This is a genomic window from Burkholderia sp. LMU1-1-1.1 (assembly GCF_040675865.1).
Classification (GTDB): domain Bacteria; phylum Pseudomonadota; class Gammaproteobacteria; order Burkholderiales; family Burkholderiaceae_D; genus Rugamonas.
In genome coordinates, this window is the sequence record NZ_JBEGHG010000001.1 from 57,672 (window position 1) to 288,357 (window position 230,686).

Below are 230,686 nucleotides of genomic sequence, written 5' to 3' on the forward strand. Positions count from 1 at the left end.
TCTTCGCCTGCGACGTGTTGCCCAGATAGGCGTGCGTCAACGCCGCGGATTTGGCGAAGGTGCCGACCTCGCGCGCGCTGTGCCAGGCGGTGAGCGCGCTCTCCAGCGCCGTTTCGCTCAATTCGGATCGTCCCAGCAATTCAGCGCGGAAGTAGGCGTGGGCGGCTTCCGCCGACTCCGGATTCAGTTCGCGCGCGTTGAGCAATTGGTGCTGCGCGGCCTGAAGGTAAGTCTGCATCGCCGTTCCCTGGTTCTGTTCGGCCAGCCGCAGGTTGGCGAGGCCGGACAGATACATGGCGTCGAAATTGACGGCATTTTTAGCGATGGCCTGCGTCAGCCATGGCAACGCTTCCTGCGGATTGCCGAAAGCGATGCGCGCCCGGCTCAAGGCCATCTGCGCGAAATCGTTCTTTGGAAACTTGCCGGCCTCGTTGGCGATCTTGTTGAGCAGCGCTTCGCCCGCCGGCCTGGCGGGACAGGATTTGACGGCCGCATCGAGCATGACGAAATCGCTGGCCGCTTCCGGCAGGGCGGTGAAGTTTACCGTGGCGGCCGGCAGATAGGGCACGTCCACCTGTAACACCTTGACGGATGTGCGGCGGTAGCGCCACATCTCAGTCCCCAACTGCGACGCTTTCAGATCGAAGGCGCCCTCGAACGCCGGCACAGCCTCCTTGCCCTGGTAGACCGAGTTCAGGTATTTGCTCAGGCGGCTGCGATTGTCTTCGGAAGCCAGCATGTAGTGCATCAATAGCCAGGACTTGGCCGCGAATTCCAGGCGCACGCCGGCCTCGCCGGCGTAATTCCTGGCGTTGGCGGTCTTTTGCGCGAGCACGTCGGTGTAGTCGAGGCTATAGCGATGGCCCTCGTCGAGGAAGTCGAGGTATTGCGCGATATTCAACGGCGTTTTGCCGACGATCATTTGCGCGTCGGTGAAGCGTACGCTGGCGAAGTATTGCGCGAATCCATCGATGAACGCGGCCGGCGAGCGGATGTCGGTGTGGCGATAGATAAAGTGGCGTGTATAGGCTTCGAAGATATAGGAAAGTCCCTCGTTCTGCGACGTTTCGCCCAGATGGAAGCCGAAGCCCTGCACGCCGGCGGCGCAGCTGCTGTACAGGCCGATGGCGTCGGCCGGCAACGAGGCGTCGATGCCGCTCAAGCCTTCGACACGGTCCTGATAGTACAAGGTGAGCTTTTGCTCGGCGCTGTTGGCCTTGCGGTACGGCTTGGTGTAACTACGCAGCAGGAAGTCGAGGCGCTCCAGATTGTTGAGCAGTTCGGTCGCCGCTTCCCGCTTGGTATCGGCGTAGACGACGAAGTGCTGGCTCTCGGCGCGGAACCATGGCGATGCTTTCTTGTAGTTGGCGATGGTGACACTCTGCGTCACTTGCGGCGCCTCGCTTTGTTGGGCGGCGGCGTGGGACATCGAGACGATGCCGAGCGCGGCAAGCGCTCCGGCACAAATGGCGTTGTACATGGTTGTCTGCGTAAATTTTTTCAGTACGATAACACAATCCATGTATCTATTTGCAACCATTTTTGCCAAGACATTGCAGGATCGCGCAATCTTTTGCCGTCAGCACTTCCGTGCACAGTCCCCGCAACCCGAGCAGTTGCTGTTCCAGGTCGCGCAGTTGCGCGATCCGGTCCGCCACCTCCACGATATGCCGGTCGAGCAGAGCGTTGACGGCGCCGCAACTTTGGTCCGGGTGATCCCGGAAGGTCAGCAGGCTGCGGATCTCGTCCAGCGCCATGTCCAGCGAGCGGCAGTGACGGATGAACCGCAGCCGCTCCAGATGCGTGCCGCGATACAGGCGGTAGTTGCCGTCCGAGCGCGCCGGCGCCGGCAGCAGCCCCTGGCGCTCGTAATAGCGGATCGCCTCGACCGTGTAGCCGGTATGGGCGGCCAGTTCGCCGATTTTCAGTTCGTCCTGTCGCATGGGTTTGACCTTGTAGTGACTTCAGGGTTTCTAATGGCGACTATACAGGGAAAGGAAAACTCATGTCCGACTGCTGCTCTGGAGGTTGCGCGCCGACGAAACCGGTGGCCGATCCGCGCTACCGCCGCATCTTGTGGATCGCGCTGGTGGTCAACACGCTGATGTTCGGCGTGGAGCTGGCCGGCGGCCTGGCCGGCAATTCCGTCGCGCTGCTGGCCGACGCCGTCGATTTTCTCGGCGACGCCGGCAACTACGCCTTGTCCCTGCTGGTGCTGGGCTCCACGCTGGCGTGGCGTTCGCGCGCGGCGCTGTTCAAGGGCGCGACGATGGGTGCGTACGGCATTTTTGTGCTCGGCAAGGCCGCGTGGCATATGGTGTCGGGTCCGGTGCCCGAGGCGGTGATGATGGGCAGCATAGGATTTGCCGCGCTGATCGCCAACGGCACGGTCGCGTTGCTGCTGTACGCGTACCGCGATGGCGACGCCAACATGCGCTCGGTGTGGCTGTGCACGCGCAACGACGCCATCGGCAACGTCGCCGTCATGCTGGCGGCGCTGGGCGTGTTCGGCACGCAAAGCGGCTGGCCCGACATCGGCGTCGCGTTGGTGATGGGCTGCCTGGCGCTGAGCGCGGCGCGCCAGGTGATCGGGCAGGCAAGGGCGGAAATGCAAAAGGGGCCGGAACCGAAAGCGCCATCGGAAATGGCGCAACGCCCGGAGACGATGACGATATCTGAAATACGTAGGGCGGATTAGGCGGAACGCCGTAATCGGCCATCCGTGAGCCGCTGGCGGCACATGCATGGCCGATTACGCTTCGCTAATCCGCCCTACGTGGTTTAGAACGGAGCTTAGTTCAGCTTGCCTGCGCCTGCCTTGGCCGGCACCGTCGTCTGCGCGGTCGCCGCCGTCTGCAAGCTGTAGGCATACGGAGGCGTCCACGTGTTCGCCGCGCTTGGCGCCGCGAACCCGCATTGTCCATCGATGGCGCTGGTGCCCGACCGGTCGCTGTTGAAAATATGTCCTGACGAGCGGAAACCAATGAAGCTCTTACCCTTGATGACCTTGCCGCAGAAGTCCTCGACCTTCAATCCTTCGATGGTGTAGTAGTTATTCTGCAGCAGCATGTTCGACTGGTAGCGCGCATCGCTGCCACCTTCGAACTTGATGTCCGGATTCTTGGTCGTGGTGCTGCCGGTGACGACGTTGTTAAACATGTGCACCTGGCCGAACCGGTTCAGCGGCAGGCGCGTGGTCGCGCCATTCCACCAATTGCCCGAGAACGTCACGTGCAGTCGGCCGGCGTCGCTCCAGGCGCGGCCGGAATCGCCGTTGCCCACCAGCGTGGTCTTGTGGTGGTTGGCGAACAGGCTGTTGGCGATGGTGACATAGTCGCTGCCGCGCACCACGTCAAGCGCGCCGTCGTGCCGGGTTTTGTAGGTGCCGGTCGCCATCGAATCGGGCGTGTCGCCGTCGCTGACGGTCAGGTGGTCGATGTAGACATTCTGCGCGCGTCCCAGCGTGATGCCGTCGGCGTAGGCGTTGGCCGAATCCTCGGGGTTGACGTCCCACGGCGTGTCGAGCACCAAGTTGCGGACGATGACGTTGCGGGTCCAGGTCGGATAGTCGTCTCCATCCTTGCCGTCGGCGATCCATTTCTTGAAGTCCGATTCCGGATCGCCGCCGGGCGCCAGCGCCAGCTCGCCGCCGATCAGCAGCGAGGTGCCGGTGATGCGCGCCGGCCGGCCTTGCGCGTCGTTGATACCCACCAGCGTCGTGTTCGACGGCAGGCTGATCGAGCCGCCGAACTTCTGGTCCGAGTAGCTGGTGTACTCGCGGAAGACGGTGTTGTTCTGGCTCCAGCGCAGATCGATATGGCCGATCACGCGGATGATCTTCGGCTCGTTGCCGGCCTGCTGGATGGCGGCAATCAACTGCTGGCCGTTGTAGACGGTATAGACGCGGTTGGCGCTGGCCGAACCGCCGCCCGTCACCACCACATTGCCCTTGCGAGACCAGGCATGCCAGCCGGCGGCCGGCGCGCTCTGGCGCTCGAAGGTGAGCACGCCGCCGGTCGGATCGGCCGACGCGAACTGCCAGGTCGGCAGCTTGGGCGCGGCCATGTAGCTGGCCGGATCGTGCTGGCCGTTCACCAGCACCGGGGCGGAATAATTGCGCACGCCGTACTGGGCGGTTTGCAGCGGCGTGCTGGCGCCGACCAGGGTGGCGGCGTCGATGGCGGCTTGCGCGGAGGTGGCCAACAGGATGCTGGCGGCGAGGACTGTGAGTTTCATGAGTGTCTCCAATGTGGAAGTAACGTGCGGCGTGCGTTCTTTTGCGAACGCTTCGTTTTCTGCTCGCGCTACGATCCGTACCCGCGTGTCGGTGCCTTGCCTGATGCAATGCGAGATCGATTTTCGATCGCGATTTTCGATCGAAAAACCGACACCAATATCGGCCGAAGGCGGTGGCGGTAGGCCACTGCGGGTCGCGACGGATATTTTCCAACTGGGTGGGTACGGACAAACATTCAGCATCCGGACAGCGATGGCTGAAACAGGCACCTTGCGTACCTGTCGCCGTTGCGAGGAGGGCGGTGGGCCGAGTTCGCGCAGGTCAGAGAACCGGCGCCGGCGAACCCTGAAGGGCGCGTATCGGCGTCGATGGATGAATACTAATCCCGAAGAAAGAAATTTGCAATGTTGGGTTTACGTTACACTCAACCGCGCCTCACTTCGGCTTGCGGGAAGACCAGTGCACGTGCGTGATCAGCCATTGCTCTCCCTGCTTTTCCAGCAGCGCCGTCTCGGTGCCGAACAGGTGCACGCTTTTGTTCTGGTATTTACCCGTGGTCTCGGTCTCCCGCATCACGACCGCCAGCTTGCCGTCGACCCGCTCGGTCTGCTTGAGCACCTTGCTGGACGTGGCCTTCGCGAACGCCATGTCCGCCGGCAGGTGGTGGCCGGCATACTCGTCGCGCGAGCGCTCGACGTGGCCGGACTCGTAGATCTGTATCGTTGAACTCAGCAAGGCGCCGGCCTGGTCGGCCTTGCCCGAGGCGAGCGCCTCGTGGAAGGCCGCCACCGTTTCGGCGGGCGTGGCCGCGAGCAGCGACAGGCTGATCGAGGAAAGGGCGATGAAGGAAGTGAATCGACGCATGCGGGCTCCGAAAGATAGTCGAGTGGGATTGCGGTGCGCAATTAAAACAGCCGCCGCCGCCGCTGGCAAGCCACCCGAAAAAATACCTGCACCGATGCAAATTGCGCTTGACCTTCCGTCCGTGGGAAGGTGCATAACCCTTAAGGGGCTTGACCTTTCCATCGCAGGGTTTACATTGGCGGCCAAGTTGGCCGCGACCGGCTCGCCACGTGGAGCGAGCGCCCGAACCCACAGGAGCATCCCATGACCGAGAGCGAACATCAGCACCATCATGAAGGACATCACGGGCATCCGGGGCATCGCGCCGGGCCCGGAGAGGCTGCCGGCGCGGCGTCGGCGACCCAGGCGCCGGATGGCGCGGTTTATACCTGTCCCATGCATCCACAAATCCGGCAGCCGGCCCCGGGCAGCTGCCCGATATGCGGCATGGCGCTCGAACCGGTCATGCCGGCGGTGGATGACGGGGAAAATCCCGAGCTGGTGGATTTCCGGCGGCGGTTTTGGTGGACGCTGCCGCTGACCGTCGTCGTGTTCGCGCTGGCCATGTTCGGCCACATGGTATGGGGTTCGTCCTTGCCCGGCCAGAACTGGATCGAGTTCGCGGTCGGCACGCCGGTGGTGGTGTGGGCCGGGTGGCCGTTCTATGTGCGTTGGGCGCGATCGATCGCCAACGCCAGTCCGAACATGTGGTCCCTGATCGGGACCGGCGTGCTGGCCGCGTATGGCTACAGCGTGGTGGCGACGCTCGCGCCCGGGGTCTTTCCGCCATCGTTCGCGGCGCACGGCCCGATCAGCGTGTATTTCGAAGCGGCGGCCGTCATCGTCACGCTGACCTTGCTCGGGCAGATACTGGAACTGCGCGCGCGATCGCAAACTTCGGCGGCGATCAAATCGCTGCTGGGCCTGGCGCCCCGGACAGCGCGGCGCATTGCCGCCGATGGGGGCGAAGAGGACATCCCGTTGACGCATGTCCATGTGGGCGACGCGCTGCGCGTGCGTCCCGGTGAGAAAGTGCCGGTGGACGGCGTCGTGGCCGAAGGGGAGAGCGCGGTCGACGAATCGATGCTGACCGGCGAGCCGGTGCCGGTGACCAAGCGCGAAGGCGACAAGCTGATCGGCGCGACGATCAACACCAGCGGCAGCCTGGTCATGCGCGCGGAAAAGGTCGGCGCGGACACCATGCTGTCGCAGATCGTGCAAATGGTTGCGCAAGCGCAGCGCTCGCGCGCGCCGATGCAGCGGCTGGCCGACAGCGTGGCCGGCTATTTTGTGCTCGTCGTGGCCGCCATCGCGTTGCTGACGTGGGCCGTCTGGGGCTTCTACGGGCCCGAGCCGAGCTGGGTATTTGGCTTCGTCAACGCGGTCGCCGTGCTGATCATCGCCTGTCCCTGCGCACTCGGCCTGGCCACACCGATGTCGATCATGGCGGCCACCGGGCGGGCGGCCACGCAGGGCGTGCTGTTTCGCGACGCCGCCGCCATCGAGGGCCTGAAGAAGGTCGACACGATTATCGTCGACAAGACCGGCACGCTGACCGAAGGCAAGCCCGCCTTCGACCGCGTTGTCGCCGCGGTCGGCTTCGACGCGGATGGTGTGCTGCGGCTGGCGGCGAGCATCGACCAGGGCAGCGAACACCCTCTGGCGCACGCCATCGTCAGCGAAGCGAAACGGCGCGCGCTGCCGTTGACCAAGCCGGAGTCGTTCGAATCGTCGAGCGGCATCGGCGTGCGCGGCGTCGTTGACGGGCAACGCATCGCGCTCGGAAATACCGCGTTGATGGAGGCGGACGGTGTCGACTGGAAGCCGCTGGGCCAGGCGGCCGAGGCGTTGCGGGTGGAGGGAGCCAGCGTGATGTATCTGGCGGTGGACCGGCGCATCGCCGGACTGCTGGCGGTATCGGACCCGATCAAGGCCAGCGCCGGCGAGGCGTTAAAGGGACTGCATGCGGACGGCGTGAACGTCATCATGGCAACCGGCGATGGCGTGAGCACGGCGAAATCCGTGGCGGCCAGGCTGGGCATCGGCGAGTACTACGGGGAGGTCAAGCCACAGGACAAGCTGGCACTGGTGGAAAAGCTGCAACGGCAAGGCAAGGTGGTCGCGATGGCCGGCGACGGTATCAATGACGCGCCCGCGCTGGCCAAGTCGGACGTCGGCATCGCCATGGGCACCGGGACCGACGTCGCCATCAACAGCGCGCATGTGACGCTGGTCAAGGGCGACCTGCGCGGCATCGCGCTGGCGCGGGGCATCTCCGTGGAGACGGTGCGCAATATGTGGCAGAACCTCGGCTTCGCCTTCATCTACAACGCGCTGGGCATCCCGCTGGCGGCCGGCGTGCTGTACCCCTTCACCGGGCAATTGCTGTCGCCCATGATCGCGGCGCTGGCGATGAGTTTAAGCTCGGTGTCGGTCATCGCCAACGCGCTGCGCCTGCGTCGCAAAACATCGGCCCCGGCCTCGCCGGGCGGGCCGCTCAGGGCTCGGTCGGCATAGATGCCGGGCCGCCGCGCGCGCCGCCCTTGACCGCGTGCAGATAAAAGCCCAGCGAGACGATCGACATCGCCAGCAAAATGACCAGCAAGGCCGCCGGGCTGGCGTAGCCGCTCAAAATCGCCGCCGCGACGATCGGCCCCGCCGCCTTGGCCGCCAGCGACGGCCCCGCCATCGCGCCGGAAATGGCGCCATAGTTGGCGAGGCCGAACATCGCCTGCGGGATGGTGCCGCGCACGATCGTCAGTACGCCGTTGCTCATGCCGTACAGCACGCAGAACAAGGCCGCGGCCCAGGCCTGGGTGCCGAACAGCAGCAACGCCAGCACCGCCGCCGGCAGTGCGGAAAAGGTGAACTTGCCGACCGTCTGCGGCAGCGCGTCGCGCAGCAAGGTGCGCTCGCAGATGCGGCCCGCGACTTGCGCCGGTCCCATCAAACTTGCCATCAGCACCGCGATGGCCGCGCTGTGGCCCAGGTCCGTCAGCAGCGGAATCAGGTGCACCGACAACGCCGAGAAAATGAAGATGTTGGCCGAAAACGCGAACGCCAGCATCCAGAACGCCGGATGGCGCAACGCTTCGGCCAGGGTATGGCTGGGCTCCGCCGGCGCGTTGTGAACCGGCGCGGCGGGCGTGTCGCGTCCAAGCATCATATGCAGCGGCAGGCACAACAGTAGTTGCGCCATGCCGAACCAGAAATACGTGTCGCGCCAGCTGATCAGCGTGCTCAGCTTCAAGGTCAGCGGCCAGAACACGGTGCTGGAGAAGCCGCCGAACAAGGTCAGCGTCGAGATCGCCTGGCGGCTGTTGAAGTGGAATTTGCGGTTGATGGTGGCGAACGCCGCCTCGTACATCGTCAGCGACATGGCGACGCCCAGCGCGGTCCAGGCGCCGAAATAGGACAGCGTGTCGCCGGCCCGGCTGAGCCAGACAAGGCCGGCGCCGCACAGCATGGAGCCGGCCGCCATGATCCACTGGCCGCCGAAGCGGTCGAGCAGGATGCCGGCGGGCGTGGCGACCAGGCCCGAGACCAACAGGCTCCACGAGAAAGCGCCGTAGACCATCTCGGAACGTAGTCCCAGCTCGCGCCCGATGGCCGGGGCGACGATCGAAAAGGCGTAGTACACCGAGCCCCATGTGGCAATTTGCGTGAAGGCAAGTATGCCGAGGGTGCGCCAGGAATGTGGCATCAATCTCTTTCTTAGTCCTGCGATGTATAAAGACTTGGCGGGCGCCTTCAGTCGGTCGTCAAAGCCATGGCCATCAAGGTCGCCGAAGCGGGACATGCGCCCTGAAATTCGCGCGAGGCGTGCAGCGCGGGGGGGACCTCGACGCGGGTGCTCTCCGTGAATCCGCGCCGGGCGAAGAACGCCGCGGCAGTGGTCGTCAGCAGGTACAGCTTGGCGATGCCGCGCGACCTGGCTATCGCCTTGAGTGCGTCGAACAGCAGGCCGCCCGTACCACCGCCACGCCGATTGGCCGACACCACCACCGAGCGCAGCAATGCCGTCGCGCCGTAATGTTCCAGCGCGCCGGCGCAGACGATCGCGCCATCGAGCTCGCCGACGATAAAACTGTCCAGATGCTCTCGCGCGCCGTCGAGCGGCAAGCGCGCGCCATTCAACATGGCTTCGATGGCGCCCCAGTCGGCGGCGGTGGCCGGCCGGAATGCCGGGATGCGCGCGGGTAGGCTGCTCATATCTCTCCTGTTTGTTGTTCGGTACACGAGCTTGCCTAAAGAATAATTCCATGCCATCAAACTGTCAATATACTTCGATATTATTTGAAATGTCGTAGTCTTCGGGTTATGATACTTCAATCGTTATCGAATTATGGAAGCAGGATCATGGAAACCAAGGACGTGTTGGCGGCGCTGGCGGCCATCGCCCAGGAGAGCAGGCTGGCGATTTTCAGGCTGCTGGTGCAGATCGGTCCTGGCGGCATGGCGGCCACCAAGATCGCCGAGCACCTGGACATCGCCCCTTCGTCGCTGTCGTTTCACCTGAAGGAGCTGACCCACGCCAAGCTGATCACCTCGCGCAGCGAGGGGCGATTCATCATCTACTCGGCCGACGTCGCCGTCATGAATGGGCTGATCGGCTACTTGACGGAGAACTGCTGCGGTGGCGTTCCTTGCGGCCCGGCCGGCTGCTGAACAGATTCACTATCCACATCAACCCGGAGAATTCACATGCAAGAAAAAGCCTATAACGTCCTGTTCCTATGCACCGGCAACTCCTGCCGTTCCGTCATCTCGGAAGCCACTTTCAACCACCTGGCGCCGGCCGGGTTGAAGGCGATCAGCGCCGGCAGCCAGCCGGCGGGCAAACTGCATCCGCGGGCGGTGTCACTACTTGGCAGCAAGGGCATCTCGACCGAAGGCTATTTCAGCAAATCCTGGAACGATCTTCCGGTGACACCGGACATCGTCGTCACCGTTTGCGGCAGCGCCGCCGGCGAAACCTGCCCGGCCTACCTGGGATCGGTGACGCGCACGCATTGGGGCGTCGACGACCCCGGCCACGTGGTCGGCACGGAGGAAGAGATCGACGCCGCGTTCGAGCACACCTACGGCATCATCCGCGCCCGCATCGAAGCCTTCCTCGCGTTGCCGCTGGCGGAGCTCTCGAAAGACAAGGCCGTACTGAAGGCCGAGCTCGATAAAATCGGTCACATCACCACCTAAACCAAATCCGGGTCAGGTCCACCATTGCTACACGTCCTCATCTGTATCGGCGATTAATCGACGCTACGGTCGTGCTCGTGTAGCAATGGTGGACCTGACCCCGGAGTATGAAGGACTCGCCGTGCTTGCTGCATTTTTGATTTTCCTCGCCACATTGATCCTCGTTGTCTGGCAGCCGCGCGGGCTGGGCATCGGTTGGAGCGCGGCCGCCGGCGCCGTCGTGGCGCTGCTGGCCGGCGTGATCCATGTCGCCGATATTCCGGTGGTGTGGCACATCGTTTGGAACGCCACCGGCACCTTCGTGGCGGTGATTATCATTAGCCTGTTGCTGGACAAGGCCGGATTCTTCGAGTGGGCCGCGTTGCATGTGGCGCGCTGGGGACGGGGCAGCGGCACGCGCTTGTTCGTGCTGCTGGTCCTGCTGGGGGCGGCCGTGGCTGCGCCGTTCGCCAACGACGGCGCGGCGTTGATCCTGACGCCCATCGTCATCGCCATGCTGCGCGCGCTGCGCTTTTCCGCCAAAGCCACGCTGGCCTTCGTGATGGCGGCCGGCTTTATCGCCGACACGGCCAGCCTGCCGCTGGTGGTGTCCAACCTGGTCAACATCGTTTCGGCCGATTATTTCGATATCGGCTTTGCCCGCTACGCCGCCGTCATGGCGCCGGTCAACCTGGTTTCCGTGGCCGCCACCCTGGCCGCGCTGATGTGGTTCTTCCGCAAGGACATTCCGGCCAACTACGAGCTGGCCCAGCTCAAAGCGCCGGACGAGGCGATCCGCGACCGCGCCACCTTCATCACCGGCTGGTGGGTGCTGGGCCTGCTGTTGGCCGGCTTCTTCTGGCTCGATCAGCTGGGCGTGCCGATCAGCGCGGTCGCGGCGGGCGGCGCGGCCTTGCTGTTGGCGGTCGCCGCGCGCGGCCATAAGATCTCGACGCGCGACGTCGTCCGCGACGCGCCCTGGCAAATCGTGGTCTTCTCGCTGGGCATGTACCTGGTGGTGTACGGCTTGCGCAACGCGGGTCTGACCGGTTACCTGACCGGCGTCCTCAACCAATGCGCCGGCTATGGCGTGTGGGGTGCGGCGCTGGGCACCGGCCTGATCACGGCGTTGCTGTCGTCGATCATGAACAATATGCCGACCGTGCTGATCGGCGCGCTGTCGATCGACGCGACCACGGCCCAGGGCGCGGTGCGCGAGGCGATGATCTATGCCAACGTCATCGGTAGCGACCTCGGCCCGAAAATCACGCCGATCGGCAGCCTCGCCACGCTGCTGTGGCTGCACGTCCTGTCGAGCAAGGGCATCGAGATATCGTGGGGCTATTACTTCCGCGTCGGCATCGTGCTGACCTTGCCGGTGCTGTTGATCACGCTGGCCGCGCTGGCCTTGCGTTTGGCTTAAACACATGAACAATCTGGACTAAACATGGAAAAGATCACCAACCTGCCCAACATCAATCCCGACCAGCTCGACCTGCCGAGGCTGGACAAGCTGGCCCAAGTCGGCGACCTGAGCCACCCGCCGCGCATCCTGATGCTGTACGGCTCGCTGCGGGAACGCTCGTTCAGCCGCTTCCTGACCGAGGAGGCGGCCCGCATCCTGGAGCACTTCGGGGCCGAGGTGAAGATCTTCGATCCGATGACGTTGCCGATGGCCGGCAGCGTGGCGGACGATCATCCGAAAGTGGTCGAGCTGCGCGAACTGTGCATGTGGTCCGAGGGCCAAGTGTGGTGCAGCCCGGAGCGCCACGGCGCCGTCACCGCCGTGATGAAGAACCAGATCGACTGGATTCCGCTGGAGATGGGCGCGATCCGTCCCAGCCAGGGCCGCACCCTGGCGGTGATGCAGGTCTGTGGCGGTTCGCAATCGTTCAACGTGGTCAATACGCTGCGCCTGCTCGGGCGCTGGATGCGCATGTTCACCATCCCGAACCAGTCGTCGGTGCCGATGGCGTACAAGGAGTTCGACGACGCGGGGCGCATGCGGCCCTCGGCCTACTACGACCGCGTGGTCGATGTGATGGAGGAGCTGTTCAAGATGACGCTGTTGCTGCGCGGCCGGTCGGACTATCTGACGGATCGTTACAGCGAGCGCAATGAACGGCAAATGAAGGCGATCGACGCCGCCATCAAACGGGTCTGAACGGCTTGCCCTGTCAGCAAGCGGAATCCCGGCCTTTGCGCAACTGGTTCCACAACTTGTCCAGCATGGGCTTGCGGTGGGCGATGGCGCGGAACAGGCGGATCTCGAGCCGCATGGTCCATAGATCGCCGCCGGCGCGCACCAGCTTGCCTTCGGCCAGTTCGCGCGCGATGCTGCTCTCCGGCAGCCAGGCCAGCCCGTGTCCGGACAGCGCCATGGTCTTGAGCAGTTCGGCCATGTCGCTCTCGTAACAGCTGCGCAGGCAGACCGGCTGGCCGGTGCGCGCCTGCAAGCGTTGCACCACACGGCCGAAGTAGGATGTCGCCGTGTAGGCCAGATAGGGCAGGGGAGCGGCCGTGCCGCCTGGCAGCGCGAACATCGGCGATCCGGCGCGGTTGGGCACCGATACCGGCATCACCGTTTCGTCGCCCAGGTGCAGGAATTCAAAGCGCTGCGCATCCAGTTCGATCGGCAAGTCGGCGTGGTGGTAACACAGCAGCAGATCGCAGTTGCCCTCGACCAGCGACAGCACCGAGTCGTGCACATTGGTGGGCAGGATGCGCGCGGGCAGCGGACCGTGCCGCGCTTGCACCGAGTTGAGCCAGCCTGGAAAGAAATTCAGCGACAGGGCGTGACCGGCCGATACGCGCAGCACCTGATCATTGGTTTCCTCGACGCGCAGCATGGCGCGGGTATCGTTCAACAGGCGCACCACCTCGGAGGCGGTGGCGGCAAACAGCTTGCCGGCCGGCGTCAGCACCAGCGGATAACTGCTGCGGTCGACCAGATCGGCGCCCACCCATGCTTCCAGCGATTGGATGCGCCGGCTGAGCGCCGATTGGGTCACGCCACGATCGTCGGCCGAGCGCGAAAAATTGCGCGTCCGAGCGAGACTGATGAAATCCTCCAGCCATTTGATGTCCATCAGTCCGCTCTCCCTGTGCCTGTCGCCATTGTCGGCTCTGCGATGCCTCTTGTTATTCCGATTTCGCATAGTATCAGAGGGTGCCGTCATCGTGGCCGGGTCTGCGGAGACCGGAGGGAAGGGCGGTCAGCGGTCTATGCCACGCGGCCAAAACAACGGATAATGGCGGCCAACTCATTTTGTGCACCAGATTGGAAATCCCCATGGAAATTAAGGTCAACTTTCTCGATAAGCTGCGTCTTGAAGCTAAATTCGACGATTTCACGGTCATCGCCGACCAGCCCATCCGCTACAAAGGCGATGGCTCCGCGCCGGGTCCGTTCGACTATTTCCTGGCCTCGTCGGCCTTGTGTGCCGCTTACTTCGTCAAGTTGTATTGCGTAACTCGCAATATTCCTACCGAAAATATCCGCCTGTCGCAGAACAATATCGTTGATCCGGAAAACCGCTACCAGCAGATTTTCAAGATCCAGGTTGAACTGCCGGCGGACATTTCGGAAAAGGACCGCCAGGGTATCCTGCGCTCCATCGACCGTTGCACCGTGAAAAAGGTGGTGCAAGCCGGTCCCGAGTTCGTGATTGAAGAGGTCGAAAATCTGGATGCGGACGCCCAGGCGTTGCTGACCATGAAGCCGGCGGGCGAAGCGAACACCTATATCGTCGGCAAGGATTTGCCGTTGGAGCAAACCATCGCCAATATGTCCGGCGTTCTGGCGGGCTTGGGCATCAAGATTGAAATCGCCTCGTGGCGGAATATCGTTCCCAACGTCTGGTCGCTGCATATCCGCGATGCGCACTCGCCGATGTGCTTCACCAACGGCAAGGGATCGACCAAGGAAAGCGCGTTGGCGTCGGCTTTGGGCGAGTATATCGAGCGACTGAACTGCAATCACTTCTACGCCGGCACGTATTGGGGCGAAGACATCGCCAACGCCGCCTTCGTCCATTACCCGAACGAACGCTGGTTCAAGCCTGGCCGTAAAGACGCGCTGCCGGCCGAAATCCTGGATGAGTATTGCCTGGAAATCTACAATGCAGATCGCGAGCTGCGCGGCTCGCATTTGTACGACACCAACTCCGGCAACAAGGAACGCGGTATCTGTTCGCTGCCGTTTGTACGGCAGTCGGATGGCGAGGTCGTATATTTCCCTTCCAACCTCGTCGAAAACCTCTACGTCAGCAATGGCATGAGCGCCGGTAACACGCTGGCCGAGGCGCAGGTGCAATGCCTGTCGGAGATCTTCGAGAGGGCGGTTAAACGCGAAATTCTGGAGGGGGAAATCGCCTTGCCGGACGTGCCGCAGGAAGTGCTGGCAAAATATCCTGGCATCGTGGCCGGTATTAAAGGTCTGGAAGAACAAGGCTTCCCGGTTCTGGTCAAGGATGCGTCGCTGGGTGGGACGTATCCGGTGATGTGCGTGACCTTGATGAATCCACGGACCGGCGGCGTATTTGCGTCCTTCGGCGCGCATCCAAGCCTGGAAGTGGCGCTGGAACGCAGCCTGACCGAATTGCTGCAGGGCCGAAGCTTTGAAGGCCTGAACGATTTGCCTCGACCGACGTTTGTCAGCAACGCCGTGACCGAGCCGAATAACTTCGTTGAACATTTCATCGATTCCAGCGGCATCGTATCGTGGCGCTTCTTCAGCGCCAAAGCCGACTACGATTTCGTTGAATGGGATTTCTCCGGCCATGGCGAGAACTCCAACGCCGAGGAAGCCGCGACCTTGTTCGGTATTCTCGAAGAAATGGGCAAAGAGGTCTACATGGCGGTGTATGACCAGTTAGGTTCGACCGCGTGCCGGATTCTGGTGCCGGGTTATTCGGAAGTTTATCCGGTTGAAGATCTGATCTGGGATAACACCAACAAATCGTTGTTGTTCCGGTCCGATATTTTGAACCTGCATAGCCTGGACGATGACGCGCTGGAGGCGTTGCTCGAACGTCTGGACGACAACGAACTGGACGAATACGGCGACATCGCCACGTTGATCGGCGTCGAGTTCGACGAGAACACGCCTTGGGGCCAACTGACGACGCTGGAGTTGAAGCTGTTGATTAACGTGGCGTTGCAGCAGTTTGAAGAAGCAAAAGAGCTGGTGGAAGCCTTCCTGCAGTACAACGACAACTCGCTCGAGCGCGGACTGTTCTATCAAGCCTTGAATGTTGTGCTGGAGGTGGAGCTCGACGACGACCTGGAGCTGGAAGATTACGTGGTCAATTTCCGCCGGATGTTCGGCGACGAGCGGGTGGACGCGGTGCAGGGGTCGATGGACGGCAGCGTGCGGTTCTACGGCTTGACGCCGACGAGCATGAAGCTGGAAGGTCTCGACAGGCACGAGCGTCTGATCGACAGCTACAAGAAATTGCACGCGGCGCGAAGTGCAACTTGACTAAGTGCGGATGTCGCCATGTTGGTGGACCAAAAATTAGGAAAGCGCTAACGCTCTGATCGCGAGAAATTGACCCGGAACCTGCACTACCTATTTCCTAGTTAGCGATGGGAACGGCGCCTGGAACGGTTTTGTACTGACGTTATAGTAGAAGCCGTTCGAATTACGCAGAGGCACCAGCGCATTAAGATCGCTCTGCTGGATGGGTGCGCAGGCGCTTCCTTGAGCTGCGGCGGTCCTCGTTAAATCAATGTTGCAACTCTGTAGTGTGGGATAGCAGCGGACCGCATAAGCAGTAACACTGTTGTCGGAAGTGGTCTCTTGTCGACAGAAGGCGCTCTTCGCAAGCCATTGATCGAACCCTATTGCGGTTGCAGTGGGCGGCAACCATACTTCGATGGTATTCGGTCTTGCCTTCAACCCAGAAGATAGTGGCTGTACCGTCCAATTCCCCTTGGGCTGATGCGCAAGAGTCGGCAATTGTTTCGCGCACGCGCTCACTGATGTGTCGGCTGTGTGATAGATGATAGTCGGCTTCTCGTACTGGAATGGTGGAACCCGTCCTTGACGTGCTGCTGTTGCTTTGACGTCTTCGATAGGCGGCACGTCGGCGCCGGCTTCTCGCCAGAACGTGCGTAGGACCCGAACATTGTCGCGGCCAGCGCCGCCGTAAATTTGCACATATACTGACATGCGTTCGCAAATGCGCTCGGGGACCTTGACTGTATTAGAGCCATCTCCGGCCACAACTACGGATGCGGGGCTCCGCAGCGGCTCTTTGTCGCGACCGCCGGGGATGGATATCGATGCAGGCGGAGATGCAGGCATAGCAATAGCATCGTCACCTTGCTGCCGTGCCGATTCGCAATAGCTGGGAGGGTGGCGTTCCTCTTTCCTTGCCGAAGAGTCGTAGCGCATCCAGTAACTATTTCGTCGCTCTACTACGCCGATTTTGCCTGGTGGGCGAGGGCAGTTTTCACCCTTAGCGAGCGTGTCGCATGCGGCCAGTCGATTGCTGAGCGCATAGCAGCGTTGCGCAACAGTATTAAAAATCGTCACCGCGACCGAATTGCTCATCAACGAGGCTTCCTGATGATTGGCCTTGGCCTGTCCCCATACATACATTATCTCCGAGGCGAGCTTAGCCACGGTTTGTTCGCTGGTCGCAGACGCAGTTAATGGTAGCTCGGCGTACATGTTGTAGAGCGGGCGCAGAAGATCCGGCGGCAAAGAGGTGGGCTTGTTGTCGAGATCGACGCCGCTCTGGAATGCGCTCCACACGCCGGTGGAGGCAGCGAGCAGCGTACCGAATCCAAGCGTCGAGGTGGCAATTGCTTTGGCGCCGACCCGCACTGAGATGCGGGAAGTCGCGCTGGCCGTGGCGGCGTCAGACTCGCTGGCGGAGCGCGCGCTAGGTGTTGCGGACCTGACGAGTGACGGTACGCTGATGAAGAAATCCTTCGTCAGATGGGAGCCAAGGTGGCGACCAAGCGAGAAATAACTCTCCCATTGATCCTCCGAGAAGAATTGGTCAGCGGTGCTCTGCTGAGGAAAACTGCGATGGTCGCGGTAATAATTGTGCAGATCTTCCGGCAAATCCTCCATAACGTTGGGCTTGACCAGCACGAGGACCCCCTCTTTGCCTCCTCGATATTTGATGGAGGCCAGTGCGACGCATGCGTTGCTTGCTGGCGATGCGAGGTCGCTTAATGTGCCGATGTATGCACTACTACTTTCGTTGACTTTGAGGAAATGAATATCGACACCCAAGTCAATGCGGGCCCGGCGAAGGAGATTTTCCAAATCGTCAAAACGATATTCAGGATCCGCGCCACAGTCGGCTAGCACGATGAGTTCGCATTGTTGGTAAAGCAGGGGATAGACCCCAGTATTCTCGCAGTGGCCGCCATCGCTTAGATACTGAACGTGGCGGCTGCTTCCCGGTAACAATCCGAATAACTCGCTTAGTAGGTAAGTGTATTTTGGCGCGATGTGGGCATAAGTTGGCGATTTTTTTGGGACATAGGCTGATGAACGTTCCTGAGGGGCGTCGCAGGTCCACCAATATCCGAGCCGTACCCCTAGGATGGTTAGCAATGCAGCCCAGCCCGGTCGACTGCCGCTGCCAAGACCGGGGGCGGCTGCAGCGCCGGAAATGGCCATCCAAGTCCCGACCGAGACATCGCTATTCTCGGCCATCTGATGCCAGCGCGAGTCGCCTTCCAGGCGATAATACCGGGGGCCGATCACCGTCATCAGCTTCCCTTGGCGGTCGACATTGAACAAGCCGTATTTTTGAAAAGTTTCGTTCACGCATACATTGACCATGTGTACCGGTCCGCCATGAGCATATGGCTGATATGCCGACAAAGGAATGTCGTCGTCCTTGTGGTAATCCCTGATTTTGTGCTGGGTTGCGCGGCCATCGTTAGCTGCGCCAAGATAGGTATTGGTCAGGCGAGCGCGGTAGAAGTTGTGCAGCGACGAGAGATTGAGGAAGTTGAGGTGAAATGAAGTCACCACCGCCCAAACGCCAACGAGTGCCACCACACAGCCTAGTCGGAGAGCGGCCTCAGCGTAATTAGCCTGGCCGAGACCGGTTTGTAGAACTGCTTGCGTACAGGTCGCATGAACAACCGCCGTCCAGAGCACCGCGAGCGCGAGCACGGCAACGCGGCCGGCGATATCGATCAATATCGACATCTTGACCAAACGCGCGACGTGGTTGCCTGGTTGCGCATCCCGTACTAGCGGCATTAACGCCCGTAGCAAAGGCAACACTAGTGCGAATCCGGCGCCGAAGCCGGCAACAGCGACCGGCTTGTTGGCGATGCGCCAAGCTATCCAATCGATCACGCCTAGCGTGAAGAGCGCGCCAGCTATTCGGAAAGTTAAGACGAGCCCTTTAGTGATGCTGCCGTCGGTTAGCATCGCAGGGATTTTGCTGCCGGACATATGAACTACGCCAAGCCACATCACGCGAGCGGTTGTCAATAAAACGGCGATGACGATTGGGACAATTAAGGTCACCCATAGAGTGGGGAAATGGGAGACGAATTCCCAGACACGCAGCCAAGGAACACTGCGGTTGGACTGGGACGTGATCCGGTTGTCTAAAGCCCACCAGGCCGCGATATCCACCAGTCCAAGAACGCAGCCCAATAATAGGCCAAGAACCGCCAGCTCCCGGTGTACACCGATGAGATTGCGTAGAATGGTGACTATGGCGAATAGGGAATCGCGGCCGCCGCGTGGCATCAGGTAGCGGCTGTTCATACGTAGCCAGCTCAGTTCACGTGAATTCTCATTTACCGCGAGTTTTTTCTCCAGTTCCTCGGCGGTTTTGCTCTTGTGGGCGAGACTGCCAATCATCGTACCGATATAGCCGCCACCGGACACAGTGGACATGTAGTCGAAACGACTGAACACACCGTTCTTGGCCAAAGCCGTTATGAGGCCATAACAAAAAGTGGCGCTGCGGACACCTCCGCCTGACAGGGCGAGGCCCCAACGTTCCTGCTCATTAAGGATGGGGGAACCCAAGTGTTGGCGGCGTTGGCTGACAAAACGTTCCGGATCATTCAATGAAACTTGGGGTTCGTTCGCAACAACCTCTGTGTTTAGGTCGGCGGTCATGACTCCCTCGATAGGCTGATGATTGCGAGACCTCAAATCTTTTGCCACTCTACGTGATACTACAATGATAATTCTATTCAATTGTCACCTGTGGTAAATGCACAACTGAGTTCTGCGTAAGTGAAATGCAGGTGCATCAGGCAGCGGGGAGCGTCATCGACAAGCGGAGCGTTAACAACATTGGCCGACCAGCGAAATTAAGGACCTTTCTAATTTGCCGAAATCGGGCATTACTGCTTGGCTTGCCGCGTTTGCGCGAGACCAAGCCGCTGGCGCCGGCATCGATGTAGCGTGGGATGAGTCGGTTAATCTGGCGCCTCGTGAGATCCAGTCGAGCGGCCGCCGCCGCTTTGATCTGACCAGCGACGACGGCTTAGATCGTTTTGAGTCGATCCAGTTTTTGCATGGACATGGTGATGGTCTCGGGTTTGGTCATGCCGAGCTGCAGACTACAATCGGAGGCTTCAGTATGATTGGCATGGTCGCTCAACCATTTGACCCGAGTGAGACATTTTTAGTTTAGCTGGACTCAGACATTTCTACTTAGCTCCCATAAGATAATTTCGCATAATTTATATTATGTAAAACGTGGTCTGGCACTTGTACGCCGGTTATGGGCAAAATTTACCGTCCGGTGAAGTAAAAGTGCCCGATTAGCTGAAGTAAAAGTGACAATCCCCGAAGGATATGAAGTAAATCTGCCAATGCCGGTCTCAGCGCTAGGGCTTCCAAGAAGCCTGACCGACGGCTGCCCATCGTCTCGGTGGAATCACTTCAGACGGTTCCAAATCATATCCAGAAATTGCCAAAATACATTACTATCGATGGTGTTTAATTTCAGCGTTGATTACGAACTCCGAAACAACGGCGACAGTTACGTTTCCACATCAAAAACTGCAGTCATCCCGTTCAGTCGCTTGGCTGCGGAGTGAAGTTGAGGCCTGGATCGCAAGCAGACCCAGAAAGTAGGACCGCGACAGTAGCTTAGACGGCCCGCATCAAATCGACTTGGGATGCAAAGCGGAGGACCTGTACGGCTTTGCAGGCCGTATACCATATATAAAAATCAATGACTTAGGTGCTTACCACACTTTTGCACCACACTAAGTAGGTTCAGCGTTGTAATCCCATTCACGTGCGCTTATTTGCCTAAGCATCAAATTAAAGGACACTTTAATAACCAGAGCATGGGCCGATCACAGCAGGCGGCCAGCTCGCTGGAAGAGACCGCCTCGTCGATGGAAGAATTGACTTCCACCGTCAAGCAAAATGCCGACAACGCCCGCCAGGCTTAACGATTCGTCCAAGAAGATCGTCGACATCATCGGCGTGATCGACGGCATTGCCTTCCAGACCAACATCCTGGCGCTGAACGCGGCGGTGGAAGCGGCGCGCGCCGGCGAGCAAGGCCGGGGCTTCGCGGTGGTGGCGTCGGAAGTGCGCAATCTGGCGCAACGCTTGGCCGCCGCCGCCAAAGAGATCAAGGCGCTGATCAACGATTCCGTCGAAAAAGTCGATGTCGGCGCCAGACTGGTCAACCAGGCCGGCGTCACGATGGATGAGATCGTCGCCAGCATCCGCAGCGTGACCGACATCATGGGCGAAATCACCGCCGCCAGCCACGAGCAGGAAGTGGGCATCGAACAGATCAACCAGGCGGTCGCGCAGATGGATACCGTGACGCAGCAGAACGCGGCGCTGGTGGAACAGGCTGCCGCAGCGGCGGCCTCGCTGCAGGAACAGGCGGCCGGCTTGTCCGACGTGGTCAGCGTCTTCAAGCTGGACCAGGGGAGCGGGCCGCCGGCCAAGCTGGCCCGCCCCGCCCCGCCGCGCAACGGTTGGCCCTGCCGGCGCATGGCTGACGGAATTCATCACCAACGACAGCGTGCACAATCTTGGCCTGGCCGCAGGCACGACCGCAACCGTAGCCTTCAGGCATCGAGCGTCATCGTCGGCGGCAAGGCGTAACGTAGTAGTTCGGGCCGGCCCTCCAGTCGCCGGCCCCGGCATCCCTTCCGTGTTATAGATCAAGTCATAGCCGCGCGGCTATGGGCCTTCCGATCCAGATCCACCCATCCATTTCCCCACCCAGCGATCCGCATCCTCTTTGCACCCGGCGGGAGCATGTGCAGGCAATGTTGCCCATGTCACCATGCCTGCTCCTCCCCTCGCCTCGATTGCATGCATATGTCGCGAATTAACGTGCTGGTGGCAGCAAAGCCCGAGGATGTGCTAGCAAATGGCATCGCCCGCGTGGTCGCGGACTCCGCAAACATGATACTGGTGGGCGGCCGTCCGCTGGCCTTGGAGCAGGTTGAGCCCTGCCTCAAACAGATTCCCGCCCACGAATCCTGTGCGCTGGTCCTGGTTGGCAACGCCCCGGAGAACCAGCTGCTGGCCGATCGCCTGCTCGTGGCCCGTGAGGACCTGGCGGTGCTGCGGGTGGAGATTGGCGGGCACCAGGTAAAGATCGCCCGCTACGCCACGCGCAACGAGTCGCTGAAACTGGCCTCCCTGCTGGCGGCACTGTGCGACCTGGTCGCCAACGCCCGCGACACGGACGGCGAGCGCACCGCCTGCTTCGTCGTGCACACCGACTTGCCCGGCCAACGGCCGCTGCTCGACAGCGCGATCGACTGGGTGCATGCGGTGCTGCGCCACGGCGCATTGAACCAGGGCGGCGGCAATGGCGAGATCCCCGGCCTGACGCTGACGGCAACCACCGTCAACAGCCTGCTGGACGAGCGCCCCAAGCACGCGGCGCCGGAACAGACGGACGACGTCCGGCAGGCCGACGAGGCGCTGAACCGCGCGCTGCAGAACGCCGACATCCACAACGAACCACTGGCCGCCGCCGCAAAAGCCTTCGGCCTGACCGCGCTGGAATTCCGCCTGCTGCTGCTCGCCATGGCGCCGGAGCTGGACCTGCGCTACCAGCGCTGCATAGGCCTGCTGCTCGACGACATGGGCCGCCGCGTGGGCAGCCTGGCGCTGTTCATGGCCTTGTTGGGCGAATCCGCCACCGTGCGCTGCCAGCTGGCGCAGTCCGGCAACCTGGCGCGCTGGCGCGTGCTGGAAAACCGCCAGGCCGCCCTGCCCGCCGCCGACGAGCCGCTGCGGGTGGATGCTCCTCTGCTGGCCTGGCTGCTGGGCGAAACCGGCGCGCTCGATCACGATCCCGCCGTGCGCCGCGCGCTGCGCCTGGCCGACTGGCCGGGAGCCAGCCTGTATCAGCAAACCCCGGACCGCGACTTCGCGCTGGCGCGCATCAAGCACTTGCTGACCCCTCCCGACGACGCCGACGACGCCCGCTTCGTGCTGTACAGCGGCGACGCCAGCGCATGGTGCGCGCTGCTGGAAGTGGGCGCGCACGCGGCATGCGCCGCACCGCTGCGCATCGACGCCGCACGCCTGATCGGCCTCGATCCGGCTGCAATCGAAGAATCGGGGGCGCGGCTGGGCCGCCTTGCGCGCCTGGCGCGGCGTCCGCTGCTGCTGGACGCCAGCACGGCCGAACTCACGCCGCAGGCCGACGACGGCCTGCGCCTGGTGCTGGCCGCCATCGGCGCAGCGGGCCGCCGCACCGGCGTGCTGTGCGCCGAGCCGACACGCATCGTGCGCCTGATCGGCTCCGCGCCGTTCACGCTGGCGGACGAACATGCGGTCAACGCCTCGACCCGGCTGGCCAACGTGCGCGCCGCCGTCGGCTTGCTGGGACTGAGCGCCGACGATGCGGTGCTGCAGATGCTGGCACGCCAGTACCCGCTCGATGTGGACGGCTTCGAACACGCGGTGCGCCTGGCCCGCGCCCGGGCCGTGCCGGGCGAGGCCGCCGACGCCGGCATGACGCGCTTCGTCAGCGCCTGCCAGCACGTGGCGGCCGAAGGCGTGTCGCGCATGGCCGAATGCATCGAACCGTCGCAACGGCTGGGCGAGGTGATACTGCCGCCGGACCGCGCCCGTCAGCTCGACGAGATCGTCGACAGCGTGCGGCTAGCAGCGCAGGTGCTGGACGGCTGGCGCTTCGGCGAGCAACTGCCTTTCGGGCGCGGCGTGACGGCGCTGTTCCACGGCGCCAGCGGCACCGGCAAGACCATGGCCGCCGTCGGCATCGCCCAGCGCCTGAACATCCGCATCCTGCGCATCGACCTGTCGCGCGTGGTCAGCAAATACATCGGCGAGACGGAAAAGAATATCGACCGCATCTTCCTCGACGCCAGCCGCTCCGGCGCGGCCATCCTCATCGACGAGGCCGAGGCGCTGCTGGGCAAACGCAGCGAAGTGAAGGACGCGCACGACCGCTACGCGAACATCGAAGTGGCCTATCTGCTGCAACGCATGGAAACCTACGAGGGACTGGCCATCCTCACCACCAACCTGCGCCAGAATCTCGATCCGGCCTTCCTGCGCCGGCTGCGCTTCGTCATCGATTTCCCGCGTCCGGACGCGGACGCGCGCGAGAAAATCTGGCGCCGCTGCCTGCCATCCGGTGCGCATGAGCTGAGCGAGCCCGCGTTCCGCCACCTGGCGCGCAAGGTCGATCTCACCGGCGGCAATATCCGCCAGATCACGCTGCGCGCCGCCTTCCTGGCGGCGGCTGCGGGCACGAAGATCGAACTGTCGCATATCGCCCAGGCCACCAGCGCGGAGCTGACCAAGCTGGGAATGGCGGCCATCGATCTGACGCTGCCGGGCGACCGGCTTGCCGCCTGAGGACGCGCCATGGACTACGAAGCCATCTACAAGGTCAGCACCGCGCTCAAGGAACGGGTGCAGCAAGGCTACAAGGCGGCCGGCGGCGCGGGCAACGGCGTCTACGTCGGTCCGCTCGACGATCCCGACGCCGCCGGCGCGAAGCTGATCCTGTTCCTGTACCGGATCGCGCCCAATCCCAGCATGCGCAACGCCGCTCACACCGTGCCCTCGCCCGTCGTGCCGCCAGCCACCATCACCTACCGCGATTCGCTGCCGCTCGACCTGTACTACCTGCTGACGCTGGGCGACGCCGCCGGCGAAAGCGCCGACCTGGAACAGCTCAAGTTCCTCGGCTCGGCCATGCAGGTGCTGCACCGGGAGCCGTTGCTGTCCGGTATAGGCGTCGCCCACGAACCGGTCAATCTGACGCTGGACCCGTTGGGCAATGAGGACATGAGCAGGCTGTGGGCCTTGTTCCCGACCGTGAACTATCGCACCTCGGTGGCCTACCTGGCGTCGCCGGTGTGGATCGATCCGCTCAAGCCGGACGCGCCGGGGGCGTCGGTTATCCGCGACGGCCTGGACTCCGGCCAGCGCGAACGGGTGCTGCAACCATGAGCCGCCTGATTGCCCCCGCCGAACGCGCCTACCAGCGCAAAGTGCTGTTCGCCGCCGAAGTGATCGACGGCGTGACGCTGGCGCGCATTTCGCGCGGCGTCACCGTCAGCGCCAGCGCAATCGCCACGCCGCCTGTGGTCAACGCCAGCGGCATGTTCGTCTGGCTCGACGACGGCGTTCCACTGGCGCCGCAGCAGGTCAGCGTCGATCCCGGCCTGCTGCCGTATCTGGGCGCCAGCGTGGCCACGCCGCTTCCACCGCAACGGCTGGTGCAGATCCAGCTGGCCCCAGGCCGTGGCTACTCCTTCCAGGCCGGCGTGACGGCGCTGCGCTTCTCGCTGATCGTCAGCGACGTCGGCCCGCCGGTGCCCGCCGCCGACGTCGAAGTATTCCTGCGCTGGTACGACGCGGGCGCGGCGCCGCCGTGGACGGACGCGCCGGTCCGCTCCCGCACCGACGTGCACGGCGACGCCAGCGTGGCGCTGCGCTTCCGGCGCACCGACGAACCGGCCAAGGACGCCGCCGGCGCCCTGCGCGTGCGGCTGTGCGCACAGCGCGGCGGCAACGTCACGATGTCCGATGAATTCGTGCTGGCCGAAGGCCGCGTCACCGACCAGCCAACCGCTTTTGCCCTGAACAAGTTCTTACCGTGAGTTGCGACCGAGAGGATAAGCGCCATGAACAACGACACCAACCAACAGGCCGTCAACCCGGCCAGACAGCCCAAGCAAGGCGGCCATTGCTGCCCAGGGGAAGACGGGCCGGCCGACCAGCCCAAGCCACCGCACGAAACCTGTCCTCCTCCCGACACCCAGGGCGAGCCGGAACTGCCGCCGGTGGAAGGCCCCGCGCCCTGCAAGGTCGCATGCAACTGTCCGCCCGCGGACTCGGGAAAGCCGGATTGCTTCGACGATCTGATTAACGTCCAGGCGCGTGTGATCAGCGAGGCTGAGCGGGCCAAGACCTTCAAGGCGGACCTGGAGGCCCTGCTGCAGAAAGCCAAGGCCGCGCAAGGCGAGTACACCAGCGAGAAATACAAGCAGCTGCTGGAGCGCTGGAAGCAGCAGGACAACGACATCGTCGACCTGATCCACCGCGTGGTGTGCGCCAACCCTTGCTGGTACTGCCAGCTGGAGTGCCAGGTCTGCGCCCTGTTCAACAAGGTGCGCGACCTGGAGCTGCAGCTCAATGGCGACGGCAAGAAGGAACACCGCTACTCCAAAACCTATTCGCTGTATGACCAGCGCTACTGGCTGGAGCGCGACCTGGCGCTGAAGCAGGCCACCTTCGACCGCGTTAAGGCGGTGCTGACGGCGTGGGAAAAGCCGGCCGGCGACATCGAGGCGGTCCTCAACGACAACCAGAAGCTGATCGTCGCCATCAAGTCCGCCGACAGCGCGCAGGCCCTGTACGACTTGTTCATCAAGCTGATCCCCAGCCACCTGGCCATCGCGCCGCCGGCAACCTCGCCGGCGACCACCACCGGCATCGACAAGAAGTACACGCAGCTGTGCTGCTGCGACCAGGACGATCCCGACGATTGCTGCGGTCCCGATGTCGGCGAACAGACGGTGCGCCTGCGCCTGCAGGGGCGGCACGCCTATCTGGTGGATCCCGCGCAGTACTTCACCATCATCTGCTGCCTGGTCAAGAGCCGCTACCTGCCGGCCAAGGACGAACTGGCCAAGGCCGAGGGTCTGTTGAGCAGCAAGGTTGCCGAGATCAAGCGCGTGAGCGACGAGATCAAGTCGCGTATCGAAAGCCTGGAAAAAACCGCCAGGGCGGAACTGGCCAAACCCTTCGACTGCACCAACGTCAAGCCGGTCGAAGATTCCCCCGGCCAGCAACAGCAACAGCAGGCCAACTGATACTGGAGAACGATCATGCCTGAATACCTGACTCCCGGCGTCTACATCGAAGAAATCGAACGCGGCCCGCGTCCCATCGAGGGCGTGCCGACCAGCACCGCCGCCTTCCTCGGCGAGACCGAACGAGGCTCCATCAAACCGCGCCTCGTCACCAGCTACAAGGAATACCAGCGCTGGTATGGCGGCACCTTCGGCGACAGCAAGTTCATGCCCTATACGGTCAGCGGCTTTTTCGAGAACGGCGGCAAGCGCCTGTATGTGTGCCGCATCGTGGGTGAAAACGCCACGCCGGCCGAGGCGACCTTCGGCCAGTTCCTGGTGCGGGCGTCCGGCGCCGGCTCCTGGGGCAAACGGGTCTGGGCACGCATCGACGACAGCACCACCAAGCGCCCCGATGCCGGCGGCACGCCGGTTGCCGTGGGCTTCCGCCTGCGTTTCGCCTTCTGGGCCAATCCACCGGCCAATTTCCAGCCCTTCGATCCGATCGCCGAGCCGCTGCGGCTGCCCCGGCCCTCGCTGAGCGAGGACTTCGACGATCTTGTGACCGACGCCTCGTCGCCCGACTACTGGCAGAAACGCATGCGCGATAGTTCGGCGCTGGCCATGCTGGTGCCGGTGCCGCCGGCGGGGCCGGACGCCAGGCCTGCCAACGGTTCGTCCGCGCTGTCGCAGGCGGGCGCCGACGACCCGGCTCCGCTCGACGTGGCCGACTACAAGGGCGACCTTGTGCCGGGCGCTCCGCGCGCCGAGCTGCAAGGCCTGGCGGCGCTGGAGCTCGATCCCTTCCGCGAGGTATCGCTGGTGTATGCGCCGGCGGCCGACACCGACACCACGGTGGCCATCATCGACCACTGCGAAAGAATGCGCTTCCGCTTTGCCGCGGTCGATGTCAGCAAGGGCGCCAGCAACGCCGGCGGCCTGGACCCGCGCACCAACGTCAAGGACAGCTCGTATGCGGCGTTCTACTACCCGTGGATCTCCATGTCCGACCCGCAGACCGGGGCGCGCAAGACCGTGCCGCCCGGCGGCCATGTGCTCGGCGTGTACGCCCGCACCGACGTCGAACGGGGCGTCTTCAAGGCGCCGGCCAACGAGACCGTGCGCGGCGCGCTGGAACTGGAGTTCGACATCAACGACAGGACGCAGGAAGTGCTCAATCCGCGCGGCGTCAACGCGGTGCGCCAGTTCCCCGGCCGTGGGATACGCATCTGGGGTGCGCGCACGCTGAGCTCCAACCCTCTGTGGAAGTATGTGAGCGTGCGGCGACTGTTCATTTTCCTGGAACGCTCGATCTACGAAGGCACGCAGTGGGTGGTGTTCGAACCGAACGACATCCAGCTGTGGGACCGCGTGACCGACACGCTGCGCCTGTTCCTGCGCAGCCAGTGGCGCCAGGGCGCGCTGTTCGGCAGGACCGAGGAGCAGGCCTTCTTCGTCACCTGCAACGAGAGCACGATGACGCAGGACGACATCCTGAACGGCCGCCTGATCTGCGAGATCGGCATCGCGCCGGTCCGGCCGGCGGAGTTCGTGGTGTTCCGCATTTTCCAGAACACCGCAGAAGCACAGCGCTAACAGGAGCCCATCATGGATCGCAATGACCCGCTACGCAACTTCCGCTTCCGCCTGGAGATCGACAACATTACCCAGGCGGGCTTCAACGAAGTGGCGATCGCCGAGACCACGGTCGAAGCAGTCGACTACCGCGAAGGCACGGACCCGCCCCACATGCGCAAGCTGTCGGGCCTTACCAAGTTCGGCAACATCACGCTCAAATCGGGCGTCACCTTCGGCACCAATGCGCTCGACCTGTTCAAGTGGCACAACGACGTCTCCAACGGCCTGGTGTCGGAGCGCCGCAAGAAAGTGGTCATCGTCGTCAAGGACGAATCGGGCGCCGACCGCGCGCGCTTCGTCATCAGCGAGGCGTGGCCGGTCAAGTACGACCCGAGCGACCTCAGTGCCAAGGGCAACGAGGTCTTCATCGAAGTGCTTGAGCTGTGCAACGAGGGCATCGAGCGCGTCAAATAGCCACCATGGAGAACGTCATGAACGACCATGTCCGTCCCGGTTTTGCGACCGAAGTGGAATTCCACCTGCCGAAAGGCTATGTGGACGCCGGCGGCACCCTGCACCGCCACGGCGTGATGCGCCTGGCGACAGCGGCCGACGAGATCCTGCCGCTGCGCGATCCGCGCGTACAGCAGAACGAGGCCTACCTGATCGTCATCGTGCTGGCACGGGTGCTGACGCGGCTCGGCACCCTGACCGATATCGACACCAGCACCATCGAAGGGCTGTACGCCTCGGACCTGGCCTACCTGCAGCAGCTGTACGAACGGCTCAACGCGCCGGGAGAACTCGACGGCGACGAGGCCGCGCCGGCCGGGCGGTCCATGCACGGGATGAGCGCATCGGGGGGAGCATGAAGGCCTATCCCGTCAAATCGCTGTACGAGGAGATGGCCTTCATCGCGATGCACTTTCATTGGTCACACAGCGATTTGATGCAGCTTGAACACCGGGAGCGGCGCCGCTGGTGCCGCGAGATTTCGGCCATCAACCGCGCCCAGTCGGGCCGGCCGGCCAACCCTTTTGACGTTTGACCACCATGGCTACCCGAACCGATCCTCTGCGCGGCTTCCGCTTCCTCGTCGAAATCGACGGCATAGCGGTGGGCGGCTTCCTGCGGGCCAAGGGTTTGGTGCGCGAGGTGAAGTACGAGTCGCAGCGCGAGGGCGGCGTGAATCACTATGAGCACAAGCTGTTCAGCCAGGTCACGCATCCGGCGGTCGTGCTGGAGCGTGGCCTGGCGTTCGACCAGCTGTGGAACTGGGCCCACGACGTGTCCGAAGGCCGCATCGTGCGCAAGACGATCTCGGTGCGGCTGCTCGACGAGCGCGGCGGCAAGGGCTGGACCTGGCATGTGGACAACGCGTTCCCGGTCAAGTGGTCGAGCGCCGACCTGGATGCCAACTCGTCGCAGGTGCTGATGGAGAGCGTGGAGTTCGTCCATCACGGGCTAAGGAAGGGAAGCTGATGAAACTGGGCATCCGCGACTCGGCGCGCAAACTGGCGCAGGCGCTGAAACGCAGCGGCTGGAGGAAGGCGCGTGCGCCCCTCCGTGCCCGCAGGTTCCTCAGCCGGAGCGGCGTTCTGGCGGGCGGCCGCTGGGGCGCGCTGCGGCTGCAATGGCGGCGTGTCGCGCAGCTGCCGATGGCGTCGATGCCGCCCGCTGCTGCTGCCCTGCCCTACAGCGCCGGCCCCACGCCGCACTGGTTGGCACATATTCATCTGCACGTCGCCACGCCGGCGATGGCGGCGCGATTGAAAACCTCTTCCAGCCGGGAGCCCGGCTACGCATCCCGTGCGGCGCGTAAGGTCGTAGCCGGCGAGGCAACACACAACCTCGCGGCCCGGCAGGCCTTCGCCCCGCAGCCGCTCGCAAGGTTCGCTGCGCCCCGGATCGGCGGGCTATCCACGGCGCCCTCTCAGCGCGGCCGGAACTTGGCGCCGACAATGTCGCCGTCCGTTCGTCCCGCCAGCCCGACGGCTATCGTATCGGCATCGGCAGTGGCAACGCCTCTGCGCGCTGCCGCCATGCATACGGCCTTTGCGACGCGACGTCCAGAGTCGCAGGCCGTACGGCCCGCCGGCATCGCACCACTGGCACACAACGCTCCGCTGAACTGGCGGCGTGGCGCAGTGCCGCTCAAGACGGCAACGCAGCAAAGCCATGCCGCCGACGTGGGCGGACAGGCCGGGCCGGCGTCGGCAGCGGCGCTGTGGCAGCCGCAATCGCCCGCGCTGGTCTGGCGCAGACAGCCGGCCACGCAGCCGGATGGCGGCGGCAATGCCCTGGCGGATGGAGCGGAGGGCGGCGGCCGGGCAGCGACGGCACGCAAGACCGCGCCGCCGCAAGCCGCCCCTGTCGCGCCCACCGCCAGCGCCATCGCGGCACAACTGCGCGCCGCCCAGCTGGACCCCGTACTGACCGACCGCCTGGCAACCGAAGTGATACGCCGGGTGGAGCGCAGCTTGCGCATCGCGCGCGAACGGCGCGGCTACTGAAGGACGACACCATGGCACATGCACAACTCAAAAAGGCGACCATCACGGTGCTCGATGGCGACGACAAGGACAAGGTGATCAGCGTCCTGTTCAACCCATCCGAATACAGCTTCGAACGGTCGAACAGCTACAAGGCCACGCCGGTGCCGGGTTTGAGCTCGCCCATCCTCCAATTCGTCAACGGCGAAGCGGACCAGCTGTCGATGGAGCTGTTCCTGGACGACTACACCGACCCGGAAGGCCCGACCTCGCGCGAACGCAAGGAGCAGAATCCGGTCATGACGCGTCTGCGCGACCTGAGCAAACTGCTGCTGGTCGACAGCAAAATCCATGCGCCGTCGCCAGTGCGCTTCAACTGGGGGCCGATGGAGTTCACCGCCATCATCGAAAAGCTGAGCCGCAAAGTCACCATGTTCCAGCCGGACGGCACGCCCGCCCGCGCCACGCTGTCCGTCACCTTCAAGGAATACCGCACCCTCAAGCAGCAGGTGGAATCGCCGCGCCGCGAATCGGCCGACAAGAGCAAGCGCCGCGTCGTCGTCGGGCGCGATCGCCTGTGGCTGCTGGCGGCGCGCGAGTACAACGACCCGAATGAATGGCTGCGGATCGCCAAGGCGAACGATCTCGACGACCCGCGCGAAATCGCCCCCGGCGACTGGCTCGAGCTGCCACCGATGGAGAATCCAAATGGATCTCGCAACACTGTCTAGCCGCTACGGCGACTTCTATGTGCCGGCATTCGCGGTCCGCGTGGCGCGCGACGACCTGGTGCGCGATACGCTGGTCGCCGTCAGCCAGGTCGAGGTGGACATGATGCTGGGCGGTGCGGCGCATTTCAGCTTCACCGTGGTCAACGCCTACAGCATCGAGATGCGCGCCTTCGTCACGGGCCGCAACCGCAAGCTGCTCGACATCCTGACCTTTGGCGCCGAAGTCGATGTCTGCATGGGCTACGGCGACGCCCGGGCGACGCCGCTGGTGCTGAGCGGCGTGATCACCGAGATCTCCACCAACTTCCCGGACGCGGGCACGCCGGAGCTGGTGGTATCGGGCTACGACCATGCCTTCCCGCTCACCACCGGCAAGAACTCCCGCACCTGGTCGAAGGCGCGCGACAGCGACGCCGTGCAGGATATCGCCAGCTACCACAACCTGAAGACGGACCTTGCGCCAACCAAGGAGCGGCGGCCGCAGATCGAGCAGAACCAGGAGAGCGATTTCGAGTTCCTGAAAAAACTGGCCGACGCCAATCACTACGAGCTGTTCGTCGATGCGCAGAAGGTGTTGCACTTCCACCCGCCGCACGACAAGGGCGACGCCGTGGTGCGGCTGGCGTGGGGCGAAGGGCTGATCAGCTTCAAGCCGGAGGCCAACCTGGCCCGCCAGGTCGCCAAGGTCGAGATCTTCGGCTGGGATCCCAAGCGCAAGGAGAAGATCGTCGGCGTGGCGAAGGCGGGGCAGGAATCGGGCCTGGAGGCCAAAGGCCGCAGCGGCGGCCAGCAGCTGAAGTCCTTCGTGCGCGACAGTTCCAAGCAGCCGGCCCTGCGCCTGCGCCAGCCGGTGTTCAGCCAGGCCGAGGCCAACCAGCTGGCCAAGGCCACGCTCGACGAACGTGCCAAGGAGTTCCTCACCGGCGAGGCGGAGGCGATAGGCCTGCCCGAGCTGCGCCCCGACCGCAACGTCTTCCTCGACCGGCTGGGCGATCCGTTCTCGAAGACCTACTACATACAGCAGGCCAACCACAAAATCGATTCCGGCGGCTACCGCACGCGCTTCAAGGTCAAGGAGACCGGCTTATGAACCTCATGGAAGTGCCGCGCGAAGCGGAGAGCGAATCCGGCGGCAACGTCAAAGGCGTTGCGATCGGCGTCGTCACGCAAAACGACGACCCGGAAGGACTGTGCCGCGTGAAGGTCAGCTATCCGTGGCATGAGCAGCCACGCGAGAGCTATTGGGCGCGACTGGCCTCGCCGATGGCGGGCAAGCAGCGCGGCCTGGTGCTGATCCCCGAGATCGGCGACGAGGTGCTGCTGGCTTTCGAGCGCGACGACCTGCGCTTCCCTTTCGTGCTCGGCGCGCTGTGGAACGGCAAGGACCAGCCGCCTGGCGCCAACAGCGACGGCAAGAACGATCAACGCCTGTTCAAGTCGCGCAAGGGACATCAGCTGATGTTCGACGACGGTTCCAAGGGTGTGGTCGAGCTGTCGCTCAACGACGGCAAGAAGCTGCGGCTGGACGACGACGGCATGCGCTTCGACGATGGCAAGGGCAACCGCTTCACGGTGGACAGCAACGGCGGCGCATTGACCATCGAATCGACGGGCAAGCTGACGATCAAGGCCGCGTCGGTGGCGATACAGGCCAGCGGCGGCCTCGATATCAAGGCCGGCGCGGTCATGAGCCTGAACGGCTCGGTCATCAAGCTTAACTAGGGAGACGGCAATGGGACAGGCAGCGGCACGCGTAGGGGACAACACCAGCCATGGCACGCCCCTGGGCCCGGGCCCGGGATGCCCGACGGTGCTGATCGGCGGGCGGCCGGCATGGCGTGCCGGCTCCGATACCCATGTCTGCCCGCTGTCGGACGGCCCCAAGCCGCACGTGGGCGGCGTGGTCGCGGTGGGTAGCGTGACGGTGCTGATCGGCGGCCTGCCGGCGGCGCGCATGGGCGACGCCATCGTCGAAGCGGGCGCCCCTAATCCGATCGCCGCCGGTGCGCCGACGGTATTGATCGGCTAGACGAGGACGGGAGACAGCCATGGACGAACACAAGGACTTCCTGGGGCGCGGATGGGCGATGCCGGTGGCGCTGGACCCGCATACCGGCCGTCTCGCGGTGGCGGAGTTCGAAGACGACATCCGCCAGTCCATCCTGATCATCCTGGAAACCGCGCCGGGCGAACGGCTGATGCACCCCGATTTCGGCTGCGGCATCCACGAGCTGGTGTTCAGCGCCGTCGACTCCACATCGCTGCAGAGGGTGCGCTCAGTGGTGGAGGAAGCGCTGCGCCAGTTCGAGGCGCGCATCGACGTGCTGTCGGTCGTTGCCGATATGGACGACGGCGTCGACGGCCTGCTGACAGTGGAAATCGAATACCGCGTGCGCAAGACCAACCAGACCGGCAACCTGGTATTCCCCTTCTACTTCCGCGAAGGAGGCCGGGCATGAGCGCGCGGCGTCCGCCGGGACTGGACCCGCGCCGCGAAAGCGAGTTCCGGCGGCAGCTGCTCGAACGCGCACGCCAGTGGATACCCGCCTGGGCGATGGACGAGAACCATCCCGACTTCGCACAGGCGCTGCTGGCGGTTGCCGCGCGCTTCCAGGGCGAAGTCGCCGAGCGGCTCGACAAGGGCGGCGACAAGATGGCGCTGGGCTTCCTGGACTGGCTTGCCGTACGCGGCCAGGCAGCAGTACCAGCGCGCATGCCGGTGGTATTCAAGCTGGCCGACAAGGCCTCAGCCATCGACGCGCCCGCACCCGTCCAGCTGACCGTCGACGCAGGCGGCACGCAAGTGGTGTTCGAGACCGAGACCAGCGTCAGGCTGCTGCCGGCCAGCCTGCAGATGGTGGTCGCCGCCGATAGCGCGAAGGACGAATACTATTTGCCGCCACCCGGCCTATCCGGCCTCGATCCGCTGGAGCCGCTGCCGACCGAATGGACATTGCGCAGCTTTGCGGCGCCCGGCAGCGCCACCTTGCAGCTCGATCCGCCGCTGGGACTGAAGGCGGAGATGGTGCTGGACCTGGATGGCCAGGAGTTCCGCATCGTCAGTGTCAACGAGGATCTGGTCGGCATCGATCCGCCGGTCCCGGCATCCGTGCAGTTCGAGCCGGCCACCACGCGGGTGCGCAAGGTCAGCGCGTTCGATCCGTTCAACCAACGCACCCGCAACCGGCAAAGCCATGCGCTGTACCTGGGCCATTCCGACTTGCTCAATATCGGCTCCGAGGCCGTCATCAAGATCGCGGCCCTGTCGGCGCTGGGCAACGACGTTCAGTGGCACTACTGGGGCGTGACCCCGAATGCCGCGGAGCCCGCGTGGTTGCCGTTCGAGCCGGGTTCGAACGCGGACGCGCTGCGCAAACCGAGGGGCTCGATGGAGGAACTCCAGATCGGATCTCTGACGTCACGCTGGATACGCGCCAGCATCGCCAAGGTGCAGCCGCCGGCCCACGCGCTGAGCTACGAAGCCATCGAACTGCTCGTCAACCCGGCCGACTTGACGGGAGCTTGCACGGCGCCCGGCGGCGGCATTATCGATGTCGAAGGCGTGGTCGCCATGGCCAACACCACGCCGCTGGAACTGAGAACCACCAGCTTCCCGCTGGGCCGCGAGCCGCGCCAGTTCGACGCTTTCTATCTTGGCTCGGACGAGGCATTTTCCAAGCACGGTGCGAAGGTCCGCGTCTGCGTCGATATGGCGGATGCCTCGTTCACGTGCTTCGCCGCACTGCGGGCGGGCGACAAAGCCAATCAACTGCTGGCGGGCGTGGCCCAGGACGGCCATCTGCATTTGCTCAGCTTTACTCCTTCGAATGGACGACTACTGCCCTACCGCGAACCTTTGCAACCGCCCTCGCCCATGTCATTCGGGCAGCCGGCGGAAGGCCTGCCGGTCGCGCTGGATGCGCCGGCCACATTCCGGCCGGCCTTGTGGTCCCAAGCCAACCCGCCGTTCGGGCGCGACGTCACCATCGCCGTCAGCGCCGGCGCCTCGGTGTGGGCCTGGCGCGAAATCGGGTTCATCCCTTCGTTCAGCGGCTGGACCTCGCTGGGTACGGTAAACCCCACGCCCGGAATCGGCGCCATCCAGGGACTCGTTTATCTCTCCGCCCCCGGCGATAGCAACCTGTTTGCGCTGCTGGATGGCGCGCTGTACGCACGAAATCCCAACGGGAGCGGCACCTCATGGGCGCCGGTACCGGTGGATGTCGCGGGCACGCCTCTGAAACTGAAGCAGATCGCACCTGTCATCACCCATGACGGCGACCTTGGAGTGGGCACCATGGACGAAGGGCTGCTGGCAGTGGGCATCGACGGCAATGTCTACTCGATAGCCCTGGTGGCCGTGGCGGCCGGCCTGGCCGGTCACGCCACACTCCTGTTCGGCCAGGCCTTGACCAACGTGGCGCCTGCGGGCTTGCGTCGGGACGATGCCAAGCTGCTGGTGGTGGCTGCGTGCGAAACGGGACCGGGCCACCAACTGCTGCGGGCGTCCCTGCAGGGCACCATCATCGAGGCCAATCTTGAGAACAGAGCTACGGTGCTTCCCTGCGCCATCGACGTCAACCGAAGTTCCGGCCAGCTGGGGTTTGCCGCCACGCTGCAGCTGCCCGACGGCAGTTCCGCCATCGGGTGGTGGTCGTCGGATGATGGGCCGCAGCCGGACGGCTTGCTGATCACCAAAGTTCCCGACGGTCTGGGTACTGCGGCGGGATCGCCTACGCTGCTGGCGCAGCACATCGTGGTGCCGGCCAAGTCCGGCCAGGTGCTGGTTGCGCAGTTCAACCTGGCTCTCCAGCACACTTTTTTCAGCTACCTGGAATGCGCCATTGTGACGCCGCTGTCCAACCAAAGGCTGGCGAAGGACGATCGCATCGCGATATCCCTTGGCGCAGGCGCGCTTGCGTTGCGCAGAATCGTCGCGGACGGCATCAACAACGACCGCCAGATGATGTACCAAATGAGCAGCAAATTCGGCGCTCCGCAAGTCGGCGAGGATCTGCTGGTCTACCGCACATCGGCAGCCGGACTGCCTGCTACGGTGTCGGCGACGGTAGATACGATCGTGCTTGCGGCGACCGATACGCAAACCGTAGCGGGCAAGATCCTGGCGATCGACGACAATGTGAAGATCGACCTGTACACCGTCACCGACGTCACCGCCGGCGTGGCGACGCTGGACGACAACCTGGGCGCGTCAGTCGGCGACAACATCGCCTACTGGCGTTCCGAACCTGCCATCGGCGGCGTGCGGCCGCTACTGAAACTCGATCCCACCACCAACGGCAACTGGGACGCAGCCCTGCTCGATCGGACCTTGCTGACCTTCCCCGACGCGACCCCGTTGCTACAGCATGGCACTGCCTTTGCCACGGATGCCGGCCGGCCGACGTTGGTCGTACTGGAGAAGGAATTCACTGTCGTACCGACGCCGGCCAAGTTCATCGTCGACGGCTCCATCGACAAGTGGAGCAGCCAGCCGGAAGATATCGGCACCAATCCTGAGCTGTCCTGGGAATACTGGAACGGCAGCGCATGGTGGAAACTCAGTGGCCTGACCGACGGCACCGGGAACCTGAAACGCAGCGGCGCGATCCGCTTCGACATACCGGCCGACATGCAGTCGACCGACTGGGCCGGCACGACCAGCCATTGGATACGCGCCCGCCTGATCGGCGGCGACTATGGCCAGCCGCGCACGGTGGTCAAGACTGTCCCTGGCCCCAATGGCACGGTCGAGCAGACCGTCCAGCGCTTCCCCGACGAAGTCAATGCACCGCAGGTTTTGCGGCTGCGCGTGCAATACGCCGTCAACACGCCGGTCCCGCCGACTTATGTCCTCACCGCCGACGGCGGCGCCCTGCGCGACCAGAGCGACGCCAATAGCACGGACGGCGCGCTGGTGACGATCTTCACCCCGCTGGCCGACGCGCTGCCGACCGCCACAGGCGCCAGCGCCGGCGCGGAACCGGTACGCGCGCTGTATCTGGGCTTCAGCAGCGCGCTGGCCGGCCAGCCGGTCAACCTGCTGGCACTGGTCGAACGCGAACAGCAGTTGGGCGCATTCGCTCCAATGCGCATCGAAGCCCTCAGCGGCGAACACTTCATCCCCGTTCCTGCGGAAGACAGCACGCGCGCCTTGGGCGAAAGCGGTTTGCTGTCGCTCAGCCTCTCGCTGCCTACCGTCACCGCCGCGCTGTTCGGCCAAACCCTGTGCTGGCTGCGGCTGTCGCCGTCGCAGCACGCGCCGGCGGACGGATGGACGCCGGCATTGCGCGGGCTGTATCTCAACGCCGTCTGGGCGCGCGCCAGCGAGACCATGACACGCGAGCGGCTCGGCAGCTCGACCGGCGCACCCGGCCAGGCTTTCCTGCTGGCCCGTCCACCTGTGCTGCACGCCTCGCTGGAACTGCGCGTGCGCGAGCCGCTCAGCGTCGAAGAACGTGAGGCGCTGCTGCGCGCCGACCAGACCAGCGTGGTCAGCGACGTCGCCTCCGACCTGCCCGGCCATTGGGTGCGCTGGCGCCAGGTCGCCGATGTGGACGATGCCGGCCCGCTCGACCGCGTCTACGCGCTGGACGAAACCAGCGGCGAGGTGCGCTTCGGCGACGCCGTGCACGGTGCGATTCCGCCCATCGGCCGCGACGCCATCGTCGCATTCTCCTATCGCCGCACCGAAGCCGGCGCGCAGCCGGATACCGTGCCTGCAAACGGCATCGCTCCCCGTACCAGCCTGAATCTGGTCACGCCGCTGGAAGGCGTGGAGGCGGCGTTCGCGGCCGACCAGTCGGCGGGCGGCTCGCCGCCAGAGTCCACCGAGCGGGTGCGCCGGTTCGCATCGGCGCGGCTGCGCCACCGTGGACGCGTATTGACGCTGCGGGACTTTGAAGCCTACGCACTGCAATCGTCACCGGACATTGCCCAGGCGCGGGCCTGGTCCGAAGGCGGCGTGCGGCTGCTGATCGCCATGCGCGGCAAGGACGTGCTGCCCAGCCAGGCGGTGAAACGCGAGCTGCGCCGCGCACTGCTCGCGGTGGCGGCGCCGCACATCGCTATCGGTCAGGCGTTGCACGTCGACGGCCCGGCGCTGCGGCGGCTGAGAATTTCCGTCGCGCTGACGGTGGAAACACTGGCCGGCAGCGGCCAACTGGCCGACTACGTCAAGGCCGCACTGTCGGCGTTCTTCGACCCGGCGCTCGGAGGCCTGGGCCGGCAAGGCTGGCCGCTGGGTGCGGATCCGGCCGAAGACGACGTCGCACTGGCGCTGCTCGACGCGCCGGGACTGGAAGGTCTGGACAGTATCGTGTTCGAGGAAATCAAGGACGACGGCAACGCCGTCATCTGGCCGCACACGGTGCGCAGAAACGAACTGGTGGTGCTGGACGAAGACGGCGTGCGGATCGACTTCATCGTCATGGAGGCCGAACTATGATCGCGCTGGCACCCGACTATTTCGACCGCCGCTTCGACGACCTGATGGAGATCGGCCGGTCTCGCCTGCCGGGCACGGCCCCCGGCTGGACCGACTACAACCTGCACGATCCAGGCATCACGCTGCTGGAGCTGATGGCCTGGGTCACGGAGGCGCAGCTGTACGCCCTGTCGCGCATGCGGCGCGACGAACGCACGGCCTACGCCGCACTGTTGGGTCTTGGGCCGCGTGGGCCGTTGCCCGCCCGTGGGTTCATCTGGCCGGAAGCCGGGCCCGCGCGCTACACGCGCAGCCTGGTGATAGACGCCGGCGCCGTGGCTGTGCCGGAGCAGTCGGCCCATCCGGCGTACCGCTCCGTCTACAAACAACTGTGGCTGGCGGCGGCGATCCGCGCGGTGCGCACCATCGGCGTCGACGGCAAGGTGCGCGACCATACCGCCACAAACGAACGCGCCAACGTGGTGTTCCTCCCGTTCGGCGAAAGCGCGGGGCCGAACGATGTGCTGGCGATCGACATCGCCTGCCCTGCCGGCGGCGGGCTGTTCCCGGAGCGGCGCGGCGATGCCGACCGCGCTTTCCTGATCGTCGGCGTGCGCGCCGACGCCACCTCGGGCGAAGATGGCGCGGCCGCAACCCCGGTTCCGCTGGAGATCACACTCAATGACGGCGCCGCGCGCCATACCCTCCGCCTGGTCGACGATACCAGCGCCGGTTTCACGACCACGGGCGTGCTGGTGCTGGACGTTTCCAGTGTCGCCGGCTCTCCCTCCGCGTTCGCGTTGGAGTGCCATGCACCCGGTGGTTTCCCGAGGCCGCCGCGCGTCAGCCGCATTGCACTGAACGTCATGCCGGTGCGCCAGGGCAGCCTGATCGGACAGGAGCTGCACATCGCCACGGGGCTGCCGGATCAGGTGCTCAAGCTTCGGCAGGATGGCCTTGAGTTCGCAGCCGGCGCCGAAGCGGTCAAGGTGCAGATCGAACAGGACGGCTTGCTGCACACCTGGTCGCAGCGCAAGCGGCTTGACGACGCCGGTCCGCGCGACAAGGTGTATGCCCTCGATCCGCTGCAGGCCACCATCACGTTCGGCAACGGCATCAATGGCAGCCTGCCACCGCCCGCCGCCCAGATATCGTTGACCTATGCCGTCTGCGACGGCGTCGAAGGCAACGCCATGCGCAATCAGCGCTGGCAGGTAAATGGCTTTAACGGCGCTTACGGCCTCAATCCGGACCCAATGCTGGGTGGCCTCAATCGTTTCGACCGTGCCGACCAACGGCGCGAAGCGCGCCGCCGCGTACGCGACGAACATGCACTGGTGACGGCATCGGATCTGGAGGCCGCCGCCCTGGCGCTGCCGGCGCTGGAGGTCGCACGCGCGCTGATTCCCGCTGCGCCATCGGCCCCGCGTGCGGATAGAGGCGTCGTCAATCTGGTGGCGATGCGCCTGCGCATAGGCGGCGTGGAGCCGGACGAAACGCCGGAAACCGCCCGATGGCTGCGCGCCGTGCAGAGCGCCCTGGCGCCACGCCTGCCGCTGGGCCGACGCCTTCAGGTGCAAGCGCCCCGCTACGTGCTCTTCCATATAGCGTTGGAAGTCGAGGCACTGGTCGGATACAGGGAAGACATGGTCGTAACGGCGATCAAGTCCACGCTGCAGGAGCGCCTGGCTTTGACCGCCAGGCAGCCGGCCGGCATGCAGCGCGAACTGGGCTTGGGCGTCACCCAGCGCGACCTGACGGCTTGGATCCGCAAGGTTGATGGTGTCGCCCGCATTCTGTCGCTCAAGTTGTTCGATGCGGACAACCGCGCCATTCCCGCAGTCGCAGTGCCTCGCCTCGGTCTGCCGAAATTCGTCCTCAACGACAGTGTCGTGACGGTGCGCCGGCCAGCGCCTGGGAGTGCGGGATGAGCGCGAATCTGCAACGCCGCTACCGCTTCGAGACCGCCGGGCAGTGGGCCGCAGGCCTGGGTGCGCGTGTCGATGGCGAGGCCATGAACGCAACGGACGCTGTAGCGCCCTTCGCGCCGTACGGCGAAGTGCCTGCACTGTTCGCCTCCAAGGGCGCGTTTGCGCCGGCATCCACGCGCTACGGACGCGTGTTCTGGCGAGCCGCCGACTGCAAGCTGCTGCGCCTGGATCCCGACGATGAAGGCGTCCATGTACTGCCGGCGCCTTCCGCACCGAATGCGGTGCGCCGCATGGCGGCCACCCACGACAATCTCTGGCTGGCCGGCGGTACGCCACCCCGGCTGCGCTGCCACGATAGCGAAGACCTGGCCCGGCGCTTCGTGACCGACGTCGCCGAAATGAATCTCATCGATTTCGCCTCCGACGGATGCGATGGCGTCTGGGCGCTGGCACTACCCGCCTGCGGCGACGGGCCGCCCTGCTGCATCCACATCGACTGCGCCGGCTACGAGGTAGGCCGCTTCACGATCGACGACGCATCAGCGCCCATCCAGCTTGCATGGCTCGCACGCGCCGAACGCCTGTTCGTGCTGGCAGCCGGTGGCAAGCGCCTGAACGCCTATGCCCCTGGACTATCAAAACCGATGTTCGTCGTCGACATCGACCGCGTGCGCCCATGTTTCGCCGTGACCTTCCTGGGCAGCGACGTGCGCTCGCGTCTGGTGCTTGCGGGACTGGAGCACAGCGCCTGGGGCGGCGGCGCTACCGTGTTGACGCTGGACGCCGACGGCCAGGCCTTGCATACGCTGCCTTTGCCGGCACCGGCCACCGGCATCCATGCCACGGCCGATGCGCTGCTTGTCACCACGATGGACGGACTGCTGCGCTACCCGCTGGACGCCAGCGCCGGCGGTGCGTCGGAGAGCCGCTGCGATTTCATCACGCCGGTGCTGCAATCCCCGGTCAACGAGAATCCGCGTCGCTGGTTGCGGGTGGAGGCGCTTGCCAAGCTGCCGCCGGGCAGCAGCATGGAGATCAGCTATGCCGCCACAAGCGACCCGCAGGTGCAGGAGCAGGCCGCACGCATCGCCGCAGACCGCAGCCTGACAGCCGGACAGCGCCTGGCGCGCTTGCGTGAATATCTGCCGGCGTGGCATGCGCCGATTGTATTCCAGGGCGCAGATACCGACACCGACGGCCCGCTGGCCGTGCCTTTGTTCGACGTGCATGAGCCGTGGCTGTGGGTCAGCGTCACGCTGGTCGCGGCGCCGGCTTCCGCGTTGCCGCGCCTCACCCGGCTCGACGTGCTCTATCCGGGCCTGACGTTGATGGAATACCTGCCGCAGGTCTACCAGCGCGCGGAGGCGGAGCCGGACAACTTCCTGCGCGCGCTGGTAGGCGTGCTCGAAACCGGCACCCAGGAACAGGACCAGCGCATCGCCGCCATGGGCAGCATGATTGCCCCCGACACCGCGCCGGCGGAATGGCTGGACTACCTCGCCCGCTGGCTGGACCTGCCATGGGACGACGCGCTGGAGGTCGACCAGAAACGCCGCCTGCTCGCCAGCGCCGACAGCCTGGCCGGCAGCCGCGGCACCCGCGCGGGACTGGAAGCGCTGCTGGCGGCCCTTCTACCCGGCACGCCACCGCCCTATCGCATTGTCGATCGCAGCGCGCAATACGGCTTTATGGCGCTGGGCGGCACGACATTGCCTGCACTTCTGGCGGGCTTGCCGGCATCGGCGATGGCGCTGAACCGCAAGGCCATCCTGGGCCGCGGGCGCCTGACCTGCCCGGCCGCCCCGCCCGACGACACCGCGTGGCTGACCGGCCAGGTAAGGATCGCCGTTACCGCGACGGCGGCTCAGCGGGCCGCATGGGAACCGTGGCTGGCCGCGCTGGTCGGCGCCATGCTGCCGGCCACGGTGCGGCTGGTGCTGGAATGGCGCAGCGTCGCCGCGCGCCGGCTGGACGACCGTCTCGTCGACGGTTATGTGTTGAATGAAGCGCCGGCGCCGCACCTGGGCACCGACGCAGTCACCGGGCTGGCCCGCCTGGGCGGAACCGGCGGACCGGAATTGCGATGAGCAGTCCTAAAGAACAAGCCACACAGACAAGCCACACAGGAAGAGGTGAAAATATGAGTACCAATAGGACTACCACCTGGAGCACAGCCAAGCAAGGCTGCAAGCCGCAACCGGAACCCTGCTGCGAGCATGACTGCGCCTCGGGCACCAGGAACCGCTACTTCCTCAACAAGCACATAACGCCGGATGTCTGGCAGGTCGAGCAGGACTACCAGATCGGGCGGCGGCGGCTGGTCAACCGCGCGGTGCACGGCTGGGGCGTGGTGTACGGCTATCCGGTGACGATGGCGGCCAGCGCGGCATGCAGCGGCACCGGCGACCAGGCCCCGACAGGCATCAAGGTGGGCGCCGGCCTGGCGTTCGACCGCATGGGACGGGAACTGGTGCAAACGGACCAGATAGTCGTGTCGCTCGACGACATGCTGGAGCTGCCGGGCGGCGAAAGCGAAGACGACAGCTACCTGCTGCGCGTGCACTATGCCGAACAGCTATTGGCGCCGGTGTCGGTCAAGGATTCCTGCAGCTGCGAGCGGCAACAGTGGGACCACGTCTGCGAGACGGTGCGCTATTCGCTGCAAAGGGTGCCGCGTTCCACATGCTGCGATCCGCACCCGTGCGAACTCGATTGCAGTTGCGCCGCCTGCTGCGCCGAGCAAGGCACGCGCGCCGGCAGCGAGGGGGATGACGACAACGGCGTTCGGGCCGGCGCCGCGCGCTGCCTGTGCGACCACCTCACGGAACTGTCCCCAGGTGCGGAGTGCAGCGGACTGACCGAGGTATCCAAGCGCGTTCGGGTCGACCTGCACAACGGCGTGGCGCTGGCCTGCCTCTCGCTGCAGCAGGACGAATGCGGAAAATGGTACATCGCGGAAGTCATCGACGCCTGCGGCCCGCGCAGGCTGGTCAAGCGCAACGACCTGCTGTTCGACCTGATACGCGGCTGCGACCTGACCCGCATCAGCGAAATCAGCTGGGCCGAATGGCATCGTTCGCGGGAGCGTATCGCGTGGGAGGAGTTCGACAGCTTCTTCGATATCCAGCGCAGCGAGCAAGGCGGCTGCGAGACCAACTTCGTGGTCCGCTTCACGCGGCCGGTACGCATCGATACGTTGACGGCGGACTGCTTCAGCATGACATTCCTGATACGGCAGCGCGAAGGCGGCTGGCTGATACCGATGCGCGCGCCCATCGTGCGCGTCATCTACGGCGAGATATCGGGCGAGAAGGAAGAACTGGCACAACACGCATCGCTGGTGGTGGGTTGGGGCTGGGTCTGCGACGCGCTGCGCGGCCTGGAGACCGAGTTCGAACGCCCCGGCGTCACCGTCGAAATGGAGATCTACGGCGACTTCATCCTCGACTGCAACGGCCAGGCGCTGGACGCGGACGCGCGCGGCCGCTCGCCCGGCCCCAGCGGCAACGGCACGCCGGGCGGCACGTTCCGCTCCAGCTTCCAACTGGAGGCCAAGCCCCTCCGGCCCGATCCCGACGCGGCACAACCACAGAACACCGTTCAAGGAGGTAATCTGTCATGAACCAGAAATCCATCATCGGCACGCAAAAGGCGCAGTCCACGCTGGTCCGTCCGCAGTACAGCCCAGGCTTGCTGCTGAACGACGATGACCTCAGCCAGGCGGTCGACTACACGCGCGACTTGAACCGCATGCTGTTCCGGGCCTTGCTGGGCTGCGGCGTGGTCTGCGGCCTGGTGGTCAAGACGGTCAAATCCACCGGCACCTGTGGCGCGCTGCAGGTCAGCGTCGATGCCGGCCTGGCCCTCGATTGCCATGGCGACCCGTTGCACCTGCCCAGCACCTGCACGGTCAACATCGATCCCTGCGCCGTTCTATCGCCCCCGCTGTGGGTAATAGCCCGCCGCTACGACAAGCATTGCGCGCCGCGCGGCACCGAGTGCTCGCCCTGCGACGATGCAACCACGGTATGCACCCGCATCCGCGACGGTGTCGAAATTGCCGTCGTCAGCGCGCTGCCCGCATGCTTCTGCGGTTGCTCCGAAGCGGCTGCGCCGACGTCCACCGACACTGACGCCACAAAAACCGGTACCGGCGGCGACGCCAAAGCCAAGACTGCAGCGGCCGAAGGCGGCGGAAAGTCCAAGACATCGACGGCAGCGGCGACGACGGCGCCGCTTTCCACTCCAGCCCGGAATCCAGGTAGCGACAGCCAGCCCAAGGCCAGCTCGCCCGACGATCCCTGCTACAAGGATCACTACGCGGGCACTTGCGCCGTCTGCTGCGGCGATTGCGTCTGCGAATGGGTAGTGTTGGCCCAACTTACCCCATCGACCGACGGCAGCTGGAAGAGCGACCATTCCGTACGACGTTTTATTCGTCCGCTGCTGCTGGCCGATCCGCAGCCGGCCCTGGACAAAGCTGCCAACCCCTGATGTGAGGCGAGATGAGGCCAGAGCGCATTGCGGCCCGCGCGCCGGTAACGGAACGCCGCCCTGTGGCGGCGGCCTTGTCGCGCCAGGCCGGCGCGGTACGCTCGCCCGCAATGGCCCTGCGCCAGCGGCTCGGCAACCAGGGCACGCAGACGCTGATTGCCCGTTCGACCATCCCCGCTGTCACCAACAGCGGCAGCGGCCCGGCCATCCAATGCCTGACCGCCGTTACCGCGCCCAACGATCCGTCTGAAGTCGAAGCCCATGCCGTCGCCGCCAAGGTGATGCGGATGCCCGCGCCCGAGCCGTCGGCGGCAATAGGCGGCGCGGCGCATGGCGTGGTGCAGCGGTCGCCGGCCGGCCCCGGTGCTGCGGCGCCGGTCAGCGTGCAGACCGGCGGCGGTGCGCCGCTGTCCGCAGGCGTGCGCAATTTCATGGAACCCCGCTTCGGCGCAGATTTCAGCAAGGTGCGCGTCCACACCGGCGCAGCTGCGGCCACGCAGAGCGCCCGCCTCAACGCCAATGCCTTTGCGCTGGGCCAGAACATCTACTTCGGCGCCGGCCAGTACCAGCCCGATACGCCGACCGGCAAGGCGCTGATCGCCCACGAGCTGACCCACACCATCCAGCAGGGTGCATCGCCGCAAACGACGGCGGTGCGGCGCAGCGAGGCGCCGACGGTGTCCTCGCAGGTCGGCCCGCGCGTGCAGCGCGACTTCCTCGGCATACCCAGTCCGCGCGACTACTTTGCCGGCAAGGCGGGCGCCATCCCCGGCTTTACCATGCTGACCGTGGTGATCGGCTTCAACCCGATCAACAACGCACGGGTTGAACGCAGCGCCGGCAACATCCTGCGCGGCGCCATCGAACTGATACCCGGCGGCTTCGTGATCACCGAGGCGCTCAACAATCACGGCATATTCGACAAGGTCAGCGCCTGGGCTTCCGAACAGTTCCAGACCATCAAGGACATCGGCGCCAGCATCTGGCAGGACATCGAGAACTTCATCGACGGCTTCTCGCTGCTGGACCTGCGCCACCCGGGCAAGCTGTGGGACCGCGCCAAGGCCATCGTCACCCGCCCCATCGACCGCATCATCGCGTTTGCGCGCATGCTCAAGGACGGCATCGTCAACCTGATCAAAGAGGCCATCCTCAAGCCCATCGGCGCGTTTGCGCGCACCACCAGCGGCTATCCCCTGCTCTGCACCATCATGGGCAAGGATCCGATCACCGGCGAGAGCGTGCCGCAAGACCCGATCGCGCTGCTGGGCGGCTTCATGAAGTTCATCGGCGAGGAGGAAATCTGGAACAATATGCAAAAGGCGAATGCGATTCCGCGCGCCTTTGCCTGGTTCAACGGCGCGCTGGCGGCGCTGCGCGGCTTCCTGAACGAGATCCCCGGCCTGTTCGTGGCGGCCTTCAAGGCGCTGGAGGTGATCGACATCCTGCTGATCCCGCGTGCCTTCCTCAAGCTGGCCCGCGTGTTCGGCGACTTCGCCGGGCGCTTCATCAGCTGGGGCGCGGAGGCGGCCTGGAACCTGCTGGAGATTATCTTCGATGTCGTCAGTCCCGGTGCGCTGGCCTACATCAAGAAGACCGGTTCCGCGCTGAAGAGCATCCTGAAAAATCCACTGCCCTTCGTCGGCAACCTGGTCAAGGCGGCCAAGCTGGGCTTCATCAACTTCGGCACCAATTTCCTGGTCCACCTGAAGGCCGGCCTGATCGACTGGCTCACCGGCTCGCTGCCAGGCATCTATATCCCCAAGGCTTTCTCGCTGGGCGAGATCGCCAAGTTCGCCTTCTCGGTGCTGGGCCTGAGCTGGGCCAACATCCGGCAAAAGCTGGTGAAGGCCACCAGCGAGCCGGTGGTCAAGACGCTGGAGACCACCTTCGACATCGTGGTGACGCTGGTGCGCGAAGGACCGGGCGCGGCGTGGGAGAAAATCAAGGAGCAGCTGTCCAACCTGAAGGACATGGTCATCGGCGGCATTACCGATTTCGTGGTCGACATGGTGGTGCAGAAAGCGATACCGAAGATGATCGCCATGTTCATTCCGGGCGCCGGCTTCATCTCGGCCATCCTGTCCATCTACGACACGGTGATGGTGTTCGTGAACAAGATCTCCAAGATCATCCAGGTGGTCACGGGCTTCATCGACTCCATCGTCAACATCGCCGCCGGCAATATCGACTCGGCGGCGACCAAGGTGGAGACCACGCTGGCCGGATTGCTGTCGCTGGCCATCAACTTCCTGGCCGGCTTTGCGGGCATGGGCAAGGTGGCCGACAAGATCATGGCCGTGTTCAACAAGATCCGCGCGCCGATCGACAAGGCGCTCGACGCACTGATCAACTGGATCGTGACGACCGCCAAGAAGCTGTTCGCCAAACTGTTCGGGAAGAAAGACACGGACACGCCGGAAAGCAAGAAGGTCAAGAAAGAAGTCGGCGAATCGCTGCAAGGCAAGACCATCGATACAGTGAAGGAAGAAGAATCGCTGCTGAACGCGACCTACGCAAAATTCAAACCCAAAGGTTTGAAGAGCATCCGTTTTCAACGCAAAGGCAAGGAGTTGCTGGTACTGGTATCGGCCAGCGCCGAGGACGAGGTCGGCAGGCTAAACCTGTCCAAGGCCGAGGATCAAGCCAAGCTGCTGACCTTGATGAAGCGGTTCCGCTACATCACGCCTAGCACCTATATTTATACGCACTACAAGGGCGCGCGCATTCATACCGTAAGCAACTATCCGGCCCATGCCGAGAATGACTTTGCGCAGCAGAGCATCCCGGTAGCGCGCGACCGCATCCTGGCCGATCTGGCAGCAGGGAAACTGACGCCGACTTCCGCGGTCGAAGTCACCATGTTCATGACGCGCACGCCGTGTGACGGCTGCGCGACGACACACATACCGACCGCGCTGGGAAGACTGAAGGCCAGCCCGCTCGACAAGATGGATATCCGGCTGGTCATCGAAGCGACTGCGATGACGCAAGGGGCCACCGGCGAAGCAGGGCTGCGGAAGTTGATCGATACGCCCAACGTGGAAGTGAAAGCGTCGGATTTCTGGTCGATCGTGCTAAAAATGTTGGGCGAGCATCCGCAGTTTTATGATCAACTCACGACCCGACACTGGATGAAGACCAAGCTCAACGAATTCCAGCAGAAGAGCGTTGACCTGAAAGTGGAAATTGACGCCGAGGTGGAGCGTAAGAAGCGGGCGCCAAAAGATATCAAGAAGGGTTGATGCGTCACGGCCGGTGCGACTTGGCCAGCGTTGCTGGCGCGGGCGCCGCCACCAGCCATGGCGCATCGCGCACCCGGCGCATGGCTTGGGCGCGGCATTGCAGGCGCAGCTTTTCCAGCAGGTTGTGCACATGATGCTTGACGGTTGCCACGCTGATGCACAACTCGCGGGCGATCTCCTTGTTCGAACGGGCCTCGCCGATCAGGCGCAGCACTTCGGCTTCGCGCCTGGTCAGCGCAGGATCCTGTTCCGCAGGCAGGCGAGCAGACGCCACAGGCGTGTCCTCCATCCGAAACAAGGCGCGCAACAGGCCGCTGGAAATCTCCGCCGAGCACGACAGGCGGCCAGCCACCACATCGGTCAGCGCGTCGTACAGCGCATCGACCGGGGTGGCGCGCGCGACGTAGCCGGTAAAGCCGGCGCGGCCGCAACGTATGACTTCCTGCCGTTGCTCGGTGAGACCCAGCGCGACCAAGGCCACGGCGGGATATTGTGCGGCCAGCGCACGCACGTCGTACAAGTCGATGCCCTGGGTGACGTCGATCAGCACCAGGTCGGTGGCGGTGGAGTCGAGCATGCTGCGCAGCAAGGGAAATTCGTCGACCACGGCAATGACGTGCATCTGTGGAAACCGGCTCAGGCAGGCATGCAATCCATCGCCCAAAATGCGGATAGGCGTCAACACGATGATGTTCATGGATGTCCAGTGATCGGGAAATACCGCTTGGAAAGTCAAGAACCGGACTTTAATCTTATCACGGCGATAAGGCATGAACCCGTAGTAAATCAACAATCTAGGCGATACTGCATCGCACCCGTCATTTCGTAGCGCACCTGCTACAGTCCGCTGAAACGCGTCCGCACAGAGCAGGCACGAATCAAAAAATCTAGCAACCGTCGCACCCAACAGTGCGCAAACGCACGCTTGACATGTCCGAGGGCTCAAGATATCTTGACAACTATTCCCATCGAAAGTTTTGCTAAAACTCAATCCGGGCAAGATTTCACCACTCCAGCACCCCAAGTACATTGAATTAAACGCAACACCTCGATCGGAAAGCCACGGCTGATGGTGGAAACGCTTCCACGCTCAGCATCCCGCCATCACGAACAAGGACGTACTATGAACAAACGTAGCAGGAACCCTGATGCTCGCGCTGGCCGCATGCGGCGGCGGGGGCGATCAGGCCGCCGCGCCGCAAAGCGCGCGCATGCTCAGCGCGATGAAGGTCTAGGGCGGCGCCGCGCAATCGGCGGCGCAGTCCGCTGAATTGGCGCTGACGCCGCTCAGCGCCACCGCCGGTTCTTCCGAACGGGGCGACTTGTCGGCCGCCGCCGCCATCGACCACAACGACACGACCCGCTGGGGCAGCGGCTTCGCCGACGACCAGTACCTGACACTGGACTTCGGCACATCGCAGCCGATCACCCGCGTCCACATCGAATGGGAAAACGCCCACGCCACCCAGTACCTGCTGCCAGTCTCGGACGACAACGCGACCTGGACCACGATCAAGACCGTGGACAACAGCCAGGGCGGCAGCGAAGACTGGACCGGCCTGAGCGGCCAGGGCCGCTACCTGCGCATGAAGGGCATCAAGCGCTCGACCAACTAGAGGGTCGGCCGGGATTCGTGTAAAAATACCCAAATCCTGCCATAACCAATTGATTTATTGAAGAATTCTTGTCTTATAGTTCATCGGCGGCACCTTCCTTTCCAGATCGAGCGTGTAGTCGCCGTACCGATTGATGTGCTCGGTTCGATATGGTGCGAGGCCCGCCAGAATTTCTTCATCGATGGGCAACCCCTCCCCCTGCATATCCTTCAATGCACCGGTCATCGCCTCCACGTTATGAAGGATGGCCAAGTTGGCTACAAGCTGATTGTATTTCACTACCTTGCGCTGTTCATGGCGCACGTTTTCGGCGATGATGCCCTGGTTGCCAAAGAACAGCCACTTGATGAACTGGTTGAACTCCTCGCTCTTATTGGTGGCGGCTTGAATCGTTTTACGCAGCTCCACGTCGCCATACTTGAGCAGGAATTCAGTCCGCATGACCCGACCCAGCTCGCGGAACGCAAAATACAGCTTGTTCTTACGGCTTGCCGTCCCTAGGCGGCGCAGGATCGTCGATGGCGTGATCTTGCCTGCTTTGATGGACAGTGCGATGCGCAACATATCCGGCAGATGGGTTTCGATCAGCTCCCAATTGATCGACTCGCTGAACAAGCCATTGATGTTCTCGTAGCGGGTACCCCGGTCTGGCTTGTAAAACACCAAGCTTTTCAGGTTGGGGATCCGTGGCATCAGATTGATCCCCAGCAGGTAGGCCAAGCCGAACACGGGTGCGCTTTGAGCGTGGGTGTCGCCATGCAATGTATCGGGCTGGATATCCGACTCGTTCTTGATCAGGCCATCCAGAATATAGATCGCCTCGTACACGCCGCATGGAATGAAGTGACTGAACAGCGCGATATACATGTCGGACACGTGGTAATAACCTATGCCGCCATAGCCTCCGTAGCGGATGTGATACTCAGAGAGCAGATTTTGCTCATACATGTTCCACTTGGTCCCGTCCGCCGACGGGCTCTTGCCCGAGCCCCCGTATTTCGGCAGCAAAAATTTGTTGTGAGCATTGATGACTTGGACGATGGCCTTTTCCAGTCGGTCTTGCGTGATGTGGTGAAGGTTGAGCCACGCCACCTGCTTGCGGCTCAGGTCTTTGACCGAACGCGCGGTTTGTGTGACGCCGAGATTGCAGCCATAGCAGAACAGCGTGGTGATGAACCGCTTGCGCGGATCGTCGATCTTGGAGTCGAATCCGGATAGCGGGCCGAACTGTTTATGCAAATCCAGCCAACCCTCCGACTCCACCAGGATATCGAGGATGTTTTTTTCGGGCAGTCGCGCAGTGAGAATCTTGTCGATCTTTTCAAGCGCTTCCGGTTTCGCGTCCTTCGCATGCTTACGTAGGATCAGCTCGGTTCCGACCAGGTCCACGTGCTCGTTTTCCGGCAGGCCGGCATCCACGCGAGCGGCGATGGTCGCAAGCGATTTCTGGAGCGCTGCAGAGAACGCTTTGGGCTCCGTCTGCAGACCGAGCATGGCGCCGTATTCCTCCACTTGGGCCTGGTATTGACCCCAGTCGACGAGCTGCGTCCGGTAGTCACTGAAGTGATCGCTATTGGCGACGAAAATATCGCCCGATTGCAGCTCTTGCATTGTTTCGGTGAGCACGCACAGCTCAAAATATTTCCGGTTCACCTCCGTGACCGTTCCCGAACGCTGGCCCGTGACCGGTTTGCGCCATTTTTCCGGAATCCATTTCAGGCTCACGTTCGTTCCGACGATCGACAAGAACTCGCGGTGGCTTTGACGGTGCGCCAGCACAAAGTGAATCGCATCGATGAGGGAACGATCGGCCGACGTCGATTCGAGATTGAGCAGGCTCAGGCAGTTGAGCAACAACGGGCGCTGCGTCTGATAAGGCGACAGCATGAAAGGCAGGTAGTTGTTCCCGGCGTAGGCGATATGCTCATCGCATTCGACTAACAGGTTGCCGGGTTCGTCATGAAAGGCCGCAGAGATACGCGCTCCTCTGTCCTCGTCCGTTTCACCTTCCACAAAGGCCTCCAGGACGTCGCGCAGTTGGATAATCAACTTCTCCGCGCGTTTCTGGTGCTCCAGATAGTGCTGGCGCAATTGATCTTCCGCGCCGGTGTGAATCTTGCGCAGCTTGCGGATGAACATCTCGACAGCGTCATCGAGCGACTTGCTCAACTGCGCATGAAATAGCAATACCATTAGCGCATAGCGCTTATCTTGTTTGAGCGCCTTCATGTCTGCGACGTCCAGAGCGCGGGCTTCGTGCACATATTGGCTTCGCTTCACCACGGGGATATGTGCAACCGCAGGCAGTTCAGTCGCCCAACTCTTGAGCCATTGCAGATGCTCAAGATATTGTCGTACTTCTGTGTTGGTCGGCTTTTTCGGATACTGCTTGAGCTGCTGCCAGCCGCTCATTGCCTGCAGCGGTGCTGGTATCAACATCGCGTCGAACCGATTGACGACGGCGGCATCCAAAGGATCCGCAAGCATCTTAAAATAGCGGTCATTGACTTCACTACGAACCTTCAAGGCCTTGCGATTGAGCGTACTGAACGCCGGCAACTCGAAGCGCTGGCGTATCAGTTCCTCGATGATGACGTTGATGATGTCTGCCAGTTCCTGTTTAGTCTGGGCGGCCTCCGTCGCGGCGCTCAGGATGGCATTGTAGGTTTGTTCCGTGATGGGCAAGATTTTGACGTAAGTCCGAATCGCCTCCATGCACCGCTCGCGAGAATGGTGGCGCTTCTGTTCCTCCAAGAGTTCGCGTGCTGGAATGGAACGCAGACCGATCGCCTTGCCGACAAAAGATACGGTAGGAGCCGGAATTTCATGGAGCATCGGAAAGTAGCCTAACCTCTGGACGGTTTTCAGCAGCAGCGCAAGGTAAAGTTTGGCGGGGCCGGTCCGCGCGTTGCGACGGATGAATTTGCTATCTTCATTGGTTGGCGCATAGACGTCTTCAAGCTCGCGCTGCGTCAGCTCAGGCTTAAAGCGTGGATACGCAGTTTCATGAATACTGCTCAAGACCAGACCTCCTCATGGTGATGCTGCACCGAGCCGCTCACTTGGCGGATTATCGATGGCGTGGCAGCTCGATCGTCGTCCCCCTTGCGATGTTGATAATTTTATATTTGCATGACTGCTTTTTTGATAGTCGATGGAAGTTTTTCCAATATGCCCCTTCGCGGCGAGCATGTGTCCCCGTCTCGGCTGGCATTGGCAGGAATCCGGCATGCGCCTCCCCTGACGCACATCGTAACGTTACGGACGCGATGCCCAACTTGTCCACTTTGAAAATTCCACCCACAGTTCAGGGGCGCGGTCCTTTATTGGATATTTCCCCAAGTGCCTGATCAATCGCATATTGAGCAATTCCCGCCAGTGCGGGATTAGTGTGTAGATAGTAGAGGAGCGCGGTAAGTCCGAACGACAGTGCCCAGCCGCGCCCTCGAGCCCACGTTGCGTCGTCGATTGAGAGTCCTTGGCGGAAAACTTCACGCGATTGTGGAGTCAGAAACGTCCATCCCACCATCAGATCGCACGCCAGGCTGCAGGAGGAAGCGGACGAACGTATCGCGGCGATCGAATCCGCAAGTGTCGAGCGGGCGCGACAGCACGCCGAGTCGGCCCGCAACTTTGAGCAGCAATTGGCCACTATCAAGGCCCAGTTGCTGGAAGCCAAAGCCGACGCGGACCACGAGGCCCAAAGCCATGCACAGACAAGCGCAAACCTGCAAAACGAGGCCATTTTGCGCCACACGGGCGAACAGCAGGTGGCTGACCTGAAGGAGCGACTGACCGAGAATGAGGCGCACCGCCGGTCCCTGGAGGAAAAGCACGCCCACGCACGCGAGGGGCTGGAGCACTATCGGCAATCGGTCAAGGAGCAGCGCGACCAGGACCAGCGACGCCACGAACAGCAGATCCAACAGCTGCTGTCCGAGGTGCGCCAGTTGCAGCAAAGCCTGGTCGCCAGACAGGACGACGTTACCCGGCTCAACCAGGAAGGCGCCCGGCTGGTGGCGGACATTTACCACTCGCAAAAATCACTGTACGATGAGCAAGCACGGGGACGCCAGCTCCTCCAGCAGCTTACCGAGGTTCAGGATGAGGCGCGGCAGGTTCAGGTGATGACCGCGCAGATAGCGGGTAAGGAACGTCTGATACAGAAGCTGGAAGAGCAACTGACGAAGGCCTTAGCTCAGGCGGAAACAGCGGTCGTTCAGTCGCGTACGTTTGAAACCGCATTGGCTGTGGCACAAGCCTCGCTCATCTCACATCAGGAAACTATCGCTGAGTTCCGGGCAGGTTCAGCGTTGAGTTAAGCGAAGGCCGGCTAAAAGTTGCCGGCGCCTTGTTGAGGGGCGATGTTTATACGGCACCTCATGCATAACGGGGTGATTCTTTATTGCTTTTCCGATTATGTGTCATTTCTGGCCTTATCCCGGCTGAACCTCTGGCAGATCTGGCTGGGGCATACGTGCATTTAAATCTTAATAAATCAAATGGTTACAGAGGAATTTGGGGATTTTTACACGAATCCCGGCCGACCCTCATGTTGGGCCGCATGACGTTAGAACCGTCCATTGATATACTGCAAGACAGCTACGCGTTCAGCGACCTGAAGCTACGAGCCGTAGTAGACGGCTTTTACCAGGCGATCCGGAAAATCGAAGATGCAATCGCCCTACGACAAGCCAAGGATGTGGCGCGCTACCTGGAGCTTTATCCCGGCAGCGAGTCCGTCCCGGAAACCGTGGTGTTTAGCTTGATCGTACCTACGAATGTCATGGCCACCATCGAGACCTGACAAAGTTCCGGACTACGTCTAGCCATCAGGGCTGTCCAACACCGGTCAGCGGCCGGCCCGAACAAAAAAAACCGCTAGCGATAGCGGTTTTTTTTGTGAGGTTCAACGTTTATTGCGCGGCCTTTGTTTCGTCCGCCAGTTGGTGTTTGTCGTGCTGGCGGGCAGCTTCCTTTTGTTGTTCGGCGGCCTCGATCTGAGCGATCTGCTGCTCCATCAACTGGATCGTGCGCTGCATGTCGAAAATTTGCTTGAACAGCAGCTTCTGCAGCTCCGGATCGCTGGTTTCACGTAGCTGCTTTTGCAGCGAGGCGAGTTGTTTGCGCACGTTCTTGATCTGCGCCATGATCCGCGTGATCTGGCCCTGCGCGTCAACACTGTTGCTTACGCCGCGGGCGCCGCTGCCGATGCTCAATGCCATGACCCCTCCTTATCTGATGTGTCGCGATATTAATCCAGATTAATGATTTATGGCAACTAAATTCTTTTTTGGTAATCCACACCCGGTGGAGGGGCTAGCATTATGAAATCGCTCAAGGCGCGGAAAATTTTTGACAGTCTGGGGGGGAATGGGAATTCGCCATGTTAATGTTATTTGCTTAAAGCTGGTAATACCAGCTGCTTCCAGCAAACTCTTAATACGGAATGAATGCCCATGATTGATCGTACCCGCCGCACGCTCCTCGCGGCCGCCGCGTTAGCCGGTGGCGCCTCCCTCGCCCCATCGCATGCGGTCGCCGCGGCCAGGGACAAGGCACGCAAGAGCGCCGCTGCCGGCCTGGCGCATGGATCGGTGCTGCTGCACCTAGCTTGACGGGAGCCGACGATGAAGTGTATCGCAGCGCTCGTCGGCGCGGTGGTCTTGTTGGCCGGCCCGCGCGACGCCGGCGCCCAGATGGCGCCGCCCCACCCGATGGAACGGGTGCAGGGCGAAGATCCCGCCGCGCGCATCGGGTGGTGGCGCGGCGCGCGTTTCGGCATGTTCATCCACTGGGGCCTATACGCGATCCCCGGCCGCGGCGAATGGGTGCAGTGGGACGAGCAGATCCCGGTCGGCGAGTACGCCAGGCTCGCCGACCAGTTCAAGCCCACGGACTTGAATTTCGACATCTGGACGCAAGTGGCCAAGGCGGCCGGCATGAAGTACATGGTGATGACGGCGCGTCATCACGACGGCTTCGCCCTGTTCGATGACGGCGCCAACCCGTTCACCAGCGTCAACACCGGCGCGCATCGCGACCTCGTCGCAGATTATGTGAAGGCGGTGCGCAAGGCGGGCCTGGGCGTTGGCCTGTACTACTCGCCGCTGGACTGGCGCTTTCCCGGCTACTTCATGCCCGACCTGCAGCGCGAGAGCGCGGAAGCGATGCGCGCGCAGTACCATCGCCAGGTCGAGAAGCTGCTGACCAATTACGGCAAGATCGACGTGCTGTGGTTCGACGGCGGCGAGACCGATTGGCTGAACTTCGGCGCCGACTGGAAGGTCGCCAAGTGGGTGGCGCGCGCGCCCGGCGAGCACTATCGCGGCGGCTTCGACTGGCAGCACGCGCGGATGTATTCGACCTTGCGGCGCTTGCAGCCGCAAGTGCTCGTCAACGGCCGCGCCGACATGCCGGAGGATTTCCGATCGCGCGAAACCGACGCGGCGCTGGGCGACTTTGACAACCAGCATCCGTGGGAACTGTGCACCACCATCTCCGGCGCGTGGGGATACCAGAAGGATGCGCAGGTAAAGCCGCTCAAGCATTACATTCAATTGCTGGCCAAAGTGGCGGGGCGCGACGGCAATCTGCTGCTCAACGTCGGTCCCGCTCCCGATGGCCGTATCGACCCGCCGCAGGTGGCGCGCCTGCGCGAGATCGGCGCCTGGCTCGGCAAGTATGGACAAAGCATTTATGAGACCCGCGGCGGCCCGTTCCTGCCGGGACAGTACGGGGCGTCGACCCACCACGGCAACACGGTGTACGTGCACGTGCTGAACTGGCAGAAGGACACGCTGGCCTTGCCACCGATCCCGGCCAGGATCGTCCGCGCGTCGGTTTTGTCGGGCGGCAAGGCGAGCTTCACCCAACGCGCGCAAGGCATCGCATTGACGGTGCCGGCGGCGGCGCGCGACGACATCGATACGGTCATCGCCCTGGAGCTCGATTCGCCGGCCGCAGCGATCCCTTTGGCGCGCGTGGCCGATTAACTCCCGCCGTCGCGACACTGCGGGCCTGCGGGATCGAGAATGTCAATAGCGCGCGCCGACGCCGATCTCCTCGCTGGCGGCAGTGAAGGCCGCCCAGACCGAAGTCGCCGCGCCTTGAGGAACCGATTTCGGTTCGAACGGCGATAGGCCCTGCTGGGCACGGGCTGCATCGATGCCCGCCATCCAGGCCTTCAGCATCTCGATGTCAACGTCGCGGGTGAGACCTGTATCGATCACGCCCGGATGCACCGCGACAGCGCGCCCGCCCCGCTCCCTGTTGCGTCGGTCGAACCCGACGGCAAAAAGCGCATTAGCCCTCTTCGACTGTCCATAGGCGACCGCCGGCTTATACGCCCGTCGTTCAAAGTTCAGGCCTTCCAGATCAATGTCGCTCATTCGGTGAGCGTTGGATGACAACACAACGACGCGTGAAACTGCGAACAACAACGGCGCGAGTCGGTTCACCAAGACAAAATGGCCCAAATGCTTAGTTCCAATGTGAGTCTCGACTGTTGAATCGCTTCGCGCTCCTTCGGCTTGGACGCAATGGCGTTCATGGTGATGTCCGCCAGCGCGAACAGAATCGTGTCTATGTAGAAAGAGATCCGCTCAAGCGCAGCATGTCCCGCGAGACACTGTTCGACCATCGAACGCGAATCCAGGAACATGGCGTGGCAGCGCTGGCGACTCTGCACCGTCACGCGGTCCGACACCTTCAACTGGCGCAACGCCTTGCGCGCCATGGAATGATTCAGGCCCCACTCAATCAGCCGACTCCAAACGATGAACAGTCGGTCACGTGCTGACGCCTCGAACGGGTATGGCTCCAACATCGTCTCCGGGGCAGCATCACGGGTTTCCATATGGGAAAAACATCCATGTAAATTGAAGAACCCCTTATTGCTACTGGCTCGCTTTGACGCGAGCGGTAGCATCGCGGCGCTGGAGTGGTATGCGCGCCGTCAAAAGCTTTGTTAAGGAATGGTGCGAAAATTGTCTCTGGACCTTAGCAGGAGGTAGCGACATGAAGCGCTTGATGCATGGTATGCCGGTGCAAGTACGTTCTCTCGCAGAGATATACGCCACGCTCGACGGCAAAGGTAAATGCGATGGCATCCTGTTCATGCCGGAGATGGCCCGTTTCTGCGGAACCGTCCTTCGTGTGCATCGGCGCGCGGACAAAACCTGTGTGGAGGGTTACGGCATGCGCCGTCTGGGCAACGCCGTCTTCCTGGAAGCGGCCCGCTGCGGCGGTGAGTTTCACGACGGCTGCGAACGGCGTTGCCTGCTTTTCTGGCACGAACGGTGGCTGGTATCCGTTCCCGGTGCCAAGCCGGCAGCCGCGCCTACGCCGCCCGCCGCCCCGCCCCAACGTTTCGCCACCCGCGACGGCGAGCGCTATATTTGCCAATCCACCGAGCTGCTCGCGGCTACCGCGCCCCTGTCGCGCTGGGCCGTCGCTGCGTACGCCCGCGACGTGTGGGCCGGCGAGGTGCGGCTGACGGACTTCCTGGCGCTGGTGTGGCGAACGCTGCGGCGGCGCTTGTCGCGTGGCGGGGCGGCCGACACCATCTTGGGCGAGAACCCCCATCCTTCCCGGGGCGACCTCGCGTTGGCGGCCGGCGACATCGTACGTGTCAAGTCCGCCCTCGAGATCGCCCGGGAACTCGACCCCCAAGGTAAGAACAAGGGACTGGGCTTCGTGCCCACCATGTTGCCGGCCATCGACAAACAGTATGAAGTGGCCTTCCCGATCCGGAAAATGATACTCGAAAAGACGGGCAAGATGATCCCCCTCGCAAATACCGTGGTCCTCAAAGGCATCCAGTGCGGCGGCCCGTGCGTGGCAAATTGTCCTCGCTCGAGCGACCTATATTGGCGGGAGTCTTGGCTCGAAAAGCTGGTCGATACGCGCGCGCCCAGGCAGCCTGAAGCCGCCGGCCCGCAGGGAGCGGACGGCACGAAAGTGACGATAACGCGTCGGTAGCGCTATACGAAAAAGGTTGGCGCGCCGGCGCCGGCACTTCCACTTTGGTAGTGTTGCGGCGGCGTGATTTTGTTTCAACGCATCAGCAACTGCCGCGCAATACGCCTTATCATCTGATGTAATTTGTGCATCGTCGGCCGTACCGGCGCTTTGGCGCAAACCCAGGAGGTGTCCATGGAAACGACTTCCCGTCTTAATCCCGACCACATCGACAAATGGCAACGCAGCCGCCAACGCGCGTTCAAGGCGGTGCCGGAGGACGGCCGCACCATGCACTATCTGGGCAAGTCGTTTCACGTCTACCCGGAGACGTTCTGGCCGTTCCTCGACAGCCAGCCGCTGGTGCGCAGCCTGCGCATCGGCGCCGGCGAAAGCGTGCTCGACGTCGGCACCGGGTCGGGCGTGATCGCCATCCACGCCTGTTGCCTCGGGGCGGCGCGCGTGCTGGCGCTCGACGTCAATCCGGCCGCGCTCAGGAGCGCGGGACGCAATGCCATCGAGCACGGCTTCGGCCAGGTGATGGAGGTGCGCTGCTCCGACCTGTTCGAGCAGGTGGGCGATGAGCGGTTCGACGTCATCACCGCCAACCTGCCCTTCCGCGACAAGCCCGCCCCCGACGTCGTGGCGCGCTCGCAATGGGACACCGGCTTCCAGACCAATACCCGCTTCTTCCGGGATGTCGGCCGGCATTTGAAGCCCGGCGGCCGGATCTATTTCGCCCACGCCAATTTCGGCGCGCTCGACGACGTCAAGCGGCTCGCCGCGCAGGCCGGCCTGACGTGCGAACTGCTCGCCACGAGCGGGCGCGGGCGGGCCGCGGCGCGTGAATTCTACGCCTTCCTCATGCAACGCGCGCCGCACGAATAGTGCGCATGGATGAGTTACTGATAACGATCAACGCCCTGCGGGCGGTCGCCCACACCTCGTGGCGGCACCGCGTGCGGCGCGTCGCCGTGATACTGACCGGTTCGCGCAGCGGTTCCTCGCTGTTCAAGGATTGCCTGGCCCAACATCCGGGCTTCGCCGCGCTCGATGGCGAGCTCGAGCCTTTTCTGGCGCTGACCGGCAACGGCTTCGGCCACCATCCGCACTGCCGCAGCGACGCGATCGGCGAGCTGGCCAACCCGGAGGCGCTGGCCGACAATATTTTCGACGGTCTGACGGTGGCGTCGGACGGCCCGGTGCCGGCGCGGCAATTGCAGGCGCGCTGGCGCAAGCGCCTGTTGCTGCAGTTCCCGGCGGTATTTTCCGCCCCGCGCGAGTGGGCCGCGTTGGAGGCGTCGCTCGCGCGCGCGTTCGACGCGCCGGATGCCCGCGCGCGCGACGCGCCGCCGCGCGCCACGCAGCGCATGGTGCTGCAGAGCGTCTTCGGCCAGGCGCGCTGGCGCCTGAACTACTATGATGGCGGTTTCGGCCTGGAGGCCGGTCGTCCATTCGACGAAGCCGCCAAAATCGAGGAGCCGCCGTTCGTGCTGCCCTCGCTCAGCCGGCGCAGCTACACCGAAGCCGACGTGCCGGATAAGATACTGCTGTTCAAGTCCCCCGCCGACGCGTTCCGCCCCGGCCTGCACCGGCAATTGTTCCCGGCGGCCACGGTGCACTACATCCACCTGACGCGCGGCTACGCCCAGAGCGTCAACGGCCTGATCGACGGCTGGCTCTCTCCGACCGGTTTTTTCTCGCATGACATGCGACGCGCCGGCGTGCCGCTGGCGATCGGCGGCTATGCCGACCGCTGCGTGTTCGGCCGGCGCTGGTGGAAGTTCGACCTGCCGCCCAACTGGCGCGATTTCGTCGACGCCCCGCTCGGCGAGGTCTGCCTCAACCAGTGGCTGTCCTGCCATCGCCACATCCTGGCCAGTGGCACGCGCCCGCAACGCGTGGCGTTCGAGGATTTCCTGGCCGATCCGGCATCGACGCTGGCGGCGGTCTGGCGCCGCCTCGACCTGCCGCCCGTCGCCGCGCCCGCCGCCGCGTTGCCGGTGACCATGGCGACGGCCGCGCCGAGCCCGGGCCGCTGGCGCCGGCGCGGCGCGCTGCTGCAGCCAATGGTGGCGCGCGCGGCCGTGAGGGAGACCATGACCGAGCTCGGTTATGGGCTGCGGCCGGAGGCTTGGCAATGATCAAGCCGCTGCTGGTGCCCTACCTGATGGGGCAGAGACGCGACCAGCTGCGCCGCCTGGCGCCGTTCCGCGACGAACCATGGCAGGTGCTCGATGTGCCCGAACTGGTCAGCGCCCACATCGCCGACCGCAACGAACAGCTGCGCTGCATGGGGCTGGCCTACGCCCCCTTGGCGGCCGCGGTGCGACAAGCGGCCGCCACCGGCGAGATACCGCTGAGCATCGCGGGCGACTGCGTCTCGTCGCTGGGCGTGCTGGCCGGCCTGCAGCAGGCCGGTCGCGCGCCGCAACGCATCCTGTGGCTCGATGCGCACGGCGATTTCCACACCTGGGCCACCACCCAGACCCGCTATGTGGGCGGCATGCCGCTGGCGATGCTGGTCGGGCGTCCCGACCGCCGGCGGGACAAGCGCGACAGCAGCACGGCGCTGCGCGCGCTGACCGGCTGCCAGCCCTATCCGGAGCACCAGGTGCTACTGTCCGATGCGCGCGACCTCGACCCCGGCGAGGACGACGCGTTGCGCCGCTCGGCCATCGTGCGCTGTCCGCTCGACGAGGTCCTGCGCCACCTGTCGCCGCACGAGAGCCTGTACATCCATTTCGACACCGACGTGCTCGACGAGGCCGAGCGGATGCCGGCGCTCAAGTACCATGTGCCCGGCGGCCCGCGGCTGGAGCAACTGGGGCGCCTGTTCCGCCGGCTGGCAGGCTTCCGCCTGCTGGCCGTGTCGGTGTCGGCCTGGCATGCCGAGCACGACGACGGCAGCGCCGCCTTCGCCTGCCTGGAGCTGCTGCGGCAGCTGCTGCCGGCGCCGCGCGGATAGGATTGGAGAGTTTCTTGACGGTTAAGTCAGGCATAATCACTCACGCGGCCGAGTCGGCCGAGCGCCTGGGAGGGCCCATGTCCGAAGTCGTTACCGGTTGGCGTATCGCGGTCGTCGACGACCAGTTGAACCATCTGCGCGCGCTGTGCGACATCCTCGGGCAGCACGGATTCGAGGCCAGCGGATTTGCCACCGGCGCCGAGGCGCTGGCGCGGATCAAGGACGGCGGCTTCGACCTGCTGCTGACCGACCTGGTGATGCCCAACATCGACGGCCTGGCGCTGCTCGAGGCGGCCCGCGCGATCGACGAGCATATCGCGTGCGTCGTCATGACCGGCGAGGGCAGCGTCGATTCCGCCGTCCGCGCCATGAAGATGGGCGCCTTCGACTACGTGGTCAAGCCGTTCAAGGCGGCGACGCTGTTGCCGATACTGCGGCGCGCGATCGAGTCGCGCCGGCTGCGCCTGCACAACGTGGCGCTGGAGGCGGCGCTGCGCGAGCGGATCGACGAACTCGGCCGCCTGAACCTGGTGCTTGACGAGGCGCGCCGCGAGGCCGAGCGCGCCAACAAGGCGAAGTCGACCTTCCTGTCGAGCATGAGCCACGAGTTGCGCACGCCGTTGAACAGCATCCTCGGCTTTTCGCACATGATGGCCTCGGACCAGTTTCCGATGGGCGCGGCCGACCGCCAACGGCTGGCGCGCCATATCGTGCGTTCGGGGCAGCATTTATTGCAGTTGGTCAACGAGGTGCTGGACCTGTCCAGGATCGAATCGGAGAAGCTGACGTTGCACATCGGCCCGGTGCTGCTGGAGCCGGCCCTGGCCGAGGCGTATGCGATCGTCGCGCCGATGGCGAAGGAACGCGGCGTCACGCTGGCCACGCCCGGCCCGGCCGCCTACGAGCTCAGCGCCGACCCGTTGCGGCTGCGGCAGGTCCTGGTGAACCTGCTGTCGAACGCCATCAAATACAACCGCGACGGCGGCGACGTCCGCGTCAGTTGCGGGCGCTACGACGGCCAGGTCAGCGTGGCCATCGCCGACAGCGGGCTGGGCATGACGTCGGCGCAGCTGGACAGCCTGTTCCTCCCCTTTAGCCGCGCGGGACGCGAGGAAAGCGACATCGAGGGCACCGGCCTCGGCCTGGTCATCACGCAGCGGCTGCTCGAAGCGATGGATGGCAGCATCCACGTCGAAAGCCAGCCTGGCGCCGGCAGCACCTTCCGTTTCGAGCTGCCCGGGCACGCCGCGGCGCGCGCCTGCGCGGCGGCGCGATGATGGCGCGCGCCATGTCCCGCGGCCGCCGGCGGGCGGCGCTGCTGGCGCTGGCGCTGGCCGCCGGCGCCTGGTGGCATGCGCGCCCGGCACCGGCGCCGACCACCGCGCTGACCATCGCCACCAACACCGAATACCTGGGCACCTGCCCGGTCATGGCGGCCCAGGCCCACGGCTATTTCGGCGCCGAGCGCCTGCGCGTGACGCTGCAGCCGCACAGCAGCGGCAGGCAAGCGCTCAACGCCGTGCTGGCGAACCGGGCGGAGCTGGCGACGGTGGCCGACATCCCGGTCGTGTTCGCCGCGCTCGACGGCCAGCCGGTGCAGATCCTCGCCACCATCTTCCGCACCGGCCAGGACCACGGGCTGGTGGCCAGGCGCGACCGCGGCATCGCGCGCGCAAGCGACCTGATCGGTAAGCGCATCGGCGTCACGCTGACCACCTCGGGCCACTTCGCGCTGGAGGTCTTGCTCAACCGCCAGCGTCTGGACACACACGATGTGACGCTGGTGAACTATCCGCCCGAGGGGCTGCTGCCGGCGCTGGCCAGCGGCGCGGTCGACGCCGTCAGCGGCTGGGATCCGTTCCTGAGCCGGATCGAGGAGGCGCTGGGCGTGTCCACGGTGCGCTTTTCGGGACGCGACGTCTACGAGAGCATCTACAATATAGTGGCCCTGCGCGCTTTCCTGAGCCGGCACCCGGACACTGCCGTCAGGCTGCTGCGGGCCCTCGCGCAAGGCGAGCGGTACTGCGCCGCCCATCCACAACAGGCGGTCGCCTTCCTGCCCCGTATGTCGCCGCGCGGCCGGGCCGCCGCCCTCGCCGCCTGGCCGGCGCACCACTTCGGCCTCGAGCTCGACCAAAGCCTGCTGCTGGTGCTCGAGGACCAGGCGCGCTGGGCCATCAAGGGCGGCCTGGGCGAGGGCGACCGCATGCCCAACTTCCTCGACTACATTTACCTCGACGGGTTAAAGACGGTCAGCCCGGCCGCGGTGACCATCTTCGACTAGGACCGCGCGTGAAGATTTCCACCCGCCTCAGGATCGCCCAGCTGTGCTGCCTGGTGTTGTTGCTGCTCATGGGCGCGGTGTTCACCGCGACCACCCTGGCGATGCGCCGCGAGGTGGCCAAGGCCGAGGTCACCGGCGAGATCCTGCGGGCGGCGCACGGCCTGCGCTATCTGTCGCTCGAATACGTGATGCACCACGAAACGCGCAGCCGCCTGCAATGGCTGCAGCGCCACCAGTCGCTGGGGCGCCTGCTGGCCGGCGCCGGCCGCTTCGACACCGATGACGAACTGGCCCTGATGACCGAGCTGCGCGGCCATGCGCGGTCGATCGGCGGCCTGTTCGACGAATTGCAGGGGCTGCAGGAGGAATTGCGGCGCACGCCGGCCCGGCGCCAGATCCTGCTCGAGCTCGAGGCCCGGCTGACCGGGATGGTCATGCAGCGGGCGCAGAACATGATGTCGAACGCCGAGGAGCTGACGCGCCTGAGCAGCACACACATCCTGGCGGCGCAGCACCGCGCCATGCTGGCCGCCGGCGCGCTCGGCACGATGGTGCTGGGGGTCGTGCTGTGGGCGATGGGCTTGACCATCCGCAGCGTGACGGCGCCGCTGACGCGGCTGCACAAGGCGACCGAGGCGGTCGACGGCGGTAGCCTCGACTTCGCGTTGCACCTGCATTCGAACGATGAGATCGGCAGTCTGGCGCGCGCCTTCAACCAGATGCTCGAACGCCTGCAGCAAAGCACGGTCTCGCGCAACGATCTGCTGCGCGCCAACCAGGCACTGCAGCGTGAGATGAGCGAGCGCCAGGCCGCCGACGCCCGCGTGCTGGCCCAGCTGAACCGCATGAATCTGCTGCAGCAGATCACCCGCTCGATCGCCGAGCGCCAGGACCTGCACAGCATCTTCCAGGTGGTGATCCGCAGCCTGGAGGACCAGTTGCCGGTCGACTTCGGCGCCATCTGCATCCATGCCGACGGCGAGCTGGTGGTCAGCTGCGTCGGCGTGCGCAGCTACGAGCTGTCGATGACGCTGGCGATGACCGAGGCGGCCCACATCCCGATCGACCGCAACGGCCTGTCGCGCTGCGCGGCCGGACAGCTGGTCTACGAGGCCGACATCGGCGCGGTCGATTTCCCGTTTCCGCAGCGCCTGGCCAAGGCCGGCCTGGCGTCGATGGTGCTGGCGCCGCTGCTGGCCGAAAGCACCGTGTTCGGCATGCTGATCGTGGCGCGCCGCACGGTCGGCGGCTTCTCCAGCACGGACTGCGAATTCCTGCGCCAGCTGAGCGAGCACGTGGCGCTGGCCGCCAATCAGGCCAAGCTGTATGCGACGCTGCAGCAGGCCTACGCCGACCTGCACCACAGCCAGGCCCAGATCACCAAGCAGGAGCGGCTGCGCGCGCTCGGCCAGATGGCCAGCGGCATCGCCCACGACATCAACAACGCCATCTCGCCGATCGGCCTGTACGCCGAGGCGCTGCTGGAGAACGAGCAGGCGCTCAGCGACCGCGGCCGCGCCAGCCTGCAAGTGATCGAGCGGGCCATCGACGACGTCGCGGCGACGGTCGGGCGCATGCGCGAGTTCTACCGCCAGCGCGAGCCGCAGGTCATGCTCAGCACAGTGAACATCAATCTGATGCTGCAGCACGTGATCGACCTGACGCGCGCGCGCTGGTCCGACATGCCGCAACAGCGCGGCATCGTGATCGAGATGCGCCAGGACCTGGCGCCGGAACTGCCGGCCATTCTCGGCATGGAGGGCGAGATCCGCGAGGCGCTCACCAACCTGGTGTTCAACGCCATCGACGCCCTGCCCGACGGCGGCGTGGTGACGCTGCGCACGCGCCATCTCGCGCAGGGCGACGACACCGGCGCCGACCCGCAGGTGCTGGTGGAGGTGGGCGACGACGGCGCCGGCATGGACGAGGCGACGCAACGGCGCTGCCTGGAGCCGTTCTTCACGACCAAGGGCGAGCGCGGCACAGGGTTGGGGCTGGCGACCGTCTACGGCATGATAGAACGCCATTCAGGCCGCATCAATATCGCCTCGCGGCCCGGCGCCGGCACCGTCGTCGGCCTGTATTTCCCGGTAAGGGCCGACGCCGTGCCGGGCGCGGCGCCGCCGGCGGCGGCCAGTGCGCCGGCGCCGCTGAAGATCCTGATCGTCGACGACGATCCAACGCTGCTGGCGTCGCTCTCGAGCATTCTGACGATGGACGGGCACGCCGTCACCGAGGCCGATGGCGGCCAGGCCGGCATCGACCTCTTCGCCGCGGCCCACGCGGACGGCGCCGGCTTTGCGCTGGTGATCACCGACTTGGGCATGCCGTACGTGGATGGGCGCAAGGTGGCCGAGGCGACCAAGCGGCTGGCGCCGGCCGTGCCGGTGATACTGCTCACCGGCTGGGGCCAGCGCATGATACCCGACAGCGACGACGGGCCGGTCAACGTCGACCTGGTCCTGAGCAAGCCGCCGAAGCTGCGGGAATTGCGCGGCGCGCTACTCAAATGCACCGCACCGGCGCCTTGAACGCACGGCGGCCATGTCCGGATTCGCGATGTCGGGCACGGCATGCGCAACGAAACCGGCGGGCCGACTCCTTCGGCGCGGAAGTGCGATGCAATTCGAGCAATACCGGGACCTGTCCGACGTCGCTGGTTCCGACCACCCTGATTTCGCTATAATGCCCCCTTTCATCGCAACGGATCACGCCATGACTTTGCTAGCCCATCAGCTCGAACTGCTGTCGCCCGCCAAAACCGCTGAAATCGGCCGGGAAGCCATTTTGCATGGCGCCGACGCCGTCTATATCGGCGGCCCCGCCTTCGGCGCGCGCCACAACGCCAGCAATTCGATCGAGGAAATCTCCAAACTAGTGGCGTTCGCGCACCGCTACCGTTCGCGCATCTTCGTCACCCTCAACACCATCCTGCACGACGCCGAGCTGGACGCCGCCCGCGCACAGATCTGGCAACTGTACGAAGCCGGCGTCGACGCGCTGATTGTGCAGGACATGGGGCTGCTGGAGATGGATTTGCCGCCTATCCAGCTGCACGCCAGCACCCAGTGCGACATCCGCACGATGGAAAAGGCCAGGTTCCTCGGCGACGTCGGCTTCTCGCAACTGGTGCTGGCGCGCGAGCTGACCATCGAGCAAATCCGCAAAATTCGCGCCGAGGTGGATACCCCGCTCGAATACTTCATCCACGGCGCGCTGTGCGTGGCCTATTCCGGCCAGTGCTACATTTCGCACGCCGACACCGGCCGCAGCGCCAATCGCGGCGACTGCTCGCAGGCTTGCCGCCTGCCCTACACGCTGAGCGACACCAAGGGCCGCGTCGTGGCGTACGAAAAACACCTGCTGTCGATGAAGGACAACGACCAAAGCCGTAATCTGGAAGCGCTGGTCGACGCCGGCATCCGCTCGTTCAAGATCGAAGGCCGCTACAAGGACATGGGCTACGTGAAGAACATCACGGCCCACTACCGCCTGCTGCTGGACGAGATCCTGGAGCGGCGCACGGAATTCACGCGCGCCGCCAGCGGCCGTACGGACATCCTGTTCACGCCGGACGTGGACAAGACCTTCCACCGCGGCCACACGGAATACTTCGCCCACGGCCGCGAGGGGGAAGAAATCGGCGCCTTCGACAGCCCGAAATACGTCGGCGTGGAACTGGGCACGGTCACCCGCATCGCCACCGACCACTTCGACATCACCACCAACGCGCCCATGGCCAATGGCGACGGCCTGAATTACATGTACAAGCGCGAGTCGTTCGGCATCCAGGCCAACACGGTGAAGAAAATCGGCGCCAGTGCGGATGGCGAACAGTGGCGCGTGTTCCCGAACGAGACGATCGGCCTGCTGACCGGATTTAAAGTCGGCGCCTCGATCCTGCGCAACCGCGACCACCACTGGGAAGGCACGCTGAGCAAGAAATCGTCCGAACGCAAGGTCGACCTCCACCTGTCCTTGAGCGAACATGATGACGGCCTGCGCCTGGCCCTGCGCGACGAGGACGGCATCGTCAGCGAGACCGACGCCGCCATCGCCTTCCAGCCCGCACAGCAAGCCGAGCAGGCGGAAGCCTCGCTGCGCGCCAGCCTGGGCAAGCTGGGCGGCACGATGTTCTCGGCCGCGAGCGTGCAGCTGAACCTGTCCAAGCCCTGGTTCGTGCCGGCGGCCGCGATCAACGCGCTGCGCCGCGACGCCATCGAAGCGCACGAAGCGGCGCGCCTGGCCGCGTGGGACCGTCCGACGCGCAAGCCGCCGGCCGAACCGCCGGCGGTCTATCCCGACACCCAGCTCAGCTACCTGGCCAACGTCTACAACGAGAAGGCGCGCGCGTTCTACCACAAGCATGGCGTAAAGCTGGTGGCCGCCGCCTACGAATCGCACGAGGAACCGGGCGAAGTGCCGCTGATGATCACCAAGCACTGCCTGCGCTTCTCGTTCAACCTGTGCCCCAAGCAAGCCAAGGGCGTACAAGGCGTGCAGGGCCAGGTCCGCGCCGAGCCGATGACCCTGGTCAGCGGCGACCACACCTACACCCTGCGTTTCGACTGCAAACCCTGCGAGATGCATGTCGTCGGCGCCATGAAGCCGGGCATCCTGAAGTCCCCTCCTCCGTCGAACATTCCGTACAGCCCGCTGGTCTTCCACCGCCAGCGCCCGCGCGCCACGACCTGAGCCACACCGCTCCCTCATCGGGGCAAGTCCCACATTCGCCCCCCCGGTGGGGGTCAAGTCTGTCATTCGGACACGGGTTGGACCGTAGAACGCCCTACTGTCCAGCTCCTGTCCGAATGACAGACTTGACCCCGGCGTTTGTGCGCGGGAAATGGTTACGCTTATCACGCCGCGCTTCACACTTCGTTTCCGTACCGCATAACATAGACCCGCGCCCCGCCATGCCTTGTGTTGTTCAAAATGGTTGCGCTTATCAAATTTTGTTTGAAGTTGTTGACTTTGCTCAAGCCGCCTCCTAGACTTGGCGTTGTCGTGCTGAAAAAAAACAGGAAAAGCACGCCAGTACCGATAAAAAACAGGAGACCGCAATGAATCAACGTACGACCGCCAGCCGGCGCGCGGCGCTTGGGCTGACCGTCATGGCCAGCATGATCGCCCAGGCCTACGCCCAGCAAACCGCCCCCGCCACCCCCGCCGATACCACCAGCGCCACCACTGCGGAGGCGCCGATCACCAGCGTCCAAGTCACCGGTTACCGCAACAGCTTGCTGTCGTCCGCACGCGACAAGAAGGAGGCCGTCGGCTTCCAGGATTCGATCAACGCCGAGGATTTCGGCAAGTTCCCCGACAAGAACCTGGCCGAGTCGCTCAGCCGCGTTCCCGGCGTCGGCGTGTCGCGCGACGTCACCGGCGAGGGCATGACCATCCAGATCCGTGGCCTGGGCTCGTCGTTCACCAAGATTCTGCTGAACAATTCCCCGATCGCCGTGGCCTCGTCCGGCCCGATCGACGGCGCCAACACCAACCGCGAAGTCGACCTGGATCTGCTGCCGACCGACCTGTTCACCAAGCTGACCGTCAGCAAGAGCCCGACCGCCGGCCAGATCGAGGGCGGCGCCGCCGGCGTCGTCAACCTGCGCAGCGCGCGCCCGTTCGACAAGGAAGGCAAGCAGCTGTCCATGGGCCTGACCGGCACCAAGCAGCAGATCGCCGACAAGGCCGGCATGCGCGGCAACATCATGGCCAGCAATACCTGGGACGGCAAGTTCGGTATCCTGGGCGGCATCTCGTTCTCGCGCCAGCAGGCCCGCACCACCGGTTTCGAGACCGTGGGCTGGACCAATCCCAACCTGACCGCGTCGCAGAGCAGCTCGCCGACCCGCAACAACACCGGCGGCGGCAACTGGACCATTCCGGCCACCGTGCCGGCCGGCGCCGGCAACGGCCTGGTGGCGGGTACGCCGATCAACGAGGCGTTCCTGCTGGCGAACAATCCCGGCCTGACCATCGGGCAGATTGACAACGCAATCATTCCGCGCCTGGGCCGCACCATGGAGTACTACGGCACCAAGGACAAGATCTCCGGCGTGTTCGCCGCCGAGTACCGTCCGACGCAGGACCTGCACTTCTACCTGGACACCATGTACAGCAAGAAGGACGACGACATGACGCGTAACGGCTACACGTGGGCCGTGCGTAACAATGGCGCCATTCCGCTGAACATGACGGTCGACAAAACCGATTGCACCAACGGCTGCACGGTGACCTCCGGTACCTTCGCCAACGCGCTCAACTTCATCGAGTTCGGCCCGCGCCGCGACAAGGTCGACCTGCTGGGCATCAACCCCGGCATGGAATGGAAAATCACGCCGAAGCTGTCGCTCGACGTCGCCGGTAACTGGAACCGCAGCCGCTTCACGCACGAGGCGCCGACGGTCATGCCGATCACCGCGCCCAACAGCGGCAACACGATCACCTACGCCAACAACGGCGGCGTGCCGTCCATCGTGTCCAATATGGACCTGAACAACCCGGCCAATTACCAGTGGGTCGGCGGCCGCGTCAACGTCCAGAACGAGTTGCGCGAGACCGAAACCAAGGGCTTCCACACCAACCTGGCCTGGGGCGACAAAAAACTGCTGATCAAGGGCGGTTTCGCCTGGGATGATATCGACCGCACCATCCGCGGCCAGGATAATTCCGCCGCCTGGCAGGCCGCCGTCTGCGGCAACAATCCGACCGTGTTCCTGCAAGGCCCGAACGGCGCGCCGCCATGCAACGGCGCCAGCACCCCGGGCGCCAGCGCCGCCGGCCTGTATCCAGGCTACGGCACCGGCTACACGGCCGGCCAGACCGCTCCGCTGACCTACCAGGGTTCGCTGATCACCAATGCGGCGCTGCCGAGCTATCTGTCGCCTGGCCCGTACGGCAACCTGGCGCTGGACTGGGATCGCTTCCGCAAGGATTCCAACTACGACTACTTCAACAGCAGCGCGCCGGACACCGGCGCCTCGTCGACCGGCGCCAGCGCCGGCTACATCCGCGAGAAGTCGAAGGCGGTCTACCTGGAGGCGAGCGGCGAATTGGCGCCGGCCGGCTTCAACACCCGCTGGAACGTCGGCGTGCGCTACGTCCGTACCCAACAGCAGGTCGGTTCGCGCAATTCGTTCAGCGATCCGCGCAACGCCACCTTGCCGCTCAACGGCAGCAAGTATCCGAACATCGATTCGTGGGTCTACCAGGATTCCGAGTACAGCAACACCTTGCCGTCCGGCACCCTGGCCGTCGACGTGATGAAGGACGTGGTGGTGCGCGCCGCCCTGTCGCGCAGCATGACGCGCGTCAATCCAAACTCGCTGCGTCCGGGCGTCAACTTCTCCGGCGTCTCGGCGGATACGGGCACCCAGGGCAATCCGAACCTGAAGCCTTACCTGTCGGATAACATCGACCTGGGCATCGACTGGTACACCGGCCGCGAAGGTTATGTATCGGTGACCGGCTTCCAGAAGCGCGTCAACGGCTTCACCGTCGACGAGAACGTCACCCTGCCGTTCTCCGCGCTGGCGCAGTACGGCATCAACTACGGCACCCTGATTCCGACCCAGCAGCTGGCGATCGATTCGCGCGGCGGCCCGGACGTGGCCACCGTCGTGATGACCCGTCCACGCAACGCCGAGGGCATCCTGCGCATCCGCGGCCTGGAAGTGGGCTGGGTCCAGCCGCTCGACAAGTGGCTGCCGGTCAAGGGCTTCGGCTTCAACGAAACGCTGACCCTGATCAACCAGAAGGCCAGCGGCGAAGGCTCGAAAGGTTTCATCGCGCTGGGCGTGCCGAAGAAGACCAACAACTTCGGCGTCTACTACGAGAACCACGGTTATATGGCGCGCTTCATGCACACCTACTCGCAGGGCAGCCAGGTGGCGACGGCGAACCAGAGCGGCATCACCCAGGCGGCGCTGTTCAGCGACACCTACAAGCAGTGGGACTTCTCGTCGAGCATCGAGCTCGACCAGGTGTTCGACCGCGAGGGACTACCGATGATCACCTTCGACATCGTCAACCTGAACAAGGCCAAGCGTCGCGGATACTTCCAGTTCCCGAACGCCACGATGTCGCAATACGATCCGGGCCGCACCTTCGCGCTTGGTCTGCGCATGAAGTTCTAAGACAGCCGGTGCCGCACTTTTAGGGTTGATACATGAAACAGAAAATCTTACTTGTCGCGGCACTGTGCGCGGTGTCGGCGCACGCCGCCGACACCGCCGCGAGCGCCCGCTTCGAGCGCTTCAGCTATACCGGCAAGACGCAGGAGCAGGCCAAGCCGCGCGCCGGCGAATTCCTCAACCCCATCCTGTCGGGGTATTTCCCCGACCCGTCGATCACCCGCGTGGGTGACGATTACTACATCGTCAATTCCTCGTTCACCAATTTCCCCGGACTGCCGATCATGCATTCGAGAGATATGGTCACGTGGACGCAGATCGGCAACGCGCTGGACCGCCCCGAGCAGGTCGACTTCACCGGCGTGCGCGGTTCGCAGGGCATCTACGCGCCGGACATCTCGTTCCATAACGGGCGCTATTACATCATCACCACTTGTTCCAGCTGCCCCGGCGGCATGGGCAACTTCGTTATCACGGCCGACCATCCGTCCGGCCCCTGGTCCAAACCGGTCACCATCAAAGGCTTGAACGGTATCGACCCGTCGATTTTCTGGGACGGCGACAAGGCCTACGTGGTCCACAACGACGCGCCCGTGGGCACGCCGCGCTACGACGGCCACCGCGCGATCTGGATCACGGAGCTGGACCCGGTCACCTTCCAGCGCATCGGCACGCCCAAGGTGCTGGTCGACAGCGGCGTGAATCCCGCCAAAAATCCGATCTGGATCGAAGGCCCGCACCTTCTGAAGAAGGACGGCTACTATTACTTGATGTGCGCCGAAGGCGGGACCGGGGACAACCACTCCGAAGTGATCCTGCGTTCCAAAGACGTCATGGGGCCGTATGTGCCCGGGCCGGCCAACCCGATCCTGACCCAGCGCGATCTCGATCCGGGCCGGGCCAATCCGGTGACGACGACCGGCCACGCGAAACTGGTACAGACACAGCAAGGCGACTGGTGGGCGGTTTTCCTGGCCACCCGCCCCTACCCCGGCAATTTTTACAATATCGGGCGCGAGACCTTCCTGCTGCCGGTGACGTGGAAAGACGGCTGGCCGATGATCCTCGAACAAGGCAAGGCGGTGCCCTACACGCTGGCCAAGCCCAAGCTGCCTGCCCAGCCGGCGCCCGCGCTGCCGATGAACGGCGACTTCAGCTATGTCGACGAATTCAACGGCCCGCTCTCCCCCGCCTGGATCGGCATGCGCACGCCGCGCAGCCAGCTGTACAAGATCGACAAGGGCGAACTGGTGCTGCAATCCGGCCAGCCGCTGGGCAAGCTTGACGGCGTGCCGGGCTTTATCGGCCGGCGCCAGCAGCACCATGACGCGACCGTGTCGACCGTGGTCGACTACACGCCACGGCGCGACGGCGACCGCGCCGGCCTGGTCGCCATCCAGAACGACGCCAATTATCTGTTCATGGGCGTGACACAGGCGGCGGGCCGTCGGACTGTTGCGCTCTACAAATACGAGGATGGCAAGGAAACCTTGCTTGAATCCGCTCCGGTCACGGACAAGCGCGTCGAGCTGATCATGGAGATGCGCGGCGGCCGTTCCGCCTATAGCTACCGCAGCGGCGGCCAGGTAAAGCCGCTCAAGAAAGACGTCGACGTGACGTTCCTGTCCACGCAAAAAGCCAAGGGCTTCGTGGGTGTCGTCATCGGGCCGTACGTGCAGGCCGCCGACGGCACTCCTTAGCCGTCGCGTTTTTCACTTTCGCCCCCACCCGGGCGGAAATCACGATACGTAATCATCCGGCGCCGTGGGGCGCCGGCTATTGATGAATACGCGTACCTGCAAGTCCGGCGGCAAGGGCGCCGTCAAGTTGGTGCGTGCCTGGCCGCGGAACGCTCGATCGCGTCGACCGTTTCATGCAGTCGAACGGCGTCGCGGAAGCTGGGCGCCGAACGCGTGCCGGAACGGATATCCCGCGCGATCAAGGCGTAGACGCGGGCGACATTGCGGGCGACGGAGTTGTCCGGCCAGCCGTTATAGGCCGAGGCGGGCGGCGTCAACCGGGCAAGTTCTTTCGTGTCGCCATTGGCTCCCCGGATGGACAATTGCACGATCTGGCCATGGCCGCTCTCCCCCGTCACCTGGATATCGCCTTTGGTGCCGTTGATCTCCCACAGCAGGTTAGTGCCCCGGGACATGCCTCCGCGATAATGAATCGAGAACGCGGCCCCGCCCTGGAGGGCGCCGTGTACGAGGATTTGATCGTGGGATGTTTTGGGTATCGTCTCTCCCGTATCGGTCACATGCACGGTGGTGCGGCGGTTGATCATGCGCGCGGACAGCTCGCCGAAGCTGCCCAGCACTTCGCGCATGCCTTCGAGCGTGTGCCCCAAGGGGATCGTGAGCAGGGTTGCTCCGTTGCTCTTCTCATAAAGATAGGCGTGGGCGGCATCGGTTTCGCCGCCCCATGGGCCACCACTGCCCACCAGCGTCGTCGAGAGCACTTCGCCGACATAGCCGTCGGCGATCAGTTGGCGGAGATACTCGACCTCCGGCGCGACGCGCATCTGCGTTCCGATCGCCGCGACAACGCCCTTCCCCTCGGCCAGATCGGCCAATTCCCGCGCCTCGGCGAGACCGTTGCCGAGCGGCCATTCGCAATACACGTGTTTGCCCGCGTTCAGTGCCGCGGTCACCAGTTCTCGGTGATGCGGCACCTTGACGGTGACGACGACAAGGTCGATCTCGGGCGAATTGACCAGGGCTTGCGCATTGTCAAACGCATGCGCCAGTCCGAATGCATCGGCGGCGCTCCTGGCGCTGGCCAGGCTGGTGTTCGCGACGCCCGCCACAATAAACTCGTCTGCGAGGGCCTTCAGCGCCGGAATATGGGCCGTGGCGGCCCAGTGCCTGCCTGGATTCAGGCCGATGAATCCAACGCGAATGGGCTTGTCAGTCATGAAGTACTCCAGTTTTTCCAGTTGAATTGGGCGTATCGGCCGTATCCGTCGCCGCGCCGCCTGTGAGGTAGCCGAAGGCCAGGATCTCCGCGATCCGCTCCGGGGTGGTGCCATATTTGCCTGCCTCGTCTTGGATGAAGGCCGAGCCCACAGCACTCAGAAACAGCGCGGGTGCCGAAACCGACTCCCTGGCCGCACCTTCGGCCTGGGCGCGCGCGAGAAACTCTCCGGTGATGACAACGAGTGCACGGCAGGTGACCGCCAGCGGCGATGCCTGGGCTTCGATGGCTTCTATGAGCGGTTTGGGTAGACCGTTGAACGAGCTGAAATAGTCCCTCAACGCTATCATCCAGGCGCAAAGCGCGTTTTGTGCGCATGGCATCGCCGAGGCTTCGTCACGCCGACAGAGGAGGACCTCCTGCCGCCCGTGCAGCACCTCGCACAACAGGTGTTCACGCGTAGGAAAATGGCGATAGAGCGTCCCGGGTCCGACGCCCGCGTCGCGGGCAATCTCGTCGAGCGAGGTGTTCACGCCATGAGCGGCAAAGCGCCGCTCGGCAGCCTTGAGGATGCTGTCGCGATTTCGGCGCGCATCCGCGCGCATTTCCCCCTTCGCTTCGGGCGCATTCGGGATCATGGCTAGGTTCTCTTCGGCTCGTGGATGGAAACCGCTTCGCTCGGCACATTGGCGTTACGGAGTCAGTCTCCGGATAATAAACGGAGAATGTCTCCGGGTCAATCGAATGTAAAACAGATCTTGAAGCGCCGCCCGCGCCCGCAGCCGATCGGAACGGAAGTTAGACTTCTGTCCCTGCCGGCGGCTTTACGGCCGGCGTCACTCTTTCTGTCGGGCGAACAGCTGCTCGATCTCCTCCAGCGACCTGCCCTTGGTTTCGGGCAGGAAGAAGGCGGAGGTCACGAAGTACACCACCGTGCAGGCGGTCCAGAACAGGAACATCACGTGGAAGCCGTAGTTGCCGACGATGGGCAGGAAAGCACCGGCGATCAGCGTTCCGGTCCCCTGGTTGATCAGCAGCGCCACGCCCATGCCCACCGAACGTATCCGCGTCGGCATCAGCTCGGACAGCGCCAGCCACACGCACACCCCCGGCCCGATCGAGAAGAAGGCGATGAAGCCGGCGATGCACATGGCGGCCAGCAGGCCGGTCTCGCGGCTCGGCGTCGGTCCGGCGCTGGCCCGCAGGATCTGCAACGGCGCGTCGGCGGCGCCCGCGTCGAGCGCACGCACCTGCACGTGCTCGGCGGCGTACACGCGCCGCGCGGCGTCAAGCGCCTCCCTCGACGCCTGCGGCAACGTCGCGATCAATTGCCGCGCCGCGTCCTCCGCCGCCGCCGGCGCGCGTCCGCTCCAGGCCAGCCGCGCCTGTTCCAACAGGGGCCGCTGCGCCGCCGGCAGCATCTGCACCACGTCGGCCGCGCGCCTGAGCACCGCCTGCGACGCCGTCGTCGGCGTGTATGCCTCGGCGACCTGCTGGCGGTCGCCATACTGGTACAGGATGCTGAGCTGCACCGCGCCCTGCGCGCCCCACGGGGCATCGGCCAGGTTGAAATCGAGACGGTTGTCCTTGACCAGCGCAGCCACCTCGGCCCGCACGTCGACGCGCTGCGATTCGAAGCGGTGGAACAGCAACGCCAACAGGCATAGCGACACGATAATGCCGCCCGTGCCCAGCTTGAGCAGGAATACCCTGCCCTTGCGCTCCACCAGCACGATCGCCACCACCGTCATCACCGAGTTGAGGATCTTGATAACCGTTCCATAGCCGGCCGCCGCCACCGGATCGAGGCCGGCCTTTTGCAGGATGGTCGACATGAATTGCAGCACCGAGTTGATGCCGGTGGCCTGGTTGCAGCCGAGGATGACGCAAGCGAGGATAAACGGCAGCACGTAGCGGCGCTCGGTCAGCATCTCGGTCGCCGCCGTCAACGTGGAAGTCTTCGGCCGCGCGCGTTCGGCCGCCAGCGCCGCGCTGATTTCATGGAATTCCGCCTCGCGTTCGGCCGCCGGCAGCAGGCGCCCCAGCGCGGCCCTGGCTTGGTCGGGCCGGTCGCGCCGGACCAGCCAGCGCGGCGATTCCGACAGCAGGCAGCAGCCGACGAAGAACAGCAGGCCCGGATACAGCACGGTGAGGAACATGCTGCGCCACGCATGGTCGGCGGCGGCCACGATGCGCTGCTGGTCGGCGCCGGCCGTCTGTATCTCCAGCTCGGCGTTGCCCAGGTAGTGGTTGCCGACAAAGGCGGCCAGCACGATGCCGACGGTGAGCATGAACTGGAACACGGCCACGCCGCGCCCGCGCTGCGCGGCGGGCAGGCATTCGGCCAGGTACAGCGGCACCACGACGGCGATCACGCCGCCGCTCGTGCCCTGCAGCAGGCGGCCCAGCATCAGCGGCATGAATGACTGCGACAGGTAGATCAGCGCGACGCTGCCGACGAACATCAGCGCGCTGATCACCATCATCGGTTTGCGCCCCAGCCAGTCGGCCAGGGCGCCGGCCACCACCGATCCCAGCACGGAACCGGCCAACACCGCCGCCACCACCAGCGACAGCTGGCTCTCGGACAGGCTGGTGGAGCGGTTCAGGTAAGGCAGGGCCGGATCGATGATGCCGATATCGATCCCGTACAGCAGCCCCGCAAGGCCGCTGACCACCGCCAGGAACATCTGATAGTTTTTTTGTGAAGACACGATCATTCCCTCAACGCGGCCAACGCGGGCCGTCGGCGGTGCGGTAGTTGACGTCCTGCGCATCCAGGCGCTGCAAGGACGACGGCAGACGCTGCTGGAATTTGCCGTAGTCCTTGAGCGACTTCGGCGTCCATAATACCTCCGCCATCGCCAGCAGGCGCGGCCAGGCCATGTATTCCACCTCGCGCGGTCCTTTCATGTATTCGGTCCACAACTGCGCCTGGCTGCCGAGTACGTGTTTAGCGAGCGCGGGCGGCATGCCGGCCGGCAGCGGCTCGTAGGCGTAGACGTGATCCAGGGTGTTGACCGCGCGCGCGCCCGGCGGCTCGCGGTAGCCCGGCGTGTCGGCGGCGACCTGGGCGTAATCGAGGTAGGTGTCGCGTTCCGGCGTCATCACCACGTCGTGGCCCGCAGCGGCTGCTTTCAATCCACCCTCCTCGCCACGCCAGCTCATCACGGTGGCGCCTTGCGCCAGGCCGCCCTCCAGGATTTCGTCCCAGCCGATCAGGCGGCGGCCCTGCTTGGCCAGATAGGCATCCATCTGGCCGATGAACCAGCTTTGCAACTGGTGCAGGGCGGGATGCTCGGCCGGCTTGCCTTGCGCATCCTTGTGGTTCTGGATGTCTTCCAGCGTCGTATCGGCGGACACCAGCTTCAGCGTTTTCATGCGCGCCAGCGCGGCCGGCGAATGCGCCCATTCGATTTTCGGGCACTCGTCGCCGCCGACGTGGATGTAGCGGCCCGGGAACAGCGTCAGCACCTCGCCCATCACCTGCTGCAGGAAGCGCACGGTGCCCTCCTCCGGGCTGAACACTTGCGTGATCACGCCCCATTCGCGCCCGACCGCCGGCTTTTTGTCCGGCTGGTTGCCCAGCTCGGGATAGGCGGCGATCGCGGCCAGCGCGTGGCCCGGCATCTCGATCTCCGGCACCACCGTGATGTGCCGCGCCGCCGCGTAGGCCACCACTTCGCGGATATCCTCCTGCGTGTAGTAGCCGCCGTGCGGCTGGCCGTCGTAGCGCAGGCCGGGCGGGTCGCCGGGGCGCGGCGTCAGTTGGGTCTCGCTACGCCAGCCGCCCACCCGCGTCAACAGCGGGAAGCGCTTGATCTCGATGCGCCATCCCTGGTCGTCGGTCAGGTGCCAGTGGAACACGTTCATCTTGTTTTGCGCTAGCAGTTCGAGGTGTTTGAGCACGAAGGTCTTTGGCATGAAATGGCGCGCCGTGTCCAGATGGCTGCCGCGCCATCCGAAACGGGGCTGGTCTTCGATGCGGACGGCCGGCAGCGTCCAGTCGCGCCGCACGGGGGCGTTGCGGTAGATATCCGCCGGCAGCATCTGGCGCAGCGTCTGCACGCCGTAGAACAGGCCGGCCGGCTCGGCGGCGGTGATGGTCACGCCGCGCGCGTCGCTGGCCAGCCGATAGCCCTCCTTGCCCAGCGAGCTTTGTTTCCTGTCCAGTTTGAGGCGGATGGCGTTAGCGCCGTCGCGGGAGCCGACCGGCAGCTCGAAGCCGGTGGCGGGACGCAGATAGTCGCGCAGCGTCAGCGCTTCGGCCAGCGCCGCGCCGTCGGCGACGATGCGGGTGGCGGACGTCAGCGCGAACTCGCCGGCGTTACGCTGCAGCTGCGCGGGTAGCGGCACGATCTCCTGGGCCTGCGCGGCCCCCATTAAACCCAACAAACATGACGCGACAACTTGTAAACGCATACGCACCTCAAACGTGGAATTAAGACGCGGGTCCGGCTATTCCTCGCGGGTCCAGACCAGCTCAGTGGCGGCCGCGCTTCCACGCGGCCGGTAAAGCAATGAAACGGTATCCAATTCGGCGCGTTCGAGGCGTATCTTGCTCTCGACCAGAAAGTAGTCGCTGCGCAGGCCCACGCGCACGCCGTTGAGCACAGAGCTGTCTGGTAGCGCCGCGCTGAATTCGGCCATGCTGCGGAAGTGGGCCTGGCGGCGGCGTTGCGCCAGTTCGCGCGCCTGTGCCAGCGACAAGCGCGTGACCGCCGCCAGCAACTCCGGCGGCGCGGTGTCCAGATTGAGATCGGCCGGCGCCGGCAACAGGATCACGAAGGCGGCGAGCGCCGCCAGCACCTGCGGGGTATAACCGGGCACGCCGGCCAGCTCGTCGAGGCGCTTGAGCGCCGCCTGGCGATTGCCGGGTGTCCCCGGTTCCCCGCCCGGCTGGCCGGCGGCGACCGCCTGCGCGGCGCGCATGGCCAGCGCCGGATCGAGCTTCAGCCCGGTCAGCAGACGCTCGTAAATCCGGATTTCCACCGGATTGAATGTGCGGGCGTTGGCCAGATTGGCGAGGTTGTAGCGCGATTGCGCGTCGACGATGCGGCTGGCGATGCTGGTCTTCCCTTCCGCCGGATCGGGGGCGGCTTGCGGGGCCACCTCGCGTTCGAGGTAGCCGTCCAGCCGGATCTCCGCCGGCCCCGTATTCCAGCCGCCATCGAGCGTGGTCAGTTCGGGCGAGCGCCCGGCGTCGTCGCGCAGCACTTGCCGGCTCCAGTCCAGGCCTGCGCGCAACACCCAGCGCGCCTGCGCTTGCAAGCGCTGGTTTTCCGTCATTCGCACCTGCACCTGCTGCTGCCAGAACAGGCCGGCGATCGCGGTCACCGCCAGCGTGGCGATCAACAACGCCGTCACCATGGCGATGCCACGCTGCCGCCGGCGCCTGCCGCCGTCGCGGCGCATCAGCCGCCTCCCAGCATAAACATGCGCACCAGCGTCCCGGCGCTGTCGGCCGGACGCAGGACCACCTGCAGCCCGAGGGCATCCGTCGCTGGCGGCCGCACGACGCGGCGCGTGCGCGGGCGCGGGCCGGCCGCCGCCTCGGCGCCAGCTTGCCAGGCGCCGCCGCTCCAGGCGCGCGGTTCTAAGGCCGCCACCCGTGGGTCCAGCGCCACGCTCGCCGACGGCGCGCCGCCTTGCAACGCCGCGCTCCAGGCCGCGCGCAGTTGATCGAGGTCGCGCGTGGCCGGCGAGGCGCCGCGCATCAGACCGGCACCGTCGGCGTGATACACGACCACCTGCATCCGGTCGGCGCCGCCGTCGCCGGCGACGCCGCGCAGCAGCACAAGGCGGCCCGGCGCCACCGACAAAGTGGGTTGCCCGTCCAGCGCCGCGCTGCGCACCAGTTGAGCGCAATCGGCCTCCAGCTGCGCGAAGGCCAGCTGATGGCCACGCATCGCGTCGAGCTGCGCGGACAGCGCCACGCGCGAGGCCAGGATGCCGTCCAGCGCGCGCCATCCCAGCACCGTCATCAACGACAGGATCAACATGGTCACCAACAGCTCGACCAGCGACATGCCGCCGGCGCGCCGTCGACGCGTACGCGGGATTTTCACCGCCGTCCCCGCATGCGCTGCCACTCCAGGCCGGGGCGGTCGACGCGGAATTGCAGCAGTCGTTGGTGTTCGACTTCGGTCACGTACACGGTGCGGCCATCCGGGCCGCCGAAGCATAGATTGCTGGGCCGGTCGCCCGGCAGCTTGATCTCCCGCAGCAGCGCGCCGTCGGGCGCCAGCTTGACGACCGTGCCTTTGCCGAAGCGGCTCACGTACAGATTGCCATCGACATCGACGCGCATGCCGTCCATGCCGTAATCGTCGAAGCGGCGCAGCAAGCGCTTGTTCGACAGCGTGCCGTCGGCGGCGATGGAAAATGCCCAGATATTGCGCTGCACGCTTTCGTTGACATATAAGGTGCGGCCGTCGGGGCTGACCTCGATGCCGTTGGCGGTGCCCATGCCGTCGGCCGCCAGTGTGACCCTGCCGTCCCGGTCGACGCGCCACACGCGGCCGGTGTTGTGCTCCCAATCGGGATCGCTGGCATACAGCACGCCATCGGCGGAGATCGCCAGGTCGTTCGGCTGCGACATCCGCTCGTCGTGCGCGTGGAGCACCGGTATGGTGGTACCCGGCGCGATGCGGAAAATGTTATGGCCCACGTAGTCGGCCACATACAGCGTGCCGTCGCGGTCGAACCGCAGGCCATTGGGCACCGAGGCGCCGGGCAGCAGCGCGAACTCGCGCGCCGCGCCCTGCGGCGTGACGATGCCGATCGCCTGCTGGCGGCGGAAATTGACCGCGTAGACGTTGCCGGCGGCGTCCACCGCCGGCCCCTCTATGCCGGCGGTGAAACCGCGCTCCGCCGTCAGCGGCGTGGCCACGAACAGATCCCGCGCCATGGATGGCGCGGTCCAGCCCAGCCCCGCCGACAGCAAAAGCGCGATCATCGAACGCATGGCATACCTTCGGAAAGAGACATCAATGGCCCAGCACCTGCAGTTCCCTGACCGAGCCGCTCCACGACGAGGCGCCGGTCCGTCCCGACACCCGCACGCCGGTCACGCCGCTAATGCCGGTGCCGCTGAAGGTGTAGGTGGCGCCGCCGGCGGAGGAACTGTTCGGGTAGGCAGGACTCACCGCCCAGCCCGATTCTACCCAAGTCGACCCGTTCGTTGTGTACTGTAAACTCAGTCCGCCCTCGAAATAGCCGTTGCCATAGGTGTCGATGGCGCCGTTGAGGAACTTCGCCGATGAAATGGTCTTGCCCGCCGCCCAGGTCACGCCGGCCGCCTGCCAGCGCTGGTTTCCGCCTTCCCCCGCGCCGTTGAGCGTCAGGCTGGTGCTGGTATTGCCGTCGTTGACCGCCGTCGCCGCCGCTTTATTGGTATTGGCGGTGGAAGTGGTATTAGCCGTCCACACGTAACCGGTGCCGCTGGTGGCGATGTTGCCGTCTGTTGTGCCGCCGCCACCCAGGCCGGCGGCGACCGCGTTCCAGAACGTGCCGTCCTCGTAGCCCATGGCCCAGACGCTGGCGCCGCCCAGCGCGTAGGTGTTCACCAGCGCCGCCTTGGCGGTGATGCTCTGCGCGTCGTCGTACCAGAGCACCGGCTGCTTATTGGAGGTGGTCCACTCCGTGCCGTCCGGCTGCTGGACCACGGTGCCCCAGGTGGCATATGGCGTGGCCGAGGCGGTGTCGCGGTACTTGACGGCGCCGTGCGCGGCGATGACGTCGTTGTAGCCGGACACGCCGTTGGTGCCCTTCCAGTACACCATGTTCTTGGTGCTGTAGTCGTAGCCGTAGGTCGGCAGGCCATGCAGCACCTTGGCCGCCGGCACCCGCGACACCGCGTACGCCAGCTTGGACTTCATCCAGTCCAGGCCCGCCTCCGGCCCCGGCCAGGTCGCAGAGGGGGAAGACGACCAGCCCGGACCGACTTCGTCGTACGTCATCAGCTGGAAGTAGTCGACCGCCGCGCCGATGGCGGCGTAGTCGTAGCCGGCCAGGTACTCCGGCTGGCCGTCGCCGCTCATCGGCGGAATGCTGATGATCAGCTTTTTGTTCTGGTTGTGCAGCGCCGTCGACAGCGCCTGGATGAACGCCGTCATCTGCGTCTTCATCCCCGGCTGCACGGCCTCGAGGTCGATGTCGATGCCGGCGAAGCCGTTGTTCACCGCCAGGTTGACCAGATTGGTGACGGCAGTCGAACGGCTGGCGGCGCTGGCCAGCAAGCCATTGCTGACGGCCGGATCGAAGCCGCCATAGGAATTGCTGTAATCGGAGACGGTCGGATACAGCGGCAGGTTTTTGCTTTTGGCGAAAGCGATGATGCTGTTGGTGGTGGCGGTCAGGCCGCTGCTGTCGATGGCGCCATTGGCCAGCATGGCGTAGGACGAACCCAGGCCGACGGCCGACAGGCTGCCGTAATAAGCCTGCAGGTTGGTGTACGACTGCGCCACCTGGCCGTCGGTGTAGGCCAGCACGAAGGCGGCCGAAGCGTCGCCGCCGAAGGTGGCGGCGGCCAGCGCGACGGATGCGGCGAGCGCGCGCAGGCGGGTCGGAACAAATTGGATAGCGATCACGGAAAGTCTCCTGGTTGGATGGGATTTCGGGAACGACCGGGCGTAGTCCGCCCCGGCGGTCCGCACACGGACCGCCGTTTGCTGCTTTACCACGGGGTGAATCAGAAGCCGGCGGCGATTACCATTCGGTGCCGACGCGGATGCCGAACATGCGCGGATCGTTGTACGACGCCACGGTGAACGTCGCCTGCGGGCCGCCGATGCCGCCCCATGTCTTGGCGCGCACGTCGCCCACATTGCGCACATAGAGCTCGGCGTGCCACGGGAACTTCGAGCCGCCCGGCGCGCTCAGACGCAGCGCGGCGTCGACCTGGCTGTAGGCTTTCTGGCCATCGGACAGGTGCGGCGTATCGAGGTTACGCAGCGAGAAATACATCTTGTCCTGCCAGCGCCACTGGACCCACGGCGACAACGACCAGCCATCGTTGAAGTAGAAGTCCTGCGAGAAGCTCAGCGCCATCGTCCTCGGCGGGGAATACGGCAGATGGTTGCCGACCACGTTGTACGGACGCAGTTGCGCCAGAGATGGATCGGTGCCGCTGTAGTAGTCCGGGCACGGCGTGACACCTTGCGCGGCGCGGGCGTCGCAACCGATATCGTCGCTGTAGGTCGGGTAGTCGGCGATCTTCGCGCTCAGCAGCGAGGCCGAGTAGCTGATGCGGGCGTCGCGCCACGGCCGGTATTGCCCCTCCAGCTCCAGGCCCTTGATGTTGGCGCGGCCGATGTTCTGCGTCGAATACCAGCTGATGACGGCGTCGCAGGCCGGATGGTCGGCGTCGCAGGTGCGCTTGCTGCGGCCCACGGTGTGCTGGCCGGTCGACTGCATGTCCTTGTAACGGCTGTAGAACACCGTGGCCGACAGGGTCAGGCGGTCGTCGAGCAGCTTGCCCTTGTAGCCGAATTCCAGGTTGGAGACCGTCTCCGGCCGGTACGGCAGGAAGGAGTACTGCGGTCCCGGCGGGCCGGAGGCGCAATCGTAAGGTTTGCCGTTGGCGTCGAGCTCCGTGCCGCACAGATTGAAGCGGTCGTTGAAGCCGCCGGCCTTGTAGCCGGTCGATAGCGAGGTGTACACCATGTTGCGCGGATCGATCTGCCAGGTCAGGCCCAGGCGGCCGGTGGTCTTGCTCCACGATTCCTCGTGGTTGCTGATGGCCGACGCCGCCGGGAACACGCCGCTGCCGTAATAAGCGCCCATGCCCGGCTTGAGCAGGCCCGAATTGACGCCGGTGTAGCCCGGCGTGCCGGGACCGCCCGGATCGAGCATGCCGTTGAAGTAGTCCTTGCCGTACGATTCCCAGAACTGGCCGTTATTGTCGGCGCGCTTGTCCTTGCTCATGCGGACGCCGGCGGTGAAGTTCCACGTCGGCGCGAACTGCCAGTCCGACTGCGCGAACACCGCTTTCGATTCGGATTGGCGGTCGGGCTGGTGGTAGAAGTTGGAGTACGGGTAGCCGTTCGGTCCCTGGTTCAGGTAGTCCTGGCCGAAGTCGATGTTGTTCTTCTCCTTCATGTAGAACAAGCCGGCCACGTAGCGCAGCGAACCGAAGTTCTGGCGCAGCTGCAGTTCGTGGACGTCGGAGGCGAACTTCGATCCCATCGTGTAGGTGGCGGCGTCCACCACCGGCCAGTGGTCGCCGCCGGCGGCCGCCGTGGCGTCGACGTCGGCCTCGATGTTCTGGTAGCCGGCGTCGGTATCCTGCTGTTGGAAGCGGCGCTGCACCGCGTGCGCGTAGCTGTACTCGATGTCCGTCTGCTTGTTCAGGTTCCACACGATGTTGGAACGCAGCGTGCGGATCGACATGTCGGTGATGCCCGGCACGTTGATCGACACGTCGTACTTGCCGCCCTTGCAGGCGTAAGGCGTGCCGGCCGCCTGCGCGCAATCCTTGAGCGCCAGGTCGCCGGCATCGTTGTTCTGATAGTTCTCGTAGGAGACCAGCCATTGCAGGTCCTTGTTGACCTTCCACAGGCCGGACAGGCGGGCGGCCCACTGGTCGCGGTTGGTGTAGTAGTCGCTCTTGGACACCGGGTGGTTGCGGCGCTGGTCGGTGTCCGGAATGCCGTCGGCCGGGAAGCCCTTCGAAGGCATGTTGACGTCGTACTTGTCCTGCGTCTGGTTGATCCAGCCGTCGCGCTTGACGCCCATGGCGGTGAAGCGCAGCGCGATGTCGTCGGACACCGGGATGTTCTGCACCACGTTGAGCTGGCGTTGGTTGTAGTTGCCGATATCGAGTTCGACACTCCCCTCCTTGCTGCCGATCACCGGCTTGTTCGGAATGATGTTGATGCTGCCGCCGGTCGAGTTGCGGCCAAACAGCGTGCCTTGCGGACCGCGCAGGATCTCCAGCCGGTCCAGGTCGAACAGCAACGCCAGCGCGCCCTGGGGACGGGGCGAATAAATACCGGCCACGTGCAGGCCCACCGCCGGGTTGCCGATCTCGGTGAAGTCGGAATTGGACACGCCGCGTATCGCGATCTGCACGCCCGAGCTGCCGTCGACGGCGCCGCCCAGCTGCAGGTTGGGCATTTCGCCGGACAGCGACTTGACGTTGACCGCGCCCTGGCGGGTCAGGTCTTCCTGCGTGACGGCCGTGACCGCGACGGGCGTTTTCAGCAGCGACGTGCTGTAGCGCGTGGCGGTGACCATCACCTCCTGAATGGTGTCGGAGGACTTGGGCGTGGTGGCCGCCTCCTGGCCCAGTGCGGGTACCGCCAGCACGGCCAGCGCACCGGTGACTGCAGAGCTGATCAGGGTCTTCCTGCGATTCAAATCAAACATGCTCTTTCCTCTTGTTGGCGTGACGGACTTGCCGTCATCTCGATTGAAATCCCAACCGCTTGGTTATGTGCGCTTAGCTATCTGCCTCGCTACGGCGTGGCGGTTTATTCTTGCGTTCATCTGCAGCCGTGTTTCAACACTAACACCCCGATCCGCGCCCGCGCAAACCACCCCGGCGAGCCAAAATAAAGATCGTAAGCCTTTGAATACATTGGTTATTCATTGAATCGGCAGGCGCCGATCTTACACTTCTTTACGCGCTGATCGGCCCCGGCCCCGCCGACGCCGGCCTTGCTAAAAAATTCATGCAAAACCTTACAATTCATTACAGAGATCTTGTGCCGCCCTTGCAACATGGAAGCCGAATCAACTAGAAATCGGCGGCGCGACGCAGCACCATCGGTCCGATCTTGCGGGCGAAAGGCCAGCCCTGGCGCTCGTCGGTCGCCACTTCCCAATTGAAGGCGCCGCGCAGATCGGGGTGGCGGCGCCGCACTTCGCGCCAGGTGGCGGCGGCCTGGGTCTCGCTCATGAAATTGGGAGCGTTGTTGATGCCGAAGCCGACCACCACGTGGGCGGCGCCGAGCAGCTTGACCCACTGGTCGACGCTGGCGATCACGTAGGCCGGATCGGCCAGATTGGGGCCGTCGTAGTACTGCGGCGCGCAGTAATCGAGCGCGCCGGCGGTCAGCATGTCGCGGCAGAAGCGCTGGTCGATGGCGCTCCACGGCGCCGGCGGCGCGCTGACGATAAAGCCCGGGTACATGCGCTTGAGTTCAAGGCTGATCCAGATCATTTCGGCGGTGTCGGGACGCTGGTTGGCCTGAAAGGTATTCCAGTCCAGTCCATCGATGCCGCCGAACTGGCGGTATAGCTCCGCGATGCTGGCAACGAAGGCGCGCGACTTGGCGCGGTCGGGAAAGCTCATGCCGTTGCCATCGCCGCCCACGGACAGGATGATCTTGCGGCCTTGTACCTTGCGCGCAAACCGCAGGTCGTCGCTGAAGTGCGAGGCGGCGCCACGGCCGTCGGCCGGCGCTTTCCAGTAGACGGCGCCGGTGGTGCCGGGCGGCCCGCCCACCGGCCGCGCGGCGAACAGGTACAGCAGGCCATAGTGGGGATCGATATCGCGCACGCGCGGCGGCGCCTCGTGCCAGCCGGGGTAGTAGCCGGCCAGGACGCGAGCGGGCAGACCGGCCGGCGCGGCGCGCGTGCCAAAGGTGACGGCTACCGTCGCGACGGCGGCGGCGATGCACACGCCGGCGGCCGCGCGACGTAACTTCACTTGCGCACTGCCTGCATCGCGCGTGACAGCGAGAAGGCGGCGTCGTCCTGGTCAAGCGACCATGACATCAGGCCGCGCAGTCCTTGCGCGCGCACATAGTCCGCCTTCTCGCGGATCACGCGCGGGTCGTCGTAAGTCCAGAAGGTGCCTTTATCGTAGGTCCACAGCTGCCTGGTCACGGGATGATAGAAGGTGGTCAGCCCGCGCGCCGCGATGGTCGAATATTGTTCCGCGCCGTCCTCGAAGCCTTGCGCGGGACCGGTCGCCGGCTGATACAGGCCGTTGTTGGCGGCGCCGACACCGCTCCAGCCGCGCGCGTAGAACGGCACCCCGACCACGATTTTGGAAGCAGGCACGCCGGCCGCGGTGAATCGCTTGACGCCAGCTTCCACGCTGCGCGGGCTGGCGTCGCCGCTGGCCGGATCGGTATACAGATTGGACTGGAAGCCGGTCGGCCCCTGCTTGCTCCAGGCGCCGTGGAAATCGTAGGTCATCAGGTTGATCCAGTCCAGCGATCGGCTGTAGGCGACTGGATCGGTGTGGCGCATCTTCTCGTCGGTGCTGTTGACGGCGGCGGTCAGCAGATAGTGCTTGCCGTTGGTCTTGCCCAGCGCGTCGAGCTGGCGGCGGAACTCCTCCAGCAGCAGCGTGAAGTTGGCCTTGTCGTCCGGTCCCGGATGTTCCCAGTCCAGATCGATGCCGTCGAACACACCGGCGGCGGCGCCGGCTCCGCCGTGACCGTCCAGCTTTGGCAGGTTGCCGCGCAGGTAAAGGTCGATACACGACGACACCAGCGCGCTGCGCAGGGCCGGCGTGGCCGCACCGGCCGGGAACTGGTGCGACCATTCGCCGCCGCCCAGCGCGACCAGCACCTTGAGCTTCGGATGGCGCTTTTTCAGCTGCGCCAGCTGGTTGAAGTTTCCCGCCAGCGGCTGGCCGACCTTGTCGGCGCTGCCGTCGACCGATTCATCCGCCGTGAAGCGGCGCGCGTAATCGAGCGTGGCGTTCATGCCGTTGGCGATATCGTCGCTGTCACGCCCGCTGTCGCAGCGCACACCGCCATCGGGCATCTTGTAGACATTTTCAAAGGCATACACCAGATAGGTGAATCCGGCCGCACTGCCCGAGCGGTCCAGCTGCTTGAGGCGGAAGCCCTTCCCCACGCTCCAGCTGGTGTAGTAGGAACCCACTTCGGCCGCCTGCGCGCCGCCGGCCAACAGGGCGGCGGCGATGGCCAAGCAAGATAAACGTGTGCGCATAGTGTCCTCAGAGTTTGATGTAGATTTTTCGGCGGTCCATCGCGTAAGCCACCAGCCAGCACGCCAGCATGAACGCCACCGCGAACAGCAAGGATGCGTTGAGCGGCGATGACCACGGAAGGAACAGGGTTTGGTACAACCAGTGGTACAGCGTGTCCGGGCCCACGTGCAGTCGCGCCAGCACGACGACCGCGACGTCGGCCAGTACGTAGATGAACAGGGTGTTCTTGCCGAACACCTCGAAGAAATAGGTGCCGAAGCGTACGCCGGCCATGTCGATCGCGGCCACCAGCACGGCCAGAATGATCAGGTCCCAGCCCACGGTGCAGACGACAAAGCTGCTGGTCCAGAGCTTTTTGTTAATCGGCAGCAGCGCGTCCCATCCATACGCCAGCAGCAGGCATGCCACCCCTGCCCCGGCCAGCGCAACCACCGTGCCGAGGCCGGGGCCTTTACGCCGCAGCCAGACGGCCGCCGCGTAACCGGCCAGCACATTGACGATGGAAGGCAAGGTGCTAAGTATCCCTTCCGGGTCGAAGGCGATGCCCTCGCCACGATACATATGCGACTCGCCCAGTACCGCCAAGTCGACTTTCAGCGCGGCGTTGCCGGTCAGCGTGTAATCGCCGAAGGACGCCAGCATCCACCAGTAGCCCAGCAAAGCGGCCACGCTGAACGCGAACGCGCCGCGCATGCCGCCATAGCGCACGATCAGTGCGGCGAACAGGTAGCACAGGCCGATGCGCTGCAACACGCCCATGACCCGGGTGCCGTCGAACGGCGCCAACGTAAGCTCAGGCGTGAAGAACGGGAACCAGTACAGCAGATAGCCGACCAGGAAAATCAGCGCGCCGCGTTTCACCACGCGCTTGAGGAAGTATGCCTCGTCATGGCCGCTGAACTTTTGCATGCTCAGACTGACGGCGGCGCCCACCACGAACAGGAAGGATGGGAACACCAGGTCGGTCAGCGTGAAGCCGTGCCAGGGGGCGTGTTCGAGAGGGCCGTAGCTGGCCGGGCCGCCCGGGGTGTTCACGATGATCATCAGCGCCAGCGTCAGGCCACGAAATACGTCCAGCGCCAGATAGCGAGGGGAAGCGGAATTCGACATCTTAGAGTTTCAGTTTAAAGTTATAAGCGTTCAAAACAGCCACCACCGCCGTGACGACGGCGGAAAACAGCAGCGCGAAGGCGATGGCCGGCGTGCCGTGCATCAGCACCGGCCACCACCGCAGATGCAGGTAACCCATCAGCGTGGCCAGTATCACCGGCAGCAGATAGGTTACGAGCGGATTGGCGGCCGCCGGCTGCACCAGCGCGGTCCAACGGGTGACCCGGCGCATCTCGGTCAGCCAATACAGCAGCACGAACAGGCCGCTGCACAGCGCCGCGCAATACAGCGCCCATGGTGGCGTCGCGCCGATCTTGGAGATCGGGTAAATCCGATGGAGCAGCCAGGCCACCACCGCCAGCAGCACCGCCAGCATCGCGCCCGCCGCCAGCCGTGGCGATCCGGCGGCGCCGCGTGCGCCGTCGAACAGCAGCAGCACGCACATCGCGCCGCACAACACGATGCAGGTATGGGTCGCGTGCATGGCGATCACGCCGTTGCCATCCACCGCCCGGCTGACCACGAACCACGCCACGCAGGCGCACGCCGCCAGCGCCAGCACGGTCAGGTGTCCGCGTCCCGCTAAATAGACGATGCTGGCGACCAGGTACGCCCAGCCGATGCAACCGAGGATGCCCCACCACGAGGTCTGCATCCATTCCTGTCCATCGGGACCGCCGCGATAGACCAGCGCGAGCGCCACGATCGCCGCCGCGCCCAGCCAGCGCAACGCCCGGTTGCTGCGGGTCCCCAACACCAGCAAGGCCGCCGCAAAAAAACACAAGGCCCACAGCGTGATGGAGATGCCCATCGCCGCTTCGTTGTAGCCCTCTTCCGTGTTGACCATGAACACGCCGATGACAATCAGGCCGAACGCCCGCGTGGCGATCTGCCACAAGGTCTGGCGCGTGCCATCCGGCACCGCCAGCCGGTGGTTGAGGCTCAGTGGAATCGAGGTACCGACAACGAACAGAAACGCCGGGAACACCACGTCGGCCAGACTCATGCCGTCGAAGGAGGCGGCCATGTGATGAATGCCATATGGGATGCCGTTGGCGCCGGACAGGCAGTTCACGAACAACATGACGAAGAAGGTCAGGCCGCGCAGTGCATCGATGGCGATGATGCGTTGGCGTGGCAGTACGGGTTGGGCAACGGGCATGGGCGATGTCTTTTTATCAGGGATAAGCAGACACTAGCATGCCGCCAGGGCGCCAGCAACGCCGGCACATACGAGACGTAAGTGTTTGATTATAAAAAATAATTCCTGAAAAAGACGTAATGGCGCTTACGCTTCTTTACACAGGCGGTCCGCACGCCGCAAGAACGCATGCGTACGCCCGTGGGCGGCTCACAATTCATTACGAATTAGTTGCGCCCGGCAGCACGATCGTGGCGATCAAGCCACCTTCCGCGTGATTTTCCAGCGTCAGCGTGCCGCCGTTGGCTTCGACGATGCCGCGCGCGATGCCCAGGCCCAGCCCAAGGCCGGCCGCGTTCCGGGAACGGCCATGCTCAAGCCGCAGGTGCGTCTCGAACAATTGTGCCAGCTGTTCCGGCGGCACGCCGGGCCCGTGGTCGCGGATCTGGATATGCACCGCCCCGTCGCGCTCCACGGTGGCGATGTCGGCGCTGCCGCCGTAGAACAGCGCGTTGTCCAGCAGGTTGCCGATCGCGCGCTTCAGCGCCAGCGGCTTGGCGCGCACCGCCAGTCCGGCCGGCGTGTAGCCGATCTGGTGGCCTGCCAATTGGGCGCCGCGCAGCATGCGCCCGATCAGCGCATCCAGCCGCACGGCGGTGACGTTCTCGTGGATGTCGCTGTCCTTAACGGTTTGCAGCGCGCTCTTGACCATCATGTCCAGGTCGTCCAGGTCGTCGTGAAATTCCTCGCGGACGGCGTCGTCGTCGAGCAGTTCGGAACGCAGCTTGAGGCGCGTGATCGGTGTCCGCAAATCGTGCGAGATCGAGACGAACAGCCGTTCGCGGTCCTCCACGTAGCGCTGCAACTGGGTCTGCGCCTGTTCCAACTCCCGCGTGCGGGTACGCACTTGCACCTCCAGTTCGCGGCGGCGCCGGGCGTGCATGCGCTCCCGCGTGCGGTGGCCGACCCACGCCAGCATCACCGCCGACAGCACCACCGCCAGCCGGAACCACCAGCGCTGCCAATACGGCGGCGCGATGTCGAAGGCCAGCGGCGGCGACGGCTGGCCCCAGACGCCGTCCTTGTTGGCGGCGCGCACCTGGAACTCGTAGTGGCCCGGATCGAGATTGGTGTAGGTGGCCATCCGTTTGCTGGCGTCGCCCTCGGTCCAATCCTGGTCGTACCCCTGCAAGCGGTAACGGAAGCGGTTGCGCGGCGGGTCGCTGTAGTGCAGCGCCGCGAATTCGAAGGTCAGCGCGGCGGCGTCGTGATCGAGGCGCAGCGCGGCGCCGCCGACGGGTAACGGCTTGCCGCCGGCCCGCATCGAGGTGACCACGGCCGGCGGCGGATAGGGATTGTCGCGGATGGCTGCCGGGTGGAACACGGTCAGGCCGTTCACGCCGCCGAAGTACATGGTGCCGTCGCCTTCCCTGTAGGCGGAGCCGGAAAAGTAAAAGCCCTCGATCATGCCGTCGCGCGCCGAGTAGTTGCGGAACGTGCCGGCCGCCGTATCCATCCGCGAGATGCCGTTGGCGGTGCTGAGCCACAGCGCGCCGTCGTCGGCCTGCAATATGGCGCCGATGGAGTCGTCCGCCAGGCCTTCGCGGGTGGTGTAGCGCCGGAAGCCGATGGCGCCGCCGGCGCCCCGCACCACGCGGTTCAAGCCGCCGTTGGTGCCGACCCACAGCATGCCTTGCCGGTCGACGAACAGGGACTGCACGCGGTCGCTGCTGATGCTGGCGACATCGGCACGGTCGTGGCGAAAATGGCGGAAGCCGCCGCCGTCCGGCGCCAGCAGATCGAGGCCGTTGTCGGTGGCGACCCAGATGGCGCCATCGGCGTCTTCCGCCGTCATGCGCACCCAGTCGTCCCCCAGGCTGGCGGGGTTACCCCCCTCGTGGCGGAAGGTGCGGTCCGGACCGCCGGCGGCGTCGATACAATGCAGGCCGCCACGGCTGCCCACCCACAGGTTGCCGGCTCGGTCGGCTGTGATGTGCGTGATCGAGCCGCTATTGGGGTCGGGACCGCTGAAGCCATGTGCCGTGTAGGTGCCGTGCTCGGGATCGAAGCGTCCCAGCTCGGCGCTGCTGCCGATCCAGGTGACGCCCCGCGCGTCGCGGTACACCGCCAGCACGATCTCCTTGTTGCGCATGTGGCGTTCGAGCCGGGCGTCGCCGCGCAGCCGGGTGATTTTTCCCGTGGCCGGGTCGAGCCGGTCGATGCCGCCAATACCGGCCAGCAGCAGGCCGCCCTTGCCATCGCCGCTGATGCCGTAGACCCGGTTATCGTGCAGCGTGTGCGGGTCTCCGGGGATGTGGAAATAGCGGCTGAAGCCACCGCTGGCCAGGTCGGCCCGGCGCACGCCGGCGGTCCAGCTGCCCACCCACAGCGTGCCGCTATGGTCCTGGAACAGGCTCGATACCTCCTTGCTGGCACTCTGCTGCGGATCGGCCGGGATAACGACGAAGCGTTGCAGGCCCGCGTCCCAGCGATGCAGGCCGTTGGTGTTGGTGCCCAGCCAGAGCGTATTGTCGCGATCCTGCACCAGCGCCGTCACCAATCCCGGCGCCAGGCCGTCGGCCGGGCCGAACACGTGGCGCGGCATGCCGGGCACGCCCAGGCGCCAGCTGACCAGTCCATCCATCGTCACCAGCCACAACACCTGGCGCTGGTCGATACGCAGCTGCTGCACCTCGTTGAGGGGCGCGTTCGGCCTGGCGGGCGTGTCGACGCGGAAGTGCTGGAAGCGCGTGCCGCCGGCGGGCAGCCGGTCCAGGCCCTGCTTGAGGCCCACCCACAGCGCGCCCTCGGCATCGAGCGCCAGCGCGTTGACCTGGTCGTGGGCCAGGCTGCCGGGATCGGCCGGATCGTGCCGCAGCACCGTGTGGCGGCCCGATTCGGGATCGAAGTGGCGCAAGCCATCGCTGGTGCCCAGCCATAGCTGTCCGTAGCCGTCGTTGATGATGGCTTGCACCTGCTGCCGCCTGGCGCGCTCCGGACCATCGGCAACGGAGGGAAAACGCGTGAAATCGCCGCTCGCCGGGTCGAAGCGCTGCAAGCCGCCGCGCGTGCCGACCCACAGGCGGTTCTTCTTGTCCACATGGAGCACCTGCACCCAGTTGTCGGCCAGGCTGCGCGGGTCGTTCGGAATGGTGCGGTAGACGGTGACGCGGTAGCCGTCGTAGCGGCTCAAGCCATGCTGGCTGCCGAACCACATGAAACCCTGCTGGTCCTGCACGATGGCGGTGACGGTTTCCTGCGCCAGTCCGTCCTTGACGCTCAGTTGCTCGAAATTGAGGGTATGCGGCACGGCGCCGGCCGCCAAGCAGTGGAACAGCCACAGGCAGCAAGCCAGCACCGCGCCGCGCAGCATCCCTGCCGGCTCACGCCGGCGAAGCCGCGACATCGGCCGAGAACACATAGCCGGCGCCGCGCACCGTCTTGATCAGCGACGGCTGCTTGCCGTCGTCGTTGAGGCGCAGGCGCAGCTTGCTGATCTGGACGTCCAGCGAGCGATCGAGCGGACCGGCGTCGCGGCCACGGGTTTGTTCGCATAACACGCCACGGTCGAGAATATCGCCCGGGTGTTCGACGAAGTACTTCAGCAGTTGGTAATCCATGCCGGTCAGCGGCACCTGCATGCCGGCGCTGTCGGTAACGACGCGCTCCAGCAGATCCAGCGTGAAGCCGACGAAGCGGTAATAGCGCGGCGCGCTCTGGTTGTCGAAACCGGCCCGGCGCAGGATGGCCTTGATCCGCGCCAGCAGCTCGCGCGGGCTGTAGGGTTTGGCGATGTAATCGTCCGCGCCAAGTTCCAGGCCGACGATGCGGTCGGCCTCGTCGGAGCTGGCGGTCAGCATGATGACCGGTACATCGGAACGGCGCCGCACCAGCTTGCACAGCGCGAAACCGTCGGTATCGGGCAGCATCACATCGAGGATCACCAGCGACAGCTGGTCGGCCAGGCGCGAGAACTCGGCTTGAAAACTGAGGCCATCCTGTGCCAGCGTCACCTCGTACTGGTGTTTCTCCAGATAGGTTTTCAGCAGAGTGCCCGCCTTGAGATCATCCTCCGCGATCAATATCTTGCGCATGCAGTTCCTGTCCGATGAATTCAGTCCGATCGAGTCCCTAGTATAAACACAAGGTAGCGCAAAGAAAAAGCCGGCGCCCGGCGGGACGCCGGCAAAGGGAGAGCCACACCGCCGGGGTGGAGCGGCGTTGCTCCGTGCTTGCCCAAGTTGCGAAACTGAGCGAACAATAACGGTATAAACCATTTGGCGGATACCTGTGAACCGATTCTAGCAGCCGCCAAAGGGCGCCGACAAAGATACGCAAGCCGTTGATTATTAAGGGGACCCGCTGATTTCGAGAACGCTGGCGTTACACTTCCTTACCGACCCTGCCGCGCCACGGGCGGAATGCGCCGCCGCAGCTCGCCCTGCCGCTACGGTATGTGCCAAAACCTTACAAAACTTAACAAAAATCTTCCGCAGTTGTTGTTGAGATACGCCAGTGGTCCAGGCGCCGACCAGCGCCCTCCGCCGGCGCTACGGATGGCGGCCGGGGAATTTTTACTTGATGTGGCTCAATAGCTATATAATAATGAGAACTATTCTCATGTATCGGAGTGACATCAAATGGCGGGGTTCGACTCCATCGCACAACCACAGCTGCTGCACACGCTGTATGCCGACCACCAGGGCTGGCTGCACGCATGGCTGCGCAAGAAGCTGGGATGCGCCTTCACCGCCGAAGACCTGACCCACGACACATTCCTGCGCCTGATGGTCCGCCCACGTGCGCTGGACGCGGGCCGCAGTCCACGCGCCTACCTCACCACCATCGCCAAGGGCCTGGTGGTGGACCATTGGCGCCGCGAGGAAATCGAGCGCGCCTGGCTGGCGGTTGTGCTGGAGCGCCCCGAGGCCGTTCAGCCGTCGGCCGAGCACCAAGCCATCATCGTGGAAACGCTGATGGAGGTCGATCGCATTCTCGCCAGCCTGGCCGAGAAACCGCGCGCCGCCTTCCTGCTGGCGCACCTGCACGACCTCACCTACGCCGAGATCGGCGAGCGGCTCGGCGTCTCCGAGCGCATGGTCAAAAAATACATGGCCCAGGCCATGCTGCATTGCCTGGCCGCAGGCGCCTCGTTCCGCGCCGCGCTGTCCTGAGCGGAGCCGGAGCCGCCGATGCACCGCAGCCACGACACCACGCAGGATATCCCGTACGCCACACTTGAGCAGGCGGCCGAATGGTTCGCGGTTCTCCGCTCCGGCAAGGTCGAAGATGACGAACGACGGCGCTGGCAGGACTGGCTGGCCAGCGACACCGGCAATCGCCAAGCCTGGGCCCGGGTCGAGGCCATCAGCCAGGGCGTTTCCATCGCCAGGGAAGCACCGGAAGCCGCCAGTTCGGCGCTGCAGGCCGCCAACCAACTGCGCAAGCGCCGCAAGCTGATCAAGACGCTGGTGTTGACGGCCGCCACCGCCGGTTTGGGCTGGCAATTGGCACGCCAGGAGGACGTGCGCGCGGCCATCGCCGGCCTGGGCGCGTCCCATCGTACCGGCGTCGGCGAAAGCCGCAAGGTGATCCTGGCGGACGGCGCCCAGCTCTGGCTCAATACCGATACCGCCGTCGATGAACGTTTCGACGGCGGACTGCGCCTGCTGGTGCTGCATAAGGGCGAGATGCTGATAGAAACCCATCAGGACACGCAACAGCCGCCCCGCCCCTTTGTCGTGCACAGCCGCCAGGGCGGCATGCGCGCGCTCGGTACACGCTTCGCGGTTCGGCAGTTCGATGGTCATACCCAATTGGGCGTGAGCCAGGGACGGGTCGAGGTCACACCGTTTGGCGCGGCCGCGCCGCAGCGCGTGATCGATGCGGGCCAGGAAGTCAGGTTTTCGCACCGCGACATTTCGACGCCGAGCGCGCTGCCCGCCACGCGCCAGGCATGGACGCAAGGCATGCTGGTCGTCGAAGACATGCCGCTGGAACAGTTCCTGGCCGAGTTGGCGCGCTACCGTCGTGGCCATCTGGGCTGCGATCCGGCCATCGCCGGGCTGCGCGTGGTCGGCGGTTTCCCCTTGCGCGATACCGACCAGGCGCTGGCGATGCTGGAGGCGGCGTTGCCGGTACGGGCGCGTTTCGTGCTGCCGTGGTGGGTCACGGTCAAGGCCCGCGAGGACGATGCGAAAAAATAGTTTCACGAATTGGTTCCCTTTTTTGGATGTTGCTCGGAAAGCAGAGTGAAGACAGTTATTTCCCATTTCCGAAAGTACGTATGACATCCCATTTCGCACGACACGCCCTGGTTGGCCTGCTGGCCGTAACCGCCCCCGCCCTCGCCTTCTGCGCCGACGCCTCGCCCCGGTCCTACAACATCCCCGCAGGTCCGCTCAATGCCGTCATCGCGCGCTTCGCCGCCGAGTCGGGCGTGTACATCGCCGCCGACGGCGCGCTAACCGCCGGCAAGACCAGCCCCGGGCTGCAAGGCACGCTGGCGGCGCAGGACGCGCTAAACCGTCTGCTGAAAGACAGTGGACTGGATGCCGTGCCGCAAGGCGACGGCCGCTACGTCCTGAAGGAAGGCGCAACGCCGATCGCCGCGCCGCGCCCGGACGCCGCCGTCGCGCTGCCGGCGGTGGAGGTGCGGGCGGAACGCGAAGTCGCCCTGGGCCATGTCGACGGTTACGTCGCCAGGCGCAGCGCCACGGCGACCAAGACCGATAGCCGCCTGATCGAAGATCCTCAATCGGTATCGGTGGTCACCGCCGACGAACTGGCCGACCGCAAGGTGGAGACGCTGGACGAGGCCCTGCGCTACACCGCCGGCGTGACGCCAAACATGAAACCCTGGGCGGTGGATGAGTTCTCGATGCTGCGCGGTTTCGATCTGGGCAACGCCGGCATCTTCCGCGACGGCCTGCTGACCTCCGGCCGCGCCTATGCCGCGCCGATAGAGCCGTACGGCCTGGAGCGGCTCGAAGTGCTGCGCGGACCGGCCTCGGTGCTGTACGGCCAGTCGCCGCCGGGCGGCATGATCAACGCGGTCTCCAAGCGCCCCTCGGTGACGGCCGTGCGCGAGCTCGGCGTCGAATACGGCACCTATGACCGCAAGCAAATCAAAGTGGATGTCGGCGGCGCGCTGGACGGGCGCGGCGAATGGACTTACCGCGTCACCATGCTGGGCCGAAAATCCGGCACCCGGCTGGATCTGGATCGCGACGACCGCGTCTACGTGGCGCCGGCATTGACCTGGCAGCCCGACGCCGACACCCGCTTGACCCTGTTGGCGCAGTACCAGAAGGACGACCAGTCCTACGCCTGGGGCAACCAGTTGCAACATCCCGGCGCCCTGGGCCAGCCCGATCCAAGTGTGAACCTCGGCGGCAGGGACAACCGCTGGGAACGTGAAAACCATACGCTCGGCTATGAGTTCGAGCATCGCTTCAACGACATCTGGACGGTGCAGCAAAACTTGCGCTACACCGAGCTAAAGCGTGATGAGACCAACGTATTCCCCCGCGTTCTGCTAGCCGACGGGCGTTCGGTCACGCGCCTGTTCTATCCGCGCAGCTCGGCCTGGCGCGGCCTGCAGGCCGATACACGCTTGCAGTCGCGCTTCCAGACGGGCGGCCTCGCACACACCGTGCTGTTCGGACTCGACTATGCGGACAACAAAACCACCGACCGCTACCCGTACAGCATCACCCCCATGCCGAACCTGGACCTCTACGACCCGGTCTACGGCGGGAAGCAGGCCATGGTTGCATCGAGCGCGCCGCGTAACGAACTCCTCCCCTTGAAACAGACCGGGCTCTATCTGCAGGACCAGCTGAAATGGGACAAGTGGGTTGTCACCGGAGGGCTGCGCCGTGACCGTGCCGAGAATTCGAACACGCGCGAACTGCCGGCCTCGGGCACCTCGACGCAGATCTATCAACAATCCGTCAACAAGGCCACCGGCCGGTTGGGCGGTGTTTATCTGTTCGACTCCGGCTGGGCGCCTTACGTCAGCTACGCGACCTCGTTCTCGCCCGAGATCGGCCGCGACATCAACGACGAACTGCTCAAGCCTTCCACCGGCCGCCAATTGGAGGCCGGATTGCGCTACCAGCCGGACAATTCCAACGTCAGCTATACGGCCTCGGTCTTTACGCTGGAGCGCAAGAACGTCACCACCGCCGCGTCCCAGGACCCGGACGCGCTGGTGCAAAGCGGCGAGGTGAAGTCACAGGGCATCGAACTGGAAGCGCGCGCCGACATCCTGCGCAACCTCAGCGTCGTGGCGCAATACACTTACCTGGACACCGAGATCAAACAGAGCAACAACGGCGACCGTGGTTTGTCGCAACCGGGCGCGGTGAAGCACAGCGCCTCCGTGTGGACCAAGTACAGCTTCAAGCTCAGCGATACGCTGCTGGCCAATGCCGGGCTGGGCGTGCGCTACTACGGCAAGGCCCGCTCCTACCAGGACTATGGCAACGAAGGGTTGACCAATCCCGCTTTCGGCATGGTCGACGCGGCCCTCGGCATCGATCAAGGGGCGTGGCGCTTCTCGGTCAACCTCAACAACTTGCTGGACAAGCAGGTTATGCTCGATTGCGACGGCAGATTCTGCTACCGCAACGCCGAGCGCACGGTCAATGTGAGTGCGGGCTACCGTTTCTGATGCCGGCTTCGTCAGGCTATACTTCTCCGTAGTGAAAATCACGAATAGGGGCATCCCGATGGCTGCAATTCGACGCGATGAGTACGACGAACTGAAGCGCTGTTTCGCCGCGCTATGGCCATTGGTCCTCCCAATTCCCAGTGGATTGAAACCCGAGGATTACCCAATGGCTGTTTTGGAGAGGACGGAGAAAATTTCGCGCACGAATGCTGCCAGGGGACTTGCCATAACCATTACCGACTTGATCGAGATGTCTATGGATTGGCCTATCGACAGGGTCGCGGAGGTTGACCTGCAGTTCTCGTCTTCTGGTCTGATCACACTATCGGAACTGCGCCGCAGGTATTCCCGAAGCTACAAGAAAATAGTCAAACGGGGGCGGATAAAATCGCTCGAAGAGTACTATCTTATAAAAAATATGGTCGAGGGTAACTACTCGGATGATGATGAGCTTCAAAAGCTAGCTACGCTCTTGGAGGATTTTGAGGAGAAAATTCCTGGCGAGCCCAAATAGTGGGCAGGTGACTCGCACTTGCTCAAGGCAACGCCAACTAACAGCAAGCACGAATACACGACTATTTTTCATCTTCCGCCCCCGCCCAAGGTCTGCTGCTGGGCGACACGAGCATCACTCTTGTCTCATCAAGACGAGGTACGGCGACTGCTCTGTTGGGCCAAAGTAGAAGTGCATTAGTTCCGTACTGTCGTCGAATCGCACCAGCGATTTTCGTAGGGGGTGTTGGCGTACGAATTGTGGCGACAGCCCTTGGCAGTTGGCGTGCGCATTATCTGAGATCGGGGGAGAAAAACTTAACACTAGCCCGCCGCCAGTCTCAGCCATCTCGTATTTCATCGTCATCACCATACTTCCATCGTCACCAATATACGTTCCATCGGCAAGAAACTGGAAAGTCATAGATTGGCAACTATCAGGGAACTGGACAGAGGAGCTTTGCATTTTCCACTTGCCTATCAGCTGAGAGTTTTCCCGTCCAAGGGTCGCAGTTGCCCACAATAACATTAGGGCAGCAAGAAGAATTTGCGGTATGCGTGTCATTCCCAAGGATAAACTCATGGTCGCTTCAACTGGCCGATAACGCTCGCCACCTTGGTCGTGATCACATCGACCGCCGGGCCATTGGCGCCATGCGGAATAATGACATCGGCATGGCGTTTGGTTGGCTCGATGAATTGCTGGTGCATCGGCCGCACCGTTTCCAGATACTGGCCGACGACGCTTTCCACCGTGCGGCCGCGTTCGGTGATATCTCGTTGCAGGCGGCGGATGAAGCGCACATCGGAGGCGGTGTCGACAAAGATCTTCAGCGACATCATCTTGCGCAAGTCCGCGTCATACAGGGCAAACAGCCCCTCGATCACGATAACCGGGGCTGGCTTGACGGGAATGGTCCGGTTGGAGCGGTTGTCCAGCGTGAAGTCGTACTCCGGCATCTCGATCGCCTCGCCGTTGCGCAAGGCTTGGACGTGCCGTACCAGCAGCGGCCAGTCGAAAGCCTGTGGATGGTCGTAATTCTGCTTGCGGCGGACTTCCGGAGTGAGATGGGATTGGTCGCAGTAATAGTCGTCCTGCATCACGACAGAGACCATATCGGAGCCAAACGAAGCGAGCACTTGCTGGGACACGGTTGACTTGCCACTGCCGCTTCCGCCGGCGACACCAATAACAAAAGGATGGAAAGAAATCTTATTCATACCGAATGATACCGGAATGATGCTCCAACCGACAGGGACCGGCGGGTTTTCGAAAAGGAAACATCATGCGGGACTAGATTGAAGCGGCGGCGGCCCTTGTGTTCCTGTCTTAGGCCGGTGTGACGGCGCTCGTGCCCAACCTTGACGTATCGGGGCCAACAAGGCCTGCCAGTTGCTGCTGTGCGAGCACCGAGTAGAGCGGCGCGCTGATCACGTTGGAGATGGTGCGCGCGACCATGGCGCAGGCCATCAGGCTCAAGACCATTGCGTGGCCGTCGACCATTTCCATGACAATGATGAACGAAGTCAAAGGGGCCTGCGTGGCGGCGGCCAGGAACCCGACCATGCCCAGCGCGATCAGCGCCGTCCCCTGATGCGAATGCAGCAGTACCGCGACATCATTGCCAAGCGCAGCGCCGATCGCCAGCGATGGCGCGAAAATGCCTGCAGGAACCCCGGACCAGGTCGTCAACCAGGTCGCCACGAACTTCAACAACAGGAACAGCGCGGGCACCGCTTCGTGGCCGGCCAGCATATCGCGGGTATGCGTGTAGCCGCTGCCGAAAGTGGTACCGGCCGAGACCACGCCAATGACGGCCACCAGCAAGCCACATAGCGCGGCGAACAGCACCGGACGATCGCGCCGCATCCGCGACAGCAAATCGCGACCATGCCCACCCAGCGATGCTTGCAACAGGCGAGAGAACACACCGCCCGCCAGACCGCTCAGGACGGCGACCAGCAGGCCGGGAAGTAACAAAGTGAGATCGATGCCTGTGGCGTGGATGATGCCGAAGTAAGTCGCGTTACCGTAGACGGAGACGGCCATCAGGCCGGCCAGAACGATGGCGGACATGAGCAGGCCGCTGCTGCGCTGTTCGGGTGTTCGGGACAATTCCTCGATCGCAAACATGACACCGGCCAGCGGTGTATTGAAAGCTGCCGCGATACCGGCGGCGCCGCCGGCAACCAGTAAGCCGTGCGTGCTGATCGACGAACGCTCAGGCAGCCATTTGCGGGCTGTGAGCATCACGCCGGCGGCCACTTGAACCGAGGGGCCTTCGCGGCCAAGGGAAAGACCGGCGAGCAAACCCCACGTGGTCAGTGCCACCTTAGCCAGGCTGAGCCGGAAAGAGACCAGCTTCCCCGTAGCGGATGCGGGCACCAGTGGATCAAGTGCCGCCATCACCTGCGGGATGCCGGACCCGGCGGCGGCACTGAAATGGCGCCGAGTGAACCAGACGATCGCCGCCGTGCATAAGGGTGTCCAGATCAGCGCCGCCCACCATCTAAAATGAAACAACGCCATGAATCGATCAAGCGCCTGTTCACCTAACCAGGTAAATGCGACGACGGCCATGCCGGCGACGCACGCGGTGGCAACCACGATGGCCCGGGTGGCCCAGACACGCCAGTTGCGGAATTCCCTGTTAAATACCGCAGTGGTGTTGTGCTTAGTCTTCATGAGGGATGGCGTCGCGCCTAAAAAAAATCCCCGCCGGTACGAGGATGAAAAAGCCTGGGCAGGCTCTGCTATCGCTTGGAAACAGTGCAAATTACATTTGTACAAATATACTTTGCTGCCATATAATTTGTCAAATGTACTCAACAACTATCTGGGCGGCGCCCGCCGAAATCGTTGTTCAGCTATCATGATAGCCATGCCGCCGAAACATACTGTCACCACTACTTGCGAACCGACTTCACCAACTAAGGTACTCCGGCAATTCCGCATCGTTTTTAACGCCGTGAAAACCCACTTCCGCAATGTCGAGAAGCAAGCCGGCATTGGCGGATCCCAGCTATGGGCTCTCAGTGTCATATCGCAGCAGCCGGGTATCGGAGTCGGAGAGCTGGCGCGGGCACTCGATGTGCACCAAACCACGGCGAGCAATCTAGTAAAAGCACTCGTCTCGCAGGGATTGATCGAACAGCGGAAAAGCGGCCCCGATCGCCGGGCGGTCAGCATGTCCCTGTCTCACGCTGGTAAAACCAGCCTCGATAAGGCACCAGCTCCGTTCGCAGGGGTCTTGCCCGATGCGCTCGCATCGCTGGATGGTGAAACACTTTTGCGGCTAGAACGAGATCTCGGTACGCTCATCACTGCGTTAGAGGCGGGCACGAGTGGGGCAAATACGCCATTGGCAGATTTGTAAGTTTGGCAGCCATGCAGGCCTAAGCGCGCTATCCGGCGAGGAATATATCCATTGACGTCAATATGGTTACAGCAGCAGTTGAGGTTTTCGCACGGATCCCCCCCTCTATTTCACCTTTGTCCTTGACCGGTGGTCATTTTGTCGAGATAGGCCTGCAACTGCTCGCCAATCTGGTCTTGCGCCTGCACCTTGGCATTGGCCTGGGCCAGTAGCAGCTCAAATTCGCGTGCCCGCGCCTTGGCCGGTTCGAGTTGCGCCTCGGCGGCCTTCAGTTGCTCGCTCAACAGTTCGACCTCGGCGATCTTGCTGACAAGCTGGCGCTGAAGATCGCCGGTGTGCAGGTGGGCGGATTGAAGTTGCTCTATCTTCTGCTCCAGCTTGCGGCCGTTCGTCAGTTGCTCGTAAAGCGACTGCTTCGTATGCGACAACTCCAGCACCAGGCGGGCGCCCTCTTGATTGAGTTTGGCGACCTCGTCTTGTTTGCCCCGCACCGCCAGTTGCTGTTGGCGCAGCTCTAGCTGCGCCTGCTCAAGCCGATCTTTCAAGTCGGCCACCTGCTGTACGGCCGTGCGGCGTGCGACGGTTTCGGTTTGGAGGTTCGCATGGGTCTTGGCGTGGCCGGCAATTTCGCTCTGCAGACGAACTTCCACACTACGGGCTGCCTCGCGAGCGGCGAGTAGTTCGTTTTCCAGTCGCTGGAGCGTTTGCGCGTGGGCCAGCTCCTTGGTGCTGAATTCCTGGGTCACTTGCTCGATCCGAACATCGGCTTCTTGGGCAAGTCGAGCCGCAAGGCGTTCGACCAGATCCTGCAGCGCTTCGCTGACCGACGCCTTTTGGCCGCCGCTGCCGCCCTCCTCCTCTTCCAGCTCCTTCAGGTATTTGTGGATGGTGGTCTTGGAGCCGGTGTTGCCGAGCGCAATCCGAACCGCGTCCACGGATGGGTACTGGGACTGGGCGACCAAACTGTCGCGCGCTTTCCTCACATCTGATTTCTCAAGTCCCGCTCTAGCCATCTTTTTCCCCGGTTGGATTTCGTACTGTATTACATACCATGTAATTATGTACTATTTTTCAGCGCGGTGGAAACTATTTGGCTAGTATGATTGATCGGCGTCAGCGTCCGTCGTCGGTCCCGATTTTTGTGTTGGACCGCACTTTCTCCAAAGTACAAGACTTTGTGGGGAGATCGCTCTTTCCTTCTTTAATTTGACTGATGGCTTCCCCCAGAAAGGAATCATGCTGAAGCGGAAAGACGAGGATCTCTTTGCCGCCAACTTTTTTCGACACTGCTTCATGGGCAAACAAATCCCGCCCCTTCGCCAGTTGGAAGTGCCCGATCAAGACCGGCTTGTAATTAAGTTCAAAGATGCTGACCTTCAGCGTCGTCTTGTCGCCCGGAACGCCGCGTAGAAAATTGTTGAAGCGCTCGATAATCCGGTCATTGGTGGTCAACCTGGGTTTCATCGTGTCGAACACGAATTCGTCCTGCTGCTTGAGAAAATCCACCACGCCAGGAATGACCATGCCCTTTTCCAGCAGCCATTTTTTCCGTTCGCCTGGCTGCAGCATGCATGCCGCCGACATGGACGAGATTTTCTCGCCTGGACAGCTGCCGGAAATGCCCGGGCCAAAGCGCAAGCCTTGGGGATTGATGACGTCGAGCTTCATCGCGGTGACCAGCAACGGCTGGGAGCTGATGTTCGCCACTTCGACGCATAAGAAGGCCGCATCATGGAATTGATTGACCATTTCGCCATCACTGTTTTCTCTGGTCGCGTCGAAAAAGTCGATCGATGGAACCAGGTATGCCGCAGTGATGGCGACCTTGGATCCAACAACGTCAAGGGAGTTATCCCGGCCGCCTGGATAGTTGTTGTTGACCTTGTTATTGATGACCAGGTTGTTCATCGCATTGTAGGCGCGGGAATTTGGCCCGGTCGCTACGGCGGATTGCGACGCGGCACGCGGTTCGGATTGCCCGGCCCACGCGCTGGCAAACACCATCAAGGATAAGAAGACAGCTAGGTGAATTCGCGCGACCGGATTCTTATTCGACATTCAGATCGCCACCCGCGTTCAGTGCGGAGCTGTTTTTCCCAGCTGCGGTCGCTTCCTGGCGGAGCTCTTTGGAGGCCGCCTTGTCCCTTGCCCCCGGCATCCCGGCGCCCGCCGGCTTCTTGCCCTTATTGATATCGCCTGCGGCGTTTGCTGCGCGCGCGTCGTCACCCGTGGCGCTGGCTTTTTGTTCCACTGCCAAGGAACCGTAGGCCGCGTCTTTCGGCGGGGGCGGGGTAATTGCCAACTTGCTTGGCGTCAAAGTGACGCCGCTTCTTAAATACAGGCCCATCCCTCCAAGTGCCAGGACGACCAACGCCATCAGATACCATTTGGTGCTACCGTCGGGTCGCGTCGCGCCACTCTTCTTTTGTTTTGTCATCGTGCCATCTCCTTATGGTTGGTCTGTTTTTAGCTGCAAGGGCGCGACATCGATGTAAAAAACAGTGGGGTCGTCGTCGCGGTGCAACCGTTCGTAGAGCTCCATGAACTCTACGGCGGCCTCCCCGAATTTAGCAGGTTCCGGCGCCGCGGCGCCCGGTCGAAGCACCTGGACCGGCATTCCGTATTTGCCCGCCAGTTCGATTGCATGCGCGCCAAACATCCTGCCAGCGTTCTCCGGCACCGGCGGGAGGCGCAGCGCAATCAAATCGTTCGTCGACGAAACGTGTTTTCGAAAAACGGCTTGCTTGTCGAATTCCAGCTTGCACAAGCGCTTTTCGATGGTCGGCGCGTAAAACCCGTTAAAATCGTCATCCCACTTGGCTTGTCCAGGAAATGTCCATCCCGCAGGCGCTGGTTGGGCATAGTCATATGCCTCTTGGTAGAAGGTGGAATCCACAACCCGCCGTGCCGCCGCCAATAGAAGCGTGCTGGCGGTATCCAAAATCCGTTCTCGCGGCCATTGGCGCCATTCGCAACTCAGCTGATGGTCGGTTAATGACTCCATCGCGTGCTTTCGGATGAACGCCGTGAGAAAACACGCTGCTTTTCGATACCGCTCCAACTCGCCGGGTTGGATGCCGTAATGTTCGTACACCTTCCCGTATTCTCCCTGCGTCGCGCTGTAGATCAGGATGGGGATTTCCGTGCGCCCCGACGGCAGATCGCGGTCGCCGACAAGTTGCATGAAATCCTTGGTTTCAAACGGCGTTACGACGTAAAACGTTACCTGGCCACCGTTGGTCCGAGTCAATGCCTTTTCGGTGAGGTCGGCAGCGCCGCCGGGGCTTCGCCATGGACAGGATTGCCCTATGTCCCCGAGGACTTGTGTTTCGCCGGTAAGCCATGCGTGCGGCACCCTGAACTCATTTGCGACGTCGCTGAGAATATCATCGGTCACATGGCTGCTGATAAACGCGATATCACGCGCGGACGCGAGTCCCACCTTGGCGGTCGCGCCCACCAGGTCGAGGATTTGCGTGGCCGCGAGTTCGTGTTCGTCGCATACCTCCAATAGCCTGCCTGCTGCGGATCTGTGCCGGGCTAAGATATCGAAAGCCCACGTACCGATCGCCTGTTTTAAAACGGTGTTTGCACTTTCGATATGATCCGCCTGTTGGCCCTGCGAGGCTAACTGGTACAAGTAATCAATGTCCACGATGTGTTGTTTCAAATTGAACGTCACCAGCGAGGCACCGACCGCCGCGAGAACCTCTTTGCTGCCATATTCTTTTTGGCGCCCACGAAGCATCAAAATATACAAGGACTTCGGCCGAGGCTTTAAGCCATTGAATTTCTTCAAGGTGTCGACAACCTTGTCGGCCGATTTATCGGACGTCACTTGTACGCCCACCTTGCCGTCCACGGACTTCAAATCGATCGCGATGTGGTTCGATTTTTTGGAATCAAGCACCTCCATCTCGCCCCAGCCGCCCAGATGGGTCAAAAGCTGTCCGATAACCGTTTCGGAGATGCGATTGATGTCGAAGTGCTTCCCATCGTTTTGAATCCCGATATAATCTTTGTAGAGTGCCAACAATATAGATAATTCGTCCAGCAGCGTTTTCACGGAACTCTGAGCCATAAATAACCTGTGTATTTTTCGAATCGATATCTTATTTGACTTCCACCTTGCCGTCTATTTGAAACAAGTCCTTGTACTGGTAAGCGCATTCGAATTCCAGGACCGAAAATGCGCTCGAGGTTGGAATTACCCGCAGTAGCACCAGCCCGGCCTCGATGCTCAGTCTTGCCAGTTCGGCCACCGTCCGCAGCCGCCCCCCATGGCTGCACGCCAACAACAGCAAATCGCGAAACGCGTCCTCCGCCGCATAGCTGGCGTCGGCGATCACGCCTTCGATGAGGATCAACCGCGCGTCCCCCGCCATGGCCCGACGCACATTGCGCAGGATGCGCACGCAATGCTCGTCGTCCCAATTGTTCAGCACCTTGCTGAGGATATACAGCCCGGCCCCGCCGGGCACCGAGTCCAGCATGTCGCCGGCGGCCACCGCGTAGCGGCCGTGCAATCCCCGCTCACTCAGATAGCTGGCCGCGCGCTCCATCGTCGCCGCCACGTCGAACACCGTCCCGCTGGCGCCTGGATACCGCGCCAGTATCCCCGCCAGCATATGGCCGACGCCGCCCCCGACGTCGATCATCGACGCGTACGGCGAAAAATCATACGCCTCCAGCAACGCCGGCAGCCCCAGCCCGGAATACACGGCCATCGCGCCGTCCATCAACTGTGCGCGCTCCGGGTACTGGCGGTACCAGCCCACTTGAGGGTCTTGCGGCAGCACCGGCTGGCCGGTGCGCACGCTCGCGTTCAACTGCGCCATCGGCAGCAGGACGCTGTCGTCCAGCAGATAGCGCGCCAACGCCTGCACCGATCCCGGACCCGGCAACAGCGTCGCGCCGAACGGTGTAACGCGATATCGATCATCCTCGCGCCGCAGCACGCCCATCGCCGCCAGCCCCGTGAGCAACCGCCCGAGCGCGGCCGCGTCCAGGCCCAGATGCGCGGCCAGTTCCGGCGTGGTGGCGTGGCTCCCCTCCTCCAGCGCGGGCAAAATCTCCAGCTCAAGGGCGGCCTTGACGGACAGCGGGAAGATGATCGATCCCAGCGCCTTCATCATCGCCGCTTGTGGCGACGAACCGGCGGCTTCGCGGCCGGCGGTATGTGGTTTATCCATGCGGAGCGTCTCCGACGTTCGGTATGTAAGGAGCCAACCTGGCGGCCAGCACATCGACGAGCGGCGCCCGCATCATGGAGACGTGATCGCCCGGCACGGCGACCACCTCCACCGGCAGTTCCGTGTATTGCTGCCAGCCCAGATCGGGCGCCCGGTCATGTTGCGCGCCGATCCGCATGGCGTCGACCGCACGCAGGACCAGCAATTTCCCCGCATAGACCTGCGGCCGGTACTCCAGCGCCATGCGGTTGTGGAGCAGCATGGTGTCCAGGTAGCCGCCAAACTGCCGCACATCGGTATCCTCCGGGATCAGCCGGAGATCCTTGAACAGCTTGAAAAACAGCGTGGTCCGCCCATGCTCGTCCGCGCCGCGCAACGCCGCCTCCGACAGATCGACATCCCGCCCCGCGAACATGGCCGCTTTTTGCGCGAACAGCAGCAGGCGTCCGGTGTCGTCCATCGGCGGCTCCGCGTGCTGGCCCGGGGCCGGCTGGTCGAGGATGACGACGGTCGGCGTCAGGCCGCGCCCGCGCCGGTAAAGCTGCCCCATTTCGAACGCCACCAGCGCTCCCATCGACCAGCCGCCGAGCATGGGCGCGCCGGCGCCGAATGCGGCGAAGGCGGCGTCCGCGTAGCCGCGCGCCAGATCGGCGATCGACGCTTGGCCGGCCCTTGTCGACGATTGCGCGGCGATAAACGGGAAGTCAGGCCCCAGCGCGCGCGATAGCGGCATGTAGCACAGCACGTCGCCGCCCGCCGGATGGCACAAACATAGCGGCGTGCGCTTGCCGTGAGGCTGAATGGTCACCAACGGCGTTTGCGGGGCTAGCGCGCCGCTGGTCCTGATCAGCGCAGCCATCTGCTCGACGCTGCCGTGCGCGAACAGGCTGGCCAGCGGAAGCTTCACGCCCCAGGCGTCGTACACCCTGGCCATCAGCTGGACCGCCAGCAGCGAGTGGCCGCCCACATCGAAGAAATTATCCTGCACGCCGAGGTCGTCGACGCCGATCAATTCACGCCAGATCCGGAGCAGCGTGGCTTCGCAGTCGTCGCGCGGCGGGCGCGTTGCCACCTCCTGCCGTGCCGGCGCGTTCAGCCGCGCATGGTCGATCTTGCCGTTGGCTGTCAACGGGATCTCGTCAAGCACCCCGATGAATGCAGGTACCATCTGCGGCGGCAAGCGCTGCGCCGCAAAGCTTTTGATATCCGCCGGTTCCGCTTCGGCGCCGGGATGAAGACGGACAAAGGCCGACAATTGGCCAGCCGGGTCGTCCTCGGTTGGTGGCCGCAACACCGCCTGCGCCACGGCCGGATGCGCCGCCAGCGCCGCCTCGACCTCGCCGGGCTCGATACGGAAGCCGCGCAGTTTGATCTGGCGGTCCCGCCGACCGACGAACACCAGCGCGCCATCGGCGCGGTATTTACCGATATCGCCGCTGCGGTACAACCGGTCGCCCGCCAGGAAGGGATTGGCGATGAAACGCGACGCGGTCAATTCGGGCCGGTTCCAGTAGCCGCGCGCGACGTTGTTGCCGCCGATGTAGATCTCGCCCTCGACGCCGGTCGCCACCGGCTCCAGCGCCGCGTCCAGCAGGTAGATGCGCGAACCGGGCAGCGGAAAGCCCAGCGGCAGCTGTCTTCCCTCCGGCGCCGCCGGCACACGGTAAGTCATCACCCCGACCGTCGTTTCGGTGGGACCGTAATGGCCCAGCAGCGCGCAGTCCGGTGCCAGCTCGCGCACCCGCGCCACCAGATCGGCCGGACAAGCCTCGCCGCCCAGCACCAGGCAGCGTCGCGGCAGCACGTCGGCGGCGTTCCTGGCCGACAGCAGCGCGCGCAGATGCGAGGGCACGATCTTCAGCGCCTGCACCGGCGCGGCGGCGAAGTAGTCGGCCAGGCCGACCGCGTCGGTCGCCAACGCGGCGTCGACCACGATCACGCTGGCGCCGTTGAGCAAGGCGGGGAAGATCATCGTGTTGCCCAGATCGGCCGCGAACGACGACACCGTCGCGCACCGGTCGCCCGGGGCCAGCCCCATTTGCGGCCAGATGGCGTCGCAATAGCTCAATAGTTGGCGATGCTCGACCGCCACGCCCTTGGGCACGCCGGTGGTGCCGGAGGTGTACATCAGGTAGGCCAGGCTGTCGGCGGCGACCCGCACGTCCAGATTGGTGGAGGGATGGCGCGCAAATTCGTCATCGGCCTCGTCGAGGTACACAGTCCGCAGCGGCAGGCCCAGGTCATCGATCAGCGCACGGTACGGCGACTCGCTGACGACGATGGTCGCGCCGGCATCCGTCAGCACCGCCGCCAGCTGCCGCGCCGGATAGCCCGGATCGAGCGCCAGGTAGCCGGCGCCGGCCTTCATCACGGCCAGCATGGCGCACACCGCGTTTGCGCCCCGTCCCAGCAGCAGCGCCACCGGCCGGTCGATCGCGGCGCCCAGCGCCACCAGGTGGCGCGCCAGCCGGTTCGCCCTGGCGTTCAAGCGCGCGTAGCTCCAGCGCTCGCCTCCGCCCTCGACGGCCAGCCGTTCGGCATCGGCCAGCGCGCGCGTTTCGAAGCGCAGGTGGACGCTGTCGCCGGGAACCGGCGGCGCGCTCGCCGGCGCATGGCGCAGATCGTCCTCGAAATAGCGCAAGCGCCCGATGGCGGTGTCCGGCGCGGCGACCATGTTCTCCAGCGTGGTGCGATAGTGGCGCAGCATACGGGCGATGGTGGCGGCGTCGAACAGCGCGCTGGCGTAGTACAGCGTCAGCACCAGTTGCCCGTTGACCTCCTCGCTCCACAGGTTGAGGTCGAATTTGGTGGTCTGGTAGTCGATCTTCAGCAACTCCAGCGTCATGCCGGGGACGTCGTACAGCGATGGCACGTTCTGGTGCACATACATGACCTGGAACAGCGGATGCGCCTGCAGATTACGCTGCGGCCGCAGTTCGCCGATCAGCTTCTCGAACGGCAGGTCCTGGTGCCGCAACGCCGCCAGGGTGGTGGTCTTGACGTGGTTCAGAAACGCGCGCACGCTGTCGTCGCCATTCGCCCGGACCCGTATGGCCAACGTATTGATGCACAGTCCCATGACGCCCTGCGACTCGGCTCGGTCGCGGTTGGCCGTCGAGGTGCCGATGACCAGGTCGTCCTGGCCTGTATAGCGGTACAACAGCAGCAGCCAGGCGCCCATCAGCACATGGAACAGGCCAAGCTGCTGCTGCCGCGCGAAGCGGCGCAGCGACTCGCCCAGGGCGTCCGGCAGGGTTATGGAGTGCAGCGCCCCTTCGTGCCATGGCGCGGCGCCACGCGGGCGGTCGGTCGGCACCGGCAGCGGCGGCGCCTCCGGCAACAGTTGCCCGCGCCAGTAGGCCAACTGGCGTTCGTAGGAGTCGCCGCCCAGCCAGTCGCGCTCCCACTGCACATGGTCGATGTACTGGAACGACGGCGGCGCCGGCAAGCCGCCACCCTGCCCCAGCGCATCGTAAATGGCCGACAGCTCGCCCGCCAACAGCGCGTTCGACCAGCCGTCGGAGACGATGTGGTGCGATGTCACCAGCAACATGTAATCCAGTTCGTCCAGTTGCAGGACGCGCAGCGCGAATAGCGGTCCGTTGCGCAGATCGAAGGCTTGGCGTCCTTCCTCGGCGGCGATGCGCAGCGATTCGGCCTCGCGCTCGGCCGGCGCCAGCGCGTGCAAGTCCTGCCACGCGCAGCGCGGCGTCAGCGTGGCGTGGACGCGCTGGAACGGCTTGCCGCCGACGTCGTGGAAGGTGGTGCGCAAGATGTCGTGGCGGCGGGCCACCTCCTCGACGCCGCGAAACAGCAGTTCGCGCTCCAACGGCCGCCGGCAACGCACCCGCATGGCGGCCGGGTTGTTGGCGGCGCGCGAGTCCGGATTGAGCTGGCACAGGAACCACATCCGCTCCTGCGCGCTCGACAGCGGATATTCTTGATTGGCGTTGCGCGGCATCGTCGCCGGCGCCCTGGGCTTGGCGTCGGGACGCTCGACCCGCCGCACCAGCGTCTTGATCTGATCGCTCGATAGCCTCGCCAGCCGTTGTCCCAGTTCAGAGTTCATCGTGTGGTGTCCCTGTTAGTCGTAGCGCAGCACCAGCTTGCCCATGTGGGTGGCGCGCGACATCACGGTCAGCGCCTGTCCCAGTTCTGCCACCGGCCAGGCCCGCCACTCGACCGGGGCGAAGTCGCCGCGCTCCAGGTGCTGCGCGATCTCCCGCAACAGCCGGTTCAGTCGCCGGGGTTGGGCCACGAACAGTGCCAGGTCGATCGCGGCGAAGGTCAGGCCCTTCTTGAAAGGCGCCAACCGCAGCGGCGCGTCGTCGAACACGGCCTGCTTCTCGATTTGCAGGAAGCGGCCGAACCAGCCCAGGCAATCGAGGCCGGCCCCCAGCGCGGCGCCGGGCAGCGTGTTGAGGACCACGTCGACGCCCTCGCCGCCGGTGCGCTCGGCGATCTGGCCGGCGAACGTCAGCGAGCGCGAGTCCATCGGCGCCGCGATGCCCAGCGACTCCAGCCGGCGCCGCTTGTCGCCGCTGCCGGCGGTGGCGTATATGTGCGCGCCCAACCAGCGCGCCACCTGGATCGCCGCCATGCCCACGCCGCCGGTGGCCGAGTGGATCAGCACCCGCTCGCCGGCCTGCAGCCGCGCCACCTCGTGCAAGGCGTGGTAGCTGGTCAGGAATCCCGTCGGCACCCCGGCCGCCGCCTCGAAGCCGAGGCCGGGGGGAATCGGTGCCGCCTGGAGCGCCGAGACGTTCTGCAGCGACGCCAGGTGCATGCCGTCGACGATGTTGCCATCGCGGTCGAAGTGGCCGGCCGACAGCGCCATGACACGGTCGCCGACGACGAATTCGGTGACGCCCTCGCCGACGGCGGCCACCTCGCCGGCGTAGTCGGATCCCATCACCGACGGTACGCCCGGCGTCGGCGGATAGCTGCCCATGGCGATCATCAGGTCGCGGAAGTTCAGGCTCAACGCCCGCACGCGGATCTGGATCTGGCCCGGTCCCGGCGCCGACCCGGTCCAGGGCATGAAGCGGATGCCGGCGAAGTTGCCCGGCGCCGCCAGCGCGCAATGAAAACCGGCGCCGGGCGGCGGGCCGCCGCCGCCATCCGGGACCGGCACACGGCGCCGCGCCAGCGCGTTGGCCAAGGAGTTGGCCAGCTTCGCGCGGCGTTCGGGCGACATTCCGGCGAGCGATTCCAGTGGCGGCCCCAACGTCAGGCCTCCAGTCCGGCCAGCAGGCCTTCCAGCGTGCCCTCGTCAGTCAGCTCCAGCAACGCCGCCACGATGGCGTCGGCCAACCCGCGCACCGTCGGGTCCTGGTAGAAGACGGCGATCGGCAGGTCGATCTGGAAGGCCTGCGCGGTGTGGGCCACCGTCTGCACCGCCAGCAGCGAATTGCCCCCCAACTCGTTGAAGTTGTCGTTCACCCCGATCGGCCCGATGCCCAGCACGCCGCTCCAGATTGCGCATACCGCTTCTTCGATGTCATTGGACGCCGCCACATAGGCCGTCGACAGCGGTGGCCGCGCGTGGGTGGCCGGGGCTTCCTCGCGCTGCGCCTCCGCCTTGGCGCTTTCCGCTCCCGGCTTGCCGTCCTCGATCAGCGCCTCCAGATTGCTGCTGCAGACGATCACCTGCGGCAGATGGCGCGCGGCCAGGATGCGTTCGAGCGCGTCGCGCCCTTCCTGCGGCAGGATGTCCTTGGCGTCGCCCGCCGGCGCGGCCGCCTTGGCCGCCGGCGGCGCCTGCTCAGGCTGGAAGCTGGCCGGTACCACCGCCGACGCGTTCTTCAGCGTGTAGCGCTCGATGCGCGCCAGCGGCTGGCCCTCGCCGTCGAACAGCGTCACGTCCAGCGCCAGCGTGGCGGCGCCGTGCTCGAAGGTGTCGTGCAGCCGGATATGGCTCCATACTTGCGCCGGCAACGGCCGGAAAAGGCTGATGCGCTTGTACGCCATCGGCAGGTACAGCTGGTCGGTCAGCCGGTGAACGGCCGCCACCAGCGCCACGTCGGCCAGCGCCGGGTGGAAAGGATGGGCCTCGAACTCGTTGGCGAATTGCTGGGGCACGGTCAGCCACATCAGCCACTCCCGTTCGCCGGCGTGGGTCTCGCGCAGCGCATCCCAACGCTCGCCCAACGTCAGCATCGGCGTGCCGTCGGCGCGCTCGATGGCGCGGTTCCAGCCGCGCTGGTCGACCGCGCCAGCGCAGCGTTGCCGCAACTGGCGCAACTGCTGTAACTGCGCCAGGTCCGCGTTTTCGTCCCCGTCGGCGCCCAGGCACATCTCGCCCATGAAGTGCTCCTGCCACGGGCCGTCCTCGGCGCCGGCCTGGCTTTTGAAGACAAAGGCCAGGCCGCCATCGCGCGGCCGCAGGAACAGGCGCACCCGGCGCGGCACGCCAGGCTCGAAAGACAGCGGCGCCATGAAATACAGATTCTCCAGCACCGCCCCGCCGGTTTGCCCCTGCTCCCTGGCATGGCGGTACAGCAGCTCCAGGAAGCCCGTGCCCACCAGCGTCGGCACGCCGAACACCTGATGCTCGTTGACCAGCCAATCCCGCGCCGGGTCGACCAGCACGTCGTAGATCTGCTGGCCGTCCTGCTCGGCCGCCAGTTGCAGCCACGGCCCGCCGGGCTGGCGCGCCGCCGGGCGCTTGATCGTACGCGCGGCCTTGCCTTCGCTCCAGCGCGCGGCCATGCCAAAGCCGGTCCAGGCGCCCCAGTTGACGGAGGTGACCCGTCCGGGGTTGCGCTGGTTGCGGTAGTGCGCCAGGGTGTCCATGAAGTTGTTGGCGGCGCAGTAGTCGACCCGGCCGGCCTCGCCCAGCACCGAGGTGACCGATGAGAACAGCAGCATGAAATCGAGCGGGCGCCGTTCGAACAGGCGGTCCAGCACCAGCGCGCCCTCGACTTTTGCGCGCAGCACCGGCGCGGCCATCTCCTTGGTCTTGAGCGAAATGACGCCGCCACCGGCCACGCCGGCCGAGTGGATCACGCCGTGGATGGCGCCGTAGCGGAGCTCCACATCGTCGATCAGCGCCGCCATGGCGTCGGCGTCGGCGCAATCGCAGCCGGCCAGCACCAGTTGCGCGCCCTGCCGTTCCAGCGCCTCCAGCCCGCGCAGTTTGAACGAGGTCGGCTCGTCCTCCGGATGCCGATCGAGCCAACCGGCCCATTCGTCCCGTTGCGGCAGCGCGCCGCGTCCGGTCAGCACCAGCGTCACGCGCTCGGCGCCACGGGCGATCTCGCCCGCGAAGAACAGACCGAGGCCGCTGACGCCGCCGGTGACCAGATAGACGCCACCGTCGCGCAGCCGCCCGCGCAAACCGTCGGCGGCGGGCGGCAGCGGCAGCGGATCGAAGGCCTCGGTCCAGCGGTGGGCGCCACGGTAGGCAACCAGCGTTTCGTCGTTGACCAGGCGCGCCTCGGCGATCAGCTGCTCCGCCAGCGCCGGCACCTCGCCGGCCGAAGCCGGCAGCCGCAGATCGACGAAACGCGCGCGCACGGCCGGCAGCTCCTTGCCGACCACGCGGCATGGACCGATCGCCAACGCCTTCAGTGGATGGCTGACCGCCTCGCCGGCGATGTCGAACACGCCGTTGGCGGCCACGATCAGGTGCAGGCCGCCCAATATCGCCTGGCTGGCGCACGCCTGTTGCAGGTAGACCGGGCTGTAGAACGCGAGCACGGTGGCGTCGGCCGGCTCGGACCTGGCGTCCGCCCGGCTGTCGGCGCCGACGTTCCACAAATGGAGGATGCGGTTCGGCGCCATGGCGTCTGCCTTGAGCGCGGCGATCATTCGGGTGTAGTCGTCCGGGATATGCGGCCGCACGGTGAAATGGCGGGCATCGGCGCGCTGGAACTCCGCGCCCTGGCGTACCATGACGACGGTCTCGCCGCCGCGTTCGAGCGTGGCGGCGATAGCTTCGGCCAGACCGGCCTGGTCGTCGAATAGCAGCCAGTTGGCCGGCGCCGGGATCGTCGAAGGTGCTAACAGGGCCGGCGCCAAGGTGCGCCGCCAGGACGGCACCGAGAACCAGCGGCCGACGTCGGGCTGCTTGCCATCGTCCACCGCCAGCGCCGGCTGGCGGGTCTTGGACGGATCAAGCGCGTAACGCTGGCGCTCGAACGGATAACCCGGCAGCGGCACCCGGGACGGCTGCGCGTCGCCGTACCAGGCCGGCCAGGACACGGCGCGGCCCAGGGTCCACAGTGTGCCGACGGCATTGTTCAGATAGACGCGGTCCGAGCCGTTCTCGTTGGCCGCTTTCATCGAGCGCAGCGCCGCGTGGCCGTCCTTGGGCGTCAGGTACGGCTTGATCGCCGACAGCAGCGACTGGCCCGGGCCGCATTCCAGGAAGATGGTGGGCACGCCGCCGTCGATGCGGCTGCGCAGCGCGTCGGCGAAGCGCACCGTGCGCCGCACATGCTGTACCCAGTAGTCCGGATTGGTCGCCTCTTCGGCCGTCAGCGGCAATCCGGTGACGGTCGAGATGATCGGCAGCTTCGGCGGATTGAGCGTCAGCGAGGCCACGGTTTCGGCGTAGGCCGGCAAGGCCGGGTCCATCATCGCCGAATGGAAGGCGTGCGAGGTGTCGAGGCGCTTGGCGTAGACGCCGCGTCCGGCCAGTTGCGTCTCCAGCTGCGACAGCGCGGCCGCCGGCCCGGCCACCACCGTCAGCTGCGGGCCGTTGACGGCGGCCACCGACAGCTGCGGCGTCAACAGCGGCAGCAGCTCGGCCTCAGGCAGCAGGACCGCCAGCATCGAGCCGCCCGGCAGCGCCTGGATCAGCCTGCCCCGGCTGGCCACGGCGTGCAAGGCATCCTCCAGCGAGAACACCCCGGCCAGGCAGGCCGCCACGTATTCGCCCACGCTGTGGCCGATCAACACGTCCGGCGCGATGCCCTGCGCCTGCCACCATTTGGCCATCGCGTAGCTGGTCACGAAGATGGCCGGCTGGGTGTATTCGGTGCGGTTGAGCGTCTCGGCGGCGCGCTGCGCGTGGTCGCCGCGCGCGTACATGATGTCGCGCAGGTCCGCGCCCAGCCGTGGCGCCAGCAGGTCGCAGCAGCGGTCGATCTCGGCGCGGAACACCGGCTCGCTGCGATAGAGCTCCAGGCCCATGCCGGGAAACTGGTTGCCCTGGCCGGGGAAGACGAAGGCCAGCGGCCGCGCCGCGCCAGTGTCGCACACGGTCTGGCCGCCGGGCTGCGCCAGCGCCGCCAGCAGGTCCTCGCGTTCGGTGAACGCGACCGCGCGGCGCTGCGCGAAATGGCGCCGCCCCACCTGGCAGGTGTAGGCCGCGTCATGGACGTCGAGTTCCGGATGGCGCTCCAGGTGCAGCCGCAGACGTTCGGTGGCGGCGTCCAGCGCGGCCGGCGTGCGCGCCGACAGCAACAACACGTTGTCCGGCCGGCGCGCCGCCGACGCTTGCCGAACCGGCGGCTCCTGCAGGATCGCGCAGGCGTTGGTGCCGCCCACGCCGAAGGAATTGATCAGCGCGCGCAGCGGGCCGCCGTCGCGCACCAACGCCAGGCGGCCGGTGTTGACGAAGAACGGGCTGTTGGGAAAATCGATCTTCGGGTTCGGCATGGCGTAGTTGAGCGAAGCCGGCAAGGTGCCGTGCTCGAGCGCCAGCGCGACCTTGATCAGGCTGGCGGCGCCCGAGGCGACGTCGGTGTGGCCGATATTGCCCTTGACCGAGCCGAGCGCGCAATACTGGCGCTCGCCGGTATAGCCGCGGAAGGCCTGCGACAACGAGGCCACCTCGATCGGATCGCCCAGCGAGGTGGCGGTGCCGTGCGCCTCCACAAAGCTCAGCGAGCGCGCCGACACGCCGGCGCGCTCCATCGCCTCGATGGCCACCTCCACCTGGCCGTTGACGCTGGGCGCGGTGAAGCCGACCTTGTCGTTGCCGTCGTTGTTGACGGCGCCGTCGAGGATGATGGCGTAGACGTGGTCGCGGTCGCGCTGCGCGTCCTCCAGCCGCTTGAGCAGCAGCACGCCGGCGCCCCGGCTGAACACCGTGCCGTGGGCGGCGGCGTCGAACGGGCGGCAGCGGCCGTCGGGCGACTCCATGCCGCCGTCCTGGTACAGATAGCCCTTGTGCTCCGGCGTCTCGACGGTCACCCCGCCCACCAGCGCCATGTCGCACTGGTGCGACAGCAGGCTGTTCACGCCCAGCATGGTCGCCACCATCGACGTCGAGCAGGCGCTCTGCACGTTCACGCTGGGGCCGGTGAGATTGAGTTTGTACGACACGCGCGTGGTCAGGTAATCCTTGTCGTTGCTGGTAACGACCGCCGCCGGGCTGGAGAACTTTTTGACGTCGGGATGGTTTTCCACCTGGCCCAGGTGCCAGTTGGTGCCGTTGCCGCCGAAGACGGCGATGCGCTCGGCGGTCTGCTGCGGGTCGTAGCCGCCGTCCTCCAGCGCGTGCCAGGCGCATTCGAGGAACACCCGGTGCTGCGGGTCGAGCAGCTCCGCCTCGCGCGGGGTGAAGCCGAAGAAGGCGGCGTCGAACTGGTCGGCGCCGTCGATGATGCCGCGCGACTTGACGTAATGGGGTAAACGCACCAGCTCCGGCGGCACGCCGGAGGCCAGCAACTGCTCGTCGGTGAAGGTGGTCAGCGATTCGACCCCGTCGAGCAGGTTGCGCCAGTACTGGCCGACGTCGGCCGCGCCCGGGAGCCGGCAGGCCATGCCGATGATGGCGATATGGTTGGCAGGATTGATGCGTTCACGAGTGGTCATGGTGTTCACCTTCGCTCTCATTGATCGGGGTCATCGGAATCACCGGCGGGCGCTGGCCGGCGCGCTGGTCGCGCTGCGCCGCCCGTTGCGCCATCCGTGACAGCATGGCGTCGCCTGGCGCGCCGCCGCCGGCGATGTGGCGCGCCAGGCCGCGGATGGTCGGGTACTGGAACAGATCGATATTGCTCACCTCCACCTGTAAACGTTGGACGATCAGGCTGCGCATCATCGCCATCAGCAGCGAGTGGCCGCCGACGTCGAAGAAGCTGTCTTCCGGGCCGAAATCGGCGCCGCCCAGCACCGACTCCCAGATCGCCGCCAGCGCCAGCTCGGTCGCGGTGGCGTAGCGGTGCGCGGCCGTCGTGACGACCGGGGCCTGCCTGTATTCCGGCCGGGGCAGCGCCGCCATATCGGTCTTGTTATTGGGCAGCAGCGGCATCGCCTCCAGTTCGACGAAGGCGGCCGGGATCATGTAGTCCGGCAGCGTGCGTTTCAGGTGCAGGCGCAGCGCCGCCGGATCGGCGCCGCCCGCCGTCGCCGCCTGCAGATAGGCGACCAGGCGCACGTCACCGGGACGGTCCTCGCGCGCCAGCACGATGGCGTGGCGCACGCCGGGATGGCGCAGCAGATGGTGCTCGATCTCGGCCAGCTCGATGCGGTAGCCGCGCACCTTGACCTGGCGGTCGGCGCGGCCCAGGAACTCGATGGTGCCGTCGTGCCAGTAGCGCCCCAGGTCGCCGGTCTTGAACAGCGTGGCCGGCGGCGCCGGCGCGGCCGGGCCCGACGGCAGGTAGGTGAACGGATCGGGGATGAACACGCGCGCCGTCAGTTCCTGCCGCTGGTGGTAGCCGTGCGCGACCTGCACGCCGCCGATGTACAGCTCGCCGACCATGCCGATCGGCACCGGCCGCAGCGCGGCGTCGAGGATGTGGATCACGGTGTTGGCCACCGGCCTGCCGATCGGCACGGAGCGCAGCCGCTCGCCGCGCCGGCAGGCCCAGTGGCAGACATAGATCGAGGCCTCGGTCGGCCCGTACAGGTTGTGCAGCTCGCCGTTGTAGCTGGCCAGCACGTCGTCCTGCAAGGTCAGCGACAGCGCCTCGCCGCCGCAGAAGATGCGCCGCAGCGAGGGGCACAGCGGCAGTTGCCCGGCGTCGGCGAAGGCGCGCAGCGCCGACGGCACGAACTGGATCTGCGTGATGCCGTTGGTCCGTATCAGCGCGCCCAGCGTTTCCGGCGCCAGCAGCTGGTCGCGCCGGCCCAGGTGCAGCTGCGCGCCCGCGATCAGCGGCAGAAAGATCTCCCACACCGAGATGTCGAAATTGATCGAGGTCCGGCCCAGCACCTTGTCGCCAGGCCGCAGCGGAAAGCGCGAGCGCATCCACTGCACATAGTTGCATACGCCGGCGTGCGGCACTTTCACGCCCTTGGGCCGGCCGGTCGAGCCGGAGGTGTACATCACATACATCAGGCTGTGGGGATCGGCGGCGGCCACCGGCGGGCCGGCCGGACGCCGGGCGACCTGCGCGCGCTCGTCGTCCACCACCACCAGCGGCACCTCGCAGGCGGGCAGGCGCGGCAAATGGGAACGCTGCGTGACGATCAGCGCCAGGCCGGCGTCGGCGATGATGTCGGCCAGCCTCTCGCGCGGGAAGCCCGGGTCCAGCGGCACGTAGGCCGCGCCGGTCTTGAGTATCGCCAGCAAGGTCACGATCAGGTCGGCGGTCGGCTCCAGGTGCACGCCGACCCAGCGGCCAGCGCCCGGCGCGAGGCCGACATCGGCCGCGATCAGGTGGTGGGCCAGCTGGTTGGCGCTCCGGTCCAGTTCGCCGTAGGTCAGACCCCGTTCCCAGCTCGCCAGGGCCGGCGCGTCCGGCGTGGCGGCCGCCTGCCGCTCGAACAGCCGCAACACCGTGTCCGGCGGGGTGCCGTCGGCGGTGGCGTTCCAGTGCGTCATCAGGGCCCGGTCGGTGGCGCCGGACAGCTCGAAGGCGCCCAGCGCGCGGCCCGGGTCGTCCAGCGCCTGCTCCAGCAACAGCACGAACTGGCGCAGCAGCCGCTCGGCGCTGCCCTGCGCGTACAGGTCGGTGTTATACGACAGCCGCAGTTCCAATCCCTGCTCGCGGTCCTGCACCTCCAGCGTCAGCTCGTACTTGGCCTCGTCGTTGCCGTCTTCGTGGACAGCGCAGCGCAGGCGCTCGTTGACCGCGCCCCCGTACAGCTTTTCCTGGAACACGAACATCGCCTGCACCAGGGGCGCACGGCTGGCGCTGCGCGCCGGCTGCAGCAGCTCGACCAGCTTTTCGAACGGGAAGGACTGATGTTCGAGGCACGCCAGCGACGACGCCCGCACCTGCGCCAGCAGCTCGCGGAAGGTGTCGCCGGCGTTCATCCGGGTGCGCATCACCATGGTGTTGGCGAACAGGCCGATGGTGCCGGCGGCCGCCAGCGGCTCGCGGTTGGCGGCCGGACAGGCGAGCAGCACGTCGGTCTGGCCGGAATAGCGGTGCAGCAGCAGGTTGAACACCGCGAACAGGGTCATGAACGAGGTGGTGCCGTGGCGCTGGTTGAACGCCGCCAGGCTGTCGTGCAGCCCGGCCGGAACCGCCAGCCGGCTGACCGCGCCACGAAAGCCGCGCACGGGCGGACGCTGGAAATCGGTCGGCATCTCCAGCACCGGCTGGCAACCGTCGAGATGCCGGCGCCAGAACGCCAGGCTGGCGGCGCTATCCTGGCCCGCCCGCCAGCGCACCCAGTCGGCGTAGGCCATCACCGAGGCATTCGCGCGCGCCGGTCCGCCGGTGCGGGACCGGTAGTGGTCGATGAACTCGCGGCAGAACAGGCCGATGGAGCGGCCATCGAAGACGGCGTGATGCACCGTCACCTGCAAACGGTGCTCGTTGCCGGGCAAACCGAAGCAGGTGAAGCGGAACAGCGGGCCCTGCTCCAGATCGAAAGGCTGGCGGCCGTCGTCGTCGGCCAGCCGCTCGCACTCGCGTCCGGCGGTGGCCGGGACGGCGTAGCGCAGGTCGACCCGGCGCGCCGCCACCGCCAGCGCGGACTTCACCGACGCCAGCGGGCGGCCGCCGGCCTGCGAGAACACGGTGCGCAGCGCGTCGTGCGCCTCCACCACGGCGGCCAGGCTGGCGTCGACGGCATCTTCGTCAAGGTCCCCATTCAGGCGCAGCGAGAAGCGCATGTTATACGCGCTCAGGCCGGGATAAGTCTGCGCCAGCAGCCACAGCCCCGCCTGGCCGGGAGAGCACAGGCCCGGCTCCGCCGCCAATGTCGCCACCGTTGGCGCGTGGTCCGGGGCGGCGGCCGGCGCCGACAGCCGCTCGGCCAGCGCGGCCGGAGTGGGATGGTCGAAGAAGCGGCGATAGTCGAGCGCGATGCCCAGCTCGGCGCGCACGCGGCTGATGACGGCGGCCACCTGCAGCGAATCGCCGCCCAGTTCGAAAAAGTGGTCGTCGATGCCCAGCCCATCGAGCCCCAGCACCTGCTCCCACACGCGCAGCAGCTTGCGCTGCATGGCGGTGCGCGGCGGCACGCAGGCGTAGGTCAGCCGTGGCCGGGCGCGGCCGGGAGCCGGCAGGCCGCCACGGTCGATCTTGCCGTTGGCCAGCGTGGGCAGCGCCTCCAGCACCACCCAGGCCGACGGCAGCATCGCTTCCGGCAACCACGCCGCCAGCGCGGCGCGAATCTGGTCGACCGGCACTTCGGCGCCGGGATGGAACACCAGATACGCCACCAGGGCCTTGTCCAGACCCTCTTCGCGGCAGGCGACCACCGCCATGCGGATGGCGGGATGGGCCGTCAGCGCCGCCTCGATCTCGCCGCATTCGATGCGCACGCCCCGGATCTTGACCTGGAAGTCGCGCCGGCCGATAAACAACAGCTCGCCCCTTGTGTTATACCGGCCCAGGTCGCCGGTGCGGAACAGCGGCCGGCCTGTCAGGTGCGGCAAGGGGTTGGCGACGAAGCGCCCGCGCGTCAATTCCGGCAGGTTGACGTAACCGAGCGCCACGCCGTCGCCGCAGATGCAGATCTCGCCGGGTTCGCCCGGCCCGACCTCGCGCAGGTCCTCGTCCAGCAGGAAAATTTCGGTCCCGGCGATCGGCCTGCCGATGCAGGCCGGCGCACCGGCGCGCAATTCCGCGTAGCTGGCGTTGGCGGTCGCCTCGGTCGGCCCGTAAAGATTCCAGATCCGTAGCGCCGGCCAGACGCGGGCGCTGCGGTCGAGCAGCATATCGTGCACCGCCTCGCCGGACAGCAGCACGCAGGCCGGGCCGGGCGGCCGCTCGGCGGGTGGCAGCGCCTCGACACACTTGAGCACTTCGTTCCAGACCGACGGCACGCAATACAGGCCGAAATCGGGATGGGCGCGGAACCAATCCAGCAGCAGCGGCGGCTGGCGCAGCACATCCCGGCCCAGCACCTGCTGGGTACGGCCAAGCAGCAGCGGCGCATAGAACTGGGTGACGTGGGCGGCGAAGCCCATCGACGACGTCAGCGGCACGTCGACGCCGCCCAGTTCCGGACGCAGATGGTGGCAGTGCCAGTCGAGGTAGTACGCCAGGTTGCGGCGCGTCACCATCACACCCTTGGGCTTGCCGGTCGAACCCGAGGTGTACAGCAGGTAGGCCAGGCTGTCGGGATCGGTGGCGGCGCGCGGCGCGGCCTCGGTGTGGATGACCGGCAGCGGCTGGACCGGGCCCAGCACCATGATGTCGCGGACCAAGGGGGCCAGCTTCGGCTGCAGGTCGGCCTGCGTGAGCGCCAGCGCGACGCTGGCGTCCTGCACAATGTAAGCGAGACGCGCGGCGGGATCGGCCGGCGACAGCGGCACATAGGCCATGCCCGCCTTGAGCACCCCCAGCACCGCGATCGCGGTCAGCGGTCCGGGTTCGAAACAGACGGCCACGCGCGCCCCGGCCGGCAGCCGGCGCGCCAGCAACGTGGCGCACAACTGGTCGGCGCGCCGGTTCAATTCGGCATAACTGAGGGCGTGGCGCTCGCTCTTGACGGCGATCAGGTGGCCGTGCCGCTCCGCCTGCCGTTCGAAGCTCGCGACCACGTCGGTGATAATCGGCGTTGCCGCGCCGCGGCCTCGACCCTGTGAAACGGAAAGGGAGCCTGTGATGTCCATGTGTCCTTTCGTGCGGATGGCGGGAACGGCGGGCAACGGCCGGCGGCGTCAGGATGCCAGGATGGCTTTGACGGACACGATGTGATGACTCATGTTTTCGGCGGCGCGGGCGGCCGTATCCGGGTCGTCGTGGTGGTAATTGGCGACGTGGAAGACCGGCGTGCCACCGATGCTCTTGAGGATGCTCTCCACGTATTTGTCGCGGGTATCGTCATCGAGCCCGAACAAGCCAACGATGGCCTTGACGGTGGCCTCGGTGCCCTGCTTGCGACTCAGTTCGGTCTGGATCAGGGATTTCAGCGCCGGGTCGCTGGTGAAGCGGTCGATGATGTCTGAAGCTTTGTCTTTGATGGTAGCCATGGGTTCTCCAATAGAGGCAACGCGGATCAATGCCAGCACCCACCAGGAGTCCCGGCGTCGGTAAACGAGCACGCGGCTCGACTTTCGTCAAAGTAGTCGCGGCGTTTTTATGGCCGAGTACGCTTCAACCAATTCAGATTAACAATGTTTTAATGGCCCGCCTTGACGTGGCTCAAGTCAAGAACCCTTGCTTTGCGGCGCATGGTGGACGGTGCGGGGAGCCCGGCCGTGGGCCGGGGGATGGCGGAATGGCGGGCAGCACGGCGCTGGCGCGCCGCGTGGCGGAGGAAACGGCGGCGGGCCTGGCGGCCCGCGCCTCACAATTTGTAGAACTGCTCCCAGTCCCTGCGCGGCGGTACGCCGTCCAGCAGCGCGTCGGCCAGCCGATGGTTGGTGATGCGCTTGCTGACCGGATCGAACTCGAGCTTCGCGTTCACGCGCTGGGCGATGACGCCCAGGCTCATCGTTTGACACAATGGCCCGGCGACCGCGAAACTTGAGCGGCAGGTTTCCTGTCCCATGCAGGCGCGCAGGAAGTTGGCGAAGTGATTGGACGGGCTGGCCGGGACCTCCGGCAGGCGCGCGCGGATCTCCCGCGATTTTTCGCCGTCCAGGATTTGAAGCTCGGAACCATGCGTGCCGCCCTTGAACGTCAGCCCCTCGCCGTAAATGATCTTTCCGGGCGCTAGCTGGTCGGCGGTGGCGTTCGCGCCTTTCGACGGCGGCGGAATCGAGGGATCGACCACGGACGCCCCCATGTTCGCCGGCAGCGGCGGCAGATTGTCCCTGCCGTCGTACCAGGTCAGGTCGAGCGGCGGCAGCGCGCCGCGCGCCGGAAAATGGAAGCCGAGTGTCGACGCCTGCGGGAAAATGAACGGGCTGTGGCCCTCCAACTTAATGGCGTCCACCAGGGTCGGCAGGCCGAGTTGCAGGAACTCGTGGGCGGTGTCGAAGATGTGGGCGCCCCAGTCGCCGAGCGCGCCGTTGCCGAAGTCGAACCACGAGCGCCAGTCGCCGTTCACATAGCCCTGGTTATAGGCGTGCATGCGCTCGGTGGCGATCCAGCCGTCCCAGTCGAGCCCCTCCGGCAGCGGCTGGGCCGGCAGGTAGCCCGACACCCGCATCCCGTGCCAGCGGCGCGGATTGTTCATATAGGCCGTGATGCGGGTGACATTCTTGATGACGCCTGCATTGACCCAGGCCTGGAACTGGAAGTAATTGGGTCCGGAATGGCCCTGGTTGCCCATCTGGGCGGCGACCTTGTATTTTCGCTCGGCGGCCATCATCAATTCGATCTGGCGGAAACTTTGGCCCATCGGTTTTTCGCAATAGACATGCTTGCCTTGCGACATGGCGAGCATGGCGACCGGAAAGTGCGAAAAATCCGGCGTGCCGATGCTGACGGCGTCGATCCGCGTGCCCATCTTGTCGTACATCTGGCGGAAATCGCGGAAGCGCGGCACGTCGGGGAACAGCTTGAGGATTTGCGCGGTATGCGGCGCGCCCATATCGGTATCGCACAGGGCCACGATGTTCGCCAGGCCGGTGGCGTGCAGGTCCAGGATGATCTGGGCGGCGCGGTTGCCGATCCCGACGCAGGCCAGATTGACCTTGTCGCCCGGGGCGGCGCCCACGGCCAGGCGTGGGACGAGAAGCGCCGAAGCGCCGGCGGCGAGCGCGCCCTGGACGAAAGCGCGGCGGCGCGGCGAGGAAGGTGTGTGCGTCATGACGATTCCAGTTCTGGTTGACGGGCGTTTGACATGGCGGAGCGTCGCGGCCGCTCCGCAGGGCCGCCAAGGACCAAGGCGGTTTGTATCAGGCCGGGAAACCGGCTCATTCGTAGTGACCCGGCCACAGGATTTCGCCACCCTGTTCGACCGCGGCCAGCCCCATCAACGTGGCGACGCCGGCGCGGTAGGCGTGTTCGATCATCTGCGGGATCTTCTGGCCGGAACGGATGGTGTTGGCGAAGGCGGCCAGCGATACGGCGGTGCCGTCGTCGCCGTTGGCGTTGCGGCGCAACGCCAAGCCCTGGCCACCCTGTTTGAGTTCGGGCTTCCAGGAAGGCGCGGCGACGGCGACGGTGTCGAACCCGCCCTGTTCCAGCTGGGAGACGAGTTGGGCGACGCCGGGCGCGGGCTGCGCCTGTTCGAAATAGGCCTTGGCGCTCTCCCCTTCGATGGTGCCCTTCGAACCCATGATCTGCACCTCCATGCCATGGAAGCGATTGCTGCTCAGCGAGTCGTACACCACCGACACCCCGTCGCGATAGCGATAGACGACGTTGACGTTGTCGTGGACTTCGCGGCCGTCCTTCCAGTGGTTGATGCTGCCATAGCCGACGCAGGACAAGGGCGCCGCGTCGAGGAACCAGTTGGCGACCTGCAGGTGGTGCGAGCCCAACTCGCCCATCAGTCCGGCCGAGTAGGCGCGGTACAGGCGCCAGTTGAGGATGCGCTCCAGTTCCGGCGTGGCGGCCGGGTTGCGCCAGTCGGCGTTGCGGTGCCAGTGGGCGCGGATCTGGGTGATGTGGCCGATCGCGCCCCCGCGCACCATCTGGTGCGCCTGCAGGAACTGGTTGCTGAACAGGCGCTGGTGGCCGATCTGGAAGGCGCGCTTGCTGGCGCCGGCCGCGCGGGCGACGGCGCGGCATTCGTCGATCGTCAGCGCCAGGCTTTTTTCGCAAAACACGTGCTTGTCGGCCGCCAGCGCGTCGAGGCACATCGGCGCGTGCTGATGCAGCGGTGTCGCGATCACCACCCCGTCGAGGTGCGGGGTCGCCAGCAGCGCGCGGTGGTCGGAGAAGGCAAGCGGCTTGCCGCCCGCCGATTGCATGCCGAGCCGCAGATGGGGCGCGTGGTTGTCGCACAGCGCCACCAATTCGACACCAGGGGTGCGCAACAGGTCCTGCATCAGCCGCCGGCCGCGCGAGCCGGTGCCGATCACGCCGAGGCGAACCCGGTCGGACGCGGCCGAACCGAGCGGCGCCGCGCGCAATGGCGCGATCCAGGGCAGCGCGCTCAACACGCCGGAGCCGGCCACGGTCGCCGCCAGCCGGGTCAGAAACCGGCGCCGGCGACGCCGGTCTTCGGCTAGATCGCCGGTGCTTTCGGGGACATCAGGATGCATCATGCCATCTCTTGTGCAGGCCCTGCGGACCGGCATCCGCCGAGCATACGAACTCGACGCCTTCCGCCCCGGGGTAGTTGTTCAATATGCGGGCGCGTTCGGCGCGGGAGGTGACCAGCAGCGCGGTGGAGAGCACTTCGGCGTCGACCGCGCTGGCGCACGCCACCGACAGCACGCATCGGCCGTTGCGCCGCAGGCCGCTGTGCGGATCGACGGTGTGGCCGTCGTCCGTGCGGTTGCCCGAGGAGGACATGGCGCCGTCGCGCAGGTGAAAGCTGTGCAGCGCGGTATCGCCACGCGCGGGATCGACGACACCCACCGGCCAGTAGGGACCGGCCGGGTGGCTGCCGATCACGGCGATCGAACTTTCGCCGAAGCTCAGGAACGCCCGCTCGACGCCGCGCGCGCGCAGTCGCCGCACCACGTTGTCGAGGGCGATGCCCTTGCCGACGCCGCCCAGGTCGAGCTGGACGCCCGGCGAGGCGAAGCGCACGGTGCGGGCGGCGTCATCGAGTTCGACGTATTGCATGCCGTTGTCCGCTGCGGCCAGCGAGGCGCCGCTGGTGCGGGCGCCCTGGGCGATATCGAAGGCGCCCCCGGTGCGCCGCCAATGGTCGCGGCAGGCCAGTAGCACGTCCCAGGCGTCGCCGGCGGCCACCGCCGCTTGTCCCGCGTGCCGATTGATGCGCGCCACGGCGCCGTGCTCCACGAACCGGCTCATGAGCCGCTCCTGCCGGCCCACGAACGCCTCCACTTCTCGCGCCAGCCGAACGCCGGCGGCGGCGGCCACCGACGGCAGCACCACGGTGAAGCGGGTGTTCATCGCCGCGAACGTATGCTGGAAAACAGGCGTCCCCGGCATGGCCTATTTTCCGCCCAGGTCGCGAATCTTGATGTTGCGGAACGAGACATCGTTACCGTGGTCCTGCAGCAGAATATGGCCGTCGGGCCATTCGCCAAACAGGGGGATCTCCTTGAACTTGCTGGCGGCGACGCTGGCGCGGAACGCCGGCGAGCCGCGCTCGAACTCGACCGTCTTTTTACCGTTGAGCCAGAACGATACGAGCTTGCCTTTCGATACGATGCGCGCCTGGTTCCACTGGCCGACCGGCATCACGGTTTTGTCCTTGGCGGCGGGAATGAGATCGTACAGCGAGCCGATGGTGCGGTTGCCGTCGCGGCCCAGCTTGGCGTCGGGATGGCGCTCGTCGTCGAGCACCTGGAACTCCAGGCCGATGGCCGAGCCGATCTGGGCGGGCTTGCCGGTGACCTTGTCGATGGCGCTGAGGGTCGGCTGGGTGAAGATCTTGATACCGCTGTTGGCGCCCGGCGTGGTCTTGAATTCGGCGCTCAACTCGAACTCGGCATAGCGGCGTGTGGTGATGATGTCGCCGCCGCCCTGCGATTCCTCGCCGTCCTTCCCCTGCACGGACAGCACGCCGCCGCACATTTGCCAGCCTTTTTCGGGGAAAACGTCCGATTTGACGGCGCGCCAGCCGGCCGACGTGCTGCCGTCCCACAGCAGGCGCCAGCCCTCCGCCTTCTCCGCCGGCGTCAGGCTGGTTTGAGAGGCGCCGGCGGCGCCGTCCGCACAACTCCGACGCGCCGGCTCCGCCGCCATGGCTGTCGCGCCCACCGCCAAGGCGGTCCCGGCGAGTAACAGTATCGCTGCCAATTTGCTCATCAAACCCCCTCGAATTGAATCGGATCGGGACAAATGATAGCGCAATCTTTTGATATGGGATACGACTTTTTCGGGGCCGGGGATGGCGGGCTTCGGCGCCCCTGAAAACCCCGCTAGCCGACCGGACAATCAATCGCCCCATCGTCATCCGGCAGATAGGCGTTGATGCGGTTGCGGCCGCCGTTCTTGGCCTGGTACAGCGCGCGATCCGCGCAGGCCAGCAAGCGATGCGAGGTCAGCGGCCGGGCATGGCAGGCGGCGGCCACGCCGCCTGAAAAGGCGTAGGTAAAACCGGGCGCGACCGCATCGACGGTCTGCTCCGCCAATTGTTCCACCATGCGGCGCAACACAAACAGCGCCTCCTCGATGCCGGTCTCGGGCAACAGCACGGCGAACTCCTCGCCGCCCAGCCGGCCGACCATGTCGGCCGCGCGCAGGCGCTGGCAAAGAAAATCGGCGAAGTGGCGCAGCACCGCGTCGCCAGCGGCGTGGCCGTGGCGGTCGTTGACGTGCTTGAAGTGGTCGAGGTCGAGTATCGCCAGGCACAGCGGGTAGCCGTAACGGTCCGCCCGCTCCAGCTCGATGTCGAACTGCGGAAAGAACTGGCGCCGGTTCGGAATGCCGGTCAACTCGTCGGTCAGCGCCAGCCGCCGCAGTTCGGCGTGCGCGTGTTTCAGTTCGAATTCGGTCTTTTTCTGGCGGGTGATGTCGGTGCACATCACCACCATTTCGCCGCCGGCGTTGACCTGCTCGGTGATCAGCAGCCAGCGGCCGTCGATCAGGTCCACCTCGAAGCTGCGGAAACGGGCGCTGCGCTGCCGGGTGTGCACATAGCACAACCACTCCTCGATGCTTGCCGCCTCGATCAGCGGCCCGCAGTGGTTGGTGTAGGCCCAGATCATCATATCGTCGTAGTGCTTGCCGACCATGGAGCCGTCGGGGAAGCCGAACATCCGGGCGAAGGCGCGGTTGTGGTACAGGAAGATATCACCGGCGTCGAGCATGGCGATGCCGTTGTCGCTGTCGTCGGCGTTGCGCAGCAGGATGGCCGCCAGGTTGGCCGCCAGCCGCTGGTCGACATCGCCGGCCTGCGCCGGCGCGAGGGGGGCCGGGCTGGGCGGGTCCCGGCTGGACTTGCGTGAACTCATGCGGTGTTTTCCGTTCAGCGTATTTTCGGCCGATCGCCGCAGGAACCTGGACATACTTCCATCCGAGAAATAGGTTCCTACGGCAATTACGGTACCACATCCGCGATCGCCACGACACAAACATCCGCTAAATCCGCCTGGCGAGTTCCCGCCAAACGACAAACATGCTAGTCACTTCCCCCTTTGCAACGCCGCTGGGATCAGCCCTCCGCCCGCGCGCGGCGGCGGGCCACCAAGCCCAGCATCCCCAGTCCCGCCAGCAGCATGCCGTAGGTCGCCGGTTCCGGCACCGCCGTGACGTTGATGTTGGCGTCTGGCGCGAAGTCGGCCAGGCGTCCGAGACCGGCGACGTTGGTGTCGATCGACCACACGGTCCAGGTGTAATCCTTGAACGCCAGGCCGTTCGAAGGCAGCAACGACGCCGACACGGTGGCGAAGATCCGGTTGCCGGCGATTTGCTCGGTGATCGGCGTCGCGCCGATCGCGGCCGTGCCGTTGGCGCGCAAGGTCACCGTGCGGTTGAAGACCGCGCCCGGCAGGCCGACCGAGGCGAACGGCGCGACGGTCGTGCCTCCGGCGTCCAGTCCGAAGACGTAGGCCGCGCCGTTGACGCCGGCGATCGCCCCCGCCGCCGTGGTGCTGAACACGAACTCGTTGGTGGCTGCGTTGAAGCTGACGTCGGCCGCCAGCACGTCGAAGGCGGCGTCGCGGCTGCCCGTATAGCCTGCCAGGAAATCGCCGGACACGTCGGTCACGGCGTGGGCGTTGGCGGCCAGGGCCAGGGCGGCCACGGCCAAAGTCTTGTGCAACAGCTTTTTCATTTTGTCATCCTTGTCGTTGTAAGAGGCGCCGGTTGGCTGCCTACCGTACATTCCCGACGACTTGGAAATAGTTCAAGAAACTTGCCATTTTTTTACAGGCCTCCCCTCTCCATTCCGATGGTGGACGGCAAGGTCCACCGGATGAGATACTTGCTGGCTCGACAATCAGCGCCGATAACGGCGCGCACAACGGAACCTTATGGCACACGGCTTTCTTTTACACATGGTGTTTTATCTGGTGGCGGCCGTGGTGCTGGTGCCGCTGGCCAAGCGGGCCGGCATGGGCGCGGTGCTCGGCTATCTGGCCGCCGGCGCCCTCATCGGCCCGTGGGGCCTGTCGCTGATCGGCAATGTCGAGGACGTGCTGAGCGTCTCCGAGTTCGGCGTGGTGCTGATGCTGTTCCTGATCGGCCTGGAACTGGAGCCGAAGAAGCTGTGGTCGCTGCGCCGGCCCATCTTCGGCTGGGGCGGCGCCCAGGTGCTGATCGTCGGCGCCGCGCTCACGGCGGCGGCCGTGGCGTTCGGCGTCGAGTGGAAAATCGCCCTGGTCGCCGGCCTGGGCATGTCGCTGTCGTCGACCGCCATCGTGCTGGCCACCCTGGGCGAGCGCAAGCTGATGCCCAGCCCCGCCGGCTCGGCCAGCTTTTCCATCTTGCTGTTCCAGGATATCGCGGCGATCCCGATGATCGCGCTGGTGCCGCTGCTGGCCGGCGTTGCCGCGGAGCATGCCAGCGGCGGCTGGATGCGCGCCGTCAAGCTGGTGGCCGTGCTGCTGACCCTGGTCGCCTTCGGCCGCTGCCTGGTCAACCCGGTGATGCGCTATCTGGCCCGCACCGGCCTGCGCGAGCTGTTCACCGCCTTCGCGCTCCTGCTGGTGATCGGCATCTGCCTGCTGATGGAGTCGGTCGGGCTGTCGCTGGCGCTCGGCACGTTCACGGCCGGCGTGCTGCTGGCCGACTCCGAATACCGCCATCAGCTGGTCAGCGACCTGGAGCCGTTCAAGGGGCTGCTGCTGGGTCTGTTCTTCATGGCGGTCGGCATGTCGGCCGACTTCGGCGTGCTGCTGGCCCATCCGCTGCTGGTGGTGGGCCTGACCTGCGGCCTGCTGCTGCTCAAGGGTGGCTTGCTGTACGGCATGTCCTTCTGGTTCGACATTCCGCGCGGCCAGCGCCTGTTCTTCGCGCTGCTGATGTCGCAGGGCGGCGAATTCGCCTTCGTGGTGTTCGGCACGGCCGTCGAGGCCAGGGTGCTGGCGCCGGAGACCTCGGCCATGCTGGTGATGGTGGTGACGCTGTCGATGGTGGCCACGCCGCTGTTGCTGCTGCTGTACGACAAGTTCGCCGCGCCGCGCCTGCGCACGGCGAAAAAGAAGCGCGAGGCCGACAAGATCACGGTCGAGCATCCTGTCATCATCGCCGGCTTCGGCCGTTTCGGCCAGATCATCGGCCGCCTGCTGTCGGCCAACCGCATCGGCGTGACGGTGCTCGACCACGATCCCGACCAGATCGAACTGCTGCGCAAATTCGGCTATGAAGTGTTCTACGGCGACGCCACCCGCATCGACCTGCTGGAGGCGGCCGGCATCGGCAAGGCCACCACGCTGGTGATCGCGATCGACGCCGTCGACGACAGCCTGGCGCTGGTCGACGCCGTGCGCGAGCGCTATCCGTCGCTGACGATCCTGGCGCGGGCGCGCAACGTGACGCACTACTACGAACTGCTGGACCGTGGCGTGACGCTGATCGAGCGCGAAACCTTCGAATCGTCGCTGCAGCTGGGCGCCAAGGTGCTGCAGCAGCTCGGCTTTGCCGCCGAGCGCGCCGAGCACGCCGCCCGCACCTTCCGCACGCACAACCTGAAGATGCTGATGGAAGTGTACCCGCACCAGCAAGACCAGGACGAGATGGTCTCGCTCACGCGCAAGGGACGGCTGGAGCTGGAGGAAATGTTCGCCGGCGACGCCGCCGCCTTCCAAACCGCCGAAAACCAACCGGGGTCAGTGCCGACATTCGGGCACGAGCCCGACGCTAGCAAGCCTTAGCGCCCAGCTCGTGTAGAAATGGTGGACCTGACCCCGGAGTTGACCCCGGAGTGTCGGACGCGGGGTGCCGGAACAGCGGCAGCGCCGCCGCGCCGACCGGCCGCGAGATGTGGTAGCCCTGCAAGTAATGGCACCCCATGGCTTCGAGCGCGCGCGCCTGGCCGGCCGTTTCGACGCCTTCCGCCACCAGTTGCAGGCCCAGGCTGTGGCCCATGGCGATGATGGTCGCCACCAGCGCGTTGCTGCGCGGACTGTCGACCATGTCGGTCACGAAGGCGCGGTCGATCTTGAGCGTGTTGATCTGGAACTGCGTCAGGTAGCTTAGCGACGAGTAGCCGGTGCCGAAATCGTCGAGCGACAGGCTGACGCCCAGCTCGCGCAGCCTGCCCAGCGCGACCCGCACCTGCGCGCCATCGCTGATGAGCACGCGCTCGGTCAACTCGAGCTCGAGCCGCCCCGGCGCCAGGCCGTTGGCCGACAACGCCCGCTCCACCATTCCGATGAAGGCCGGGTCGAGCAACTGCCGCGCGGAGACGTTGATGCTGACCACCAGCGCCGGCAGGCTGTCGCCCCAGCCCGCCAACTGGCGGCACGCCTCGTCGAGCACCCAGGCGCCCAGTTCGATGATCAGGCCGCTGTCCTCGGCCACCGGGATGAAGCGGTCCGGGCCGACCGTGCCCAGCGAGGCGCTGTGCCAGCGCAGCAGCGCCTCGACCTTGTCCATCGCGCCGCTGGCGGCGTTGACGATCGGCTGGTACGCAAGACTGAGCTCACCCGCCTGGATGGCCCCGCGCAGTGCGCCGTCGATCACCAGCGCGTCGCGCGCGTACGCGCTCATGGCCGCGTCGAAGAAGCGCAGCTCGCCCCTGCCGCTCTTCTTGACGTCGTGCATGGCGATGTCGGCGTTGCGGGTCAGCGTGTCGGCGTCATCGCCGTCGCCGGGAAAGCACGCCACGCCGATGCTGGCCGAGACGGTGATCAGCTGCGGCGAGAGCTGGAAGCCGCCGCCCAGCGCGCGCAATATCTGTTGCCCGCGGGCCGCCGCCGCAGCGGCCACGTCGGCCTTCGCCGGTCCTTGCAGCACCACGATGAACTCGTCGCCGCCGAAGCGGGCCAGCAGGTCGCCTTCGCGCGCCATACCGCGCAGCAGCTGCGCCATCTGGACCAGCAACTGGTCGCCGGCCGCATGGCCGAAGGAATCGTTGACGCGCTTGAACTTGTCGATATCGATGAACAGCACCGCGCAGCCGCCGGCGCCGGCCTGCGACAGCGCGGCGGCCAGCCGCACCGACAGGCCGTGCCGGTTCAGCAGGCCGGTCACGCTGTCATAGTTCGCGGCGCGCTGCAGCAGGTCGTCGTTCTTCTTGCGCTCGGTGATGTCCATCACCAGCATCATGCAATGCAGCTGGCCGCGCTCGTAATGCGGCGAGGCGATCAGTTCGAGCGGCAGCTCCCGCCCGTCGCCGCCGTCGATGACCGCCGTTTCGACGTGCGGGTAACGCGTGGCCGCGGCGAACCGCTGGAAGTGCTCGGCGACTTGCCGGCGGCTGATGGACGGCAACCAGTCGCCGACGCCGGTGCCGAGCAGCTGCTTGACGCCCGGCGCCCCGAGCAGGCGGGCGCTGCTCTCGTTGGCGGAGCGGATGCGTCCGGCGCGGTCGTACACCAGGAAGCCCTTGCTCAGGCTGTCGATGGCGCGGGTATAGCGTTTCTGTATCTTTTCCTGCGCCGCGTGTATCAAACACAACATCGAGCTGGCCTTGACCAGGAACGACCAGATGAACCAGGCCTCGAACGCCGACGGCACCAGGTTCACGCCGTTCGCCAGGTTGAACACGCCGCGCGCGATCAGGATCAGCCCCAGCAAACGGTAATGGTTGCGCCTGCCGGCAAGGCGCCAGCCGATCCAGACAAAGGTTATGCCATAGGTGAGCGCGACGCTGTTGTCGACCGATAGCCCCAACCTCGTCCATGCCGCGTAGCCGGCGCAGCCGAACAGCACGAACGACAGCGCGGCGACACGCACGTGGTGGCGTTTGAGGTTACCAAGGAAGAATTCGGTGCCGGCCCAGTAGCCGGCCACGCTGACGGTGACCGTGACCGCCGCCAGCGCGTGCCGCGGCCAGTCCGGCGGTCCCAGGTACCAGAACGCGGTGCCGGCTGTCATCGCCAGTTGGCCGGCCGCCCAGGCGATCGCGTGTTTTTCATCGCTGTGCCGCCACCACAAAAACACCAGCACCGCGCACAGGATCAGGTCGGTGCCGAGCGAGAACAGGATAAAAGTGTGGGGCGATACGTTCATTGACAAGCAATATGCCTCAGCATCGACGATTAATCAATGCCGAGGCCGGTTTAGCCCGTCGCAAGACGCCAGTCCATCGCCTTTTACCACACCTAGTCGAGCGTGATCACGCACCCCACGCCGTAGCTCTCCAAGTCGCTGACATGCATGCTGCGCAGCCTGAACGTGACGCTGCGCCCGAAGCCTACCCGGCCGCCGGGGCGCAGGTTCGAATCCGACCCGGGCGCGCCCAGGTGGTCGCCGCCGGTGCCGACCACGCCGGCATCGAGGCCGTCGATGCGATAGACCTCGATCACCTGGGCGTTGTCGCGGTCGTAATCGGTCAGCGAATCCGTGAACGTGATGCTGCCCCACGCCAGGAAGGAGCGCGCCCGCCCGAAATTGACGGTGGCGGTCGTGGTGCCGGTGCCGAAATTCCACAGGTTGACTCGGAAGGCGTCCATCAGATTTCCCCTTTGGCGGACCGGCGCGGCGCGCGGGCGGCCACGCGCAGATGTTTGACCGCGGCGTCGAAGACCAGCGTTTGCCCGCGGTTGCCGGGGTCGAAGCCGGCCGGCGCGCTATGGACCTCGAATCCGGCCGGATCGCCCAGTTCGGCGATCGCCGCGCGCAGCTCCTCGTCCGAGCACGTCACGGGCTGCTCGTTGCCGAACACGTAGTGGGAGTGCAGCCGCACGATCTTGCCGGTTGCGGTCTCAACGATTGCATAGTGTGTCATGGGTGATACCTCCTTAGTCGAGCGCGAGCACGCAGCCCACGCCATAAGCCTCAAGGTCGGATGAATGGAAAGCGCTCAACCGAAACTGCACCGTCCGTCCCTCGCCGATGAACGCGCCCGGGAACAGGTTGCCGGGGGCGCCATTCGTGCCGAGATGGTCGCCGCCGAAACCGACATTGCCGACCAGCTCCCCGTCGACGCGGAACACGTCGAGCGCGCAGGCGTTGTCGCGGTCGTAGTCGGTCAGCGCATCGACGAACGTCGCCTGGCCGAAGGCGAGGAAGCGCCGGCGCCGGCCGAAATCGACCAGCGCCGACCCGGTGCCGCCGGCGAAGGCCCACAGGTTGACGACGCTCGCGCGCGCGCCGGCGCCGACCCGGAACGGGTAGATGCTCAGGATGCCGCGGATATCCTCCTCGGACAGCGTGTGGCGGCCGTTCTGGACGAGCGGGTACATGATCGCGCTGTCGAGCCTGGAGTGCCCCAGCCCCAGGGCGTGGCCGATTTCGTGGATGGCGACGTTCCACAGGTCCTGGCCACCGGCCGCGCCGAAGCGCCAGTCGCGCCAGTTCTCGGCCTCGTCGAAGTGGACCACGCCGGTGCGTGGGAAGAAACCGTGCGCGACGATGTTGCCGGGGCCGTCGAACGGCGAGCCGTCCCCGTGGTTGCCGGATTCGAAGCCGAGCCGGATGTCGGCGTCGCTGGCGACGCGCGTGAAGCTGAGCGGACTGACGCCCGCCCACACCTGGAACGCAGCGTCGATGCACTCGACCTCCGTCGCCAGGTCCGGCGAGCCGTTATAGACCTGGTAGCGCAGGTCGTAGCTCTCCCACGGCCCGCTGTTGAAGCGGAAGGTGAACGGGTCCTGGGTGTCGTCCCCCGAGCTGCCGAGCGCGTCCGACAGCGCCTTTAGATCGACGCCTTCGGGGAGGTCGCGCACGCCGCAACGGGGCTGGCGCAGCAGTTTCAGGGTCTGGACGTCGATGTTGCCGCTGACCGGCAGGTGGAAGTAGGCCTGGAAGATGCGCACCGCCCGCGTCATGTCGGCATCGTAGAGGTCGGTCCTGTCGCCCGCCGGCTGCGCCGGATGGTAGCCGAGGCGGGTCAGCAGCTGCTTGATCTGTGCTACGCCGTCACCGCGCGCGCCTTCGCGATGGACGATCCTGGCGAGTTGCTGCGCTCGCTCGGCGGGATATTTGCTCATTTTTGCCCCTCTCCTCTGTCTGCAACCCATCGCTCTCAAGGGGAATTCTGTTCCCTCCCCACGCCGCCGCGTTGAGAAGCATCAAACCCGGCCTTGTCGAAGCGGCTTGCATATTTTCCGGAAAGCACTTATTCCCACGCGGACCGCAGAGCACGATTGCGCGCACTGAAAGTCAATTGAAAGCTTGGGGCATTTATAGTATTCGCATCACTTATGCAGCTTATGCAAAAAAACTATAACGCCGGCAGGTCATCACGCCGGCGGTGTGACACTGAGGAGAATTAAATGTTGACCGTACTCGCCTACTCGATGGTCGTAGTCTTTATGTTTTTGATCATGACCAAGCGCCTGCCGGCGATGGTCGCGCTGATCCTGGTGCCGATCGGCTTCGGGCTGATCGGCGGCTTCGGCGGGGAGCTGGGCCCGATGATGCTTGCGGGCATCAAACAGCTCGCCCCCACCGGCGTCATGCTGATGTTCGCCATCCTGTACTTCGGCGTCATGATCGACGCCGGCCTGTTCGACCCGGTCGTACGGCTCATCCTCAAACTGGTCAAGGGCGATCCGATGAAGATCGTGGTCGGCACCGCCGTGCTGACGATGATCGTCTCGCTCGACGGCGACGGCGCCACCACCTACATGATCACGGTGTCGGCCATGCTGCCGCTGTACCAGCGGCTGGGCATCAGCCGCCTCGTCATGGCGTGCGTGATCATGCTGGCCGGCGGCGTCTTCAACATCCTGCCGTGGGGCGGCCCGACCGCCCGCGCCGCCAGCGCGCTGGGCGTCGAGGTCAGCGACATCTTCGTGCCGATGATACCGGCCATGATTGCCGGCGTGTGCTGGGTGCTGTTCGTCGCCTACGTCCTGGGCCGCAAAGAACGCAACCGTCTGGGCGTGGTCGAGCTGCTGCCGGCGCAGGCCGCCAAGGCCGTGGCGGCGGAAGTCGACGCCGTCGGCGCGCAGCCGGCCTACGCCGGCGTCGCCGAGCTGCAGCAAGTGAACGCCGCCATGGGCATGCATGGGGCGATGGGCGGCTCGGGCCAGGTCGGCGTCGCCGGCCGTCCGCGCCACGCTGCCGCCGACCAGGGCGCGGCCTTTGCCAAGGTGGTCCACCTGCACGGCGCGCCGGCCGCCGGCGCCGACGGCGCCGACGACGAAATCAACCTGACCGATCCGCAAACCGCGCGGCCGAAACTGATCTGGATTAACCTTGCGCTGACCCTGGCGCTGATGGCGATGCTGATCAAGGGCGCGCTGCCGCTGCCGGTGCTGTTCATGATCGCCTTCGCGATCGCCATCATGATCAACTATCCGAAGCTGGAAGACCAAAAGGAGCGCCTGACGGCGCACGCCGCCAACGTGTTGCCGGTCGTGTCGCTGATCTTCGCCGCCGGCATCTTCGTCGGCATCCTGCAAGGCACCAAGATGGTCGACGCCATCGCCGCCAGCGTGATCACCGCCATTCCGACCTGGATGGGACCGTACCTGGCCATCGTCACCGGCATCCTCAGCATCCCGTTCACCTTCTTCATCTCGAACGACGCGTTCTACTTCGGCGTGGTGCCGATCCTGGCCAAGGCGGCCGCCGTCTATGGCATCACCGGCGCCGAAATCGGCCGCGCCTCGATCATCGGCCAGCCGGTCCACCTGCTCAGCCCGCTGGTCGCGTCGACCTACCTGCTGGTGGGGATGGCCAAGATCGAATTCGGCGACCACCAGCGCTACACCTTGATGTGGGCCATCTCCGCTTCGCTGGTCATGCTGGCGGCCGCGCTGGTGTTCGGCGTGATTCCTTTCATGGGCCGTTGAGCCCGCACCGAACGTGCTTTAAATGCCCTTCGGGCGGGATGTCGTGGCAGAATGCGTCATGCCCCGACGTCCCGCCCAGGAGTGGCCATGCAGAATGTGCTTTATCACTTTCGCTTTCCCGACGGGGTGACGGCCAGCTGCGCGGTCGCCGCCGACGACGAGGCGCAGACCGCCGACCTTCCGGCCTGGACCGCGCTCGAGTTCGAGCAGTGTCCCAACTGCCCGCTGCTCCCCGCCACCACGCCGCGCTGTCCGATGGCGGTGCGCTTCATCCCCCTGATCGCCATGATCGGCAAGCTGCGCTCGTATGAGCAGGTCGAGGTGCGCGTGCAGACGCTGGAACGCAAGGTTGGCAAGGTGACCACGGTGCAGCGCGGCGTCGGCGCACTGATGGGCTTGCTGGCCGCCGGCAGCGCCTGCCCGCACGCGGCCTTTCTGCGGCCCATGGCCCATTTCCACCTGCCGTTCGCCTCCGAGGAGGAAACCATTTACCGGGCCGCCTCGACCTATTTGCTGGGCCAGTATTTCCTCGCGCGCCAAGGCGGCACGCCGGACTGGGAACTGAACGGCCTGAAGGCGCGCTACCTGGCGCTGCAAACCGTCAACGGCGCCATGGCCAAGCGGCTTCGGCACGCCGTCACCGACGACGGCGCCATCAACGCGCTCATCGTGCTCGACCTGCTGGCCAAGGCGCTGCCCTACTCCATCGACGAACAACTGGACGACATCAAGGCCATCTTCCTGGCCGCCAGCACGCCGCCGGTCCAGGCCTAGGGCCGCTGAAGGACCGTTTCGTGTCGTTGCGCGGCGCCGGCTAAACACGCACGGAAATGCATGGTTGACTTGAAAAATTGATTTCCCGGCGGTACATTTTAAAGACAAAAATGATACCTAAGGGAGACTTTCTATGCATACACGTCGTGCTTTCCTCACCGCCGCCGGCCTGGCCGCGGCGTTGCTGGCCACCCCGCTGTTCGCGCAAACGCCGGGCCAGCCGTTCGTCGCCTATGACGACGGCCTCGCGAACGGCTGGCAGAACTGGAGCTGGGCCAAGGTCGAGCTGGCCAAGCCGATCGCCGGAGCCAAGCCGATCCGGGTCGAAGGCGATCCGTGGAGCGCGCTGGCGCTGCACCACGACGCCTTTTCGACCGCCGGCTACAGCAAGCTGACTTTCAGCATCAATGGCGGGGTCAACGGCGGCCAGCAGTTGTCGATCAAAGCCATGGTCGATGGCAAGGCCGTCGAGTCGGCGGTGGCGATCCAGCCCAAGGCCAAAACGTGGGCCCAGGTAGAGATTCCGCTCAAGGAGCTGGGCGTCGAAGGCAAGACCATCGACGGCATCAGCTGGCAGGGGCAGGCCAATCCGTACAGCGCCTACTACATCACCAGGATACAGTTCGAATAGCCGCCTTGCGCGGGGCGGCCGGTAGCGCCGCCACCGCTTCCGCGGCAATCGCCTCCGCGGCAATATTTCCCGCTCCCGCTATTCTCCCGCTACCCGATGCGCCCTTGATGTGACGCAGTCCGGTCCAGGCGGGCCCACCTATGATGATTGTTCGCGTCCGGCTTCCTGGTCAGCGGCCGCCATCACCGAGTGGGTAAGGAGAGGAAATAATGTCCCATATCACAGGCATCGTGCAAGTACTTGGCGCCCCCGTCACGATCGGCCCCGACAGCGGCGCGCTGCCCTCCCCGCCGGGCGTCTGGGCGCTCGATTTCGCGCACGCGCCGGCGCCGGGCGGCACCAAGCTGGTCATGTTGCATTTTCAAAACGTGAACCTGCCGGGCAGCAACCGGCTCGAGGTCGACCTCGGCTACGACACCGACGTCTTCACCGCCGCCGACGGCGGCACCTTCTGGACCCGTCCCGTCAACGTGCACGCCTTCGCCGGCGGCACGATCCCGGTGCGCTACATCGCCGACGGCGCGCCGGCCGGCGGCGCCCAGATCGACCGCTACGGGCGCGGCGAGCGCCACAATGGCGGCCCCGGCCATCCGTCGTTCTCGAACAGCGATCCCTTCCTGCCGGACGCGGTCTACACCGAACCGACCTACGATCCGTTCTGGTTCTGTTCGCCGCCGCCGAACTGGGAGAACGTGCGCTGCATCCCCGGCGCCGACCTGCGCGCCCAGGTCGCCAGAAGCGCCGGCATGATCGTGTCGGTGCATCCGCCCGATGTCTATTCGCCGGTCGAATACGTCTCGACGTGCACGGTGACCTTGGTCGACGCCGACAAGGTCATCTCCGCCGGGCATTGCCATTCGCCCGCCGAGGCGCTGACCAGTTCCGTCATCTTCAACTACGAGACCGACTGCGCCGGCAACCGCCTTGCCGGCTACAGCCCCTACTTCCACAAGGTCGGCGCCGCGCTATGGTTCCGCTACGATTCCGGCTACGACTACAGCCTGCTGCAGCTGCGCACCGCCCCGGCCGGCATCGCCCCGGTGCAGCTGCGGCACGACCTGCCCGGCGTCGGCGAACAGGTGTTCGGCATCCACCATCCGAACGGCGCGGTCAAGAAGATCTCGCTGCCGCACGCGTCGTTCGCCACCGTCACCTCCAGCGGCCCGATGGGCATCAACGTCGGCACCGCCTTCCATGTGTCCGGCGGCAGCTCCGGCTCGGGCCTGTTCGACGCCGCCGGCCGCATCGTCGGCGTGCTGTCGAACGGGGCGCCATGCTCCGGTTCCCAACTGCGCTACTTCCCCACCGCCACCATCCTGACCCAGATCGCACCGGCCCCGCCGCCACCGATCACGCGCGACGTCATGCTGGTCATCGACCGCTCCGGCAGCATGTCCGAGGGCGACGGCACCGGCCGCCGCAAGATCGACGCCGCCAAGGACGCCGTGTCCTTGTTCGTGCAGCTGGTGCGCGCCGGCACCGGCAACCGCGCCGGCATGGTCTCGTTCAGCACCACCGCCGGCGCGCCGGGCTTCGCGATCGCCCCCGTCACCGAGCCGAACAAGAACGCGCTGATCGGGCCGCCGCCGTACGCCGGTGGGCTGGTCGGCACGCTGACGCCGGGCGGCGCCACCAGCATCGGCGAGGGCCTGGACGCGGCGCGCGCCCAGTTCCCGATGCCGGGCGCCAACCCGCGCGCGATCCTGCTGCTGACCGACGGCCTGCAGAACCGGCCGCGCTATATCGAGGAGGTCGAGCCGGCGCTGGCCGGCATCGACATCCACGCCATCGGCCTGGGCACCGAAGCCAACATGGACGGCACGCTGCTCAGCACCCTGGCCGCCGCCCACGGCGGCCTGTACACGCGCGCCAGCGGCGGCCTGGCGCTGCTCAAGTTCTTCTCCCAGGCGTTCGGCAACATCTTCGAGGCGGGCGTGCTGCTCGATCCGGAATCCGACTTGCCGGCCAACCAGTCGGCGCCGCCGCTGACGTTCCGCGTCTGCGGCGAGGAGCGCCTGACGGCCGTGGTCGGGTGGGACCGCACCGACGCCAGCCTGCTGGTGCAGCTGCGCACCCCGGGCGGAACCGTCATCCATGCCGGCACCAGTGGCGTCGAAAGCGCGCACGGCCGCAACTGGACCTATTTGCGCGTGCCGCTGCCGCAGGGCGGCGAGCGCGACGGCGCCTGGCAAGTGGAAGTGCTGCGGCCCAAGGGTGGCGGCGAGTTCCCGCCGCCGGCACCGGCGCTGCGCTACTTCGTCAGCGTGATCCCGGCCGGCGGGCCCCGGCTGCTGCGCGAGCCGGAGGAAAGCCCGCGCGGCTACACCGGCGACACCATCTCGCCGCTGCTGCGCGTGCGCCAGGCCGACGGCAGTTGGCCGCACGAGCTGGCGATCGAGCTGACCGTGCTGCGGCCCGACGCCGGCATCGGCAACCTGCTCAGCGACGCCGGCCTTGGGCCGGGCGAGATCATCGACGGCGACGAGCTGCCGCCGCGCCAGGCCACGCTGAAGGCGATCGAAAAGACCAACGGCAAGCCGGCGATCCGCTACGTCTCGCAGCAATTCACGTTGAGGGAGGACGCGGCCAACACGCGCGGTGCCTTCGAGGCGGCCGGTTCGCTCGGCATCGCCCTGCGCGATTTCCTGCGCATGGAGGGCAACTACACCTTCCACGCCAGGGCGCGCTACGGCGAATGCGACGGTTCACGGGAGCTGGTCTGGACCATGCACGTCGACATCGGCATCGACGGCGGCCGCACCGACGTGGCGGTCACGCCGCTGGACCCGGGACCGGACGGCCAGCACTGCCTGCGCCTGACGTTCACGCCGCGCGACAAGTACGGCAACCGCTTCGGCCCCGGCCGCGCCGGCGACATGGGCATGGCCCCGCGTCCCGGCTCCACCTTGAGCGGCGCGGTGCATGACCTGGGCAACGGCAGCTACCAAGTCGACCTGTGCTGGGACATCGGCTCGGCCGAGCCGCCGGGCATCGTCATCGGCCAACCCGGGCGGCCGCCGGTGTCGGTCGGTCCGAGCGAGTTCCGCCTGTACGTCTACAGCATCGCCTTCGTCTGCGGCACGCAGGACGACAAGCACTGCGGCTGCGCGCCGGTGAGTCCGGGCCGCTACGCCACCGAGATCCACATCCACAACCTCGGCGACCGCGCCGCGCCGGTGCTCAAGCGGGTGATCCCGCTGGTGCTCGCCGGCAAGGTGCTGGGGCGGGAGCCGAAAACGGCGACCGTCATGGCCAGCGACGTCATCCTGCTGCCGCCGCACAGCGCGACCATGGACGATTGCTGCCGCCTGCAGGAACTGCTGCTCGGCTCCTCGGTGGACGGCGACGCCACGCTGACCACCGGCGTGATGGAAATCTACAGCACGGTCGATCTGGCGGTGACGGCGGTCTACACGACCGGCCACGGCGGGATCGACGTGCAGGAGATCAAGGCCCGTCCGCGGTGAGGGGTGGAACGGCCAGCCCGCTCGCGGGCTGGCCTGGACGGCGCTGGTCCGGGCTTATCCTCCCAGTGCCTGGAACAAGGCGACGGTGTCGGCGTAGCGCGCGGCGCGGGCCGGTATCAAGGCGATCGCCGCCTGCTGGTATGCCTGCTGCGCCTGCAGCACGGCCGGATAGGCGATCGCACCCAGCCGCCACTGCCGCCGCGTGATCTCCAGGCTCTTGCGCGCGGCCAGCTCGGTGGCGGACGCCGCTTGCAGCGTCCTGGCGTCCGCCTCGATCGCGTGCAGCGCTCCCGCGACGTTCTGGAACGCCAGCAGCACCACGGAGCGGTACTGGGCGGCGCTCTGCTCGTACGCCGCCTCGGCGGCGCGCTGCTGATGCATCAGCGTCCCGCCTTTGAACACCGGCTGCAGCAGATCGGCGCCGATGCTCCAGAAGCCGGTGCCGGCCTTGAACAGCGTGCCGGCGTTCAGCGCCGAGCTGCCCAGCGTCGCGGTCAGCGAGATGTTCGGCAACCGTGCGGCCTGCGCGATGCCGATTTGCGCGCTGGCGGCGCGCAACTGGGCCTCGGCGGCGCGGATATCCGGCCGCCGCTCCACCAGCCGGGCCGGCAGGCTCAGCGGCAAAGTCTCCGTCAGCGCCAGGCTGTCGAAGTCCACGCGTTGCGAAATGCCCTCGCTGGGCAGGCGCCCGGCCAGGACGGCCACCAGGTCGCCTTGCTGCGCCAGCTGCTTTTCCAGCGGCGGCAGGCCGCCCTCCATCTGGGCCAGCATCGCCTCCTGCGCCGCGACGTCGGCCGCGCCCAACTGGCCGGCGCGCCGCTGCGTGCGCACGGCGTCCAACTGGGCGCGCGCCATGGCCACCAGTTCGCGCGTGGCGTCGAGCTGGGCGCGCAGCGCCGCCTCGCCGATGCTTGCGGCCACCAGGTTGGAAATCAGCGTCGACCGGGCGGCCTCGCGCTGGAAGCGCGCCACGTCCGTCTGCGCGTCCACCGCCTCGACCTGGCGCCGCACGCCGCCGAAAACGTCCGGCGCGTAGCCCACGCTCAGTTGCGCCGTATGCAGCGTGTACAGGTTGGCGCCGGACGCGGTCGGGCTGGAGAGCGGATCGGCCACCCGCTGGCGGGTGGGCATCAGATGCAGGTCGACGCCAGGGAAGTAAGCGCCGCGCTGGGCGGCGGCGTTCTCTTGCGCCGCGCGCAGGGCCGCTTCCGCCGCCGCGAGGTCCGGATTGGCCGCCAGCGCCATGTCGACCAGCTGGTTCAATGCTTCCGAACCGAACGTGGTCCACCAACGCGCCGGCACCTCCCGTCCCTCGACGAAGCGCTGGGCCGCGCCGCCGCCGACCGCCGTGGCGGCGGTTTCCGGCGCCAGCGGAACGGCCGTGTAGCGCTGCGCCGTCGGCGTGGCCGGGGGCACATAATCGGGACCGGCCGCGCAGCCGGACACCAGGGCCGCCGACAACATGGCGGCAATCTGTGCTGGTAAGGTTTTCTTCATGCGGCTTCTCCTTCGAGCGCTTCCACGGTCGCGTCGCCTTGACGGCGCTGGCGCCGCGAGACGTATTCCTCAATCAAGTAGTACAGCGCGGGCAGCAGGACCAGCGTCAGCACCGTCGCCGTCACCAGCCCGCCGACGACCACCGTCGCCAGCGGGCGCTGCACGTCGCTGCCCAGGCCATGGGCCAGCGCCGCCGGCACCAGGCCCAGGGCCGCCACCGTGGCGGTGGTCAGCACCGGGCGCACCCGCTCGCGCGCGCCGTTGATGACGGCGGACCGCAGATCGTCCGGCAACAGCCCGCGCCAGCGGTTCAGGTTCGACAGCATCACCACTGCGTTCAACACCGAGACGCCGAACAAGGCGATGAAGCCGACCGCCGACGACACGTTCAACGTCATGCCGCGCAGCTGCAGCGCGACCAGCCCGCCCAGCAGCGACAGCGGCACCGCCAGCAAGATCAGCCCCGGCTGGCGCAGATTGCCGAACGCCGAGAACAGCATCACGAACATCAGCGCCAACACCGCCGGCACGATCACCGCCAGGCGCGCCTGGGCGCGCTGCTGGTTCTCGAACTGGCCGCCCCAGGTGATCTGGTAGTGCGCGTGGTCATATGGGATTTCGCGCTCGATCCGGCCCTGGGCCTCGGCCAGGAAGGACGACAGGTCGCGGCCGCGCAAGTTGGTGCGCACGGTCAGGTGGCGGCGGTTCATTTCGCGCGTGATGGTGGTCTCGCCCTCGGCCAGGCCGATATGCGCCACCTGCGACAGCGCCACCTGCGCACCGTTGGCGGCGCTCAGCACCAGGTCGCCGATGGCCTGGGGATCGTTGCGCGTGGCGCCGCCGAAGCGGGCCGCCACGTCGTAACTGCGGTCGTCCACGTAGACCTGCGTCACCGGGCTGCCGCCGATGCCGGTCTGGATCAGCGCCATGATGTCGGCCACGTTGATGCCCAGCCGCGCGGCGGCGGCCCGGTCGACGTCGATGCGCACCTGCGGCAGCGGCGGTTCCTGGTCGATGATGACGTCCTGCGCGCCCGGCACGCCGCGCAGCAGGTGCTCGACGGCGGCGGCCAGCTTGCGCGTCTGGCGGAAATCCTCGCCGTAGACCTTGACCACCAGATCGCTGTGGGCGCCGGCCAGCTTGTCGAGCACCCCGTCGATCATCGGCTGCGAAAAACCCACCTCGGTGCGCGGCAGCTCGCGGAAGCGCGCCGCCAGCCTATCGACCAAATCTTGCTTGACCATGCCGGACGGCCATTCGCTGTAGGGATGCAGGGTAACCGCGCATTCGATGTGCGACGGCGTGAACGGATCGGTGCCCTCGTCGTTGCGGCCCAACTGCGTGACGACGTGCGCCACCTGCGGCTCCTTCAGCGTGGCCTCGCGCAGCGCGTCCGCCATCTGCGTGGCCTTGGCCAGCGAAATCCCCGGCGGCAGCGTCACCTGCAGCCAGATCGAGCCCTCGTCGAGGGTCGGCAGGAAGTCGCGGCCGATGGCGCCGCCCAGCACGATCACACCCGCCAGCGTGGCGGCGGCCACCGCCAGCACCAGGCGCGTCTTGCCCACCAAGCGGCGCAGCAGTCCCTCGTAGCGCGGCAGCAGCCATTCCAGCACAGGGTTGTGGAAGATCTTGCGCGGCTTGCGGAAGGCCTGGTAGGCCATGCCCGGTATCAGCATCACCGTCATCAGCAAGGCGCCCAGCAACGCGAAGCCCACTGCGAACGCCATCGGCGAAAACAGCTTGTACTCGATGCGCTGGAAGGCGAACAGCGGCAGGTAGGCGACCATGATCACCAGCATGCCGAAGCACGTCGGCTTCATCACCTGCAAGGCGGCGCCGGTCGCGTCCTCCTCGCTCAGGATGCCCTCGGGCTGTTCCTCGCGGCGGCGCAGCACCGCCTCCAGCACGAAAATTGCGCCGTCGACGATGATGCCGAAGTCGATCGCCCCCAGCGACAGCAGGTTGGCAGGGATCTTAAAGTGATGCATCAGGACGAAAGCGACCATCAGCGATACCGGGATCGCCGCCGCCGCGATCAGCGCCGCGCGCACGCTGCCCAGGAACAGCGCCAGCACCAGCGTCACCAGCACCACGCCTTCGATCAAGGTCTTGCCGACCGTGTGCACGGTGGCCTCCACCAAGGTGCTGCGGTCCATGTACGGCACCAGCTTGACGTCCTTGGGCAGCAGATGGTCGTTCAACTCGCGCACCGCTTCGTGCACGCCGGCGATCACGCGCGACGGATTCTCGTTCTTCAGCAGAAGCACTATGCCCGACACCGTGTCCGACACATGGTCCTTGCCCAGCACCCCGTGCCGTTCCTGGTTACCCAAGGTCACATTGCCCAGATCCTTGACCAGCACCGGTACGCCGTTCTTCTGCGAGACGACAATGTTACCCAGGTCGTCCAGGCTGTGGATCAGGCCCACGCCGCGCACCACCAGGCCTTGTTCGCCGCGCGTCATCACGCTGCCGCCGGCATTGGCGTTGTTGGCGGAGATGGCCTGCGTGATCTGCGTCAGCGACAGGTGGTACTTGGACAGCTTGAGCGGGTCGAACTCCAGCAGGAACTGCGTGCTCAGGCCACCGAAATTAGTGACATCGACCACGCCGGCCGCCTGCTTCAGGCGCGGGATCACCTTCCAGCGCTGCAGCTCCGACAGTTCGCGCAGGTCGCGCGTCTTCGATTCGAGCGTGTAGCGGTAAATCTCGCCGATCGGCGACGTCAGCGCGTCGAGCCCCGGCTGCGCGCCGTAAGGCAGGCTGACGGCGGCGATGCGCTCCTGCAGCCGCTGGCGCGACCAGTAATCCTCCGCGCCGTCTTCGAACACCACCGTGATCAGCGACAGCCCGAAGGTCGATTTCGAGCGCATCACATGCATGCCGGGCGTGCCCATGATCTCGCGTTCGAGCGGAATGGTGATCTGCTGCTCGACCTCCTCGGCGGCCAGCCCGTTGACCTGGGTGACCACCTGCGAGGTGGTGTCGGCGATGTCGGGATAGGCTTCCAGCGGCAATTGGGTCCAGCAGTAGCCGCCGTACAGCGTCACAAGCAGGAAGACCAGCGCGACGATGCCGCGCCGGTTGAAGCACAGGGTGACGAGACGGTCAATCATTGAGCAGCACTCCATCCTTGACCACGATGCGGTCTCCCGCCTTCAGGCCGGCCAGCACCTCGACCTGCTCGCCGATCTGGGCGCCAAGCCTGATCTCACGGGGAATAAAGCGCCACGGGCCCATCTCGACGAATGCGTGGCTGGAAAAGCCGCCCTGGATCACTGCCGCCATCGGCACCAGGATACCCCGGTGCGGCTGCGACGACAGCGTGGCCTCGGCGAACATGCCGGGCTTGAGGCGGCCGTCGCGGTTCTCGAACGGCAGGCGCACCTTGACCGTGCGGGTCTCGGCATCCAGCAGGTCGCCGACGTAGCGCACCTGGCCGGTCAGCGGTTCCTGATAGGCGTCCAGCTTGACGGCCGCCTGCTGCCCCACGTAGAGCCGCGCCAGGTCCTTCTCCTGCGCGTTGGCGCTGACGAAGACCCGGGACAGGTCGGCCACCGTCATCAAGGGCGCGGTGGCGTCGTTCCAGTACGCGCCTTCGGCGGCGGCCAGGTCCACCACGCGGCCGGCGATGGGCGAGCGCACCGCCAGCTTGCCATCGGCGGTGGCGCCGGCCCGGGCGCCGGTCTGGCGCAGGCGGGCCTCGGCGCGGGCCGCCTCGCTGGCGGCCTGCGCGAAATCGCTCTGCGCCTGTTCCAGGTCGCGACGGACGGCGAGGTCCGACTTGTCGAGCTCACGCTGGCGCTCCAGGCCATGTTCGGCCAGGGTCAACGCCGCGCGCGCCTTGGCCGCATCGGCGGTGGCCTGGGCGAAATCGGGCGAGTCCATGATGAACAGCACGTCGCCGGCCTTGACCTGGTCTCCCAGCTGTTTATTGAGGCGCACGATGCGTCCCGCCAGCGGCGGCATCACCTTGACCAGGCGCGCCGGATCGGCTTCCACCACGGCGGGCAATGTGAACGGCGCCGCCACGCTGCGCTCCTCCACCAGGGCCACGACCAGCGATTTCCTCAGTGGGGACTTTTCCGGTACCAGCAACGCCTCGCCGTCATGGAGGAGGACCGGCGTGGCGGCTTCCGGCGGCGCTTCCCTGGCGTGCAGGCCAAGGAGGCCCCAGCCCGTCAGCCCGAATGTGGCCAAGCCCAGCAGGCCGGGCAGGATTGCTTTGTGCAGTGTGGTTTTCTTCATGTTGTTCTCCCTTGGGCCGCGTTGAAAGCGGGACGCGACGCGGCCTCCACCCGGCGGGGGGCGGTGTGAATAGGCGGGAATGGTACGAAATTTTGCTGCACCGCATCCTGAATTCTTCTTCAGAAAGAGCGGACGGCAACGCTGGTATACTCGGGCTCTTGTCGAGGACGTTTCATGCATATTCTGTTGGTGGAAGACGATCACAAAGCGGCGCGGCTACTGGCGCGCGGCCTGGAGGAGGAAGGCTTCCAGGTCGTGGTCGCGCATTCGGCGCGGGAGGCGGCCGCCCACGCGCTGGCGCGGTTCGACATGGCCATCCTCGACTGGATGATGCCGGGCCAGGACGGTGTCGCCCTGTGCGCCGAATGGCGCCAGGCGGGACACCGCCTGCCGGTATTGATGCTGACCGCGCGCGACGCCGTGGCCGACCGCATCACCGGCCTCAACACGGGCGCGGACGACTACCTGACCAAGCCCTTCGTCTTCGACGAGCTGCTGGCCCGCGTGCGGGCGCTGCTGCGACGCACCGAGCGCGCGCAGCCGGCCACGCTGAGGGTGGCCGATCTGTGGCTGGATCCCGCCACGCGCGCCGCCGGCCGCGCGGCCGCGGGTTTCGACCTCACCCCCAAGGAATACGCCATCCTGGAATTGCTGATGCGGCGCCCCGGCGCCATCGTCAGCCGGCTGCAACTGGCCGAACATGTCTGGCACGCCGACCTGATCGCCATCGACAATCTCATCGACGTCCACATGAAAAACCTGCGCCGCAAGGTCGACCCGCCGCAACTCCCCGCGCTGATCGAAACGGTGCGCGGCCGTGGCTTCCGCCTCAAAGCGGCGGACATGCCGGAGGCCGGCGATGCTTAGCATGCGCCGGCGGCTGGTGCTGCTGCACATGCTGGCGATCCTGGTCGCCGTCGGCGTCACGGCGGGCGCCGGCTGGTGGATGATGTCGCGCTCCGTCAATCGTCAACTCGATGGCGCGCTGCTGGCCCTGGCCGAAGCCGAGGTGGCCATGCTGGCCGACGGCGACGGCGTCGCCATCCGCGTCCATGAAGCGCCCGTCGGCAGCGCGCCGCCTTCGCTGACGCGGCTCGACCGCCTTGTCCAGATCATCGACGGCCAGGGCCGCGTGGTGGCCCGCAGCGCCAACCTCGGCTCCGAGAGCCTGCCCGCCCTTCCCCCTCTGCTTGAGCGGCTCAAGGCCGGCAAGACCGTGTTCGAAACGCTGCCCGACACCAGCGAGGAACCGCTGCGCATGGTTTCGCTGCCGACGCAGGTGCGCGGCCAGCGCTTCGCAGTGCAGGTGGCCGGCTCGCTGGACGACGTGAACCAGATCCTGCGTTCGGCCGCCATGCTGTTCGCCTTGATGGCGGCGGCGCTGCTCGCCGCGCTGGGCTGGGCCGGCGCGCGCCTCTCCAGCAAGCTGTTCGTCGCCATCGAGAACATCGTCGACCAGGCGCATGAGATCGAGGACGGCAGCCTGCACCGGCGCCTGCCGCATCCGGGCGACGACGACGAGATCGGCCAACTGGTCCAAACCCTGAACGCGATGCTGGAACGGATCGAGCAGGCGTTCGACACGCAGCGGCGCTTCACGGCCGACGCATCGCACGAGCTGCGCTCTCCGCTGTCGCGCCTGCGCGCAGAGATCGAGATCACGCTGAGGCGTCCGCGCGACAACGGCGACTACGTCACCGCGCTGCGCTCCTGCCTGGACGAGGTCGAACGCCTGACCACGCTGGTCGAGGAACTGCTGATGCTGGCGCGGATCGACGCCGGTCAGGAGCGCGGGTTGGCCGTTCCGGTGTCGCTGGCCGCGCTGGCGCGCGACACCATCGAGCGGCTGGCGCCGCAGGCGCGCGAGCGCGGCATCGCCGTCGCGCTGGCCGACGAGTTGGCGGAGGCGGTGAATGTCGACGGCGCGCCGCTAGGACTGGTGTTGCGCAACATCCTCGACAACGCCGTCAAGTTCTCGCCGCCGGGCGGCCGCATCGACGTACGCATCGCCGGCGGCGCGCGCGCAACGGTGTTGACGGTGGCCGACCAGGGGCCGGGCATCGGCGACGACGAGCTGCCCTTCCTGTTCGACCGGTTTTTCCGTGGCGATGGCGCGCGGGCGGACGGCATCGACGGTGTCGGCCTCGGACTGGCCCTGTGCCAGGCCATCCTGCGCGCCCACGGTGGAAAGATCGAGGTGGCGAACCAGCCGCAAGGCGGCGCGGTGTTCAGCGTGCGGCTACCGCAGAAAAAATAGGGACGGCATCGGGCCGGCGATTCAGGCGGGAACCGCCTCCCCGCCGGCGTCGACCGGATTCAGGCGCGGGTGCGCGAACGCTTGGCGTATGCTCTGCACCAGCGCCTCGTGGTTCCAGGGCTTGGTGTAGAAGCGGTCGATCGTGCCGCGGTTGACCGCCGCCATCATCTCTTCCAGATTGGCCTGGCCGGACAGAACGATCCTGAACGTGTCCGGATACATGGCGCGCACGCTGTCGAGAAAGACCGTGCCCTTCATCTCGGGCATGCTCTGGTCGCACAGGACGACCTGGACCTCATGTTGGGCCAGCGTCTCGAACGCGTCGGCGCCGGAGAGCGCCTGCAGCACCTGATATTGTTCACCGCCCAGTTCACTCGCCAGCAGATCCAGCATGAAAGGGTCGTCGTCCACGACGAGCAGGGTCTGCCGCGACGCGCCCGGCGCCGCCGGCGGCGCCATGGTCCTGTGCTGCAGGATTAGCTTGGTCATCAGCGCGGCCGACAGCGGCCGGCTGACCAGGTAACCCTGCATCTGGTCGCAGTGGTGGCGCCGCAGGTAGGTCTGCTGTGCGGCCGTCTCCACGCCCTCGGCGATCACCTCCAGATTGAGGCTGTGGGCCATGGTGATGATCGCTTGCACGATGGCCGCGTCATCCGGGTTGCTGGTGACGTCGCGGATGAAGGCGATATCGATCTTCAGCTTGTCGATCGGGAAACGTCGCAGATAGGCCAGGCTGGAGTAGCCGGTGCCGAAATCGTCGATCGACACCTTCACGCCGCGCCGGCGCAGGTTGCCCAGGCAGGCCATCGTGCGCTCGGTGTTGGCCACCAGCGACGTTTCCGTCAGCTCCAGCTCCAGCAGGCCGGCCGGCACGTCGTTGTCGGCCAGCGCGCGCACGACATCACCCTCCAGGTCGCCCTCGATGAACTGGCGCCCGGCAACGTTGACCGACACCTGCACCGGCCCGACCTCGCCCAGCTGCCATTCCCTGATCTGGCGGCAGGCCGCGCCGATGACCCAGCCGCCGACCCGCACGATCAGGCCGCTCTCCTCGAGCACCGGGATGAACACGCCCGGCGCCACCAGTCCGTGGCCGGGGCGCGCCCAGCGCAGCAGCGCCTCCAGGCCCACCACCGCGCCGGTGGCCAGCGACACCTTGGGCTGGTAGTGCAGCACGAACTCCTCGCGCTCGATGGCCTTGCGCAGCGCGGTCTCCAGGTCCTGGCGCTGCAGCACGTCGGCGTTCATCTGCGCGGTGAAGAAGCGGTAGGTGTTGCGCCCCGCCTGTTTGGCCTGATACATGGCGGTGTCGGCGTACTTGATCAGCACGTCCGGATCGTCGCCGTCGTCGGGGTAGATCGTCACCCCGATGCTGGCGGTCATGATCACCTCGTAGCCCTGCAGGTCGAACGGCAGGTGCAGCGCGTCGCGTATCTTGGTGGCGACCTGGGCCGCTCCTTTGTGGCCGTGCTCCATCACCAGGATCACCCCGAACTCATCGCCGCCGAGCCGGCCGACGGTGTCGCGCATGCGCACGCAGGTCATCAACCGATTGCTGAAATTGACCAGCAGTTCGTCGCCGATGCCGTGGCCCAAGGTGTCGTTGACATTCTTGAAGTGGTCCATGTCGATGAACATCACCGCCACCTTCCACCCCTGGATGGAGGCCAGCGTGATGGTCTTGCGCAACGTCTCGTAGAAATACGCGCGGTTCGGCAGGCCGGTCAGGGCGTCGTGGTTGGCCTGGTGCTGCAGCTTTTGCTGCGCCTGCTTGCGCTCGGTGATGTCGCGCACCACGCTGACGATGATCCAGTCGTCTCCCGACAACATGGCCTGGCGGCTGATCTCCACCTGCAGCGACGAGCCGTCCTTGCAAAGCAGGGTCGCCTCGTTCAGTTTCTTGCTGGCCTCGCCGGTGATCACCGTGTCGTACACGTGTTCAAGCGCCTCGCGCGTGACCGCGCCCAGGGCGACCGGCCCCAGCGCCAGCATCTCGGCGCGCGTGTAGCCGAGCATGTCGCAACTGGTGGCGTTGACCTCGACGAAGCGCATGCTGTCGCGGCTGACCAGCATGATGGCGTCGGCGGTGGCGTCCATGGCCGTGCGGAAGCGCTGCAGGTCGGCGGTGCGCGCGGCCACCTGCTGCTCCAGCACGAAGCTGTGCTCTTGCAGGTCGCCGAACGCCTTCAGGCGCAGCAGGTTGCGCACGCGCAGCCACAATTCGGTGCGGTCAACCGGCTTGGTCAGGAATTCCTCCGCCCCCGCCGACAGGCCTGCGAGGCGGGCGCCGCGCTCGCCGTGCGCGGTCACCATGATGATGGGGATGTTGGCCGTGGCCGGATTGCCCTTCAGGATGGCGGCGACCTGGTAGCCGTCGATGCCCGGCATCATGATGTCGAGCAGGATCAGGTCGGGGGCCGAATGGGCGATCGCGCTGAGCGCCTCGGCGCCGCTGGCAACGCTTTCGGTGCGGTAGCCCTCCGGGCGCAGCAGCACGGCCAGCAGGCGGCGGTTTTGCGCCTCGTCGTCGACGATCAGGATGGTGGGGGCGGACACGCTCATGACACGCTGCCCGCGCACAGCAGCGAGTCGATCATTGCGTACAGCTGGCGGTAGCCCAGCGGCTTGGCGATGTAGGCGTCGCATCCGGCCTGGCGGCTCTTTTCCTGGTCCTCCTTCATCGCCATCGCGGTCAGCGCGATGACAGGGATGCCGGCGGTCACCCGGTCGTGCTTGAGGATGGCGGTGGCGGCCAGGCCGTCCATGCCAGGCAGCTGGATATCCATCAGGATCAGGTCCGGCAGCTCCATGCGGGCCACCATCAGCCCGGCCTCGGCGTCCACCGCGCACAGCACGCTGTGGTGGGCGTTACGCAGCAACAGCGAGGCCAGCTTCATGTTTGCCGCGTTGTCTTCTATTACCAATACCTTGGCCATGTCGACCCCCCTTTTAAACCGTCACGCCGGCATGCGGCGCCGCGCGCAACGGCAGCCAGACGGCGAAGCGCGAGCCCTGGCGCTCGGCGCTGGCGACGGCCACCGCGCCGCCCTGCAGCTCGGTCAACTGCTTGACCATGGCGAGGCCCAGGCCGGTGCCCTCGAACTTGCGCGCCAGGCTGCTGTCGATCTGGCTGAAGGCCTGGAACAGCCGCCCCATGTTGTCCTGGGAGATGCCGATGCCGTGGTCGCTGACGCAAATCTCGACGAAATCGCTGTATTCGTTGTCGGCCTGCGGAAAGCGGTGCGTCGGCCACTCCCCTTCCAGCACGCCGACCGCGTCGCGCCGCACGCGGCGCGCGCGCAATTGCACCGGGCCGCCGCTGGCGCTGAATTTAACGGCGTTGCTCAGCAGGTTGTAGACGATCTGCTTGGTCTTGCGCATGTCGAGCTGAACTATGCCGAGGCCCTCGCCGATGTCCAGTTCGAGCCCGATGCGCTGGGCCGCCGCCTTCTCGCGGACGATGGTCAGGCTGTTCTGCAGCAGGCTGTGCAAGTCGACCGGCTCCAGTTCCAGCGCCATCATGCCGGCCTCGACTTTGGAGAGGTCGAGGATATCGTTGATCAGCGACAGCAGGTGCTGGCCGCTGGTGAAGATGTCGTCGATCGATTCGTGCTGGATGGCCGTGGTTTCCCCCATCAACCCATCCTTGAGCGCCTCGGAAAAACCGATGATGGCGTTCAGCGGCGTGCGCAGCTCGTGCGACATGGTGGCCAGGAATTCCGACTTCATCCGGCTGGCGTGCTCGAGCTCGATATTCTTGTCCTCCAGCGCCCGCTCGAAGCGCTTGCGGGTGGTGTTGTCGGTGCCGATCAGCAGATAGCCGATGATGTCGTCGCGCGCGTTGCGCAGCGCCGTCACCGACACGATCGCCGGAAAGCGGCTGCCGTCCTGGCGGATATAGGTCAGCTCGTAGATGTCCTCGATGCCGCGCGAGGCCTTGAACACCAGCGCGTCGAAGCCGGGCGAGATCGGCGTGTCGAGCTCGTCGCTGAGCGAGGCGGCGCGGGCGATCAATTCCAGCGGGTCCGAAATATCGGCCGGCGTGATGCGGTTGACGACGTCGAGCGCCTTGTAGCCCAGCATGCGCTCGGCGCCGACGTTGAAGATCTGGATCACGCCCCGTTCGTCGGTGGCGATGCTGGAGAAATAGGCGCTGTTGAAGATCGCGTCTTGCAAGGCGCCCGTCTTGAGCAGGCTGGCCTGCCGCGTGTGCTCGGTGTGTCCCGCCGAATGCCCGGCGCGCGTGGTGTCGCCCCGGCCCAATCCGTTCGTATGCATATGCGCCTTCAAAGGAACTACAGCCAGGCGCAATGCGTGTGGTGGATGGCCGCCGGGCGGGCTCGCAGATTGGCGCCGAACAGCGCTGGATGACGAACAGGCCGGTGGCAAGGTGGAGGAGGAAATTCAATATAACACGTGGCAACCGTGGAAACGACAGGATCGCGAGTTTGTCCGCCGTAAGTGCACACGTGGCGGGAAGACCCGGGCCCGCTCCCGGCGACGGCGGCGCTATCCCGCCGCCCCCCTCCCGCGCCCCTAGCCTAGAAACAGACGTCGGCCTGCACGCCGATCATCGAACCGGATTTGGCCGCCCCGAACGCGCCCGTCGACGACAGCGCGCTGCCCGGAGCGGCGCTGTCGGCGGCCAGCCGCGCCGCGTCGTTCCATTTGGCGTAGGTGTAGAACAGGCGCAGGTCGGGCCGCGCGTTCAGCCCCATGCCGGAGGAAATGGTCGGGGCGATGGTGAACTTGGTCATCCTGCGCGTAGGGCCGTCGTCCGGCCGGATGGTGTCGACGCCCAGGTCCATGCCGATCTTGAAGCGCCGCGAGATGCCGTAGACCAGATGTCCGCCCAGGCTGGTCCACACCTTGTTCTCGGCCACGCCCAACACGGTGCGCTCGGCCGTGAAACCCTTGTCCTTCTGGTAGATCGCCACCAGCTCGGCGCCCAGCCTTGGCGTGAACTGCGTGTACAAGCCCTCGACCACCCGCAGGCGGCTGATATTCTTGTCGTCGCCCAGGTTGCCGATCGCGCCGATGGCCTGGTCGGCGCCGCCGGTGCCCGGCCCCTTGCCGTATTGAAGCGCGAACTTGTTCTCGCCGTCGCCGTTGATGCCGGACTGCCGGTGCTGGACCGTGACGCCATAGCCGGAGTGCAGCCGGCCGGCCGGCTCTTCGGCGTTGCCCTTGGCATCCTTGACGATGAAGCTAACGCCCAGCTCCAGCGCGCCGCCGGGGTTGACGGGAATGCCGCGCAGTTGAAAGTCGTGGCGGGTGGCCGAGTTGCTGCCGTTGTCGGCCAGCGCGCCGGTCGCCGGCAGCAGGCCGCTGGTTGTGGCGACAAGATTGTCCTTGCGCAGCAAGGCGTAGCTGAATTTCAGATCGCCCACCACCGGGATGTCCTGGACGCCGCCGCCGAAACCGCGGCCGCTCCAATAGATGAAGTCGTTGGCGCCCAGGCCTTCGCGCTTGTAGTACTTGCGTCCGAGCCAAACGCTGCCGCCGTTAAGTTCGGGAATTTTATCGCCTTGCACGTAAATCTGCGGCAGATCGGCGTCGGACTTCGATGACGCGTTCGGGCTGTAATACGACAGCATGATGTTGGCGTTGAAGACCGCGCCATCGTCGTCGGCCTTCCCTACTTGCTGGCCCAGCCAGAACTCGCCGTAGACCTCGCACTCGTTGCCGAGGCGGTACTTCGCCAACGCGCCGGCCAGCTGGAAGCAGCTGGCGCCGCCGTGGGACGAGTTGGAACCGGCCAGCGCCCGGAAGTAGCCCTGATAGTCCAGCGCGGCCGCCGGCAGGCAGCATGCCATGGCGCCGGCGGCCAGCGCCGTTTGCATCAGCGGGAATTTTGGTGTGAAACGTTGCATGATATTTTTCATTTTGTCTGGTCTCCAGTGTTTGTTGTCTTGTCTGTTGTTTGTTTTAGTTGTGTTTGGCGCGTCCGCGCCGGATACAGCTGTGTTACCGAAATTCAGGCGTAGCGCTCCCCCTGGCGCACTCAAGGCCATTTTTTTGTTGGTCATTAAAATACGAACCACGTAGGGCCGATTACGGCGTGCCGCCTAATCCGCCCTACGTGCCTGCGTCAATCGGTGCCCCTGCCGTTAGGCGGCGACCTTTACTGACATTCGTTGCTGCCAGTCGACGCCGAACTGCACTGCTTGCTCCCACGTGGCCGGGTCGCATCCGGCGCGCGTGACGTTGACGCTGGCGGCGCAAATCGCGTGCCTCAGCGCGCCGTGCAGCGTTTCCTGGTCGAGCTCCTGCAACGCGGCCGCGCCGGTCAAGGCTCCTTCCCGGTACAGATAGGCGATCAGGCCGGCCTGGAAGCAGTCGCCCGCGCCCACGGTATCGACCAGCGCCAGGTTGGCCGGTGTCGGCAGCTCGATCCGGCGGGTGCGCGACATCAGCGCGGCCGCCTGTCCGCCGCGCGTGACGGCGATCAACCGCACCGGCGAGTCATGGAACAGCGCCTCGGCGACCTGGTCCAGATTGGCGGCGTCGAGTCCCAGATGCGCAAGATCCTCGTCGCTGACCTTGACGATGTGGGCCTGCTTCAACGCCTGCCTGACGGCGTCCAGGTAGCGCGGCAAGTCGTCGGCAACCAGCGGCCGCAGGTTGGCGTCGATCGAGATCAGCGCGCCGCGTTCGGCGGCGGCCCGCAGCGCCGGGACCAGCGTCGCGCCGTCCTCCGGCACCAGCGCCAGTCCGCCCGTGTGCAGCAGCGCCATGTGCGGCGGGAAGCTGTCGATCAGCGACGCGGCGCTGACGTCGCGGTCGGCCACCCGCTCGCGGTGGAAGGCGTAGGTCGGCGCGCCGTTGTCGTCGATGCTGACGATGGCGAGCGAAGTCGGCCGGGGGCTCGGCGCGCGCGCGGCCGGCACCACGTCGCTCGCGCGCAGCAGCGCGGCGAACCTGCCGCCGAATTTGTCCGTCGACAGCGGGTTGAGATAGGCGGTGGGTACGCCCTGCCGCGCCAGCCCGATGGCGGAGTTGAATACCGACCCGCCCAGGCATGCCTGGAAGCGCCCGTCGGGCTGTTCGATCATGTCCACCAAGGCCTCGCCTAAGGTTGCGATCATCATGTCCTCGTAGTTGCATTAGGAAAACTACTCTAGCCGGCACGCCAGAAAGCGCGTGTTGAACCGGCCGCTTAATTAATAAAACAACTTGATTTATTAATTTGTTGCGAATATATTCCTATTCGGTTCGGTAGTAAAGCGTTATCACTTTCTACCGAATCACGCCCCGCCGACAGGCGCGGCCACCCAGAAAATCAAAGGAGACATCGCATGAGATTGAAATATTTCCTGGCGCTGAGCGCGCTCGGCACCGTCACGGCCATGGCCGCCGAACAGCCGGTGATCGGCTTGATCACCAAGACCGAAATCAACCCCTTCTTCGTCAAGATGAAGGAAGGCGCGCAACAAGCGGCCCAGGCCGGCGGTGCCAAGCTGCTGACCGGCGCCGGCAAGTCCGACGGCGACAACGCCGGCCAGGTCACCGCCATCGAGAACATGATCGCGGCCGGCGCCAAGACCATCCTTATCACCCCGAGCGACGCCAAGGCCATCGTGCCGTCGATCAAAAAGGCGCGCGACAAGGGCGTGATGGTGATCGCCATGGACAGCCCGACCGAGCCGATGGACGCCGCCGACGCCCTGTTCAGCACCGACAACCACAAGGCCGGCGTGCTGATCGGCCGCTATGCCAAGGCCGCGTTCGCCGGCAAGCCGGTCAAGATCGCCGCACTCGATCTCTTCCCCGGGCATCCGGTCGGCATCCAGCGCCTGGCCGGCTTCCTGGAAGGCTTCGGCATCAAGAAAGGCGACGCCAGCATCGTCTGCATGCAGGACAGCTACGGCGACCAGGCCAAAGGCCAGACCGCGATGGAGAACTGCCTGCAGAAGAATCCCGGCATCAACCTGGTCTACGCCATCAACGAACCGGCCGCCGCCGGCGCGTTCAAGGCGCTGAAGGCCGCCGGCAAGGACAAGGGCGTGCTGCTGGTGTCCGTCGACGGCGGCTGCACCGGCGTGCGCGACGTCAAGAGCGGCAAGATCGCCGCGACCGCCCAGCAATACCCGCTGAAGATGGCGGCGCTCGGCGTCGAGGCAGGTTTGGTGTACGCCAAGACCGGCAAGAAGGCCAGCGGTTATGTCGACACCGGCGTCACGCTCATCACCGACAAGCCGGTGGCGGGCGTGGACAGCAAGGATACCCAGGCCGGCCTCGACGCCTGCTGGGGCAAGAAATAAGGAATAATGACCATGAATACTCGCCTCCAGGGCTCGCTGCCCCTCACCAAGGACGCCGCCATGACCGCCCGCCTGCTCGACCGCCTGCCACCCGTCTCAACGCTGGGGCCGTTCATCGCCCTGGTGGTCGCCTCGCTGTTTTTCGCGTCGCAATCGGACCGCTTCCTAAGCGGCCAGAACTTCTCGCTGATCCTGCAACAGGTGATGATCGTCGGCGTGATCGCCCTCGGACAGACCTTGATCGTGCTCACCGCCGGCATCGACCTGTCGTGCGGCATGGTGATGGCGCTCGGCTCGGTCGTGATGAGCAAGTTCGCCGTCGACATGGGTATCGATCCCTATGTCGCCATCGCCTGCGGCATCGCCGTTTGCACCGCCATCGGCGCGCTCAACGGCGCGCTGGTGACGCGGATTAAACTGCCCGCCTTCATCGTCACCCTGGGCACGATGAACATCGCCTTCGCGCTGACGCAGATCTACTCGGGCGCCCAGACCGTCACCGACGTGCCGGACTCGATGATGTTCTTCGGGAATACCTTCCAGCTGGGACAGACCTCGATCACCTACGGCACCGTGCTGATGATAGCGCTGTACATCCTGACCTGGCTGTTCCTGCGCGACACTGCGCCCGGCCGCCACGTCTACGCCGTCGGCAACAACCCCGAATCGGCGCGGCTGACCGGCATCGCCACCGGCAAAGTCATGCTGGGCGTGTACATGGCGGCGGGCCTGTTCTACGGCATCGCCTCGATGCTGTCGGTCGCCCGCATGGGCGTCGGCGATCCGCAGGCCGGCGCCACCGACAACCTCGACAGCATCACCGCCGTCGTCATCGGCGGCACCAGCCTGTTCGGCGGACGCGGTTCGATCGTCGGCACCTTGATCGGCGTGCTGATCGTCGGCGTGTTCCGCAATGGTTTGACGCTGATGGGCGTGCCCTCGGTGTATCAGGTACTGGTCACGGGTGTGCTCGTGATCCTGGCTGTGGCCACCGACCAACTCACCCACAAGAAGGGTTAATCATCATGACGATCTCCAACGCTACCCCGGTGTTCCAGGCGCGCGGCTTGACCAAGCGCTACGGCAACGTCACCGCCCTCGACGGCACCGACTTCGAACTGCGCGCCGGTGAAATCCTCGCGGTGATCGGCGACAACGGCGCCGGCAAGTCCAGCCTGATCAAGGCGCTGTCCGGCGCGATCGTGCCGGACACGGGCGAACTGCTGCTCGACGGCAAAGCCGTCCACTTCGGCTCGCCCATCGACGCCCGCCGCCACGGCATCGAGACGGTCTACCAGGACCTGGCCGTCGCGCCGGCCATGACCATCGCCGAGAACCTGTTCCTCGGCCGCGAGATCCTCAAGCCCGGCATCATGGGCAAGTGCTTCCGCGTCATCGACAAGAAAAAGATGCTGTCCGAGGCGATCCGCCACATGCAGGATCTGAAGATCGGCATCCGTTCGATGCAGCAGGCGGTGGAAACCCTGTCCGGCGGCCAGCGCCAGGGCGTGGCGGTGGCGCGCAGCACGGCGTTCGCCCGCCACGTGGTCATCCTCGACGAGCCGACGGCCGCGCTGGGCGTCAAGGAAGGCAACATGGTGCTGGAGCTGATCCGGCGCGTGCGCGACCGCGGCCTTGCGGTGGTGCTCATCAGCCACAACATGCCGCACGTGTTCGAAATCGCCGACCGCATCCACATCCAGCGGCTGGGCAGGCGCGCCGCCGTGGTGAATCCGAAGACGATCAGCATGTCCGACACCGTCGCCGTGATGACCGGCGCCAAGGACCCCGCCCACCTGCCGGAAGATGCCCATGCTTAAAGGAATCGATGCCGCGCTCACGCCCGAGTTGCTGAAGGTGTTGTGCGAGATGGGGCACGGCGACGAGATCGTGGTGGTGGACGCCAACTTCACGGCCGCGTCGCTGGGCCGTGGCAAGCCCGTCATCCGCATGCCCGGCATCGACCTGCGCCGGGCATGCGAGGCGGTGCTGTCGGTGTTCCCGCTGGACCAGTCGGTGGAGCAGCCGGTCGCCTACATGAAGGTCGAGAACACGCCGGACGGCTACGCGTCCGCCGTGCAGCGCTCGGTCATCGCGCTGGCCGGCGAACTGGCCTCGGCCGCGCCCGGGCAATGCGCGGCGGTCGAGCGCTTCGCCTTCTACGACCGGGTCGGCGGCGCCTACGCCATCGTGCAAACCGGGGAGGCGCAACCGTATGCCAACTTCATTTTTAAGAAGGGCGTGATCGGTGCCGCTCTGGCATAATTAAATAATGCCAAACAATAAAAAAGTTCAGATAGAGACCGGGCCTGGTGGCGTTCCCACCGAGGATGACATCAGGAGGCTGCGTCCGCGCGGCTCCAACCAGATCGGCATGAGCCAGTTCAACGAACGGGTCGTGCTGCAAACGATACGCCTGCACGGCCCGATGCCGAAAGCCGATCTGGCCAGGCAGACCAACCTCAGCACGCAGACCATCTCGCTGATCATCAACCGCCTGCTCGAGGAAGGGTTGGTGCTCAAGCTCGAAGCGCTTCGGGGCAAGGTCGGGCAACCGTCGGTGCCGATCGCGCTCGACCCGGACGGCGCCTTTTCGATCGGCATCAAGATCGGACGGCGCAACCTGGACGTGCTGCTCATCGATTTCGTCGGCAAGACGCGCGAGCGCTCGTCGCTGTCGTACACCTTTCCAGATCCCGACACGCTGTTCATCGAAATCGAAAAGCAACTGGCGCTGATCCACGAGCGGCTCGGCCCGGTGCGCGCCAAGCGCCTCAGCGGCATCGGCATCGCCGCCCCGCTGGCGCTCGGAGGCTGGCAGAAGCTGCTGGGCATCGCCCCCGAGCAGGCTGAAAAATGGAACCGGATCGACATCCGCGAGCGGGTGCAGGCGATGACCGGGTTGCCGGTGCAATTCGTCAAGGATACCGCCGCCGCCTGCGTGGCCGAACTGGTGGCCGGCCGGGGCCACAGCATCAAGAGCTTCCTGTACGTGTTCGTCGACACCTTTATCGGCGGCGGTCTCGTCATCGACAGCAACCTGCGTGGCGGCCTGCACGGCAACGCCGGCGCCATCGGTTCGATTCCGCTCGGCCTGGCCCGGCGCGGCGACACCTCGCAGCCGGAGCAACTGCTGAGCGACGCCTCGCTGTTCAGCCTGGAGCAATCGTTCATCGCCGCAGGACTGGACGAGGCGGCCTGTTTCGACGGCCGCGCGCTGCGCGAACCGTGGCGTCCGCACACGATGGCGTGGCTGGACCACGCGGCGCGCGCCATCGCGCTGACCATCAACAGCGCCGCCTGCCTGCTCGACCTCGACAGCGTGATCATCGACGGCTCGTGCGAGCGCAGCCTGCTCGACGAGTTGCTGCCGCAGGTGGAGGCGGCGCTGGATTATTACAGTTGGGAAGGGGTGTCGCGGCCGTCGGTGCTGGGCGGCACGATCGGTTCGGACGCGCGCGCCATCGGCGGCGCCCTGCTGCCGCTGTACGCCAACTTCGCGCCCGACAGCGACCTGTTCCTGAAGTCCGACAAGTAGAAGCGGACCGCCGACGGCGATCCGCGTGAGGCAGCGTTCAGGGTTTCTTAGCCAGGTGCGTCCTCAGTTTTTCGTACAACTGTTCGCCGTCCACGATCCTGGTGAACTCATCCGGAACGTCGACCTCCTGGGCGGCCTCGCCCGGGCCGGCGAGCAGCCCGCCGTCCATCTGGCCGGCGATGCGCTTCTCGTTCACGTACGTCGCGCCGACGACCGTGCCGTCGGCCTGGGTGATTACGATCATTTTCATGTCAGCGCCCCGCCATGTAGGTTGTAGTAGACCCAGTTCGGGCCATCGTTACGGAATTTGACGTAATAGGTGATGTACCCGGCCGGCTCCATGCGCTCGCCCTGTTCGGTCGCCCACATCAGGCCGTTGGAGGTGCGGACATCGGCGGTCGCGTATTGCGCTTCTCGATTGTCATAAAAAGTGTACCACCAGGTCTGGGTGGCGCCAGGCGCGATCCAGACCGGGGTGAGAAAGTTGTTGAACGACATATTAGTCTCCCGGTGATTATCGGCGCGGGACAGCGCCGATCCAAAGTGCAAATCGACGTTCTCGTCTCGAGAACATTCGCCGCATCTCCAGCGGCGATGCCCACCTCCACACTTCAATGGCTCCGGTCGCACCCAAGGCCAGGCAACTTTCCCTCTTGAACAATGACTCTGTCGTGTGGAAATCCATCGTGGCGCGCGCCGAAGAATTTCAGTGTATCGAGCCCGGCAGCGGGCGGCTTTGACACCGATTAAGGGCGGACCGGCCACGGCCGGACGCCCTCCCCGGCCTAGTAGATCGACGCTTTCCGCGCGGTGTTGGCGATGCCGTACTGGCCGTACCACACCGTGTTGCCCCAGCTCGTGGTGCTTGACCAGTCGGTCATCAGGTCGAGCCAGGCGTTGGCGGCATCATTGCCTTGCGTCGACCACGCCACATAGCCGACACCGAACTGCTGGGCATACTCAGTCTATGATGAGCAGCGAACGCCTACCAAATCTGACCCGTGCTGGGATTGGTTCTGTGCCTTTGCGTTGACCTGTCGATTTGGCAGAGCGTTCCCCGAGCGTTGCCGGGCCCGTTGCCTGTGACCTAATAGGAGCTTTGTCCTGCACCGTGAGTGTCCTGTCCGGGAAGTGGGGTTGGTGATGCGCCTACCATTTTTTCGGAGCGCAGATGGACAATCAACTACAAAACGAAGTTGTACTCGGAGTCGACACGCACTTGGACGTCAACGTCGGCGCAGTCATCAGTCACACAGGCAAGTTTCTTGGAACATTTGCGGCAGAAACCAGCGCACGTGGCCATCTGGAACTAGTCGCATGGGCACGCTCACTGGGTTGTATTCGACGTGCCGGCGTTGAGGGCACTGGGACCTATGGCGCTGGCCTTACTCGCGTTTTACGCGAGCAAGGAATTGAGGTTCTCGAAGTCAATCGGCCTAACCGGAGTAAGCGCCGGTTAAGAGGAAAGTCAGATCCGACGGACGCGGAGAACGCTGCGCGCGCGGTACTTGCCGGCGAGGCGACAGCAATTCCAAAGTCCCAGTCAGGAGGAGCAGAGGCTATGCGCACTGTTTCAGTTGCCAGGCGAAGTGCCGTAAAGGCAAAAACACAAGCGATCAATCAGTTGCGAGCGATCCTGGTTAGTGCACCGCAGGAAATCCGTGAACGTCTATGGAAAACCAAGGCTGAGCAATGCGTCGCGGCGTGCGCTGATCTTGCACAGTTAGGCACGACTACTGTACTCATGGCATTGACCACAACGCTGCGCCTGCTGGCGAAGCGCTGGCTGACGCTGGCGGATGAACTCAAAGAACTCGACAACACGCTTGATAAGTTGACGAGTCAATTTGCACCAAGCCTTCGTCAGCAGTTCGGTGTGGGACCGCAGACGGCAGCAACCTTGATTGCAGTAGCCGGTGATAATCCTGAACGTCTACGCAGCGAGTCGGCGCTAGCGGCACTTTGCGGAGTAAATCCGCTGCCCGCGTCCTCCGGAAAGACGATACGGCATAGACTAAATCGCGGTGGCGATCGCCAAGGCAACAATGCCTTGTGGACCATCGCGATGGTCCGGATGCGAAGTGAGCCGAGAACACGTGCTTATGTTGAAAGGCGAACCAATGAAGGCATGTCCAACAAGGAAATCCATCGCTGCCTGAAGAGATACCTCATCAGGGAGCTTTACCGCGTTATATTGAGCGATCTACAGGTGACTGGCTCGACACTTGACATAGGAGCGTCATTGCATCAGCAGCGGTGCGTCGACTTTCGAGCCGAGGTTGTTGTTGCCGTTGGTCGTTCGGGTTGTTGAACCTGATGTAGGCGTACACCGAGAACAGTTGTGCCTGGGGTCGTGGTTGAGCAGGTCCCAGCCGTACAACAAGCCGGCGCTGGCGTCTTGGCCCCACTTGGGGTTGTCGATCACGATGGTCGTGGTGAAGCCGGCGTTGCGGATGGTGGCGATCGAAAAGAAATGGCCCGAGTGCCAATGTCACCGGATCGAATCTTGTCCAGACTATGCATCCCGAAGGCTTAGTCCCAAGGCCTAAATGAATCGTCTGCACACTCGTGGTGGCGGCCGAAGTCCTTTGCTACAGGCTTTTCGAAACGACTCGCCCCAGAACTGGCGTATTTCACTAGCCCAAGGATAGGCGCATTTATGTAGATGTACACTAGCCTAGCAAGCTGTTTTCCTTAGTCGGTTATTGCGCGCAACCGAGCCAACGCATCTTCCACTACATACTCCGGTACAGTCTCGATTCGTTTTGCCTTTCTTGACTCCAAGTCCAGCATACGAATCTGGTTAACCAGCGCGACGCCCTGTGTCTTTGTGCCGGCCCCGGTAAGTGGCGCAGCGAATCCAGCGTGGCGAGCAAAGTCACCACCCTGCGTGATCGGTGCCACCAGCACGGTACCCAGCGCATTAAACGCCGTCGTGGAGAGCACGAGTGCAGGCCGCATACCTTTCTGCTCGTGGCCTTGCGTCGGATCGAGATTGACCATCACGATATCTCCTCGCCCAAACTTACTCCGGCTCACCACGCTTCACGCCCGACTGGCTTGGCGCTGTTCCATGCCGCCATGTCCGCAGGCTCGGGCGCATTGGGATCGCATTGCGCCACTAGCTCCTCGAGCGAATATGAAGGACTCGCCGCCTTCAGCAGCACGCCGTCCGGCCGCACATTAACACTGAGCTTGTCACCTAGAGTGACCTTTAGCAGAGCCAGCAACTCAGTCGGCAGACGCACAGCCGCGCTATTGCCCCATTTTTGAATCGAGAGTTCCATAGAGCCTCCTAATGTTTATACATTGTAGATCCACAGAAGATGCAAGGTCAATGATATCGCCTCTGAGATTTGCTGTCCCGACTAATCCCGAAGACATGTTCGTGCCCTCTGCCCGCGATCACGACCGAATGCATGGTCACGTATCCCCGGAAGCATGGCGGCGGAATCCGGATTATGTGCAAGCGGTGAGCCGCCGCCCTGGCCTGTCACTTTACTTCGCGGGGAAGAAAACCTGCCGCACAAAATTGATCACCTCGGCGCGCGCCTGCGTGGCGGCCGCCTGGTTGCGGCCGGCGTGCGCGCCCAGTCGCGTGCACGCCTTGTAGAAGTCGGTCAACCTGGCCGGGTCGATCGTCGCACCGCTCAGCTCGGAATGGATGGTCCACGGCTCGATATCCCAGCGCAGCACGCCGCACGACATCGTGACGCTCGCCTTGGGCAGCCACGTCACCGCGTAGGTGGCGTCGAACGAATGGCTGGCGCCGGCGTACTTGACGGTGCGGACCGGGGCGCCGGCTTCGGCGTATCTGGCCGCCAGCGACTCGCACGATGCGGCGCCGACGTAATCGTCGGCCGCGCCGACCAGGTTCAATATCGGCGCGCTGGTGATCTGGCGAGACCAGTAGACGTCGTTGCAACCGGCGTACAACGGGATATGCAGGGCGAAGCGCAGGTCGGTCTTGATGACGGCGTGGCGCAGCGGTTCGATGGCGCTGCGGAAGGCGACCGCGCCGCCCCGCGAAAAACCCATCACGCCGATGCGGGCGGGATCGATGCGCGGGTCTTCCCCCAGCACTTGCAGCGCCTGCAGGCCATCCATCAAGTTCGCGGCCGGCGGCACCAGTGTTTGGTCCTCGACGGTGCGGGTCACGCCGCGCGGCTCGTAGCTGCTGACCACGAAAGTGGCCACGCCGATCGAATTGAGCGCGCTCACCCACATCCTGGTGTTCGCTTCGATACCGGCGCTGCCATGCATGATCACCATCGCCGGCACCGGACCGGGATTGGGGACGGCCGGTGGGGCGTGTGGCAACGTCAGATCGCCCCACACGCGCTGCGGCGCCCAGTTTTGCCGCCGCTCGCGCGCCAGGTCGTACATCGTGGCCGGCGTGAAGCTGTCGAACTCGACCCGCGTAGCGGCGGGGGCGGCGGGCGTGCTTTGCGCCCGCGCCGCCGGCATTCCAGCGGCGGCGAGCGTCAACAACAAGGTGGCAAAAGTGCTTATGTACTTCATCGAGCGGCTCCGAGTGGTTTAAGTGCCGCCGATTCTATAAAAGTTACCGTTAAGTTAATGTTAAAAAGGCAAAATTAATTCGCCCACGCCACTCTAAGCCACAACCCTATTTAATTTCCTGTTCTACCGGCGACGGGCGCTCCGGCGGCGCGCCACGGCACCGACCAGGCCAAGGCCGGCCAGCAGCATCGCGTAGGTTTCCGGTTCGGGTACGGCCGTCGGGCCCATGGTCCAGGTGCCCGTCGCGGCGATCGCGCCCTGGAAGAAGTAATAGGTTTCATAGCCGCCCACGACGCTGTCACCATTGTTGGAGGTGGTGATGCTGCTGATGTCTTCCCTGCCCTCCGGGGTGTGCAATTGGCGCAGCAGGCTGATGTCCCACAACGTGGGCAGGCCGTTGGCGTCGACCGCGCCGATATTCATGGTCATCGTCCAGTTGGGATTCCACACCGACCCGGGCGGAAAGGCCGGATCGGCGTTCGGGTCGGGATAGGTCAGCGATTGCGGATGGGTCGGGGAGTCGTTGGAATACCGGTTCATGAAGATGACCGTGCCGGGCGCCCAAGAGGAACCGGCTGTCAATAGTGTCGGCGTGAAGATCTGCGCGGTGATCACGCTGTAATGGGTGAACGTGACATCGCTCCGATACGCGATGTGTTCGACCGGAATCACCTGGCTGACATAATTGTACTGATAGGCGTGGGCCGCGCCGCCAAACAGACTGGCTAGCAAAATGCACATAGCAATCAACAAGTTACGCATACTTCCTCCTGTATTTTCGAGTGCGCCGAATGACGCAACGCGAGCTTAATACAGTTAGCAATTCTGCATGATAGATTTTCTGCACAGGATAGGTGCGGCTTTAAAGGATTCGGCAATCGATCTGATCAGCAAAGTGTCGCCAGCCGCGCTTGAGGCCCGATAGCAAAACCCCGCGACTGGGGCTCCCGGTGGCTATGGCCGCACCGGCCGCGTCGGCGGCTGGCGCTAGGCGCCCGCGTCGAGCCGCACCGCTTGCGGCCTCCTGCCCGTCCAGACATGGAATGCGCGGGCGAAGGAGTTGGCGTCCTCGAAGCCGAGCAGGAAGGAGATCTCGGCACCAGACAGCGCGGTGTTGCGCAGATAGTGATGGGCCAGCGAATCGCGCAGCGTGTCGAGCGTCTGCTGGAAGGTGGTGCCCTCATCCTGCAAGCGCCGTTGCAGCGTGCGGGTGCTGACCCCGAGGCGGCGGCACACCGCCTGCATCGACGCCTCGCCGGCCGGCAAGGTCTCCAGCAGCGTGCCGCGCACCCGCTCGGCCATGCCGGCGGTCCGGTCGAGATCGGCGAGCCGCTGGCGCAGCGACGGCTCGAAGAACAACCACATCTTGTGGTTCTCGGTCAGGAAGGGCCGCTCGGCGTCGGCCGTGGCGAACACCAGGTTGGCCGACGGCGTGGAAGTCACCGGCACCCCGAAGAAGGCGGCGTAGCTGGACGCGTCGCCCTCCGGCGCCGCCGCCGACGGCCATCCCACACGCAACGGCTGGATCGGACTGCGGGTGGCCAATCGCCCCAACTGCACGAAGAAGACCAGCTTAAAGGCCAGAAACACCGCGGGCGGCGGTCTGCCGTCGCCGAGGAAGGCGATGCCCACAGTGGTTTCGACCGGCCCGCGTTCGACCTTGATCGACATCGGCGCGATCAGGCGGACGTACTTGGCGATGCGCTCCAGCGCGTCCGCCAGATTGGCGCTGCACAGGGCCGCGAACAGCTCCGGGTCGAACCAGTCGGACGACATCACCCGGGCGATTCTCAGCGGCGCAGGCAAGTCGGCGTCGAGCGACGCGGCCTCGGCGTCGATGGCGTTCCACAGCTTGAAGAAATTGTCCGAATCCAGGCGTACATTCTGGCGCGCGAACAGGTCGCCGGGCAATTGCGCGCGGCGCAGAACCGGTGCCGTCGCCAGCCCGGCGTCCTGCATCAGCACGCGCCAGCCGGGCCAGACCGCGTAATCGAGCGCGGGCGCGCGGCCAGGTTTTTTTACAGTATCCATGAGCCCAGTCTAGCTCGCCGATCATGCCAGGACAATAGCCGATCGCGCCACGCCGTCGCCGCAGGTTTTGGCGTGTTATGCATTCAGATTGGCGCGCTCGGCGAGTGCGCGCGACGCGTTTCGCGGGCAAAGTACCGCTATCCCATCACCAGCCATGCTTTGCCTGGGATCTCAATCTTTCAAATAGGGTATTCAAATGAAAAAAACCATTCTGGTCACCGGCGCCTCGTCGGGCTTCGGGCTGATGCTCGCTAATCATCTGCACCAACAAGGCCACACCGTCATCGGCACCAGCCGCGAGCCGGAGAAATACGCCGGCAAGGTGCCGTTCAAACTGCTTCGCCTGAATATCGATGACGACAAGTCCATCAAGGACTTCACCGGCGAGCTGTTCGACTTCGCGCCGCATCTTGACGTACTCGTCAACAACGCCGGCTACATGGTCACCGGTATCGCCGAGGAAACCCCGATCGACCTGGGCCGCCAGCAGTTCGAGACCAATTTCTGGGGCACGGTCAAGCTCACCAACGCGCTGCTGCCACGTTTCCGCGCGCAGAAAAAGGGCCAAATCATCACCGTGAGTTCCATCGTCGGCTTGATCGGGCCGCCGAACCTGGCGTACTACACGGCGTCCAAGCACGCCGTGCAGGGATACTTCAAATCGCTGCGCTTCGAACTGAATGCTTTCAACATCAAGGTCAGCATGGTCGAGCCGGTCTGGTTCAAAACCAATCTCGCCCACAACGCCGTTGCCGCCGTCGGCCGCGGCATCGCCGACTACGACGGCTACCGCCGGCAGGTGAAGGCGGCGACCCAAAAGGGTATAGACGAGGCCGAGTCCCCCGACGCCGTGGTCAACACCATCACCCGGCTGATCGGCACGAAGGAGCCGAAGTTCAGCAATCCGGTGGGCAAAATGACCGGCATGATTTTGTTCCTCCAACAGTACGCGCCCAAAATGTTCGAAGGCTCGATCCTCAAAAGCGTGCGAACGGCCGCATGATCCATCACCCACTCGGGAGCAAACCATGAAGTACTACTTGTGCAAATATATTCCACCACGCGCCGATTTCCTGGCCACCATGTCCGCCGACGAAAAGGAGTGGATGACGCAACACGGCGCCTATCTGAACCAGTTGCTCAAGCAGGGCCTGATCGTCGCGCACGGCCCGGTGATGGACCCGGCCGGCGGCTATGGCGTGTCGCTCTACCGGATCGACGACGGCCTGGATATCGCTCAACTGACGTCCGCCGATCCCATCGTCAAAAACGGTGCGGGCCACTATGAGCACCATCCCATGCTTCATCTCGCTACGCGGGACTGAGACCGCTTGCCGACCTGGGGCGCGGGCCAGCGTCCGCCCCCCGGCGCTCCAGCCATGCAAAACTTTTTGCATAAGCAAACACACAATCATTCGTTCACACGCTGAAACGGCCTCGATAGACTGCAAGCTCTTTCGATCGTCATGACCTGTTATGACAGGTTATGCAGCCCAGGTGAACCGATGACCAATTTCCGCACCGTAGAACTGTCCCCCGTCCCGCTGTACACGCAGGTGAAGGAAAATCTGCGCGAGCGCATCCTCGACGGCAGTTATCCCGCCCACGCCAAGCTGCCCGCCGAGAGCGAGCTGAGCACGATCTTCGGCGTCAGCCGCATCACCGTGCGCCAGGCACTCAACGACCTGCAAAAGGAAGGCGTGATCTTCAAGATTCCCGGCAAGGGCACCTTCGTCTCCAAGCCCAAGGCCTTCCAGCAGTTGACCCAGCTCGAAGGGTTCGGCGAGGCCATGGGCCGCATGGGCTACGAGATCTACAACCAGGTCACCAGCCACAAGACCATCGCCGCGCCGGCCCACGTGGCGCAGCGGCTGGGACTGGCGCCCGGCGCCGACGTCGCCGAGATCAAGCGCGTGCGCCACCTCAACCGCGAGCCGGTGTCGCTGGAGGTGACCTATCTGCCGCCCGACATCGGCGAGCGCCTGCGCCGCGAGGATTTGGCCGGGCGCGACATCTTCCTGATCCTGGAAAACGACTACGGCATCGCGCTGGGCCGGGCCGACCTGCAGATCGACGCCATGCTGGCCGACGACACCCTGGCCCACGCGCTGCGCATCGAGGCCGGCACGGCGTTGCTGCGCATCGAACGCCTGACCCACGCGGCCGACGGCACGCCGCTCGACTTCGAATACCTGTATTTCCGTGGCGACGCCTTCCAGTATCGCCTGCAGATCGCGCGCCGAGGCTGAGCGCCGCGCCGTCGCCTTGTCCTCATCCACCTGGAGCAAACCACTATGCAAACCATCATCGAAACCGTCGACGTGCTGGTGATCGGCGGCGGCACCGCCGGCCCGATGGCCGCCGTCAAGGCCAAGGAAGCCGACCCGAAGCTGCGCGTGCTGCTGCTGGAGAAGGCCCACGTCAAGCGCAGCGGCGCCATCTCCATGGGCATGGACGGCCTGAACAACGCCGTCGTACCCGGCTTCGCCACGCCCGAGCAGTACGTCAAGGAGATCACCACCGCCAACGACGGCATCGTCAACCAACGCACGGTAATGGCCTACGCCGAAAACAGCTACCCGATGATCGAGGAGCTGGACCGCTGGGGCGTCAAGTTCGAGAAGGACGAAACCGGCGACTACGCGATGCGCAAGGTGCACCACATGGGCACCTATGTGTTGCCGATGCCCGAGGGCCACGACATCAAGAAGGTGCTGTACCGCCGCCTCAAGCGCCAGCGCGTGGAGATCAGCAACCGCCTGGTGGCGACGCGGCTGCTGACGGCGGCCGACGGCAGCATCGCCGGCGCCATGTCCTTCGACTGCCGCACCGGCGACTTCCACGTGATCCGCGCCAAGGCCGTGGTACTGGCCACCGGCGCCGCCGGCCGGCTCGGCTTGCCGGCATCCGGCTACCTGTTCGGCACCTACGAGAACCCGACCAACGCCGGCGACGGCTACAGCATGGCCTACCACGCCGGGGCCGAGCTGTCGGGCATCGAATGCTTCCAGATCAATCCGCTGATCAAGGATTACAACGGCCCCGCGTGCGCCTATGTGACCGGTCCGTTCGGCGGTTTCACGACCAACAACAAGGGTGAGCGCTTCATCGAATGCGACTACTGGAGCGGCCAGATGATGCAGGAGTTCTACAACGAGCTGCAAGGCGGCAACGGCCCGGTGTTCCTCAAGCTAGACCACCTGGCCGAGGAAACCATCAGCACCATCGAGACGATCTTGCACACCAACGAGCGGCCCAGCCGTGGCCGCTTCCACGCCGGGCGCGGCACCGATTACCGCGAGCAGATGGTGGAGATGCATATCTCGGAGATCGGCCTGTGCAGCGGGCACTCGGCCTCCGGCGTGTGGGTCAACGAACACGCCGAGACCACCGTGGCCGGACTGTACGCGGCCGGCGACCTGGCCTGCGTGCCGCACAACTACATGCTGGGCGCCTTCGTCTACGGCAAGCTGGCCGGCGAGAGCGCGGCGCGCCGCTGCGCCGGCACCGAACTGGCGCCGCTCGACGAGGCGCAGGTCGAAGCCGAACGGGCGCGCGTCTGGGCGCCGCTGAGCCGTGTCGACGGCCTGCCGCCGGCCCAGGTGGAATACAAGCTGCGCCGCATGGTCAACGACTACCTGCAGCCTCCCAAGGTCACGCGCAAGATGGAAATCGGGCTGACCCGCTTCGAGGCCATCCGCGCCGATCTGGACCGCTTGTCGGCCGCCGGCCCGCACGAACTGATGCGCGCGCTGGAGGTGCACGCGATCCGCGATTGCGCCGAGATGGCGGCGCGCGCCTCGCTGTTCCGCACCGAGAGCCGCTGGGGCCTGTACCACAACCGGGTCGACCATCCCGAGCGCAACGACGCCGACTGGCTGTGCCATGTGCAGCTCAAGAAGGTCGACGGCGGGATGACCTGCTTCAAGCGCCCGCTGGAGCCGTACATCGTCGCCCTCGACGAACAGGAAAAACAGGCCTATCAACGACTGCGCATAGCTAAAGAGACAGCCACCGCGCCCACCACGCCGCAAGCCGAAGCGCTTGCCGTTTAAGGAGAACACCATGCCCATCGCACTCAACCCAAGCAGCGTGCCGGTCCGTGTCAACGAGGAGTTATGCATCGCCGACAAGGGCTGCACCGTGTGCGTCGATGTCTGCCCGCTCGACGTGCTGGCGATCGACTTCACCAAAGGCAAGGCCTTTATGAAATTCGACGAATGCTGGTACTGCATGCCCTGCGAAAAAGATTGCCCGACCGGCGCCGTCACGGTCGATATCCCCTACCTGTTGCGCTGACCTTTCTGGAGAATGACATGAGTTTGCATCGCCTTCTACCCGCCCTGTTGCTGGCCGCCCTGGGCAGCGGCGCGGCCAACGCCGAAACCATCCGCGTCGCCATCGGCACCCAGGACACGACCATCAACTGCGCCACCGGCGGCCTGCTGATCCGTGAACTGAAGTTGCTGGAAAAATACCTGCCGCGCGACGGCAAGTACAAGGACGCGCAATACGAGATCGTCTGGAAGAACTTCACCTCCGGCGCGCCGCTGACCAACGAGATGGTGGCCGGCAAGCTCGATATCGGTTCGATGGCCGACTTCCCCGGCTCCTTCAACGGCGCCGCGTTCGAGAAGGCCGGCAAGAAGAGCCTGTTCATCACCGTGCTGTCGGGCAGCGTGCAAGGCAGCGGCAACGGCATCGTGGTGCCGAAGGCGTCGGCGGTGCAGTCGCTCGCCGAGCTCAAGGGCAAGACCATCTCGGTGCCGTTCGCCTCCACCGCGCACGGCATGCTGCTGCGCGCGATCAAGGCGCAGGGCTGGGAACTGGACAAGGACATCACCGTCGTCGCGCAGGCGCCGGAAGTCGCGGGCTCGGCCCTGCAAAGCAACAAGATCGACGCCCACGCCGACTTCGTGCCGTTCGCCGAGCTGTTTCCGCATCGTGGCTACGCCCGCAAGATCTTCGACGGCTCGCAAGCCAAGTCCCCCACCCTGCACGGCAGCCTGGTCGATGCCGCCTACGCGGCCAAGTATCCGGAGATCGTCACCGCCTTCCTGCGCGCCGCCATCGAAGCCGACCGACTGATCGCCGCCGAGCCGGAGAAATACAGCGAGCTGATCGCCAAGGTCACCGGTATCGAGGCCGAGGTCGACTATCTGTTCCACGGCCCGCTGGGCTTGCAGACGCGCGATTTCAGCTGGAAGCCGAAATACCGCCAGGCCGTCAAGACCTCGATCGAGACGCTACGGCTGATGAAGCGCACCGACAATGACCTCGACGTCAACACCTTCATCGACGACCGCTACATCCGCGCCGCCTTCAAGCAGGCCGGGCTGGACTACGACGCGCGGCTGAAAAACTACCAGCGCCTGCCGCTGGTGGCCAAGGACGCGGCGACCGGCAAACCGGTCACCGATTTTTCGAGACTGATGCAGATCTGGGTGGATGGCGAGCCGCTGGTGCGCCACTACACCAGCGCCGACGCCGCCTTCGCCGCATTGCGCCAGCTCGAAAAAGACGGCAAGAAGGTGCGCGTGGTCTATGCCCATGACCGCGACAGCGGCCTGAAGCTGTTCGCGCGGGATGCCTGGTTCGTCAGCGTCAAGGGCGATACCAGCGCCTTCCTGACGCGCGCGTCGGCCGAGGCCTGGGCGGCGCGCAATGGCGGCTCCGTCGTCGACTTCGCCGCCGCGCGGAGCAACACGCCCGCCCTCGCGGCCAAATAGGAGCGCACCGATGGACAGCACACAGCAAGCGCTGGGCGGCCACGGCATCGCCGCCGTGAGCGCCTCCGGCCCCGGTAAAGGCTTGGGTGGCCGTTCGGGCACGGCGACGGGTTCGGGACTGGCTTCCGGACTGGGGTCAGGCGCCGCCCGCTGGGGCGCCGGCGCCACCTCGCTGGTGGTATGCCTGCTGGCATGGCAATGGGCCTCGGCCAGCCACCTGAACCTCGGCCTGGTGACGTTTCAGAACGTGCCGCCGCCGACCGAGGTCGCGCACGCCGGCTGGACCTTGCTGCAATCGCCGCAATTGCTTGGCCACCTGAAGGCCAGCCTGGCGCGCGTGTTCAGCGGCTTCCTGGTCGCCGCGCTGGTCGGCATCCTGCTCGGACTCGCCATCGGCCGCTCGCGCCGGCTGGAGAACTGGCTGATGCCGCCGCTGGAAATGCTGCGGCCCATTCCGGCGGTCGCCTGGATACCGCTGGCGATCCTGATGTTCCCGTCGTCGGAGCTGTCGATGGTGTTCATCACCTTCACCGGCGCGCTGTTCCCGATCCTGCTCAACACCGTCCACGGCGTCGAGAACATCGACCCGCGCCTGGTCGCCTCGGCGCGCAGTCTTGGCGGCGGAAGGCGCGCCATCTTTACCGAAGTGGTGCTGCCGGGCGCCGCGCCCAGCATCGTCACCGGACTGTCGATCGGCATGGGCACGGCCTGGTTCTGCCTGGTCACGGCGGAGATGATCTCGGGCCAGTTCGGCATCGGCTACTACACCTGGGCGTCGTACACGATCCAGAACTACGCCGACATCGTCGTCGGCATGCTGGTCATCGGCCTGCTGGGCATGGGCAGCAGCGCGCTGGTCAAATACATCGGCCAGGTCTTGATGCCCTGGCACCAACCGGAGGGCAAGCCATGAGCGTGGGCCAAATTGAGATCGACAAGCTGCATCTGCGGGTGGGACACGGCGCGCAAGCGTTCGAGGCGGTGCAGGACGTCAGCCTGACGGTGGCCCCGGGCGAGTTCGTCTGCCTGCTCGGCCCGTCCGGCTGCGGCAAGTCCACCTTGCTGGGCGCGCTGGCCGGCCATCTGCGGCCGAGTCGTGGCGCCATCACCGTCGACGGCCGGGCCATCGACGGCCCGCACGCCGAACGCGGCCTGGTGTTCCAGCACCACACGCTGTTCCCTTGGCGCAAAGTGGTCGACAACGTCGCCTTCGGCCTGAAGATGCAGGGCGTGCCGCGCGCCGAGCGCCGCCAACGCGCGCTGGAGCTGCTGGCCCTGGTGGGACTGGAGGCGTTCGCCGAACACTACCCGGCGCAGCTGTCGGGCGGCATGAAGCAGCGGGTCGAGATCGCGCGCGTGCTGATCAACCATCCGCGCGTGATGCTGATGGACGAGCCCTTCGGCGCGCTCGACGCGCAGACGCGCCTGATGATGCAGCAGCTGTTGCTGGATTTGTGGGCGCGCATCCGCACCACCATCGTCTTCATCACGCACGACATCGACGAGGCACTGTTCCTGGCCGACCGCGTGCTGGTGATGAGTCCGCGTCCGGGGCGCATCATCGAACAGATCGCGGTACCGTTTCCGCGCCCGCGCGATTCGTCGCTGGTGACCTCGACCGAGTTCACGGCGCTGAAGCGGCGCTGTCTGCAACTGCTACATCCGGCCAACGCCGAGCTGCCGCTGGAGCGACTAAGTCCGCTGGGTGCCGCCACCACGCGCCAACTTCAATTCGCCATATAAAACATGCTCCAATCTAAAACACGTAGGGCGGATTAGGCGGAACGCCGTAATCGGCCATCGAATAAGGACAATATGAACACCACGGACAACGACATCGAACTGCGCGAACGCCTGGCCAACCCCGACGCCACCATCCGCCGCATCGCCCTGCTTGATCTGGCCGACTGGGCCGGCGACGAACACATCGACCTGTTCATCGACGCGCTGCGCGACACCGACGCCGCCGTGCGCGCCGAAGCGGCGCGCGCGCTCGAAGGCTTCGAAACCCCGGACGGCGTGGCCGGCCTCGCCCGCCTCCTCGACGATCCGGACCAAGGCGTGCGGCAAGCCGCGGCGCAAAGCCTGAGCGAAGTAAAGCAGCCAGGCAGCGCCCAGGTGCTGCTGCCCCACCTCGCGCACGCCGATCCATTTGTGAAGACGGCCGTGCTGCGCGCCGTGCGCGAACTGCGCTCCCCGCACAGCTATACGCCGGCGCTGGCCGCGCTTGCCGATCGCGACGCCGCCGTGCGCCGCGAAGCCGTTGCCGTGCTGGGCTACCTGAAACAACCCGATGCGCTCCCGGCGCTCACCGCGTTGATCAGCCGCGATCCCGACGCCGAAGTGCGGCGCGCTGCGGTGGGCGCCGCCGGCTATGGCGCGGGCACGGACACCGCCACATCCTTGCTGGACGCGCTGCGCGATCCGGTATGGCAAGTGCGCGAGGAAGCGGCGACGACGTTGGGCAAGTTGGCCTGGGTCCGGGACGGCGACGACGCCGCCACTCTGTCGGCGGTCGCGACGGCATTGATGGCGGCGCTCGACGATAGCTACTGGCAGATCAGGCTGCGCGCCGCGCGCAGCCTGGGCCGCTTGAAATACGCCGGTGCGTTGCCGGCGCTGCTGCCGGTGCTGACTCACGCGATCAGCAATCTGCGCAAGGAGGCGGCGCTGGCATTGGGCGAGCTCGGCGACGCAGCCGCGCTGCCGGCGCTGGAACCCGTGGCGGCCGATCCCGATCCCGAAGTCCGCAAGGCCGCGCGCCTGGCGCTGGAACAAATCCACGCGGCCACGAGGAGACGTTGATGGACTACCCAAGCGAAATCTGTAACGATCGCACCGCACGGGTGTTGACGATCGTCTGGCAAGACGGTGAACATCAGCAGTGGCCGCACGCGCAGCTACGTGCCAGCTGCAAATGCACGCAATGCCAGTCGCGTCGTTTGCTTGGAGCGGCGCCCGATGAGGCCAGCCAGGAACCGCGGGTGGAGCAACTGCAAATGGTAGGCAACTACGGTCTGCAGTTGATCTTCAACGACGGCCACGAACGGGGAATCTATCCCTGGCCGTATCTGCGCGCCTTGCGCAATGCATGCGTTTAAACGCCTCCACCATGCAAGTTGTGGCGTTTACGCCCATCGAATAAATATCTTACGCAAGCTTGACTTTAAACTACCACCGCGATTACTCTTGACCCTGAGTTGCACGGCTCCAACCGGCCCAAAAGTACGGGGGCACACTCCGCCGCGTCACGTCACGATCCGCGTCCGCACGCTTGCCGTCGGCGCGCTCCCTGATCAAGCGATCATCGGTCGCTTTTTTTCGAGGCGAATATGAAAACGATTTCAGTTCCTCGTTGCGCGCGTCTTTTTGAACACCTCTTCATCTTCCGACAGCGTTAGCTCTCCGCTCACGCACCCCTAACAACACGTGTTTCACAGCACCGGCCCGACCGGCGCTGCCCCCTCTCGTCGGGCTCTTTTTTGACCCGCCGGTGTCCCGCTGTCGCCGCGCAATCGGCGTCGGCGTGACAACGTGCCTGGCCATGCGCGCATGCATGGGCCGGTGCACGCGTTCCTCCGCTGGCGGTTCGGCTCCGGAAAGCCGAACCGCCCGTGGCGCTGCAAGCGCTCGTGGTCCCACGCGCGCCATGGATGTTCACACTTTAATTTGAAAATAAAGGGAGACAACATGCACACCCCATCCGTTTCAACCGCCTTTGCACCCACCACCGCGCCATCGTTCGCAGCACCCGACCGCAAGGTACGGCGCCAGGCGCGGCGCTGGGCGCGCGGCCTCGCACGCGGCCTGCTGGCGCTGTCGCTGACCACCGGCGCCGCCGCCATCGTCGGCCTGCCGCTGGCGACGCCGGCGCACGCGGCGGACGCCGAGTACACCAAGCGCTTCCTGGCCCAGTACCAGAAAATCAAGAACCCGGCCAACGGCTATTTCAGCCCCGAGGGCGTGCCCTATCATTCGATCGAAACGCTGATGGTCGAGGCGCCCGACTACGGCCACGAGACCACCTCCGAAACCTACAGCTTCTGGCTGTGGCTGGAGGCGCAGTACGGCCGCGTCACCGGCGACTGGGCGCCGCTCAACGCCGCCTGGGCCAACATGGAGAAGTACATCATCCCGGCCCCGGCCGACCAACCCACCAACAGCTTCTACAACACCGCCAAGCCGGCCACCTACGCCGGCGAATTCCCGCTGCCGAACCAATACCCGGCGCCGATCTCCAGCGGCGTGCCGGTCGGCCAGGATCCGATCAGCGCCGAGCTGTTCAGCACCTACGGCAACCGCGACATCTATGGCATGCACTGGCTGCTCGACGTCGACAACTGGTATGGCTACGGCCGCTGCGGCGACGGCACCACGCGTCCGTCCTACATCAACACCTTCCAGCGCGGCTCGCAGGAATCGGTGTGGGAGACCATTCCGCATCCATCGTGCGAAACCTTTAAGTGGGGCCGCACCGGCGGCACCCAGGGCTTCCTGAGCTTGTTCATCGGCGACTCCAGCTACGCCAAGCAATGGCGCTACACCAACGCGCCGGACGCCGACGCCCGCGCCGTGCAGGCGATCTACTGGGCCTCGGAATGGGCCAAGGCGCAGGGCAAGAGCGCCGACGTGGCCAGCCTGGTCAAGAAGGCCGCGAAAATGGGCGACTACCTGCGCTATGCGATGTTCGACAAGTACTTCAAGAAGATCGGCAATTGCATCGGCACGCAAACCTGCCCCGGCGGCAGCGGCGCGGCCGACGCCCAGGGCATGCGCGACAACCAGCACTATCTGCTGAGCTGGTACTACGCCTGGGGCGGCGCGACCGACAGCAGCGCCGGCTGGGCATGGCGCATCGGTTCCAGCCACAACCACTTCGGCTACCAGAATCCGCTGGCCGCGTGGGTGCTGTCGACGCAGACCGAGTTCAAGCCGCTGTCGCCGACGGCCGCCGGCGACTGGGGCAAGAGCCTGGGCCGGCAAATCGAGTTCTACCGCTGGCTGCAATCGGCCGACGGCGCCATCGCCGGCGGCGCCACCAACAGCTGGGGCGGCGGCTACGGCACGCCGCCGGCCGGCACCGCCACCTTCCACGGCATGTTCTACGACGAGAAACCGGTCTACCACGATCCGGCGTCGAACACCTGGTTCGGCTTCCAGGCCTGGTCGATGCAGCGCGTGGCCGAGTACTACTACACCAGCGGCGACGTGCGCGCCAAGGCGGTGCTCGACAAGTGGGTGGCCTGGGCCTCGGCCAACACCACGCTCAACGCCGACGGCACCTACACCATCCCGAACACCTTGTCGTGGAGCGGCCAGCCTGACAACTGGAACGCCGCCGCGCCGGGCGCCAACGCCGGCCTGCGCGTGACGGTGGTCGACGGCACCGGCGACGTCGGCATCGCCGCCGCCTTCGCCCGCACCTTGATCTACTATGGCGCCAAGGCCAGCAACGCCGCCGCCAAGACGCTGGCCAAGGAACTGCTGGACCGCATGTGGGCCAAGCACCAGGATGCGCAGGGCGTGGCCGTCGACGAGAAGCGCGCCGACTACCTGCGCTTCACGGCCCAGTACGACGCGGCCACCGGTTCGGGCGTGTACGTGCCGCCGGGCTGGTCCGGCACAAATGCCCAGGGCGCGACCATCGACGCCAGCTCGACGTTCCTGAGCCTGCGGCCGAAGTACCAGCAAGACCCGCAGTGGTCCAAGCTCAAAGCCCACCTGGACGGCGGCTCGGCCCCGACCTGGCGCTACCACCGCTTCTGGGCCCAGGCCGACATCGCGATGGCGCTGAACGACTACGCCAACCTGGTCGAGCAGGCCGACTCGCCGGCCATCCTGGCCGACGTCACCGGCGTGTCGGTGCCCGAGGGCGGCACCGCCAGCGTCGCCATCTCGTTGTCGAAGGCGCCGGCGGCCAACCTGACGGTCGCCATCGTCAAGGTGGCCGGCGGCGATCCCGACCTGGGCACGGAGACAGCCGCGCTGACGTTCACGCCGGCCAACTACAACGTGGCGCAGACCGTCGCGCTGCGGGCCGCCGTCGACGCCGACCAGCTCAGTGGCAGCGCCACCTTCGGCTTCAGCGCGACCGGCTACCTGTCGACCAGCGTGACGGCCACCGAGATCGACAAGGACGTGGTGGTGCCGGTGGTGCTGTCGGTCAGCGGCGCGCCGGTCACGGTGCCCGAGGGCGGCACGAAAACCTTCCAGGTGCAACTGGCCAGCGCGCCGAGCGGACCGGTGGCGGTGAGCGTGGCGCGCGCCAGCGGCGACGCCGACCTGAGCGTCGCCGGCGGCGCCTCGCTGAGCTTCACCACGGCCAACTGGAACGCCGCCCAGACCGTCACCCTGGCGGCCGCCAACGACGCCGACAGCGTCAACGGCACCGCCAGCTTCCGGGTGTCGGCGCCGGGCGCGACCGATGTGCTGGTCGCCGCCACCGAGGCCGACAAGGACGCCCTGCCCGGCGGCTGCGCGGTCGACTTCGACACCAGCAGCGACTGGGGCAGCGGCCAGGTGCCGCGCGTGGTGCTGCGTAACACCGGCGCCACCGCCATCAACGGCTGGTCGCTGAGCTGGACCGCGTCCAACGACGTCACCCTGGTCAACTCATGGAACACGACCCTGGCGACCTCGGGCCGTGGCTTCGTCGCCACGCCGCTGGGCAACGCCACGGTGCCGGCCAATGGCAGCGTCGAGTTCGGGATGCAACTGGGCTACAGCGGCACCAAGCCGGTGCCGGTGGGCCTGACCTGGGCCGGCCGCAGCTGCGCCATCGTCGTCAAATAGCGTGAAGGCGGCCGCGCGCACGGTGCGCGCGGCCGCCCACAACGCTTTCATAAAAAGGAGACACCATGACAATACAACGAAGAACCGTGGCCATGGCCACGCTGCTGGGCCTGCTGGTGCTCGGGGCGATCGGCGCCGGCCGGCACCACCTGGCCCGCGCCGAGGCCAGGGAGGCCAGCGCGGCCGCCTGGCTGGAACTGGCGCAGATCCACGCCGCCCGCGCGCAAGCGGCGAGCGCCACGCTGGCGGCGGTTGGCAACGCCGACGGCCTCGACCCGGCGATCGCCGCCCGCGCGCGCGACGCGCTGGCGCGCGCGTCCAAGATGCCGGCGCACGAACAGTTGCTCGGGGACGTGCGCGCGATCGAACGCTACAAGCAATACCAAGGGGAGCTGACCGGCGCGCTGTTCGTGCTGGTCGCCAACGCCCAGCATGTGCCCGCATTGGCGACCAGCGGCGCGGTGCAAGGCTTGCGCAGCGAACTGCTGCGCGACGAGGCGGCATTGGCGGCCACGCGCGAGCGCTACCGCCACGCGGCGGCCGGTTACAACGACCTGAGCGCGGCCTTTCCCGGTGCGGGCGCGCTGGCGGCGCTGGCCTACCCAGACCTGCCCGCCGGACTGTGACACCAACCACTTACATTTAGAAAGAACGTGATGAAAACACTGAACTTACGTACCAGCGCGAGGAAGACGGCAGCGCTGGTGGCGGCGCTGGCCCTGGCATTGGGCGTCGCGGCGACCACCCCGGCGCACGCCTACACGGTGTCCGGCACCCAGATCCTCGACGACGCCGGCAAACCCGTGCCCTTGCGCGGCGTGAACTGGTTCGGCTTCGAGACGCCGGACGGCACGGTGCACGGCCTGTGGGCGCGCAACTGGAAAGAGATGATCGACCAGATCCAGGCCAGCGGCTTCAACGCCGTGCGCGTGCCGGTCTGCCCGGCCACCTTCCGTGGCGAAGGCTCGCCTCCCGGCGGCGTCATCAACTCCAACCTGAACCCCGACCTGGTCGGATTGAAATCGCGCCAGTGGCTCGACGTCTTCCTGACTGAACTGGACCGGCGCGGCATCTACATCCTGCTCGACCATCACCGGCCCGACTGCCAGGCCATCTCCGAGTTGTGGTACACGCCCGCCTACAGCGAGACACAGTGGCTGGACGATCTGGACTATCTGGCGCAGCATTACTCCGGCCTGCGCAACCTGGTCGGGCTCGACCTCAAGAACGAGCCGCACGGCGCCGCCACCTGGGGCACAGGCAACGTCCAGACCGACTGGAACCTGGCCGCCGAGCGCGCCGCCCAACGCATCCTGGCGGCCAATCCGAAGCTGCTGATCTTCGTCGAAGGCATCGCCACGAACCCGGTCTGCTCGGGCAACCAGGGCATTTTCTGGGGTGGCAATCTGGAGCCGTTGAAATGCAAGCCGCTCGACATCCCGCGCAACAAGCTGGTGCTGTCGCCGCATGTGTACGGACCCGACGTGTTCAACCAGTCGTACTTCGACGCGCCCAACTTCCCGGCCAACATGCCGGCGATCTGGGACACCCATTTCGGCCAGTTCGCCAAGGACTATCCGGTGGTGCTGGGCGAAGCGGGCGGCAAGTACGGCCACGGCGGCAGCCCCAAGGACAAGATCTGGCAGGACGCGCTGGTCGACTATCTGAAACCGCGCGGCATGACGGGCCTGTTCTACTGGTCGTGGAATCCGAACAGCGGCGACACCGGCGGCATCCTGCAGGATGACTGGAAAACCGTGTGGCCGGACAAGCTGGCGTTGCTGCAGCGCTTATGGGACGGCAGCACCACCACGCCGCCGACCAATCCGCCCACCACGCCGCCCGGCGCCGTGACCGCGACCTTGAAGACCAACTCGGACTGGGGCGCCGGTTATTGCGCGGACGTCACGGTGAGCAATGGCGGCACCCAGCCGGCGCAATGGAACGTCCAGCTCACGGTGGCCGGCACCATCAACAACCTGTGGGGCGCCGTGTGGAACCAGGCCGGCACCACGCTGACGGCGACGGGGCAAAGCCATAACGCCACCGTGCAGCCGGGCGGCACGCAGTCGTTCGGTTTCTGCGCCACGCGCTAGCCAGCCGCCGCGCACCCGGGGTTAAATTGGCGAGGCCACTTTCGCCAGCCTCCGGGCGCGCATTCTTCGCCGCACCGTCCTTGCCAGGCGCGAAGCCACGGCCGAGAACACATACGCGTACAGATAGATCGCCGCGACCGTCGCGCCGAACATCGCAAAGGCGAACGCTCCCGGCTGGCCGCCAATCGGCACGTGAAACTCCGCCGACGCGACCGCGACGACAAACATCATGAAAGGGAAATGCGTCGTGAACAGCACAAAGCTGGCGCCGCTGAACCAGCGGTTGAGCCGCCACGCAGCCCAGCGCAGCCACAATATCGGCGCCTGCTTCGGCCCCGCCGTCAGCCAGGACACCATAAGCAACGCCAAGCTGGCGCCGAACAGCAAGTCCAGCGCCATCCGGGCCGCCGGAATCAGCGCCTCCGGCACTTTCTCGACGTGCGCGCCACCCCAGCGTGAAACCAGCAGGCCGATCACGCATATCGGCATGCCGTAGCGGCGCTGGAAGCGCACCCTGGTGTTGTAACCGAGCCAGCCGACCCCGATCCCCATGATCCACAACAGCAGATACCCGAGGAACTCCGGCGCCAGCTCGCTTCCCGCCCAGGCGACGGCGATGGCGGCGCACCAGCCCAGCGTCCGGCTACGCTTGCCCAGCACGAACAATGCTGCCAGCGCGAGGTAGGCCCAGCATTCGTACGCCAGCAGGTAGAGCATCGTGTTGCTGCCCAGTCCGGGAACGACGAAGCGCTGAAGCATCAGCATGTTTCCGGCGAAGGCCCGCAGGTCCAGGCTGGGCGAGAACATCGTGAAGTAGGCGTAAACCTCGGGATGCGCCAGCGCGCGGGTGCCGATGAAGTCCAACGCGCCGCCGAGCAATAGCGCCGGTGTCAGCAAACAATAAAACCACGCCGAACGGCGCAGCAGATCGGCCTCCGGATCGACGCCGTGGCGCCAGCGCTGGATGGACAGTCCGCCCAGGGCCACCCCGCTGATGACCATGTACATGACGAACGCTTCGTGGCCCAGGCTGGTGACGAAATAGAACAATGTCAGGGGCAGACTTTTTTCAGAGACCTCCGGATAGCCGGCGAACAGCAGGAAGCGCACGTGATAGATGACCGCCATCCCCGCCGCAAGCAGCCGCATCAGATTGACCCGTGCCTGGAAACCGCTGTCGACTTGCGCGTCCATAATGTCGCTCCTCGAGGATAGTCACGAGGTTTGACGTTAGCCCAAAAAGCGGCCGCGTCTTTGATCCACGTCGTGCTACCGCCTGCCGGAACGGCGACGGACGAGCCGCTCAGTCGGGCAGCTCGCGCGCGTAGCGCATCGGCGGCAACCCGACGTGGCGGGCGAAGGCGACGCTGAACGCGCTGGCCGACCCGTAGCCGACCCGCTGCGCCACATCGGCGACGCCGCCCTCCTTGCGCCGCAGCAGGTGCTTGGCCCACGCCATGCGCCAGGCCAGCAAATATTCCATCGGCGCGACGCCGACCGCGCGGCTGAAACGCTCGAAAAACGCCGAGCGCGACATGGCCGATTCCTTCGCCAGCTGCGCCACCGTCCACGGCCGCGTCATGCTTTCGTGCATATGCCGGATGGCGACGGCCAGGCGTTCGTCAGCCAACCCGCGCAGCAGGCCAGGCGAAGCGGCCGTATGCGCCGCCGAGCGCAGCGCTTCGATCATCAGCACCTCCAACAGCCGGGCCAGGATGACATCGCGCGCGGGCCGCCGCGCCCGCGATTCGTCTCCGACCAGCTCGACGATGGTGGCCAGCCGCCGCTCGCCGCGCACATGCACCAGTTGCGGCAACAGCGAAACCAGCAACGCCGCGTCCGGCGAAGCGAAGCCGCAGTGGCCGATCAGCAAGCGCACGTCCGGAGGACCGCCTTGGCGGCCCAGCCGGAACTCGCCATCGGGCAGCGCCACCGGCTCGCTGTCGGCGTCCGCCGGAATGATAGGCTCGTCGCTGGCCATCGTGAATCCGTGGGCCGACGGGATCAGCACAAAGGCGCCCTGCCGCAGGTCGACCGGCTGCTGTTGGTCGACGGCGAGCCGGCAGGCGCCCTCCATCACCACGCAATAGAAAGGCTGTCCGGATTCAACGCGCCGCACGCGCCAGGCACCAGCCGCGCCGACGACCTTGGAAAAATGGGCCTGCGGCTGGAGCAGCGAAACGACTTCCGCCAGGGGATCGATCATGTATGGACTCCTGCGAATGAATACTGGACGTTTGATTATAGCCAGTCCGAGCGGCCCGACCTATAGTTCGGTACCACCTACCAAACACAGGAGTTCTTCATGAAAACCGTACTGATCACTGGTTGCTCATCCGGCTTTGGCCTCGAAACCGCCCGCTACTTCCTCGACCGCGAGTGGAACGTGGTCGCCACCATGCGCACACCCGCCCACGATGGCCTGCCACGCTCCGACCGGTTGCGCGTGATCGCCCTCGATGTAACCGACCCCGACAGCATCCGGCAAGCGGTCGAGGCGGCGGGACCGATCGACGTGCTGGTCAACAACGCCGGCATAGGATTGCTGGGCGCGCTGGAGGGCACATCGATGGCCAGCGCCCGCGTGATCTTCGAGACCAACACGCTGGGCACGATCGCGATGACGCAGGCGGTGCTGCCACAGTTCAGGCAGCGCAAGGCCGGCGTGGTCGTCAACGTCACCTCCAGCGTCACGCTGGTGCCGTTGCCGTTGCTGTCGGTGTACACGGCAAGCAAGGCGGCGGTCAACGCCTTCACCGAATCGCTGGCATTGGAACTTGAGCAATTCAATGTGCGTGTGAACCTGGTGCTGCCGGGCCGCGCGCCGGAAACCCGCTTCGGCGAAAACGCCCGGCCGCACATGCAAGGCGCCATTCCCGAGGCCTACGCCGACATGGCGCAGGGGGTCTTTTCGGCGTGGGCGGAGCAGACTGCGGTGACGCGGGCGGTGGATGTGGCCGAAGCGGTATGGCGGGCCGCGAACGATCCGTCCTCGCCCAAGCGCATCCACGCCGGCGCCGACGCGGCGGCCATGGCCCGCGACGGACTCGCCCTGTAACCAGTCCGCATAAAATATCATTGACTGGCTTTGATTCCATATGGCAATATGAGTAAGCTTATCTAACAATTGCCGTTTTCAATCCGACCCGTGTATTTCAACTTTTCAATTGATTTAGATTAAGCCCGAAGCGCCGGAACGGGGCGTAAAATTACTCCCCTCCCCCGGCTATTCTCGACAGCATCCGCCGCACGACAACCCCGATTCCAAACGGAGCCGCCATTATGTCCCGCATCGATTTCAGTAGCCCGTTTCGAGTTCAAGGCGAGGTTATTTCCATTGCCGAACTAGCCAAGACCAAGCCGGGTTTGATAATCGCCGCCGACGATCCGAGGGTGGCGCCATTCAAGGAGCGCATGGCGGAGATACAGGCCGTGTTGAGACGAGAGCATCCTGAAGCATTCGCCCAGTCCCGCGCCGAAGTCAATCCCGCTCAAATCTACGAACCGACGGCGGCCGTGGCGCAACCGGAAGTCACCGGCACCAGCCAGAGGCAGACCTTCAGCAGCCTGGACTGGGAACTGGCGCGTTCGCGCATGACTTTCGACACCTTGCTGAAGAAATGAGCTCCCCAGCAGTAGCGTCGGACGACACTGGTTCTTCCAAGCCAACTCCATGCCAGCTTGCATGACATTTTCGTGACCCGTCTTGACATACGGGTCAACACAAGATATCTTCGGCAACGTTGCACTATGGAAATTTTCTGTAACTAATAGATTCTGCCACGTCGCTATCCGGCGTGTCCGTACGGGGCCTGAATCCGCACCGGGATCGGGTCGTTATCCATTCGCCGATGGAAACGTTTCCAAGAAGCGGATCGCCGCCATCGCCAACCATACAAAAGGGACTGGAATGTATCGCTTGCCGCGTCGCCACCAACTCAACCTGCGACGTTTGCGCAGGCTCCCCATCCAGGGCTTGCCCCTGGCCCTGATCGCCTTGCTGACCGCCTGCGGAGGCGGCGGCGAAGAAACCACCCAGCCCGCCCCGCGCACCTTGAGCGCCATGAAGATACAGGGCGCGGCGGTCTCGGCGGAAGTCGCGCTGACGCCGGCCGGCGCCACCGCAAGCTCCGTCGAACGCGGCGACCTGTCGGCCGCCGCCGCCATCGATCACAACAGCGGCACCCGCTGGGGCAGCGGTTTCGCCGACGACCAGTACCTGACCCTGGACTTCGGCAAGACCGAAGTCATCACCCGCGTGCGCATCGATTGGGAGAACGCCCACGCGTCGCAGTATCTGTTGCAGGTGTCGGACGACAACGCCAGTTGGACCACCATCAAGAGCGTCGACGACAGCCAGGGCGGCACCGAGGATTTGACGGGACTGAACGGCCAGGGCCGCTACCTGCGCATCAAGGGCGTCAAGCGCTCCACGCAATACGGTTACTCGATCATTGAAGTGCAGGCGTTCTCCGGCACGCCGGCCACGGCGCCGACCGATCCAGCGCCGACGCCGCTGCCGAACGATCCGACCCGGCCCGGCGTGGCGGTCAAACCGGTCGCGGCCACTTCCTCCAGGCTGGAGAATCCCGGCCTGTCGGCCGCCATGGCGATCGACGGCAAGACCAACACGCGCTGGGCCAGCGCGTTCGAGGATGGCGCCTGGCTGCAGTTCGACTTCGGCGCCAAGACACCGATCGGCTACATGAAGCTGCTTTGGGAGAATTCCTACGGCAAGCAATACAACCTGCTGGTGTCGGACGACGGCCAGAACTGGACCTTGCGGCGCGCCGTCGCCAACGGCCAGGGTGGCACCGAGGAATTCTTCAATCTCGGCATCGACGCCCGCTACGTCCGCCTGCAGGGGGGGGCGCGCGCCAGCCAGTATGGCTACTCGCTGTACGAGGTGGAATTCAAGAGCCCGGGCAGCGACAACACGCTGGCCGGCGTCGCGACTTCAGCGCTGAACTTCCCCGCCAGCGGCGCCGGCTGGGCTCCCCTGCCCTCGGCCGACCAGCCGCTGGAGACGCTGCAATTCACGCTGGCCGACGGCACGCTGGTCACGCGTTTCGGCGCGCGCGGCCTGGCCCGCCACGGCCGCGAGCGCGGCGAGGACTGGAACGAGATCGGCTACGGTCCCAATGAGACGGTCGACGCCGTCACCGGCCTGCCGCGCGACAAGGGCCCGGGCAACTACCTGACGTTCGTGCCGCAATACTTCAAGAACCGCACCTGGGGCGTGGAGATCATCGACAACAGCCGCGTGGCCGGCGTCACCAAGCCGACCCTGACCGTGAACCAGTACACCACGGTCGATTTCCTGAAAGGCGGCGTGGCCTTCTTCCGCGGCTTCGACCGTCCCGACGTGACCGGCTACGGCTGGATGGCGCCGGGCCAGTTGGTGGACGACAACGTCGCCATCTGCAAGCCGGTGGCCTATCCGCTCAACGGCAAACTGACCAACGCCAACGGCATCAACAACGGCTGTACCATCCGCGTGGACAACTATCCGGGACACGCCGCACTCGGCGCCGATGGCTTCCCCAACGGCACCACCGTCAAGGGCCGGGCGCTGGCGGTCGGCGATATCATCGAAGTGTCGCCATCGATGTTCACCACCGCCGACGCGCTGGCCGCCAAGGGCGACAACGGCGGCGTGCGCTACTACTCGTATGAATGGGCCTATGTGGTCGGCGCCGGCCTCAAGCCCTGGTACGGCGTGCAGCCGCGCCTGAACACGATTCCGTTGCCGGAGGAGACGCTGTCGGGCGGCGCCGGTTCGGTCTCCTACAACTATTCGGACAACGGCTTGTTCATGTTCCAGCAGCCGCACAACAACGTCGGCATGCAGAACATGCAGCGCTTCGTCGAGGGCCGGCGCCTGGTGCACACCAACTTCACCACCGGTGACCACAACGAGCCGGGCAACGACCGCTACGCCCAGGCGGTGGGCTTGCAGGGGCAGCGGTTCAATCAGTCCGCCTGCATCGCGTGCCACGTCAACAACGGCCGCAGCCCGGCGCCGGCGGCGATCAACCAGCGGCTCGACAACATGTCGATCCGGGTCGCGACCAGCAACGCCAGCGGCCAGCAGCTGCCACATCCGCAATACGGCATGGCGGTGCAGATGAACGCGATCTCGTCCACCGGCAAGCCACAGAACTGGGGCAACGGCGTGCGGGTGGCCGGCTTCGAGACGCGTTCGGTCAAGCTGGCCGACGGCACGGCGGTCGAACTGCGCAAGCCGACCCTGGCATTCGAGGGCGCGACTCCGGATATCTTCTCGCTGCGCGCGGCCCAGCCGATGATAGGCGCCGGCTTGCTGGAGGCGATACCCGAGGCGAGCATTCTGGCGCTGGCCCGCTCGGCGCCGGACGCCGACGGCGTCAAGGGCGTGGCCAACTATGTCTACGATCCGGAAAGCGGCGCGGTGCGGGTGGGCCGCTTCGGCTGGAAGGCGGCCAAGGCGACCTTGCGCCAGCAGTCGGCCGAAGCGCTGCTGCTCGACATGGCGGTGACCTCGCCGGTCTACCGCAGCCGCGACTGCGTCAACGGCCCGGTCGCCTGCCGCGCCGGCGCGTCCCAGCCGGGTATTTCCGAGGCCGACCTGCAATCGATCTCCAACTACCTGGCGCTGGTGGCGGTGCCGGCCCAGCGCAGCGTGGCCAGCGGCTTCCCGAAAGGCGTCGCGCCGCTCGACGAGCACCGCGTCGATTCGCAACAGGTCGCGGCCGGCGCCAAGCTGTTCCAGGGCATGCGCTGCGTGGCCTGCCACACGGCCGAAATCAAGACCGGCCCCGGCCACCTGTTCGCCGAGCTGCGCAACCAGACCATCCGTCCCTACACCGACTTGCTGCTGCACGATATGGGTGCCGGGTTGGCCGACAAGTTCGCCGAGGGTCAGGCCAAGGGCGCGATGTGGCGCACGGCGCCGCTGTGGGGCATCGGCTACACGGACAAGGTCATGGGAGACGGCGCCAAGGCCGGCTATCTGCACGACGGCCGCGCCCGGACCTTGACCGAGGCCGTCCTGTGGCATGGCGGCGAGGCCGACCGCTCGCGCCAGCGCTTCGAGGCGCTGTCCAAAGCGGATCGGGAAGCGGTGCTGGCGTTCCTGAAATCCCTTTAGTGTCTTTTGCAATTCCGGCGATATGACGCGACTTCTATGAATAGATGTCAAAGCCCGATCGCCGGAATACGATAACTTTGTCAGTTGGCTGGGCGCGCGTCGCATTGACAGCGCCAGGCGATGCGGACTGACAAGGTGCACAAATGTTATCTCCGGCAAAGTTGGAGTATTTACGCTGTACGGTCCTGCCAATTGAAACTGCGCTGCTTGACCTCTCTCTGGGCAAGCTGTTCACCGGCCAACTATTTGATGAGGAGGACGAGCCTATTAGCGGATTGTTCCTTCCTGACATGGGACGGCAGGGAACGAGGCTAACAGCTGCGGAGGTCGGAAGGCTGTTCATGGCGCCTGACTTCTCCATTATATCCTTTCGGCGGCTTGCCGAGCGCGATGACGGCACCCCTGCCGGCCTTCACGTCTTTTCGACCAACGATTTTGTTCAGCCAGACGAGCAAGTGGATGTCGTGGCTTACAAAGATGTGCATGGCAATGGCGTCCGCATTGACGCTCTCAACCTAAGCAGGGTAATGCTAAACGACGACGCCCCGGAGCGGCTGTGCACGGTGGCGTTCTCGCTATTGGCGTGCACCGCATATCGCAAGGGATTCGATGAAGTGACACTGTTTGCTGCAGGTCGGGGCTACGGCAACTCGCCGCTGGACAAAGATGATCTTGTCGGTTACCAAGTATGGCCGAAATTCGGCTTCGATGCTCCTTTGGTACCAGCTGATCTGAACCGAAATCCCCAACTGGCAAAATGTTGCTCTGTGCAGGACGTGCATGCAATCGATGCGAAATGGTGGGAAGCCAACGGCAGAGGCACAGAAATGCGCTTTGACTTATCGCCCGACAGCCGCTCGTGGCGCGTTCTGCTAAACTATCTAAGCACGAAGTTTGCGAAGGAATGGCGATGAGTGAGCAAAATGCAAAAGAGGCGCGTTTGGTAGCAGAGTACAAGGCTGCCGCCGCGCTACGGCTGGCCAAGCGGAGGACGAAGAATGGGAAGCCATCTATGCCGTCCGGTGAGGCCCAAGGCGCCGTAATTACTATACGTTTTGCCCAGGATGCAAAACCCCTGTCGGCCTTCGGTGGTGTCACCAAGGTCCTTGGACTCTCGCATATTCAGATTCCTGACTACAAGCCTTATCGTAGCTGAGGATAGATATCAACCCGGAGTGACAAGTATGAATCATGTGTGAGCGAGGCTCATGATTTTCCACTGAATCAATCACTCAACTTCTTGATTGAGGGACATGTCGCTGCCCCAGCATATGGACTTATGATGTGAGGTTCTTACCTCACTGAAACAGGTCCATGCTGAACTTCACACGCATCGCTCGCAAAACCATCGTCGGCATCGGCGGCGCAACTTTGGCGCTGGGCTGCGCCGCCCAGGAACTGGGCATACCGCAGGCGTCGGACGCGGACCGGCAGACCAGCCAGGCGCGCGGCGGTGCGGCCGACGGATCGGCGTTCTTGATGGCCAGTTTCAACAGCTCGTCCGACAATTGGCTCAGCCTGTTCTCGTCCATGGACGGTGTCACCTTCACGTCGCTGGCCTCCGATGCGTACCGGCCGCCGAGCAAACTGTTGCGCGACCCGGCGATCGTGCGCCATGGCGACGGCTACTACTACGTGCTTTATGCAACCGGCGCAAACAGCTCCGAACTCGGCCTCACCCGCTCCAGGGACCTGAAAAACTGGCAGTTCGTCCGGAACGTGCCGCTGGCACTGCCGGGCAACGCCCAGGCCGTCGCGCCGGAATGGTTGCGCGACAAGGATGGCTCGTTGAAGGCCATCGTCTCGCGCGCAACCGGCGGCAGCTATGTGATGACGCCGAACGCGGACTTCAGCGCATGGTCGGCGCCGCAGGTCTTGCAAGGTTTGCCGGACAACTATGTCGACACGATCGTGGCCGTCACGGACGACGGCTATACCGCCCTCGCCCGCAATGGCGCCACCGGCCTGATCGAAATGGCCACCGCCAAGTCGTTGCAAGGCCCCTGGACAGTCGACAAGCAAGGCGATTGGGCCAACTGGGGCACCACGTCGGGCGCGCATTCATTGATCAAACTGCCGAACGGGCATTGGCGGCTTTATTTCGGCGACGCCGCCACCGGCCGCCGATGGTATTCCGACGGCCAGGACGGCTTGCGCACCTGGAGCGCGGCCAAGCAACTGGGCGGCGTTTCCGGCATCATCGGCCAAGCTTCCGTCCTCATCGAGGACCGCAAGGCGCTGGCTCAAGCCACCAAGCCCAAGGGCCAGCCGAAAAAGGTCAGCTGGGACGAGCACTCGATGCTGATCGATGGCAAGCGCGTGGTCGTGTGGTCCGGTGAGATCCATCCCTTCCGCCTGCCCAATCCGTCGCTGTGGCGCGACGTCATACAGAAGATGAAGGCGCTCGGCTTCAACGGCGTGGCCTTTTACTTCGACTGGGGTTACCACTCCACCGCGCCCGGCGTTTACGATTTCTCCCATGTGCGCAACGTCGAACGCGCGCTCGAAATCGCCGAGGAGGAAGGCATGTACGTCATCGCCCGCACCGGCCCGTACGTGAACGCGGAACTGACCGGTGGCGGCTATCCCGGCTGGATGTTCCGCAACCGCGCCGAGGCGCGCACCGACGATCCGGTTTACCTGAGCGCCGTCGACGAGTGGATGACGCAGATTAACGCCATCATCGCGCGCCACCAGATCACCACCGGCGGCGGCAACGTCATCGCCTACCAGCTGGAGAACGAGCTGGGCAAGGTCGAGCCGAAGCACGTGCGCCACATGGACCACCTGGCCAAGAAAGCGCGCGCGGACGGCATCAGCGTGCCGTTCTTCCACAACGCCGCCGGACGGCTGCCGGACTGGACGCCGAAGGACTCGACCGCGCCATGGGCCAATTCCGGCCCGACCGACATGTACGCATTCGACGGTTACCCCGGCGGCACCTGCAACGTCCACGCCGATCCCGCCGGCCCGAACAGGGCGCCCGACTGGGGCATCTACGGAAAAAATTCGCCGAAGATCGGCGCGCTGTCCTCGCCCAAGACGCCGGGCTTCGCCGCCGAACTGGGCGGCGGCTGGTTCGACTACTGGGGCTCGAACGGCACCTACAATTGCACCGGCGAGCGCCAGGGCACCGGTTACCAGCGGGTTTTCTACGGCACCAACCTGATCAACCGCATCACGATCCACAACATCTATATGACGTTCGGCGGCACCTCGTGGGGGTGGCTGGCCGGGCCGGTCGTGTACACCTCCTACGACTACGGCGCGCCGATCTCAGAGGACCGCGGCTTGCGCGCCAAGGCTTACGGCCTGAAGCAGCAAGGCATGCTGGTCCAGGCGGCCGAGCAGGCGCTGGCGAAGATGGACAAGGGACCGGAGATCAAGACCTCGTCGGACAAGGTCAAGGTCTATCACAACGTCAATCCGGACCTGGACACGCATATCCTGTTCGCGGTCCACAGCCCGTCGGACCTGCTGACGAACGACAGCTTCACCTTCGACCTCAAGACCAAGGATGGCAGCTACAAGGTGCCGCTGCGCCTGAACGGCCAGGACGCCAAGATGTTGCTGGCCGACTACAAGCTGGAGCGCCATCACCTGGTCTACTCGACGTCGGAGATCCAGACCCACTTCGCCAACGGCGACCACGACATCGCGCTTCTGCACGGCCGTGCCGGCGAACCGGGCGAAACGCTGCTGCGCTACGCCAGCGCGCCCAAGGTGGAGGTCATCGACGGCAAAGTGACATCGCGCTACGAGAACGGCGTGCTGAAGCTGGATTATGTGCACGACGGGCTGGCGCGCGTGCGCATCTCCGGCGGCGGCCGCACGCCGCTGCTATTGCTGCTGGCCGACGAGAAGAACAGCATCGCCTTCTGGACGCAGAAAACACCTGCGGGACAGATGCTTCAGCTTAGCCAGGCGATGGTGCGCTCCGCCAGCCTGGCCGGCGGCAAGCTGGCGTTGTCAGGCGATACAAGCGCCGCAAGCGATATGCAAATCTGGGGGCCGTCCGTATCGACCGTTACCTTCAACGGTGAGAACCTTTCCGTCACCTCCCAGCCGGACGGCAGCCTGCGCACCAGCGCGCTCAAGGGGCCGGACGCGGTGAAACTGCCCGACCTTGCCACGTTGGGCTGGACGCGGCGCATGGACAGCCCCGAGGCGCAGCCGAAGTTCGACGACTCGGCGTGGATCAAGGCCGACAACCGCGCCTCGGCGGCGCAGACCTGGACCATGCCGGAGCGCGGCCAACCGACCTTGTCGATGAGCGACTACGGCTTCCACCACGGCGACGTCTGGTATCGCGGCCGCTTCGATCTGGCCGACGCCAAGAGCAACCAGCTGGAGCTGTTCTACGGCGCCGGCGGCGCGGGCATGATACAGGTGTGGGTCGACGGCAAATTCGTCGGCCAGCATGAGCTCGACGTCGGCCGCTCCTTCCCCGAGACCACGGACAGCGTCAAGTTCCCGCTCGGCGACAAGCTGGCCAAGGGGCCGCACGTGATCGCCGTCATGGTGCGCAACAACTCGCACAACTGGAACCTGATGGCCGACGACTATCACCGCGAGGCGCGCGGCTTGATCTCGGCCTCGCTGACGTCGCGCGGCGGTCGACGCTACGCCGTGCCGATCGAATGGCGCATCCAGGGGACCCGGGGCGGCGAGAACATCGTCGACGTCGTGCGCGGTCCGATGAACAATGGCGGCCTGTATGGCGAGCGCCAGGGCTGGTATTTGCCGCCGGCTGACCGCAAGACCGCCAACACCGGCTGGGCCAAGGCCAAGACGGGCGACGCGCCGCCGGCGCCGGGCACCTACTGGCTACGGACGTCGTTCGATCTCGATTTGCCCAAGGACCACGACATCCAGCTGGGCCTGGCGTTCGGCGATACCACCAAGCCGCGCTCGGAGCGCGAGAACCGCGCGCTGATCTTCGTCAACGGCTGGAACATGGGGCAGTTCATCGCCCACATCGGCCCGCAGCGCACCTTCGTGATCCCGCCGGGCATCCTGAACCCGAACGGCGCCAACACCATCGCGCTGGCGGTCACCACCGACGGCAAGCCCGGCAACGCGCTGGAGGCCGTCAAGCTGGTCAACCTGCGCACGGTGCGCGGCGGCGTGCCTCTGGAGATCATGCCGGGCGCGGCCCCCGCTTCCGCCTCGGCCAGCGCGCAGCGATGAAGCTCGCCGGGCAGCTCGTGCGCTGGACGTTGCTGGCCGTCGCAGGGCACGCGGGCGCCGGGGAGCTGGTGTTGTACGAACAAGGCGGTCCGGTTGCCGCCGTCGTTCACGACGATCAAAAGACCTATGCGCTGGCGGCTCAATTACTTGGGCGCGACCTGCAGGCGCTGAGCGGCCAGGCGCCGCGCATCTCGCCGCGCTTGGACGATTGCGGCAAGACCTGCGTGATTATCGGCGCGTACGACACGCCCCTGCTGCGCCAGTTGGCCAAGTGCGACGGCCTGGATCTGACCGCCTTGCGCGGCGAGTGGGAACGGCACAAACGTTTGATCGTCCGCTCAAAAAAACACAACTATGTGTTGATCGCCGGTTCGGATGTCCGGGGCACCGTCTACGGCGTGGTGGACCTGACGCGCGAACTCGGCATCTCCGCCTGGGAATGGTGGGCGGACGTGACGCCGCGCCGCCGGGCCCGCGTGGCCGTCGGCGACGCCACCATATTCCCGCGCGCGCCATCCGTCCAGTATCGCGGTATTTTCCTCAATGACGAGGACTGGGGCTTGCAGCCCTGGGCAGCCAAGACCTACGACCCGAAGACCGGCGACATCGGCCCCGCCACCTACGCGCGGATCTACGAGCTGATGTGGCGCCTGAAGGCCAATACGCTGTGGCCGGCGATGCACGATTCGACCAAGCCTTTCTATCAAATCGACGGCAATCCGGAAATGGCGCGCGATTACGCCATCGTGGTCGGCACGTCCCACGCCGAGCCGATGATGCGCAACAACGTGCGCGAATGGAATCTGAAGACGAACGGACCATTCAACTTCTTCACCAACCGCGACCGCATGATCGCCTATTGGGACGAGCGGGTTCAGCAAGTGAAAGGCTTCGAGACCCTGGTGTCGGTTGGCTTGCGCGGCGTGCATGACAGCGCGATGGAGGGCGCGAAGACTATCCCGGAGGCGCGCGACGGCGTCGAACAGGTCATCGATATCCAGCGCGGCCTGTTGTCCAAGGCGCAGGGCCGTCCGCCGGAGCGGATTCCGCAGGTGCTGACCTTGTACAAGGAAGTGCTCGATATCTATAAAGCCGGATTGAAGGTGCCGGACGACATCAGCCTGATTTGGCCTGACGATAATTACGGCTACATCAGCCAGCTCGGCACGGCGGCCGAGGCGCGACGCGTCGGCGGCGCGGGCCTTTACTATCATTTGTCTTATTGGGGACGCCCGCACGACTATCTGTGGTTGGGTACGACGCACCCCTCACTGGTGCGCGAACAGCTGGAGCGCGCCAGGCATACCGGCGCGCGCAAGCTATGGGTGGCCAACGTCGGCGATATCAAGCCGCTGGAATACCTGAGCCAGTACTTCCTCGATCTGGCCTTCGACCACGACGTGCTGGAGCAGGCGCCCAGCGAACATCTGCGCGATTGGCTGGGGCGCCAATTCGGCACGGACCAGGCACGGCAGATCACCGACATCATGATGGAGTACTACGCGCTGGCATGGGAGCGCCGGCCGGAGTTCATGGGCTTCGGCCAGACCGAGCCGACCACGCCGAACCGGCCGACCGCGTACCTGCAATCGGGCGGCGACGAGGCGCGGCGGCGTCTGGACCGGTATGCGGCCATCACCGCGCGCGCCGAGGCGTTGGCGCAAGCGATGCCGGCCGACCGCCGCGACGCGTTCTACGAACTGGTGTTGTATCCGGTACGCGCAAGCGCCAACCTGAACGCGCGCATCCTGAAGCTGGAGCTGGCCGGTTTGCCGGGCAGCGCCGGCGCCCGCGCCGAACAATATGTGACCGAGGCCAAGGCGGCGCACCGGTCCATCGTCGCCGACACCGCCGAATACAACGGCTTGGCCAACGGCAAGTGGCGCCATATGATGGATATGGCGCCGCGCAGGCTGCCGGTGTTCGCCGAGCCGATCTGGCCCGTATCGCCGGGCGGCGGCTCAGGCCCAGCGGCCACGCCGCCAGCGTCGAGACCGGCGCAAACACGACCGCGCGCTATGTCGATTGCCGCGTCCAGCGCGGCGCGGCATCCGCAATGGCAAAAGATCGATGAGCTGGGCAGCATGGGCGCGGTGCTGCGCTCGTCGCTGGCCTTGCCGTCCATCGACGCCAGCCAAGCGAGCGCAGTGGCGCCGCTGGAAATCGAGTTCGAGACGGATTCCGCGGAGCCGGTCGGCCTGAGCATCGTCGCACTCCCCACCCATCCGCTGACGTCCGAAAACCAGCTCAGGCTGGGTTACAGCATCGATGACGGGCCGCTGGCGATACTCGACTATCGCACCCACGGCCGCAGCGAAGAATGGAAGCTTAACGTGCTGAGCAACACGGCGGTCAGGTCGCTGCCGCCGCGGCGGCTTGCACCGGGCAAGCATCAGCTGCGGCTGTATGCGATGGACCCCGGCTTCATCCTGGACCGTATCGATATCATCCCCGATGCCGCTGCGCGTTACTATGGCGCGACACCCATGTAGCACAATTGAGCGAGGTCATCGTTCTGCAATATGTCAATGCTAGTCTTGCTCGGCACGCCCCCGCAACCGACCAGCCGGACATCAGCCTATGACCATCGCTGCACAACTCAGAATCTCCCCGCTCCGCGCGCAGGGCGGCGACGAAATCGATTTGCCGTACGCGCCCTCGCCCTGGCGGCTTAAGCAATGCAAGCAGACCGGCATCGTTTTCTTGGCGAATCCTCCCGCCTACGAGGAGCTGTCCCAGGATTTCGCCTATGAGGTGACGTTCGACAAGGAAACACAGGCGCGCAAGCAAGCCGAGCCTTTGCGCTACGCGATCAGCACCGCGCTGAAACGCTTTCGCGGCAGCATCCTGAAGCGCAACAAGAGCCTGACCTTGGTACAACGTCTGATACGCGAAGCGCGCGGCGCGCGCATCAACGTGCTCGACGTTGGTTGTGGTTGGGGTTCGCTGCTGGATGATTTGTTCAAGTCGCTGCCGGCGGATCTGCGCGACAAAAGCGTACCGCACGGCATCGAGATATCGCAAGAGCTCTCGAGGATCTCGGATGGCAAGCTGCGCAAGGCCGGCGGCCGCTGTGTGCACGCGTCGGCGATGGATGGGCTGGAGTGTTTCGAGGATGGGTATTTCGACGTCATCATCATGGCGTCGTTCCTTGAGCATGACATCAATCCGCTGGCCGTGCTGGAACGCTCGGCCAAGCGGCTCAAGCCGGGTGGATCGATACTGGTCAAGGTGCCCAATTACAATTGCCTCAACCGGTATCTGCGCGGCGCGCGCTGGTGCGGTTTTCGGTGGCCGGATCATGTGAATTATTTTACGCCGGAGACATTGAAGGCGACGGCGGAGCTGGCCGGGTTGCACGTGGTGCGGATGTCGATGCTGGATCGCAGCCCATTGAGCGACAATATGTATGCGATTTTGCGGCGGATGGGGTGATGGCGGGGACGTCAGTGGCCGGAAAATGGGCCGCCGACGGTTGATACATGGCCGATTACGCTGTGCTAATCCGCCCGACGTGTCTCCGTGGCGGCGGATACGGCGCGTGAATAAATCAGGAAAACACGTAGGGCGGATTAGGCGGAACGCCGTAATCCGCCACAGATCCGCCGACGGCCCAACAATTTATTCGCCGACCGGCGGCGTCGGCTCGACGCGTGTCACCAACACGGCCGCGATGCGTCGCTCCACCACCTCGATCACCTCGAAACGCAAACCGTCGACCTCGACCGCCTCGCCCACCGTCGGCAGGTTGCCCAGCCGCTCCAGCATAAAGCCCGCCAGCGACGTGTAATCATCATTCTCGCTGATCAGTTCGTCCGTCTCCAGCACCTGCTCCAGATAGTGCAGATCGGCCGTGCCGGCCACCCGCCAACAACCCGGCCCCTGCTCCTGCACATCCGGTTGCTCATCCTCGTCGGGGAACTCGCCGGCGATCGCCTCCAGGATATCGATCGGCGTCACCAAGCCCTGGATCGTGCCGTACTCATCGGCGATCAACACCAGTTGCCCGCGCGAACGCTTCAACGTTTCCATCACCTTCAGCACGCCGCTGGCCTCGGGCATGATGATGGGCTCGCGGATATGCTCGGGCGGAATCTCGACGCCGCGCGCCAGATTGGCCATCAACTCCTTGGCGCGGACGACACCGATGATGTTGTCCAGTTGCCCCCGGCTCACCGGGAAGAAACTGTGCGGCGTTTCGAGGATCTGGCCCTGGATCGTGGCCGTGTCGGCATCCAGATCGATCCACGAGATGTTGGAACGGACCGTCATGATCGAGCGCACCGAGCGCTGGGACAAGCTGAGCACGCCGCTGACCATGTTGCGTTCCTCCTGCTCGAACGCTTCCGGCACAACGGTGGTCTTGGTGTCCTCTTCCTCGCCGCCGGCGGCGACACGCTTCTTGCTGCCCAGCAGGCGCAATACGGCATCGGCGGTACGGTCGCGCAGCGGAAGATGTGATTGCCGGCTGACGAAATTGCGGCGCGCCAACTGGTTCAGCGCCTCGATCACCACCGAGAAGCCGATGGCGGCGTATAGATAACCCTTCGGAATGTGGAAGCCGAAGCCCTCGGCGATCAGGCTCAGGCCGATCATCAGCAGGAAACTCAGGCACAGCACGACCACGGTCGGATGGGCGTTGACGAAGCGGGTCAGCGGCTTGGAGGCGAGCAGCATCACGCCCATCGAGATAATAACGGCGGCCATCATCACGCCAAGCTCGTCGACCATGCCGACGGCCGTGATGACGGCGTCGAGCGAAAACACGGCGTCCAGCACGATGATCTGGGCGACGACCGCGCCGAAACCGGCGTAGACCTTGGACCCGCCTTGGGCGTCGTGCACCTTGCCTTCGACCCGCTCATGGAGCTCGATGGTGGCTTTGAATAGCAGGAAGAATCCGCCCAGCAGCAGGATCAGGTCCCGTCCGGAGAAACTTAGCGAGGCAATCGAGAACAGCGGTTCGGTCAGGGTGACCAGCCAGGACATTACGCTCAACAAGCCCAGGCGCATCAGCATCGCCAGGCTCAGGCCGACGAGCCTCGCCTTGTCGCGCTGCTCCGGCGCCAGTTTATCGGCGAGGATCGCGATGAAGATGAGATTGTCGACGCCAAGTACGATTTCGAGAACGATTAATGCAAACAGACCGACCCAAATGTTTGGGTCGAATAGCCATTCCATGCGCTGCTTTCAGTGTTGAGAAGCATGCATTGTAATCCATGCCGGAGCCGCGCCCGATTGTCGCCGCTCCGGCCCGACTAGTTTGCGTTGACGAAACCGACAACGTTTTCCGTCAACATCGGCGCTCCAAGCACCTTCCGGACCCTGATATTGGCAAGCTTGACCGTCCTGACCGGCATCTCGCGCTCGGCCGTCACCCGGCAGACGAAGGCTGCTTCGCCCACCGTGATATTGCTAACATGCAAACCTTCGATCGGTGTCAGCCGGCGCTCGTAGGTCGGCACCAGGTTCTTCCACTGGTATAAAACATCGGTTTCCACGCACAGCACGCCGCCGGCGACCTTGGTGGCGCTGACATTGGACATGTAAATATTGCGTACATAGCCGCCGCGCCGCTCGTTGGTTTTAACGTACAGCAAGTTATTAATCGTGCTCGCGGTCGCCGAATCGGAGGCGTCGAAGTGGCAATTGTCGACGAGCACGTTCTCGACGCCGGCCGACAATTCGCTGCCGATGGCGATCAGCTGGTGGCCGTTCTTGATGCGGCAATTGCGCATGACGATGTTTTTGGACGGCACACCCAACCGCCAGGCATCGCGGTCGCGGCCCGATTTGACGGAGATCGCGTCGTCGCCCTGGTCGAACACGCAATCCTCGATCAGCACGTTTTGCGTCATTTCCGGATCGACGCCGTCGTTGTTATGGCCATGCGCCCTGATCTTGACGCGGCGGATGACGACATCGCGGCACAGCAGCGGGTGCAACACCCAGAACGGACTGTCCTCGATACTGACGTCCTCGACCAGCACGTGGCGGCATCGGTTGAACTGGATGAACTGCGGCCGCAGGTTGGCTTCGGCGGTGGTCATCTGGCGCTCGGAGACCGGCGCCTCCCTGGCGGCCAGCTTGTACAGCGCCACGAGCGCGTCCATATGCGGTTTCGGGCGTTTGTACCACTCCCGCCAGGCGTCGAGTTTGGCCTTGAGTTTGCCTTCGCCGGTGATGGCGACGTTGTCGCATTCGAAGGCGTAGACCAGCGGCGAATAGTTGTAGCATTCGAGCCCTTCCCAGCTGCTGAGTACGGCCGGCAGGTAGTCCGCCGGCTTTTCGGAAAACAGCAAGGTGGCGCCCTTGGCGAGGTGCAGGTTGACGTTGCTTTTGAGGTGGATCCTGGCGGTGGGCCAGGTGCCGGGCGGAACGACGACGATGCCGGAGCCGGCCGCGCTGGCGGCCATGATGGCGGCGGCGATGGCGGTGGAAGTTTTGTGCTGGTCGTTCTGGTCGGCGCCGAAGTCGGTGATGGGAAAGCGTGGGCTGGCGGAAAAATTCGGAATGGCGATGGTGGGCATGTCGAACGGCGCGCTGACTTGTACCTGCTGCTGCGGGTGGCGCGGGCCGAACGGCATGCGGGCGCAGGCGCTCAGCAAGGGAACGGCGAAGCCGGCGAACAGCACGGTTCGCCGGGACATCGGGTGGGTCATCGATATGCTCCTGGATTGATTCGGCGTAGCGATGGTAGAGCAGCTCCACCATCGTTACGCTTGGCTATGAGAAATACTCATGGCGCTGATCAATCCGGGGTCAGGTCCACCATTTCTACACGGCCTCCGCAGTCTCCGGGTTTTGGGCCGCTGACGGATCGCAAACTGGCGGATTACGCTGCGCTAATCCGCCCTACGTGGAACCACGGGGGTACAACCTTCACGATCTTGACAAGCTTAACGGCACTAGCTGCGGTTACGCGGTCAGGGGCATTTTTTCGATCAGCTTGTCGAGCGTGATCGGGTAGTCGCGCACGCGCACGCCGGTGGCGTTGTACACCGCGTTGGCGATGGCCGCGCCCACGCCGCAAATGCCCAGCTCGCCCACGCCCTTGGCCTTCATCGGCGACGAGATCGGATCGGTCTCGTCCAGGAAAATCACTTCCTGATGCGGAATGTCGGCGTGCACCGGCACTTCATACCCCGCCAGATCGTGATTGACGAAGAACCCGCCGCGCTTGTCGATCACCAGATGCTCCATCAGCGCGGCGCCGGCGCCCATCGTCATCGCGCCGATCACCTGGCTGCGCGCCGATTTGGGATTGAGGATGCGCCCGGCCGCGCACACCGCCAGCATGCGGCGGATGCGCGTCTCGCCGGTGTAGGCGTCAACCGCTACTTCAACGAAATGCGCGCCAAACGTCGATTGCTGGAACTTCTTGTCGAGGTCGCCATATTCCATGATGTCCTCGGCGACGATCTCGCCGTCCTGCGCGGCCTGCTGCAACGTGACCGACCTGCCGCCGGCGCGCACCGAGCCGCCGCTGAATTCGGCCTCGGCGCCAAGGCCGGCCTTCTGCGCGATCGCCTCGCGCAGCTTGACGCAGGCGGCGTACACACCCGCCGTCGAACTGTTGGCGCCCCACTGCCCGCCCGACCCGGCCGAGACCGGGAAGTCGGAGTCGCCCAGCTTGACCACCACCTTGTCGATGGGCAGTCCCATCATTTCGGCGGCGGTCTGGGCGATGATGGTGTAGGTGCCGGTACCGATATCGGTCATGTCGGTCTCGACCGTGACGACGCCCTTGCTGTCCAGGCGCACGCGGGCGGCCGATTTCATCACGATATTGTTGCGGAAGGCTGCGGCGACGCCCATGCCGACCAGCCAGCGGCCATCGCGAACCTTGCCCGGCTGCACGCTGCGCGCGCTCCAGCCGAAGCGCTCGGCGCCGCTGCGCAGGCATTCGACCAGCCGCCGCTGCGAAAACTTGCGCTCGCGCTCGGCCGGATCGTGCGTGACGTCGTTGATGATGCGGAACGTCACTGGGTCCATCTTGAGTTTTTCCGCCAGCTCGTCGACGGCGATTTCCAGCGCCATCAGGCCCGGTGCCTCGCCTGGCGCGCGCATGGCGTTGCCTTCCGGGAGGTCGAGCACGGAGAGGCGCATCTTGGTCATGCGGTTGGCGCCGGCGTACAGCAGCTTGGTCTGGTTGACCGCCGTTTCCGGTTGGCCGTCCGGCAGGTCGCCCGACCAGCTTTCGTGCCCGATCGCGGTGATCTTGCCTTCCCTGCTGGCGCCGATGCGGATGCGCTGGATCGTTGCCGGCCGGTGCGTGGTGTTGTTGAACATCAGCGGCCGCTGTAACGTGACCTTGACCGGACGGTTGGCCGCCTTGGCGCCCAGCGCGGCCAGCACCGCCTCGCAACGCACGAACAGCTTGCCGCCGAAGCCGCCGCCGATGTACGGCGACACCAGGCGCACTTTTTCCTTGGGGATGCCGAGCGTCTTGGCGACGTCGCCCTGCCCCCAAGCGATCATCTGGTTGGAAGTCCACAAGGTGACCTTGTCGCCGTCCCATTTGGCGATGGACGCGTGCGGCTCCATCATCGCGTGCGACTGGTCGGGCGTGGTGTAGGTGGCGTCGATGCGCACCGGCGCCGCGGCGAAGGCGCTGGCGAAGTCGCCGACCTTGGAATCGGCGTTCTCCTTGTCCTTGTGCGGCACGCCCTTGTCCTTTTCCTTGGCCAGATCGTAGGCGCCCTTGGCGCCGGCGTATTTGACCTGCACCAGTTGCGCGGCCGAGCGCGCCTGTTCGAAGGTCTCGGCGACCACCAGCGCGACCGCCTGGTGGTAGTGCTGGATTTCCGGACCGGCGAGCAGCTTGGCGGTGTTCATCTTGCCCTTGCCCAGCTTGCCCGCGTTGTCGGCGGTGACGATGGCGATGACGCCGGGCGCGCGCTTGGCGGCGGCCAGGTCCATCGAGACGATGCGGCCCTTGGCGATGGCGGCGCCGACCACATAGCCGTAGGCGGCGTTGGGCGCGGCCTCGTGCTGTTCATAGGCGTACGGGGCGGTGCCCGTGGCTTTGAACGGGCCGTCGATACGGTCCAGGGGCTTGCCGACGAGCTTGAGCTGGTCGATCGGATTGGTGGTGGCTGGAGTGGTGAATTTCATGGCGTCAGGCTTTCTTCGCTTCCGCCAGCACAGATTCTATCGTGCGCTGAACCAGGGTGATCTTGAAGGCGTTCTCGTGGGTGGTCTTGGCGCCGGCCAGCAACTGGGCTGCCACGGCTTTGCCGCCGCGCTGCAGGCTGTCGTCCGCGCCCGGCATGCGCCACGGCTTGTGGGCGACACCGCCCAGCGCGACCCTGCCGGTTCCGTCCGGCAGCACGACGGCCGCCACGGAAATCAATGCGAAGGCGTAGGACGAGCGGTCGCGCACCTTGCGGTAATAGTGCTTGCCGCCCAGCGGCTTGGGCAACGTTACGGCGGTGATCATCTCGCCGGGCGCCAGCGTGGTTTCGATATGCGGCGTCTTGCCCGGCAGGCGGTGGAACTCCGCCATCGGAATGCTGCGGGTGGAGCCGTCGGGACGGACGGTCTCGACGACCGCGTCCAGCAATTGCATGGCGACGGCCATGTCGCTCGGATGGGTGGCAATGCACTCGTCGCTGACGCCGACGATGGCGTGGTTGCGGCTGTGTCCGGCGATGGCCGAACAACCGCTGCCCGGCGTGCGCTTGTTGCACGCCTGGTTGGTATCGTAGAAGTATGGGCAACGGGTGCGCTGCAGCAGGTTGCCGGCGGTGGTGGCCTTGTTGCGCAACTGCGCCGAGGCCCCCGCCAGCAAGGCGCGCGACAGCACGCCGTAGTCGCGCCGGATGCGCTCGTCGGCGGCGAGGTCGGTGTTGCGCACCATGGCGCCGATGCGCAAGCCGCCCTGCGGCGTCCCCTCGATCTTGTCGAGGCCGACGCCGTTGACGTCGATCAGGTGGGCCGGCGTTTCAATCTCCAGCTTCATCAGGTCCAGCAGGTTGGTGCCACCGGCGATGAACTTGGCATTGGGCGTGCGCGCGGCAAGCGCCGCCGCTTCGGCCGGGGACTGCGCGCGCTGATAGGTAAAGGCTCTCATGCGGCGCTCCCGGCGACTTCGCTGATCGCGTCGATGATGTTGGAATAGGCGCCGCAGCGGCAGATATTGCCGCTCATGCGTTCGCGCAATTCGGTGGCGTTGAGCAGCGGACGCGCGTTCAAATCCGGGCTGACGTGGCTCGGAATGCCCTGCTTGATCTCGTCGAGCGCGGACACGGCCGAACAGATTTGCCCCGGGGTACAGTAGCCGCACTGGTAACCGTCGTGTTTGACGAAGGCCGCCTGCATCGGGTGCAGCTTGCCGGGCGTGCCCAGCCCCTCGATGGTGGTGACCTTGGCGCCTTCATGCATCACGGCAAGGGTCAGGCAGGAATTGATACGGCGGCCGTCGACGATCACCGTGCAGGCGCCGCACTGGCCGTGGTCGCAGCCTTTCTTGGTTCCGGTCAGGTGCAGATTCTCGCGCAGGGCGTCGAGCAGGGTCGTGCGGGTGTCGAGCTCGAGCTTGCGGACTTCACCGTTGACCTGGAACGACACCTTCGCGCTCACGGGCGCGATGGCCTGCGCGGCGGCCGCGTTGCCCGTCTGGGCGGCGCCGATCGACGGTACGGCGCTCGCTGTCGCCGACAGCGCGCCGGCGATCAACAGTTCGCGCCTGGAGAGTGTAACTTGGCTAAGGTCGTTCATGGGTTCGCATCCTAATGGCTAATGTTTTTTAAAGGCCGTCTCTAGATGAGGCAGTCTTATATTAAGCGCATTCGGAGCGGTTGATTCGCACTGTTGGATCAGGCAATGGAGCCGTAGGTTTGGGCAATCACGCCCGTGTAATTTTGCTTCTGCGCAGTGTTTGGACCAGCCGTTCGGCAGCCGCCGGCGCCGCGCGGATGCCCGCGTTCAGCTGCCCATCGCGCGGATTTCGTCCATCGTGAAACCGGCCTGCACCCGCGCCTCGACATTGAACGGGCCGCGCAACGCGGGGGCGCGGTAGCGCAGCGCGAGGTCGGCGTATGCGGCGCCGGGCTCCAGGCCGTTCTGGTCGCACAGATACCTGTACCAGCGGTTGCCGATCTCCACGTGGCCGATCTCGTCGCGCAGGATGATGTCGAGGATGTGGGCGGCGGGCATGTCGCCGGCCTGCGCCAGCTTGGCGCGCAGGGGTGGATTGGCGTCCAGGCCGCGTGCTTCCAGCGTGCGCGGCACCAGCGCCATGCGGGCCAGCACGTCGCCGCTGGTCTTCTCGACCATCTCCCACAGGCTGTCGTGGGCGGTGAAATCGCCGTATGTGTGACCTAACGCACCCAAGTGCGCAACCAGCAGCGAAAAATGCAACGCTTCCTCGTCGGCGACGCGCAACCAGTCGGTGTAATAGCTCGGCGGCAAGTCCGGAAAACGCCATAGCGCGTCCAGGGCAAGGTTGATGGCATTGAACTCGATGTGAGACAGCGCATGGATCAGCATGGCGCGGCCTTCGAGCGTGTTCATCGAACGGCGTCCCACTTCGCGCGGCGGGACCAGGTCGGGTTTTTGCGGGCGGCCGGGGATGGCGGCCGTCGCTTGCAGGACGGCCGCAGGGTCCGGCGGGCAGACGCCGGCGGCGGACGCGGCGGCCATGGCGGCGACGGCGGCGACCTTTTTGGTCGGATCGGCTTCCAGCAGGCAATGCAGCGCGTAGGCACGCAGCTCGGTCGGGGTGGATTCGGGGTTTCGGGATGACATCGGGTTTCGTGGGACTTGCGGGAAAGGCGGCAGTGTACCATTGCCCTAAACCACCCCCGGCTCCAGCAACGTCAACGTCTGTCGCTCCGTATCCAGCCGCGCACGAATGCCAACCGGCATCGTGAACTGATGCCTAATATGTCCGAAGGAATACCCGGCAACCGCCGGACGCGTTAGCGGCAGCAGATGCTGGTCGACCGTCTCGTCCAGCGACAGCGCGCTTTCGCCATCGATCCCTTCGCAATTTTCAAAAATGCCCAGCATCACCGCGGCGGCGTTGCGATACCCCTGGCTGAGCTGCAACTGCGTCATCATACGGTCGACGCGGTACGGCTCCTCGTTGACCTCTTCGAGATACAGGATGGCACCGGTAAAGTCGGCCGCATACGGCGTCCCGGTAAGCGCGCTGAACAGCGAAAGGTTGCCGCCGATCAGCCGCCCCGTGGCAACCCCCGCATGGATAGTGCGGATCTTGTAGTTGGCGTGACTCTCCGCGGCCAGCGCGTTTTCCGCCGACATCGTGATCGTGTAGTTGTCGTGCGGCGTCATCAGCACGTTCCGCAGATGGGTGACGGCGTACTCCGAGAACGTCGAAGACGCGACCGGACCATGAAAAGTCACCAGCCCGGCATGCTTGAGCAAGGCTAGATGTAAACACGTGATATCCGAGTAGCCGATCAGCACCTTCGGATGGGCGCGTATCAGCCGGTAGTCGATGTGCTCGAGCAGCGAGATGCAGCCGGAACCGCCGCGTATCGCCCACACCGCCGTGATCTCCGGATCGAGAAACATGCCGTGCAGATCGTCGAGCCGCTGCTGGACGGTGCCCGCATAATTGCCGTAGACATAGTGAATGTTGTTGCCGACGCGCGCGCGCAAGCCCAGCGATTCGATATTGCCGACCGCCTTGGCCAACGCCTCTTCATTGGTATGTCCGCCCGGTGCGATGATGCCGACCAGGTCGCCCGGCAGCAGCCGGGCGGGTTTGATCAGACCCATGGTTTTCCTCCGCCTGGACGATGGCGCGGCGGCGGCCGTCGCGCCCGTTCCGAGCGCGGCGGCGGCCAGCAGGTTGCCGAACTGCCGCCGGCTGACTGCTCCGGACATTACAGGAACTTATACTTCAGCAAGACGCTGAGCGAGCGGCCGCGCGGATCGGCGACGCGCGGGTCCCAGCCGGCGCCCACCACTTCATCGACGTTGTGCGCCGTGAACGGCGGATCGGTGTCGAGGATGTTCTGGATGCCGACCGTGATGGTGGTGTTGCGGATGCCGCTATAAGTGGCCGACAGGTCGTACTTGGTGTAGGCCTTGACGTTGGGATTGAAGCCCGGTGGCGGCGCCGACTTGCCCGCGTTCGGCAACTGGTCCTTGTAGCCGGTGCTGTAGTTCTGGATCAGCATGGCGCTCCAGTCGCCCTTGGACAGGCTGATGCTGGCGTTGTGCTTCCAGCGCAGATACAGATCGCGGGTGTAGAAGTTGCCCACGTACTCCTTGTACTCCTGCCCTTCGAACTCGGCGAACTTGAAGCTGTTGGTGTAGGTGCCGTCGAGGCTGAAGTTCCAGTTGTAGGTGCCGAGCTTGCCTTCGCCGCGCAGGCTCAGGTCGGCGCCGCGCGTCTTGGCGCCGGCGGCGTTGATCCAGCCCGCTTGCACGTAGGCGATGGTGCCGTCAGGATTGCGGAAGATGTTCTCGGACAGCGCCGCCGCGTTGGCCAGCACCACTTGCGGCGTGCGGTTCAGGATACGGTTGAGCGTGTTGATGGCCCAATAGTCCACCGACGCCGAATAGCCCTTGACCGGCTCGAAGACGACACCGAGGCTGCCCTGCTTCGAGGTCTCCGGTTTCAGCTTGGTGTTGCCGCCGGTCAGATACTCGAGCCGCGGAATGGCGCAGAAAGCCGGATTGCCGGGATTGGCCGGGCAGCCGATCGGGTCGATGATGCCGTTCGGCAGTTCCTGCAGCAGGCTGCCGGAATACAGCTGCGTGAAGCTCGGCGCCAGGAAGCCCTTGTTGGCCGAGCCGCGGAACAGCAGCGAACTGTTGGGCTGGTAGCGGAACGAGACCTTGGGATTGGTGGTGTCGCCGAACACGCTGTAGTGGTCGCGCCGCAAGGCCAGTTGCACCTCCAGATCCTTGGTGACGGGCACCAGCAGCTCGGTGTAGAAGGCTTTGATGTCGCGCGTGGCCTCGTTCAACGCCGCGTTGCCGGGCGCCAGCAGGATCTGTGTGGCATCGACGTCCTGGGCGAAGCTGTAGCCTTCGCGGCGCAGGTCGAAACCGACCGCCATCGACATCGCGCCCGCCGGTAGTTGCATCACCTCGCCGGAGAGGTTGCCGTCGATCTGGGTCAGTTTAGTCTTGCCGTGCTGCAGCGGGCCGCGATAACGGGTGGAGTCGATCAGGGCGATCGCCTCCGGCGTCTGCGTCTGTCCCGGCGTCAGCCATGGATTGATGAGGCCGGTGGCCAGCGCCGCGTAGATCTTGCTGGTATAGCCGTAACCGTCCAGCAGGCGGGTCTTGGTTTTGCTCTCGCCGTGCGACACGCCGGCGCGGTAGTCCCACTTGCCCAGCAGGACACCCTCGGCGCCGAGCAACAGGCGGGCGTTGTCGGTGACGTTTTCTTGCTTGCGGTAGCCCCAGTCGTTGGCGCGCCATTTGTACGAGATCGGCTTGGTCTTGTCGAAGGTTGAAATGTACGGCGACAGGTCCTGGTAATAGGCGCCGCCGACCGGATAGACGGCGCCGTTGGCGACGGTGGCCGAGATCTGCACCGGCGTCAACTCCGAGGTGGCCTTGGTGTGGCCGTACAAGGCCTCGGCGAACACCTTGTGGTCCGGGCTGATCTGCAAGGTGCCGCGCGACACCGCGTTCAGGCGCTCGACGGGGAAGCTGATGATGTAGTCGGCGCCGTAATCGTAGGCGCACGAATAGGTGCTGCGCGTGGCGGCGGTGACGTCCTTCCACAGCGCCGTCTGGTATTGCGACATGCCGGGGATCGAGTCGCACTTGCCCTGGAAGCTGAGCGGGTTCGCCTGCAGATAGGTGGTGCTGTCGCCGGGCATCTTGAAGCCGGCGCCGAGCGCGGTGCCGGGGCCGTTCAGCTGATTGGCGTACGGCGTGCCGGTGGTGTCCGGCGACAGGCCGCGCGCGGGCTGGAAGCCGTTGGCGAACGAGCGCTCGCGCGAGCTCAGCTTTTCGTCGTTGTCATAGGTGACGCTGCCCATCAGGTTATAGCCGTCGGTCTGCAGCGAGCCGGTGCCGCCGAGCAGCGACAGGCGGCGCTTGGCGCCACCGCCCTCCTCGGTGAAGTTGCCGTTGTAGGACGCCTCCAGGCCGCGATAGTCGGTGCGCAGGATGAAGTTGATGACGCCGCCGATGGCGTCGGTGCCGTAGATGGCCGAGGCGCCGTCCTTGAGTATCTCGACGCGGGCGATGGCGCCCAGCGGAATCGCGTTCAGGTCGACCGATTTGCCGCTGGCGCCATAGGTGGCGATGCGGCGGCCGTTGAGCAGCACCAGGGTGCTGTTCGGGCCGAGCCCGCGCAGCGACGCGTACGAGGCGCCGCCGCTGACGCGGTCGGCGTCGGCGCCGAAGACGTTATTGCCGGAAGTCATGTTGTCGGCGCCAGTGCCGTTGGCCGACAAGGTGCGGATCAACTGCTCGGTGCTGGTGATGCCTTGCTTTTCGATGGTGTCGTAGTTGATCACCTGCACCGGCAACGCGCCCTCCTTGGCCACCCGCTTGATGCTGCTGCCGGTGATTTCGACCCGTTGCATGCCTGGTTCGCCGCTCTGCGCCAGCACCGGTCCCGCTGCCGGGGCCACAACACCTATCAGCGCAATCATGTGCGCCAGTTTCTTAACCTTCACGGCCTCTCCCTTTGATGTGCATGCGATCTATCGAGCCTGGCGGTTGGCGGCGTCGTTGCGCCGCGCTGTCCCGCCAACCCAGATTAGCCGCTCGACTTTGTCGCCATCCAATGAAAATAGCTTTTGAGGTTATAACTTTTAGTCATAAAGTGAGCGGCGCAGGAGGAGGATGCCAGCCGGGCCCGATTTCCGGAATGGCATTTGTATCATTTTTGCCACGGAGTAAATAATAAAGTCTATTCGAGCAGCGCCCGCGCGGCGGTCGCGATGCTGTCGGCCAGGCGGCGGGCGCCGTGCGATAGCGGCGCGTGGGCCGGCGTCAATAGATAGAGCGGGATGGGAATGGCCGGCGACCAGGGCCGGCTTTGCAGGCGGCCGCGCCCGGAGGCGGCGGTGAAGGGATCGACCACGGCCATGCCGCCGCCCGCCTCCACCAGCGAGCGGGCGATCTGGTAGGTTTGCACCACCGTGTGGACGGATGGCGCGATGCCCTGCGCTTCGCAGGCGGCCTCCACCTGCGCACCCAGCGGATCGTTGTCGGTGTAGCCTATCAGCTCGCCTTTCAGGCCGGAGGCCGACAACGGTTCGCCCTCTTCCGCCGCCGGCCAGCTGCCCGGCGGCGCGATCACCGTCATGACCCCTTGCGCGATCGGCTCGGCGATGATGCCGGGATGGCGCGGGTCCTGCAACGACAGACCGAGATCGGCCTCGCCGAGCCGCAGCGTGTTGACGATCTCGCTGGTGTGGTGGGTCGCCAGCTCGCAGCGGGTGTCGGCGAAGGCGCGGCGCCATTCGCTCATCGCCTGCGGCAGGACGCTGACGGCGATCGTCGGCGTGGCCACCAGGCGGATGGTTTCCACCGTCCGGCTTTTGAGGCTGGCGGCGAGGCGGCGGATGCCTTGCAGTTCGCGATGCAGCTTTTCCGTTTCCGCGAACAGGCGGTGCGCCTCCGGCTTGGGATACAGCTTGCCGCGCACCCGCTCGAACAGCGGCATGCCCAGTTGCAGCTCGCAATGCTGCAACACCTTGGTGACGGCCGGCTGGGAAATGTGCAGCACCTGCGCCGCGCCGCTGATGGTGCCGACTTGCATGATCGCGTGGAATACTTCTATGTGCCGTAACCGCATGGTCCCTCTTTCAATAACGCATCTGCGCGCTACTGTAGCAGGAGTGCGGCGCGTACACTGCCGGCGCTGCGGTCGAGCAAGGCTTGCGCCTGCGGAATCGATAGTTGCTTGAGCAACGCGACGATGGCGACTTTGACGTGGAAGCCGCATTGTTCCAGGGCTGCGCGCGCGCGGGCCTCGTCGGCGCCGGTGGCGTGCATCGTCAACGCGACGGCGCGCTGGACCAGCTTGGAGTTGCTCGGCTTCATGTCCACCATCAGGTTGCCGTAGACCTTGTGCAGCCGCACCATGATGGCGCTGGAGATGGTGTTCAGCACGATTTTCTGCGAGGTGCCGGCCTTCAGTCGCGTGCTGCCCGAGATGATTTCGGGGCCGGTGTCCAGCGTGATGCCGATGCCCGCGCGCAGCACCAGCGGCGCCCCGGGATTGTTGGCGATGCCGACGGTCAGCGCCTCGCTGGCGCGGGCGGCGTCCAGCGCGCCCAGCACGTAGGGCGTGGCGCCCGAGGCGGCCAGCAGCAGCACCACGTCCTTGGGCCCGGGCCGCAGCGCCGCGAGGTCGGCGGCGCCCTGGCCGGCGTCGTCCTCCGCGCCCTCGACCGCCTGGAACATGGCGCTCTTGCCGCCGGCCAGCAGCGACAGCGCCCGCTCGTGCGGCCATGAAAACGTGGGATGCAGCTCGACGCCGTCCAGTACGCCGAGCCGGCCCGAGGTGCCGGCGCCCACGTAAATCAGGCGTCCGCCGGACGCGATGCGGGGCACGGCCGCCTCGACGACGGCGCAGATCTGCGCGGCCGCGTGGCGCACCGCCGCGATGGCGTTGAACTGGTCGGCGATCAGCGTTTCGACCAGGTCGGGCACCGGGTACTGGTCCAGGCCGGCATGTTCCTGGCTGGGAATTTCGGTTCTGAGCATCGTCATGCCTCGATGGATACGATGCTGTCAGTGTAATCGCCAAACGCGTGCTTGAGGCATGAAACGTTGCCGGACGCGCATTCCTTAAGGTTATGGCGCCAGCGCCGCTTTTCATTGGCAACGGCGCGCGGGCCACGTTATTCTGTGCCGCATCCAGCCCGGTATGCCGCCGGTCCTCAGAACAATGTTGTTGTCATCGGGAGACAGTGAACGATGAGCGAGATCGTCGTCATCGGCGGTGGCGTGGTTGGCCTGACGTCGGCCTGGTGGCTGGCCGAGGCCGGCTTTCAGGTGCGCCTGGTCGAACGCGAGGCGCAAGTCGGCAGCATGGCCAGCTACCGCAATGGCGGCCAGCTCAGCTATCGCTACGTGGCGCCGCTGGCGGACGCCGGCGTGCCGCTGAAGGCGCTGCAATGGCTGGTCCAGCGGGACGGGCCGCTGCGTTTCCGCCCGGAGGCCGACCCGCGTCAATGGCGCTGGCTCCTGCAATTTCTGCGCGACTGCAATGCCGGCACCAACCGCCGCACCACCGCCACGTTGCTGCAATTGGGCGAACTGAGCCGCAATGCGATGGCCGAATTGTCGCCGCTGCTGCCGCCGTCCGAGTTCGCCTGGCGCGACGCCGGCAAGCTGATCGTGTATCGTAGCCGCGCGCTGTTCGAGCGCGCGGCCGGGTTGGCCGCCGCCGATGCCGAGGTCTTGTCGCCGTCCGCCACGGTGGCGCGCGAACCGGCGCTGGCGGCGCTGCGCCACGCGCTGGCGGGCGGTATCTTCAACCCCGGCGAGGCGGTGGCCGACTGCCATGCCTTTTGCCTGGCGCTGGAGCTGCGCCTGCGCGCGCACCCGAATTTCCTCGGCGTCACTCATGCCGAGGTGCATGCCCTGTTGGTTGAAGACGGCCGGGTGAACGGACTCGACACTTCCGCCGGCCGCATCGGCGGCGATCACTACGTGCTGGCGGCCGGCATCGACAGCCGCGACCTGGCGCGCCGCGCCGGGATCTACGTGCCGCTGTATCCGCTGAAAGGCTACAGCCTGACGGCGCCGATACGCGCGCTCGACCGCGCGCCGGAAATCAGCGTGACGGACTTCGAGCGCAAGGTGCTGTACGCGCGTATCGGCGGCCGCCTGCGGGTGGCGGCCATGGTCGATCTGGTCGGCGCCAGGCTTGCCATCGAGCGCAGCCGCGTGCAGGGCCTGATGCGGCTGGCGCAGGAAGCGATGCCGGGCGCGGCCGACTACGACAACGCTGAAGCGTGGGCCGGCCTGCGTCCGGCGACGCCGGGCGGCGCGCCCATCATCGGCGCCACGCGCTACGGCAACCTGTGGCTCAACGTCGGCCACGGCGCGCTCGGCTTCACCTTCGCCTGCGGGACGGCCAAGCTGCTGGCCGGCGCGCTGCGCGGCGAAAGGCCGCCGTTCGCGCTGGACGGCCTGCGACTGGCTTTCACCTGACTATGTTCCCCGGTAACTCATCCCCGTCCTACACCGACACCGCACGCGCACCTATACCTCTACCGTCGCGGTGGACGCATGATGACCCTTGTTCCCGCGGTATGTATGACGGGACTTGTTCAACCACCTTGGAGACCATCATGAGCTACCTAGACCGCGACACCTATGGCATTTACACCGACCTCGATAACGATCTCGACGTCAACAGCGGCCCCGGCCCCCGCCTGATGGGCGCTGACACGCTGATCGGCGAGGATGTCTACAATCGCCAGGAGGAAGACCTGGGCGATATCAAGGAAATCATGCTCGACATGCGCCAAGGCAAGGTCGCCTACGCGGTGCTGTCCTTCGGCGGCTGGCTGGGCATGGGCGACAAGCTGTTCGCCGTGCCTTGGGAAGCCCTGCAACTGGACACCATCAACAAGCGCTTCCTGCTGGACGTGTCGAAAGACCACCTGAAAAACGCGCCGGGCTTCGACAAGGATAACTGGCCGGACATGGCCAGCGCCGAGTTCAGCAACCAGCTGCACAATTTCTACGGCACCCAGCAAGGCGCCCCCGGCACCCGCACCGCCAGCGGCAGCGTGATGGGCACCGGCAGCTCCAGCCTGCAGAGCGATCCGGGCTACGGCAGCCAGACCGGCTCGGGCTATGGCAGCACCGGCTCGGGCAGCGGCAACCTGTAATTGTTGAGGGGACAGCACGATTGCATTCTGTCCAACACAATTCCCAGCGCCAAGGTATGCTTCGTAGCGTGCCTTGGCGTTTTGCATCTTTATACTCCATAGTGTAGTTATCCCAATTGTGTAAACGCACCAATATCGGGCATTCCCTCTGGCACACTTCTTGATAGAAGATAAAGGCACTCCACAGAGGAACGTTCGACATGGCAAAATTTTTCAACGAAATGACCGCTGACGGCCTGGCCCACGATGCCAGCGCCGAGGTACGTGAACACTATCGCGAGTTTTGCGGCTGGCTCCAGCGCCAGTCGGTCGAAACCATCGAGCGCAAGCGGGCCGAGGCCGATTTGACCTTCCGCCGCGTCGGCATCACCTTCGCCGTCTACGGCGATGACGCCGGCACCGAGCGGCTGATCCCCTTCGATACCATTCCCCGCATCATCCCCGCCGCCGAGTGGAAAAAGATGGAAGCCGGCCTGGTTCAGCGCGTCAAGGCGCTGAACATGTTCATTCACGATATCTATCACGACCAGAACATCATCAAGGCCGGCCTCATTCCCGCCGAGCAGATCTACAAGAACGCCCAGTACCGACCGGAGATGCAAGGTATCAACGTGGCCTCGGACATCTACGCCCACATCGCCGGGGTCGACATCGTGCGCGCCGGCGCCGGCGAGTTCTATGTGCTGGAGGACAATCTGCGCGTGCCCTCCGGCGTCTCTTATATGCTGGAAGACCGCAAGATGATGATGCGGCTGTTCCCGGAATTGTTCGCACGCAACAAAATCGCGCCGGTGGACCACTACCCCGACATGCTGCTCGACAACCTGCGCTCGGTCGCGCCGATGGGCATCAACGACCCGACGGTGGTGGTGATGACGCCGGGCATGTACAACTCGGCCTATTTCGAGCACGCCTTCCTGGCCCAGCAAATGGGCGTGGAGCTGGTCGAGGGGAAGGATTTGTTCGTCAGCGATAACACCGTGTTCATGCGCACGACGCGCGGACCGAAGCGCGTCGACGTGATTTACCGCCGCCTGGACGACGATTTCCTCGATCCGCTGGCGTTCCGTCCGGATTCCTCGCTCGGCGTGCCGGGCCTGCTGTCGGTGTACCGCGCCGGCCGCGTGACCCTGGCCAACGCCATCGGCACCGGCGTGGCGGACGACAAGTCGATCTATCCCTTCGTGCCGGACATGATCAAGTTCTACCTGTCCGAGGAGCCGGTGCTCAACAACGTGCCGACCTACCAGTGCCGCAAAAAGGAGGATCTGGACTATACGCTGGCCAATCTGGGCGAGCTGGTGGTCAAGGAGGTGCACGGCGCCGGCGGCTACGGCATGCTGGTCGGCCCGGCGTCGACCAAGGCGCAGATCGAGGACTTCCGCCAGCGCCTGCTGGCCAAGCCTGACGGCTATATCGCCCAGCCGACGCTGGCGTTGTCGGCCTGCCCCACCTATGTCGAGAACGGCATCGCGCCGCGCCACATCGACCTGCGTCCGTTCGTGCTGTCGGGTAAGACCATTTCGATGGTGCCAGGCGGCCTGACCCGGGTGGCATTGCAAGAAGGTTCGCTGGTGGTGAACTCGTCGCAAGGCGGTGGCACCAAGGACACCTGGATACTGGAACGCTAAGGAGACACTATGTTAAGCCGTACCGCAGATCACCTGTTCTGGATGGCGCGCTACACCGAGCGCGCCGAAAACACCGCCCGCATGCTCGACGTCAACGTGCAGACGTCGATGCTGCCGCAGTCCGACGAGGACAACGCCCATGGCTGGCGGGCCATGCTCGGCATTTCCGAGCTGCAAGCCGCCTACGACGCCAAGCACAAGACCCTGGAGGCGCGCGAGGTCATCGATTTCATGGTGCGCGATCCGGACAATTCCTCGTCGATCGTCGCCTGCCTGACCGAGGCGCGCGAGAACGCCCGCGCGGTGCGCGGCACGCTGACCACCGAGGTATGGGAGATCCAGAACCAGACCTGGCTCGACATGCAGAAGCGCCTCGACAGCGATCTGCTGGAGGACGATCCGAGCAAGTTCTTCGAATGGGTCAAGTTCCGCTCGCACCTGTCGCGCGGGGTGACCGTGGGCACCATGCTGCGCGACGAGGCCGTGCATTTCATCCGGCTCGGCACCTTCCTGGAGCGGGCCGACAACACGGCGCGCATCCTGGACGTCAAGTTCCACGGCGGCGGCGCCGAGGCCACCCGCAGCGAGGCGATGAGCCAGCACGATTTCTATTACTGGGGCGCGCTGCTGCGCTCGGTGTCGGGGTTCGAGATCTACCGCAAGGTGTACCGCGACGTGATCACGCCGGCCCGGATCGCCGAGCTGCTGATGCTGCGCGGGGACATGCCGCGCTCGCTGCTGGCGTGTATGGACGAGGTGGTGCAGAACCTGGCCGAGGTGCGCAACGATGTGTCGGCCGATACCGAGCGCCTGGCCGGCCGGCTGCGCGCCGCGCTGCAGTTCAGCAATATCGACGACATCCTCGAGGCCGGCCTGCACGAGACGCTGACGCGTTTCCTGGCCGACATCAATCAACTGGGCGACCGCGTCAGCCGCGATTTCCTGGTGCCGCTGGCGGCTTGAGCGAGAGGCTAGTCTATGCAGCTGAATATTCGGCATGAAACGCGCTACACCTACACCGCGAAGCTGGCCTACACCATCCAGCAATTGCACCTGACGCCGCGCAAGGAGCCGCAGCAGCACGTGTCGTCGTGGAATATCGCCATGCCCGGCCATGTGCACGCCTACACCGACGCGTACGGCAACCTGTCGCACATGATGACGATGGGCACGCCGCACCAGGGCCTGGCCATCGTCGCCACCGGCGTGATCCAGACCGACATCCCGCTCAAGGGACGGGTGCCGAACGGCGACACCTTGTCGCCGCTGATCTTCACGGTGCCGACGCGCTTGACCGAGGCCACGCCCGGCATCCTGGAACTGGCCGCCTCCTGCCTGCCGGACGGCCGGGCCCAGAGCGAGGACCTGCTCTCGCTTGCCGAGCACATCTTTGGTGCGGTCAGGTATCAAAGCGGTGCGACCGTCGTCACCACCACCGCCAGCGACGCGCTGGCGCTGGGCCAGGGCGTGTGCCAGGACCATGCCCACCTGTTCCTGGCCTGCTGCCATGCGCACGGCATCCCGGCGCGCTACGTGTCGGGCTACATCGATCCCGAGGACACCGGCCACGCGGCCAGCCACGCCTGGGTCGACGCCTGGGCCGAGGACAAGGACTACGTCGGCTGGATCAGCATCGACGTCACCCACTCGCGTCTGATGACCGACGCCTATTGCCGCCTGGCCATCGGCCGCGACTACGACTCGGCCGCGCCCGTGCGCGGCGTGCGCAGCGGCGGCGGCCAGGAATCGATGGTCGTCGACGTGCAAATTGTGGCGCGGTGAGTTCCTGGGTGTAAAATAGTCGTACTTTTAATCAACTATGTTGCGACGATGACTTATTGTGTGGGCATGCGCCTCGATGCCGGGCTGGTGTTTTTGTCGGACTCGCGCACCAACGCCGGCGTGGATCAGGTCGGCACGTTCCGCAAGATGAGCGTGTTCGAGGTGCCCGGCGACCGCATGATGGTCATGATGACCGCCGGGAACTTGTCGATTTCGCAATCGATCCGCCAACTGGTGTCCGACCAGGCGGCCGGCGACGGCCGCAGCCTGTGGGACGCGCCGAACATGTACGAGGCCGCCCGCATCCTCGGCGACGCCGTGCGCCGGGTGCACGAGCGCGACGCCAAGTCGTTGGCCGAATTCGGCATCGACTTCAACGTCAGCATTATCTTCGGCGGGCAGATCAAGGGCGAGCGCTGCCGCCTGTTCCAGATTTATTCGGCCGGCAATTTCATCGAGTCGCACGACGAGAACACCTACTTCCAGATCGGCGAGGCCAAGTACGGCAAGCCGATCATCGACCGCGTGGTGACCCCGGCCACCAGCCTGGACGATGCCGCCAAGTGCGCGCTCATCTCGATGGATTCGACCTTGCGCTCCAACGTCTCGGTCGGCCTGCCGCTCGATCTGCTGGTCTACGCGACCGACACGCTGGCGGTCACGCATTTCGTCACCATCGACGAGCGCAACCAGTATTTCCAGATGATCCGCAACACCTGGGGCGACCAGCTCAAACGCGTGTTCGAGGGCCTCGACAATCCGGTGTGGAACGCGGCGCCCGAGGCCACCAGCAACGTGCTGCACGCGACGAAGACGGGCGGCAAGCCGGTCCGCGTCGCCCCGCCGGCCGGCACCGCGCCCGTCGCACCGACCGCGCCGCTGCAGACACTGGCGCAGCAATTTAACAATAGTCAACAATAGGGTGTTGATCTGGCTTAAATTTGACCCGGTTAAGTTTTAGTAAGTTCAAACAATCTGTACGGCAACATCGCGCATCAGTGTATTATTAGTCAATTAGTGTCGTCTGGAGCGTTGCATGTCTGAAACCAGTCCGTCAGGACCCGAAGAGAACGTATTCTCGGTCGCCACGCTGCTTAAGTACATGGGCGACGACGACAAGGCGCTGGCGATCGTCTCCAAAATCGTCCGCGACGCGTGCGCGCCCGGCATGGCCCCCTTCGATCAGGCGGGCATGGCGATCCAGGAAGAGCGTCTGGTCGACGCCGGCAAGATCTTCCATAGCCTGCGCGGTTCCATCGGAACGCTGGGGGCCAAGCGCCTGGTGGCATCCTCCCTCAAGCTGGAACAAGCGCTGGCCGAACGCCAGACCCAGCACATCCCTCGCCTGTTCAGCGAGCTCGCATCCGAATATCATCTGGTACTGCGGCAGGCCGAGGATTGGCTGCTGCGTAACACTCCCCAGGACGGCAAAACGACCCGGGCATGACGCCCGGCGTTGTTCCGGACGCCGCCGTCCGGTCTTCCCGCGATCCGCACTAAATCCTCCTATATCGCTCAACAATCGTAACGAACGGTCATGTTGCAGCGCACACTGATAGGCTCGATTCGGGCGATTTTGGCCCGGTTAACGAATGGTTACAATTGTTACCCCGATTCGCCACTTGCAATCCGGAGCGCCAAAGCGTTCATGTTAATATCGCCACCATTCGAACGGCGTAGCGCAAAGTGTTGCTGCGCCGGACGTGCGACATGGATTTCGACGATATCGTAAGCTTTCGCACACGAATTTAGCGTCTGCGTATTATTGCGTAAGAGACAATTTGCCGAAATGCAAGTATAATGGTGCGTTGCGTCTTAAACGGCGATTACCAAGGGTAACTAAAATATGGATTTATTCAACAAGTCAGGTGTGCTGGTATCATCGGTTCTGGTTCTGGTCGGGGCGTTGATCGCCTGCCAGGCGCAGGAAGGTACCGTGCCCGCCTCGACCGTGATTGAAGCCGCCGCGATGCAAATCGGTCCCCAGGGCCAACCAGCGGCGGAGCGACGTTTGCAGGAGTGGGCGGACCAGGGTTCGGCGGTCGCCCAGCGCGAACTGGCACTGCGTTATTTGTCCAACCCGGCCAAGCGCAACGAGGCGATCGCCTTGTTCGAACGCGCGGCCAGCGCCGGCGACGCCCAGGCGGCCGTCGGCCTGGTCGGCATGGCGCACGAGGCCGGCGATGGCATGGGTGGCGCCGGCGCCGCCAACGCCGCGCGCACCGCCGGCCGCGTGATCAAGGAAGCGACCAGCGTCAACTACGCGCCACACTAAGGTCCACGAAGATTCCCTCTTCCGTATATCGAACCGCCACACCTCCCGGTGCGGCGGTTTTTTTTCGCCCTTGCGGAACGCGACATCTTTCTGGCGGTGCGGGAGGAATCGTTCTATTTCTACCCCGTGCACGCCTGCCAGATCATGAACGAGGGCTGGGCCTCGTACTGGCACGCGCGGTTGTTGCGCGAGGCCGATTTCCTGCCGCATGCGCTGTATCTGCAGGCGCTGAAGGCGCATTCCGATGTCGTGCGCCCCTATGCGGGCGAACAGCAACTGGCCCTTGCCGTCAATCCCTACCATCTCGGCTACGGCATGTGGGAGCGCATCATCGACCGGCATGGATTGGAGGCCGCGCGCCGCGTGTGCGCGGAGGAGGACGACTTCGGCTTCATCCGCAACCATCTGGATCACGCATTGGCCGACGAGTTTGATTTGTTCAGCTACCAGTCGCGCAAGGATGGCGAGACCCGGGTGCTGAGCCGCGATATCGACGACGTACGGGAAGCGATCCTGGGGCCGAAGTACAACTACGGCGCGCCGTGCATCGCGGTCGAGCGCGTGCATGACGATGGCGGTCTGGTGCTGCGCCACGACCACGCGCGCGACGGGCGGGGATTGGATCTGGATCAGGCCGAACAGGTGATGAACTACGTTTGCCGGGTGTGGGGGAAGCCGGTGACGCTGCACACAGTGGATTTTCGTGGCGTTGCCCGGACGTTGACGATCACCCAGCCGGTATCGTGAGACGGGAATTAATTCGCTCTCGTGTCCAGCTGCGCGATATACCAGCGCAGCGCCTGGTCGAGGCCGCGCCGCAGGTCATGTGTTGGCACATAACCCAGCAGGCTGGACGTTTTCGAAATATCCGCCTGCGAATGGCGCACATCGCCGGCGCGGAATTCGCCGTACGCAGGCTGATAGTCGCGCAAATGCGGATAGCGCTCGACGAGCAAGCCGTGCAGCATCAGATACAGCTCGTTCAAGCTGGTGCGCGCGTTGAGCGCGACGTTGTAGACCTGGTTGATGGCCGCCGGATTGTCGGTCAACGCCGCCAGCAGGTTGCGCACGGCGTCATCGACCGAGGCGCCGTAGCCGTGGCGCACCTGCGCCAGGCCGGTGATGCCCGGCTTGATGCCGTGCCGCACGTTGTAATAGGCGATCTCCTGGCACAACTGCTCGACGAAGTAGGCGCGTTCCGGGCGGGGGCCGACAAAACTCATCTCGCCCTTGAATACATTGAGCATCTGCGGCAACTCGTCGATGCGCAGCTTGCGTATCCAGCGTCCGACCGCCGTCACGCGCGGATCGTCCTGCGAAGCCCATTTCGGTTTCCCGTCCAACTCCGCGTCGACCCGCATGCTGCGGAACTTCAACACCTTGAACGGCCGGTTGTCGCGGCCGACCCGCTCCTGCAGGTAGAACACCGGGCCCCCATCCTCGAGTTTGATCGCCAGCGCCGTCAGCAGCATCACCGGCAGCGACGCCAGGCAGATCGCGCCGCTGGCCAGCAGGTCGAAGGCGCGCTTGACCGCCGCCCGCAGCGGGCTCTGGTCGAAGCCGCCGCCGAAGATCAAGTAACTCGGCTGCAGCGTATCGACCCGGATCTGGCACGCCTCGCGCTCGAAGAAACTGGCGGCGTCGGTCACGCGCACGCCGCCCAGCGCGCATTCGAGCAGCTGGCGCACCGGGAACGCGCCGTTGCGGCGGTCGCCCACCGAAACGATGATCTCGTCGGCGGCATGGCGCCGCGCCAGCGCCAGCAACGACAGCTCCGGCGGCAGCAGCATCGTCGGCGGCACGCAGCGCGGCTCGCCCTCGACCGGCACGCAGCCGACCACGCGGAACTGGTGAAAGCCGATGCCGGTGGTCGCCAGGTCCATGCATTCGCGCGCGGTGGCGCCGTCGCCGATGATGATCAGGCGCTTCTCCAGCATGCTGGATTGCGCGGACGTGAACACCAGCAGCCGCGCCAGCAGCACCGCCGCGCCGCCGACCACGAACACCGCGCTGCCGAGCCGCACGAACTGGGTGCCCGGGAGCAGCTCCGCCAGCAGGCTGAACAGCACAAAACCCAGCACGAACGACGGTAGGATGCGCACGAAAGTGCTTTTGATGTCCTCGCGCGACTGGTTGTGCTGGTACATGCCCAGGGTGCCCATGCTGAATACCAGCACCAGCGCGAACGCCAGCGCCGGCGGATACAGGCTGTCCGGGCCGGGGCCGCCCTGCCGCCACAACGGCGCGCTGGCCACGGCGGCGGTTAACAAGATCAGCAGCTCCAGCATCAGCAGCATGAAGGCCATCTTTGACACGTAATGATGAAATATCCTGATCACAATAAGCTCCCTGCCGCTCTGACCGGCGGAGCTTTCATGATGGAGACAACCGCGTCCGCTCGCCTTGAGCGCCCACAACCGCAAAACAGCGCTAGCGCAAACCGGGCTCGAAAACGGCGTACAAACCGGGCAAAAAACGGGGAATATGACGAAGGTGTGACAAATAGTCTATAGTCATGGTTCCTTACAGCATTTCACATGTGATCATGAAATTTGATGTTGCAATCGTCGGCAGCGGATTGGCCGGCCTCTCGGTCGCCCTGCACCTGGCCGAAACGCGCACAGTCGCGATTATCTCCAAACGCGCGCTCAAAGATGGCGCCAGCAACTGGGCGCAAGGCGGCATCGCCGCCGTGCTCGATTCCGGCGACAGCCACACCCAGCACATCGACGACACCCTGATCGCCGGCGGCGGCCTGTGCGACGAGAGCGCCACGCGCTACATCGTCGAGCACGGCCGCGAGGCGATCGAATGGCTGATCGCGCAAGGCGTGCCGTTCACGCGTGACTCGTCGGCCGAACTGGGCTTCCACCTGACCCGCGAAGGCGGCCACAGCCAGCGGCGCATCATCCACGCGGCCGACGCCACCGGCCACGCCGTGCAGGTCACCTTGGAGGAAAAAGTCCGCGCCCATCCGAACATCACCTTGTTCGAACACCACTGCGCGATCGACCTGATCACCTCCGACAAGCTGCATCCGGTCAAGAAGGGCCATTCCCAGCCGAAATGCTACGGTTTGTACGTGCAGGACGAGAAAACCGGCCAGGTGCTGACCTTCGCCGCCGAGCACACCGTCATGGCCACCGGCGGCGCCGGCAAGGTCTACCTGTACACCACCAATCCGGACACCGCCAGCGGCGACGGCATCGCCATGGCCTGGCGCGCCGGCTGCCGCATCTCGAACATGGAGTTCATCCAGTTCCACCCGACCTGCCTGTACCACCCGTACGCCAAATCGTTCCTGATCACCGAGGCGATCCGTGGCGAGGGCGGCCTGCTCAAGCTGCCGCCGGAGGCGGGTGCCGCCGCCGGCACGCGCTTCATGCTGGCCCACGACGAGCGCGCCGAGCTGGCGCCGCGCGACGTGGTGGCCCGGGCGATCGACTTCGAGATCAAGAAGCGCGGCCTCGACTACGTGCATCTGGACATCAGCCACAAGCCGGCCGAATTCCTGATCGAGCACTTCCCGACGATCTACGCGCGCTGCCTGGAGCTGGGCATCGACATCACCAAGCAGCCGATCCCGATCGTGCCGGCCGCGCACTACACCTGCGGCGGCGTGGTCACCGACCTGTTCGGCCGCACCGACCTGCCCGGCCTGTACGCCGTGGGCGAGACCGCCTGCACCGGCCTGCACGGCGCCAACCGCCTGGCCAGCAACTCGCTGCTCGAATGCGTGGTCATCGGCAGCGCCTGCGCGCGCGACATCGCCTCCAAGGAAAAGGGCGAAGTGCCCTACCTGCCCGATTGGGACGAAAGCCGCGTCACCGACGCCGACGAGGAAGTGGTGATTTCCCACAACTGGGACGAGCTGCGCCGCTTCATGTGGAATTACGTCGGCATCGTGCGCACCACCAAGCGCCTGGAGCGCGCGCAACACCGCATCGCGCTGCTGAAGGAGGAAATCGACGAGTACTACCGCAACTTCCGCATCACGCACGACCTGCTGGAGCTACGCAACCTGGTCGACGTGGCCAGCCTGATCGTCAACAGCGCGCTGCAGCGGCGCGAAAGCCGGGGCCTGCACTTCAGCCGCGACTATCCGGAAACGTTGCCGAAGGCTTTGCCGAGCATCCTGATGCCGCCGCGCCGTAATTAAGGAGGCGGTATGACGATCACCGTACGCGCCGCCGCGCCCGCCGACATTCCCGCCATGGAAGCGCTGATCAAGCGCTCCGGCATCGAACTGAGCGAAGGTTTTTACACCGCCGAACAGGCGCGGGCGGTGACGCAACACGTGTTCGGCGTCGACACCCAACTGGTGGCCGACCAGACGTATTTCCTGATCGAGCAGCAAGGCAAACTGGTGGCGTGTGGCGGCTGGAGCAAGCGCAGCACGCTGTTCGGCGCCGACCGTACCAAAACAGGGATCGACGCACTGCTCGACCCGGCCACCGAACCGGCCCGCATCCGCGCCTTCTTCGTCGAGCCGTCCGCCGCCCGCCAGGGATTGGGCCGGCTGCTGCTGCAACACTGCACCGACGCCGCCGCCGACGCCGGCTTCCACACGCTGGAACTGGCGGCCACCATGCCCGGCGTCCCGCTGTATCTGGCGTGCGGCTTCAGCGAGATCGAAAACTTCGAGATCACCCTGCCCGGTCCGGTGCAAGTGCCGTTGACCCGCATGCGCATGGCCATCACGGCACGCTGACCAGGTGCCGCTTGGCCATGCGCCGCAATTCGCCGCCGCTTTTCAATTCCAACAGCAACTGGTCGCAGGCGCCGGCCAGCTCCTCGCCGATCGCCGTTTTGGGAAAGGCGAAATAGCCGTTTTGCGTATCGATCAACGGCGCCACCGGCAGCAGCTTGTCGGTCAAGCCCATGCGCTGTATCACCGGATCGGTGTCGCGCCGGTTGCTGGCGAACATATCCACATGGCCGTAGATCAGCATCATTAAGCCGTTCTCGACATTATTGGCGACACTGATGCTCAAGCCGGCCGAGGCGGCGGTGAAGGCGGCGCCGTAGGTCCAGCCGTTGAGCGTCACGATGCGCTTGCCCCTGAGCGCCGCATAATCGCCGCCCCAAAACACCATGCCCTTGGCACGCGAATAGAACGCCACCTGGTCCTGGAAAAACGGCTGTTCGCCGAAGCGCATGATTTGTTCGCGCTCGGCCGATTTGTAAGGCCCGACCAGCACATCGGCCAGGCCCATGCCGACGCGCTGCTGCGCGCGGCGCCACGGATACAGTTCAAACTGCGCAGCGCACTCCCGGCGCCGGGCCAGCAAGCGCGCCACGTCCACACCCAGGCCGGAAAATTCGCCATCGGACTGGCGCTCGTAGACGCCTTCAAAACGCGTGCCGACCACCCGCAGCGGCGGCTTCCCGGCGCCCAAAGCAAAATGCGGCAAAGCGCCGAGCGCGATGCCGCATGTGCCGACCAGCAGACGCCGTCGAACGAGGAACGCAATTTGATCTTCGTGAAACGCCGCGGTCACGCGCAAGCAGCCTCCCCGCCGGAGCATCCGGCCCAACATACCGTGCAACAGGGGAATACTAGCAGGTCCGCCGCGGCGTCGCCGCCGCTTAGACCTTGGCGGATTTCTTGCGGCGGGCCACCCAACCCATCATGCCCAGGCCGGCCAGCATCATGGCATAGGTTTCCGGCTCGGGTACTGGTGGAACATAGGAACCGAAACCGTCGATGTAGGCGTAGCCGGTGTGGCCGGTAGGCTCGCAATCGGCGGCCAGCAGCGACAACGTGAAGTCGTGGCCGGACAGGGACTGGTCGATGCTCAGGCGCTCGAGCTGCCAGCCCGGCGTATAGAAGTAGTCGCCTTCGGTGCGGAAACGCGAATCGACGCCGCCGCCGCCGTCGCCGGCATTGTAGGTACGGCTCAGGACCAGCAGGCCGGTGGTGTTGTCGATCAGCGTCAGCATCATCACGGCCGATTCGTCCTCGACGTGGCCGCCGTTTTCCAGCACGGCCTTCCAGCCGAAGTAGATGTCGCTGTCGGTGTAGTTCTTGACCTGCTGGCTGATGACGGTGCCGTAGCCGCCGCTGAACGTGTTTTCAGCGCGGTACGAGTAATTGCCGTCGAGGACGGTGGAACCGAGCAAAGCGCCCAGGTTGTCGTCGACATAGTTCTTGTCGATGATCGCGCCACGCTCGCCGTTGTCCGAATTGAGCGCGCCACCCGGGAGGAAATCGCCCGGCGTGATCGCCGAGTTCGAGCTGCCGCCGCGATAGCCGCCGCCGGTGGTCCAACCGGCCGTGGTGCCCGCTTCGAAGCCGCCGTTGGCGAAGGTATCCGCCTGCGCCAGACCGGTCAAGCCCACCAACGCCATCATCCCCACAACCTGTTTCAGTTTCATTTGATTAACTCCCTCGTTGATAGTGGTAAAAAAACAAGGGAGATTATATTATCTTTAAGTCATCTTTAACAATTGTATTATTTGCATATTTTTTAAATAATTTAGTTGACAATTCGCAAAGAATAGTCTGTGGCGCGTATGTCTTTTGTCAAGCTTCCGATCGAAATCCGGTTCACGCCGGTCTCGGCGATGGCCCGCACGGTATCGAAGTTGATGCCGCCCGACGCCTCCAGCAATGCGCGGCCGGCATTGATCTTGACCGCCTCGCGCATCATGTCGTTGCTGAAGTTGTCCAG

At 65.1% G+C, this 230,686-nt stretch carries 175 protein-coding genes and 3 pseudogenes (2 of these 178 only partly in view); 94 read left to right on the forward strand and 84 right to left on the reverse strand.

Translation table 11 applies throughout. The features are described 5' to 3' along the window. Together MRBLMU1_RS00225 and cadR are read right to left on the reverse strand one after the other, a co-directional pair. A protein-coding gene (locus MRBLMU1_RS00225) for a tetratricopeptide repeat protein (RefSeq protein WP_363495255.1) crosses the window boundary here: on the reverse strand, positions 1–1,480 show its 5' portion. 290 nt of this gene lie to the left of the window's left edge; 1,480 of the gene's 1,770 nt are visible here — the first part of the coding sequence; the start codon lies at positions 1,478–1,480; the stop codon falls past the left edge of the window. Positions 1,481–1,526: 46 nt separating this feature from the next. Next, on the reverse strand, positions 1,527–1,943 hold the full coding sequence (gene cadR, locus MRBLMU1_RS00230) for a Cd(II)/Pb(II)-responsive transcriptional regulator (RefSeq protein ID WP_363495258.1): 417 nt from the start codon (positions 1,941–1,943) through the stop codon (positions 1,527–1,529). A 62-nt stretch (positions 1,944–2,005) separates the two neighbouring features. Between cadR and MRBLMU1_RS00235 the strand changes: the two genes are divergently transcribed. Further along, the gene (locus MRBLMU1_RS00235; RefSeq protein WP_363495261.1) at positions 2,006–2,698 is read left to right on the forward strand and encodes a cation transporter; all 693 of its coding nucleotides are present in this window, start codon (positions 2,006–2,008) and stop codon (positions 2,696–2,698) included. A gap of 95 nt (positions 2,699–2,793) precedes the next feature. On the opposite strand, the gene MRBLMU1_RS00240 is transcribed toward MRBLMU1_RS00235, so the two are convergent. Further along, positions 2,794–4,236 (reverse strand): pectate lyase family protein, encoded by a 1,443-nt coding sequence (locus MRBLMU1_RS00240; protein WP_363495264.1) that lies wholly within the window; start codon positions 4,234–4,236, stop codon positions 2,794–2,796. A 436-nt stretch (positions 4,237–4,672) separates the two neighbouring features. After that, a complete protein-coding gene (locus tag MRBLMU1_RS00245; protein WP_315219935.1) occupies positions 4,673–5,101 on the reverse strand; it encodes a YybH family protein in 429 nt (142 codons plus the stop codon). Between the two features lie 243 nt (positions 5,102–5,344). Here MRBLMU1_RS00245 and MRBLMU1_RS00250 point away from each other — a divergent pair, with 243 nt between their 5' ends. Then, positions 5,345–7,597, forward strand: coding sequence for a copper-transporting P-type ATPase (locus MRBLMU1_RS00250; RefSeq protein ID WP_363495268.1), 2,253 nt, complete (start codon positions 5,345–5,347; stop codon positions 7,595–7,597). On the opposite strand, the gene MRBLMU1_RS00255 is transcribed toward MRBLMU1_RS00250, so the two are convergent. Further along, the gene (locus tag MRBLMU1_RS00255) at positions 7,578–8,783 is read right to left on the reverse strand and encodes an MFS transporter (protein ID WP_363495271.1); all 1,206 of its coding nucleotides are present in this window, start codon (positions 8,781–8,783) and stop codon (positions 7,578–7,580) included. The genes MRBLMU1_RS00250 and MRBLMU1_RS00255 overlap by 20 nt on opposite strands. Before the next feature lie 47 nt (positions 8,784–8,830). Then, complete coding sequence (arsN2, locus tag MRBLMU1_RS00260; protein ID WP_363495274.1) at positions 8,831–9,292, reverse strand: arsenic resistance N-acetyltransferase ArsN2; 462 nt, start codon at positions 9,290–9,292, stop codon at positions 8,831–8,833. Between the two features lie 147 nt (positions 9,293–9,439). On the opposite strand from arsN2, the gene MRBLMU1_RS00265 reads away from it, so the two are divergent. The 4 genes from MRBLMU1_RS00265 to arsH all read left to right on the forward strand — a co-directional run bounded on the left by MRBLMU1_RS00265 (position 9,440) and on the right by arsH (position 12,422). Next, entirely contained in the window at positions 9,440–9,748 is a 309-nt protein-coding gene (locus MRBLMU1_RS00265; protein ID WP_363495277.1) for an ArsR/SmtB family transcription factor, read from the forward strand. 36 nt (positions 9,749–9,784) lie between these two features. Next, entirely contained in the window at positions 9,785–10,279 is a 495-nt protein-coding gene (locus MRBLMU1_RS00270) for an arsenate reductase ArsC (RefSeq protein WP_363495280.1), read from the forward strand. 121 nt (positions 10,280–10,400) lie between these two features. Further along, a complete protein-coding gene (locus MRBLMU1_RS00275; protein WP_363495283.1) occupies positions 10,401–11,681 on the forward strand; it encodes an arsenic transporter in 1,281 nt (426 codons plus the stop codon). 24 nt (positions 11,682–11,705) lie between these two features. Further along, a complete protein-coding gene (gene arsH, locus MRBLMU1_RS00280) occupies positions 11,706–12,422 on the forward strand; it encodes an arsenical resistance protein ArsH (protein ID WP_363495286.1) in 717 nt (238 codons plus the stop codon). Between the two features lie 13 nt (positions 12,423–12,435). On the opposite strand, the gene MRBLMU1_RS00285 is transcribed toward arsH, so the two are convergent. Then, a complete protein-coding gene (locus MRBLMU1_RS00285; protein WP_363495289.1) occupies positions 12,436–13,347 on the reverse strand; it encodes a LysR substrate-binding domain-containing protein in 912 nt (303 codons plus the stop codon). Positions 13,348–13,550: 203 nt separating this feature from the next. Between MRBLMU1_RS00285 and MRBLMU1_RS00290 the strand changes: the two genes are divergently transcribed. Then, positions 13,551–15,740 carry an OsmC domain/YcaO domain-containing protein gene (locus tag MRBLMU1_RS00290; protein ID WP_363496420.1) on the forward strand — a complete coding sequence of 730 codons (2,190 nt, stop codon included), beginning with the start codon at positions 13,551–13,553 and terminating at the stop codon, positions 15,738–15,740. 90 nt (positions 15,741–15,830) lie between these two features. On the opposite strand, the gene MRBLMU1_RS00295 is transcribed toward MRBLMU1_RS00290, so the two are convergent. Together MRBLMU1_RS00295 and MRBLMU1_RS00300 are read right to left on the reverse strand one after the other, a co-directional pair. Next, entirely contained in the window at positions 15,831–19,376 is a 3,546-nt protein-coding gene (locus tag MRBLMU1_RS00295; protein WP_363495292.1) for a patatin-like phospholipase family protein, read from the reverse strand. Between the two features lie 136 nt (positions 19,377–19,512). Then, a complete protein-coding gene (locus tag MRBLMU1_RS00300) occupies positions 19,513–19,731 on the reverse strand; it encodes a helix-turn-helix domain-containing protein (RefSeq protein WP_363496422.1) in 219 nt (72 codons plus the stop codon). Positions 19,732–20,219: 488 nt separating this feature from the next. Between MRBLMU1_RS00300 and MRBLMU1_RS00305 the strand changes: the two genes are divergently transcribed. The 23 genes and pseudogenes from MRBLMU1_RS00305 to MRBLMU1_RS00415 all read left to right on the forward strand — a co-directional run bounded on the left by MRBLMU1_RS00305 (position 20,220) and on the right by MRBLMU1_RS00415 (position 48,433). Further along, positions 20,220–20,345, forward strand: a complete 126-nt coding sequence (locus tag MRBLMU1_RS00305) for a helix-turn-helix transcriptional regulator (RefSeq protein WP_363495295.1) — start codon at positions 20,220–20,222, stop codon at positions 20,343–20,345. Between the two features lie 206 nt (positions 20,346–20,551). Further along, positions 20,552–21,344 (forward strand): annotated as a pseudogene (locus MRBLMU1_RS00310) (methyl-accepting chemotaxis protein); the annotation flags it as partial. 219 nt (positions 21,345–21,563) lie between these two features. Beyond that, entirely contained in the window at positions 21,564–24,089 is a 2,526-nt protein-coding gene (locus MRBLMU1_RS00315; protein ID WP_363495298.1) for an ATP-binding protein, read from the forward strand. Between the two features lie 9 nt (positions 24,090–24,098). Then, the gene (locus MRBLMU1_RS00320) at positions 24,099–24,689 is read left to right on the forward strand and encodes a DUF4255 domain-containing protein (protein WP_363495301.1); all 591 of its coding nucleotides are present in this window, start codon (positions 24,099–24,101) and stop codon (positions 24,687–24,689) included. Next, entirely contained in the window at positions 24,686–25,342 is a 657-nt protein-coding gene (locus MRBLMU1_RS00325; RefSeq protein ID WP_363495304.1) for a hypothetical protein, read from the forward strand. Before MRBLMU1_RS00320 ends, MRBLMU1_RS00325 begins: the two co-directional genes overlap by 4 nt. 24 nt (positions 25,343–25,366) lie before the next feature. Next, entirely contained in the window at positions 25,367–26,557 is a 1,191-nt protein-coding gene (locus MRBLMU1_RS00330) for a hypothetical protein (RefSeq protein ID WP_363495307.1), read from the forward strand. Positions 26,558–26,572: 15 nt separating this feature from the next. Continuing rightward, positions 26,573–28,132 carry a phage tail sheath family protein gene (locus tag MRBLMU1_RS00335; protein ID WP_363495310.1) on the forward strand — a complete coding sequence of 520 codons (1,560 nt, stop codon included), beginning with the start codon at positions 26,573–26,575 and terminating at the stop codon, positions 28,130–28,132. 12 nt (positions 28,133–28,144) lie between these two features. Beyond that, on the forward strand, positions 28,145–28,588 hold the full coding sequence (locus tag MRBLMU1_RS00340; RefSeq protein ID WP_008448509.1) for a phage tail protein: 444 nt from the start codon (positions 28,145–28,147) through the stop codon (positions 28,586–28,588). A 17-nt stretch (positions 28,589–28,605) separates the two neighbouring features. Continuing rightward, on the forward strand, positions 28,606–28,986 hold the full coding sequence (locus tag MRBLMU1_RS00345; protein WP_363495314.1) for a hypothetical protein: 381 nt from the start codon (positions 28,606–28,608) through the stop codon (positions 28,984–28,986). Further along, entirely contained in the window at positions 28,983–29,162 is a 180-nt protein-coding gene (locus tag MRBLMU1_RS00350; protein ID WP_008448507.1) for a DUF6760 family protein, read from the forward strand. The genes MRBLMU1_RS00345 and MRBLMU1_RS00350 overlap by 4 nt, the downstream gene beginning before the upstream one ends. A gap of 5 nt (positions 29,163–29,167) precedes the next feature. Beyond that, positions 29,168–29,596 (forward strand): phage tail protein, encoded by a 429-nt coding sequence (locus MRBLMU1_RS00355; protein ID WP_363495317.1) that lies wholly within the window; start codon positions 29,168–29,170, stop codon positions 29,594–29,596. Then, positions 29,596–30,627, forward strand: a complete 1,032-nt coding sequence (locus MRBLMU1_RS00360) for a hypothetical protein (protein WP_363495320.1) — start codon at positions 29,596–29,598, stop codon at positions 30,625–30,627. The genes MRBLMU1_RS00355 and MRBLMU1_RS00360 overlap by 1 nt, the downstream gene beginning before the upstream one ends. A gap of 11 nt (positions 30,628–30,638) precedes the next feature. Then, positions 30,639–31,337 (forward strand): CIS tube protein, encoded by a 699-nt coding sequence (locus tag MRBLMU1_RS00365; protein WP_363495323.1) that lies wholly within the window; start codon positions 30,639–30,641, stop codon positions 31,335–31,337. Next, positions 31,315–32,427, forward strand: coding sequence for a phage late control D family protein (locus MRBLMU1_RS00370; protein WP_363495326.1), 1,113 nt, complete (start codon positions 31,315–31,317; stop codon positions 32,425–32,427). Before MRBLMU1_RS00365 ends, MRBLMU1_RS00370 begins: the two co-directional genes overlap by 23 nt. Then, positions 32,424–33,059 (forward strand): phage baseplate assembly protein V, encoded by a 636-nt coding sequence (locus tag MRBLMU1_RS00375; RefSeq protein WP_363495328.1) that lies wholly within the window; start codon positions 32,424–32,426, stop codon positions 33,057–33,059. Before MRBLMU1_RS00370 ends, MRBLMU1_RS00375 begins: the two co-directional genes overlap by 4 nt. A 10-nt stretch (positions 33,060–33,069) precedes the next feature. Then, the gene (locus MRBLMU1_RS00380) at positions 33,070–33,366 is read left to right on the forward strand and encodes a PAAR domain-containing protein (RefSeq protein ID WP_070266727.1); all 297 of its coding nucleotides are present in this window, start codon (positions 33,070–33,072) and stop codon (positions 33,364–33,366) included. 19 nt (positions 33,367–33,385) lie between these two features. After that, positions 33,386–33,796 (forward strand): GPW/gp25 family protein, encoded by a 411-nt coding sequence (locus MRBLMU1_RS00385; protein WP_363495331.1) that lies wholly within the window; start codon positions 33,386–33,388, stop codon positions 33,794–33,796. Then, on the forward strand, positions 33,793–38,784 hold the full coding sequence (locus MRBLMU1_RS00390; protein WP_363495334.1) for a hypothetical protein: 4,992 nt from the start codon (positions 33,793–33,795) through the stop codon (positions 38,782–38,784). The genes MRBLMU1_RS00385 and MRBLMU1_RS00390 overlap by 4 nt, the downstream gene beginning before the upstream one ends. Continuing rightward, the gene (locus tag MRBLMU1_RS00395) at positions 38,781–40,694 is read left to right on the forward strand and encodes a putative baseplate assembly protein (RefSeq protein WP_363495337.1); all 1,914 of its coding nucleotides are present in this window, start codon (positions 38,781–38,783) and stop codon (positions 40,692–40,694) included. The genes MRBLMU1_RS00390 and MRBLMU1_RS00395 overlap by 4 nt, the downstream gene beginning before the upstream one ends. A gap of 398 nt (positions 40,695–41,092) precedes the next feature. Further along, a complete protein-coding gene (locus MRBLMU1_RS00400; RefSeq protein ID WP_363495340.1) occupies positions 41,093–42,781 on the forward strand; it encodes a phage tail protein in 1,689 nt (562 codons plus the stop codon). Between the two features lie 53 nt (positions 42,782–42,834). Then, positions 42,835–44,316, forward strand: coding sequence for a hypothetical protein (locus tag MRBLMU1_RS00405; RefSeq protein ID WP_363495343.1), 1,482 nt, complete (start codon positions 42,835–42,837; stop codon positions 44,314–44,316). Next, positions 44,313–45,188 carry a hypothetical protein gene (locus MRBLMU1_RS00410; RefSeq protein ID WP_363495346.1) on the forward strand — a complete coding sequence of 292 codons (876 nt, stop codon included), beginning with the start codon at positions 44,313–44,315 and terminating at the stop codon, positions 45,186–45,188. Before MRBLMU1_RS00405 ends, MRBLMU1_RS00410 begins: the two co-directional genes overlap by 4 nt. Before the next feature lie 11 nt (positions 45,189–45,199). Beyond that, positions 45,200–48,433 carry an eCIS core domain-containing protein gene (locus MRBLMU1_RS00415; RefSeq protein ID WP_363495349.1) on the forward strand — a complete coding sequence of 1,078 codons (3,234 nt, stop codon included), beginning with the start codon at positions 45,200–45,202 and terminating at the stop codon, positions 48,431–48,433. A 4-nt stretch (positions 48,434–48,437) separates the two neighbouring features. Here the strand turns inward: MRBLMU1_RS00415 and MRBLMU1_RS00420 are convergent, their stop codons facing one another. Continuing rightward, entirely contained in the window at positions 48,438–49,130 is a 693-nt protein-coding gene (locus MRBLMU1_RS00420; RefSeq protein ID WP_363495352.1) for a response regulator transcription factor, read from the reverse strand. A 574-nt stretch (positions 49,131–49,704) separates the two neighbouring features. Between MRBLMU1_RS00420 and MRBLMU1_RS00425 the strand changes: the two genes are divergently transcribed. Then, complete coding sequence (locus MRBLMU1_RS00425) at positions 49,705–50,049, forward strand: discoidin domain-containing protein (RefSeq protein ID WP_363495355.1); 345 nt, start codon at positions 49,705–49,707, stop codon at positions 50,047–50,049. A 54-nt stretch (positions 50,050–50,103) separates the two neighbouring features. Here MRBLMU1_RS00425 and MRBLMU1_RS00430 read toward each other — a convergent pair whose 3' ends face one another. Beyond that, positions 50,104–53,070 carry a Tn3 family transposase gene (locus MRBLMU1_RS00430; RefSeq protein ID WP_363495358.1) on the reverse strand — a complete coding sequence of 989 codons (2,967 nt, stop codon included), beginning with the start codon at positions 53,068–53,070 and terminating at the stop codon, positions 50,104–50,106. Positions 53,071–53,693: 623 nt separating this feature from the next. Between MRBLMU1_RS00430 and MRBLMU1_RS00435 the strand changes: the two genes are divergently transcribed. Further along, complete coding sequence (locus MRBLMU1_RS00435) at positions 53,694–54,371, forward strand: hypothetical protein (RefSeq protein ID WP_363495360.1); 678 nt, start codon at positions 53,694–53,696, stop codon at positions 54,369–54,371. 242 nt (positions 54,372–54,613) lie between these two features. Next, positions 54,614–54,856 carry a hypothetical protein gene (locus tag MRBLMU1_RS00440; protein ID WP_363495363.1) on the forward strand — a complete coding sequence of 81 codons (243 nt, stop codon included), beginning with the start codon at positions 54,614–54,616 and terminating at the stop codon, positions 54,854–54,856. A 109-nt stretch (positions 54,857–54,965) separates the two neighbouring features. On the opposite strand, the gene MRBLMU1_RS00445 is transcribed toward MRBLMU1_RS00440, so the two are convergent. Then, on the reverse strand, positions 54,966–55,274 hold the full coding sequence (locus tag MRBLMU1_RS00445) for a FlxA-like family protein (protein WP_363495366.1): 309 nt from the start codon (positions 55,272–55,274) through the stop codon (positions 54,966–54,968). Between the two features lie 405 nt (positions 55,275–55,679). Between MRBLMU1_RS00445 and MRBLMU1_RS00450 the strand changes: the two genes are divergently transcribed. Further along, positions 55,680–57,044, forward strand: a complete 1,365-nt coding sequence (locus MRBLMU1_RS00450; RefSeq protein WP_363495369.1) for an alpha-L-fucosidase — start codon at positions 55,680–55,682, stop codon at positions 57,042–57,044. Between the two features lie 42 nt (positions 57,045–57,086). On the opposite strand, the gene MRBLMU1_RS00455 is transcribed toward MRBLMU1_RS00450, so the two are convergent. Both MRBLMU1_RS00455 and MRBLMU1_RS00460 read right to left on the reverse strand, forming a co-directional pair. After that, the gene (locus MRBLMU1_RS00455) at positions 57,087–57,440 is read right to left on the reverse strand and encodes a hypothetical protein (protein ID WP_363495372.1); all 354 of its coding nucleotides are present in this window, start codon (positions 57,438–57,440) and stop codon (positions 57,087–57,089) included. Between the two features lie 65 nt (positions 57,441–57,505). Next, a complete protein-coding gene (locus MRBLMU1_RS00460) occupies positions 57,506–57,907 on the reverse strand; it encodes a hypothetical protein (RefSeq protein ID WP_363495375.1) in 402 nt (133 codons plus the stop codon). A 161-nt stretch (positions 57,908–58,068) separates the two neighbouring features. Between MRBLMU1_RS00460 and MRBLMU1_RS00465 the strand changes: the two genes are divergently transcribed. From MRBLMU1_RS00465 to MRBLMU1_RS00510, 10 genes are all read left to right on the forward strand, one after another. Further along, on the forward strand, positions 58,069–59,031 hold the full coding sequence (locus tag MRBLMU1_RS00465; protein WP_363495378.1) for a hypothetical protein: 963 nt from the start codon (positions 58,069–58,071) through the stop codon (positions 59,029–59,031). Between the two features lie 174 nt (positions 59,032–59,205). Beyond that, entirely contained in the window at positions 59,206–59,898 is a 693-nt protein-coding gene (locus MRBLMU1_RS00470) for a methyltransferase (protein WP_363495381.1), read from the forward strand. Positions 59,899–59,903: 5 nt separating this feature from the next. After that, a complete protein-coding gene (locus MRBLMU1_RS00475) occupies positions 59,904–61,154 on the forward strand; it encodes a hypothetical protein (RefSeq protein WP_363495384.1) in 1,251 nt (416 codons plus the stop codon). Beyond that, on the forward strand, positions 61,151–61,978 hold the full coding sequence (locus MRBLMU1_RS00480; RefSeq protein WP_363495387.1) for an arginase family protein: 828 nt from the start codon (positions 61,151–61,153) through the stop codon (positions 61,976–61,978). The genes MRBLMU1_RS00475 and MRBLMU1_RS00480 overlap by 4 nt, the downstream gene beginning before the upstream one ends. A gap of 77 nt (positions 61,979–62,055) precedes the next feature. Next, positions 62,056–63,255 carry a hybrid sensor histidine kinase/response regulator gene (locus MRBLMU1_RS00485; RefSeq protein ID WP_363495390.1) on the forward strand — a complete coding sequence of 400 codons (1,200 nt, stop codon included), beginning with the start codon at positions 62,056–62,058 and terminating at the stop codon, positions 63,253–63,255. Between the two features lie 11 nt (positions 63,256–63,266). After that, a complete protein-coding gene (locus MRBLMU1_RS00490; RefSeq protein ID WP_363495393.1) occupies positions 63,267–64,262 on the forward strand; it encodes an ABC transporter substrate-binding protein in 996 nt (331 codons plus the stop codon). 8 nt (positions 64,263–64,270) lie between these two features. Further along, positions 64,271–66,793: an ATP-binding protein gene (locus tag MRBLMU1_RS00495; protein ID WP_363495396.1), complete on the forward strand. Its 2,523-nt coding sequence runs from the start codon at positions 64,271–64,273 to the stop codon at positions 66,791–66,793. Between the two features lie 184 nt (positions 66,794–66,977). Further along, positions 66,978–68,957: a peptidase U32 family protein gene (locus MRBLMU1_RS00500; protein ID WP_363495399.1), complete on the forward strand. Its 1,980-nt coding sequence runs from the start codon at positions 66,978–66,980 to the stop codon at positions 68,955–68,957. A 368-nt stretch (positions 68,958–69,325) separates the two neighbouring features. After that, the gene (locus MRBLMU1_RS00505; RefSeq protein WP_363495402.1) at positions 69,326–72,403 is read left to right on the forward strand and encodes a TonB-dependent receptor; all 3,078 of its coding nucleotides are present in this window, start codon (positions 69,326–69,328) and stop codon (positions 72,401–72,403) included. A gap of 32 nt (positions 72,404–72,435) precedes the next feature. Continuing rightward, entirely contained in the window at positions 72,436–74,100 is a 1,665-nt protein-coding gene (locus MRBLMU1_RS00510) for a glycoside hydrolase family 43 protein (RefSeq protein ID WP_363495405.1), read from the forward strand. A 122-nt stretch (positions 74,101–74,222) separates the two neighbouring features. Here the strand turns inward: MRBLMU1_RS00510 and MRBLMU1_RS00515 are convergent, their stop codons facing one another. The 15 genes from MRBLMU1_RS00515 to MRBLMU1_RS00585 all read right to left on the reverse strand — a co-directional run bounded on the left by MRBLMU1_RS00515 (position 74,223) and on the right by MRBLMU1_RS00585 (position 95,576). After that, complete coding sequence (locus MRBLMU1_RS00515; protein ID WP_363495407.1) at positions 74,223–75,317, reverse strand: Gfo/Idh/MocA family protein; 1,095 nt, start codon at positions 75,315–75,317, stop codon at positions 74,223–74,225. After that, positions 75,310–75,954 (reverse strand): TetR/AcrR family transcriptional regulator, encoded by a 645-nt coding sequence (locus tag MRBLMU1_RS00520; protein ID WP_363495410.1) that lies wholly within the window; start codon positions 75,952–75,954, stop codon positions 75,310–75,312. Before MRBLMU1_RS00520 ends, MRBLMU1_RS00515 begins: the two co-directional genes overlap by 8 nt. A gap of 198 nt (positions 75,955–76,152) precedes the next feature. Further along, positions 76,153–78,036 carry an MFS transporter gene (locus tag MRBLMU1_RS00525; RefSeq protein ID WP_414646014.1) on the reverse strand — a complete coding sequence of 628 codons (1,884 nt, stop codon included), beginning with the start codon at positions 78,034–78,036 and terminating at the stop codon, positions 76,153–76,155. A gap of 4 nt (positions 78,037–78,040) precedes the next feature. After that, complete coding sequence (locus MRBLMU1_RS00530; RefSeq protein ID WP_363495416.1) at positions 78,041–79,738, reverse strand: beta-N-acetylhexosaminidase; 1,698 nt, start codon at positions 79,736–79,738, stop codon at positions 78,041–78,043. Positions 79,739–79,774: 36 nt separating this feature from the next. After that, complete coding sequence (gene gspK / locus MRBLMU1_RS00535; protein WP_363495419.1) at positions 79,775–80,731, reverse strand: type II secretion system minor pseudopilin GspK; 957 nt, start codon at positions 80,729–80,731, stop codon at positions 79,775–79,777. After that, a complete protein-coding gene (locus MRBLMU1_RS00540; protein WP_363495422.1) occupies positions 80,731–81,384 on the reverse strand; it encodes a PulJ/GspJ family protein in 654 nt (217 codons plus the stop codon). The genes gspK and MRBLMU1_RS00540 overlap by 1 nt, the downstream gene beginning before the upstream one ends. Continuing rightward, the gene (locus MRBLMU1_RS00545; protein ID WP_363495425.1) at positions 81,381–82,283 is read right to left on the reverse strand and encodes an SMP-30/gluconolactonase/LRE family protein; all 903 of its coding nucleotides are present in this window, start codon (positions 82,281–82,283) and stop codon (positions 81,381–81,383) included. The genes MRBLMU1_RS00540 and MRBLMU1_RS00545 overlap by 4 nt, the downstream gene beginning before the upstream one ends. 22 nt (positions 82,284–82,305) lie before the next feature. Then, on the reverse strand, positions 82,306–83,907 hold the full coding sequence (locus MRBLMU1_RS00550) for a glycosyl hydrolase family 18 protein (protein ID WP_363495428.1): 1,602 nt from the start codon (positions 83,905–83,907) through the stop codon (positions 82,306–82,308). A 118-nt stretch (positions 83,908–84,025) separates the two neighbouring features. Beyond that, a complete protein-coding gene (locus MRBLMU1_RS00555; RefSeq protein WP_363495431.1) occupies positions 84,026–86,686 on the reverse strand; it encodes a TonB-dependent receptor in 2,661 nt (886 codons plus the stop codon). Between the two features lie 370 nt (positions 86,687–87,056). Then, complete coding sequence (locus MRBLMU1_RS00560; RefSeq protein WP_363495434.1) at positions 87,057–87,971, reverse strand: glycoside hydrolase family 18 protein; 915 nt, start codon at positions 87,969–87,971, stop codon at positions 87,057–87,059. Continuing rightward, on the reverse strand, positions 87,968–89,230 hold the full coding sequence (locus MRBLMU1_RS00565) for a glycoside hydrolase family 18 protein (protein WP_363495436.1): 1,263 nt from the start codon (positions 89,228–89,230) through the stop codon (positions 87,968–87,970). The genes MRBLMU1_RS00560 and MRBLMU1_RS00565 overlap by 4 nt, the downstream gene beginning before the upstream one ends. Before the next feature lie 7 nt (positions 89,231–89,237). Next, positions 89,238–90,341, reverse strand: a complete 1,104-nt coding sequence (locus MRBLMU1_RS00570; RefSeq protein ID WP_363495438.1) for an acyltransferase family protein — start codon at positions 90,339–90,341, stop codon at positions 89,238–89,240. Between the two features lies 1 nt (position 90,342). Then, complete coding sequence (locus tag MRBLMU1_RS00575) at positions 90,343–91,503, reverse strand: DUF5009 domain-containing protein (protein ID WP_363495441.1); 1,161 nt, start codon at positions 91,501–91,503, stop codon at positions 90,343–90,345. Positions 91,504–91,702: 199 nt separating this feature from the next. Continuing rightward, the gene (locus tag MRBLMU1_RS00580) at positions 91,703–94,855 is read right to left on the reverse strand and encodes a ligand-binding sensor domain-containing protein (RefSeq protein ID WP_363495444.1); all 3,153 of its coding nucleotides are present in this window, start codon (positions 94,853–94,855) and stop codon (positions 91,703–91,705) included. 10 nt (positions 94,856–94,865) lie between these two features. Continuing rightward, entirely contained in the window at positions 94,866–95,576 is a 711-nt protein-coding gene (locus MRBLMU1_RS00585) for a response regulator transcription factor (RefSeq protein ID WP_363495447.1), read from the reverse strand. Positions 95,577–96,122: 546 nt separating this feature from the next. On the opposite strand from MRBLMU1_RS00585, the gene MRBLMU1_RS00590 reads away from it, so the two are divergent. The 4 genes from MRBLMU1_RS00590 to MRBLMU1_RS00605 all read left to right on the forward strand — a co-directional run bounded on the left by MRBLMU1_RS00590 (position 96,123) and on the right by MRBLMU1_RS00605 (position 100,673). Further along, positions 96,123–96,656, forward strand: coding sequence for a sigma-70 family RNA polymerase sigma factor (locus MRBLMU1_RS00590; protein WP_363495450.1), 534 nt, complete (start codon positions 96,123–96,125; stop codon positions 96,654–96,656). 18 nt (positions 96,657–96,674) lie between these two features. Then, positions 96,675–97,688 (forward strand): FecR domain-containing protein, encoded by a 1,014-nt coding sequence (locus tag MRBLMU1_RS00595; RefSeq protein ID WP_363495453.1) that lies wholly within the window; start codon positions 96,675–96,677, stop codon positions 97,686–97,688. Positions 97,689–97,768: 80 nt separating this feature from the next. After that, the gene (locus MRBLMU1_RS00600; protein ID WP_363495456.1) at positions 97,769–100,159 is read left to right on the forward strand and encodes a TonB-dependent siderophore receptor; all 2,391 of its coding nucleotides are present in this window, start codon (positions 97,769–97,771) and stop codon (positions 100,157–100,159) included. Then, the gene (locus MRBLMU1_RS00605; protein ID WP_363495459.1) at positions 100,140–100,673 is read left to right on the forward strand and encodes a hypothetical protein; all 534 of its coding nucleotides are present in this window, start codon (positions 100,140–100,142) and stop codon (positions 100,671–100,673) included. Before MRBLMU1_RS00600 ends, MRBLMU1_RS00605 begins: the two co-directional genes overlap by 20 nt. A gap of 114 nt (positions 100,674–100,787) precedes the next feature. On the opposite strand, the gene MRBLMU1_RS00610 is transcribed toward MRBLMU1_RS00605, so the two are convergent. The 3 genes from MRBLMU1_RS00610 to MRBLMU1_RS00620 all read right to left on the reverse strand — a co-directional run bounded on the left by MRBLMU1_RS00610 (position 100,788) and on the right by MRBLMU1_RS00620 (position 103,337). Further along, complete coding sequence (locus MRBLMU1_RS00610) at positions 100,788–101,234, reverse strand: hypothetical protein (RefSeq protein ID WP_363495462.1); 447 nt, start codon at positions 101,232–101,234, stop codon at positions 100,788–100,790. Further along, the gene (udk, locus tag MRBLMU1_RS00615) at positions 101,231–101,872 is read right to left on the reverse strand and encodes a uridine kinase (protein ID WP_363495465.1); all 642 of its coding nucleotides are present in this window, start codon (positions 101,870–101,872) and stop codon (positions 101,231–101,233) included. Before udk ends, MRBLMU1_RS00610 begins: the two co-directional genes overlap by 4 nt. A 109-nt stretch (positions 101,873–101,981) precedes the next feature. Next, entirely contained in the window at positions 101,982–103,337 is a 1,356-nt protein-coding gene (locus MRBLMU1_RS00620) for a chloride channel protein (RefSeq protein WP_363495468.1), read from the reverse strand. Here MRBLMU1_RS00620 and MRBLMU1_RS00625 point away from each other — a divergent pair. Continuing rightward, complete coding sequence (locus MRBLMU1_RS00625; RefSeq protein ID WP_363495471.1) at positions 103,336–104,028, forward strand: MarR family winged helix-turn-helix transcriptional regulator; 693 nt, start codon at positions 103,336–103,338, stop codon at positions 104,026–104,028. The genes MRBLMU1_RS00620 and MRBLMU1_RS00625 overlap by 2 nt on opposite strands. 110 nt (positions 104,029–104,138) lie before the next feature. Here MRBLMU1_RS00625 and MRBLMU1_RS00630 read toward each other — a convergent pair whose 3' ends face one another. The 16 genes from MRBLMU1_RS00630 to MRBLMU1_RS00705 all read right to left on the reverse strand — a co-directional run bounded on the left by MRBLMU1_RS00630 (position 104,139) and on the right by MRBLMU1_RS00705 (position 132,278). Next, the gene (locus MRBLMU1_RS00630; protein WP_363495474.1) at positions 104,139–105,011 is read right to left on the reverse strand and encodes a DNA-binding protein; all 873 of its coding nucleotides are present in this window, start codon (positions 105,009–105,011) and stop codon (positions 104,139–104,141) included. Between the two features lie 130 nt (positions 105,012–105,141). Beyond that, a complete protein-coding gene (locus MRBLMU1_RS00635) occupies positions 105,142–106,086 on the reverse strand; it encodes a hypothetical protein (protein ID WP_363495477.1) in 945 nt (314 codons plus the stop codon). After that, positions 106,076–106,465, reverse strand: a complete 390-nt coding sequence (locus MRBLMU1_RS00640) for a hypothetical protein (RefSeq protein ID WP_363495480.1) — start codon at positions 106,463–106,465, stop codon at positions 106,076–106,078. Before MRBLMU1_RS00640 ends, MRBLMU1_RS00635 begins: the two co-directional genes overlap by 11 nt. 12 nt (positions 106,466–106,477) lie before the next feature. Next, entirely contained in the window at positions 106,478–108,094 is a 1,617-nt protein-coding gene (locus MRBLMU1_RS00645; RefSeq protein ID WP_363495483.1) for an SMEK domain-containing protein, read from the reverse strand. A gap of 46 nt (positions 108,095–108,140) precedes the next feature. Next, positions 108,141–109,220 (reverse strand): methyltransferase, encoded by a 1,080-nt coding sequence (locus MRBLMU1_RS00650; RefSeq protein WP_363495486.1) that lies wholly within the window; start codon positions 109,218–109,220, stop codon positions 108,141–108,143. Continuing rightward, positions 109,213–113,289, reverse strand: a complete 4,077-nt coding sequence (locus MRBLMU1_RS00655; protein ID WP_363495489.1) for an amino acid adenylation domain-containing protein — start codon at positions 113,287–113,289, stop codon at positions 109,213–109,215. Before MRBLMU1_RS00655 ends, MRBLMU1_RS00650 begins: the two co-directional genes overlap by 8 nt. Positions 113,290–113,304: 15 nt before the next feature. Further along, positions 113,305–114,417 carry an alcohol dehydrogenase catalytic domain-containing protein gene (locus MRBLMU1_RS00660; RefSeq protein WP_363495492.1) on the reverse strand — a complete coding sequence of 371 codons (1,113 nt, stop codon included), beginning with the start codon at positions 114,415–114,417 and terminating at the stop codon, positions 113,305–113,307. A 32-nt stretch (positions 114,418–114,449) separates the two neighbouring features. Then, a complete protein-coding gene (locus MRBLMU1_RS00665; protein ID WP_363495495.1) occupies positions 114,450–119,987 on the reverse strand; it encodes a beta-ketoacyl synthase N-terminal-like domain-containing protein in 5,538 nt (1,845 codons plus the stop codon). Next, entirely contained in the window at positions 119,974–125,136 is a 5,163-nt protein-coding gene (locus MRBLMU1_RS00670) for an amino acid adenylation domain-containing protein (RefSeq protein WP_363495498.1), read from the reverse strand. Before MRBLMU1_RS00670 ends, MRBLMU1_RS00665 begins: the two co-directional genes overlap by 14 nt. 48 nt (positions 125,137–125,184) lie before the next feature. Beyond that, a complete protein-coding gene (locus MRBLMU1_RS00675) occupies positions 125,185–125,496 on the reverse strand; it encodes a hypothetical protein (RefSeq protein WP_363495501.1) in 312 nt (103 codons plus the stop codon). Between the two features lie 317 nt (positions 125,497–125,813). Next, the gene (locus MRBLMU1_RS00680) at positions 125,814–127,223 is read right to left on the reverse strand and encodes a Gfo/Idh/MocA family oxidoreductase (RefSeq protein ID WP_363495504.1); all 1,410 of its coding nucleotides are present in this window, start codon (positions 127,221–127,223) and stop codon (positions 125,814–125,816) included. A 106-nt stretch (positions 127,224–127,329) separates the two neighbouring features. Further along, positions 127,330–128,628 (reverse strand): Gfo/Idh/MocA family protein, encoded by a 1,299-nt coding sequence (locus MRBLMU1_RS00685; RefSeq protein WP_363495507.1) that lies wholly within the window; start codon positions 128,626–128,628, stop codon positions 127,330–127,332. After that, entirely contained in the window at positions 128,615–129,487 is an 873-nt protein-coding gene (locus tag MRBLMU1_RS00690) for an FAD:protein FMN transferase (protein WP_363495510.1), read from the reverse strand. Before MRBLMU1_RS00690 ends, MRBLMU1_RS00685 begins: the two co-directional genes overlap by 14 nt. A gap of 3 nt (positions 129,488–129,490) precedes the next feature. Continuing rightward, positions 129,491–130,309, reverse strand: a complete 819-nt coding sequence (locus MRBLMU1_RS00695) for a 3-keto-disaccharide hydrolase (RefSeq protein ID WP_363495513.1) — start codon at positions 130,307–130,309, stop codon at positions 129,491–129,493. A gap of 113 nt (positions 130,310–130,422) precedes the next feature. Next, positions 130,423–131,457, reverse strand: coding sequence for a GGDEF domain-containing protein (locus MRBLMU1_RS00700; protein ID WP_363495516.1), 1,035 nt, complete (start codon positions 131,455–131,457; stop codon positions 130,423–130,425). 200 nt (positions 131,458–131,657) lie between these two features. After that, positions 131,658–132,278 carry a PEP-CTERM sorting domain-containing protein gene (locus tag MRBLMU1_RS00705; RefSeq protein WP_363495519.1) on the reverse strand — a complete coding sequence of 207 codons (621 nt, stop codon included), beginning with the start codon at positions 132,276–132,278 and terminating at the stop codon, positions 131,658–131,660. A gap of 199 nt (positions 132,279–132,477) precedes the next feature. Here MRBLMU1_RS00705 and kefC point away from each other — a divergent pair, with 199 nt between their 5' ends. Continuing rightward, positions 132,478–134,319 carry a glutathione-regulated potassium-efflux system protein KefC gene (gene kefC / locus MRBLMU1_RS00710; RefSeq protein ID WP_363495522.1) on the forward strand — a complete coding sequence of 614 codons (1,842 nt, stop codon included), beginning with the start codon at positions 132,478–132,480 and terminating at the stop codon, positions 134,317–134,319. Here the strand turns inward: kefC and MRBLMU1_RS00715 are convergent. From MRBLMU1_RS00715 to MRBLMU1_RS00730, 4 genes are all read right to left on the reverse strand, one after another. Beyond that, positions 134,306–136,621, reverse strand: a complete 2,316-nt coding sequence (locus tag MRBLMU1_RS00715) for a putative bifunctional diguanylate cyclase/phosphodiesterase (RefSeq protein WP_363495525.1) — start codon at positions 136,619–136,621, stop codon at positions 134,306–134,308. The two genes, kefC and MRBLMU1_RS00715, sit on opposite strands and share 14 nt — an antisense overlap. Before the next feature lie 92 nt (positions 136,622–136,713). Beyond that, entirely contained in the window at positions 136,714–137,064 is a 351-nt protein-coding gene (locus MRBLMU1_RS00720; protein WP_363495528.1) for a hypothetical protein, read from the reverse strand. Then, on the reverse strand, positions 137,064–137,339 hold the full coding sequence (locus MRBLMU1_RS00725) for a hypothetical protein (protein ID WP_363495530.1): 276 nt from the start codon (positions 137,337–137,339) through the stop codon (positions 137,064–137,066). The genes MRBLMU1_RS00720 and MRBLMU1_RS00725 overlap by 1 nt, the downstream gene beginning before the upstream one ends. 13 nt (positions 137,340–137,352) lie before the next feature. Further along, positions 137,353–138,543: a matrixin family metalloprotease gene (locus MRBLMU1_RS00730; protein ID WP_363495533.1), complete on the reverse strand. Its 1,191-nt coding sequence runs from the start codon at positions 138,541–138,543 to the stop codon at positions 137,353–137,355. A 285-nt stretch (positions 138,544–138,828) separates the two neighbouring features. Between MRBLMU1_RS00730 and MRBLMU1_RS00735 the strand changes: the two genes are divergently transcribed. From MRBLMU1_RS00735 to MRBLMU1_RS00750, 4 genes are all read left to right on the forward strand, one after another. Then, positions 138,829–140,355: a CitMHS family transporter gene (locus MRBLMU1_RS00735; RefSeq protein WP_363495535.1), complete on the forward strand. Its 1,527-nt coding sequence runs from the start codon at positions 138,829–138,831 to the stop codon at positions 140,353–140,355. Between the two features lie 87 nt (positions 140,356–140,442). Continuing rightward, positions 140,443–141,129: a DUF6901 family protein gene (locus MRBLMU1_RS00740; RefSeq protein ID WP_363495538.1), complete on the forward strand. Its 687-nt coding sequence runs from the start codon at positions 140,443–140,445 to the stop codon at positions 141,127–141,129. A gap of 133 nt (positions 141,130–141,262) precedes the next feature. Further along, a complete protein-coding gene (locus MRBLMU1_RS00745; protein WP_363495541.1) occupies positions 141,263–141,760 on the forward strand; it encodes a twin-arginine translocation signal domain-containing protein in 498 nt (165 codons plus the stop codon). 209 nt (positions 141,761–141,969) lie between these two features. Further along, positions 141,970–145,227: a vWA domain-containing protein gene (locus tag MRBLMU1_RS00750; RefSeq protein ID WP_363495544.1), complete on the forward strand. Its 3,258-nt coding sequence runs from the start codon at positions 141,970–141,972 to the stop codon at positions 145,225–145,227. Between the two features lie 54 nt (positions 145,228–145,281). Here MRBLMU1_RS00750 and MRBLMU1_RS00755 read toward each other — a convergent pair whose 3' ends face one another. Genes MRBLMU1_RS00755 through MRBLMU1_RS00765 form a run of 3 tightly spaced genes read right to left on the reverse strand, consistent with a single transcriptional unit; the run spans position 145,282 to position 150,972 of the window. Then, on the reverse strand, positions 145,282–146,724 hold the full coding sequence (locus MRBLMU1_RS00755) for an efflux transporter outer membrane subunit (RefSeq protein WP_363495547.1): 1,443 nt from the start codon (positions 146,722–146,724) through the stop codon (positions 145,282–145,284). Beyond that, positions 146,721–149,840: an efflux RND transporter permease subunit gene (locus MRBLMU1_RS00760; RefSeq protein WP_363495550.1), complete on the reverse strand. Its 3,120-nt coding sequence runs from the start codon at positions 149,838–149,840 to the stop codon at positions 146,721–146,723. Before MRBLMU1_RS00760 ends, MRBLMU1_RS00755 begins: the two co-directional genes overlap by 4 nt. After that, on the reverse strand, positions 149,833–150,972 hold the full coding sequence (locus MRBLMU1_RS00765; RefSeq protein ID WP_363495553.1) for an efflux RND transporter periplasmic adaptor subunit: 1,140 nt from the start codon (positions 150,970–150,972) through the stop codon (positions 149,833–149,835). Before MRBLMU1_RS00765 ends, MRBLMU1_RS00760 begins: the two co-directional genes overlap by 8 nt. 174 nt (positions 150,973–151,146) lie before the next feature. Here MRBLMU1_RS00765 and MRBLMU1_RS00770 point away from each other — a divergent pair, with 174 nt between their 5' ends. Together MRBLMU1_RS00770 and MRBLMU1_RS00775 are read left to right on the forward strand one after the other, a co-directional pair. After that, complete coding sequence (locus MRBLMU1_RS00770; RefSeq protein WP_363495556.1) at positions 151,147–151,839, forward strand: response regulator transcription factor; 693 nt, start codon at positions 151,147–151,149, stop codon at positions 151,837–151,839. Then, entirely contained in the window at positions 151,832–153,229 is a 1,398-nt protein-coding gene (locus tag MRBLMU1_RS00775; RefSeq protein WP_363495559.1) for a sensor histidine kinase, read from the forward strand. Before MRBLMU1_RS00770 ends, MRBLMU1_RS00775 begins: the two co-directional genes overlap by 8 nt. Positions 153,230–153,250: 21 nt before the next feature. Here the strand turns inward: MRBLMU1_RS00775 and MRBLMU1_RS00780 are convergent, their stop codons facing one another. The 5 genes from MRBLMU1_RS00780 to MRBLMU1_RS00800 all read right to left on the reverse strand — a co-directional run bounded on the left by MRBLMU1_RS00780 (position 153,251) and on the right by MRBLMU1_RS00800 (position 160,320). After that, positions 153,251–155,791, reverse strand: coding sequence for an EAL domain-containing protein (locus MRBLMU1_RS00780; protein ID WP_363495562.1), 2,541 nt, complete (start codon positions 155,789–155,791; stop codon positions 153,251–153,253). After that, complete coding sequence (locus MRBLMU1_RS00785; RefSeq protein WP_363495565.1) at positions 155,788–156,165, reverse strand: response regulator; 378 nt, start codon at positions 156,163–156,165, stop codon at positions 155,788–155,790. Before MRBLMU1_RS00785 ends, MRBLMU1_RS00780 begins: the two co-directional genes overlap by 4 nt. Before the next feature lie 13 nt (positions 156,166–156,178). Further along, complete coding sequence (locus MRBLMU1_RS00790; protein WP_363495568.1) at positions 156,179–157,507, reverse strand: sensor histidine kinase; 1,329 nt, start codon at positions 157,505–157,507, stop codon at positions 156,179–156,181. Between the two features lie 263 nt (positions 157,508–157,770). Then, the gene (locus MRBLMU1_RS00795; protein WP_363495571.1) at positions 157,771–159,102 is read right to left on the reverse strand and encodes a maltoporin; all 1,332 of its coding nucleotides are present in this window, start codon (positions 159,100–159,102) and stop codon (positions 157,771–157,773) included. 237 nt (positions 159,103–159,339) lie between these two features. Continuing rightward, positions 159,340–160,320: a carbohydrate kinase family protein gene (locus MRBLMU1_RS00800; protein WP_363495574.1), complete on the reverse strand. Its 981-nt coding sequence runs from the start codon at positions 160,318–160,320 to the stop codon at positions 159,340–159,342. 207 nt (positions 160,321–160,527) lie between these two features. Between MRBLMU1_RS00800 and MRBLMU1_RS00805 the strand changes: the two genes are divergently transcribed. Genes MRBLMU1_RS00805 through MRBLMU1_RS00825 form a run of 5 tightly spaced genes read left to right on the forward strand, consistent with a single transcriptional unit; the run spans position 160,528 to position 165,031 of the window. Beyond that, entirely contained in the window at positions 160,528–161,493 is a 966-nt protein-coding gene (locus MRBLMU1_RS00805; protein WP_363495577.1) for a sugar ABC transporter substrate-binding protein, read from the forward strand. Between the two features lie 60 nt (positions 161,494–161,553). Beyond that, positions 161,554–162,513, forward strand: coding sequence for an ABC transporter permease (locus MRBLMU1_RS00810; protein WP_363496425.1), 960 nt, complete (start codon positions 161,554–161,556; stop codon positions 162,511–162,513). A 5-nt stretch (positions 162,514–162,518) separates the two neighbouring features. After that, positions 162,519–163,313 carry an ATP-binding cassette domain-containing protein gene (locus MRBLMU1_RS00815; protein WP_315218502.1) on the forward strand — a complete coding sequence of 265 codons (795 nt, stop codon included), beginning with the start codon at positions 162,519–162,521 and terminating at the stop codon, positions 163,311–163,313. Next, a complete protein-coding gene (locus MRBLMU1_RS00820; protein WP_363495580.1) occupies positions 163,306–163,758 on the forward strand; it encodes an RbsD/FucU family protein in 453 nt (150 codons plus the stop codon). The genes MRBLMU1_RS00815 and MRBLMU1_RS00820 overlap by 8 nt, the downstream gene beginning before the upstream one ends. A gap of 7 nt (positions 163,759–163,765) precedes the next feature. Next, complete coding sequence (locus tag MRBLMU1_RS00825) at positions 163,766–165,031, forward strand: ROK family transcriptional regulator (RefSeq protein ID WP_363495582.1); 1,266 nt, start codon at positions 163,766–163,768, stop codon at positions 165,029–165,031. Positions 165,032–165,068: 37 nt separating this feature from the next. On the opposite strand, the gene MRBLMU1_RS00830 is transcribed toward MRBLMU1_RS00825, so the two are convergent. The 3 genes from MRBLMU1_RS00830 to MRBLMU1_RS00840 all read right to left on the reverse strand — a co-directional run bounded on the left by MRBLMU1_RS00830 (position 165,069) and on the right by MRBLMU1_RS00840 (position 165,963). Further along, positions 165,069–165,281, reverse strand: a complete 213-nt coding sequence (locus MRBLMU1_RS00830) for a hypothetical protein (protein WP_363495585.1) — start codon at positions 165,279–165,281, stop codon at positions 165,069–165,071. Beyond that, positions 165,278–165,529 carry a hypothetical protein gene (locus MRBLMU1_RS00835; RefSeq protein ID WP_363495587.1) on the reverse strand — a complete coding sequence of 84 codons (252 nt, stop codon included), beginning with the start codon at positions 165,527–165,529 and terminating at the stop codon, positions 165,278–165,280. The genes MRBLMU1_RS00830 and MRBLMU1_RS00835 overlap by 4 nt, the downstream gene beginning before the upstream one ends. Positions 165,530–165,816: 287 nt before the next feature. Next, on the reverse strand, positions 165,817–165,963 hold the full coding sequence (locus tag MRBLMU1_RS00840) for a hypothetical protein (protein ID WP_363495590.1): 147 nt from the start codon (positions 165,961–165,963) through the stop codon (positions 165,817–165,819). A 239-nt stretch (positions 165,964–166,202) separates the two neighbouring features. Here MRBLMU1_RS00840 and MRBLMU1_RS00845 point away from each other — a divergent pair. Further along, positions 166,203–167,237: pseudogene (locus tag MRBLMU1_RS00845) on the forward strand (IS110 family transposase); the annotation flags it as partial. A gap of 488 nt (positions 167,238–167,725) precedes the next feature. Here the strand turns inward: MRBLMU1_RS00845 and MRBLMU1_RS00850 are convergent. From MRBLMU1_RS00850 to MRBLMU1_RS00870, 5 genes and pseudogenes are all read right to left on the reverse strand, one after another. Then, entirely contained in the window at positions 167,726–168,073 is a 348-nt protein-coding gene (locus MRBLMU1_RS00850) for a type II toxin-antitoxin system ChpB family toxin (protein ID WP_363495596.1), read from the reverse strand. Further along, positions 168,067–168,318, reverse strand: coding sequence for an AbrB/MazE/SpoVT family DNA-binding domain-containing protein (locus tag MRBLMU1_RS00855; protein WP_363495599.1), 252 nt, complete (start codon positions 168,316–168,318; stop codon positions 168,067–168,069). The genes MRBLMU1_RS00850 and MRBLMU1_RS00855 overlap by 7 nt, the downstream gene beginning before the upstream one ends. 211 nt (positions 168,319–168,529) lie before the next feature. Then, positions 168,530–169,552, reverse strand: coding sequence for a dienelactone hydrolase family protein (locus tag MRBLMU1_RS00860; protein WP_363495602.1), 1,023 nt, complete (start codon positions 169,550–169,552; stop codon positions 168,530–168,532). A 123-nt stretch (positions 169,553–169,675) separates the two neighbouring features. Beyond that, positions 169,676–169,771, reverse strand: a pseudogene (locus MRBLMU1_RS32670) (PEPxxWA-CTERM sorting domain-containing protein); the annotation flags it as partial. A 768-nt stretch (positions 169,772–170,539) separates the two neighbouring features. Next, entirely contained in the window at positions 170,540–171,583 is a 1,044-nt protein-coding gene (locus tag MRBLMU1_RS00870; protein WP_363495608.1) for an AraC family transcriptional regulator, read from the reverse strand. A gap of 196 nt (positions 171,584–171,779) precedes the next feature. Here MRBLMU1_RS00870 and MRBLMU1_RS00875 point away from each other — a divergent pair, with 196 nt between their 5' ends. The 13 genes from MRBLMU1_RS00875 (at position 171,780) to MRBLMU1_RS00935 (ending at position 186,200) form a co-directional block, all read left to right on the forward strand. Beyond that, positions 171,780–172,586 carry an SDR family oxidoreductase gene (locus MRBLMU1_RS00875; protein ID WP_363495611.1) on the forward strand — a complete coding sequence of 269 codons (807 nt, stop codon included), beginning with the start codon at positions 171,780–171,782 and terminating at the stop codon, positions 172,584–172,586. 25 nt (positions 172,587–172,611) lie between these two features. Continuing rightward, complete coding sequence (locus MRBLMU1_RS00880) at positions 172,612–172,908, forward strand: YciI family protein (protein WP_363495613.1); 297 nt, start codon at positions 172,612–172,614, stop codon at positions 172,906–172,908. Positions 172,909–173,088: 180 nt separating this feature from the next. Then, the gene (locus tag MRBLMU1_RS00885; RefSeq protein ID WP_363495616.1) at positions 173,089–173,832 is read left to right on the forward strand and encodes a GntR family transcriptional regulator; all 744 of its coding nucleotides are present in this window, start codon (positions 173,089–173,091) and stop codon (positions 173,830–173,832) included. Positions 173,833–173,877: 45 nt separating this feature from the next. Continuing rightward, positions 173,878–175,638 carry a fumarate reductase/succinate dehydrogenase flavoprotein subunit gene (locus tag MRBLMU1_RS00890; protein WP_363495619.1) on the forward strand — a complete coding sequence of 587 codons (1,761 nt, stop codon included), beginning with the start codon at positions 173,878–173,880 and terminating at the stop codon, positions 175,636–175,638. Between the two features lie 10 nt (positions 175,639–175,648). Continuing rightward, complete coding sequence (locus tag MRBLMU1_RS00895; protein WP_090318490.1) at positions 175,649–175,882, forward strand: 4Fe-4S dicluster domain-containing protein; 234 nt, start codon at positions 175,649–175,651, stop codon at positions 175,880–175,882. Positions 175,883–175,899: 17 nt separating this feature from the next. Then, the gene (locus MRBLMU1_RS00900) at positions 175,900–177,312 is read left to right on the forward strand and encodes an ABC transporter substrate-binding protein (protein WP_363495622.1); all 1,413 of its coding nucleotides are present in this window, start codon (positions 175,900–175,902) and stop codon (positions 177,310–177,312) included. A gap of 10 nt (positions 177,313–177,322) precedes the next feature. Continuing rightward, complete coding sequence (locus MRBLMU1_RS00905) at positions 177,323–178,225, forward strand: ABC transporter permease (protein WP_363495624.1); 903 nt, start codon at positions 177,323–177,325, stop codon at positions 178,223–178,225. Next, positions 178,222–179,055 carry an ABC transporter ATP-binding protein gene (locus MRBLMU1_RS00910; RefSeq protein ID WP_363495627.1) on the forward strand — a complete coding sequence of 278 codons (834 nt, stop codon included), beginning with the start codon at positions 178,222–178,224 and terminating at the stop codon, positions 179,053–179,055. Before MRBLMU1_RS00905 ends, MRBLMU1_RS00910 begins: the two co-directional genes overlap by 4 nt. Positions 179,056–179,127: 72 nt before the next feature. Then, positions 179,128–180,117 (forward strand): HEAT repeat domain-containing protein, encoded by a 990-nt coding sequence (locus MRBLMU1_RS00915; RefSeq protein ID WP_363495630.1) that lies wholly within the window; start codon positions 179,128–179,130, stop codon positions 180,115–180,117. After that, entirely contained in the window at positions 180,117–180,413 is a 297-nt protein-coding gene (locus tag MRBLMU1_RS00920) for a DUF971 domain-containing protein (RefSeq protein WP_363495632.1), read from the forward strand. The genes MRBLMU1_RS00915 and MRBLMU1_RS00920 overlap by 1 nt, the downstream gene beginning before the upstream one ends. A gap of 589 nt (positions 180,414–181,002) precedes the next feature. Then, a complete protein-coding gene (locus MRBLMU1_RS00925) occupies positions 181,003–184,104 on the forward strand; it encodes a glycoside hydrolase family 48 protein (protein ID WP_363495635.1) in 3,102 nt (1,033 codons plus the stop codon). 65 nt (positions 184,105–184,169) lie between these two features. Next, positions 184,170–184,730 carry a LemA family protein gene (locus MRBLMU1_RS00930; protein ID WP_363495638.1) on the forward strand — a complete coding sequence of 187 codons (561 nt, stop codon included), beginning with the start codon at positions 184,170–184,172 and terminating at the stop codon, positions 184,728–184,730. A gap of 30 nt (positions 184,731–184,760) precedes the next feature. Next, positions 184,761–186,200, forward strand: coding sequence for a cellulase family glycosylhydrolase (locus MRBLMU1_RS00935; protein WP_363495641.1), 1,440 nt, complete (start codon positions 184,761–184,763; stop codon positions 186,198–186,200). A 21-nt stretch (positions 186,201–186,221) separates the two neighbouring features. On the opposite strand, the gene MRBLMU1_RS00940 is transcribed toward MRBLMU1_RS00935, so the two are convergent. Both MRBLMU1_RS00940 and MRBLMU1_RS00945 read right to left on the reverse strand, forming a co-directional pair. Then, on the reverse strand, positions 186,222–187,394 hold the full coding sequence (locus tag MRBLMU1_RS00940) for a hypothetical protein (RefSeq protein ID WP_363495644.1): 1,173 nt from the start codon (positions 187,392–187,394) through the stop codon (positions 186,222–186,224). A gap of 109 nt (positions 187,395–187,503) precedes the next feature. Next, positions 187,504–188,406 carry an AraC family transcriptional regulator gene (locus MRBLMU1_RS00945; RefSeq protein ID WP_363495647.1) on the reverse strand — a complete coding sequence of 301 codons (903 nt, stop codon included), beginning with the start codon at positions 188,404–188,406 and terminating at the stop codon, positions 187,504–187,506. A gap of 99 nt (positions 188,407–188,505) precedes the next feature. On the opposite strand from MRBLMU1_RS00945, the gene MRBLMU1_RS00950 reads away from it, so the two are divergent. From MRBLMU1_RS00950 to MRBLMU1_RS00985, 8 genes are all read left to right on the forward strand, one after another. Then, positions 188,506–189,258, forward strand: coding sequence for an SDR family oxidoreductase (locus MRBLMU1_RS00950; protein WP_363495650.1), 753 nt, complete (start codon positions 188,506–188,508; stop codon positions 189,256–189,258). A 224-nt stretch (positions 189,259–189,482) separates the two neighbouring features. Continuing rightward, on the forward strand, positions 189,483–189,824 hold the full coding sequence (locus MRBLMU1_RS00955; RefSeq protein ID WP_363495653.1) for a hypothetical protein: 342 nt from the start codon (positions 189,483–189,485) through the stop codon (positions 189,822–189,824). A 439-nt stretch (positions 189,825–190,263) separates the two neighbouring features. Next, a complete protein-coding gene (locus MRBLMU1_RS00960; protein WP_363496428.1) occupies positions 190,264–193,329 on the forward strand; it encodes a di-heme oxidoredictase family protein in 3,066 nt (1,021 codons plus the stop codon). Between the two features lie 143 nt (positions 193,330–193,472). Next, complete coding sequence (locus tag MRBLMU1_RS00965) at positions 193,473–194,243, forward strand: hypothetical protein (protein WP_363495655.1); 771 nt, start codon at positions 193,473–193,475, stop codon at positions 194,241–194,243. Next, entirely contained in the window at positions 194,240–194,485 is a 246-nt protein-coding gene (locus MRBLMU1_RS00970; RefSeq protein WP_363495658.1) for a hypothetical protein, read from the forward strand. Before MRBLMU1_RS00965 ends, MRBLMU1_RS00970 begins: the two co-directional genes overlap by 4 nt. A gap of 158 nt (positions 194,486–194,643) precedes the next feature. Continuing rightward, positions 194,644–198,519 carry a beta-galactosidase gene (locus MRBLMU1_RS00975; RefSeq protein ID WP_363495661.1) on the forward strand — a complete coding sequence of 1,292 codons (3,876 nt, stop codon included), beginning with the start codon at positions 194,644–194,646 and terminating at the stop codon, positions 198,517–198,519. Then, a complete protein-coding gene (locus MRBLMU1_RS00980) occupies positions 198,516–201,011 on the forward strand; it encodes a glycosyl hydrolase 115 family protein (RefSeq protein WP_363495664.1) in 2,496 nt (831 codons plus the stop codon). Before MRBLMU1_RS00975 ends, MRBLMU1_RS00980 begins: the two co-directional genes overlap by 4 nt. 88 nt (positions 201,012–201,099) lie before the next feature. After that, positions 201,100–201,954: a class I SAM-dependent methyltransferase gene (locus tag MRBLMU1_RS00985; RefSeq protein WP_363495667.1), complete on the forward strand. Its 855-nt coding sequence runs from the start codon at positions 201,100–201,102 to the stop codon at positions 201,952–201,954. Positions 201,955–202,140: 186 nt separating this feature from the next. Here the strand turns inward: MRBLMU1_RS00985 and MRBLMU1_RS00990 are convergent, their stop codons facing one another. The 10 genes from MRBLMU1_RS00990 to MRBLMU1_RS01035 form a co-directional block, all read right to left on the reverse strand. Beyond that, positions 202,141–203,700, reverse strand: coding sequence for a TerC family protein (locus MRBLMU1_RS00990; RefSeq protein WP_363495670.1), 1,560 nt, complete (start codon positions 203,698–203,700; stop codon positions 202,141–202,143). 77 nt (positions 203,701–203,777) lie between these two features. Further along, complete coding sequence (locus tag MRBLMU1_RS00995; protein ID WP_363495673.1) at positions 203,778–205,181, reverse strand: glycoside hydrolase family 28 protein; 1,404 nt, start codon at positions 205,179–205,181, stop codon at positions 203,778–203,780. A gap of 256 nt (positions 205,182–205,437) precedes the next feature. Beyond that, positions 205,438–207,636: an aldehyde oxidoreductase molybdenum-binding subunit PaoC gene (paoC, locus tag MRBLMU1_RS01000; RefSeq protein WP_363495676.1), complete on the reverse strand. Its 2,199-nt coding sequence runs from the start codon at positions 207,634–207,636 to the stop codon at positions 205,438–205,440. A gap of 4 nt (positions 207,637–207,640) precedes the next feature. Beyond that, the gene (locus tag MRBLMU1_RS01005) at positions 207,641–208,594 is read right to left on the reverse strand and encodes an FAD binding domain-containing protein (protein WP_363495679.1); all 954 of its coding nucleotides are present in this window, start codon (positions 208,592–208,594) and stop codon (positions 207,641–207,643) included. Beyond that, positions 208,591–209,241 (reverse strand): aldehyde dehydrogenase iron-sulfur subunit PaoA, encoded by a 651-nt coding sequence (gene paoA, locus MRBLMU1_RS01010; protein WP_363495682.1) that lies wholly within the window; start codon positions 209,239–209,241, stop codon positions 208,591–208,593. The genes MRBLMU1_RS01005 and paoA overlap by 4 nt, the downstream gene beginning before the upstream one ends. A gap of 207 nt (positions 209,242–209,448) precedes the next feature. Then, on the reverse strand, positions 209,449–210,270 hold the full coding sequence (locus MRBLMU1_RS01015) for a ferritin-like domain-containing protein (RefSeq protein WP_363495685.1): 822 nt from the start codon (positions 210,268–210,270) through the stop codon (positions 209,449–209,451). A 45-nt stretch (positions 210,271–210,315) separates the two neighbouring features. Continuing rightward, positions 210,316–211,377, reverse strand: a complete 1,062-nt coding sequence (locus MRBLMU1_RS01020) for a S66 peptidase family protein (protein WP_363495688.1) — start codon at positions 211,375–211,377, stop codon at positions 210,316–210,318. Then, positions 211,377–214,142, reverse strand: coding sequence for a TonB-dependent receptor (locus tag MRBLMU1_RS01025; protein WP_363495691.1), 2,766 nt, complete (start codon positions 214,140–214,142; stop codon positions 211,377–211,379). Before MRBLMU1_RS01025 ends, MRBLMU1_RS01020 begins: the two co-directional genes overlap by 1 nt. Positions 214,143–214,378: 236 nt before the next feature. After that, positions 214,379–215,269, reverse strand: coding sequence for a LysR family transcriptional regulator (locus tag MRBLMU1_RS01030; RefSeq protein WP_363495694.1), 891 nt, complete (start codon positions 215,267–215,269; stop codon positions 214,379–214,381). Between the two features lie 29 nt (positions 215,270–215,298). Then, the gene (locus tag MRBLMU1_RS01035) at positions 215,299–216,189 is read right to left on the reverse strand and encodes an N-acetylmuramic acid 6-phosphate etherase (protein ID WP_363495697.1); all 891 of its coding nucleotides are present in this window, start codon (positions 216,187–216,189) and stop codon (positions 215,299–215,301) included. A 207-nt stretch (positions 216,190–216,396) separates the two neighbouring features. Here MRBLMU1_RS01035 and MRBLMU1_RS01040 point away from each other — a divergent pair, with 207 nt between their 5' ends. From MRBLMU1_RS01040 to MRBLMU1_RS01080, 9 genes are all read left to right on the forward strand, one after another. After that, a complete protein-coding gene (locus MRBLMU1_RS01040) occupies positions 216,397–217,638 on the forward strand; it encodes a D-amino acid dehydrogenase (protein WP_363495699.1) in 1,242 nt (413 codons plus the stop codon). 140 nt (positions 217,639–217,778) lie between these two features. Further along, the gene (locus MRBLMU1_RS01045; RefSeq protein ID WP_363495702.1) at positions 217,779–218,324 is read left to right on the forward strand and encodes a PRC-barrel domain-containing protein; all 546 of its coding nucleotides are present in this window, start codon (positions 217,779–217,781) and stop codon (positions 218,322–218,324) included. 200 nt (positions 218,325–218,524) lie between these two features. After that, on the forward strand, positions 218,525–219,955 hold the full coding sequence (locus tag MRBLMU1_RS01050) for a circularly permuted type 2 ATP-grasp protein (protein ID WP_363495705.1): 1,431 nt from the start codon (positions 218,525–218,527) through the stop codon (positions 219,953–219,955). Between the two features lie 9 nt (positions 219,956–219,964). Beyond that, on the forward strand, positions 219,965–220,918 hold the full coding sequence (locus MRBLMU1_RS01055; protein ID WP_363495708.1) for an alpha-E domain-containing protein: 954 nt from the start codon (positions 219,965–219,967) through the stop codon (positions 220,916–220,918). Positions 220,919–220,933: 15 nt separating this feature from the next. Continuing rightward, complete coding sequence (locus MRBLMU1_RS01060) at positions 220,934–221,737, forward strand: transglutaminase family protein (protein WP_363495711.1); 804 nt, start codon at positions 220,934–220,936, stop codon at positions 221,735–221,737. Between the two features lie 48 nt (positions 221,738–221,785). After that, complete coding sequence (locus MRBLMU1_RS01065) at positions 221,786–222,658, forward strand: proteasome-type protease (protein ID WP_363495714.1); 873 nt, start codon at positions 221,786–221,788, stop codon at positions 222,656–222,658. Between the two features lie 115 nt (positions 222,659–222,773). Next, on the forward strand, positions 222,774–223,184 hold the full coding sequence (locus MRBLMU1_RS01070) for an Hpt domain-containing protein (RefSeq protein ID WP_363495717.1): 411 nt from the start codon (positions 222,774–222,776) through the stop codon (positions 223,182–223,184). 423 nt (positions 223,185–223,607) lie between these two features. After that, positions 223,608–224,012, forward strand: coding sequence for a hypothetical protein (locus MRBLMU1_RS01075; protein ID WP_363495720.1), 405 nt, complete (start codon positions 223,608–223,610; stop codon positions 224,010–224,012). Positions 224,013–224,060: 48 nt separating this feature from the next. Further along, complete coding sequence (locus tag MRBLMU1_RS01080) at positions 224,061–224,759, forward strand: SpoVR family protein (RefSeq protein ID WP_363495723.1); 699 nt, start codon at positions 224,061–224,063, stop codon at positions 224,757–224,759. An 8-nt stretch (positions 224,760–224,767) separates the two neighbouring features. Here the strand turns inward: MRBLMU1_RS01080 and MRBLMU1_RS01085 are convergent, their stop codons facing one another. Further along, the gene (locus MRBLMU1_RS01085) at positions 224,768–226,318 is read right to left on the reverse strand and encodes a TIGR03013 family XrtA/PEP-CTERM system glycosyltransferase (protein ID WP_363496431.1); all 1,551 of its coding nucleotides are present in this window, start codon (positions 226,316–226,318) and stop codon (positions 224,768–224,770) included. A 239-nt stretch (positions 226,319–226,557) separates the two neighbouring features. Between MRBLMU1_RS01085 and nadB the strand changes: the two genes are divergently transcribed. Further along, positions 226,558–228,171: an L-aspartate oxidase gene (nadB, locus tag MRBLMU1_RS01090; RefSeq protein WP_363495726.1), complete on the forward strand. Its 1,614-nt coding sequence runs from the start codon at positions 226,558–226,560 to the stop codon at positions 228,169–228,171. 9 nt (positions 228,172–228,180) lie between these two features. Further along, positions 228,181–228,723 carry a GNAT family N-acetyltransferase gene (locus MRBLMU1_RS01095; RefSeq protein WP_363495729.1) on the forward strand — a complete coding sequence of 181 codons (543 nt, stop codon included), beginning with the start codon at positions 228,181–228,183 and terminating at the stop codon, positions 228,721–228,723. On the opposite strand, the gene MRBLMU1_RS01100 is transcribed toward MRBLMU1_RS01095, so the two are convergent. From MRBLMU1_RS01100 to nadC, 3 genes are all read right to left on the reverse strand, one after another. Further along, the gene (locus tag MRBLMU1_RS01100) at positions 228,710–229,411 is read right to left on the reverse strand and encodes a substrate-binding periplasmic protein (RefSeq protein WP_363495732.1); all 702 of its coding nucleotides are present in this window, start codon (positions 229,409–229,411) and stop codon (positions 228,710–228,712) included. The two genes, MRBLMU1_RS01095 and MRBLMU1_RS01100, sit on opposite strands and share 14 nt — an antisense overlap. Positions 229,412–229,601: 190 nt before the next feature. Beyond that, complete coding sequence (locus MRBLMU1_RS01105) at positions 229,602–230,390, reverse strand: PEP-CTERM sorting domain-containing protein (RefSeq protein WP_363495735.1); 789 nt, start codon at positions 230,388–230,390, stop codon at positions 229,602–229,604. Positions 230,391–230,491: 101 nt separating this feature from the next. After that, on the reverse strand, positions 230,492–230,686 hold the final stretch of the coding sequence (nadC, locus tag MRBLMU1_RS01110; protein WP_363496434.1) for a carboxylating nicotinate-nucleotide diphosphorylase. Its footprint extends 684 nt past the window's final position; the window shows 195 of its 879 coding nt (coding positions 685–879); its start codon lies off the right edge, out of view — the gene reads right to left on this strand; it ends in the stop codon at positions 230,492–230,494.

What these genes read in the sequence shown, in the direction of transcription:
- cadR (WP_363495258.1), bottom strand. Translation starts at nt 1,943, where the DNA reads ATGCGACAGGACGAACTGAAAATCGGCGAACTGGCCGCCCATACCGGC.
- MRBLMU1_RS00235 (WP_363495261.1), top strand. Translation starts at nt 2,006, where the DNA reads ATGTCCGACTGCTGCTCTGGAGGTTGCGCGCCGACGAAACCGGTGGCC.
- MRBLMU1_RS00240 (WP_363495264.1), bottom strand. Translation starts at nt 4,236, where the DNA reads ATGAAACTCACAGTCCTCGCCGCCAGCATCCTGTTGGCCACCTCCGCG.
- MRBLMU1_RS00245 (WP_315219935.1), bottom strand. Translation starts at nt 5,101, where the DNA reads ATGCGTCGATTCACTTCCTTCATCGCCCTTTCCTCGATCAGCCTGTCG.
- MRBLMU1_RS00250 (WP_363495268.1), top strand. Translation starts at nt 5,345, where the DNA reads ATGACCGAGAGCGAACATCAGCACCATCATGAAGGACATCACGGGCAT.
- MRBLMU1_RS00255 (WP_363495271.1), bottom strand. Translation starts at nt 8,783, where the DNA reads ATGCCACATTCCTGGCGCACCCTCGGCATACTTGCCTTCACGCAAATT.
- arsN2 (WP_363495274.1), bottom strand. Translation starts at nt 9,292, where the DNA reads ATGAGCAGCCTACCCGCGCGCATCCCGGCATTCCGGCCGGCCACCGCC.
- MRBLMU1_RS00265 (WP_363495277.1), top strand. Translation starts at nt 9,440, where the DNA reads ATGGAAACCAAGGACGTGTTGGCGGCGCTGGCGGCCATCGCCCAGGAG.
- MRBLMU1_RS00270 (WP_363495280.1), top strand. Translation starts at nt 9,785, where the DNA reads ATGCAAGAAAAAGCCTATAACGTCCTGTTCCTATGCACCGGCAACTCC.
- arsH (WP_363495286.1), top strand. Translation starts at nt 11,706, where the DNA reads ATGGAAAAGATCACCAACCTGCCCAACATCAATCCCGACCAGCTCGAC.
- MRBLMU1_RS00285 (WP_363495289.1), bottom strand. Translation starts at nt 13,347, where the DNA reads ATGGACATCAAATGGCTGGAGGATTTCATCAGTCTCGCTCGGACGCGC.
- MRBLMU1_RS00290 (WP_363496420.1), top strand. Translation starts at nt 13,551, where the DNA reads ATGGAAATTAAGGTCAACTTTCTCGATAAGCTGCGTCTTGAAGCTAAA.
- MRBLMU1_RS00295 (WP_363495292.1), bottom strand. Translation starts at nt 19,376, where the DNA reads ATGACCGCCGACCTAAACACAGAGGTTGTTGCGAACGAACCCCAAGTT.
- MRBLMU1_RS00315 (WP_363495298.1), top strand. Translation starts at nt 21,564, where the DNA reads ATGTCGCGAATTAACGTGCTGGTGGCAGCAAAGCCCGAGGATGTGCTA.
- MRBLMU1_RS00320 (WP_363495301.1), top strand. Translation starts at nt 24,099, where the DNA reads ATGGACTACGAAGCCATCTACAAGGTCAGCACCGCGCTCAAGGAACGG.
- MRBLMU1_RS00325 (WP_363495304.1), top strand. Translation starts at nt 24,686, where the DNA reads ATGAGCCGCCTGATTGCCCCCGCCGAACGCGCCTACCAGCGCAAAGTG.
- MRBLMU1_RS00330 (WP_363495307.1), top strand. Translation starts at nt 25,367, where the DNA reads ATGAACAACGACACCAACCAACAGGCCGTCAACCCGGCCAGACAGCCC.
- MRBLMU1_RS00335 (WP_363495310.1), top strand. Translation starts at nt 26,573, where the DNA reads ATGCCTGAATACCTGACTCCCGGCGTCTACATCGAAGAAATCGAACGC.
- MRBLMU1_RS00340 (WP_008448509.1), top strand. Translation starts at nt 28,145, where the DNA reads ATGGATCGCAATGACCCGCTACGCAACTTCCGCTTCCGCCTGGAGATC.
- MRBLMU1_RS00345 (WP_363495314.1), top strand. Translation starts at nt 28,606, where the DNA reads ATGAACGACCATGTCCGTCCCGGTTTTGCGACCGAAGTGGAATTCCAC.
- MRBLMU1_RS00350 (WP_008448507.1), top strand. Translation starts at nt 28,983, where the DNA reads ATGAAGGCCTATCCCGTCAAATCGCTGTACGAGGAGATGGCCTTCATC.
- MRBLMU1_RS00355 (WP_363495317.1), top strand. Translation starts at nt 29,168, where the DNA reads ATGGCTACCCGAACCGATCCTCTGCGCGGCTTCCGCTTCCTCGTCGAA.
- MRBLMU1_RS00360 (WP_363495320.1), top strand. Translation starts at nt 29,596, where the DNA reads ATGAAACTGGGCATCCGCGACTCGGCGCGCAAACTGGCGCAGGCGCTG.
- MRBLMU1_RS00365 (WP_363495323.1), top strand. Translation starts at nt 30,639, where the DNA reads ATGGCACATGCACAACTCAAAAAGGCGACCATCACGGTGCTCGATGGC.
- MRBLMU1_RS00370 (WP_363495326.1), top strand. Translation starts at nt 31,315, where the DNA reads ATGGATCTCGCAACACTGTCTAGCCGCTACGGCGACTTCTATGTGCCG.
- MRBLMU1_RS00375 (WP_363495328.1), top strand. Translation starts at nt 32,424, where the DNA reads ATGAACCTCATGGAAGTGCCGCGCGAAGCGGAGAGCGAATCCGGCGGC.
- MRBLMU1_RS00380 (WP_070266727.1), top strand. Translation starts at nt 33,070, where the DNA reads ATGGGACAGGCAGCGGCACGCGTAGGGGACAACACCAGCCATGGCACG.
- MRBLMU1_RS00385 (WP_363495331.1), top strand. Translation starts at nt 33,386, where the DNA reads ATGGACGAACACAAGGACTTCCTGGGGCGCGGATGGGCGATGCCGGTG.
- MRBLMU1_RS00390 (WP_363495334.1), top strand. Translation starts at nt 33,793, where the DNA reads ATGAGCGCGCGGCGTCCGCCGGGACTGGACCCGCGCCGCGAAAGCGAG.
- MRBLMU1_RS00395 (WP_363495337.1), top strand. Translation starts at nt 38,781, where the DNA reads ATGATCGCGCTGGCACCCGACTATTTCGACCGCCGCTTCGACGACCTG.
- MRBLMU1_RS00400 (WP_363495340.1), top strand. Translation starts at nt 41,093, where the DNA reads ATGAATCTCATCGATTTCGCCTCCGACGGATGCGATGGCGTCTGGGCG.
- MRBLMU1_RS00405 (WP_363495343.1), top strand. Translation starts at nt 42,835, where the DNA reads ATGAGTACCAATAGGACTACCACCTGGAGCACAGCCAAGCAAGGCTGC.
- MRBLMU1_RS00410 (WP_363495346.1), top strand. Translation starts at nt 44,313, where the DNA reads ATGAACCAGAAATCCATCATCGGCACGCAAAAGGCGCAGTCCACGCTG.
- MRBLMU1_RS00415 (WP_363495349.1), top strand. Translation starts at nt 45,200, where the DNA reads ATGAGGCCAGAGCGCATTGCGGCCCGCGCGCCGGTAACGGAACGCCGC.
- MRBLMU1_RS00420 (WP_363495352.1), bottom strand. Translation starts at nt 49,130, where the DNA reads ATGAACATCATCGTGTTGACGCCTATCCGCATTTTGGGCGATGGATTG.
- MRBLMU1_RS00440 (WP_363495363.1), top strand. Translation starts at nt 54,614, where the DNA reads ATGACGTTAGAACCGTCCATTGATATACTGCAAGACAGCTACGCGTTC.
- MRBLMU1_RS00445 (WP_363495366.1), bottom strand. Translation starts at nt 55,274, where the DNA reads ATGGCATTGAGCATCGGCAGCGGCGCCCGCGGCGTAAGCAACAGTGTT.
- MRBLMU1_RS00450 (WP_363495369.1), top strand. Translation starts at nt 55,680, where the DNA reads ATGAAGTGTATCGCAGCGCTCGTCGGCGCGGTGGTCTTGTTGGCCGGC.
- MRBLMU1_RS00455 (WP_363495372.1), bottom strand. Translation starts at nt 57,440, where the DNA reads ATGAGCGACATTGATCTGGAAGGCCTGAACTTTGAACGACGGGCGTAT.
- MRBLMU1_RS00460 (WP_363495375.1), bottom strand. Translation starts at nt 57,907, where the DNA reads ATGGAAACCCGTGATGCTGCCCCGGAGACGATGTTGGAGCCATACCCG.
- MRBLMU1_RS00465 (WP_363495378.1), top strand. Translation starts at nt 58,069, where the DNA reads ATGAAGCGCTTGATGCATGGTATGCCGGTGCAAGTACGTTCTCTCGCA.
- MRBLMU1_RS00470 (WP_363495381.1), top strand. Translation starts at nt 59,206, where the DNA reads ATGGAAACGACTTCCCGTCTTAATCCCGACCACATCGACAAATGGCAA.
- MRBLMU1_RS00475 (WP_363495384.1), top strand. Translation starts at nt 59,904, where the DNA reads ATGGATGAGTTACTGATAACGATCAACGCCCTGCGGGCGGTCGCCCAC.
- MRBLMU1_RS00480 (WP_363495387.1), top strand. Translation starts at nt 61,151, where the DNA reads ATGATCAAGCCGCTGCTGGTGCCCTACCTGATGGGGCAGAGACGCGAC.
- MRBLMU1_RS00485 (WP_363495390.1), top strand. Translation starts at nt 62,056, where the DNA reads ATGTCCGAAGTCGTTACCGGTTGGCGTATCGCGGTCGTCGACGACCAG.
- MRBLMU1_RS00490 (WP_363495393.1), top strand. Translation starts at nt 63,267, where the DNA reads ATGTCCCGCGGCCGCCGGCGGGCGGCGCTGCTGGCGCTGGCGCTGGCC.
- MRBLMU1_RS00500 (WP_363495399.1), top strand. Translation starts at nt 66,978, where the DNA reads ATGACTTTGCTAGCCCATCAGCTCGAACTGCTGTCGCCCGCCAAAACC.
- MRBLMU1_RS00505 (WP_363495402.1), top strand. Translation starts at nt 69,326, where the DNA reads ATGAATCAACGTACGACCGCCAGCCGGCGCGCGGCGCTTGGGCTGACC.
- MRBLMU1_RS00510 (WP_363495405.1), top strand. Translation starts at nt 72,436, where the DNA reads ATGAAACAGAAAATCTTACTTGTCGCGGCACTGTGCGCGGTGTCGGCG.
- MRBLMU1_RS00515 (WP_363495407.1), bottom strand. Translation starts at nt 75,317, where the DNA reads ATGACTGACAAGCCCATTCGCGTTGGATTCATCGGCCTGAATCCAGGC.
- MRBLMU1_RS00520 (WP_363495410.1), bottom strand. Translation starts at nt 75,954, where the DNA reads ATGATCCCGAATGCGCCCGAAGCGAAGGGGGAAATGCGCGCGGATGCG.
- MRBLMU1_RS00525 (WP_414646014.1), bottom strand. Translation starts at nt 78,036, where the DNA reads ATGATCGTGTCTTCACAAAAAAACTATCAGATGTTCCTGGCGGTGGTC.
- MRBLMU1_RS00530 (WP_363495416.1), bottom strand. Translation starts at nt 79,738, where the DNA reads ATGCGTTTACAAGTTGTCGCGTCATGTTTGTTGGGTTTAATGGGGGCC.
- gspK (WP_363495419.1), bottom strand. Translation starts at nt 80,731, where the DNA reads ATGCGCCGCGACGGCGGCAGGCGCCGGCGGCAGCGTGGCATCGCCATG.
- MRBLMU1_RS00545 (WP_363495425.1), bottom strand. Translation starts at nt 82,283, where the DNA reads ATGCGTTCGATGATCGCGCTTTTGCTGTCGGCGGGGCTGGGCTGGACC.
- MRBLMU1_RS00555 (WP_363495431.1), bottom strand. Translation starts at nt 86,686, where the DNA reads ATGTTTGATTTGAATCGCAGGAAGACCCTGATCAGCTCTGCAGTCACC.
- MRBLMU1_RS00565 (WP_363495436.1), bottom strand. Translation starts at nt 89,230, where the DNA reads ATGCGCACACGTTTATCTTGCTTGGCCATCGCCGCCGCCCTGTTGGCC.
- MRBLMU1_RS00570 (WP_363495438.1), bottom strand. Translation starts at nt 90,341, where the DNA reads ATGTCGAATTCCGCTTCCCCTCGCTATCTGGCGCTGGACGTATTTCGT.
- MRBLMU1_RS00575 (WP_363495441.1), bottom strand. Translation starts at nt 91,503, where the DNA reads ATGCCCGTTGCCCAACCCGTACTGCCACGCCAACGCATCATCGCCATC.
- MRBLMU1_RS00580 (WP_363495444.1), bottom strand. Translation starts at nt 94,855, where the DNA reads ATGCTGCGCGGCGCGGTGCTGGCTTGCTGCCTGTGGCTGTTCCACTGC.
- MRBLMU1_RS00585 (WP_363495447.1), bottom strand. Translation starts at nt 95,576, where the DNA reads ATGCGCAAGATATTGATCGCGGAGGATGATCTCAAGGCGGGCACTCTG.
- MRBLMU1_RS00590 (WP_363495450.1), top strand. Translation starts at nt 96,123, where the DNA reads ATGGCGGGGTTCGACTCCATCGCACAACCACAGCTGCTGCACACGCTG.
- MRBLMU1_RS00595 (WP_363495453.1), top strand. Translation starts at nt 96,675, where the DNA reads ATGCACCGCAGCCACGACACCACGCAGGATATCCCGTACGCCACACTT.
- MRBLMU1_RS00600 (WP_363495456.1), top strand. Translation starts at nt 97,769, where the DNA reads ATGACATCCCATTTCGCACGACACGCCCTGGTTGGCCTGCTGGCCGTA.
- MRBLMU1_RS00610 (WP_363495462.1), bottom strand. Translation starts at nt 101,234, where the DNA reads ATGAGTTTATCCTTGGGAATGACACGCATACCGCAAATTCTTCTTGCT.
- udk (WP_363495465.1), bottom strand. Translation starts at nt 101,872, where the DNA reads ATGAATAAGATTTCTTTCCATCCTTTTGTTATTGGTGTCGCCGGCGGA.
- MRBLMU1_RS00625 (WP_363495471.1), top strand. Translation starts at nt 103,336, where the DNA reads ATGAGGGATGGCGTCGCGCCTAAAAAAAATCCCCGCCGGTACGAGGAT.
- MRBLMU1_RS00620 (WP_363495468.1), bottom strand. Translation starts at nt 103,337, where the DNA reads ATGAAGACTAAGCACAACACCACTGCGGTATTTAACAGGGAATTCCGC.
- MRBLMU1_RS00635 (WP_363495477.1), bottom strand. Translation starts at nt 106,086, where the DNA reads ATGTCGAATAAGAATCCGGTCGCGCGAATTCACCTAGCTGTCTTCTTA.
- MRBLMU1_RS00640 (WP_363495480.1), bottom strand. Translation starts at nt 106,465, where the DNA reads ATGACAAAACAAAAGAAGAGTGGCGCGACGCGACCCGACGGTAGCACC.
- MRBLMU1_RS00650 (WP_363495486.1), bottom strand. Translation starts at nt 109,220, where the DNA reads ATGGATAAACCACATACCGCCGGCCGCGAAGCCGCCGGTTCGTCGCCA.
- MRBLMU1_RS00655 (WP_363495489.1), bottom strand. Translation starts at nt 113,289, where the DNA reads ATGAACTCTGAACTGGGACAACGGCTGGCGAGGCTATCGAGCGATCAG.
- MRBLMU1_RS00660 (WP_363495492.1), bottom strand. Translation starts at nt 114,417, where the DNA reads ATGTCGCCCGAACGCCGCGCGAAGCTGGCCAACTCCTTGGCCAACGCG.
- MRBLMU1_RS00665 (WP_363495495.1), bottom strand. Translation starts at nt 119,987, where the DNA reads ATGACCACTCGTGAACGCATCAATCCTGCCAACCATATCGCCATCATC.
- MRBLMU1_RS00670 (WP_363495498.1), bottom strand. Translation starts at nt 125,136, where the DNA reads ATGGACATCACAGGCTCCCTTTCCGTTTCACAGGGTCGAGGCCGCGGC.
- MRBLMU1_RS00675 (WP_363495501.1), bottom strand. Translation starts at nt 125,496, where the DNA reads ATGGCTACCATCAAAGACAAAGCTTCAGACATCATCGACCGCTTCACC.
- MRBLMU1_RS00680 (WP_363495504.1), bottom strand. Translation starts at nt 127,223, where the DNA reads ATGACGCACACACCTTCCTCGCCGCGCCGCCGCGCTTTCGTCCAGGGC.
- MRBLMU1_RS00685 (WP_363495507.1), bottom strand. Translation starts at nt 128,628, where the DNA reads ATGATGCATCCTGATGTCCCCGAAAGCACCGGCGATCTAGCCGAAGAC.
- MRBLMU1_RS00690 (WP_363495510.1), bottom strand. Translation starts at nt 129,487, where the DNA reads ATGCCGGGGACGCCTGTTTTCCAGCATACGTTCGCGGCGATGAACACC.
- MRBLMU1_RS00695 (WP_363495513.1), bottom strand. Translation starts at nt 130,309, where the DNA reads ATGAGCAAATTGGCAGCGATACTGTTACTCGCCGGGACCGCCTTGGCG.
- MRBLMU1_RS00700 (WP_363495516.1), bottom strand. Translation starts at nt 131,457, where the DNA reads ATGAGTTCACGCAAGTCCAGCCGGGACCCGCCCAGCCCGGCCCCCCTC.
- MRBLMU1_RS00705 (WP_363495519.1), bottom strand. Translation starts at nt 132,278, where the DNA reads ATGAAAAAGCTGTTGCACAAGACTTTGGCCGTGGCCGCCCTGGCCCTG.
- kefC (WP_363495522.1), top strand. Translation starts at nt 132,478, where the DNA reads ATGGCACACGGCTTTCTTTTACACATGGTGTTTTATCTGGTGGCGGCC.
- MRBLMU1_RS00715 (WP_363495525.1), bottom strand. Translation starts at nt 136,621, where the DNA reads ATGAACGTATCGCCCCACACTTTTATCCTGTTCTCGCTCGGCACCGAC.
- MRBLMU1_RS00720 (WP_363495528.1), bottom strand. Translation starts at nt 137,064, where the DNA reads ATGGACGCCTTCCGAGTCAACCTGTGGAATTTCGGCACCGGCACCACG.
- MRBLMU1_RS00725 (WP_363495530.1), bottom strand. Translation starts at nt 137,339, where the DNA reads ATGACACACTATGCAATCGTTGAGACCGCAACCGGCAAGATCGTGCGG.
- MRBLMU1_RS00730 (WP_363495533.1), bottom strand. Translation starts at nt 138,543, where the DNA reads ATGAGCAAATATCCCGCCGAGCGAGCGCAGCAACTCGCCAGGATCGTC.
- MRBLMU1_RS00735 (WP_363495535.1), top strand. Translation starts at nt 138,829, where the DNA reads ATGTTGACCGTACTCGCCTACTCGATGGTCGTAGTCTTTATGTTTTTG.
- MRBLMU1_RS00740 (WP_363495538.1), top strand. Translation starts at nt 140,443, where the DNA reads ATGCAGAATGTGCTTTATCACTTTCGCTTTCCCGACGGGGTGACGGCC.
- MRBLMU1_RS00745 (WP_363495541.1), top strand. Translation starts at nt 141,263, where the DNA reads ATGCATACACGTCGTGCTTTCCTCACCGCCGCCGGCCTGGCCGCGGCG.
- MRBLMU1_RS00750 (WP_363495544.1), top strand. Translation starts at nt 141,970, where the DNA reads ATGTCCCATATCACAGGCATCGTGCAAGTACTTGGCGCCCCCGTCACG.
- MRBLMU1_RS00755 (WP_363495547.1), bottom strand. Translation starts at nt 146,724, where the DNA reads ATGAAGAAAACCTTACCAGCACAGATTGCCGCCATGTTGTCGGCGGCC.
- MRBLMU1_RS00760 (WP_363495550.1), bottom strand. Translation starts at nt 149,840, where the DNA reads ATGATTGACCGTCTCGTCACCCTGTGCTTCAACCGGCGCGGCATCGTC.
- MRBLMU1_RS00765 (WP_363495553.1), bottom strand. Translation starts at nt 150,972, where the DNA reads ATGAAGAAAACCACACTGCACAAAGCAATCCTGCCCGGCCTGCTGGGC.
- MRBLMU1_RS00770 (WP_363495556.1), top strand. Translation starts at nt 151,147, where the DNA reads ATGCATATTCTGTTGGTGGAAGACGATCACAAAGCGGCGCGGCTACTG.
- MRBLMU1_RS00775 (WP_363495559.1), top strand. Translation starts at nt 151,832, where the DNA reads ATGCTTAGCATGCGCCGGCGGCTGGTGCTGCTGCACATGCTGGCGATC.
- MRBLMU1_RS00780 (WP_363495562.1), bottom strand. Translation starts at nt 155,791, where the DNA reads ATGAGCGTGTCCGCCCCCACCATCCTGATCGTCGACGACGAGGCGCAA.
- MRBLMU1_RS00785 (WP_363495565.1), bottom strand. Translation starts at nt 156,165, where the DNA reads ATGGCCAAGGTATTGGTAATAGAAGACAACGCGGCAAACATGAAGCTG.
- MRBLMU1_RS00790 (WP_363495568.1), bottom strand. Translation starts at nt 157,507, where the DNA reads ATGCATACGAACGGATTGGGCCGGGGCGACACCACGCGCGCCGGGCAT.
- MRBLMU1_RS00795 (WP_363495571.1), bottom strand. Translation starts at nt 159,102, where the DNA reads ATGCAACGTTTCACACCAAAATTCCCGCTGATGCAAACGGCGCTGGCC.
- MRBLMU1_RS00800 (WP_363495574.1), bottom strand. Translation starts at nt 160,320, where the DNA reads ATGATGATCGCAACCTTAGGCGAGGCCTTGGTGGACATGATCGAACAG.
- MRBLMU1_RS00805 (WP_363495577.1), top strand. Translation starts at nt 160,528, where the DNA reads ATGAGATTGAAATATTTCCTGGCGCTGAGCGCGCTCGGCACCGTCACG.
- MRBLMU1_RS00810 (WP_363496425.1), top strand. Translation starts at nt 161,554, where the DNA reads ATGACCGCCCGCCTGCTCGACCGCCTGCCACCCGTCTCAACGCTGGGG.
- MRBLMU1_RS00815 (WP_315218502.1), top strand. Translation starts at nt 162,519, where the DNA reads ATGACGATCTCCAACGCTACCCCGGTGTTCCAGGCGCGCGGCTTGACC.
- MRBLMU1_RS00820 (WP_363495580.1), top strand. Translation starts at nt 163,306, where the DNA reads ATGCTTAAAGGAATCGATGCCGCGCTCACGCCCGAGTTGCTGAAGGTG.
- MRBLMU1_RS00825 (WP_363495582.1), top strand. Translation starts at nt 163,766, where the DNA reads ATGCCAAACAATAAAAAAGTTCAGATAGAGACCGGGCCTGGTGGCGTT.
- MRBLMU1_RS00830 (WP_363495585.1), bottom strand. Translation starts at nt 165,281, where the DNA reads ATGAAAATGATCGTAATCACCCAGGCCGACGGCACGGTCGTCGGCGCG.
- MRBLMU1_RS00835 (WP_363495587.1), bottom strand. Translation starts at nt 165,529, where the DNA reads ATGTCGTTCAACAACTTTCTCACCCCGGTCTGGATCGCGCCTGGCGCC.
- MRBLMU1_RS00855 (WP_363495599.1), bottom strand. Translation starts at nt 168,318, where the DNA reads ATGGAACTCTCGATTCAAAAATGGGGCAATAGCGCGGCTGTGCGTCTG.
- MRBLMU1_RS00860 (WP_363495602.1), bottom strand. Translation starts at nt 169,552, where the DNA reads ATGAAGTACATAAGCACTTTTGCCACCTTGTTGTTGACGCTCGCCGCC.
- MRBLMU1_RS00870 (WP_363495608.1), bottom strand. Translation starts at nt 171,583, where the DNA reads ATGGATACTGTAAAAAAACCTGGCCGCGCGCCCGCGCTCGATTACGCG.
- MRBLMU1_RS00875 (WP_363495611.1), top strand. Translation starts at nt 171,780, where the DNA reads ATGAAAAAAACCATTCTGGTCACCGGCGCCTCGTCGGGCTTCGGGCTG.
- MRBLMU1_RS00880 (WP_363495613.1), top strand. Translation starts at nt 172,612, where the DNA reads ATGAAGTACTACTTGTGCAAATATATTCCACCACGCGCCGATTTCCTG.
- MRBLMU1_RS00885 (WP_363495616.1), top strand. Translation starts at nt 173,089, where the DNA reads ATGACCAATTTCCGCACCGTAGAACTGTCCCCCGTCCCGCTGTACACG.
- MRBLMU1_RS00890 (WP_363495619.1), top strand. Translation starts at nt 173,878, where the DNA reads ATGCAAACCATCATCGAAACCGTCGACGTGCTGGTGATCGGCGGCGGC.
- MRBLMU1_RS00895 (WP_090318490.1), top strand. Translation starts at nt 175,649, where the DNA reads ATGCCCATCGCACTCAACCCAAGCAGCGTGCCGGTCCGTGTCAACGAG.
- MRBLMU1_RS00900 (WP_363495622.1), top strand. Translation starts at nt 175,900, where the DNA reads ATGAGTTTGCATCGCCTTCTACCCGCCCTGTTGCTGGCCGCCCTGGGC.
- MRBLMU1_RS00905 (WP_363495624.1), top strand. Translation starts at nt 177,323, where the DNA reads ATGGACAGCACACAGCAAGCGCTGGGCGGCCACGGCATCGCCGCCGTG.
- MRBLMU1_RS00910 (WP_363495627.1), top strand. Translation starts at nt 178,222, where the DNA reads ATGAGCGTGGGCCAAATTGAGATCGACAAGCTGCATCTGCGGGTGGGA.
- MRBLMU1_RS00915 (WP_363495630.1), top strand. Translation starts at nt 179,128, where the DNA reads ATGAACACCACGGACAACGACATCGAACTGCGCGAACGCCTGGCCAAC.
- MRBLMU1_RS00920 (WP_363495632.1), top strand. Translation starts at nt 180,117, where the DNA reads ATGGACTACCCAAGCGAAATCTGTAACGATCGCACCGCACGGGTGTTG.
- MRBLMU1_RS00925 (WP_363495635.1), top strand. Translation starts at nt 181,003, where the DNA reads ATGCACACCCCATCCGTTTCAACCGCCTTTGCACCCACCACCGCGCCA.
- MRBLMU1_RS00930 (WP_363495638.1), top strand. Translation starts at nt 184,170, where the DNA reads ATGACAATACAACGAAGAACCGTGGCCATGGCCACGCTGCTGGGCCTG.
- MRBLMU1_RS00935 (WP_363495641.1), top strand. Translation starts at nt 184,761, where the DNA reads ATGAAAACACTGAACTTACGTACCAGCGCGAGGAAGACGGCAGCGCTG.
- MRBLMU1_RS00940 (WP_363495644.1), bottom strand. Translation starts at nt 187,394, where the DNA reads ATGGACGCGCAAGTCGACAGCGGTTTCCAGGCACGGGTCAATCTGATG.
- MRBLMU1_RS00945 (WP_363495647.1), bottom strand. Translation starts at nt 188,406, where the DNA reads ATGATCGATCCCCTGGCGGAAGTCGTTTCGCTGCTCCAGCCGCAGGCC.
- MRBLMU1_RS00950 (WP_363495650.1), top strand. Translation starts at nt 188,506, where the DNA reads ATGAAAACCGTACTGATCACTGGTTGCTCATCCGGCTTTGGCCTCGAA.
- MRBLMU1_RS00955 (WP_363495653.1), top strand. Translation starts at nt 189,483, where the DNA reads ATGTCCCGCATCGATTTCAGTAGCCCGTTTCGAGTTCAAGGCGAGGTT.
- MRBLMU1_RS00960 (WP_363496428.1), top strand. Translation starts at nt 190,264, where the DNA reads ATGAAGATACAGGGCGCGGCGGTCTCGGCGGAAGTCGCGCTGACGCCG.
- MRBLMU1_RS00965 (WP_363495655.1), top strand. Translation starts at nt 193,473, where the DNA reads ATGTTATCTCCGGCAAAGTTGGAGTATTTACGCTGTACGGTCCTGCCA.
- MRBLMU1_RS00970 (WP_363495658.1), top strand. Translation starts at nt 194,240, where the DNA reads ATGAGTGAGCAAAATGCAAAAGAGGCGCGTTTGGTAGCAGAGTACAAG.
- MRBLMU1_RS00975 (WP_363495661.1), top strand. Translation starts at nt 194,644, where the DNA reads ATGCTGAACTTCACACGCATCGCTCGCAAAACCATCGTCGGCATCGGC.
- MRBLMU1_RS00980 (WP_363495664.1), top strand. Translation starts at nt 198,516, where the DNA reads ATGAAGCTCGCCGGGCAGCTCGTGCGCTGGACGTTGCTGGCCGTCGCA.
- MRBLMU1_RS00985 (WP_363495667.1), top strand. Translation starts at nt 201,100, where the DNA reads ATGACCATCGCTGCACAACTCAGAATCTCCCCGCTCCGCGCGCAGGGC.
- MRBLMU1_RS00990 (WP_363495670.1), bottom strand. Translation starts at nt 203,700, where the DNA reads ATGGAATGGCTATTCGACCCAAACATTTGGGTCGGTCTGTTTGCATTA.
- MRBLMU1_RS00995 (WP_363495673.1), bottom strand. Translation starts at nt 205,181, where the DNA reads ATGACCCACCCGATGTCCCGGCGAACCGTGCTGTTCGCCGGCTTCGCC.
- paoC (WP_363495676.1), bottom strand. Translation starts at nt 207,636, where the DNA reads ATGAAATTCACCACTCCAGCCACCACCAATCCGATCGACCAGCTCAAG.
- MRBLMU1_RS01005 (WP_363495679.1), bottom strand. Translation starts at nt 208,594, where the DNA reads ATGAGAGCCTTTACCTATCAGCGCGCGCAGTCCCCGGCCGAAGCGGCG.
- paoA (WP_363495682.1), bottom strand. Translation starts at nt 209,241, where the DNA reads ATGAACGACCTTAGCCAAGTTACACTCTCCAGGCGCGAACTGTTGATC.
- MRBLMU1_RS01015 (WP_363495685.1), bottom strand. Translation starts at nt 210,270, where the DNA reads ATGTCATCCCGAAACCCCGAATCCACCCCGACCGAGCTGCGTGCCTAC.
- MRBLMU1_RS01020 (WP_363495688.1), bottom strand. Translation starts at nt 211,377, where the DNA reads ATGTCCGGAGCAGTCAGCCGGCGGCAGTTCGGCAACCTGCTGGCCGCC.
- MRBLMU1_RS01030 (WP_363495694.1), bottom strand. Translation starts at nt 215,269, where the DNA reads ATGCGGTTACGGCACATAGAAGTATTCCACGCGATCATGCAAGTCGGC.
- MRBLMU1_RS01035 (WP_363495697.1), bottom strand. Translation starts at nt 216,189, where the DNA reads ATGACGATGCTCAGAACCGAAATTCCCAGCCAGGAACATGCCGGCCTG.
- MRBLMU1_RS01040 (WP_363495699.1), top strand. Translation starts at nt 216,397, where the DNA reads ATGAGCGAGATCGTCGTCATCGGCGGTGGCGTGGTTGGCCTGACGTCG.
- MRBLMU1_RS01045 (WP_363495702.1), top strand. Translation starts at nt 217,779, where the DNA reads ATGAGCTACCTAGACCGCGACACCTATGGCATTTACACCGACCTCGAT.
- MRBLMU1_RS01050 (WP_363495705.1), top strand. Translation starts at nt 218,525, where the DNA reads ATGGCAAAATTTTTCAACGAAATGACCGCTGACGGCCTGGCCCACGAT.
- MRBLMU1_RS01055 (WP_363495708.1), top strand. Translation starts at nt 219,965, where the DNA reads ATGTTAAGCCGTACCGCAGATCACCTGTTCTGGATGGCGCGCTACACC.
- MRBLMU1_RS01060 (WP_363495711.1), top strand. Translation starts at nt 220,934, where the DNA reads ATGCAGCTGAATATTCGGCATGAAACGCGCTACACCTACACCGCGAAG.
- MRBLMU1_RS01065 (WP_363495714.1), top strand. Translation starts at nt 221,786, where the DNA reads ATGACTTATTGTGTGGGCATGCGCCTCGATGCCGGGCTGGTGTTTTTG.
- MRBLMU1_RS01070 (WP_363495717.1), top strand. Translation starts at nt 222,774, where the DNA reads ATGTCTGAAACCAGTCCGTCAGGACCCGAAGAGAACGTATTCTCGGTC.
- MRBLMU1_RS01085 (WP_363496431.1), bottom strand. Translation starts at nt 226,318, where the DNA reads ATGGCCTTCATGCTGCTGATGCTGGAGCTGCTGATCTTGTTAACCGCC.
- nadB (WP_363495726.1), top strand. Translation starts at nt 226,558, where the DNA reads ATGAAATTTGATGTTGCAATCGTCGGCAGCGGATTGGCCGGCCTCTCG.
- MRBLMU1_RS01095 (WP_363495729.1), top strand. Translation starts at nt 228,181, where the DNA reads ATGACGATCACCGTACGCGCCGCCGCGCCCGCCGACATTCCCGCCATG.
- MRBLMU1_RS01105 (WP_363495735.1), bottom strand. Translation starts at nt 230,390, where the DNA reads ATGAAACTGAAACAGGTTGTGGGGATGATGGCGTTGGTGGGCTTGACC.